We start from the raw sequence: 230,686 nt of genomic DNA, 5'->3' as shown, positions 1-230,686 counted from the left end.
ATTCCGGGGCGAAGTATCCGCTTCCAAAGCGCTGAGCGGCCCGATCGGGATCGCACGTTTGTTTGGTGGCGTTTGGGACTGGGGCCGTTTCTGGTCGCTTACCGGCTTGCTTTCGATGGTACTCGCATTCATGAATGCCCTTCCTATTCCGGCACTGGATGGCGGTCATGCGGTGATCCTTTCCTACGAAATCATCTCAGGTCGCAAGCCTTCGGATAAATTCCTTGAAAATGCCCAGAAAGTAGGTATGGTACTCCTATTGGGCCTGATGGCATTCGCCATTTTCAACGACGTATGGAAAGTGGTATTTTAATGAAAGGGAGGAAGGAGGAAAGGGAAGAAAGGGAGGAAGGAAAAAGCATTCTTTTCTTTCCTTTCTCCCTTTCTTCCATCCTCCTCCTCCTCCTTTCCCCCCTAATACTCCTAACGTCATTCATACCGAAACACGACTACCACGTTTCGGTTACACAAATGCAATACAATCCGACCGCCCGGTCGTATGAGGTTAGTATCCGGATATTTACCGACGACCTCGAAAAAGCATTGTCTCTAAGCCACTCCAAACAACGTTTTGTAATCAAGGACAATGATCAAAATGATCGCTTCGTTGAAGAATACATTCGTAAATCATTTGTTTTGACAGATAGTCAGAAAAAAAATCCCCCTATCAAATATGTGGGAAAAGAACAGGAGACGGATGCGACGTGGGTTTATCTCGAAATCCCTTTTCAGGGCTCTTTGAACGGCTGCAGGCTTTTGAACGTTACGCTCATGGAAGTTTTTGACGATCAGGTCAATATGACAAACGTCAAATTCCAATCCGAAAAAAAGACGCTTTTATTTAAAAAAGGACAGACTTCTCACCTGCTGTAATTAGTTTGTGACCGCTCATAAAAATGCATGACACAATGTGTAGTGGCACGGCTATTTTGTTTTATAATGCCTTTCTTTTGAAAGTCATTATTTATATATTGGGAAAAGATTATCTGTCAATTTGACAGAATGCCTATGAAATTTGAACCTTCTGATCTATATAGCCGGCTGCTGATGTCCGACTCGGACATGGATAGCCTTGAAATCGTTCCTCTTGGTGGCCCCGACGGCTCTGACGAGCCTTTTGAACTTCCCAATGAATTAGCAATACTCCCGATCAGGCAAACAGTGCTCTTTCCCGGAATGGTAATTCCAGTAACGGTCGTGCGCCAGAAAGCCATCCGGCTTGTTAAAAAGATATACCGTAATTCCGATATCAATCAGCGTATTCTCGGTGCCGTCACACAGGCTATTCCCAACAAGGAAGACCCCACGGCCGAAGATCTTTACAACATCGGTACCGTCGCACAAATCCTGAAAATGATCACTTTGCCCGATGGCAATGTTACGATTATCGTTCAGGGACGCCAGCGTTTTGAGATCAAAGCCATTGTAAATGAAGAACCTTATCTGACCGCCGAAGTCCGGCCGATCGAGGATTCATTTGTAGGACCTACCAAAAAGGAGGCAAAAGCTTTGCTGCAATCACTTCGCGACGGTGCGCACAAGATCATGCGCCTGAACCCGGAAATTCCCCAGGAAGCACGCATTGCGCTGGATAATATCGAAAGCCCGATCTTTCTGATCCATTTCCTGTCATCGAATATCAATGTAGAGATTGCCGACAAACAGAAGTTGCTGGAAGAGCGTAATGGGCACAAACAAGCCACGCTTTTGCTGCAATACATGATGCGCGAGATCGAAATGCTGGAATTGAAACGGGAAATCCAGACGAAAGCCAGCTCGGATATCGACCAACAGCAACGTGACTATTTCCTTCGCCAGCAAATTAAAGTTTTGCATGACGAGCTTGGAATGGACAGCCCCGAACGTGATCTCGACGAAATCCGCCTGAAAGCCAGCCAGAAAAAATGGACGGAGCAGGTGAAAGGCCACTTTGAAAAAGAGCTGACCAAACTGCAGCGTATTAACCCAATGGCCCCCGAATATCCGGTAACGATGAATTACCTGGAAACGCTGGTGGACTTGCCGTGGGGCCAATATACCAAAGACAATTTCGATTTGGTAAGGGCACAAAAAATCCTTGATACCGACCATTTCGGCCTCGAAAAAGTAAAAGAGCGCATTATCGAATACCTGGCGGTGCTGAAATTGAAAGGTAACCTGAAAGCACCGATCCTGTGCCTCTATGGCCCTCCGGGTGTGGGTAAAACCTCGCTGGGCAAATCCATTGCAAAGGCATTGAACCGCGAATACATCCGTATGGCGCTCGGCGGCGTCCACGACGAAGCCGAAATCCGCGGGCACCGGAAGACTTACATCGGCGCGATGCCGGGCAAGATCATTCAGAATATCAAAAAAGCAGGTTCTGCCAACCCGGTATTCATCCTCGACGAAATCGATAAGGTAAGCTCCGATTACCGCGGCGACCCTTCCTCGGCATTGCTGGAAGTACTCGATCCGGAGCAGAACTCGTCATTCACCGATAACTACCTCGAAGTAGAATACGACCTTTCGAAAGTCCTTTTCGTAGCCACTGCCAACTCGCTCGATACCATTCACCCCGCATTGCGCGACCGGATGGAAATCATTGAAATGACCGGCTATACGATCGAAGAGAAATTGCAGATCGCCAAACGTTACCTCGTTCCGAAACAACGCAAAGACCACGGGCTGAAAGCAACCGACGTGAAAATCGACGACGCGGCATTGCTGAAGGTAATCGAAGGCTACACCCGCGAATCAGGCGTGCGTAACCTTGAACAGAAAGTGGGCACTGTGATCCGCAAAATCGCGAAATCGGTAGCGATGGAACAGGATTATCCTAAGACCGTCAAAGCAGAGCAGGTAGAGAAATACCTGGGTGCGGAGATTTTTGATAAGGACCTGTATCAGGACAACGACTTTGCCGGAGTGGTAACCGGCCTTGCGTGGACATCGGTAGGGGGCGAAATCCTCTTCATCGAAACAAGCCTCAGCCGTGGCAAGGGTGGTTTGACGCTATCGGGCCAGCTGGGCGATGTAATGAAAGAATCGGCCGTCGCGGCATTATCGTACCTTAAAGCCAATGCGGATAGATTGGGTATCGATTACCGTATTTTTAACCATTACGACCTCCATGTACACGTGCCCGCGGGCGCGGTGCCTAAGGACGGCCCAAGTGCGGGTGTGACGATGGTCACTTCCATGGCGTCGATATTTACCCAACGCCGGGTAAGACCATTTCTCGCAATGACCGGTGAAATCACATTGCGCGGAAAAGTACTTCCCGTAGGTGGTGTGAAAGAAAAGATCCTTGCCGCCCGCCGCGCGGGTGTGAGGGAGATCATCCTTTGCGTGAAAAACCGTAAGGATGTGGAAGAAGTACCGGCCAACTACATCAAAGACCTGACCTTCCATTATGTGGATCAGATCGACGAAGTGCTGGGTATCGCACTCCTTCCCGAAAAAGTGAATAATCCGACAAGTTTCGTTTTCCCCGAAGAAAAGAAAGAAAGAGAGGAAAGCGGATTTGCTACGATGACTGTTTAGGTCAGACTAATAAAATATACGAAAGAGGTGCCAGAAAGGCGCCTCTTTTTGTTTAGGGGTTATACTTTCCAAACGCCGTCATACTGTCAAACCTTTTTATCTACCGAAAAATGTCGTTACCGCAGCTTTCCTCCCAACTGCTCGACCAGCAGCCCGGACTTCTTCCCGATCACCGCAAACTTCTTGCATTGCCTGAAAAAATCATTCAGTTCGGCACGGGTGTGCTGTTGCGCGGCTTGCCCGATTATTTCGTAAACAAAGCTAATGCACAGGGCATTTTCAACGGCCGGATCGTCGTCGTGAAATCGACCAGCACGGGAGGAACAGATGCGTTTTCGGAACAGCAGAATATTTTCTCCCATAGCATTCGTGGCATCGAAAACGGCCGGCAGATAGACGAAACCGTCATCAACACCAGTATCAGCCGCACATTGGCAGCATCCAGCGATTGGGCCGATATCCTCGAATGCGCCCATAATTCGCAGCTTAATATTGTTATTTCAAATACTACGGAAGTCGGCATCCAGCTTGTCGACGACGATATTTTTGCCAATCCGCCTATATCCTTTCCCGGCAAACTGACGGCCTATCTGTTCGAACGCTTTCAAGCATTCAACGGCGCACCGGAATCAGGGATGGTGATCGTTCCTACGGAGCTGATCGTCGGCAATGGTCCCAAACTGAAAGCCATTGTACTCGAACAGGCACGCCGGCACGACCTGGGCGAGCCTTTTATCGACTGGCTCGAAAAGCATAACCATTTTTGCAGCTCGCTGGTAGACCGCATTGTTCCCGGCAAGCCGGATGCGGAAACCGTGGAGGCGCTTTCCGAAAAGCAAGGCTTTCGCGACGATCTGCTGATCGTTTCCGAGGTTTACCGCCTGTGGGCTATCGAAGGTGGCCGGCACGTGCGCGACGTACTGAACTTTGCGCAAGCCGACAAAGGCGTCGTGATTGAACCCAATATCGACCTCTTCCGCGAATTGAAACTGAGACTGCTGAACGGCACCCACACGCTGGCCTCAGGGCTTTCTTTCCTGCATGGGCTTGATACCGTCCGCGAAGCCATGGAGAATGCCGACACGGCCCAATTTATCGCTGATGTCATGTTGAAGGAACTGGCACCTGCGATACCTTACGACGTAGATCCTGCCCAGGCACAGGAATTCGGAGGCCAGGTACTCGACCGTTTCCGGAATCCGTTTATCCGCCACCAACTGATCGACATTACCGTACAATACACGGCCAAGATGAAAATGCGTAACATCCCGACGCTTCTGAACCATTATCAGCAATCCGAAGAAGTACCCGCGTTATTTGCCAAAGGATTTGCGGCATTTCTGAGATTCATGAAGCCTGTGATGCATAAAGACAATGCCTATTACGGAGAACGCGATGGCCAGCCTTATTCGATCCGCTGCGATTCTGCGGCTTACTTTGACGACAAATGGAAGAATGCTGCTTCGCCGGTCGATCTGGCTCAGCAGGTTTTGAGTGATGTGTCGGTTTGGGATACTGACCTTACATTACTGCCGGGTTTTGCGGACGCTGTGAAAGGCTACATGACCGAACCAGTCGCTACGGGGACTTCCACGCTTTAAGCTGATTATAGAGCTCGGTAGCCGAGATCTCGTCGGAACTGAAATAGATCACATCCTTTCCTGTTTTGATCAGCAGGTAAGGATGTGATTTTTTATTGATATACAATTTGACGTTCCTGCCGTCATCGGTCCTGAATGTGCCCTTGGAGAATTCCCCCCCTGCAAAACCATTGGCCCTGCTGGCAATGTCGGGCAAGCTGTCGGTGACGCTGAAACTGACCACCTCATCACGGGTGACCCTCATTCCATAAACACCCGTGATTTCAAGCTCGCGGGCGGTAAGGAAAATCTGGCTGTTTTTCATACTTACAAAAAACATGGAGCCGACGCCCACGCCCACCACAACCAAAATGGCCATTACAATGTAAGTAGCGGAGCGTTGACCGCTGGTGCCGCGGTAGAACTTGCTTCCCTTCGCGACCATATACACATAGGCGAGCAATGGATACAATACCATGAAAACGGTTGCCCAGTTGCCATTAAAGCGGTTGAGTATCCAGAAACCTATGAAGAGGCTGACGCCGAGGAAAATGTGAAAGCGGTTGAAAAAACGCAGGTAGGAGACGATATCGATCTTCGCGCGGTCGGATTCCGACATCATATTATACCCCGAAAGCAGGTATTTCGCATTGCCGGGCGTCACACAAAAACCCAGCAAGACAAAGGTCACAGAAAGAATGATAGCGGCGGTAAGCATAATTTTGTCAGGGCTAATTGCCTTATAAGTTACAAAATTATACCGAAGAAGTGCCAAATCGTTTCAGGCGGATGAACGCTAAATCCATCCGCCTGCGGGATTTTCCTGAGTTGATCAGCTATTCGCTCTGAACTCCTTCACAAGCGCAATGCTTTCCGCAACTTTCTGCTCGATCCAGGGATAGTTCCCTTCTGCTACCACATCCTTAGGAAAGAGATTTGAGCCTAAACCCACTGCATATGCACCCGCACCGAACCATTCGTTAATGCTTTCTTTGGTAGGTTGCACACCGCCGGTTACCATGATCTTCACCTTTGGCATAGGCCCGCGTATCGCGCGCACGAATGCGGAGCCTACTACCTCGCCCGGAAACAGTTTTACTACTTCGGCGCCTGCTTGCTGCGCATTGTAGATTTCAGTCAGAGTAGAAACGCCCGGGATCCAGGGGATACCAGCTTTCACACAGGCCTGGCCCACTGCCGGATTTAAGCATGGCGTCACAATGAAATCTGTGCCCGCATCGATAAACTTTTGCGCGGTTTCCGCATCATAAATGGTGCCGATGCCCAGCGACAGGCCTGGCAGGCTTTCCTTTACATAAGCCAAAAGCTCTGTAAATACATTATAAGCATTATCGCCGCGGTTCGTAAACTCAAATGCGCGCGCGCCTCCGCGGTATGCCGCATTGATCACCTCTTTGGCAATTTCGATATCGGCATGGTAGAACAGTGGCACAATGCCGACCTCGTTCAATAATACTAGTGTTGTTTCTTTATCCATGATTGTTGGCCAGATTACTAGCGTTTGATTCTTCCCGAAGTCTCCCCCTGACGAATGGCTTCCACCTCGGCGACCGTCGAGATCAATGCGTCACCTTCGATGGTATGTTTTAATGCGGATGCCGCTACCCCGAATTCCAGCGCCTTCTGCTGGTCGTCGAATGTAATTAAGCCGTGAATAAGCCCTGCGATGAAAGCATCGCCGCCGCCTACGCGGTCGATGATCGGGTTGATTTCGATATCTTCCGTTTCCAGCAGCTCTTTGCCGTTCCACAGAAACGCCCTCAGCAGGTTATGCGACGCGCTGATCGATGTCCGTTTGGTATCCACCACGGTTTTCACCTGCGGGAAAGCCTTCTGTAAATTGACGCAGGATTCGACAAAATCGTTTCCGTCAATGTCAAAAATCTCCTTGATATTAATGCTGTTGGCAATGACAACGTCGGTTCCGGCCGTCAGTTCGGGAAGGATATCGGATGGTTTCTTGCCGTATTTCCACAGATTGGCACGGTAGAAGATGTCGCCGGAAACGGTAATGTTGCGCTTGCGGGCGGCTTTAATGCCGTCGAGCAATGCGTCTGCCGCTTCCTGCGATAATGCAGGGGTAATGCCCGCCCAGTGAAACCATTTGGCATCTTTCAGGATATTATCCCAATCCAGTTCCTTCGGATCGATTGTCGCCAGGGATGAATTGGCACGGTCGTACACGATCTGGCTGCCGCGCATCGCAGCGCCGGTTTCGAGGAAATAGACGGCCATTCTCGGACCACCAAAAATGATGTGGGACGTATCAACGCCATGAAAATGCAGGTACTGAGCCGCAGCGCGTCCGATAGGCGAGTCAGGGAAGCGGGTAACATGCGCCGTGCTGTGTCCCCAATAGGCCAGGGCTGTCGAAACATTTGCTTCGCCACCGGCATAAGTTACATTCAATTGACGGGCTTGTTCAAAACGGGAAAAACCAGGAGTGGAAAGCCGCATAAGGACTTCCCCAAAGGATACTATCTGAGCCATATTTTAAACTATTGCCCGTTTGCCAAAGAATGAACTCCCTGACGGGCCATTGAAAAATGATTACGAGCCAAAATTAAGTATTAACATTAAAATAGCCCACAACAAAATGTCTGGGCTATTCAATTATGAGTGTATTTAAATTCGGGTTTTACTCAAAAACCAAAATATTTGTTGGCGTTGTTGTAGCTGATTCCTTCCACCATCTTTCCCAGCCACTGAATGTCGTTAGGCAACTCGCCGTTTTCAACGTCCTGACCAATGAGGTTACACAGAATGCGGCGGAAATATTCATGGCGCGGGTACGAAAGGAAGCTTCGTGAATCGGTGAGCATACCTACGAACCGGCTCAAAAGGCCCATATTCGAAAGCGCATTCATTTGCCGCTCCATACCATCCTTCTGATCGAGGAACCACCAGCCCGAACCGAATTGCATTTTACCTGCAACAGTGCCGTCATTATAATTCCCGGTCATCGTAGCCAACACCTCATTATCAGCCGGATTGAGGTTATACAAAATCGTTTTTGCCAGCTGGTCGGTCGAATCGAGTTTGTTCAAAAACTTCGAAAGCGCCTGTGCCTGGCTGTAATCGCCAATCGAATCCCATCCGGTGTCGGGGCCAAGCTCGCGGAGCATACGTTCGTTGTTATTACGCAGCGCGCCCAGGTGGAACTGCTGCGTCCAGCCTTTGGCATGGTCCATCTTAGCCATATCATACAAGAGCACCGATTTGAACGCCAGTGCCTGACTTGCGGAAGCTCTCTCGCCTCTCAATGCAGCCGCAAATGCCTCTCGGGCCGCATTTTCATCAAATTCTGCATAAATATGCTCCAAACCATGATCCGACAGCCGCCCTCCCATCGACGCGAAGAAATCGTGACGGTTCTGCAATGCAGCCAGCAACGCTTCGTAAGAGGTAATTTCGCCAACGCCGGATGCCTGCGAAAGTTTAGCCAGATATTGTTTAAAATCGTCGGGCGAATCGATTAGCAGCATTGCCTTATCCGGCCGGAATGTCGGCAGGACACGGATATCGAAACCGCTGTCACTGATCGCGCTGTGGTAATTGAGAGAGTCCGTCGGATCATCCGTCGTGCAGATCACCTTTACATTCATACGGTTAAGCAGGCTCTTCACCGAGTAATCGGGTTGGCGCAGCTTGGCCGAACATTCTTCGTAAATCTCGCGGGCCGTATGTTTATTTAACAGTATATCAATGTTGAAGTAACGGAGCAGTTCGAGGTGCGTCCAGTGGTAAAGCGGGTTCCGCATGGTATAAGGTACCGTAGCCGCCCATTGTTCGAACTTCTCCCAATCGCTCGCGTCACCGGTGCAATACCTTTCATTAATGCCATTCGCGCGCATGGCCCGCCACTTGTAATGATCGCCGTAAAGCCAGATCTGCGTCAGGTTTTCAAACTGCTTGTCTTCCGCGATCTGATCGGGAGGAAGATGGCAGTGGTAGTCGATGATCGGCATTTCCTTCGCATAATCATGGTAAAGGATACGCGCGGTTTCCGAACGGAGGAGGAAATCTTCGGAAATGAAGGTCTTTTGTACTGCGGTGCTAATCGTTTCCATTCTTTTTCGTGTTACAATCACAAACTTCTTTCAATCCCGTATTCCAGCCCGCGCAGCTCCGCAAGCCCACGAAGACGCCCAATGGCCGTGTATCCCGGGTTCGTCCGCTTCGTTGCCGACAAATCATCGAGCATGCGATGGCCATGATCAGGACGGAAAGGCATTCTCAAATCAGTTCTACCTTCATTTTCCCGCCTTTTCTGCTCCAACACCAACGAGCGCATGACCCCGTACATATCCACGTCGCCATCCAGGTGGTCGGCTTCGTAAAAGCTGCCGTCGTGCTCGCGCTTGGTAGCGCGCAGGTGGATAAAATGGATCCTGCTGCCCAGCCTGTCGACCATTCCTGCCAGATCGTTATCCGGCCGCACGCCATATGATCCGGTACAAAAACAAATGCCGTTGGCCTGCCTGTCATATGCTTTCAGCAGCATTTCCGCATCATTTTCAGTACTTACCACACGTGGTAAGCCCAGGATCGGGTAAGGAGGATCGTCGGGATGGATCGCCAGTCTGATCCCCGCCTCTTCCGCAACCGGCCCGATGGCCTGGATGAACTGGTACAAATGCGTGCGCAGCTCGAAATCACCGATATGCTCGTAGGTTTTTAAAACCTTTCTGAATTCTTCAACGGTAAAACTCTCTTCCGAACCTGGCAGTCCGGCGATGATATTACGGACGAGTTTCTGCTTCTCCTGCTCCGACGCCGTTTCGAGCCATATTTTGGCAGCCCTTTTCTGTTCATCGGTATACAAATCCTCCGCTTCCGGCCTTTCTAAAAGATAAAGATCAAATGCCGCGAACTGCGTCGCATCGAACCGCAACCCTGTGGAGCCATCTTTCATCGGCGCGTCCAGATCGGTGCGCGTCCAGTCGAGAATGGGCATAAAATTGTAGCAGACGGTATCAATACCGCATTGCCCAAGGTTACGAAGCGACTGCTGGTAATGAAGGATATGTTTTTCAAAATCACCGGAACGGGTCTTGATCGACTCGTGCACAGGCACACTTTCCACGACCGACCACGTGAGGCCGGCGTCTTCGATCAATTGCTTACGCGCCTGAATTTCTGCTACTTCCCAAACTTCTCCATTAGGAATATGATGTAATGCGGTTACGATTCCGGTTGCCCCGGCCTGACGAATGTCCTGCAACGAAACAGGATCGTTAGGCCCAAACCAACGCCAGGTTTGTTCTAATGCCATTGTTTGTTTTAGACCGTAGGCTTTAAGCTATAAGCCTATTGCTAATCGCATAAAGCTTATAGCTTACAGCCTACGGCCCGGATTAGGTTTAACTTTTCATTAATTCATTCAAACAGACTTTAAAAGCTCATAGCCTTATTGCTTATAGCTTATAGCCTACTGCTTAAAGCTTACAGCCCTTACGCTACCAACCTATGCTCCGGCACCCTCTCTCGAAGCACTTTCAACGCCCTGCTCATTTGTGTTTCCACGGTTTTGACGGAAATCTCGAGACGCTCTGCGATGTCGCGATAGCGGAGGCCTTCTTCCCGGCTGAGGCGGAAAATGAGCTGGCACTGGCGCGGCAATGCCTGAATGCAATCTTCTATATGCGAATAAAATTCGTTGTACGACAGCTCTTCGGCGGGCGAAAAATGGTCGGCGTGGCTCATGTTCCACTGCACCGATTCCAGCGAATCCCGCTCATTCTGACGATGGATACGCAGTTTCAGGTAATCCAGCGCCTGGTTACGCACAGCCCTGTAAATGTAAGCCTGAAATGAAGTATGCACTTCAATCTGCTCACGATTTTTCCAAAGTTTCACAAATACATCGGATACCACTTCCTCGGCTATTTCCCGCGTTACCACCACACGCATGGCATAGTTGCACAGCGAACGGTAATGACGTGTAAATAACTCGCGGAACGCATTATAATCACCGTTAGTCACCACTCTGCCAAACAGGGTTTCCAGTATACTTTTCTGAGAACAGGCTGATGGTAATGTACTGGCAAATGAGTTTGTCTCCATGTAAACTGAGCTAGGTTAATTATAGAAAATTTCCTGGAATTGTAGTGGTATTTAGCCCCTTGTCTTCGTCGATGATTTACCTAGTTTAAACACTCGTTCGCTGATACACAAAAATAAATCTTGAAAAAAAGCAATAAATTTACGCAACCGTTCCCGGAACCGTTCCCATTCCCGCAATTTTTCCCGGAACTTTGTGCGGACATCAGCAAGTTTGTGCAACAATGGCCACTGGTGTATTTCCGGGATTTTTTAGCACGATTGTACTATTCTTATACAGCCCAATGAAAAAGGTTTCTATTACCATCAAAGAGATTGCAAGGCAACTCGGCATTTCCAAATCGACTGTGTCGCGGGCATTACGCGACAGCAGCGAAATCAGTGAAGAAACCAAGCAAAAGGTGATAGACCTCGCCGAACAGCTCAACTACTATCCCAACCCGATTGCAATCAGCCTGCTTAAAAACCGGACGCAAACGATCGGCGTCATTGTACCCGACATTGCCAACCGCTTTTACTCATCGGCCATCGGCGGGGTGGAGGACATTGCGTACAGCCGCGGGTACCATACGATGATCTATCAAAGTCACGAACTGCTGGAACGGGAGCGCTCGGCTACCCGGCACATTGCCTCGCGGCGGGTCGACGGCCTGGTGGTCGCGATTTCAAGTCAGTCCGAAAACATCGATCATTTTGCATCTTTGCAGGAACAGGGCATTCCGGTTGTCTTTTTTGACCGTGTAAGCGACGCTATGAACTCTCATAAAGTGAGGGTTGATGATTACAGGGGCGCCTTCGACGCTACGGAGCATCTGATCAAAAGAGGGTGCAAGCGCATTGCGCACATTGCCGGTCCGAAACCGGTGTCCATTACCCGCTTTCGTTTGGAAGGATACAAAGATGCATTGCGGAAGCACGGCATCGAGTTTCAGGAAGAATGGGTATTGCACAGCGAAATCACGCAGGCGGGCGGGACCGAGCGTACCTACCAGCTCATGGCCCTGCGCGAGCGCCCGGATGCCATTTTCGGGGCGAGCGACCGCATTACAATGGGTATTCATTCGGCGCTGCGGCAGCTCGGGTACAGAATGCCCGACGACGTGGCGGTGGTAGGTTTCTGCGATCTGGCGATGTCGTCGCTCCTTGATCCGCCGGTGAGTTCGGTAACGCAGCCCTCATTCGAAATGGGCCAGCAGGCCGCATCCTTGTTACTGGACCTTATTGAAAGCAAAAATACCCCGGTCGAATTCGAGACCAGGGTATTGCAATCTAATTTGGTGATTAATAAGTCGTCTATGAGGCAATAGGTAAGCGTTACCCGGTAAGCGTTACCCGGTAAGCGTTACCCGGTAATAGCCTTCAATTTTCTTTCAAATTCAACGAGGATACGCTCTTTCATCTGGACCTTACGTTTCTGGATATTGATCCGGCCGACGGCCTGCTTGTCCACTTCGGGATCGCCCGTGGCGGTGCGGTCAAACTCCAGCTGCGCGAATTCCAGATCGCTTTTCTCGCGTTTGGTAAGCCATTCGAGCTCGCGGTATTTGGTGCGAAGCTGTTCCTCAGGGCTTTTCAGATCGAAAGCAGGATATTTACGACTGATAACACGTGCCAGGTAGCTCAACTCGAATATCTTGTCGCAAACCATCCGGAACCTTTCGGCCAGCTCCTTGTCGGCAAGCTTGAACGGGATCTTGATCTCCTTCCATTTGCTAAGCAGGGCCTTTGCCTCTTGTGATGCCTCGATGATATCGGGCGATTTCAAAAGTGTTTCGGCCTGTGCCAACAGCTTCTGTTGCTCCACGATACGCGGGTCGACACGTACTTTCGGCTCGATGCCTTTGGCAGCATTATATTTGTCGTAGAATAATTTAAGGAAGTGACGATACGCTTTGTTGACTTTGAAAAAGCGTTTCGGAGGAACCTCGCCTACATTATTCCATGCATTGCGCACATCCCTTGCCTTCTGATAAGCATCGTCGAGATCTCTCGAATAGCTAAGCGTTTTGGTGATTTTGATCAAACGCTCGTATTCTTCGATACGCGCCTGGTTGAGCTTGTTTTGCTCATCGAAATAATCACGGCGGCGCTGGAAGAAATCATCCAGGATTTGCTGGAATGTGGTTTCTATTTCTTCCTGATATTCCTTGTCGACCGGCCCGGTACGGATCCATTTGGCTTTAATTTCCTGAATCTGGTCCGTGGCGGCAGCGTAATCGGCGACAGCTGCTGCAACTTTCACATCCTCGATCAGCGCACGTTTGATTTCCAGGTTTTTGAGCTGGTTGACTTCGATAAGGCCTTTCAGGTATTCTTCTTTCTCTTCCAGCCTTCTCAGCAAAGGCACAAAATCGCCCAATGCATCGAAACCTTTCAACTTGCGCTGCAACTGGATCAGTTTGGTAAGATAAGAACCCTTATTAAGTGCTTCATCAATTTCACGTTCCAGCTGTTCTACTTTGTTCAGGACAATGTTAAAACGATTTTTAAAATAATCGATCGCTTCCTGCTCAGTCCTTTTTACTTCTCCAATTTGCCGGTCGGGGAAATCCAGATACCCCTTTAAAAATACTTTGCTGTCCTTAACGTAGCCGTATTCATCATTCAATGTGGCATTTTCCATTCTTTCAATTTTTTTTATCTGCTAAGTGTAGGGATATATAACGATATTTGTTACGCACAAATTAAACAAAAAATGAGTAACGAAACCATTATTTTCTCAATGTCGGGGGTTAACAAAATCATTCCTCCCAACAGACATATTATTAAAAACATTTATTTATCCTTTTTCTACGGCGCCAAAATAGGCGTCCTCGGTCTGAACGGCTCCGGGAAATCGACACTTCTCCGGGTCATCGCCGGTATCGATAAAGACATTCAGGGTGAGGTAGTTTTCTCCCCCGGATACTCCGTCGGAATGCTCGAACAGGAACCGAAACTGGACCCGAACAAGACCGTTCGCGAAGTTGTAGAAGAAGGTGTACAAGAAATTGTAAATTTATTGAAAGAATTCGACGAGATCAACGAAGCCTTCGGTGCGGAAGACGCTGATTTCGATAAATTGCTGGCAAGACAAGGCGAAGTTCAGGAAAAACTGGACGCTTCGGACGCCTGGAATCTCGACAACCGGCTGGAAATCGCGATGGACGCTTTACGCTGCCCGCCGTCGGATACATTGATATCCACACTTTCGGGTGGTGAGAAACGCAGGGTCGCGTTGTGCCGCCTCCTGCTGCGCCAGCCCGACGTTCTTTTGCTCGATGAGCCGACCAACCACCTCGATGCAGAGTCGGTATTGTGGCTCGAAGAACATTTAAGACAATATAAAGGAACGGTAATCGCCGTGACCCACGACCGGTACTTCCTCGACAACGTAGCCGGCTGGATCCTCGAACTCGACCGCGGCGAGGGTATTCCCTGGAAAGGAAACTACACTTCCTGGCTCGAACAGAAGCAGGAGCGCCTGAAAAAAGAAGAAAAGACCGAGTCGAAACGTCAGAAAACACTGCAACGCGAGCTGGAATGGGTACGTCTGGCGCCAAAAGCACGCCAGGCCAAATCCAAGGCGAGGTTGGGTGCTTATGAGAAACTGCTCAGCGAGGAAGGCCGGGAGAAAGAGGAAAAACTGGAAATCTTCATCCCGTCGGGCCCGAGGCTGGGTAACAAGGTTATCGAAGCGCATAATGTATCAATGGGTTTCGGCGACAGGTTGCTTTACGAAAACCTCAGCTTCTCATTACCTCCAAACGGCATTGTAGGCATTATCGGGCCAAACGGTGCGGGTAAAACGACTTTGTTCAAACTCATTACCGGCCAGTTGAAACCACTGACAGGCCATTTCGACGTAGGTGAAACAGTGCAGCTCGCCTACGTAGATCAGGAACATGATAACCTCGACCCGAACAAAACCGTATACCAGAGCGTTTCCGACGGCAACGACTGGATCATGCTCGCAGGCAAGCAGGCGAACGCGCGTGCATATGTGAGCCGGTTCAACTTCGGCGGAGGCGATCAGGAAAAGAAGGTAGGAACGCTTTCAGGGGGTGAACGTAACCGCGTACACCTTGCCATGACATTGAAGGAAGGCGGTAACCTGTTGCTGCTCGATGAGCCTACCAACGACCTGGACATCAACACGCTTCGGGCATTGGAGGAAGGTCTTGAGAACTTTGCGGGCTGCGCGGTGATCATCTCCCACGACCGCTGGTTCCTCGACCGCGTCGCAACGCACATTCTGGCCTTCGAAGGAGATTCACAGGTTTACTGGTTTGAAGGAAACTTCTCCGAGTACGAGGAAAACCGCCGCAAAAGACTGGGCAACGACGCAACTCCCACGCGGATTAAATATAAGAAGCTGGCATAATTGTCCTCAAAATTCGACCGTCATGAGCGCTCATCTACACAGGTGAGCGTTTTTTTGTGACTGCTTGTAGAATTTATTTTCAATTTTTCTTGAAATAAAGTTTTAATATTCTACCTTTCAACCCTATTCAAACCATCCTTTATCAAGTTCATTAAAATAAATACGCTGAACCAATGGCCCTCCTGGCTTAAAAATCCTCTATTTCAACCTGAATCTCAATTGGATTTGCAGAAAGCTGTATCCTCCCGGCGGCTACCTGACACTCCATAAATTTCTATATCCATTGTAGGAATAATTAGTACCATTTTAAAAGCCTGAAAACCTGTAACCGCCCACGAGCAAAAATTTTATGCGCTTCAAAGGTCTGTCGCTTTCATCTATTTACGCACGTTTATTAACCACCGCATTTTTTCTTGCCCTGCTTCTCTGCGGCCCCAATCTGGCTCTGGCCCAGCGCGAGCTGATCCTAAACACAACAGGTTACGGGTTCGACCGGACGGCCCCCAACGGGATCAACACCGAGCAATGGCAATACATCCTGAAATTTGCGAACCTTAAATACAATGGAAAGGATGCCAGTCCGACGGCGATCAGGCTCCATGTGCAATGGGAGCATTACGAGCCCACCCCAGGCAACTACCAGCGTACAAAAATCGCCCAGGCGGTGAAGGCTATTCTGGATATTAACCCGAACATGAAAGTAGCGCTTCATTTCTCCTACCTCCGCCCGGGCTACTGGAACGACAGCTTTCTTTCGGTGACCGACGTTGCCCAACTTTCCACAGGCTCGCTTTTGCGTGAAGCGGTCGCGCATACTTACCCATCGGTGTACTCGGAGTATGCCACCGGCCGCTTTCTTGCTTTTGTGGACGACGCACTTGCGCAGGTCCAGGCCTATTCTTCGAGGATCTTGTATGTGGCAATGGGCAATAACGGATCGGAAGAATTTTACATGCCTAACAAAACGGTCAATTCGGTAAACTATGCCGGCATGTTTGAAGCCAAAGCACTGGAGGCCTGGCGTACGAAGTTTCTTCCGGCGAGGTTCCCGGGACAAACCAGTGTCACCTGGGGCCGTAATTCCTACCCCATCGCATCGGCTCCGCAACCCACCGATGGCAATTACAATTCGGAAATAGGCCGCGACCTGCATCGCTTCGCGGGATGGGGATTGCTGAAACTCTTTAAAGGTTTTTATCAAACCGTTAAAAACCGCAATTCCTCCATCAAAGTACTGCATTTCATATCCGATTTTGGTTCCGTGCAAGGCAACAACTGGCATTTGCACAGCAGTACGCTCCTGCTCGCCTTGGAATTATCGGACGGCATTTACCATACTGATGGCACCAACCAATGGGACATTTGGAAAAAAATAATGGGAATTGACGTCATTAAGGGCACTTACCCGAACAAAATAGCCGGCGTCGAGTTCGACCCGATAGACCTCGCCCAGCCTGATGGCGGTTCGGGGATCAATGGCGGTATCCCCTACGAATGGTTTCCAAGGGCGTACAAGCATGGCGCCGACTACGTGCACATTGCCATGCATTATAACGATATTGAAATGCAGCAGCTAGCGCCCACACTCGCATTATGCCGCGAGCAATATGTGACGCCGACGTACCAGCCGCCCGCACGCGCAGAAGCGGTTACCACCAATATTTTCCCGAATGTTTTCACAGGAACTTTCCTTTTTGAGAAGTGGAACCAGATCGGTGGCCAGAACTTCGGGCAAACCGATCTTCGGCCCGTGTCCATCGGAATGACAGATACAGGTTACTGGGAAAATCTCTGGGACGGTGACAATTACCTGCCTTGCTCATTTTCCATAAATGTCAGCAACTCCCCCGGCAAACCCGTCATCGGAGCATCTGTTACCCTCAGCGCCAACTGTCAGGGAGCAGAATGCAACACGGCCAACTTTGTATGGAGCGGCGAAGGGGCCAATAACCTGACCGGCAGTTCGATCACATTCAATGCCCCTGGCACACCGGGCGACTACAACTATTCCGTCAGATCCATACGGAGCGGGTGCGGCGCCAAAACGTCATCCAAAGTCGTCCCTGTGACGCGTGCATTGCCCGTGAAGCTGATCAATTTTACTGCCGTAAAAGAAGATCAACAAGCCCAACTTGCCTGGTCTACGTCCGAAGAAGTAAATAGCGAACGGTTCGACATCGAGCGGGGCACCGATGGCAAAAAATGGGTACGGATAGGTTCCGTGGCCGCAGCGGGGGACGTATTGAACGCGGTAACCCGATACAATTTCACCGACAGAAACCCATTGCCCGGCGAAAATCTGTACCGGCTAAAAATGATCGACCGCGACCGGACATTCTCTTACAGCAGGATCGTAAGCCTTCATTTTCCAGCGACCGCAACGGTAAGCATTTACCCAAACCCGGCCAGCGAAAAAATCATAATCTCCGCGGATAACTGGAAAAACATCAGAACCGTCAAAATAGTGAATACCACCGGCCAGACGGTTTACAGTTCGGAGAAGCCGCAACAGGAGATCGATATCCAGCGCCTGGCTTCCGGCTCGTATATAATCGGGCTTGTAAGGGACAATGGCGTGCATGAAAATGTCAAGTTCGTTAAGGAAGCCGGGAAATAGGATACGGGCGGGATTTGCCCGAAGGCCAATTCTTGCTAACTTTCGAACGGAATCAGTTTTCTTGAATTGTCAATGAGTCAATCTTCATCTTTGCATAAAATACATTTCATTTCGATTGGTGGTAGTGTCATGCACAATCTGGCCATCGAACTACATTTAAAAGGGTTCGTGGTGACGGGATCCGACGATGAGATCTATGAACCATCGTCGAGCCGGCTCGCACAATACGACCTGCTTCCACCCATGACGGGATGGTTTCCGGAAAAAATCACTTCCGACCTGGAAGCGGTAATCCTGGGCATGCACGCAAGGCAGGACAATCCTGAACTGGCCAAAGCGAAAGAACTGGGTATCAAGGTGTATTCGTACCCCGAATACATTTTTGAACAGAGCCAGAACAAACAACGGGTGGTCATTGCCGGAAGTCATGGAAAAACGACCATTACTTCGATGATCCTCCATGTTTTGAAATACAATAAAAGAAATTTCAATTACCTGGTCGGCGCGCAGATCGAGGGCTTCGACAATATGGTGAAGCTTTCCGAAAATGCGCCGCTGATCGTGATAGAAGGGGACGAATACTTCACTTCACCTATCGACCCTACGCCGAAATTCATTCATTATCAGCCGCATATTGCATTGATCAGCGGCATTGCCTGGGACCATTTTAACGTTTTCCCAACGTGGGAATCGTACGTAAAGCAATTTGAGCTGCTCGCCGATTCGCTGCCAAAAGCCGGGGCGATCATCTTCGATGAGACGGACGACATGCTCGATGTAATCGGCCAAAAAGGACGACCCGACGTTGCCAGTATACCCTACAACGTACATCCGCACCGGATTGAAGATAACAGGACGATATTAATTACCGCCGAACAGGGCGAGGTCCCTATCCTTGTTTTCGGAAACCACAACATGAAAAATATCAGCGGCGCGCGTGAAGTATGCGAGCGCCTGGGTGTAACGGACGAGGAATTCTACGAGGCGATCCGCACATTCAAAGGGGCGTCGAAAAGGCTGGAACTGCTGGGTACCAATGAAACAGTGAATGTGTACCGCGATTTCGCCCATGCCCCTTCCAAAGTGGAGGCTACTACCAGCGCTTTGAAAGAACAGTTTCCGGAAAGAACGCTGGTGGCCTGCGCCGAGCTTCACACATTCAGCAGTCTGAACAAAGGGTTCTTGTCGCAGTACCGCCGCAAACTGAAAGCTGCGGATGTAGCGATTGTCTACTTTAATCCGGCGACAGTGGAACACAAGCGACTCGAAAGCCTTTCGGAAGAAGATATCAGAACGGCATTCAAGCGCGATGATCTGAAAGTATTTACCAGCTCGTCGGAATTGGAAGCATTCTTAAAATCGTTGACCTGGCAAGACGCGAATTTATTGCTGATGAGTTCCGGCACATTCGGCGATCTTGACCTGAAAAAACTGGCTGCGGATATTTTGGCATAACCTGCCGATCCCTGCCCTCAATCATAAAATCCATTCATCCGATGCAATCCATAGTTGTCTACTGCGGTTCAAACCCCGGAAAGAAAGCGCTCTATGCCGAAGCCGCCTACCAATTGGGCGCGGCGTTGGCAAAGCGGAATATCAAACTTATTTACGGTGGCGGCAATATGGGCCTCATGGGCCGTGTGGCCGATGGTGCCATGGACAATGCCGGATTCGTTACAGGCATTATCCCGAACTTCCTGGCCAAGCTGGAGGTGGCACATAAAACATTGTCGGAGCTGCATTTTGTGGAAACAATGCACGAACGCAAAGCCAAAATGGTATCGATGACCGACGGCGTTATTGCATTGCCCGGAGGTTATGGTACTTTCGACGAGCTTTTCGAAATACTGACCTGGGCGCAGCTTCGTATATTCCATGGACCAGTCGGGCTTTTGAACGTCAACGGATTTTACGACCTTTTGCTTCTGCAACTCGATAAAATGGTGGAGGAAGGCTTTTTAAGGCCCGATAACCGCGCGCTTTTGGTAGTAGCAGAAGATCCTGCAACGCTCCTTGAAAAAATGGATGCCTTCCGTTTGCAAAACGCGGAAAATAAGCCGTTGGACGGGTCGTTGTATGTAGATAAAAACTAGCCATTCTGCCAGAACAATGCGTGCATTCTGCCTGTTAGCCATTACGGTCGCCACATCCATTTGTGCCTACGCACAGCTGGAAAACCTCGGGAAATCGGTCAATACCGAGTACAACGAAATCAGTCCGATCATTTCACCCGACGGCAAGACGATCTATTTTTCGCGGGTAAGCCATCCGCAGAACACGCACGGCCCGAAAGGCAGCCAGGATATCTGGTTTTCGGAACTGAAAAGCGACAAATGGACGCCCGCACGAAGGCTACCCTCACCGCTCAATAAAGAGGATTACAACAGCCTTTACAGCATTACACCCGATGGCAATACCCTTCTAATCAAGGGCGCATACAAAAACGGAACTTATGAGACACGGGGTTTTTCAACGAGTAAAAAAACAGCAAAAGGCTGGTCCGCCCCGACCAAACTGGATATTCCCGGTTATACCAAGCTCAGCAAAGGCCAGTTCGACTGCGGCTATCTTTCCAATGACGGCAAGGTGCTGGTCATGTCTTTCAGCGAGAAGAAAAACAGCAAAGTCGACGATTTGTACGTAAGTTTTAAGCAAAAGGACGGTAGCTGGACGAAACCGCTCAACCTCGGCGCCGAAATCAACACCGAAGATTTTACTGAAACAACTCCTTTCCTTGCACCTGATGGCGTGACGCTCTATTTTTCCAGCGACCGGAAGGGCGGGCAAGGCAGCAACGACATTTATTACAGCAAACGGATTGACAAATCGTGGAAAAGATGGAGCAGGCCAGTGAACCTCGGCCCGGCCATCAATACCGACGGCTACGATGCTTACTACACCATTTCGGCCTTGGGGGATTTCGCTTACATGGTTTCTTTCAAGGATACCGAAGGCAAAGGCGACATTGTTCGCTACAACCTGCAACCCAAACCTTCGCCGGCAGATTCGGCGCAAACGCCGGTTGCAGTAGTGCCGCCGTCGGACCCGGTTGTGATGATCAGCGGGAAGGTGATCGATTCCAAAACGGGCAAGCCCGTTGAAGCCACGATCATTTACGAAGACCTTGCCACCGGTGAGGAAGTAGGGACCGCTACCACCAATCCTACCACGGGGGAATACAAGCTGGTGCTTCCTTACGGCCAGAAATATAGCTGGCGGGCCGTTGCCCCTAATTTCATCGCAGAAGGGGAAAACATTGATCTTACCGACACCACCAACAACGGTAACAAAAGTTTCAAAGAAATTACCAACAGATCGTTGAAACTCATCCCGATCGAGGAAGGCCAGATCGTGCGCCTTAACAATATCTTCTTTGCCACCGGAAAGGCTACCCTCCGCGACGAATCGTTTCCTGAACTCAACCGAATTGCCATCTCAATGCAGGAGAATAAAACGCTCGCCATTGAGCTGGGTGGCCATACCGACAATACGGGTAGCGCGGAATTCAACATAAACCTGTCGCAGGAGCGGGCCGACACCGTCCGCGAATACCTGATCGGAAAGGGTATCGAGCCCGATCGCATTGCCAGTAAGGGTTACGGTGAAACCAAGCCTGTCGCCAAGAACGATACGCCCGAGGGCCAGCAGCAAAACCGTCGCGTAGAATTTAAGATATTGAAGAAATAGGCGCTACCGGCTCACTACTTCTCTGTCTCTTCACAGCTTTCATTCCAAACAGTACGCGCAGGAGGTTACTCCGCCGGATCAGGAAATGATAGGCCCCCAGGCAAATCAGGAAGGTTGCCACGCACAGGTACATAAACTTGACGAACCAATGCACAGGAGCCTGGATCAGCGGATAGGCCAGGCAGATAATCACCGTTTGATGCAGGATGTAGAACGGATATACTGCTTCGTTGGCATATTTCAGGAATGGATTAGTGAATTGAAGGTAAGTATACCCATATCCGAAGATCGACAACAGAATGCACCACGCGTTGGTCGTTTTGATTATATCGTAGACAAGCCACTGCATGGCATCCATATCCCTGTCGACCGTCCAGTAAAATGCATATAGGGCAATCGTCAGTGTTACCCAGATGCCCAGCATTAACCTTCTGTGTTTTTGAAGTGTTTCCCAGAAGCGGGTTTGGGTGCAAAGCACGAAACCGGTTACGAAAAGCGTAAAATCGTGGAAATGCTCATTCCAATCCCGCACCAGATTATGTGTTGTCGGGAAATGCTCCGCCAGCAGAATGCTCCCGGTAACGTGCCAAAGAACGGGTATAATTATCAAAATTGCCGGATTGGAGAAAAATGCAGCCACACGCTGCGTGATACTGGTGTAACGACGCAGCAAAAGCAGCAATGGCAGCCCCACGAGCGAATAACAGAAGATATAGACCAGGTACCACAAATGGTGCCAGCTGAAACTTCCCTGCGGATAGGGCACAAACTGGAAAACGGTTTTATAAAAATCCCCGTAACCATAGGTTTGCCCTTGCGTAAGCCGTTCGAAAAAGATCTGCGGCGGTACGATCACAAACATCCCGAAAACGAGCGGTACGAAAATCCGGACAAACCGCTCTTTCAGAAAAGCACCCGGCCCGCGGCTTCCCAAAGCGAAATAGACTCCCGCGCCCGAGATCATAAATAACAACGACATCCGCCATTGACTGCTGAACCGCATCGGCCATTCGACGGCGTGCGTTATGACATTGTTCTTGATGTGCCAATCCCAATGGTTAAAAAACATTCCGACGTGGAAAAAGATAAGTATCCCGAATGCGATCACACGCAGCCAATCGAGATCGTATCGGCGGATGCTCGGAGAAGTGGGTTGAAATTGGTCGTGCTTTGTTTCCATGACAAATAGTTTTGAGTGATGCCCAAAACTAGCGCCCTGAACAGGACCGCAACGACCGTTCTGATCCGTTCGAAGTACTTCCCGATAAGTCAGAACTTCTGATTGACGTGCTTTTTTCGGTATTCCGACGGTGTGGAGCCGGTTATTTTCCGAAAGGCGGTATTGAAAGCCGACTTCGAGTTATACCCTACCATCTGACCGATTTCCTCGATCTTGATATACGCATTACCCTCATCCGCAAGCAGCCGCTGCGCCTCCTGAATGCGGTATGCGCCGAGGAAGTCAAAAAAGCTTTGCCTCAATTCCTCGTTGAGTATTTGCGACAAATGATGGGTCGACACGCCGAGCCTTTTGGAAAGTGTCGGTAAGGAAAAGCCGGGATCGAGAAACGGCTTTTCTGCCAGCATTACCGCTTCCAGTTTGCCCAGCGTTGCAGATTGTATTTCCCGGGTCAGGGAAGACTTTTCGTATTTCCGGGCGGCCCGCTCGTTCTGTTCGTGAAAAAAGAGTGATTTTCTGAGTACCGTGAAGCTGATAATATAGATGATCAGGGAAATGAATGCGGCGATAATATGGTCGCCGAGGTCGTGCCTGAATGAAATCCGGACAACGAAGAAGACTAATATCAGGAATGTGAGCTGCAAAGACATATCCCTGAACCACGAAAGCGAACTTTTTTCACCCGTAAAAAACGAGACCCCACGTTCGCGGAACACCTTGGCCAAAAACCAGAAGCCGGCGACACTGTAAATGACCATACTCACGAACGTCAGGTCATTGATATGCCATTTCGGATAAAACATCCATTCGCTTCCATAGGCTGTGGCCGCAATTCTTTCTAGTTCAGGATGGAAAGAGCCAATGTTGGCATTATACTTGAATGCCAGGCTTTGCGGGTAAATGAGCATGCTCATATATGCGAGGTAGACCATCGAAGGGATGAAATGCATCCATGCCCGCCGGGATACCCGCTGATTTACGCCTGTTTTGGTATAAAGAAATGCCGCCGGGGCCATCAGCAGGTTCAGCGGTTCACTGAAATCGACCAGCCACAGCACCCGAAACATATAATTGGTATATCCTAACCACACATCGCTGATAATTACCGACATAGCCAGGATAAGAATGCCGAGAAAAAGATTCGAGCGATTACTCCCTTTTGCGTGCGAGAGGAAAAAGTACGCGAGTATCAAACCCTGTACACAACCCAGCAGCATGAACAATGAAAAAAGGTCGGTACGGATTGGCGGCGAAGCGGGGATCATGTTATTGCATCTCGGATTCCAAATATACGAATTCGAATAAGCAATTCAGGAATAGTAATCAACTGGAAAAGTACTTAGTAAAGCACGATCAGAAAAATAAAGACAACCAGCCAAAGCGCGCCCGTAAAATGCCAGTAGCGGGTGAAGAGCCTGATGCGAAGGCGGTTCGGGGGATTGACGCTGTATACGAACGAGTCCACATAACTTCTGTTCTTGATGGCTTTTCTGAACAGGTAACTCAAATACAATACGCCGCCTATCATATGGAGAAGGTGAAGGCCGGTTAACAGGTAAATAAATCCTTCGGACGTATTGACGCCGCTGAACACCCCGGAATTGACCATTTCCATCCATCCTCCTGTCTGCAACATGATAAAAATGAACCCAAGTATCAGCGTAGCGCCCAGAAATACCCGGTAATGCAGAAAGCGTTCATTTGTGAAAGCAAGGTTGGCCTCGTGAAGGGTGATACTGCTGAACAGGATCACCAGCGTACTCAGCCAGAACATATCCGGCAGCGCAACCAAATGGGCCGTTTCCTTGTGGGCGCGTAAAAGAAAAATAACAAAGATGGACGTAAACAGCACCGAGCTACCTGCAACTCCCAGCCAAAGCATAAAGCCAAGCGGCTCACGTCGTTTGGTGAAAGGATTTTCAGTTTGCCTGGTTGTGTGCTTCGGACTCATCTCCCAATCATTGATATCTTCGAAAAGCGCAATTCAAGGTGAATATAACGACTTATTTACACCTTAATACATAACCCGAAGGTTAATTTTATTTAAGAAAACCCTGCCACAGACGAAAGTCGGGGAAATGTTGTTTCACATTTTGTTCCGCTCCGAAAATACCGAACAGTGTCGATCCCGAACCGCTCATGGCAGCATACTCCGCTCCGAGGTCGTATAATTTTTCCTTTACTTCTTCTAAGAGAGCATGTTTTTTGAAAAGCGTTGCTTCAAAATCGTTTCTGACCCTGTCTTTCCATTCCGCAATAGGCTCCCGAAGTATAGTACGTAAATTTTCAGTGCTTCGTTTCGCGACTACACCGGAATATGCTTCAACAGTCGATATATGTATTCCGGGATTCACCATCGCAATCCATTTTCCGGCAATATGGATATCGATATCGTCGAACCGGTCACCTTTTTCGAAGCAATACATGGGTTTGTTTCTAATAAAGAAGGCACAGTCGCTGCCGATTAATCTCGCATATCGCTCCTGCTCTTCAACCGAAATCTCAAGATCGAACAGCTGATTCAATGCTTTTATCGTAAACGCCGCGTCTGCGGACCCACCACCAAGCCCGGCACCGATGGGCACGGTTTTCAATAAATGAATTTTGACGGGAGGCAGATTAAAATCCCTTCTGAGCATTTCGTATGTCTTTGTACAAAGATTATCCGCTGCATTGCCCGGGATGGCGATCCCGTCAGCATGAAACGAAAAGGTCTCCGCCAAAGTAATTTCCAGCGCATCCGACCAACCTACGGGGTAGAAACAGGACTCGATATTATGAAACCCGTCCGGGCGCTTTTCAACGATATTTAAACCGATATTGATCTTGGCATTCGGAAATACTAGCATTATACTGTCAATTGCGGCACATAATTTACTGTTCCCAGCGCCATTCCTGGCCGATAATGAGTTCTTCTTTCAATCCTTGCGATATCAAATAATCACGGGTTTTTTGATCCGACAATTTCTTCACGGCAATGTTCTCAGCATTAGACAATGCGTACAAATACATGGAAGCGATGCGGACCGTATTTTCCAATTGATCTTTATTTACCAGGCTGAAATCATCACAATCCGCATGATAGCATTGCAACACATTAGGATCCAGATGCCCCGACAGGCCCGCTATGGGTACACCTTCGAGCATAAAAGGCTGATGGTCGCTGTGCAAGCCTGCCCGGTTTGTCGTTTCATTTTTATAGTCGCCATCCACGGAGCGGATAGCCTGGCCTACCGTTGCAAAGAATTCCGTCATTTCATCCCGCCCGAATGTATTGGCCCCGTTCGGATCGTTGGTCATATCGAGGTTCATCATATAGGACACCTTATCGATCATTCCCGACTTTTTGAGCTCATTCACAAAATGTTTCGACCCCAGTAGCCCCTGCTCTTCTCCCATGAACAACACAAACTGGATGGTCCGCTCGGGTTTCACTTTCAGTGCCTTGAATGCCCTGGCTATATCTATTACGGCAAATGAACCGATCCCGTTGTCGATCGCGCCCGTAGCAAGGTCCCACGAATCCAGGTGGCCACCGATAATAACCTTTTCGTCGGATTTTCCTTTTAGCGTTGCAATTACATTGCGGGCTCTGATTGGCTTCGATATATTGTGCATATCGATATGCGCTTCCAGAGGGCCCTCATCTTTAATCCATTTCCTGATTTCGAGGCCGCTTTCATTCGATATGCAAACTGCCGGGATGGAGATAATGGCACCGGTAACCGATGCGGTTCCGGTGAGCAGAATTTTGCCGGGCGCACCATTGACCATGATCATTCCCCGCGCGCCATACTTAATAGCCAACGCGGTCTTTTCCGACCGGTGCAAGTTCTTCTTGCCGGTTACGCCGACCAGGTTAATATTAGCCATCGCAACTTTGCCTTTCACCTTATCTTTCAAGGCCAGAAAGTCTTCTTCCAATCCGTTGCCGACATCTACTATCTCTCCGTGTAAATTGGACTCCACGGGCGAGTGGGCAAGTGAGACGACAGGAACGTCGCGAAAGTTGTCGCTGCTGCCGGGCGCGATGGACAATGTCACCGTGTCCCGCATCCACGCCTCTACTTCAAAAGGTTGATATACAACATCGGTGAAGCCATAACTTTTCAAAAGCTTGAACGCATATTCCTCCGCTTTTTCGCCATTTACGCTTCCGGTAAGCCGGTGCCCGATGGTTTTGGTTGCATCTCCGAGTGTTGCATAAGCTTTGCTATTCTCCCTGATTTCCCTATTAAGGCGTGAGAACGGCTTCTCCCATTTTTTATCGACTGGGCGAAATTCCGAAAACAACAAAAACAACCCACCAATGAGTAAGACTTGTACAACTTTCTTCATAATTCCCGATAAAGGATGTCTGCCAACTTGAAATTTTTCCTCAAATATCGCATAGATATTTGACCTCTTGCAAGATAAACACAAAGGAGACCCTAAAATCAACCCTTTAGTTTCATCCTGTCATTAATATACCCAATTTCTGGCTGTTCCTGCATCGCTTTCCCACATCTATTTCGCACATTTAAATTTAAGTGTAAAAATTACACTTATTATGTTTCTTTTCTTAAACTTATTTGAACATTTTTGTACTTTTTAGCACTTATATTTAAACATTGAAGCACTTTAAATCAAAATAATCATATTTCGCAATGTATTTCCTTGGATTCGATTTAGGCAGTTCGTCCGTCAAAGCTTGTTTGATTCACGCAGATACCGGGGCAGTTGCCGCCTCCGCATTCTATCCTGAAAGGGAAATGACTATTGCAGCCCCCAAGCCGGGTTTCGCCGAGCAGCAGCCCCAGATGTGGTGGGAAAATGCTTGTCTGGCTTCTCAGGCTGTGATCAAAAAGGCAAACGTGTCTCCCGAAGAAGTGGGCGCAATCGGCATATCGTACCAGATGCACGGGCTCGTCGTGGTGGATGAAAATCTGAACGTTCTCCGCCCCTCGATCATCTGGTGTGACAGCCGTGCTGTCGAAGTAGGGAACCAGGCAATGGACGCATTGGGCGAAGAATATGTCCTGCCTCATTTGCTGAACTCCCCGGGCAATTTCACGGCTTCCAAACTAGGCTGGGTGAAACAGAACGAGCCCGAGGTTTATGCGAAGGTCCACAAGTTTATGCTCCCCGGCGATTACCTTGCCGCCCGCATGACCGGAGAGGTTGTAACAACACCGTCCGGCCTCTCGGAAGGGATATTCTGGGATTTTGTTAACCAGCGCCCTGCCGATTTCCTGTTTGATCATTTCGGGTTCAGCCAAAATATCCTTCCCGAAGTGCTTCCAACCTTTGCCGAGCAAGGAAAGGTAACAGCCGCTGCCGCTGCCGAACTTGGCTTGCGGGCGGGGATTCCCGTCACCTACCGCGCCGGCGATCAACCTAACAACGCTTTTTCGCTTAATGTACTGGAACCCGGCGAAGTTGCCGCAACTGCCGGGACATCCGGAGTAGTATATGGCGTGAGCGATCAGATCAAATTTGATCCGAAATCACGGGTCAATACCTTCCTTCACGTGAACCCGATTTCTTCGGCGTCACGTTACGGCGTTTTGCTGTGCGTAAACGGGACGGGAAGCCTGAATGGTTGGCTACGTAATGCGCTGTTCCAGGGAAATGTTTCCTACCCTGAAATGAACAACCTGGCTGCGCAAGCGCCTGTGGGGTCCGATGGACTATTCTGCCTGCCCTTCGGCAACGGCGCCGAGCGCATGCTCGAAAACCAGGATCCCGGAAGCACGTTCAAGGGCATTCAATTCAGCCGTCACGGGCTCGGTCACTTCACGCGTGCGTCGCAGGAAGGAATTGTCTTCGCATTGTATTACGGCATGGAAATCATGGAAACAGTAGGCGTCTCGCTGAAAAATATCCGGGCGGGCGAAGCCAATATGTTCCTGAGCCCCGTTTTCAGGGAAACTTTTGCCAATGTCTCCGGTGCTACTGTTGAACTGTACAATACCGATGGTGCACAGGGTGCAGCCCGCGCTGCCGGCTTCGGACTCGGCTATTACAAAAACCGTGAGGAGGCATTCGTTGGCCTTACGGCATTGCGCACTATCGAACCGGACACCAATCTCGTACAGGCGACCCGCGAGGCTTACGGCAATTGGAAAGCCACCCTCGAAAAGAGTCTCTGATCAGCATTCCAGTCCTCATGCCCATCCAGGCATGAGGACTATTGCTATTAATGCCGTCATACTGCCGCTTCCTGCTTCTTCTGTACTTCCTCCACCTTATGGGCAGTCACTTCCGCGCGCCTCACTGTGCGATTGTCTTTGTCGACATACTGCCGGTAAGTTAGCCGGCCCTCAATCGAAACCATTTTTCCCGTACTGAGGAATGTCTCGCAACGCTGCGCCAATTCCCGCCATACGACTACCGTGTGCCAGGCTGTACTCTTGACCTCTTCTTTATGCTTATTAAGATAGCCTTCGTCTGTTGCCAGTGAAAAGCTGAGCATTTTACCGCCTTCAAACTCCTTTACATTGATGTCGCGGCCTACATTTCCGATTAATTTTACCGTGTTCATTTTGAGAATGTTTAGATGATGAATACCAATGCCGGACCGGGTAATACGAACCGGCAATGCAAAGATGTGTGGGTCGGAAGAATGCAGTCGGTTTTTAACTGCTTATAGTCATATGAAAACATTTGCAACCGTTTGCAAACGGAAAAACATGGGCTGGCGAACGTGGCAAGTGAATTTTACTATATTGCAACTCAGGAAAATATATACACACTGCCGGACTTCAAGCGGTACGGCGAAACGAAAAGGCCATGAAGAATTGCCAGGAATGTGGTAAACCCCTTATGGGTAGGATCGACAAAAAGTTTTGTTCCGATATGTGCCGGAACAGCTTTAATAACCGTCTCAATTCGGATTCCCACAACTTGATAAGGAATATTAATAACCAGCTCCGGAAGAACCGCCGGATTCTGGAAGAGCTTTGTCCGGACGATAAATCCAAGACAACCAAGCACATTCTATTAGCCAAAGGCTTTGATTTTAACCTTATAACCAACATCCGACCGACCCTCAAAGGGAGCATCTACCACTTCGTTTATGACTACGGCTACCTCGAACTGGACAATGATTTTTATCTTATCGTAAAGGATAAACGATTGGAGAAATAGATATTTTTGCAGGAATTCAAACTACCACCGATGAAAAAAGTAAGCCTCAGCGATTCCGGACCGAAGGTCTCGGAAGCCATTTATGGGTTCTGGAGATGGACCGACGAAGGTGCCATTACCACCACTCAAATTGAAAAAACGGTCAACCTCTGCCTCGATCTGGGTATTAACACATTCGACCATGCTGATGTTTACGGCGACCATACGATTGAAGAGCACTTCGGCAAGATTATCGCCCACAAGTCGTTCAAGCGGGAGGACATTGTCCTGTTCAGCAAATGCGGCATCAGAAGGTCGGACGATAAATACCTGACGTATTACGATAATTCGCGTGAGCACATTATCAATAGCATCAACGGTTCGTTGAAAAGGCTCAAGACGGATTACCTGGACATCTTTCTGCTACACCAAAGCGACTTGCTCGCCGACCCCGAAGAGACAGCCATGGCATTGGCAGAAGTCGTGACCTCGGGAAAGGCAAAACACATCGGCGTGGCGAATTTTACCGTATTTCAACACCAGCTGCTCGCGTCCTACCTTCGCATTCCGATCGTTACGAACCATATCGAGCTGAACCTGATGAATACAACCGCGATCGAAGATGGACGCATCGATTTTATTAAGCAGAGTTTTAGCAAACCCCTCGCCTGGGCACCCCTGGCCGGAGGTAAAATCCTGAACGGTACCGACGAAAAAGCCGTTCGGTTAAGAGCAAAATTAGAAGAGATTGGTAAAAAATACGACGCCAACATCGAACAAACCGCCGTCGCCTGGCTCATGAAACTGGGTACACTGCCTATTATAGGCTCGCTTTCGGAAGCCCGTATCCGCAACGGCGCGAGTGCTTCGGACGTCAAACTAAGCCGGGAAGATTGGTATGAGATTTACCAGGTTGTCGGGAAATAAAAAACGAGGGAGTATTGTCAGAAAACGGCGATACTCCTTTACCTATCAGTCTTTTAACTGCTTCGCATCCAGCTTTCTGATGATTTCCTTTTTGTTGAAAAGCAACCGCCAGACGGCGAACGTTGTGTCCTGACCAACCATACATTTTTTACAAATAATGCTCCCGGCGGCCACAGGTGCGTTGTAGACAAGCAAGGTGTCGTTCAGCTGTTGCAGATTGTCTCCGGCCTGCGTATTGCTTTTTGCGCTGTACGCATAGGCATCCAGAATTTCCCGTTCCTTTGGATACAGCGAAGCACTTTTAAGGTCCTTCGTACCAAGCAATTGAACCTTTACGCCGTATTCTTTTTGCAAGGCTGCCACAACCGGGATGCCACTGAGATCCTGGCAATGTTTCAGGCCTTTATCAGCATTTTTTTCAAGTTCGCTCCTTAAAGATTTCTCCGCGATCTGCGCAATTTTCTTTCCCCACTCGTCCGCCGACGACACCAGTTGCACATTAGTGACCCGTTTGATCTGCGAGGCTTTGATTTCCCGGTTCAACTCCTTTGTGTTTTCAATGCGGCCGCTCTTAAAATCGCAACCTGTCAGAATACCCGCCAGCATTGCGATAAATATTATTCTTTTCATTGTCCCAAATGTTAGTTTAATCCATCAAACGGTTTTATGCCCGATACGCAGCCAGCCCCTTGAAACCATTCATTTAGCTAAAATGCGTATCTTTGTGCCCCGAATGCGAGGTGCCAAAGATATTCAATAAAGATGATCGATAAATTAGAAGCTATAAAAGAACGGTTTGAAGAGGTTTCTCAGCAAATCATACAACCGGAAGTTGTCTCCGACTCCACACGTTATTCCAAGATCAGTAAGGAATATAAAGACCTCGGCAAGATCGTGGAGCAATATGCGCTTTACCAGAAGTTGCAGAAGGACATCGCCGGCACCAAGGAACTTATAGCGACTGAAAAAGACGAAGATCTCCGCGAAATGGCAAAAGAAGAGCTCGATGAGCTTGTTCCGAAGCTAGCAGATCTGGAACAGGCCATCAAGGAACTGCTTATTCCGAAAGATCCCAACGACAGCCGCAATATCATCCTTGAAGTTCGCGGCGGTACTGGTGGCGACGAAGCTGCTATTTTTGCCGGCGACCTTTTCAGAATGTACCAGCGCTTTTTTGAAAAAATGGGCTGGCGCTCGTCGGTGATGGACTATACCGAAGGCACCAATGGCGGCTATAAAGAGATTATCTGTAAAGTCGAGGGAGAGGATGTGTACGGTAAAATGAAGTTCGAATCGGGCGTGCACCGTGTACAGCGTGTGCCCCAAACAGAATCTCAGGGTCGCATTCACACATCGGCTGCTTCGGTGGCGGTACTCCCGGAAGCGGAGGAAGTCGATGTGCAGATCAATATGAACGACGTTCGCATAGACACTTTCCAATCGTCAGGTGCGGGAGGACAATCGGTTAACACAACTTATTCGGCGGTACGCCTGACCCACATTCCATCCGGCCTCGTGGTAAGTTGCCAGGACGAACGTTCACAGCTCAAAAACAAAGACCGCGCATTGAGCGTACTGCGCTCACGCCTGTACGAGATCGAATTAAAGAAACACAATGACGCGATCAGTTCGCAGCGTAAATCCATGGTGGGAAGCGGCGACCGCTCCGACAAAATCCGGACATACAACTACCCGCAAAGCCGTATTACCGATCACAGGATTGGATATACCGTGTACAATCTTCCGGCTGTCATGGAAGGCGACATTGCCGAGCTAATCGAGAAACTGCGTATTGCTGAAAATGCGGAAAGAATGCAGGAAGGAGAAACAGTTTAAGAATTATCGTACAGCTTAATGCAATGAGTTTTGGGCAGCATTGGCAGAGACACCCCGGAGCTCGATCTCGTCAATAGTATATCTGAAATCATCCTCGGAGAAAGCCAAATTCACCGCTTCGAGGATGTTTTCTTTTAATTCTTCCAAAGTATCGCCCTGCGTGCCTATTAGCCTTCCGGCGATGTCAGCCACTGCACTATAACCCTCGTCTTCCTTGACAATATCCATCACTATTTGAGGTTTGCTCATCTCTTGTTAGTTTTAATATCTGCCATTTTCAACAACGCTGCCAACAATCCTTTCTTCACTTCTTTCGAACCGTGATCAGGGACAACCAACCGCCCTGGCTTAGTCGAATGTCGCATCATCACGTGACTACCCTCTTGCCTCACCACAAACCAACCATCACTTTTTAATATTCTCAACAATTCACTGCACTTCACATAAATGATTAATACACTAACAGAGGGGCGGCGATCGAGCACACCTGTCTGCTATTGATTAAAAACTATTTATACAGGAAGTTGAGTAAACAGCTACCAGCTTATTTAGCAGGATACAACTGCGCGTAAGTCTTTGCCTTGTAGCTTTCGAAGTCTTGCTTTTTGTGATAATCTTCTCCGAAAAAGGTAATGATCTGGTGAAATTCCCTGGCTTTCAAATAGCCGGGCAGTGGCTGGATCATGTTGAAATGATCGTCCAGGAAGACTGTGGTCGGATAGCTTGGCTGGTTGTTGGTTAAAGCCAATGCGATTTCATTGATACCGCGACCGCCCTGTTCGAGGTACTTGAACTGCTTGTCACCAAGTTTGATCGTTCCCTTTTGCTCTGCGTCAAGCTTTACGGCATAATATTTCTTATTGATATATTCGGTTACGGCCTTGTCTTTGAACGTTTCACGATCCATGACCTTGCACCATCCGCACCAGTCGGTGTAGACGTCGATCAGAATTTTACGGGGCTCTTTCTGAATTTTGGCATATGCTTCTTCAATGGTCAGCCACTGAATTCCCTCAGCAGGTACCCCTGGGGTTGGCTTGTTGCCGGTATCAGCCTTGAAACCGGCGAGAAATACAAGCATTACCGGAAATATTATCAGCGATGACAGGAGTCGTTTCATGGTAATTTTTTAGATTTCTTATCTTAAACAAGCCTCGGCCTTAAATGATTGCGAGATGCAGGCCTCTAAACAGAATTGACATGGAAGCCCATAAAATCATTCCAATTTTACGCATTTTTGATGAAACCAAAGCAAGGGAGTTTTACATCGGCTGGCTCGGTTTCCAGATCGACTGGGAGCACCGGTATTCGGATGACGCACCACTTTATATGCAAATTTCGCGCGGCGGCCTTACACTTCACTTGTCGGAACACCATGGCGACAGTACTCCCGGCGCTAAAATATTCATCGAATGCACCGGCGTGCGGGATTTCCACAGAGAGCTAAACGAAAAACAATACAAATACAACCGCCCCGGCCTTGAACAGGAACCCTGGGATGCCATTTCGGTCACGGTAATCGACCCGTTTATGAACCGGCTGGCGTTTAACGAGCGGCTTTAAGCTCTTTTGATTTTAGCCAGGGACACCATAATGCCGCCCGCGATGATCAGTAACATGCCCGTCAGCATCGACAGGGAAGGAATAGCTTCTCCCATTAAAAACCCGATTAGCACCGAAAAAAGGATATTGGAATAACCCACCGCAGCGACGCGCCCGGCCTTATCGAACGTGAACGACTGTGTCAGCATTCTTTGTCCCAGGAGCGCAGTAAGCCCCAATGCGAGGAAACCAAGCCATTGATAGGCATTCTGCGGCCATTTGAATGTCCCTATCAGAAAATCGAGGTGTTCCATGGGGTAGTAAGTCCCGACCAGCATCGACAAAATAGGCATAACAATGCCGCTGAGCATAAATGAAAGGATAATCGCCCGGGTATCGTACACGACGCCGAGCTGACGGATCGAGAGGTAGGAGACGGCTGTCAGCAACGCATTCCCCAATCCCAACGCATTGTCCCGCAGGGAAGACGACAGATCAGGCCGGAAGACGAACAAAATACCCGTAAAACCGACGAATATTGCCATCCATTCCTTTCCGTTGAGCGTTTCGCCGATAAGCAGCCAGGAGAAAAGTGCGAGAAATATAGGATAGGTATATTGGTATGTCGATGCGCGCCCGAGCCCGAGGGTCTGGATCGCGTAAAAAAGCATATAAAGTGACAAAGTACCCACTACGCCCCTGAAAATGAGTAGTCCCAGCTTCCCACCCTCCTGCCTCAGCGGCCGTCGCCAGATACTGCTGATGATAAATACTACCCCGACAATATTCCTGAAAAAAACCAGCTGAACAATGTGAAAGTCCCTGCCGAGCCATTTCGAAATCGCCGATGTGAGCGAGAAGAAAAATGCAGCTCCCAGCATAAGGTAGATGCCTTTCAGAGAAGATGAGTTCGAAAAATTTTCGGTAGAAGCGGCCAACGGCAATCGGAATTTGCCACAAAGATAGCGGTTATCCCACACAACCGAAAGTCGGCGGAAATGCCTAACTTTGCTCCTGCTTGGTGCCATAAGCTGCTTCTATCCAGCGATTAGGCTTAATAGGGAATTCCGCGAAAGCCGGAAGCTGTCCCCGCAACTGTAAGTCTGCCAATACGCGTCCGATTCTTCATGCCACTGTCCTGCGACGGGAAGGCTCCGGACGCGAAAGACGAGCCAGGAGACCTGCCAGAGCATTTGATCGGATCGTTTTCGGAGGAAAGACGGAAGATCGCCGCCATCATTGCGATTTAGAGTGATTACCGACCGGAGATTTGTGTGTTACTGGATATTATGGGCAAGTTTTGCACTGGCGTTGCCCGGTTATGCACAAAGAGACTCCATTGAACTTGATCCCGTTACGGTAAGAGCATTTGTACCGGAAAAATTCATGAGCGGCCTCAAAATCCAGCGCATCGATTCCGCCTCGCTTGCTCAGGTACGGTTTCAAAATATCGGCGACGTTTTATCCGCTTACACGCCAGTTGCATTTAAAAACTACGGGCCCGGCCAGCTGAGTACGGCATCCTTCCGCGGCACCTCCGCAAACCATACGGCAGTTCTTTGGAACGGACTCAATATCAATGCCCCTACCCTCGGGCAGACAGATTTTTCGACGATCCCCGTGGCTGGTTTTGATCAGCTTTCGGTACAGTACGGCTCAGCGGCAAGTATTGTCGGTTCCGATGCCGTGGGTGGTAGTATTTTGCTGGGCAGCCGCGCATCTGAAAAGCCATTTCATGTGTCTGTTGGCAGGCAACAGGATACGTTTAACAATCCCCAGACTCAAACCGACGTCCGGTATGCCTGGCCGGTGAACAGCCAATGGGCATTTTCGGGCAAAACGGCGCTTTACGATGGCAGAATGAACAACGAATACCCAAAACCGGTCCGGAATACCTATACGCTTCTGCCTACCGAAACTTTTCAAAAAGGCATTGTGCAGGACCTGTTTTTACATTCACGGAGCGACGAGGAAATCTCTGCACATGTCTGGCTTACCGACAACAAACTAACGCTCACCCCTGACGATGAGCAAGGCCGCGAAATGACCCGAACCACGGCATACCGCACCATGGTCCGCTATCAGGTTCGGACGCTCACGCTCCGCACAGCCTGGGTACGCGACATCATCGATTATGCCAAAGGCGACCTCGCCCGTCCCGACCATTCGGTAACTGATAAGTTTTCTTCAAGAATCGAAAAGGACTTTACATTAAATCTTGGAAGCAATGTTAATCCTGTTTCGGTCAAAACCGGGGGAGAATGGACGCATTACCGCTCGCGTGTGCCCGGGTACGCACAGTCGCCCGCGACCGAGAATCGCACTGATTTTTTCTTGCTGACCCGCTGGCAACCGGCGGATCGGGTGACGGCATCCGTTAATCTCAGGCAAGGGCTCGTTACCGGCTTCAATCCGCCATTCACGCCATCCATTGGTTTGGAATACCGTTTAATTCAAAAAACACTTTACAACCTTTTGCTGAAAGGCTCTTATGGCCGGAGTTACCGTGTTCCTACTTTGAACGAACGTTACTGGAAGGACCTTGGGAATCCTGAGATCCGTCCCGAAACAGGCTGGAACAAAGAGCTTGCCCTCGAACAGACATTCAAAGCGGCATTTGGCGGCACACTGCGTACCTCAGCGACTTTTTATCACAACCGCATCAAAGACTGGACTTACTGGAACCCTTCCAGAAACTACCGCGTGGAAAACCTGCAACAGGTGCTGGCGAGGGGAATCGAATTGCAGTTAAATTATCACCGCCAAAGTGGCTCCTGGCAAACCGGACTGGATGCCGGTTACGCATTCAATAGAAGCGGCCAGGAAAAAGCCTATGATAATTATTCGCAGGATATCGTGGGTAAGCAGCTGGTATTTGTACCGGAGCATTCAGCCAATGCCAATGCATTCGTCCAATTCAAAGCCATGAGGGTTACAGGCCAGTTGCAGGCGGCTGGCAAGCGCTATACAACTTTCGACAATTCACAGTTCCTCGATGGATATGGCCTGGTGAACCTGCTTGCTGCGACGACCTTTACGCTCGACAAATTCAGGTTGGTTTTACAGGGGCAGGTACGTAATGTCACCGACACGTTTTATTTAAATGTCAGAAATAATGCGATGCCGGGAAGAAGTTTTGCATTAAGTTTAACCTTTAGTTACGATTCTCAATAAATCAATGAAAATGAAAAAACAGTTAGCCAGTTCATTAGCAATAGCCTTTTCAACCCTTGCGGTATGGTCCTGTAACCAAAGCGACCCAGCTCCGAAGGGCGATTATGTGAGTGGTGTTTTTGTAATGAATGAGGGTAATTTCTCCCAGAACAACGGTGCGATTTCCTATTTCGCACGGGAAAACACCACTGCTACCGCCGACATTTTTGCCATAGCAAATGGAACGGCGTTGAAGGGCGGCGTGCAGGATTACGCGGCCTCCGAAGAACAAGGCATTATCCTCGTCGATAACTCAGCGGCGGGCCAGGATAAGGTGCAGTTCGTAGAGCGCTACACTTTCAAAGATGAAGGTTCGATCGGCGCACCGGATATCGAGAATCCCCGCGAAGTAGTGATCGTCGGCAGAAAGGCATATGTTTCGTGCTGGGGAACCGACGTTGCCAAGTATTCGACCGGCTACATTGCGGTTATCGACCTTACTACCAAAAAGGTTACTAAAAAGATTAATGTGGCCGACGGACCAGAAAACCTGGTCTACGCTAATGGCAAACTTTACGTTGGAACTACCCAATGGGGTGCCGGAAGCAAGCTGGCGATTATCAATACGACTTCCGATGAATCTACATCTCCGATTGCCACATCAGGCAGTGCCAACCCCGTGGGCATCGATGCTAACGGGAAATTATGGGTAAATACCGGCGATAAGATGCTGCGCATTAATACCGAAACCAATGCAACCGAAGCAACGCTGGCTATCGCTACCGGCGGTAGTAAAACACCAGGTAATTTTACATTCAGCAATGACCTGAAGTCAATTTTCTTCGTGCTTTCGTGGTACGATGATGCTTTTAAAGAGCATGGCGCCACCTATAAGTTCTCCATTTCCGATACGCAGATCGCCATGGTAACGCCTCTTATCCCGCGTCCATTCGTCGGTCTTGCGGTCGATCCGTCGCAGGGATTGCTTTACGCAGGCGTGAGCCCATCGTACACGCAGGCAGGCTACGCAGTGCGCTACCGCGCAGATGGGAGCGTGGTGGATTCGATCAAGGTAGGCATCGCGCCGACAGGCTTCTTCTTCCAATGACATAAAAAAAGTCTCCCGCTTGGGAGACTTTCATTTTTTTAACCGCCAGCCCTATTTAAAAAATCCTTGCGGATCGGGCAACTTGGCTTTTAGAAGTTCTACGAAGTCGAGATTCAGCTGGTTGAAATCCAGCGTTCGCCCCTTGTGCAAATGATCCCACGACTTGTCGAGCTCGTTGAGATTATAATGCAGTAATGCCAGATTGTATTGGCCGAGCGCGTAGGTAGAATCAATGGAAACCGCACGTTTCAGCAATTCAGCCGCCTCATCCAACTCCTCTTTGCGGCTGGTAATCGCGTACAGTTTGAGTTCAACCGTCGATAAATCCACCAGCAGCGGTACATTGTCTCCTTGCAGGCTTACGCCCTTGCTCAGCATTCTTTTGGCGTCCACCCAGTTTTCGCGCTGGTACGATACAACTCCAAGCCCCCAGTAAGCCTCCACATTCTTGTCGTTCAACAATTGGGCGAGATTGAAGCGGTAGCAGGCTGTGTCCAGAGAACCTTCCTGCAAATATTCCCAGGCGCGGGTCGCGAAAAAGCTGCTGGCCTCTGCACGGCTGGAAAACGATTTGTCGCATTCACTCAGGAATTTGATCTCTTCATCAATCTGCTCCGATGTCTTACTCACTTCCCCGAAGAGCGGGATAATGCGCCTCTCTTTTAAATCAAGGGGCTTTTTGGGGGCAACGTTGGTATCTGTGCTTGGACCCGCGCTTGCCAGATGCGTGTTTTGAGCAAAGCTCATTACAGGTATCAAAAAGGCAAGCCAAATTACAACAGACTCTTTCATAATTGACTTTAATAGAAGAACAGGTTTCTATTGTCCAAGTTAAACGGTTTTATTGGAATAGTATTGCATTACCTTCGTTTACTTCTTCCGGCTGCTCCTCTGCGCCCCTTACTGGTATTCCCCGAAGTTTTCCTTGCCACCGGATAGTTGTGTTTTTTCTCATGAAATGCCCCTTTGAACGTCGGATCGTCCTTCCGCCGCTGGTTATCGATCTCGCGGAGCATATCCTGCCGCTCCTGGAAGGGTGTTTCGGCAATGTAAACTTCCTCCGGGAACTCCGCTCTCGGAATTTCCGTGCGGATCATCGCTTCAATTTTACGGATATGGTATTCGTCGGCAATGGTCATGAAAGTGATCGCATTGCCTACCATATTGGCACGGCCGGTCCGTCCGATCCGGTGTACGTAGTCTTCATAGATCAGTGGCACATCGAAATTGATCACATGGCTCACTTCCGTAATATCGATGCCCCGCGCTACCACATCTGTCGCGACCATTACCCTGATACTCCCTTCCCTGAACGCCTCCATTGCATTGATGCGGGTATTCTGGCCCTTATTGGCATGTATTACGCGGAGTTCCGCCTCTGGGACTACGCTGTTCAGGAGATTTTGATGCACGAGCCCGGCCACCTCGCGGCTGCGTGTAAATACGAGCACGCGTGTAAAGGTTTCCTTGTCCTCCAATAGGTAGGAAAGCAAATTGACCTTCGTGCGGAAGTTGGGAACCTCATAAAGCACCTGCGTAACCATCTCGGCGGCAGTAGCTTGCGGAGTTACCTCTATTCGGGTAGGAAATTCAAGGAATTCGTGAGAAAGGTTTTCTACTTTACCTGAAAATGTGGCCGAGAACAGCATATTCTGCCTTTTGCTGGGGATCACCTCCAACAGCTTGCGGATTTGCGGCATAAAGCCCATATCCATCATTTTATCGGCCTCGTCGAGCACCATTACATTCAGGTGCTTCACCACGATCTCTTCCTGGAAATACAAATCCATAAAGCGCCCGGGTGTGGCTACAATAATATCGACCCCTTTTCGAAGCTCTTCAATCTGGGTTTTCGGCCCCACACCGCCGTAGAGAACAACCGTGCGGATATCAGTATACTTCGAAAGTTGCGTGATAGCCTCGGAGATCTGCATCGCCAGCTCCCGGGTCGGGGCCATAATCAGTGCCCGGGGATGCTGTCCCTGAGCGTATTTGATACGCATTAATAAGGGTAATGTATAAGCGGCGGTCTTGCCGGTACCTGTCTGGGCGATGCCAAGAACGTCCTGCCCTGCCAGGGCAATGGGTATCGCCTGCTCCTGAATGGGTGTCGGTTCGGTGTAACCCGCTTCTTCAATCGCGTTGAGCAATTGACGGTTGAGCTTGAATTGTTCGAATGAGTTTTGCGTAGTCTGCATTCGGCAAAGTTACGAAAACTAAAACGGTAGCCGGTTATCAGCCCTTCACAACGTCGTCGACCAGGTTAGGCGAGCCAATGTAAATGGGCGATCGCTGATGGAAAGATTCCGGTGCAATGTCGAGAATGCTGCCAAAGCCGTCGCTCGCTTTCCCGCCCGATTTTTCGGCAATGAATGCCAGCGGATAGCATTCATAAAGCAGCCGCAGCTTGCCTTTCGGGTCTTTTTTGGTGGATGGATAAAGGTAAATGCCCCCTTTGAGCATGTTCCTGTGAAAATCGCCGACGAGCGAGCCGATGTACCGCGCGCTGAAATTTCTCGTTTTGCATTGCGCAATATATTGCTGCACAAACTTCGGATAGCTGTGGTAATGCCCTTCATTCACAGAGTAAATCTTTCCTTCCGCAGGTGTACCTATGTTTTTATGGGACAAAATAAATTCACCGAGCGAATGATCGAAAGTAAAGCCATTAACGCCGTCGCCGGTGGAGTATACCAGCATCGTCGATGAGCCATATAATATGTACCCCGCCGCGACCTGCTTGCGCCCACCTTGCAGGAAGTCCTCGATCGAAGCCGGGCCGTTGATAGGTGTTACCCTTCTGTAAATCGAAAATATCGATCCGATCGAAACATTCACATCGATATTGGAAGAACCATCCAACGGATCCATCGCTACCACGTATTTGCCGTGGTTGTTGCCGGTATGGATAATGTCTTCCTCTTCTTCGGAAAGGATTGCGCATACCTCCCCTCCGTTTTTCAATGCGCGGATAAAGCGGACATTAGCGACGATATCGAGTTTTTGCTGGTCTTCACCCTGCACATTCTCCGTCCCGTTCCCTCCCGCAATGTCGATCAGACCGGCGCGGTTGATTTCCCGGTTGATGATCTTTCCCGCGAGCGCAATGTCGCGCAGCAATTGCGACAACTCGCCCGTCGCATACGGGAACGCGCTTTGGCTGTGCATGATAAACCGGTCGAGGGTTACACCCACCGGCACCACCAGGTCCTGTACTGTTTTCGTCGCCATAGTCAATTGAATTACAATGAGATTGGAGGGAAATTTACACCCGTATTTTTCCTATTTCAAACAGTTTTAACTAATAAATTTTTTTAAAAATGAATATAATTTTATCTCCATTAATTCATTGATTAATCCTAAGGGTGAGCCATTTACGTGGTCGTCGCGTTGCACTTTTTAAATGTCCGCGAGACATTAATCGGTATTCTTGCATAATAAAAAAGCACAAGGCGCTAATGCCCTGTGCTTCATAAAAGAGTTGTATTCTATGGCGCTTATTTGAGCCTTGCCAGCGCCTCGGTCAACGTAGCGATCTTCGCTTCGGCATCGGCTTGCTTGGCCCGTTCTTTTTCGACGATATCGCCTTTCGCATTCGCAACGAAACGTTCATTGGAGAGCTTTTTCATCACCGAGTCGAGGAAGCCTTTGGTATATTCCAATTCACGCAAAAGATTCTCGCGTTCCGCTTCCACATCCAGTTCATCGGCCAGGTTCACAAAGAACTCATCCGACTTCACGCGGAAAGAAGTTCCTTCCGCTTCTCCCGCCACGTAGCTGATGCCCTCTACATTCGCCAGCTTTTCGATTAGCGGGGTTAATGCATTGTAACGTTCAGTCGATTCGGTGCGGATCGCCAGCGGCAATGCGGTTTTGGGGCTGATACCTTTTGCATTGCGCAGGTTACGGATCGAGGAAACGAGTTCGAACAACACGTCGAAATCATTCAGCAAAGCCTGGTCAAACTCGGCCGCCTGCGGGAAATGCGCAATACAGACCGAATCGTTTTCACGACGCTCGATGATGTTCTGCCAGATTTCCTCAGAAATGAAAGGCATGAACGGATGCAGCAGGCGCATTAACCGGTCGAAGAAGTCCAGCGTCGAATCGTAAGTCGAAAGATCGATCGGCTGCTCGAAGCCCGGCTTGATCATTTCCAGGTACTGAGCACAGAAATCGTCCCAGATCAGTTTGTAAACCGAATTCAATGCATCCGAAATACGGAATTTGGAGAAATGATCCTGCACTTCGGCCAGCGTCTGATTCAACTTGCTTTCAAACCATTGTACCGCCAGTTTCGAGCCTTCCGGAACAGGAATCTCACTATCCACCGTCCAGCCTTTTACCAAACGGAATGCATTCCAGATTTTATTACCAAAGTTCCGCCCCTGCTCGATCAGCTTCTCGTCATAAGGCAAATCGTTGCCCGCCTGCGAGCTGAAAAGCATTCCGGTACGAATGCTATCCGCACCATATTTATCGATCAGATCGATCGGATCGGGCGAGTTACCCAGCGATTTCGACATTTTGCGGCCCTGTTTGTCTCGAACAATACCCGTCAGGTACACATTCTTGAACGGATACTGGCCGCGGTACTCGTAACCCGCGATGATCATCCTCGCTACCCAGAAAAAAAGGATCTCGGGCGCTGTGACGAGGTCATTCGTCGGGTAGTAATAGTTTACATCCGCATTATCAGGCTCTTTGATACCATTGAAAACCGAAATCGGCCATAACCACGACGAGAACCAGGTATCTACCACATCCGGGTCCTGGGTAAGGTCTTCTTCGGTTAATGCAAAAAGCTGGTATTCGTGCTGGGCCTTGCGCAATGCCTCGCGCTTCGACTTTGCAACAATAATGGTACCGTCGTTCAGGTAGTATGCGGGAATGCGGTGGCCCCACCAGAGCTGGCGGCTGATATTCCAGTCGCGCACATTCTCCATCCAGTGGCGGTAAGTATTCTTGAATTTCGAAGGGATCAACTGAACGGTATCGTTCATGACATTCTCGAATGCCGGCTTGCTGATCTTCTCCATTTTCAAAAACCATTGCTCCGAAAGACGCGGCTCGATCACCGAATCCGTCCGTTCCGAATGGCCCACATTCGAGCGGTATTCCTCGACTTTCTCCAGGTTACCCGACTCTTCGAGCATTTTGATGATTTTTTTACGAGCGACAAATCGCTCTTCGCCAACGAGTATCTGCGCCTTTTCATTTAATGTACCGTCCTCGTTCAAAAGATCGATGATCGGCAGGTTATGGCGTTTTCCAAGCTCGTAGTCATTGGTATCGTGGGCAGGCGTCACTTTCAGGCAGCCCGTTCCAAACTCCATTTCCACATAGTCATCCGCGATAATTGGAATAGCCCGGTTAATCAAAGGAATCAACACCTTTTTACCAATCAAATGCTGGTAACGCTCATCCGCCGGATTTACACAAATCGCCACATCCGCCATAATCGTCTCCGGCCGTGTAGTAGCAATCACAACCCCTTCCTCCATACTCCCTCCTCCATTCTCCCCTTCCAAAGGATACCGGAGATAAACCAGCTTCTGATTCACCTCCTTCATGATCACCTCCTCGTCGGACACGGTCGTACGTGCCTGCGGGTCCCAGTTCACCATCCGGTGACCGCGGTAGATATCACCCTTATTATAGAGGTCAATAAAAACGTCGATCACCGAATCGTACAAATCCGGCTCCATCGTGAAGCGCGTACGGTCCCAGTCGCAGGAAGCGCCGAGTTTGCGGAGCTGTTTCAGGATAATGCCGCCGTATTTGTGCGTCCATTCCCAGCAATATTCGATGAATTCGTCGCGGGTAATGTCGCGCTTGCTAATGCCGCGCTCTTTGAGCATCGCCACCACTTTGGCCTCGGTAGCAATGGATGCATGGTCGGTGCCGGGTACCCAGCAGGCTTCCTTACCTTCCATACGCGCCTTGCGCACAAGAATATCCTGAATGGTATTATTGAGCATATGCCCCATGTGCAGCACGCCGGTGACGTTCGGCGGAGGGATCACAATGGTGTAAGGTTCTTTGTCCGGATTGGGTTTCGACTGAAAGAACTTGTTCTCGATCCAGTAGGAGTACCATTTATCCTCTATCTCCTGAGGGGCATAAGTTTTGGAAATCATTGCGTGTTCAGAAATTTACCGTAACTGTCGGTTGGTCATCTTAAAAAGACGGCAAGTTAGCGGTTACGGGCGATATTTCTAAACTAATTGCTCCTCTTTGCGGACCGGCAGCCAGATCGTAAATGTGCTTCCTTCACCCGGTTTGCTATGCAGGCGAACGGTACCTTCGTGCGCCTCCACCATCTTTTTAACATAACTCAGCCCAAGCCCGAAGCCCTTCACATCATGCACATTGCCGGTTGGTACGCGGTAGAAAGTGTCGAAAACGCGCTGCTGCTGGTCGCGGCTCATGCCGATGCCCTTGTCGGTAATGGACACCGCTATGCCGGCGTTCTCGTTTCTGGTATTAATGACTAAATGGAGCTTTTCCGGCGAATATTTGATGGCATTGTCGATCAGGTTATTTAAAATATTGGAGATATGCACCTCATCCACCGCCACCACATCTTCTTCCGCATCAAAGTTGAGATCGACCTCGCCTTCCTTCTGCTCGATCTGCACGCTTTGGCCGTTTAAAGCCGCACCAATCAGGTCGTGAATATTGGCGTTGGTTATTTTAAGCTTCACATGCCCCTTATCGAGCAGCGCCATTTGCAGAACCTTCTCGACATGCGTCCCGAGCCGCTTGTTTTCCTCCCGGATAATGCCCAGGTAGCGGTCCAGCCGCGCGCCTTTCGGGTGGTCCATTAATGAGGCCGAATTCTCATGGGCCATTTCCGCCGCCAAGGCGATGGTGGAAATAGGCGTTTTGAACTCGTGGGTCATGTTATTGATAAAATCATTCTTGATATCGGAAAGCTTTTTCTGACGGAGAATCGTCGTAACGGCCATATAGAAACAGGCCATGATCACGATGATCAGAATGCCGGAGCCACCAAACATCACGCCCATATTGCTTAGAATGTAACGTTGCTGATCTGGGAAGAACACATACAATGCACTCTGTGCACCCAGCGTCTCACTCGGGAACAGCGCCGCTTTATACGACCGTTCTTCCCATTCGCCCGGACGCATGCTCACGGTCGAGAATATCAGGCTGTCGGTTGACCGACCACGCATAGCGCCCTGTACAGCAAATTCATAAGGCAATGTCACCCCGTTCTGCACCAGTTGTTTTTTTAACAAAGTATCCAGCAAAAAGCGGTTCACACGCTGCTCGATGGGTCGTTTGGTATAAATAAAATCCTTCATTACCTCTTTCAGCAATTCGGCGCGGTCGGGTTCCGAAGAGCTGAGGATTGCCCGCGCTTTCTGCTTGCTGCTTTTGCCATTCTCCGGCAATGCGACTTTCCTGTTCGCAATGCTTTGGGCAACCGAATCCTTTTTCGTCCAGTCGCTGCCTTTCCGCCGAATATCGGGATTGGCCATGCCACGCATTGCATTCCCAAGACGGCGCTCGTCATCCATCCTGCGGCGTATAAATTCATCGATACCGGCCATGCCATATTGCTGGGCCTGGAAAAACTCTTCCATAATACGCTGCTGATGGTCCACCATCACCCTGAAATTCGGGCTGAGTACATCGGTAGGCACGGCTTCGGTAATGATCTGATAGTGGATTTCCTCGCCGTTCGGGCCGATGGCGATCTCCATCCGCGGCTGCATTCGGGGCGCTGCTTCCTGGACAGGTGTTTTCGCTCTCTGCGGAACCGTCTGTTTGATAGGCATTTCGCGCAGTTGCGCTATGCGGTCGAGCTTGCTTTTCCGTTGTTCGGTTTCGATGCGCCGTTGCAGCAAATACATCATTTCCTGCTTTTCCAGCCGGTGTACCACTTGCTGCACCGATTCTGAAACCTTTTGATTGAACTGGTCATTCTTGATCGCAATCGCCTCCCTGATCCAGTACCATTGAAAACCGATCAGGCCGATCAGGGCCAGGCACATCAGCCCTACTATGATTTGTATTTTCCTTTTGGTCATAATTTCCGCTTCCCATGTGCAACGCGGGCAGTGCATTTCCCGACATTTTGACAAGAACAAATTTAACGCTTCGCGCCCGGCCAAAGGTGTTTTTAACATTATTTAACAACGCCCCAAGCAACATAGCCATGGTTTTGCAATTCATTCAGACTCAAAACAAAAACACTTATGAAAACTGTATCTATTCAAAAACTGACATGGTCGCTGCTGCTCATAGTGGCACCGGCACTGCTATCCGTTGCGCAGGCGCAATCCGACAAAAAACCTAAAAAGGACGATGACGACAAAAAGACGAGCATCCGGATCAGGGTAACCGAGGACGACAACGGCAAAGTCCGCGACATCGAGAAGAGCTACAAGGTGGGCGCACTGAGCGATGACGAAAGGCAAAAGTTTATCGACGAGGTGCTCGACTCCCTGAATGTGGACAAGAAACGCAAGCAGACCATTTCGATCACTGTCGACGACGGAGCCGACGGTGTGATCGCAGCCAAAAAGCGTAAAAAAGTGATCGTCGATCACCGTGATCCGCGCGAGCCGATGGTATTTCACTGGGATGGCGATTTCAAACACGACCTTGATTGGGATTCGGATAAATTCAACGAAAACATGAAATCGATCCAGAAGAATTTCGATAAGAACTTCCATCCCAAAGCGAAGATGATGATGCGCGATATGGAGGATTTCGGGAAGAATTTTGGCAAAAGTTTCGATTATGCATGGGATAACCACGAAAATGGAAAGTCGGCCAGCATTCGTTCTTTAAATGCCTATACCAATAATCCCGCAGACGATGTCCTTAACCTCCGTTTCAGCGTACCGCAAAAAGGAAACGTGACAGTAACGGTAACCGATACCAAAGGCAAAGAAGTAGGTAAAAAAGAGATCCACGAGTTCGAAGGTGACTATGTAGGCCAGATCGAACTTAAGAAAAATACAAAAGGAACGCTGTTCGTAACGGTGGTTCAAAATGAGGATGGAGCGGTGAAAAGGGTGGTCATACCCTGATAGGGGCCACTTTTACGATAGCGAATCCCCTTTGTCAGCAATGACGGAGGGGATTTTTCTTGTAAAAATTATGCAACAATTTCGCTAACATATAGTAAGAGTTGTAATTTTGCCGCAAATTCACCATTCTACCTCGACATCAATTTTTGAAGCAACTATGCTGAATCTTATACTGTTTGGCCCTCCGGGAGCGGGAAAAGGTACCCAAAGTGAAAAAATAATTGCAAAGTACAATTTGATCCACCTTTCGACAGGAGATCTGCTGCGCTCGGAAATTCAGGCCGGAACAGAGCTGGGACTAAAAGCTAAGACTTTAATGGACCAGGGGATTCTGGTACCTGATGAAGTGGTGATCGGGATGATCGACAACAAGCTGAAAGAGCACCGTAGCGCGGCTGGCTTTATTTTTGATGGTTTCCCAAGAACTGTGAAGCAAGCCGAGGCGCTCGACAATTTGCTTGCCAGCTATAATGAGGGCATCTCGGTAATGGTGGCATTGTCGGTCGACGACGACGAACTGCTGGCACGCCTTTTGAACCGCGGCAAAACGTCAGGCCGTCCCGACGACCAAAACGAAGAACTGATCGCAAAGCGCATTCAGGAATACAACAGCAAAACAAAACCCGTTGCCGACTACTACCAGGAACAAGGTAAGTTTGTTGCGATCAACGGAATAGGCGAAATCGATCATATTTTCGGAGAAATCTCCGAAGCGATCGAAGCAGCCTGATCTCTCTTATTTTCACTATACTCACATGGCCTCCTCTAATTTCATTGACTACGTAAAAATTAATGCGCGCTCCGGTAACGGCGGTGCCGGTTCCCTGCATTTCAGGCGTGAAAAACACGTCGAAAAAGGCGGTCCGGACGGCGGTGACGGCGGGCGCGGAGGCCACGTGATCCTGAAAGGCAATTCCCAGCTCTGGACATTGCTGCATTTGAAATATACCAAGCACGTAAAGGCATTCGACGGCAAAGGCGGCGAAGGCGGCAGGCGCACAGGGGCGATCGGAAAGGACATTATCCTTGAAGTTCCGCTGGGCACGATCGCCAAAAATTCCGAAACCGGCGAACAACTCTTCGAAATTACCGAGGACGGGCAGGAAATGATCCTCCTCCGCGGCGGCCGCGGTGGAATGGGTAACGACCATTTCAAATCCGCCACCAACCAGACCCCACAATACGCGCAGCCAGGAGAGCCCGGTAAGGAAGACTGGTTTATTCTTGAACTGAAGGTATTGGCAGATGTAGGTCTGGTAGGCTTTCCGAATGCCGGAAAATCCACATTACTCTCGGTAGTCTCCGCAGCCAAGCCGGAGATCGCCGATTATCCCTTCACCACCCTGGTGCCCAACCTGGGCGTAGTTCCCTACCGCGATTATAAATCATTCGTAATGGCCGACATTCCGGGTATTATCGAGGGTGCTTCCCAGGGCAAAGGACTTGGCTTACGATTCTTAAGGCACATCGAACGCAACTCCATCCTTCTTTTCATTGTACCTGCCACCAGTGAGGACATTCAGGCCGAATACGAGACGCTGGTGCAAGAGCTACGACTATATAATCCCCAGCTGCTTGATAAAAATCGCGTCCTTGCTATCTCTAAAATGGACGTTCTCTCTGATGAAGAGCGGGTTACATTACAACAAAATCTACCTAACGGCATCCCAACGCTTTTAATTTCTGCAATAACCCAAGAAGGGATTGAACAATTAAAAGATAAAATATGGGAACTGATCAATTCGCCGTTTCCCGTACAATAATAATTTCTTGAAAGAGGCAACCTTTCGGTGCAATTTGTGTGTCCAAGTAGTTATTTCAAAGAATTTTAGTCACCATGAGACACTATCTACCGTATTTGTATTGGGTAGTATTTAGCATTATTTCTTTCACTGCACACGGACAAATCAATATCGATTTTCCTTCCGATCGGGCCGTTTTTCAACGTGACAAGGGTAACAACGCAAACATCAACATTTCAGGCAGTTACACAAAACCCATTGATCGTGTAGAAGCCAAGATCTCGGCTCTCGCGCCCGGCCAGGGCTTCGACAGGGACTGGAAGGACCTCAGCGATGCCAGCATCCAGGGTGGTTTTTTCTCCGGGTACATTCCCGCCCAAGGTGGTTGGTACCGGCTGGAAGTCAGAGGCTGGAAGGGCGATCAACTGGTGGATTCCAAAACAATCGACCATGTCGGGGTAGGCGAAGTATTCCTCATTGCCGGACAATCCAACGCACAGGGGTTTGCGGATACCCAGGACAATGGCTTCAAGTTTAACAACCAGGGAGCTCAGGACGACCGTGTTAATTCTATTGACAATAACGAATACGGCGAATATCCTTTTGAATTACCGGAACGGCCCAGATTTCATCACATCGACGCCCAGAGCAAAATTTCCCCCCGTGGCCCGGCCGCCTGGTGCTGGGGACGCCTGGGCGACCGTCTCGCGTCCCGGCTTAACGTCCCGATCTTGTTTTTTAATGTAGGCTGGGAGGGCATGTCGTCCGGCAACTGGAGTGAAAGCATTAGTGGCAACACTCAATCTGTCTACGCCCCTATTTGGATCAAACCAGACGGGATGCCTTATGGGAACCTGCGCAATGTTATTCAACGATATACTCCTATTACCGGCCTTCGCGGTGTCCTCTGGCTTCAGGGTGAGGCCGATAATTTCAAAGATATCAGCACGCAAGATTATTTTAATAACGTCAAAACCGTCATCGAAACCAGCCGAAATCAATCGGGAAGGAATATTTCCTGGATGGTTTCCATTACTTCCTACGACAACGGCCGCCTTAACGACGTGAACGTCACAAACGGGCAAAGGCAAGTAATCAGTTCTGTGCCTAATGTTTTCGAAGGCCCTAACACGGATCTTATCCAGATTCCACGCGAGAACAACGCCCCTTTTGGCGTCCACTTTATGGGAGATGGCCTCATTCAGCTGGGCGACGCCTGGGCCAACTCGCTTACGGACGATTTTTTCAACCGATCGGAGCCGTACCAAGCACAAAGACCTCTCAGGATCACCGCAAGCTGTGCGGGTAACGGTAATGTGACCCTTACCGCCGACCCTGTTGGATTGAACTCTTTTAATTGGAGCAATGGACAATCTTCCAACAGCATCGTAGTAGGAAACGGTACCTATTATGTGAAGGCCCGCGATGACAAAGGCAATTTCATTTTTTCGCCCGAAATACGTGTAAACGAACAAATCCAGCCTAATCAGCCTACTGTGACGGTCGAAGGGAGTAACCCGGTATGCATCGGCAACACTGCGACGCTGGTATCGAGCACTTCCGAGAATGCGGTATGGAACACCGGCGCAACGGGCGACAGACTCCCGGTAACAACCGGCGGCGATTACTTCGTTACGGTGAAGAATATTTACGGCTGCGAAGCGGCTTCTCAAAAAGTGAGTATGCAGGTACTCAATTCGCCGCTTCCCGATAAACCGAAGATCACTGCCTCAGGGGCAATCACCTTCTGCCAGGGCGGCGAAGTGAACCTGACGTCGGACTCGAAAGTAAAAAGTGTGTGGTCCAATGGCGCCAACAATGCCACCATCACGGTGGTCAGCTCGGGCGATTACCGGGTAAGGGCCCTCGACGCCGTAGGGTGTTTCTCACCAGAATCAGACCCTGTGACTGTGAAAGTGAACCCGCTGCCTGCCAAGCCTATCATTGCCCTGAGCGGAGAAACGACCTTTTGCGACGGCGGTAATGTCACCATGACTTCAAACTACGAAACCGGAAATATCTGGAATACCAATGCTACCACCAAATCCATTGCAGTAGTAACAACCGGGAAATTCACATTGAAGCAACGGGATGCCAATGGCTGCGAATCTACCTCGGATGAGGTAAATGTCAAAGTGAACCCGCTCCCAGCAACTCCCGTCGTGACCTCGCTTCGGCCGACTACCTTCTGTGAGCGTGACTACACCACATTGCGCAGCAGTGAGGCCTATTCTTACCTTTGGAGCAATGGCTCGACCAGCCAGGAGATCGAAATCCGTGCGTCAGGCAATTTTACTATTTCGGCCAAAGATGAAAATGGTTGCGTATCCCCTGTATCCCCGGTGGTTGCCGTAGTGATGAATCCGCTGCCGCCTACCCCGGTCATCACGGCCGATGGCCCGACTACTTTTTGCGCCGACCTGAGCGTTAACCTGACTTCAACCAGCGCAGCAGGCTATTTGTGGAGCAACGGAACGTCCTCACAGACCTTGAAAGTAACGGTTGCCGGTACGTATTCGGTGCAGACTATCAATCAATTCCAATGCTACTCCGATCCCAGTAACCAGATTTCCACGCAAACGCTCACGCTTCCTCCGGCACCTGTGGTAACGGCACGGCAGGCTACGACCTTCTGCGATGGCGATACCATTGTACTGAAAGCCACTAATGGCAGTGCATTCTACTGGAACAACGGTCTTGAGGGTGATAGTATCGAGGTTTTCGCAACGGGCAACTACGCGGCGCGTATTCAGGATCAACAGGGGTGCTATTCCCCCTACTCTACATCACTGCCGGTGGATGTGAAACCATCTCCGAGCGTGCCGGTAATCCGCAAGACGGGAGTTTATACGCTGTTCGCGGAGAATAATCTCAATGCGGGAGATCACGTGTGGAAGTACAATAATTCAGAATTAACAGAAACCAGCGCGACATTGAAAGCCGTGAAGGCAGGGAGCTACGTCGTAAATAATACTATAGTTTACAGCCCAACGCTTACGTGTTATTCCGATTTCTCGGAGCCGTTCCTGTTCTATCTCGACACGAATAACCCCGGTTTCGTGGCTTATCCTAACCCCAACGCCACCGAAAGGGTGACTGTCGAGACATTCGCCGATCTGGTGAATGCAGATGTCCAGATTATTGATAGCCGCGGGGTGATCCACCGCAGTTTCCGCGTTCCGAAGTTCGATAGCCCGAAGTATTTCAACCTGACAGGCCTCGCCAGCGGAATGTATTTCATCCGTATTAACTCGTCCGCATTGACTGCGACGCAGAAGCTGGTGATAGTAAGATAATAAACGGACTTGCCGAAAGGCAGGAAAAGACGAAGCGCTATGGATTAAACGCTTCGTCTTTTTTATATTTTGAAAATGTGCACCCAGTCGAACGGCGAGGCAGCGCCGATATCCCGATTGATCAAAAAAACGGAATAGTGATATTTTAGCGAAAATATTCCGTTACATTTGTGACCATTTTGTAATTGAGCATTTTAACAAAATTATACTTCGTTAGAGCCCAGAAAACTTTACCTGTATCAGAATTCCCAATGCATAGTAGATTTATTCTTCCGGTAGTGGCCAAAGCGTTGCTGTTGATTTGTATTTTTTCGTCGGTAGCATTTTCCCAAGAGAGATCCCCTATTAGAATTACTTCACCCGTTTTTCAGTCTGTCTATCAGAGAGACCAAGCGGGTCAGAGGGAAATTCAGGTTACCGGTATATTCACCCAGCCCGTAGAGAAAATCGAAGTAAGGGCGGTACCGGTTCTTCAGGGGCAAGGTGTGGATACACCCTGGCAAACCTTGCAAACTGCACCCGAAGGAGGTGTTTTTTCAGGAACGATCACTTTGATCGGCGGCTGGTACTCCCTGGAAGTCCGTGGTATTTCTGACGGAAAAGTGATTGGCCGCGATGTGTTGGCCCGTTTTGGTGTAGGTGAAGTCTTCATAATCGCCGGACAATCAAATGCGCAGGGCCTCAGATTATATCCTGGACCATCAGCCACCGACGACCGGGTTCTGTACGTTTCCAATTACAGCAACGACACCATCGACAGACTTACCGATCCAACCCCGCCGGAATTCAAGAAAATAAGCAGGGATCTTAACGTTGTAGCGCCGCGCGGTCTGTCGGCCTGGTGCTGGGGCCTCCTCGGCGACCAGCTCGTTTCCAAACTAAACGTCCCTGTTCTGTTCATCAATGCTGCCTGGGAGGGTACCTCCATTGACAACTGGGCAAGCAGTGCAAAAGGCCTTACTACTAAAAACATGTACGGCGGCTTTGTGTATTCTCCAGAAATGCCCTACGCAAACCTTCGCATAGCTGCACGCAATTATGCCAACCAGTATGGTTTGAGAGCTATTCTCTGGATGCAGGGCGAAACTGACGCATTATTTAATACGCCACCGGCGAATTACACCCGCGATCTTCAATTCATTATGAACCGCCTTGGCTCTGATACCGGAAAACGCATTACCTGGGTAATCGCCCGGACATCACGGACATCGGCAGGCTTCAATATCGAATCGAGTGTGAACCCGAAGATCGTTGATGCACAAAACGCGGTCCTTAATACGCCTTTTAACCCTACCTACCCCGGCCCTGAAACCGATCCCCTGCTGCCGGACCGCGGCGATGGCACGCACTTCGTCGGGAAAGGTGTAAACGATACCGAGGGAACTGTAAAGGCACTGACCATCCTGGCCAACGCCTGGGCCGGAACACTGGATGCCAACTTCTTTTCGACCGTAACACCAGTGAGCCCCGCTATCGTACCTTCGGTTACCGCTGCTTGCGTTACCGACAACAACGGTGTTACATTGACGCTTCCGTCTGGCTATTCGTCCTATAGATGGAATACCAATGAAGTTTCCAGTTCTATCAAGGTCACAAACGCCGGTACTTACAGAGCTACTGTCAAAGACGGCTCCGGCAACTCGATCCTAACGCCAATCGTTACCCTGGACAACGGAGCCAGGCCGGTACAACCCAGCATTATCCAGCAAGGCCAGCAACAAGCCTGTGCGGACTCAACTTTTCAGTTTTCTGTTCAGAACGGGGGAGAGATTTACAGCTGGTACAAAGAAGGGTCAAATACAGCCGTTGCGACCGGCGCAACTGCCAGGCTCGGAGAAAGTGGCAGCTATTTTGTGAAAAGCCAGAACATTTTCGGATGCACTTCCGAAAATTCAACCGCGTCCTCGCTGATTATCCGGGCCAAAATTTCAAAACCGACCATCGAACCGTCAGGGCCTTTCAGCATTTCGGCCAGCATTCCAGAAGGAGGTGAAGTGAATGAAAGCTTTATCTGGAGACGTCCCGGCTATGAAAGCGATACGACTGCTACCCTGCTTAAGATCCTGAAATCCGGTGTTTACACTACGAAGGCAAAGGTTACCTACACAATCGGCAGCAATAACCTGGTTTGCTACTCCGATACTGCTTCCCGGGAGTTCAAAACCAATGAGCAAAACGAAGTGGTAATATACCCCAACCCAAGCCAGGGCGCTTACATTTACATCGAATCGAGGGATAATATCAAGGACGCGGCAATTGAGCTTTTCGACATCCGTGGCAACCTTATAAAATCCACCGCGCCTAAGCTGCTCGACAGTCGGATGCAGATCGAAGTGGGCCTTCTGCCAACGGGGAAATATATTCTCCGCGTAACCGGCCAGGGGCAGAGTCTTACGAAGCAAATTGTAATCAGATAAATATTTCTTCTTGATTAAGTACTAAATAAGCCCCGCCACAACGGGGCTTATTTAGTATGATACTAATTAGACAAAACAAAAAGGAAAGAATTTGATTGATAAATTTGCAAAGGCTAATTTTGAGAGACGGGGAGGAATGTAACCCTATGGCAACAGTTTTTACGGCTTTCCTGCCCCTTTGTAACCGGATCATTGTAATGAAAAACGAATATCTTCCTTCCGACTACTTACCCATCATTGTGCAATTTTTGCTTGCCGCCGGCTTCATTGGTGGCACGATGATTGTCACCCACCTCATCGGTCCGAGCCGCAAAAGCAAAAAGAAAGACGACCCGTTCGAATGTGGTATCGAATCGGTTGGCGACGCCAGGACCCCTATTTCGGTGAAGTACTTTCTGGTGGCTATTCTCTTCGTCCTGTTCGATGTGGAGGTCATTTTTATGTATCCCTGGGCCGTAAATTTCAAGGGTCTGGGAATGTTCGGATTTGTAGAAATGTTATTGTTCATGGCCCTGTTGCTGTCCGGCTTCTATTACGTAATCCGCAAGGGCGTGCTGAACTGGGAAGAATAGGCTTCGAACATTGAAATACAAAGAATTATGAAAGAAGTAAAGATAGTGGAGGCTCCGCAAGGACATAGCGGATCCGGTTTTTTTGCAACTTCATTCGACGAAGCGATCGGTCTTGCACGTAGCTACTCGCTTTGGCCATTGCCATTTGCTACTTCGTGCTGCGGGATCGAGTTCATGGCTACGATGGGCGCGCATTACGATATATCGCGTTTCGGTTCCGAACGCCCGAGCTTCTCGCCCCGTCAGGCCGATTTGCTGATGGTCATGGGGACCATCGCCAAAAAGATGGCGCCGGTTGTGAAGCAGGTTTACCTTCAAATGGCCGAGCCCCGCTGGGTTATGGCCGTTGGCGCTTGTGCATCGAGCGGTGGTATCTTTGATACTTACAGCGTATTGCAGGGTATCGACCGCATTATCCCCGTGGACGTGTACGTGCCAGGCTGCCCACCGCGCCCCGAGCAGATCATCGATGGTCTGATGCAGATCCAGTATCTGGCCCAAAACGAAAAGCTGCGTCGCCGCAATACCGACGAATACCAGGAACTATTGGCATCATATAATATTCAGTAACCCCCATGCTTACTAATCAGGAGGTAGCCGAAGGGCTTTTGGAAAAATTCGGGGACCAGGTTTTCAACTTTGAAGAACCTTACGGGCTTTTGACGCTCTCAACAACCCGCGAAGAGATTATTCCCGTAATGGAGTTCCTGAAAGACCATAAAAACTATCAGGTAATATTCCTGACCGATATTACAGGTGTTCAGTATCCCGATAATGCAGGCCAGGAATACGTGGTGGTTTACCATATGCACAGTTTCGTGCACAACTTCCGCATCCGCATTAAAGTTGCCCTTTCTGCGGCCGATATTCATATTCCGACAGCCACCGGCCTCTTCGCGAGCGCCAACTGGATGGAACGCGAAACCTACGATTTTTTTGGTATCTTGTTTGATGGACATCCGAACCTCAAACGCATTCTGAACATCGAGGAAATGGATTACTTCCCGATGCGCAAGGAATATCCGTTGGAAGACGCGACCCGTGAAGATAAAATTGACGCCCTTTTCGGCCGATGACCTATATTGAGTAAGATATGGCAGATATTGAATTATTACCGCATAATGTCCCTTCTCAAAGCGAGTTGCCCGAACTCGTAGAAGAACTGACCACCCTCAACCTCGGCCCGACACACCCTGCCACCCACGGTATTTTCCAGAACATCCTCAAAATGGATGGTGAAAAGATCGTTTCCGGTGAGCAGACGATCGGTTATATCCACCGCGCGTTCGAGAAGATTGCTGAAAGAAGGCCATTTTACCAGATCACCACGCTGACCGACCGCATGAACTATTGCTCCTCCCCGATCAACAACCTGGGATGGCATATGACGGTGGAGAAGCTGTTGGGCGTGGAAGTTCCCAAGCGTGCGCAGTACATCCGCGTGCTCATGATGGAGCTTGCGCGCATTACCGACCATATTATCTGTAACAGTATCCTCGGTGTTGACACCGGTGCATTCACCGGCTTCCTGTATGTAATGCAGAAGCGCGAGGAAGTGTATGAAATCTACGAGGAAGTTTGCGGGGCCCGCCTCACGACCAATATGGGCCGTCTTGGTGGTATGGAACGTGATCTTTCGAGCACGGCTATCCGCAAGATCAAGGAGTTCATTAAATCGTTTCCGCCGGTTTTGCGAGAGCTGGAAAAGCTGCTCAACCGTAACCGGATTTTCATGGATCGTACCATCAATGTAGGTCCGATTTCTGCCGAGAGAGCATTATCGTACGGCTTTACAGGCCCTAACCTGCGTGCTGCGGGTGTGGATTACGATGTGCGTGTGATGAACCCGTATTCATCTTACGAAGATTTTGAATTCGACGTCCCCATCGGACAGAATGGCGATACTTACGACCGCTACATGGTCCGTAATGAAGAAATGTGGCAAAGTCTCAAAATCGTTGAGCAAGCCATCAATAACCTTCCCGAAGGACCCTATTACGCCGATGCTCCCGAATATTACCTGCCTCCGAAAGACGAGGTTTACCGTAATATGGAAGCGCTTATTTACCATTTCAAAATTGTAATGGGCGAAATCGACGCACCGGCCGGCGAAGTTTACCATGCTGTGGAAGGAGGAAACGGCGAGCTGGGCTTCTACCTGATCAGCGATGGCGGCAGGGCACCATACCGTCTGCATTTCCGCAGACCAAGCTTTATTTATTATCAGGCATATCCTGAAATGTGCAAAGGCTCATCACTGTCGGATGCGATCCTGACGATGAGTAGCTTGAACGTGATTGCAGGTGAACTGGACGCTTAAAGTTTGTTAAAGACCTATTTAGAAATGACCGAATCACCTAATCTGGTTGCGTTCACACCCGAACGACTTGAAACAGTAAAAGAAATTATCGCACGTTATCCGGAGGGCCGCCAGAAATCGGCTCTCCTGCCTGTTTTGCACATAGCCCAGGAACAATGGGGCTGGCTGAGCAGCGAAGTGATGGATTATGTGGCAGGTATTTTAAGTATAGAACCTGTGGAGGTTTACGAGGTAGCTACCTTTTATACCATGTACCACCTCGACCCGGTGGGCAAGCACGTAATCGAGTATTGCCGTACAGGCCCCTGCTGCCTCATGGGCGGAGAAGATGTGTACGGTCATTTGAAGAAAAAACTGGGTATCGAAGCCGGTGAAACCACCGCCGATGGCCTGTTTACATTGAAAGAAGTAGAATGCCTAGCCGCATGTGGCTGGGGACCGGTTTTCCAGATCCGCGAGCAGTTCTACATGAACCTGACCAATGAGAAGGTCGACCAAATCATAGAAGAGTTAAGTAAATAAGCTTTCAGAAGCTGAAAATATTATCCTCAAATGGCTAGAAAAATTTTAACGGAGCATATTAATGTCCCCGGTATCGAAACCTTCGATGTTTATCGCAAACAGGGAGGCTATACTGCCGTTGAAAAAGCTATCAAAACCATGACCCCGGAAGAGGTTGTGGAAGAAGCGAAAAAATCAGGCGTGCGCGGCAGAGGCGGAGCAGGCTTCCCGATGGGAATGAAATGGGGCTTCCTGGCCAAGCCCGAGGGCGTTCCCCGTTACCTCGTGTGTAATGCCGATGAATCGGAGCCGGGTACTTTCAAAGATCACCATTTAATGAAATGCATCCCTCATCTGCTGATCGAGGGTATGATCATTTCCAGCTTTGCATTGGGCGCCAACAAGTCGTTCATCTATGTACGCGGGGAGCTCATGTATGTGATCCGCATTCTGGAAAAAGCGATTGCGGAAGCGAAAGCACAAGGATTTTTAGGTAAAAACATTCTTGGTTCCGGTTACGACCTTGAACTGGTCGTGCAGCCTGGCGGAGGCGCTTACATTTGTGGTGAAGAAACCGCATTGCTCGAATCTCTTGAAGGAAAAAGAGGTAATCCAAGAAATAAACCGCCGTTCCCTGCTGTAAAAGGACTTTACCAAAGCCCTACGGTAGTGAACAACGTGGAGTCCATCTCCAATATGCCGTGGATTATCAACAATGGTGGTGACGCCTACGCACAAATTGGAATCGGAAGAAGTACCGGTACAAAATTGATTTCAGCATCCGGTCATATTCAAAAACCCGGCGTGTATGAAATCGAGTTGGGTGTAAGTGTAGATGAGTTTTTGAATTCGGATGAATATTGCGGCGGTATCCGTAAAGGGCACTATCTGAAAGCGTTGGTTGCCGGCGGATCGTCCGTACCCATTCTTCCTGCAAACCTGATTACGAAAACAGCGGCCGGCGAAGACCGCCTGATGACTTACGAATCGCTTTCCGACGGCGGTTTTGCAACAGGTACCATGCTGGGTTCAGGCGGATTTATCGTCTTTGACGAAACAGCCTGTATCGTTCGCAATACCTGGAACTTCTCGCGTTTTTATCACCACGAATCCTGCGGACAATGCAGCCCGTGCCGCGAAGGAACAGGCTGGATGGAGAAAGTCCTCCACCGCATCGAGCATGGTCATGGCAGCATGCACGACATCGATCTGCTAGTAGATATTTCAAAGAAAATAGAAGGTAACACCATTTGTCCGCTCGGCGATGCAGCGGCCTGGCCCGTAGCCAGCGCAATCCGCCATTTCAGGGATGAATTTGTGTGGCATATCACCCACCCGCAGGAAGCAACACAGCCTGGCGCGGTTTATATGGGTGAAATGGTATTAGGTTGATGAACGTTAGAAGCGGACTTGTTTGGATTAAAGACAAATCGCTGTTGCTGTCGGTGTTGTTCGGGCTGCTCAGTGGTATTGCATTGCTGGTCGTAAAAATGCAAGCCGTTTTCAGCTACTCGCCCGACATTTCAGGAAGCGAGGCAAGCGGGATCGCCGCTATTCAGCTCCTGTTGGACGGTCAGGATATTTACACCGACCCGGAAAAAGCGCCGTTCAGACTAACCCAGTACACACCACTATACTTTACGATCGTTACGTTCTTCGTGAAAATCGCAGGATGGACAGCGACGGATGTCCACAAGATATATCTGGCCAGTCGCCTGGTATCGAACTTTTTTACATTAACTACCGTGAGCATAGCGGGTTATTTCATTTACCGGGTCACAAAACAAAAGATCACCGCCCTGTTAACGGGGCTGGCACTCTTTCATGTTTTGTCGTTCTGGTTTCTGACAACCTCCCGCCCCGATAGTCTCCTGGTATTGTTGACGACGCTTTTCATCGTCTCGGTATATTACGCATTCGAAAACAATGATCAGAAACTCTGGTTTTTGGCTATTTTCATCGGTGTTTCAGCATTTTTTGTAAAACAAAGCGGCTCCATTCTTCCCATTTCAGCCGGCGTATTCTGGCTGATCCGGCGGGACTGCAGGATGGTTCTGAAACTTACAGGATTTGGACTGCTGATATTCGGCTTGTACCTGGCTATCCTCCCCATCAATACCGTTGACCTATTCTTTCTCAACATTGTGGGCGGTGTCGCCAATTCGACAAGCTGGGGTTGGTTTTACGACTGGACATTACAGCATTGGCTGTTCCAATTCGCGCCTCTGATGGTGGTGAATATTTTGGTAAGCGCATATACGATCTATTATCGTCCCACAAGCTTTTACCTTTTTCTGGTGATCGCATCCGCGCTTTTCTTCCTGTTCGCAACCTCAACGGCTTTCAAAATCGGTGCGGGAGTAGGTTACTACCAGGATTACCTGATTGTGGCGGTCATCCAGCTGGTTCTGTTCTTTTCCATGAAGAGTGATTTGACCGGGCTTAAAACCAGTTTCGTCAAAACGGGCACAGCATTGTTGATGATTTTTGTGTTTCTGCATTGCTCCCTATATGTGTTTATGAAATACAAATCGGGTACGTTCCGTAATTTTGAAGCGCTTTATATAGAAGATCGTAAAGTGGCGGCGTATTTACATGAACAAAAGAACCTGAAAGCAACGGAACATGTGTACATATGCCCGGCAGAGAATTTTCAGGGATTCTTTTTGAGTTTGTTTCTATTTAAAAATAATTTGATTCCTTTCCCCGATCTGGTTTACCTTGCGGACCAGAACGGTACATTCAACTACGACGAGTTCAGGCGAATGGTTGATGAGAAAGGAATTCGTTACGTGATTTCACCAAAAGGCAAAGCTCCTGCAAACATTCTGGGTTATAATTTTGCGAATACGCTGAAATATAGCTCAACAATGGGTTCGTATGATATTTACGAGGCCGAAAAGAGATAGCATAATGTATTACTGGCATGGAAGAAGTTAAACCCCAATTGTTGAAAATTACATTCGATGGTATCGAGGTCGAAGTAGAACCTGGTACTACCATCATGCAGGCGGCGCGCAAAATCGCCGAGGCAGATGACAGCCAGGGGCACCTTGTACCGCCGGCGATGTGTTACTATAAACCGCTTTCGGCTTCCGGAGGTAAATGCCGTGCATGCCTGGTAAGGGTAGCCGCCGGTTCTGCCAAAGATCCCCGCCCGATGCCGAAGCTCGTTCCTTCCTGTATCACGCAGGTGCAGGATGGTATGGTAGTGGAAAACACGACCAACCAGGCTGTACTCGATACCCGCAAGAGCATTGTGGAGTTCCTGCTGATCAATCACCCGCTCGACTGCCCTATTTGCGACCAGGCCGGTGAATGTCATTTGCAGGATTTCGCATTTGAGCATGGTTCGGTAAAAACCCGTTACGAGGAGGATCGACGGACATTTGATAAAATCGATATCGGTCCTCACGTGCAGCTGCACATGACGCGCTGCATTCTTTGCTACCGCTGCGTGTACACCGCCGACCAGATCACCGACAAACGTGTTCACGGCGTGATGAACCGCGGGGATGCTTCGGAAATCAGCACTTACATTGAAAAAGCGATCGACAACGACTTCTCCGGAAACGTGATCGACGTTTGCCCGGTAGGCGCATTGACCGACAAGACTTTCCGTTTCAAAAACCGTGTGTGGTTCTCGAAACCCGAAGACGCACACCGCGACTGCGACAAATGCTGCGGCAAAGTGACATTGTGGTACCGCGGCGACGAGGTGATCCGCGTTACAGCCCGCAAGAACACCTGGGGCGAGGTGAATGATTTTATTTGCAATACCTGCCGTTTTGAGACCAAGCAAACCAGCTCATGGGTGTTGGAAGGCCCTACGAAAGTAAAACGCAGCTCCGTGATTTCTGCCAATAAATACCGTAAAGATCTGGTCGCCAAGCCTGATTTCGCATTGAAACTGGCAGCAACGCAGTTCAAACAGATCGACGATTCGCGTCCGTACGTTACCGACGAGGAAACGATCCGTCACCAGAGCATCGAGAATAACGATAAGGCCAACCACCGTTCACTGGCGGCCAACAATAATTAGGAGAATCAGTAAAAGCAGCCGGATAAAATTGCTTTCAAATGGATTTAGTAGAATTTCTTGTTAAAACCTCAACGATTGTTGTCGTTTTCGGCCTCACCCTCGTCATCGCCATGTACTCTACATGGGCTGAGCGTAAGGTAGCGGGTTTCATTCAGGACCGCAGCGGGCCTAACCGCGCCGGTTGGGGCGGACTTTTGCAACCGCTTGCCGATGCAGGTAAAATGTTTTTCAAAGAAGACTTTATTCCCGCATTAGCGAACAAATGGCTCTTTATCGCAGGCCCGAGCCTTGCGATGCTTACTGCATTGCTCGCCAGCGCCGTAATTCCTTTCGGCAGCACATTCCGCATTGCAGGCCATGAAGTGGCATTGCAGGGGGTGGAGTCAAACATCGGTATCCTTTACGTTTTCGGCGTCGTAGCGCTGGGCGTTTACGGCATCATGGTCGGTGGCTGGGCTTCCAACAACAAATTCTCGCTGCTGGGAGCGATCCGTGCGGCTTCGCAGAATATTAGCTACGAGGTAGCAATGGGGCTCTCCCTCATTGCCATCCTGATGATGAGCAGCTCTCTTTCGCTGGGCGAGATCGTGGCGCAGCAGCATGGCATGAACTGGAATATCTTCTACCAGCCGCTGGGTTTCATCATTTTCATCACCTGCTCTTTCGCGGAATGTAACCGTGTACCATTTGACCTTCCCGAATGCGAAACGGAGCTTGTAGGGGGTTACCATACCGAATATGGCAGTATGAAATTGGGTTTTTACCTGTTCGCGGAGTATATCAACATGTTCATTTCCTCGGCGATCATTTCGGTGCTCTATTTTGGCGGTTACAACTACCCTGGAATGGATTTCGTGTATGAGCAGCTGGTGAAGTCATTGGGTACTGAAACAGGCCATAACATTGCCACATTGATCGGAACGGCTGTTTTCTTCGGAAAAGCATTGTTCTTCGTGTTCTTCTACATGTGGGTACGCTGGACGATCCCGCGTTTCCGCTACGACCAGTTGATGAACCTGGGCTGGAAAAAGCTGATCCCTCTTGCTATTTTTAACATTATTATCACCGGTGCAGCCGTGCTTTTCTTGAAGCCTGCGATCACCGCGTGGTTGAATTAATTCCAAAATCGTATTGCCATGCAATTGACAAATCGCTCAAAGCAAGTAAGCAATAAACAAATGACGCTGGCGGAGCGCGCCTACCTGCCTGCTATTGCAACAGGTCTGGCGATTACGATCAAGCACTTTTTTGCGAAGAAAGTAACGATCCAATATCCTGAGGTAAAACGGTACCTGGGACCGGTTTTCCGCGGAAGACATATCCTGAAAAGGGATGCCGACGGCCGTGAGCGATGCACAGCCTGTGGATTGTGTGCAGTAGCATGCCCTGCCGAAGCAATTTCAATGGTGGCAGCCGAACGCGTGAAAGGAGAAGAAAATCTGTACCGTGAAGAAAAATACGCGGCGGTTTACGAAGTGAATATGCTCCGCTGCATTTTCTGCGGCCTTTGCGAGGAAGCTTGCCCTAAACAGGCCGTTTACCTGCGCCACGACGAGTTCGTTCCCGTATTTACGGAACGCGATCAGGTGATCTGGGGTAAAGACCTTCTCGTGGAAGATATGAACAACCGCTATACCCGCGAAGCGTGGACAAAGGAAGAAGCACGTGCGCTGGATGCCAAAAGAGCCAGCGGTGAGGTCACCAACGTCGTTCCCAGAGCTATTCCCTGATTGGTAAACCAAGACTGTCAGCAGTTACAAACATTATGAATTCAGCAGTATCGTTTTTCTACTTTCTATCGTTCCTCACCATCCTGAGTGCCGTGATGGTCGTGGTGTCGCGTAACCCCATTCACAGCGTCCTATATCTGATCCTGACGTTCTTTACGCTCTCAGGTCATTACATTCTGCTAAATGCGCAATTCCTGGCTGCGGTGAACATTATCGTGTATGCCGGGGCGATTATGGTACTTTTCCTCTTTGTGATCATGTTTTTGAATATGAAGCAGGACCAGGAGGAAGCGAAGACAAATCTGACCAAAATAGCCGCCACAATCGTCGGCGGGACGGTATTTGTGATCCTTTTCGGTGCTTACCGCAAAACTGCTATTGCTCCGTTCGATCCGCAGACTTACGATTCGCAGATCGGTATGATCGAAAGCCTCGGGCACATGCTTTTCCGCGAATACCTGTTGCCGTTTGAGCTGGCTTCTATCCTTTTGCTTGTAGCGATGGTGGGAGCAGTATTGCTGGGCAAACGGGAAATCGGCGAACGCCACTTTTAAGAGTTAATGAGTTCAAAGTCGATGAGTTTAGAGTTGATGAGTCCAGAACTTAAAGTTCAGCGTATCACAGCCATATCTTTAACCCTCTAAACTCATAAACCTTAAACTCATAGACTTTAAACTCATAGACTCTAAACAAAAAATGGAGATGCTCGAAAGAACATCTCCATTTTTGTTTTATCACTAAACCGGCTTACGCTTCTTCTACTTCTGAATAGGCTTCAACCGGGATACAAGAGCAAATCAGGTTGCGGTCGCCGTAAGCGCTGTCCACGCGGCTTACGCTTGGCCAGAACTTGTTGAAACGCAGGTAAGGCAACGGGAATGCTGCTTTTTCACGGCTGTAAGAGCGGGTCCAGTTTTCGCTCAGCAACACGCGGGAGGTATGCGGTGCATTCTTCAAAACGTTGTCGTTACGGTCTGCTACACCTTCTTCCACTTCACGGATTTCGTTACGGATGGCAATCATCGCATCACAGAAGCGGTCCAGCTCAGCTTTCGACTCCGATTCGGTTGGTTCGATCATCAACGTCCCGGCAACAGGGAATGAAAGGGTTGGTGCGTGGAAACCGTAGTCCATTAAACGTTTTGCCAAATCCTCCGCTTCTACACCAGCAGCCTTGAAGCCACGGCAGTCGACGATCATTTCGTGCGCACAACGGCCGTTTGTGCCGGTATAAAGCACTTCATAATGTCCGTTCAGGCGTTCCTTAATATAGTTCGCATTCAGGATGGCGAATTTGGTAGCATTTGTCAGCCCCTCGCCGCCCATCATCGCAATGTAAGCGTAAGAGATTGTCAGAATGCTCGCGCTGCCGTAAGGTGCCGCAGAAACCGCTCCGGCTTGTCCGGCTGGCAGATGTTCAGGTTGTGTACTGAAATTCACGTGTCCGGGCAGGAATGGCATCAGGTGTTCGGCAACGCCAATCGGACCTACGCCCGGGCCGCCGCCGCCGTGAGGGATACAGAATGTTTTATGCAAATTGAGGTGACAGACATCCGCACCAATGCTGGCAGGGCTTGTAAGGCCAACCTGTGCATTCATGTTCGCGCCGTCCATATAAACCTGCCCGCCGAATGAATGGATCATCGAGCAGATCTCAATGATACTTTCTTCGTACACCCCGTGCGTCGAAGGATAGGTCACCATCAAACACGACAGATCGTCGGCATGTTGCTCAGCTTTTGCCCGCAAGTCCTCCACATCTATATTACCTCGCTCATCGCATTTGGTTACCACCACTTTCATGCCGGCCATTACAGCGGATGCCGGGTTGGTACCATGTGCGGAAGAAGGGATCAATGCCACATTACGATGTGCCTCACCGCGACTTTCGTGGTATGCGCGAATGGCCATCAAACCAGCATATTCGCCCTGCGCACCAGAATTTGGCTGAAACGACATCGCCGCAAAACCGGTGATTTCACAAAGCCAGGTATTAAGCTCGCTTACCAATTGTGCATAGCCGCCCACCTGATTGGTAGGAGCCAATGGGTGCAGGCCGCCGAATTCCGGCCAGGTAAGCGGGATCATTTCGGCCGTTGCATTCAACTTCATCGTACAGCTGCCGAGTGAAATCATGGAATGTACCAGTGAAAGGTCTTTGTTTTCCAACGATTTCAAATAGCGGAGCATTTCGTGCTCTGTGTGGTGGGTATTGAAAACCGGGTGCGACAGGTACTCCGAGGTCCTTACCAGGTTTTCTGGAAATGCAAATTCAAGTTCCTCGTCGATCACCATTTCACCCTGGAAGCCCGAAACTTCGGCAAACACATTCAGCAATGCGATCACGTCATCGAAGGTCTTGGCTTCGTCGAACGAAATTGAAACAGTTTCGTCGCCCTTATAACGCAGGTTAATGCCGTATTTCACTGTTTGCTCACGCAGTTTCCGCGAAAGCGGCGTCCTGACTGTTACCGTATCGAAATAGGTTTCGGTAACAACTTCGTAGTTGAATTTCTTGATCGTATCTACAAACAATCGCGTCAGGCCATGCACGCGTGCCGCAATGCCTTTGATGCCCTCTGGACCGTGGTATACCGAATATGCGCCGGCGATAACTGCCAGCAATACTTGTGCAGTACAAATGTTGGAAGTCGCTTTTTCGCGGCGGATGTGCTGCTCGCGGGTCTGCAATGCCATGCGCAATGCGCGGTTGCCTTCACCGTCCACCGATACACCGATGATACGGCCAGGAATCTGGCGCTTGAAAGCATCTTTGGTTGCAAAGTATGCCGCGTGCGGGCCGCCATAGCCCATAGGTACACCGAAACGCTGGGAAGAACCGATTACTACATCAGCGCCCATCTCGCCTGGCGATTTCAGGAGTGTCAATGCGAGCAGATCGGCTGCAACTGCCACCGAAATGCCGAGTTCGTGGGCCGAAGCAATAAAATCGGTGTAATCGATCACCTCGCCGTCGGTAGCCGGATATTGAACGAGCGCAGCGTAAATGTTTTCGTCGGTAAGATCAACCGTTGCGTGGTTACCTACTACCACGTCGATTCCAATAGGCTTCGCGCGGGTATAAACCAGGTCGATCGTCTGCGGATGACAAAGCTCCGATACAAAAAATGTATTGGCTTTCTTTCTTGAAGCGCCTTTCAGAGCATGCAGCATGGTCATCGCCTCCGCGGCAGCCGTCGCTTCGTCGAGCAACGACGCATTGGCGATCTCCATACCTGTCAGATCGGTCACAACCGTCTGGAAGTTCAGGAGCATTTCAAGCCTTCCCTGCGCGATCTCTGCCTGATAAGGAGTATAGGCAGTATACCAGGCCGGGTTTTCGAGGATATTCCTCAGAATAACGTTCGGTGTGATGGTGTCGTAATAGCCCGTGCCGATGTATGATTTCAGCACCGCGTTTTTGGAAGCAATTTTTTTAATGTATTGTAAAAACTCCTGCTCCGATTTGGGCCTCGGCAAATTCAGTGGTTTTTGTAGGCGGATCGCGGAAGGAAGAGTCTGGTCGATCAGTTCATCCACTGACCCGGCTCCGATGGTCTTCAACATTTCCTGCAATTCCTGCTCATCTTTACCGTGGTGACGGTTTTCAAACTTGTCCTGGTTTCGAAGATTAACTTTCATTCAAGTTAGGCTGAGAATGCCGCTATTAGGTGATTTTAAAATACAAAAGTAAGCAAATCCAAGCAAATCTCTCAGAGATCGATGGCTATGCTTACTCTTGAATATGTACAAATTGTAACGGCTAGAAGTTCCTAGTGGTTAGGGCAGCCGCAATCGGTTTTCCGTTTGAATATTCCAAGGAACTTCTTGGACCTCGGTTTCTTGTAACCTTTGTATTTCTTCTTTTTACCAAACAGCTCCACTTTGGTCGCTCCAGGTGCTGCCGTAACGGTCGCTGCCGAAACCGGTTCTACGCCTGAAATACTGCAAATCAGCGCCAGAACTAAAAGCCAGGGAGTAATTTTCTTCATGCTCTTCATGCGTTGGATCGTCAAAGGTCATTAATGCAACGCATTGCACACTGGTTTCGGTATGCAATGCGCCAGTCCTTTCACAATTTTCCGAAAATTTTACGCCTTTACCAATTCGAGAATCGTGATTTCGGGGAGAATACCTACACGCCCCGGATAACCCAGATAGCCAAATCCGCGATTTACGTACAAATACTGGTCATTTTCCTCATAAAGCCCTGCCCATTGCTTGTAACGATACTGCACCGGACTCCATTTCACCTTGCCTATCTCCACGCCAAACTGCATTCCGTGCGTATGTCCGGCGAGTGCGAGGTCGATGTCCTTGTATTGCGGCAATACCTGTGCTTCCCAGTGACTGGGATCGTGCGAGAGCAATATTTTAACGGGATAATCATCCGTATGTTCATAGGCCTTTTCCAGGTTGCCGTATTTGGCGAAATTTCCCGCTCCCCAATTCTGGATACCAATTAACCCGATCGATTCACCGTCGACTGTAATGGCCCGGTTCTCATCCAGCATTAATTTCCAACCCAGCAATTCATGCGCCTTTTTCAGCTCTGCGAGGTTGTTGCTCTTTGCCTGAGCATCCTGCCATTGGAAATAATCGCCATAATCGTGGTTCCCGAGCACCGAGTGTACGCCGAGTGGGGCTTTCACCTTATCGAAAATATTGATATAATCCCTTACCTCCATCGCCCGGTCGTTCACAAGGTCGCCCGTGAAAAAAGCAATATCCGGTTTTTCCTTCATCAGCAATTCCACCCCACCTTTCACTGCGGTTTTGTTGAAGAAACTGCCCGAATGGATATCGGAAAGCTGGGCTATCTTCATGCCATGAAATTGCCGGGGAAGATTTTTCAAAGATACTTTTACCCGGCGAATCCGGTAATCGTGCGCGCCGGACAGAATTCCATAGGCGAACGTCCCCATTAGTCCCGCACCGGCAACCACGGCCGTAGTCGCGAGAAATTGGGAACGGGGAATGGTAGGCTCACCTGTCTCCGGGGAAGGCGTAGCCACGGAAGGGGCAAAAAAGCTGATAATCCATTGGAAAAAGCGGCGAACATCATCAATAAGCAAAATTGCAACCGCCAATAGTTTCGAGAGATAGGGAATGGCGATGAACGCAACCACGAAAGTCCGGGTGGTGCTTTTGAAGTAATCGGGCGGGAGCAGCTGCATGCCGATATAAGCGCCGAGCGTAACCAGGGTAAGTGCCCAATATGCCCCTCCGATCCAGCGTTGAGTTAAAGGTGCGAGGCCGCGAATGGCCAGTTTCAGACCTTGCCAGACATACCAGTCAATGGCAAAAAGGATGAATGTAAGTATGATAAAAAAGAAGGTTCTGTTCATTTTAAAATGATCGTTGTCATATCAACGACAAACACAGGCAAAACCTTTCACGTTCAGTACCGTGTAGGGATTCTTGCCGATTGTACAGAAATGGATAAAAGTCCGGGCCGAAGGTTAATTTTAGTTGCTAAACGGTTTTCGGTATTTTTGTGCCTTATTCCATATCAGTATGCCCAATTATGACTTCAAACGGTTCCACATTCGCTCGATGAATGCGGGATCCGACCAGGAACGAGCGGAGATCAATCAGGAGTTGAAAGACCTCTATGCTTCCCTGCCTGACGACGAGAAAAAGATCTTCAACGAAGAGTTACAGCATTTCCTCACCCACGAGGTTGCGCGGATCAAATCGGACTATGAATCGGTGAAGGGATTGAATCAGCCTAACTAGCCGATTTTTCAGTTAAGGCGTGGATCGATAGGATAATGCGCGATGGAACGGTATTCACCGCCCATATTCCGAAGGATTTCGCGCCAGAAGTTGCCCGGGGGCGTTGAAAACAGGAAATCGGATGTGGTACTGGAAATGATCCAGGAATCCTGCCTGATCTCATCGTCGAGCTGCCCCCCGCTCCATCCGGAGTAGCCGATGAAAAACCGCACGTCCTCCTGTTTCAGCGTATTCAGGTTCAGGAGCGTCTTTACGACATTGAAATCGCCTCCCCAGTAAACATCTTTCATGATTTCCGTTCCGCCTGTAACGAGGTCGGGACGGCGATGGATAAAATGCAGTGTATTCTTTTCCACGGGGCCGCCCAGGTGGAGCGTGATATCCTGGTAAATAGTCTCTTCCAGCACATCCCCGAGAAATAAGTCCGTTGTCTGGTTGAGTACAAAACCGAAACTCCCCTGCTCATTATGCTCGCACATCAGGATTACCCCTCTTTCAAAATTGGGATCGCCCAGAAAAGGCTTTGCGATAAGCAGGCTTCCTTTTGAAACTTTGGCGGCGGACGGCATAACCTTGGCAGATTGTTAATTCAACAACGAAATATATTTATTTTTCGCACTGAAAAGCGGATATTGCCCAAAATATAATAAAAATAAGATCATGGCATTGATAAAATCAGTCCGAGGACACCACCCGACCTATGACGAGAGTTGCTGGTTTGCAGAAAACGCCACGATTGTAGGTGATGTGGTAATGGGAGAAAATTGTACTGTATGGTTCAATGCGGTGATCCGTGGGGATGTCAACAGCATCCGTATCGGCCACCATTCCAATGTCCAGGATGGAGCCGTGATCCATTGCACCTACCAGCGTTTTGCAACGACCGTCGGCAATTACGTTTCCATCGCGCACAATGCCATCGTGCACGGCTGCACGATCGAAGATCACGTGCTGATCGGAATGGGGTCGATAGTGATGGATGGGGCGGTTGTGGGTGAAGGTGCGATTATAGCCGCAGGTGCGATCGTCACCCAGGGTACCAAAGTGCCCCCGGGAACGATCTACGCCGGAAATCCGGCCAAATACCTGAAAGATGTTTCGCCTGAACTGAATGCGGCCATTGACCGGACGGCGAATAATTATCTGATTTATTCGGGCTGGTTTAAGGAAGAGGAAGGTCAATAGGCCTTACTCGGCCATCCCTTTTCGTGCATTCAGATATCCTTTGATAACCGTGAATGTCGTAATGGCCAGGAAGAATAGTATAATATACTGCACGTAATCCACGATCCACGGGAATTTCTCACCGAAAAGATAGCCCCCGCCGGTTAATGCGAAGATCCAGATCGCTCCGCCAACCACATTGTTGATCAGGAACGAGGGAAACGACATTTTCACCAATCCCGCGAGAATAGGCGCGAACGTGCGCACGATCGGCAGAAACCGGCTGATGATCAGTGTCCGGCTCCCGTACTTTTCAAAGTATTTCCGGGTGGTATCAATGTGTTTTTTCTTGAAAAAGAAGGAATCCGGACGGTTTTCGAACATATCACCGAAATATTTTCCGAAAATATACCCGACCAGCGAACCTAATATCGCGGCTGTCAGCATGCTGATCAGCAAAATGAGGATCGGCACGTCGAGAATGCCTGTGCCGCAGAACACGCCGGCTAAAAATACGAGATAATCGCCCGGCAGGAAGAATGCGAAAAACAGGCCGTTTTCCGCAAATACTATGAAAGTAATCACCAGGAGCCCGCCAGTACGGATAATTTCCTCTGAATTAAGAATGTACTGAAAAAACTCGACAATTGAATCCATAATTTATAATCTGAGAGTCGGTTTACGGCTCGCGGCTACCATTTGTTGACTTTTAAAATTAAGCATTTTCCGACAGTTCCAGCCAGCGCATTTCTTTCTCCGCCTGACTGTCCGTAATCTCTTCGATCTGCTTCGACCATTTCGCTAGCTCTTCGTGCGAGCCGCCATTATTCAGGCTCTCCACAAGTTTCTCCTTCGTTTGCTCTAATTTGGCAATATCCGCTTCGAGCTGCTCCATTTCCTTTTGCTCCTTGTAGCTCAGCTTCCGTTTTGCAGGAGCCGCTGGCGTGGCGACAACCTCCTTCGGCGGAGCGGCTACCGGCGCGGCGGCTTTCGCTGGTGCATTGCTTGCGGCCGCTTTCTTTTCAGCCTCCTGTTCGTCCTGGTAATCCCGCAGTTCGGTATAATTACCCGGGAAGTCGCTGATCTTACCATTTCCGTCGAACACAAAAATATGCTGCACGAGGCGGTCGAGGAAGTAACGGTCGTGGGAAACGATCATCAAACAGCCCGGAAAATTAAGCAGGAACTCTTCGATTACATTCAAACTGTCGATGTCCAGGTCGTTCGTCGGCTCATCGAGGATCAGGAAGTTCGGCTGCTTGATCAGAATCAGCAGAAGCTGCAAACGACGCCGTTCCCCTCCGCTGAGTTTAGAAATGAAATCATATTGCTTCGAAGGCGAGAACAAGAATGCCTGCAACAGGTGCCCTACCGTAACGGTTTCGCCCGTGCCCAGTTGAACCACTTCCGCGACGTCCTTCACAATGTCGATCACCCGCTGATTTTCATTGAATACCAGATCAGTTTGTTTGTAATAACCAAACTGAACCGTTTCGCCGGTACTGATCTTTCCTTTGTCAGGCTGCAATTCTCCCGTGATCATATTCAACAAGGTCGATTTGCCCATTCCATTTTTCCCGACTACTCCAATACGGTCGCCGCGACGGAAAGTATATTCGAAATTTTTGATCAGTTCGCGATCACCGAAGCCTTTGCTGATGTTTTCCAGCTCGATGATCTTGCTGCCCAACCGCGAAGTCCGCACGTTGAGCTCCATTTGCACATCAAATTTTTTCTGGCTGGCTTTTTCTTTCAGGTCCTCGAACGCATCGACACGATATTTTGCTTTCGTACCGCGTGCTTTGGGTTGTTTTCTGATCCATTCCAACTCCTTGCGCATGAGGTTGCGCGCCTTATCGATGGTAGCAGCTTCGAGTTCTTCGCGCTCTGCCTTCTTTTCGAGGAAGTACGAGTAATTTCCTTTATAAGAGTATGCCGAACCATGATCCAGTTCAAGCATCTGATTACAGACCGTGTCGAGGAAGTAACGGTCGTGCGTTACTACCAATAATGTCGTATTGGAAGTATTGAGGTATTCTTCCAGCCATTCGACGGTATCGAGGTCGAGGTGGTTGGTAGGTTCATCGAGAATAAGCAGGTCCGGATCTTCGAGCAGGACTTTGGCCAGTGCTACGCGTTTGCGCTGGCCGCCGGAGAGTGTTCCGTAAAGATTGTCGGTATGATGAATGCCCAACCGGCCGAGAACTTCCTTCGTTTTATATTCGAAATCCCAGGCATTGAACTTGTCCATATCCTCCATCACTTCCGCCAACTCGTCGTGGTTGTCGCTTTCGATGGCATGCTCGTAGCGCTTCACGACCTGCGCGACCGGATTATTGGAAGAAAATATCACTTCCAGCACGGGTAACGATTCATCGAATGCAGGACTTTGGTCGAGATACCCCACGCGGATATCCTTACGGACACTTACTTCGCCCTCATCTGCAGGAATTTTACCTGTGAGGATATTCAGAAATGTGGTTTTCCCCGTCCCGTTCGTTCCGATCAACGCTACCTTATCGCCCTTACTGATCCCAAAACTAATATTCCTAAAAAGCCACCGGTCACCGAATGACTTTGCGATATTTTCCGCCGAAAGATAATTCATGATTAAATCTAAAATTCTGTATATGCAAAGGTAGGACAGATATCAAACAACAAAGAAAAAATTCGCTTTCATAGGGTAAATAGGCTAATATTGCCGCTTATATTCTGTTAGATGGTTCCATTGAACACATTCATTATCATGTCCAAAACATCCCTTTACCTAATCTTAACCGTTTTTCTTTGTTTTAAAGTAGCAGCGCAGGACAGTAATTTTAAAAGTTATACCCAAAAAATCGGAGGCAGCCCTCAGGTGTACGACATGGTAGCAATACCGGGCGGCGAATTCACGATGGGTAGCCCGGCCAGCGAAAAAGGCCGCAGAGCCGACGAAGGTCCCCAGCACAAAGTCAAAATTGAGCCCTTCTGGATGGGCAAATACGAAGTGATCTGGGACATTTACGATTTGTATGCTTTCAAGAACATGGAAAAGGAAATGGGCGCACGCCACCCGGATCCTGACAAGAGCGTTCAGAAAACCGATGCAAGTACCCGCCCTTCTCCCCCTTATGTAGATATGTCTTTCGGAATGGGCCGCTCGGGTTATCCGGCGATCAATATGACGCAATATGCGGCGATCTATTTCTGCAAGTGGCTTTACGAAAAAACCGGTGTTTTCTACCGTCTTCCAACCGAAGCCGAATGGGAATATGCCTGCCGTGCGGGTTCTAAAACTCCTTATTCGTTCGGTGAAGAGTCGAAAATAGACGAATATGCCTGGTACCGCAAAAACAGCGACGCTGCTTATAAAAAAGTAGGAACCAAGAAGCCTAATGCGTGGGGCCTCTACGACATGCACGGAAATGTAATGGAGTGGACACTCGACCAATATATTCCTGACTACTATGCCAAAAAACCCGCTGGCGAAGCTTTCGCTCCGGTAACCGAACTTTACCCGACATCTGTCCGGGGTGGTTCATGGGACGACGAAGCGGCCGATCTGCGCAGCGCTGCCCGTGTCGCTTCGAAACCTGAATGGAAAATTCTCGACCCGCAATTGCCCAAATCGGAATGGTGGATGACCAGCGCATCGTTCGTGGGTTTCCGTGTTGTAAGACCGCTCAAAACGCCTTCGCCAGAAGAAATCAAAGCCTATTACAGTCCTAAGCTGATTGAAGACTACTGATCATTTTTAAACTCTTATATTCGAAATGGAACAAAACAGACGTAATTTTTTGAAAGCATCGGGCCTCATTGCGGGTGGTGCCATTCTGAACCCGTTTACCGGCTATGGTTATAACAGTGCCGTGGGTGAGACGATCAAAGTTGCGCTTATCGGCTGCGGCGGTCGTGGTACCGGTGCTGCTGCGCAGGCACTGAGCACTGCGCAAAACGTGCAGATCGTGGCTATGGCAGATGCTTTCAAGGACCGTCTTGAAGATTCCTACAAAAACCTGACAGCTAAGAAATATAAAAATGCTGCGGGACAGCCAGTCGACATCAAAACCAAAGTAGATGTTCCCGAAGACCGGAAGTTTGTAGGATTCGACGCATTCAAAAAGGCCATCGCATTGAAAGATGTCGATGTTGTGATCCTTGCAACGCCTCCGGGCTTCCGTCCTTCGCATTTCGAAGAGGCTGTGAAGAACAACAAGCATATTTTCATGGAAAAACCGGTTGCTACCGACGCGCCGGGTATCCGCAAAGTGCTTGAAGTAGCAGAAGAAGCTAAAAAGAAAAAATTGAACGTCGTGGTAGGTCTGCAGCGCCATTACCAGGCAAACTACCGCGAGGCGATCAAGCGCATTCACGATGGCGCGCTCGGCGATATTGTGGGCGGTCAGGTCTACTGGGTAGGAAGCAGCCCCTGGATGAAGGAACGCCAGACTAACCAAACTGAAATGGAGTACCAAATGAGAAACTGGTATTACTTCAACTGGCTTTGCGGCGACCATATTTCAGAACAACACGTTCACAATATCGACGTGGCCAACTGGGTGAAAAAAGGATATCCCGTATCGATCCAGGGCTCAGGCGGTCGCCAGGTGCGCACCGGAAAGGCTTACGGTGAAATTTACGACCACCATACGCTCGACCTGGTTTACGCAGATGGAACGGTTATTTCCAGCCAATGCCGCCAGTTCGAGGGAACCTGGAACCGCGTTGACGAAGCTTTCGTAGGTACCAAAGGCCGTATCGACAGCTTTGATGGTAAAAAGACCGTCCTGAAAGACTACAAAGGAGGGGTGATTTACCAGCACGACGACAAAGGCGATAAAAACCCATATCAGGTAGAGCACGACGAGCTGTTTGCGGCCATCGCGAAAGGTGAATACAAATTCGCCGATGCCGAAAACGGTGCGAAGAGTACCATGACCGCTATTATGGGACGTATGGCTACCTATTCAGGCAAGCAGATCAAGTGGGAGGAAGCGTTGAACTCGGATATCAACCTGTTCCCCGACAAACTTGCGTGGGATGCATCCCCGAAAATCCTGCCAGGTCCGGACGGGCTCTATCCAGTTGCAATCCCTGGTAAAACTCAGGTGATATAATCAAGACCAAAACGAAAAATGGCCCTCGCAGGGCCATTTTTCGTTTTTATAGTATTTCTCGAAGTGAATAGCTATATTCGGTAAGAGAATTCTTGACGATACTTATTGTAGAACGAAATATGTAGTCGGTGAAGCTTAGCCTGAGAAACGCTGTACTTATTCTTCTTGCCGGCATGATCGTGCTGGCAACCGGTTCGTTTTTAAACTCTGCCAAGACCCAGTTCAGCGACCCCATCATTCTGAGCGGGCTTGCGATCGAGTTCATAGGTACAATCTGGCTGGTGCTATACCTTAACCAGCGGCGCCGGCGCCATAAAGCCTGATCACAACTTCGCCGATCGGTTTCTCAAATAAAAATCCGCCAGAACCAATGCAGCCATCGCTTCTACGATAGGAACTGCGCGCGGTACAACACAAGGGTCATGACGCCCCTTCCCCTGCACGATCGCCACATTACCGAATTGGTCGACGCTCTCCTGATCCTGCATAATTGTAGCCACCGGTTTGAAAGCCGTGCGGAAGTAAATGTCCTCGCCATTTGAAATCCCGCCCTGAATACCTCCGGAATGGTTCGTACGCGTGTGTACATGACCGCTTTCGTCTGTATAGAACGCGTCATTATGCTGCGAGCCGGGTAGTAACACTCCATCAAAGCCGCTTCCATATTCAAAACCTTTGACCGCGTTGATGCTCAGCATTGCCTTGCCGAGTTCTGCATGAAGTTTGTCGAAAACAGGTTCTCCCCAACCAGCCGGCGTGCCTTTAACCACGCAATTAACCACCCCGCCGATTGAATCGCCCTGCTTGCGGACGCCGTCGATGTAATCGAACATCTGCTGGGCCATTTCCGGGTCGGGGCAGCGCACTGCATTGTTTTCCGTTTCCGCAAGATCGAGTTCCTGGTAGCTTTTTTCAAGCTTCATCGTACCCACCTGCGATACGTAGGCCTGAACGGTGACGCCCAGTTCAGCCAGCAGCAGCTTCGCGAGTGCGCCGGCGGCTACGCGTGCGGCCGTCTCGCGTGCAGAACTACGCCCGCCTCCACGATAGTCACGAATACCGTATTTGACCTGATAAGTGTAATCAGCATGGGAAGGCCTGAATTGTGCCGCTATATGCGAGTAATCCTTGCTGCGTTGGTCTTCGTTCCGGATCACCATTGCAATGGGTGTACCGGTCGTTTTTCCTTCGAATACGCCGGAAAGGACTTCAAACTCGTCCGCTTCTTTTCGTTGCGTCGTGATTCTCGACTGCCCCGGCTTTCTGCGGGTCAGTTCGCTTTGTATAAAATCAGAATCAAATGGCACTCCCGCAGGACAGCCTTCAATCACTACACCGATCCCTACTCCGTGCGATTCGCCGAAAGTGGCTATTTTAAAAATCTTGCCGTATGTACTACCCATTAAACTTACTTTCTAAATACCCAAATCATTGTTACCAACAACACTGCAATCACGATGTTGGTTAAATCTTTCAAAATCTTTTTATAGTCGATCGTATCACGGCTACTATCGAGGCTTTCGAGGTTATCGTACAAACCGGACGGACCGGATAAGGACAAATTAGCCAGTTTATAGTCGTCTCCCCTCACCTCAAGCGACGCTGCAGACGTCAACGTATCATATTTCTGTTTTTCAACATCGAAATAGATCCAGTGAAAATACCTGCTTAGCGGGAATTCTCCATCTTTTCTTGGAACGACAAAATAATTGAACGTCTTTTCTCCCACAACGCTCTGATAGCTCCGCTTTATAACCTGACTAACCTCCGGCGGATAAATGTCGAATGAAGAGCTTGCCTGGATCAGCGGGTCAGGAATCGCCGTAATATTACCAACTCCCTCCACTTTAAACATATATCTGACGCTTTCGCCCGGGTATACGAGATCGCTCGACAATCTTTCTCTCAGGCTATACTGCCCCACAGCCACCTGATCGCGCAACGGGTGGTCGGGAAGTTGCCTCACCACCACTGTTACAGGCCTCGAATAAAAGCCTCTTACCAATTTTTTATCGACGTTCACCGCCCCACCGCTTTCTGTCACCAGCATATCGAGCTTTACCGACGGCAATACAATATCTTCGGTCGTAATGGGAAAGAGCCTGGCCTGGTACATGTTGTATTCGGCATATTTCCGTCCGCGGATCGTGACCTTTCGTTTGATGATCTCTTCGACGCCAATGTTCTCCTCCCAGCAATTCACTGGTCTTACGGCTTTCAGAATGCTTTGCAACTGCTCGTTAAACCGGTAAAATTCCATTTCCACCGGCGCGTTCTCGGCAATATAAAGCGATATCCTGACGGCAAAGCCCTGGCGGATGTAGACTTGCTTTTTGTCCGTCTGCACCGACAAAAACACGGATTGACTATTGTCTTCGACTTCGGTCACCGCTACATTGTCGTCAAGCACATTCCCGCTTTCGTCGCCGGCCTTAGCAAAAACAACCATCGTTTCATCCGAGTGCAGTTTGACATTGTTAACGGTCAACGTAAACTCCGGAATTAGGTAGTTTCCTGCCTTCTTTGCATAGTATTCCTGCGTGATAGTTTGTATGACCACCTTCCGCCCGTCGACCGTATTTACTGAACTCGTAGCCGACTTACTTCTCTTTTCCAAGTCCTTGATTTCAGGGAAGATAACCGACGGCCTGGTCTCCACATCCCGCAAAACTACGGAGATTAGGAACGGCTGGTCTAATGTCAGGTTTTTCGAGCCGTATTCAATCGTCGCAAGGTTTTCGGGGGACTGCGCCAAGACTATACTCGAAAAACACAAGAAAATATTTAATAACGCATATAATTTCATTTCAGTTTTTCGTTATCTTTATTGGAATTGCTGAAAACGAAGCGTTTGTAAGGGTTTCTTTTGTTTTAATCGTTGTCCCTAAACCACAAAACTACATAATACTATGGCCTCGATGCTTGAATACATTAAAATTATTCTCCAAAAAGTCAGCTTCGACCGCAAATTATTTGAAAAAGAACTCCGCAAAGCGATACGCATGTTAATGCCTGCTGAGATCAAAAGACTTAGACAATGGTGTTATGACCATTATGCGACGGTTCACCTACCAGTGTTGAACACATGTTTTGAACGACTTTCCGCGTTGAACTAGCAACCTACTAAAATTACAATTTGATAATCGAGAGCTTAGAAAAATAAGAAAGCCGCCCGGATTCGGGCGGCTTTTCTACTTTTATCCTTATTCGGAATTACTTCTTCTTAGGTGCTGGCTTCGTTGCCGTACCAGCTGCTGGCTGTGCTGCCGGCTGAGCCACTGCCAATCCTAATGCTTCTTTTGCAGCAGCATTATCCGGATCTACTTTAAGCAGTTTCTCCCAATATTCCTTCGCTTTCGCCTGGTCTTTCAAAGTCGACTGAGCGTGGAATGCGAGGTATCCGTAAGCCAGTTTCAGATAAGACTTGTACTTGCTTGGATCAGGATCTTTCTCTGCCAGTTCCGTCAATTTCAGGTAGTATGGTTGTGAAATACCCTTGTCGACGTTCTCCTGTCTGTCGTACGCGTTGTAAAGCGTACTTGCACGCCAGTAGTATCCGTATGGCCAATCCGGCAATTTACGGGTTACAGTAGCGAAGATCGAATCAGCTCTAAGGTACATATTACGCTTCTCAGTTGCGATCTTCACGCTGTCTGCGAAGTTAGGATCGCCACTTTTTGGAACGATGTAAGTCTGTGCAGTCTGGAAGTTAGCAAGACCCTCGTAGTAGTAGTCATTAGCAGTTGCTTTCGCTGTATCCAGGCTATTACCTTTTGAATAAGCAGCAGCAGCCTTAGGATAATCTTTCGCAGCATAATACAAACCAGCTACCTCCTTGTAAGCAGCAGCAGCTTCCGCTTTGCTGGTATCCATTTCGGCACCTTTTTTGATATACTCCATACCCAATGAGTCATAACCTTTGCCGTCAGTTGATTTGGCATTAAGAGCGCGGCCAAGGTACTTGTAGTCATCACCGATCACCTTATCAGGAGATCCTTTGATAAATTCGTCAAGGCTTTTGATTGCTTCGTCAGGCTTGTTAGTCTTGAAATAAGCCCATCCGTACATACGCTTGATGATCGGGTTGTTGATCTTTCCTTTCGCTTCTTCGAGGAATTGAAGAGATTTTGTATAGTCATCAGCAGTAAATGCGAATTGTGCACCGCGAAGTTTCATTTCAGGATCAGTACTGCCGCTTTTTTGCAGATACAGGTCGAAGTTTTCGGCAGCCTGCTTGTATTTCTGAGCAAAGAAGTAGAGCTCAGCCAGATCTTTATAGGCAGGTGCGAAGTTAGGATCAGATTCAATTGCCTTCTTGTAGTTCTCCAACGCAAGGTTATAGTTCTTACCACGCAGGTAAACAGAACCAATTGCATTATGAGCAGCCGCATAATTTGGTTTTGCGGTCAGAGCATATTCGTAAGCGGTTACAGCGTTACCACCTTCATTCCGCAACATCAAAGCGTCTCCTTTGGCAAGGTAAGCGTCAGCAAGATTTTTGTCCCGAGCGATCGCTAGATCCAGCAAACGGATCGCTTCTGCCGGGTCGCTGTTTTTTTCGAAAAGTGTATAGGCCTCACCTATTCTGAAAAGGACTTCGGCATCTTTCTTCTTCTTCTTTTCTGCTTCATCGAAAAGCGCTTTCGCCTTTGCGCGATCACCTTTCGCAAGGGCAACCGTTCCAAGACCTACCTGGTTCAGGTAAGATTTCTCGTCAATCGAAACCCCCTTTTCAAATGCTTTTTGCGCCTCGTCCAATTGGTTGGTTTTGATATAGTAATAACCAAGGTAATATTGGTTATCAGCAGAAGGGCTTCCTTCGGCAAGTTTTTTGAACACGTCGCCCGCCTCATTATAACGTTCTCCGTGAATTAATGCCAAGCCGTCCTGTACCGTCTGTGCGTGTAAGTTAACAAACGCTAATAAACCAAATACCAATGCTACTAATTTCATTCTCATGTTTCTGTTCATTTTTTACCCGGTTAAAATAATGATAAAAAACTTGGTTTTTCAATAACAAGCCCCAAATCTACTAATTGTTTATTGTACTATAACTCTGTCTTTATTTCCAGTTCTCTCGGATAAACTACGGTTGGCAGCAAACCCATTTTCTGAATGATCAGCCCACCAACGTCCCGGGCAATGTAGGTCATCAACCCACCGCCAAGACCCGAATATCCTTCCCGGCTGATAATATACAAGTCTCTGTAGAGCGGATAGCGCTTAAACTCCAATCCCGCCTGAAATGGCTGAATGTAGTCTGATAGTGAATCGGGTTGGGCGTCTTTGGCCACTCCCATAACCCTGATACCCCTCGAAAGCTCTTCCGAAGCCAGCGAATGGCCGTCACTGATCCAGTTCACCCCGATAAAACCGAGATGGGTCGGGTTTTCCCTGACGTCCTTGATTACATTCTCATTTGATCCTGCCGAAATAATCCTCAGCTTCTGGATATCCTTAATGCCGAATTTGTTAAGCACGAAGTTCAGGTTGCTTGCATTGGCATTATCGAAAACCAGCGTGATCAACCCCTCTTGCCCACCTTTGATCTGCGACCAGTCGGTAATTTTACCTTCCATGATCGCTTTCAGTTCCGGAATCGTGATGAGACTATCCGAATTGCTCTTCCCAATCACAAGAGCGAGCCCGTCCGTTGCAATGTGCTGGAATTTCTGGCTCCCCTTTTGCTTTCTGATAATTTCCAGTTCCTTTTCATTCAACTGGCGTGTTGCGAAAATGATCCTCGCACTGTCGTTTAACAGTTGCCTGATCGCTTCCTGCTCCGGTTTGTAGTCCACCTTAAAATGCGCGTCAGGATAAATTCCCTCATAGGCACCTGTCAGCGAATTGACCAGCGGCTTGAAAGATTCGTCGGCCGCGATCGTGATCGTTCCTTTCCGAGGATTGTCCAGATCACTGTTGGACGAAGTACATCTGAGTAACCCTGCTATACCGAGCGTTAGCAACAGCAGCAGTCCTGCCAATCTCTTTTTCATGACTCTTCGTCCTGGTTTCTTCTCAACACTCTGTAACCCCGGTAAGCTCCATATAAAATAAGTATGCCAGCAAAAGCATACCTCCAGACGCTGCCGATCGGCAGCAATCTAAATGAGAAGGAGGAGAGGATCAAAAAGACCCCTCCTCCTACGTATGCCAGAGCCATTACCGAAGAGGTCAGATCACCGAGCTTTTCATGCAATGGTTTCTCCCTCATGCCTTACTCCAATTGGAAGTTGATCGGCAGGTTGTATTTTACACGAACTGCACGTCCTGATTGCTTTCCAGGCTTCCATTTCGGCATAGCTTTCACTACGCGGATCGCCTCTTCATCGCAACCAAAACCCAACCCTTTCAAAACCGAAACATCCTGGATACTTCCGTCAGTGTTAACAACGAAGGACATGAAAACCCTTCCGGAAACGTTAGCACGGGATGCTGCACTTGGATACTTCATGTTCTTTTGAAGGAACTTGTACATTTCTGTGGTACCTCCGGGGAATTCAGGTTGTTGCTCAACCACTGTAAATACCTTTTCAGGCTCAGGGGCTGCCTCTACTACTGTTCCTTTGCTAGGCGCTGCAACAGCTTCGGGTGCAACAATGATTTCATTCGCATTAGGATCCCCCTCGATGGTTTTGTCAGCAACAACAGCTTCTTTGATTTCTTCAACTGTTGGTGGTGGTACCTCTTCGGGAACCTCTTCATCTTTTTTAACCTCAGGAGGCAAGAATTTCACCGTATTAACCTTTGGTGCCTCCACGGGTGGTGGTGGCGGTGGTGGTGGTTCTGCCGGGTCTATTGGTGGCGGCGGGATTTTCATCAAATCCACTTCAACCATTGGTGCTTCTTCTTCCTTACCTGCCGTCAAGCTGTTGATGATCGACGGTGTAAACATAGCAAGGACAAAAAGAGCAGCTCCAAGTAAAGTGGCCTTCGTCACATCTCTGCGATAACCCTGACGAAGTGAAAATGCACCGTACGCCTTATTGCGATCCGCAAACACTATATCGTCCAGTGTTGCATTCGGGCTGATTTCTGCCATGGCGCTGTGATTAATTTTGTTTGAAACTAATTTTTAGGTTTTACTTTGTCACCCAGGACTTTCTTTTCCGCGTCGGTCAGAGCGTCCACAAGTGCATAGCGTTTCGTTTTTGTAATCGCCATTTCATCCAGCACGTCTACCATATTCTTATAAGTAGATACTTCCGTTGGCTTGATTACTACCACAAACGCTTCATTACCGTCTTTATCCTTTGGATTAGCCGCATTAATGCGTTTCTGCGATGCGAAAATCACACTTCTGAGATCAAACCCGTAGCGGGTTGTTTTCAACTCGGTTGGTGCTTTATCATCATCCGCAGCAATACCATCCAGGTAATACACGTCGTCGTTCGCTCCCATAAACAGGGTTAAAACTTTTGACGCTTTCAAAGGTTCCGTCGGCTTTTCCTGATCTTCGGTTTTGTCAGGCACAGCGAGCGACATGGATGTCGGTTTCGACATGGTTGTCGCCAGCATGAAAAAGGTGATAAGCAAAAATCCCAGGTCTACCATTGGGGTCATGTCCACGCGGGTGGACATTTTCTTGGCCCTTACCTTACCATCACCTTTACCGTGCCCACCACCACCGGATTCTTCAATTGCTGCCATTTCTTCTAATTATTAAATGATAACATTATTCGTTTGTGTAACCGGCCGGTGCTTGTTCGCTACCTGTAATCAGGTTGAACTTGTTGATGTTCTGCGACTGCAGGTTTGCAAGTACGTCTTTGAACGCAGGGAATTTCGACAGGTTGTCGCCCTTCAATGCGATACGCAATTGACTATCCGCCTTACGTGCAGCATAAACCCAGTCTGCCAATTCGCTTGCGCCTGTCGAGTCTACCGGGATCCCTGGTTGCTTCACCTGGCTCATTTGCTCTTTTGGCATGTTCAACCAGGGCTTCAACTGATTCAGAGGAAAACCAAAGCTCGACTGCAGTGCAAACTTTGCCTTCTCCGTGTCAGTAAAAGTGATGCCTTTGGCTTGTCCGATGTTGTCCAGCATCGCAATGCGAGTAGGCTGGGCATCCACACCAAAGAACACTTTCCCTGCTTTGTCAATGCTAATGACCATGATCTTATCATCTGGCACTTTGATCTGCGAAATCGATGTAGGTGTTGTAATCTCTGCATCGTTCGACTTGAAAGTCGCCGTCATAATGAAGAACGTCAAGAGCAAGAAGGCAACATCCGTCATGGCCGTCATATCAGTATGCGGCGCATGTTTCTTAGGCCTTACCTTTCCCATACAAATATATAAGTTTTTTTTATATTAACGAAACTTCACTATAAAATAGTTCAGCGAACTATCAATAATGCGCAGCAAAGTTCGACTGAAGGCTCATGCCAATTTCGTCGATGCTGTAAGTAAGATCGTCAACACGGCTGTTCAGGTAAGCGTAAGAGATTGTAGCGATAGCCGAAGTACCGATACCAAGAGCGGTATTGATAAGGGCCTCAGAGATACCGGTTGCAAGAGCAGCAGAGTCAGGAGAACCTGATGTACCAAGAGCCGCGAACGCCTTGATCATACCGATTACCGTTCCAAGAAGCGCCAAGAGGGTAGATGCACCCGCCAATGTAGCGATAATGGTAAGGTTTTTCTGAAGCATTGGAAGTTCAAGTGTAGTAGCTTCTTCGATCTCTTTCTGAAGAGCCGCCAGTTTTTGCTCTTTGTCGAGCGCAGTTTCAGTAGTCAACTGCTTGTATTTCAACAGACCTGCTTTAATTACGTTACCAACAGATCCTTTTTGTTTGTCGCATTCTTTGATAGCCTCTTCGATTTGGTTTTTGTCAAGCAGGCTTCTCACTTTACGCACGAATGAATCGATGCTTCCTGTTCCGCTTGCTTTGCTCAAAGTGATCAGACGCTCGATTGTAAAGGTCAATACAACAAGGAAACACGTCATCAAGATCGGTACGATAGGACCTCCCTTGTAAACGATTCCGTAGTAATCACCATCGATAGGTCCTTTTTCGTGATCGCCGTCTTTAAAGTGTTCGGGAGCTCCCAACACGAAAATGTAAACGCAAAGTGCAATCGCAAAAAGTAGAGGGATTACCAATGCCGGGTTCAAACCGCCTTTGCCTTTTGTTGCTGCCGCAGCAGGCTTTGGAGCTGGTGCCGGACTTGTAGCTTTCTTTTCCATCAGACTTACTTTTAAAGGTTAAATTGAGATTTTGGTTGTGAATTAAATAAAACTTTTGGTTTAAACTGGTTTTCGTAAAATAAAATTTTGAATGCTTTTCGGATAAACGACATCTACAAAAGTATGAGTTTTCCTTTTAAAAAAAAGCAAGCGTTTCGGCAGATTTTTTCTCAGATTTTTCGCAGAAACGGTTCCGAATTGCATAATTTAAAGAATCCCCTCCCTTCTATTTTTAGTACAAATTCTAGTTTTAATACTGATCCATAGGAGTATACCAGCCATGCCGGAACCTCTATATAATTGCACTCTTTGCGTTCATATGTAGCAACATGTTTTTTAGTGAGGAGATTTGTGTTTCAAAATATTTCAAGATTACCTTAGAAAAGCAAATATTATTTTTCTCCTACTATGTGTCTTAACAACAATTTTAAAATTCGGTGCCCGGGATTTTCCGCCGCTTCCTAAAGTTTGACTAAATCAATCCACCATGCTTCCCGGTTTTTTCGCCGTTGCAACCGCTCGTCACTCAATTTCCCGGAGCGTACCACTGGGGGAATGACAAAAATCCGGTAATTTTGGCTTTCCACAGTCAGTGTGTCCGTTAACTTAACAAATTCTTAAAATACATGAAGATCGATCAGGAGTCGCTCAAAAAGATCGCGCACCTCGCACGATTGGAGATCAGGCCCGGGGAAGAAGCAGCGCTCTTACAAAGTATGGACTCGGTTCTTACCTGGATGGACCAGCTCAATGAAATAGATACGCAGGGAGTGGAGCCTTTGACGCACGTGCTGGACGAAGAAAATAACTGGCGGGATGATAAAGGCGCAAATACGCTTACGCGTGAGGAAGCGCTCTCCAATGCGCCGTCGAAAAACAGTACCTATATAATGGTACCCAAAGTGATTGAGTAAGTATAGGACACAATGTCCTATACCTCAACAACGGATTTCGAAGTCATCGGCGTCAGACAAGGCAGGAAAGCTCTGCCGGTATGCGTTCAGATCTGCTTTTGAAATGTGGACGATCTTTTCCGTCTCCTGGTTCGTGAGCATTGCCAAAGGCTCGCCCAGGTAATCGAGCGCGACGGAGTCCCCCCGGTATTCCAAACCGTTCCCGTCGGTCCCGACGCGGTTTACCCCGATCACATAGCATTGGTTTTCGATCGCCCGTGCCTGCAAGAGCGTGCTCCACGCATGCGCGCGGCGCGCGGGCCAGTTCGCTACATATAATAGGATGTCGTAAGGATCGCTTTGCAGGTTGCGGCTCCAAACCGGAAACCGGAGGTCGTAACAAACCAGCGGGCAAATTTTCCACCCCTTCCATTCAATCGTCAGTCGCACATTGCCGGCCGTATAATGGTTGTTCTCCTCCCCCATCCTGAAAAGATGTCGCTTATCGCTTTGCGCGCAGGTCCCGTCCGGGCGTACGCAAAGCAGCCGGTTAAAGAAACTGCCACCCTCACTTACCGCGAAACTTCCCACTACTATTGCATGATACTGTTTGGCGATTTGCCTCATCCAGCGGGTCGTGGTCAGGTTCATCGGTTCGGCAAGCGCTGTATCCATCGTGAAACCGGTGTTAAACATTTCCGGAAGCACGATCATATCGACCGGCTCCGGCAATGTTGCCAGCTTTTCTTCGAATGCGGCAAGGTTGGCCGTTACATTTTCCCAATGCAGGTCGGCCTGTACCAACGCAATGGAAAGGAGTTCCTTATTTTCCTGCATGACCGGATACTGGTGGTTAAAACCTATTTGCGGCTTGGAAAACGCATGCGGTAATCGGCATCCACGTTCCCTTTGGAAATATCGGTCAGTTTCTTCTTGATAAATTGCTTTTTGAGCGTCGGCAAGTAATCCACGAACAATTTGCCCAGCAAATGGTCGTACTCGTGCTGGATAATGCGCGCCGCCATGCCGGAATAGGTCTCTTCATGCTCGTTCCAGTCCAGGTCGCGGTAGCGGATGCGGAGCGTTTCGGGGCGGTACACATCGCCGCGAATGCCGGGAATGCTCAGACAGCCTTCCTCGAATGCCCATTCTTCACCGGTTTCTTCCAGGATCTCAGGATTGATGAATGCTTTTTTGAAATCGACCAATGACAAATCCGGCTCGTCCTCTTCGTCTTCTTCATCTCTTTCGGCAAACGGTGTACCGTCGACGACGAAAATGCGGATGTTCAGACCGATCTGCGGGGCGGCCAGGCCCACGCCATTCGCGCCGTGCATAGTTTCGAACATATCCTCCGAAAGTTTCTTCAAATCCACTTCATCTTTTTCGATAAAGCGGGTTGGTTTTCTCAGGATCGGGTCACCGTATGCAACTATTGGATAAATCATGTTTATTAAAACTTTTGCTTCCTATATAATATGTACTACTTACAAATTCTACCTGCGGCTTTCCATGAAAGACTGAAGAATAATCGTGGCGCTGATTTTATCGATATTACCCTTCTCCCGTCTGTCGCTTTTTTTCGACCCGGAAGCAATCATGGATTGTAACGCCATCGACGACGTAAAACGCTCATCGTGTAAATGCACCGGGATTTCAGGAAATACTTTCTGTAATGTTTTTACAAATGCAGTAACCCTCGCGGCATTCTCGCTGTCCGTATTATCGAGCTTTTTAGGCATTCCAACGACAAATGCTTCCACCTCCTCGGTCAGCATATACTTCTTGAGAAAATCGGGCAGCTGATGCGTGGGGACGGTATCGAGCGCGGTAGCGATGATTTTCAACGGGTCCGTAACGGCTATTCCGGTGCGTTTGGCACCGTAATCGATCGCCAGAAGACGTGGCATGGGCTTAAAATATGTTAATAGTTTGCAAAGATAAGACCTTTCGGTTAGCTTTTCCCGATTGCCCGGCCGATTGCACATTTTGGCAGCAAGCATTCCGGAAACCGATTATCTTTGCCCTATGATTGAAAAGCGCTGGATACATTACCCTCCCTTTACCCCTGAACAGGAACAAGTTGCACAGAGGCTGGCCGAATCACTGAAAGTAAGCCCCTCGCTGGCAACACTTTTGGTTCAGCGCGGCATCCTCGATTTCGACCAGTCCCGCGATTTTTTCCGGCCCGACATCAAGCATTTGCATGATCCGTTCCTGATGGCGGATATGGAACGAGCTGTGGAACGCCTGATCAAAGCGATCGATTCCAATGAGAAAATACTGGTTTACGGCGATTACGATGTTGACGGTACTACTTCCGTGGCTTTGTTCTATGGTTTTCTCAAAAGGATTTACCCGAATCTTGATTACTACATTCCCGATCGTTACGAGGAAGGCTACGGTGTTTCGTGGCAAGGTGTGGAATGGGCCGGCGCCAATGGTTATACATTAATAGTAACCCTCGACTGCGGTGTAAAGTCGGTGGACAAAGTAGCCGTGGCAGCTCAAAAAGGTATCGACTTCATTATATGCGACCACCACCGTCCGGGCGACGAGCTTCCGCCTGCGGCCGCGGTACTGGATCCAAAGCGGGAAGACTGTTTATATCCTTACAAAGAGCTGACGGGTTGCGGCGTGGGTTTCAAACTTTTGCAGGCATTTTGTATCAAACAGGGCCTCGATCCCGAAACACTGTACGATTACCTCGACCTGCTGGTTGTCAGCATTGCTTCTGACATCGTTCCTATTACGGGAGAGAACCGCATATTAGCATTTTACGGATTGCAAAGGCTCAATGCGCAACCGCGAACGGGCATTAAAGCCTTGATACAAATTTCAGGCATCAGCGGTGCGCTGGATATTACCAATGTCGTTTTTGGACTTGGACCTAGGATCAATGCGGCAGGGCGGATCAAGCATGCAAAAGAAGCCGTTCGATTACTACTTTCCGAGATCGAGGAAGAGGCGATGGAATTTGCGGAAGAAATCAATAAGCATAACAGCGAACGCCGCAATTTCGACTCGAGCATTACCGAGCAGGCACTTTTTATGATCGAAAACGACGAATGGTTTTCGAATGCGAAAAGTACCGTATTATATAAGGAAGACTGGCACAAAGGGGTGATCGGAATTGTGGCAAGCCGTTGTATCGAAAAATACCACCGCCCTACCATCATTCTCACCCAATCGCATGGAAAAGCAGCCGGTTCTGCCCGTTCGGTACCGGGGTTCGATGTGTATGAGGCGATCGAAGAATGTGCAGACCTTTTGGAACAATATGGCGGGCACACATTTGCTGCGGGACTCACTTTATCGCTGGATAATGTGGATGCATTCAGAACGCGGTTCAACGAAATCGTTAGCAGCCGCATCCAGCCCGACCAGCTCGTGCCGATGATTAATGTCGATATGCTGCTTGAACTGGAAGCGATTACCCCAAAATTCTATAATATCCTTCGCCAGATGGGCCCATTCGGGCCGGGGAATATGACGCCGGTTTTCGAGTCACGGAATATGACGCTGGTTGGCCGCCCGTTTTTGATGAAAGAAAAGCATATCAAATTTGATGTAAAACAAAACAACTCGGCTGTCTTCACGGCCGTCGGCTTCGGAATGGGCCATTTTTATCCTGATATTGTCAACGGAAGGCCCTTCTCGATCTGCTATTGCCTCGAAGAGAACAATTTCCGCGACAAGAAAACCTTACAGCTTTCGTTGAAAGACATTAAGCTTCATTGAAGGAAGAACTTAAACGAACAATGATACTAAGAACTGAAAACCTCGTCAAAAAATACGGGGTTCGTCTTGTTAATAATAATGTAAGCTATCAGGTCGAGCAGGGCGAGATCGTAGGGCTGCTTGGGCCGAACGGTGCCGGCAAAACCACTTCCTTTTATATGGCGGTAGGCCTGGTGAAACCCAATAGCGGCAAAGTTTACCTCGACGACAAGGATATCACGAACCTGCCCATGTACAAGCGCGCGCGCCTAGGGCTAGGCTATCTCGCGCAGGAAGCATCCGTATTCCGGACGTTAACGGTGGAAGAAAATATCAAAGCCGTCCTTGAAATGACTGATCTTTCCAAAGCGGATCAGAAACATAAGGTAGAGGAGCTGATTGAGGAATTTCACCTCGGGCACGTCCGCAAAAGCAAGGGGATGGTACTTTCGGGTGGCGAGCGCCGCCGGACGGAAATCGCGAGATCGCTTGCTGTGGACCCGAAATTTATCCTGCTCGATGAACCGTTCGCGGGCGTCGATCCTATTGCCGTGGAAGATATTCAAAGCATCGTGGCGAAGTTGAAACACAAGAATATCGGCATCCTCATCACTGATCACAACGTAAACGAAACCCTCTCGATTACCGACAGGGCATATTTGCTGTTTGAAGGAAAGATATTGAAACAGGGATCTGCCGAAGAACTGGCCGAAGACGAGCAGGTGCGGCGAGTATACCTGGGGCAGAATTTCGAATTGAAAAGGAAGATCTGAAATGTCTCCAGCATAGAAAAGGGAACGCTCAGGCGGCACTCCCTCTCTTACAATTATTCACCATGAACTGTATTACTAGTCAAAAAGAGTAACAACGATGCTACTTCCTAGGGCACTTTTTACAATGCTTGCCCTTCTTCTTATATTTCTCGCAACACTTCTTAAACACGCATTCGGTGCTGTCTTCGAAGCTTTTCATCCAGAAACACCCCTGCTCCGACCCCGCATTGTAATCATTAATTGTAAAAGCGCTCATCCACATTGCCGTTAAAACTGAGGCAAATATATTACCTATTTAGAATCATTCAAATGTTTAGTGAAAATTATTTTGAATAAATCTAAATAACTAAACGGGCACTTTGGTCACTTAAGATGTCCTTTGCTTTTCAAAACCGCCAGAATGTGCTCCGGCGAAACCTTCTCCTTATAATAGGAAAGGGTTACCGATTCTGGTTCAAGGGCTATACTTCCTTTCCGGATGCCTTCGATTTCCCGCAAGTCTGCCAGTAGTTCCTGCGCATTATCCGGGTGAGTCAGCTCAATGCGGAGCTGTCTATGGGATTTGAAACGCTCAAAATGCTGCTGGGCCAGTACCTGTTCCTCGCTCTTGAATGGCTCCCAACGGCTGATAATTAATCCCGACAATGCGATAAACCAGCCGAGGAAATACGACAATGTCTCCGTCCGGCTATGAAAGTTTTTATTCCAAAAGTAAAAAGCAGCTAACCGGGCGTTCAGCGCGATAAATACTACCCATTGCAGAACCGTAAGCATTGTCTGATGCCTGGCCAGAAATCCGGCGTCAAAAATCGGCAAGGACGCCAGGGATAATACGGGAAGTATGCAACAACCCACATGTAAAACGGTAATTATTAAACTGAAAGACAGGGAATAAAAGCCTCGCATAGCGAAAGAAATGGACGCGATTCTTGCGTGTTAAAAGTATTTAAATCATTTTTGCAACATCGTTGCATTTAATGAAGTTCCATCCGAAATGAATCTTATCCGCCCTATTTTTCTGCTGGCCATTTCCCTGACGGCCGCTGCCTGCACCGGGAAAGAGAAAAAAAGCCCTCAGCTAATTGAAGCTAACCGCTTGCATCTTGAAGCCATCAAAATTTCAAAAGAACTCGAATCAAAGCTCGAAAGCCTGTCGTCGCACGCGGGAAGCGATGCGAGGAAATCACAAATCGATAGTTTAAAGAACCTGATTGAAATGTGGGAAGAGAATATGATCGAAGTGCCGGGATTTGCGCATGCACACGATCACGGGCATGATGCGCATGAACACAAGTCCGCCCCGCCTATGACCGAGGAGTCGATGCTGGATTATCAGCGGCAATCCAAGGCAGCCATTGATGAATTGAAAGAAGCGATTGCAAAACTTGATAGCCTGTAATATGAACCGATTCGCTATCCTGCTTATTCCGTTGCTCGCTTTTACATTTCGGGCAGAACCGCTGCAAATCAGTTGGAAACGGCTTGCCGACGTTCGGTTTACCCGGAAACTTAACAAAGAGCTGAGCATGTATTTCCTGTATCCCACTTTCGGACCGTCGGTGAATGCGTTGCAGGGCAAGGAAATCACCATCCGGGGCTACATGATCCCGGTGGACGAAAACGATAACATTTACGTGATTTCCGCCAAACCGATGGCAGCTTGCTTTTTTTGTGGCGGAGCAGGCCCCGAATCCATTATAGAACTGCAATTCAGAAAGAAAAAGCAACGTTTCCGGACCGATGAAGTTGTGACGGTCAGCGGCAAACTGTTACTAAATGCAAATGACGTCGACCACCTCAACTACATTTTGAGAGACGCCGCGGTGACCGATTGAATATCAGGGAATTTTCTCCCAGATCTCGTGCACAGGCTTTCCGTCGCTGCTCTTGCCGCTATGCTCCCAGCGGCCATTGTCAAGTTTGTAGTCGAATTTGAGAGAGGAGCCCACCCGATTATTATCCTTGGAAAAAAACTGGATATTTTCGGTGTACTTCCCGTCTTTGGCCGTGTAAGTACCGCCCCCTGTGGCATAAAACCCCTTCACCGCCGGATCGATAGCAAACCACTGAAAACGGGTTTTTGACAGCAACTTCAAGGTTTTCCGCGTACCATTCTGGTGTATTTTGACTAGTTCCCCATTCCCGTTATCACGCTCCGTAATATGCCAGGCACCTGCCATCGGCACATTGTTGGCGTCATCGACCCGCATCCACACCATCGCTTCCTCATAACGCAGTGTCAGAATATCATCCTTGACGGTCACGGTAAATTCAATAGGAACCCCGACTTTCGCCGTGTCCGCGGAATTGAACTCCGGCGTGTAGGTCATTTTGTCTCCACTCATCGTAAACGGGCCGCCTTCGGTTCTTTCAAAATACTTGTTACCAATGCTGTAAGAAGCGATAACGAGGTAATTATCGGCCACAATGAGGGTCGAAGCGCTACCCGTCGGTTCCTGCGACTTCCATGCACCCTTGGGCGCTTGAGCTAACGAAAGGAAAGCGATCAACAAAAAGGCGGTCGTCAGTATAGATTTCATTGTTATGGGTTTGATGAGAGTTACCATATACGTTATCAAAATTATGCCAATTCGGGTGCGAAGCAATTTTCAGCGCAGAACTTCCCGCAAAACATCCAGCGATCTGACCTCTCCCAGCGCGTCCATATGGATTTTGTAAAAGAAAATGAGCTTTTCCAGAATGCTGATCCGTCGCACTCTGTCCAATGGAATGGACAAACCGTAGCCATTTTCCAGCATTTGTACGGTGGCTGCGTGCTCTGTTGCATCGGGCTGGCCCGGAAAATGATTGTCTTTCAACTCACTTTCGAGATCATCGGCTGTTTCTACGCCAAAGCCCAGATAATGTGCCAGTTGCATCAGGAACTGAATATGGAAATTCTCAAAATCCGTTTCGGCCTCATCGAGATACAGCACCGATTGCTCAATAAAATGAAACAATGGCTCGTTGTTTTCCTCCTCGCGCAAAGTTTTCCCAAGCATTTCGGTCATGAAAAGCGCCAGGCCTGATTTTATTACGTCAAAGGGTATCGAAAAGAATGGCGAGTAGCATTTGATCTCGGAAATCCGGTGGATAGTGTCTTCTTTGTTTTTATGATAAACCACCAGATCGAGCAACGTGAGCGGCTGGAAAAACGCGATCCGGTTGGTTTTGGACTTACTGCTCCGGACGCCGTTCACAATATAAGTCTGTATACCAAAGGCTTCCGTGTAGATCTTCGCGATAATGGAAGATTCCTTGTACCGGATGTAGCTCAATGCGATACCGCGTGTTTTATGAAGCATATAAAAATTTTAATATCCTATTGATCAAAAATAGTTATCTTTCTAGTAATTGACAGCTTATAATGAGCTTGAATCAGGCGGTTGAAACATCATGGAGGAGATGGGATAGGCCTATAATTTCTACCATTATAGCACCAATGCCTTCCAGGCGCTTTTAACCGGCGAGCTGATTTGAAAAATTGAACAAATTTTGGAGTTTTTTAAGCCAAAGGATTTGTACCTTTGTGAGAAATAACGAACTAAACAAGAATTGAAATTCGTTAGGCTAATATTCAGGGAATACGCTTTGCATACCAGCAAACACCAATATCTCTAACAGCACAACTCTTCTTATGAGCGACGCCATTAAGCATGAGTGCGGCATAGCACTTATCCGTCTTAGAAAGCCTTATCAATACTACATCGACAAGTACGAAACGCCGCTGTATGCTGTCCATAAGCTTTCTGTAATGATGGAAAAGCAGGTCAACCGGGGCCAGGATGGAGCCGGGGTAGCCAATATCAAGATCGACGTCCCGCCGGGGAAACGTTATATCAGCCGATACAGATCCGTAGAACCTCAGCCACTTACGGATATCTTCTCTAAAATCCACAAGAAATTCCGAAAAGGCCTTAAAAATAACCGGGACCATGCTGCCGACGCAAAATGGTTGCAGGAAAATCTGGCTTTTACGGGGGAAGTTTGGCTGGGACATCTTCGTTACGGCACACACGGCACTAATGAAGTAGAAAACTGCCACCCGATGCTGCGCCAAAGTAACTGGCGAAGCCGTAACCTGGTGATGGCGGGGAACTTCAACATGACCAATGTGGATGAGCTTTTTGGCAAACTGGTCTCATTGGGCCAGCATCCAAAAGAGAAAGTCGATACCGTAACGGTAATGGAAAAAATTGGACATTTCCTGGATGAAGAAAACCAGCGGGTGTTCGAACGCTTTAAGGGGATTTACGAAAACCCGACATTGTCCGACGTGATCGAAGACAATATCGACCTGCCGCGCTTGCTCTACCGCTCATGCCGCGACTTCGACGGCGGCTATGCCATGTGCGGCCTTACCGGCTATGGCGCGTCATTCGTGATCCGTGACCCGGCAGGTATCCGCCCAGCATTCTACTATGCTGATGATGAAGTAGTTGTAGTAGCATCTGAAAAGCAGGCTATCAAAGCTGCATTCAATGTAGATTATAATCAGATCACGGAAATCACGCCGGGCTCTGCATTGATCATCGACAAGAACGGCGAATACAACGAGTTTCCGATTTTGCCCCGCCTCGAAAAACGCTCATGCAGTTTTGAGCGCATCTATTTCTCCCGCGGTACCGATCCCGATATTTATAACGAACGCAAGCAACTAGGTAAACTGCTAATCCCGCAGATCCTTAAAGAAGTTAACTACGACCTCGAAAACACCATTTTCTCCTACATTCCGAACACGGCTGAAACGGCTTTCCTTGGAATGATCGAAGGTCTGGAAGAATATCTGGCCAAGAAACGCAAGCAGGCTATCATGGAAGGCATTCTTTTCGAAGCCGATCTTGAGAAAGTGCTTTCGTTCCGCCCGAGGATCGAGAAACTGGTGACCAAGGATGTAAAATCCCGCACCTTCATCACCGCCGACGCCCTGCGCGACGACATGGTTTCGAGTGTGTACGATACAACTTTCGAGGTGGTACGTAAAAATGTCGATACGGTGGTAATCATCGACGACTCTATTGTTCGCGGTACCACGCTGGAAAAGAGCATTCTGACCATGCTCGACCGTTTGAAACCGAAAAAGATCGTCGTAGCCTCTTCGGCACCGCAAATCCGGTTCCCCGACTGCTACGGTATCGATATGTCGAGAATGAAAGATTTTGTCGCTTACCGTGCGGTATTGAAATTGCTCGAAGAGCGTGATATGGAATATATGCTGGAAGATGCTTACACGCAAAGTGTAACAGCGTTGGCAACGAAGAATCCATACCATACCAACTATGTGAAAGCACTTTATGAGCCTTTCAGCGATGAAGAGATTTCACAAAAAATCGCGGAAATCATCCGCCCGAAAGGCTTGAATGCCGAGCTCTCAGTAGTGTTCCAAACTGTTGAGAACCTTCATAAAGCGTGTCCAGGCCATTTGGGTGACTGGTACTTCACCGGAAACTATCCAACACAGGGTGGAAATAAAGTAGTAAACAAGGCCTTTACCAACTCTTACGAAGGCAAATTGGAGAGAGCTTATTGATCATAGCAATGTGAGTGTATAGCCGGCTTGGAAACGAGCCGGCTATTTTTTTACGCTACATTTCTATTAATTTGCCGCCTCAATTCACAACCTAAATCTCATGACCCAATCCAACACAATCCGGTTAGTAAAAAAAACCTGTCTGGCATTTGCCCTGGTATTAACGGCAACTTTTGCTCAGGCGCAAGGTACCCTGAACGACATCGCATTCCTTGACGGCCGCTGGCTGGGAACCTATAATGGGGGACCTATCGAAGCTTCCTGGACTGCTCCCAAGGGAAACAACATTGTCGGCTTCATCCGGATGATTAAAGATGACAAACCCGCGCTCTACGAGATCTTTGCGTTCGAGCAGACCGAGAATGGCCCTGTGGCGATGGTGAAGCATTTCAAACCCGGCATGATCTCCTTGGAAGAAAAAGAGGTAGCCGACCGCTACAAATTTATCGAGGCTAAAAAGAACCAGGCTTTGTTTGAAAAGGACGACGCGTCGGTGCGGATCATTTATGAAAGACGGTCCCCTACTCAACTGGTCATTCAGCGCGGAAAGAAAGAAAATGATAAATGGAGTTTTGTGGATCTATTCATTTTCAACAAAATCCCCTGAGCATTTCGAATGTTTTCAAAGCAGCAATCCAAAAGGTTGCTGCTTTTTTATGTCCTAATTTTTTAGGATAAGATATACACCACCCACCAGCAGTACCGTGCCCAGAATACGTGGCAAATTCATATGATGCACGGCAAAGCCCTGTAAACCAAAATGATCGATGGTCATTACAGTCACCATCTGGCCGGCAATAACGAGACACATCATATTGGCCGGACCAATGTTGCGCACGATGAAAATAACGGTGATGACGTAGAATGCACCCAGCACGCCGCCCATAAATCGTGTCCAGGAAACCTGTTTGAGGTCTGCCAAAGAAGGGATCGGATTTTGATTGAAGCATGCGAATGCAATGGTAAGGACCATTAACCCCACAAAAAATGAGGTCATTGCGGCGAGAATCGGGTTATTGATCGACTCGCGGAGCTGCGTATTCACGCCCGATTGCACGGCGTTGCTGATACCAATGAGAAAAGCGAAGATCAGGAAAATCCAGTTCATGCAATGGATGGGATTTTTTAAGCTATTGCTTCAATTCATTTACCTTGTCGGGGTCGACGGTTTTGAAACGGCCGTAAACGCGCAGAATAATCGCCAGCGCCACGGTTACTTCGGCGGCCGCAACGACAATCACAAACAGCGCAAAAAGCTGCCCGCTTAATCGCTCCGTATCGTGCCGGCCGAACGCTACCAAATTTATATTGACTGCATTAAGCATCAGTTCGATCCCGAGCAGCATGCCGATAAAATGTCGCTTGGTAATAGCAATAGCCAGTCCAATGCAAAACAATGCAGCTGCGACGACCAGATAATATTGTACCGGTATGGTTGTCATGCGGTCGGATTTCGGTTTAATGCGAGATAGGCTGCACCAATAAGCGCCACCAACAACAGGATTGCGGCTATTTCAAAAGGTAATAAATGACTGGTCATCAGCTCCACGCCAATAGTCCTGATAGTCGATTTGGTGCTCATTTCCGCGCCAGCCATCTTAAATTCCGAGGACATAATCACCTTCAACAACAATCCGAATAAGCCTGCACTGACGAAAAAGCCCCAAACTTTCCTCGTTATAGGTACTTCAATGCGGTTATGCCGTGACGAATCATCGCTTTTCTCTTTCTTCTGCGTCAGCATGATCCCGAATATGAGCAGCACCAGAATACCTCCCACGTAGATCATGATCTGCGAAACCGCAAGGAAATCCGCGCCTGCGAGCACATACAATGCAGCTACCCCCAGGAGTGCCAGGAACAGAGCGAAGGCCCCGTAAATCAGGTTTTTAGAAAAAAGAATAAGTAGTCCGGCTGCGAGGGTCAATGCAGAAAATACATAAAATATAACTGTTTCCATGATCGCCTATTCCTTGGGTTTCGGTTTCATTGTCGGGCGGAACGGTGCTTTCGCTACCGGTTTCTCAACAGGCTCCGAAGGCGTTTCTGCTGTCGGTTGTTCCACATTTTCATCCGAAACAACCTTTGGCTTCATTGTCGGGCGGAAAGGTGCTTTCGCTACCGGCTTCTCAACGGGCTCAGCGGGCGTTTCTGCAACCGGATTTTCCACATTTTCATCCGAAACAACCTTAGGTTTCATCGTCGGACGGAACGGTGCTTTCGCTACCGGCTTCTCAACGGGCTCAGCGGGCGTTTCTGCAGCCGGTTTTTCCACATTTTCATCCGAAACAGCCTTTGGCTTCATTGTCGGGCGGAAAGGTGCTTTCGCTACCGGCTTCTCAACAGGTTCAGCAGGTGTTTCAGAAACCGGTTGTTCCACATTTTCATCCGAAACAGCCTTTGGCTTCATTGTCGGGCGGAACGGTGCTTTCGCTGGCTTCTCAACAGGCTCAGCAGGCGTTTCAACCACAGGTTTTTCGATTTGCGAGGATTCCTGTGCCGGTAGCTTATCCATCTTTTTCGGTTTTATAACCGGCCTGAATGCAGGTTTTGGTGCAGGACTTACCGGCTCGGCAGATTCGGCATTGTTATCTTTCGCGACGGGCTCTTCCGCCGGCTTGGGTTTTATGGTAGGTTTGAAAACCGGGCGCGCGGGGGCTGCTGTGGTAGCCTGTGCAGGAGCGGGTACGGCCGCAGGGGTAGCCTTGGCTGCTTTCATTGCCTCTTTTTCCTTCTGGAACTGTTCTAAAAGCATGCGCTTTTCCTCAGCTTGTGCCTCGGTGAGATTGGAGTAATTGTAAACCATGTCCCGCACATCCAACTCGCTATAATCGAATGTCTTCGTCATTGTAAGGCATTCTGTCGGACAAACCGTCGTACAAAGGCCGCAGTAGCAGCACTTGGCCATATCGATGTCAAACTTCGCTGCATACAGGCGGATTGGTGAGCCGTCTGACGCACGCCCGACGTCCTCCACCGCCTTGATCGGCTCAATATCGATACAGTCGACCGGGCATACCTTCGCACATTTGTCACACACAATACAGTCGTCCATCTCATTATGCAGACGGTACCTGCCATTGTCCGGGATCGGAATGGTTTCCAGCGGGTACTGGATCGTTACGATGCCATCCTGCTGATCGTAGAAATTGGATGAGCGGATATCTCCGGGTTTACGGCTCTTACGGGCATTCCAGAGGTGCCGTAACGTCAGTCGCATGCCCGTGAGGGTCGTACTGATGCCTTCGGATATATTTTTAAAGTATTCTGACAAAATCCCTGTTCGTTGGTATTGCGGTTACCCTATGACAAATATAGAGTAAACGGTTCAAAAACTCACTTATCCACAACGACTGCTTCCAAAAGCTCCTGCAATTCATTTTGCAGCGATTCCGTTTTGTCGGCAATGTACCAGCGTTGGATATCCTCCGAAAATTCGCTGTAAGATTTCACCGGATTGGCTTTGTATTCCCGCAAGAGCGCCTGCGCGCCTGCCGGACGTGGACCCCAAGTAAAAAGCTCGTTGAAATCTTCATCGACAGCGATCAATTTCGGTATCGAACGTCCGCCGTTCGTCAGGTAAGCATCCATCAATTCAGGGTTTTCATCCCGAAGCAGAAATCTGACGGTAATCAAAGGGTTCGATAACGAAGCGGCAACGATCGTGGGAAGGTTCTGGGCGGCATCTCCACACCAGGCTTCCGTGAGGATGTACCAGGTTTGCGGAATGTCGACCTGGCTAATGGCCTCCCGCAACGACTCATGGATAGCTGCTGTTTTATAGAGCCGCTGCATGCGTGCCAGGTTCAACTTTGTGTAATGGCTCAGTGCTTCGGATTGTTTGGGCCCGGTTGTCCTGTTTTCCTGAACTACCGTTTCCATTAAATGCATATATGCTGAATAGGTATATTCCCTGTTTCTGACGGATACAGGGAACAAATGTGCTACGTTTCTCATAGGATTCTCATTTATTAGAAAACCCTCTGACGGTGCTTTCAGTTCACTTTTTAGTCATCAAAAATTGCACTTTCCCTTGTCACTTCAAGTTGATTTTCAATGTATTCCAAAAAGTATTTTGCCAATTTTTCACGATCGAAATGCTGGTGGACAAACCGGTAACCATTTTCACCGTGTTTGGCGAGAAGCGCCCGGTCTTTCATGTAAATTTCAATCTTATCCGCCAGGTCCGCAGGGTTTTCCGGCTCTGCAAACATCCCAGCTTCCGCCTGTTCGACCAAATCCCGGGAAATACCGTCGATTGCCATTAATACGGGCTTTTTGCAGGAGAAGTAGTCAAAAGTCTTGTTACTGTAAACCGTTTTGAAAATAGCTGCTTTTTTCAAAACCGCTACGCCGACATCCGCCATCAAAATATATTCGAATATTTGCTCTTTTGATACGGGTGCAAGGAATGAAATATTGGTCAACCGCCTGGAATGGACCTCTTCGATCAACATTCTTTTCTGCATTCCATCTCCTATCAACAGAAAGTGAGCATTGGTACCGCGAAGCAAGGTACCGGCCTCCACGAGCTGCATTAAATCGTTCGCCACACCATGGGCCCCGACGTAAATAATGACGAATTTTCCTTCCAAGCCCAGTTTCCCACGTAATCCGTTCGTGCATACGCTGTGCAGCGCCTGCTCGCTCCAGCGGAAATCGGCCGCATTGGGAATCATAATTATTTTACCTGGCACAACGCCTTTGTCACGAACCAGCCGCTCCCGGAACGCCGGAGTGAGCACATTGATCAACTTCGCGCGGCGATAGAGATATTTTTCAAATTTATAAGACAGGTTGATCAACCACTTATTCCTCAAAAGCCCCATCTCGATTGCTGATTCCGGCCAGAGATCCCGTATTTCCAGTACCAGTGGTACGCCTTTCCACTTCGAGAGCAACACCCCTGGAATGCCCACCAGGAGCGGCGGCGACGTCACGATAATGCGGTCATAGTTAGCATTCGCGAAACTTATTCCAGCATAGGCCGCCATCCACGCAAACGAAATGTAGCCCCAAAGCCTTCCCCAAAAGCCGCGATGATACCGTCCGGATGTTTTGCAACGGATTACCCGAATGCCGTCGCTGCTCTCATTCATCCAAAAACGTCTACCGTCGTTATTCCCCGGTTTCTCCGACATATAATGTACATCCCCCGCGATTACCGTCACCAAATGCCCCTCCTTCACCCAAAATCGCGCCATTTCGTTCCACCGCGACCCTCCGCCGGCATCGTCTTCGAGAAAATATTGGTGAATGAGTAGAATTTGCATGCGCGAATATGGTTGCCCACTGCTATATGACGTAAAGCGAATTTGTTAACTCAACACTTTCAATAACTGTCCGTATAAGATTCTCGTTAGTTTCAAATACTATAATATCACATCCCTGCCTGTTGCCGTAAACCTCAGAATACCATCCTCTTTCAAAAACCATCGGAAGCTCACGGCCTTTTTCGTCTGTTGCTTCAATCCGGAAGTCTTCCCCAAATTTTTCGTCAGGATGCCACAACTGCCGGATTTGCATTCCTTTTGGCACATTTAACACATAATCCTCAATCAGCCAATGCAGCTGATTTGCTTTTTTGACGACACGGCGCCGATGCACAATGCCCTTGCCAACATGTCGAAATCCTTCAAATTCAGCTTCAATCCAATACGCTCCATTGGAAGAACCCGCTTCGCCTTTTGCATTCACGACCCAATGTGTCCAGATGAAACGGTGCCGTTTTTGCATTTGGTCGAAATTTCCGATCATGACGGTGTTATGCGAACGCGTGCCAGAGAAATAGCGGGTCGATTCATCGTCGGTATTGTACAGCCAAGTACCGGCATCGCGCAGGATATTGCGACCTCCTACCCAAATGTCGAGATGATTGTTGTCGGCCTGGAATGGGCGGCTGCGATAGCTTCCGCAGCGCAGGAATGTAACTGTGGAAGCGTCACGAACGACGTAGTAACCTTCTTCCTGGAAATTAAAAGCTCCATCCTTTATCGCTTCGATTTGTTCTTCCGTATCTATTGCCTGTCCGGCTGCAAGCCATTCCTTTTCTTCATTCAAAACTGGATCGGAATCTTTCAGATGATACAGGACGGACTCCAATGCTATTAATTGAGGCCTGAAATCCCGAAAATCGCATTCGGAGAGCGGGAAGAACAACGCTCCGTCGTTGTGTCCATAATGAGGTAATCGGCCGTTTGTTTCGTCCATGCAAATTCGTAAGAACCTCAAAGACGCATCGGCTAGCTTATAAACCATTTCAGAAAAACGCTCATCATTAAGTTCTGCCCCAGGCCATCAATTGAATAACTACCCTGTGATAATTCATCGAGAATTGAAGGTAGGTACCCTCCGGGGTAATCTGAGAGCAGATTTCCTGCTCGAACAAGCGCTTTCCATGAGTACGCCATTGCTCACTTTCCGGAAAACATGGAAACTGCAATCCGGTCGTAAAGAGCCCTAACGCCTCTGTGAGTACATGATTATTCCGAACCGCGATTTCTGAAAACCTGATGTTGGATTCGACATGACGCATTTGATCGTAAATGCTGCAAAGGATCCTGTCCAGTAACGACTGATTCAATGTTGGTGAGAGCCGATAGTAATGTAGTGCAAACGTCCAGTTCAATACCCGCAAGGCTATTTCCTGGCTGCATTTCCAGTTCGGACCGCAGTTTACGGGGTTATGGTCGATCCAATCGGCTATCAGTCCGAGGACGGTTGCAGATTGATCTTCCGAGAAGTGAAAGTCATAGCGAATGAGGTCATACAAAAATGTGAACCGCGATTTCTCCCACAGATATTTGATATCACCCGCTTTCGGCGAAAGGTCATTAACCTTTGACCAGTGCTGTGATTTCGGATAAGCAAAGCCTGTTATTGGGTTAGTATGCCAATCGGGTACTTCGAACCATTCCCCGCTGAAATAGCGAAACATCCCCGTCCTTATTTGTTCCACCCGCCATTTCAAATCAGTAATACCTGCATTTCTTTGCACACTCAGTTTATCGGGATCGAAGAGAAATGCTGGTGTCTGGTTACGCCACTCCTGAATACTTATAAATGACTTTGGGGTGGCGCCTTTCGGAAAACGGAGGGTGAGCAGGCCGGTTTTCGCCTGCAACCAATACCCCGCACGGAATAGCACATAACGCCAGCCCATTTGGCGGCCGATATGCCAGAGTAATATCAGATACCGCACTGCTTTCATAGCACTTTCACCCAACCGCCAGTCCACATACTATCCCGCGCCGCTAATGTCGCGTGGCTTGAATTCCAAATGTCTTCCAGAGGCATTATCGATCCTGTACCGTTTGAAATACATTCGAACAGCCTGTCGAACTGCTCCCGATGGCCCTTACCAGCGTTCGTTTTCATTTCAGAAAATCCTTCGAAACCATATCCCCGCAGCACTTTGTAATTATCCAGAACGATTGTCCGCCCGAGCGAATGTACTTCGACTCTTTCCTTTGGATAACTGTTATGGCCATTGGAAAAATAATGAACTGCTCCAGTAGAGCCGTTCGCAAGTCTTAGCAGCACGCTTGCATTCGCGGAGCTCATGTGGCCCTGGACAGCCAATGCATTAGTGCAAACTTCTGTAATGTGGCTCTGCGCAATCCAGGCGACCAGGTCAATAAAATGGCATGCTTCACCAACGAGCCTCCCTCCACCCCGTGCACTGTCGTCTATCCAGGCATTTCCCAAAATAAACCCGGCATTGACGGTAATCACTACATTCATAGGGGCACCTTCCAGCAACTCCCGCATTCTGGTAATATGCGGTGCATATCTCCGGTTAAAACCTACTGTGAGCGTGACCGGAAAAGGGGCCTTTTCAAGTGCCGATCTGACTTTTTCAATGCCGACCAGATCAATGCTAAGCGGCTTTTCTACAAATACGTGCTTACCCGCACGGATGGCATCCGCCGCAATGGCAACATGCTGGTCGTGCCGGGTGGCAATAATGATCAGGTTGACTTCATCGTCGGCCAAAACCTCCCGGTAATCGGTGGCAATGAATGGGATATCGTACTTCGCTGCCAGTTCTGCCGCCCTTAGCCCGCCGGAACTGGCAATGTATTTGATGCATTTGCCACGAAGGCAGGGTAACAATGTCATGCAGGCAAAATTTCCGGCACCAACAATGGCCGCCACCGCCTTTTGCGCCACAAATGCATTGCGCGGATTCCGAATGATCGTTTTGTCGGGTTTACATTCACCGCTGTAATCGATCAGTACTCCAAGTGAGCGGCTATTTTTTTGATAGATGTCTGAATAGTTTTCCAACGGGACAATACTGGAAATCAATGGATTTACATCCAGTGAACCGTTGCCTAGCAGCCGCAGAATTTCATAAAAATTGCGGTTCTCCGTCCAGCGGACATACGGTAGCGGGTAGTCGATACCCCGTTCCTCGTACGCGTGATCGTAACGCCCGGGTCCGTAAGCGCACGAGACCTGGAATGTCAATTCTTTATGGTAAAAGTCAGATCGGTTCAAATGCAGGGGAACATCGCCTATGAGCACGATTTTGCCCCTTTTTCTGCAAATCGCAGAGGCCATTGAAACGATGTTACCGGATTTGGAGGAAGCGGCTAGAATCACCCCATCCATTTCGCCGAACTGCGCTGCGATCGATTTGTCGGCGGATTTTGCCGGATTAAAGGTTGTAATACCTTTTCCTTCCGCGATGCGCCGTCGGTCTTCATCGGGTTCAACTCCTATTACCTCACAACCCTGCGTACGAAGGATGTCAACAACCATCAAACCAATTAATCCCAACCCTACCACAGCTACGCGCTCGCCCAACGCCGGCGCGAGCAATCGAACTCCATGCAGGCCTATCGCACCCACGACTGTGAACACCGCCTCTTCGTCGGGCACATTGTGAGGGACTTTGGCTACGAGGTTGACCGGCACACATACCATTTCGGCATGAGCGCCATTGCTCACCACCCGCTCGCCGATGGTGTAGCCTTCTACATCCTCCCCTACCGCCACAATTTCCCCGACATTGCAATACCCCAACGGCAGGAGCTGATCCAGCCTGCGGAGCACCGAGCGGGTGGTTTTCCAGAAACCGTCTGTCCTGATTTTGTCGATCACGAGACGAAGCTTGTCGGGATGTTTCCTGGCTTTGAGAAGAAAATTGGCCTTGCTGAATTCGATCAGCATTCGTTCGGTGCCGGCGGAGACGAGGCTTTTGCGGCTTTTAATGAGCACGCAACCCTTTCGGGCGAGCGGAACGGGGATATCTAACAACAATGTCTCTCCCGTCCGGAGATTCTGGGCAAGTTGCTTCATGAAATATAGTGTGTAGTTTGAGTAAATGTCGGGAGATGGAATTTACGAATTAAATCCAATCACCAAGATTTGATAATTTTGACAAACCTGTATAGCATACAATCCTTAATCATACCAATTCCCGAATGAAAAAGCAGATCAATATCGGCATAGTAGGTTACAAGTTTATGGGCCGGGCGCATAGCAATGCCTGGAAAAAAGCACCGCTGTTTTTCGATACACCGTCGACGCCCGTCCTGAAAGCTGCATGCGGAAGGCACCAGGAATCGCTATCTGAATTTGCGGAAAACTGGGGCTGGGAAGAGACCGAAACCGACTGGCAGAGACTCGTCGAAAGGCCGGATATCGACATTATCGACATCGCATTACCCCAAAACCTGCATTATGAAGTAGCATTAGCCTCGGCGAGAGCTGGCAAGCATATTTTCTGTGAAAAACCGCTTTCGATGGACAGCGACCAGGCAGCCGAAATGCTGAAAGTATGTCAGGAAAACGGCGTTAAGCATTACCTCAATCACAATTACCGCAGAACTCCGGCCGTGGCACTCGCCAAAAAGATGATCGAAGAAGGCAAGATCGGCCGGATTTTCCACTGGCGTTGCGCCTACCAGCAAGACTGGATCGTCGATCCTTCTTTCCCGCTTACGTGGCAGCTTAAAAAAGAAACTGCCAAGGCCGGCCCGCAGTGGGACCTCAACTCTCACGCCGTCGATCTCGCGCATTTCCTCGTGGGCGACATTGTTTCCGTTTCTTCCCTGACCGCGAACTTCATCAAAGAACGCCCTATCGCCGACGAAACCGCTACCGGAAGCCTCTCGGGAGCATCGAAGGGAGACGAAATGGGCGAAGTCACCGTCGAAGACGCCGCATTGATGATGGTAAGGTTCCAAAACGGCGCCATAGGCTCATTTGAAGCTACCCGCTTTGCAACTGGTCGTAAAAACCGTCTTACATTCGAAATTTACGGCAGCAAAGGCAGCCTCGTTTTCGACCTCGAACGCATGAACGAGTTGCAGTACTATTCCAACGAAGACACGAAAGGTGAACACGGCTTCCGTACCATCCTCGCCACCGAATCGATCCATCCTTACGCTGGCCATTGGTGGCCTGCTGGGCACATTATCGGCTACGAGCACGCTTTCGTCCACGCCGTAGTAGATTTTCTCGATGCGATTGAAAATGATACGGAGATCAAACCGGACTTCGCGGATGGTTTGAAAATCATTCAGGTACTGGAAGCCGGATTACGTTCGGCGGAAAGCGGTACTGAGGTACGTATTTGATAGGGAGGAAGGAGGAAAGGGAAGATGGAGCAAAGCTTCCTCCCCTTCTTCCCTTTTTTTCCTACTTCCTTTTCCAACCAGTAAACCGCACTATGTAACTCCTTTTGACATTACATAATCCGGTCCTGGCCATGAAAAAAGTCTCTCTACTTGAATGGGCGGCAGTCGTATTGACGATAACTGCATTCGTTTTCTTTCTTGACCGGTCCGTTCTCAGCAAAGAAACCGTTAATCTGAGACCGCAGGAGCCCAAGCCGCCTTTTCCATACTATCAGGAAAACGTCAGTTTTGAAAACCCCGGCGCCAGGATAAAACTCGCCGGTACACTCACCTTGCCTGCACGCGAGGGAAAATTTCCTGCGGTGGTTCTGATTAGTGGCAGCGGCCAGCAAAACCGCGATGAAGAAATCCTCGGGCATAAACCTTTTCTCGTGATAGCCGACTACCTGACCAGGCACGGCATTGCCGTCCTGAGATTCGATGACAGAGGCACCCATCAATCACAAGGTAACTTCGCCACTGCCACATCCGAAGATTTTTCTACCGACGCCGAAAGTGCAGTTGCCTACCTGAAAACCCGGAAAGAGATTAATGCCCTGCAAATCGGACTCGCCGGTCACAGCGAAGGAGGTATTGTAGCCCCAATGGTCACGGCCCGGTCTGGGGATGTCGCATTCATGATCCTGCTTGCGGCTCCGGCAGTGCAGCTCGATACCCTTTTGCTGTTACAACAGGTTACACTGTACAGGATACTCAAATTTCCCGAAGCGGAAATTCAGCGATCCCGCAAGATCCTGGCTGGTGCATTGGCTATTGTTAAGAGCTCCACACATCCCGCAACTTTACGCAGTAAGCTGACAAGCTATATTAGAGCAAACCCGGACAGCTTGTCTGTTTTTGCGGCTCCGCACATGACTATGGAACAAGCACAGAACTTAACAATCAACTTATTGGCGACTCCCTGGTCACGGTATCTTCTCACATACAACCCGCTGCCTGCCCTAGAAAAATCGACATGTCCCATTCTTGCTTTGAATGGCGAAAAGGACTATCAGGTACCTCCAAGGGAAAACCTGGCCGGGATCGCAACCGCAACGCAAAAAAGCGGCAATAAAAACGTGAAACTTGTTCAGTTAGCCGGTCTGAACCACCTCTTTCAGGAATGCAAAACAGGTTCAAGTGACGAATACCAGCGGATAACGCAGACGTTTTCACCGGCGGCTTTAAAAGAAATGTCCGACTGGATAATTCAAATTGCGCGTTAGAAAACCTTTATTTTAAAAGTGCAGCCACTTTCAAATCCACAGCATTATCTCCGGTGTCGTAGCCGACATGCTGATCGATTACCTTGCCGTGGCCATCCAGGAGTACCCAAATGGGAATGGTTTGCAGATTGTATTTCTTGTCCAGCATCGCGTAAGTTTCGCCCACGGGCAACAGGAACTGTTTCCAGGGCATCTGCTCTTTCTGCATTGCTTTTTTCCACATTTTCTGATCCTTATCCACAGAAATGCTGACGACATTCAACTTTTCACGTTTATCATGGTAAAGCTTCTTGATCTGCGGTATTTCCATTCGGCAGGGGCCGCACCAGCTTGCCCAGAAAACGATCAGATTATGCTTGGATGAGTCAACGAGTACCTCCCGGACTGATTTGTCGTCAGTCGTTTTCAATGCGACTTCTATTGGGAAATCGCTACCGTTTTTGTTTTCATAATTCAGATAAGTCTTCAAAGCGATATAACCCGGATTTGAATGTAGTTCAGGGTCAAAAAATGAAAGTAGATGTTTGGCTTCGTGGTTACTGAGTGATGATTTACTATAATTCAATATACGCAGCAATTCCAGTGAATTGGAATTCTTTTGGATGAGGGATCGATTATAAGCTTGGTTATCCCCGACATTCTTTGAACCGCTTTTGAAATTGTAATGGTGGAATAGTGCGCTGGTTTGCCGGTTAACCTTCGCTATCCTAAATAACACCTCTTTGTTTTTCGGTGTAAATATCCGGATAGTATCGAGTTTTAGTTCCATTACCCCATTTTCGGCGTAGAAATTAACTTCGCTCGTTTTTTTGAAATAAGGATTTTTATAACCAACCACCTGATGCGGCCACTCGGGGTTTCCGGTTTCAAAAACAATGGCCGCTCTGAAGGGAACGAAGTCGCTGCCTGTTTTAAGCTTGAATTCAAATTTCCCTTCCCGAATAACCGCGGTATCCAGGAAGTTGCGGCTTTCGGCATCGCCGAGGTAGACTGTCTTGCCTTCCAGGAATGTGTCTGTACCTCTCAAATCACCCCGCACCACGATTTCCTGGCTTGTTCCGCAAGCAATCGCCATAACTATCATCAAAAGCGGCCCTACCATTCCGAAAAGGGCACGAAAAATCCGACTGTTTTCCATAGCACATTACAATTTTGTTGGTTCGCAATTGTAACTACTTTATTATAGAAAACAAAATATAAAATTAAATTATATATGTTTCGCGCTACTTGAAATACTGGACCACGTTGGCAATCGCCTTTTTTACACCATTTAACGTCATCTCGTTTTACCAATTCCAGTATTTCCTCTTGTTGCGATATTTTTCATCAGCTAACGGCCGATCCTCCGCATTACAGGATGTAAATATGCCATGCCCATCAATGCCGGCAGCAATAATGTTTTCATAAAACCAATTGATTGAAATCATGGCAACAAGGTACGGGGAGTTTTCAGTTATTGCTTTGCGGAATTTATGCGAATGCTAGGAAGATTTATTACTTCGCGTGAGATAAATGGGGCTCGAAACTCAACGGCAAGTGCCGAAGGCAAACAAAAAAAGCATCGATTTCTCGATGCTTTCTGTGGGAGTTGAGGGATTCGAACCCCCGACCCTCTGCTTGTAAGGCAGATGCTCTGAACCAACTGAGCTAAACTCCCTTTTTGTTTTCTTTTGTTTTCCCGTCGTTTGGGAGTGCAAATATGTGCGACTGAATTGAACTCTGCAAATATTCTTGAAAAAAAATTTAAAATATTTTTTAACCTCCTGAAAACCAATACCGGTTATTCGAAATTCAAATAGAGCGTCACGGTGTGTGTACGCATGCGGCTGATGCCGTTGGCCACAGAATTTGCTCCCGGCACGAGCATATTCGTTAATCCGTGTGAAAAACGCAGTTCAGGAGCGAATTTGAAGAACTCGAAGAACTGCTCATAGCCGATGCCATAGTCGATCGAGAAGTCGCTCGACTTCGTGTTAAGGGCGGTAGCTCCGCCGCCGCGGTTGCGTTTTACGTTCGTCTCGATCCCCAAGGTTACACCTGCGACCATGTACATGCGCGAGTTGACCCGGCGTAACGATTTGTATTTTAGCAAGAGCGGGACTTCGATCCACGTCGACTCGCGCTTTTCCGTGCGATCGGTGCCATTAGGATAGCTGAATTTGACATGTCGTTCATAGAGCGAAACCGCCGGCGTCGTGCGCAGGTCGAAATGCTCGTTCAGATATGCATTGACGGTAAATCCCATGCGAAATGCAGCATTGGTAGGCGACTGGATCACAAACGCCGTGTCCCTGGACACAAAGTCGTTGCTATGCTTGATATTGAACCGTGTAAACGGGACCGCGAAAAGAATGCCGTAATGGATCGGCTTGTCGTCGTAATATTCGAGGTGCTTGCGGCGATACCCGATGCCCTGAGACCGGGCTTCCTGCGCAGCCATGAGCAGCGCCAGGATGCCGATAATTACTTGTGTCCGACGTAAATTGAACAGATCCCGAAGGTAAGTGATATGCATTTGGTATTTATGAAACCTGCTTTTTTATAGATATCAAGAAAAGCTTCCCCGTCCGGAAAGGCCTGTACTGACTCGGGCAGATACGTGTATGCCGCGCTGTCCTTGGAGACCGTTTTCCCTATGATTGGTAATATATATTTGAAATAAAAGTTGTAAATCTGCTTGAACGGAAAGCTTTTAGGCTTCGAAAACTCGACCACCACACAAGTTCCGCCCGGCTTCATCACGCGGTTCATCTCTGTCAGTCCGGCCAGCAAATTCTGAAAATTGCGTACTCCAAACGAAACGATAATCGCGTCAAAATAATTGTCTGCAAAAGCCAAACTTTCCGAGTCGCCGCTTTGGAGGCTAATCACGTCCTGCTTACCCAGTTTCGCGATTTTCTCGCGACCGACAGCCAGCATACCCTCTGAAATATCGACGCCGATGATTTTCTCCGGCTTCAACGCCAGTGCTTCAATGGCAAAGTCACCGGTACCCGTTGCAATGTCGAGAATCACTTTCGGTTGTTGCTTTTTAAGCAGCTTAATAGCCCTTTTGCGCCAATATATATCCACACCGCCACTCAGGACGTGATTCAGCAGATCGTATTTTGGTGAAATGTTATCGAACATCTCTGCGACCTGCTCCCGTTTGGTCCCTTCCTTATCTTTATAGGGTACTACACTCATCTTTATATTGTATTTTTCAACTACAAGCAAAACTAACAGATATTTACGGTTATCGCATGGCAGGCGGGCATCTTATTGGTTCTACAAAAGGTGACCAAAATGAAAAGCGTACGTATCAATGGCTGAACAAACATTTCGTCCCAATCGATTCCAGCCATGCGTTACATTTTGCTCCTTGTCGCCTGTGCCATAACCGGCATAACATTCGCACAGTCGGCACATTCCCGCTCGTCAAACGGCATCAGCGACAAGAAAAGTTACGATCGCGGCGCAGCACAACCCTATTTTCTGAACCTGCGGTGCGGCCTTTCGCAGTTTTACGGAGAACTGAATGCCCAGGCAATGCACGGAATTGTCGGAATCGGTATTGGAAGGTCATTCAGCAAGCAATTCGCCGTTCAGCTCGATTACAACGCCGGAAGCATTGGTGGAGAGAAAATGGATTTTTTCAACTCCTATTTCGTCAATGAATATAACAGCGCGGAATGTCTGGTGAAATGGGACCTCTCGGAGCAATTCAGTGAAAGAGAGCCCGGGCCGGTACATGTTGCCGTCTATGCGGGATTAGGACAAATCTGGTTCAGCGCCAATGCTTTCGACCTGGACAACAACAAGCTGCTGCGCTTCACCAACAGCGGGCAAAGTGCCCGTAACCCCCTTTTTCTCCGGTGGGGACTACCCAAAGGACCAAAAGGCATCAAAAAAACACGGGAAGGAATACTCCCGCTCGGCACTTCTGTGGATTATGCTTTGTTAGAAAAATTGAAAATTACCTTGGAATACCGTTTTTATTTCGTCCGGACCGACAAGCTGGATGCTACTTCCGGCAGACGATTAATTAACCCGGAAGAAAGTGAATCTTACAGCGAAACACCAAACGATGCATTCAGTTTCATCGCTGTATCGCTGCAATATCATTTGGGGCAAAGGAAAAGATGAATGCCAGTTAACATTGTTAATTAATGATTTCTACCACTGTTAAGTACAAACTTTATCCTTCGCTGTTAAGCTGTTTCGACCGGTTTGAGCGTGGCTATATCAGCGAGCAGGAGTTACTCGACCGCATTAACCGCGTACCGGTGCCGCAAACCGAGGCCCAGTTTCGTGGCGTATCGTTCGAAGATGCCGTGATCAAAGGCATTGGCGAAGAAACATTCGACCCGGAAATACTGTCGAAAGTACGATCGTTCCTGCCTCGTCCGATGCTGAAAACGCAGGTATACTGCGAATATCAGCTGAACGACAGCCTGATTTACGGGTACGTGGATGTGATTGGAAAGATGCTGGCTGTGGACATTAAAACCACCGGAAATTACCGCGAAGGCTGTTTTGCTAAAAGCCACCAGAACTTTTACCTCCCGGCGTTGCGCACGAAAGGGATCAGAAGCCTGCGCTATGTCATCACTGATTTCAGGGATGTTTATCTCGAAGAATATGATCAAATGGCTGATCTCACCTATCAGGAGGAACAGGCCGCCCGCTTTTGCGAATTCCTCGAAACCTACCGCGACCGCATTACCGATTTACGGGTATTTGCCCGCGTTTAACACTGGTAACCAGTCTAGAAATCCAGTAAATGATATTTAACGGCAAATATCGCCAGGCTTACTGAGTTACTAGCACCGGTTTTTTCCAGCAAATTTTTACGATGACCTTCCACCGTCCGGTAACTGATAAACAGCTCATCTGCGATTTTGGCAGTATTGTAACCTTTGCAAATGAGCGCCAATACCTCCATTTCACGGTCGGTGAGGCCGATATTCAACGAAGGAATAGCGACTTTGCTACGGGAGGGCCGGATGTCGCCCGCTTGCAATCCCTGCCGCATTACCTGCGCAATGTCGTCATTAATGTAATACCCCTTGGTCATAACCTGTTCGATAGCCTCATTTAGAATTCCCTGATCGATGTCCTTGGGCAGGTAACCGTGCACGCCTACGCGCATGAGTTGCAATATGTGCTCGGGAGAATAGTTCATAGACAGAATGATAATTTTCACATCAGAATGCTGTTTCAGCAGCAGTCCGGCCACTTCTTTTCCATCCATTCCCTTCATATAAAGGTCCAGCAGCACCACATCGGGTCCGGCGCTTCCTATCTCTTCCAACAGTTCTTCGCCGGAAGCGGCTTCCAGCACTACCTGATAATCTTCATTTCTGGACAAAATCTGGCCTAGTCCCTGACGGAACAGCTTGTGATCGTCCGCTATCGCTATTTTTACCGGTTTCAATTTGTTTTGGGAAAATGTTAAACGGGCATTTCAATTTCGAAACGGGTGCCTTCGCCAGGAGCTGAATGCAGTTCGAGTTTTGCACCCAACAAGTCGGTCCGGGTCCGGATCGTGCTCATTCCCATCCCCGCGGCCTTTTGGCCCGAACGCATATCGAAACCCTTACCATTATCGCTCATGATCAAGCTTAGTTGCGACCCATTATGATGAAGGTCGAAAACGATTTCACTGGCTTCGGCATGTTTGACCACATTACCGATCACCTCCTGAATAATGCGGTACAGCACCAATTGCTGGTGGGACGAAAGCACTTCTGCCGGATCATCGATCGCGCAACGGATGTGCATCCCTGCGTCCTCCATTCTGCGCAGCAAAATTTTGACGGCGCCGGCAAAACCGAAGTTCTCGATAATTACCGGCGACAGGTTATGCGCGATTTGCCGCACATCCTTCACCACATCCCCGATAATCTGCCCCGAACGAGCAGCGAGGCCCTTCATTTCCTCCGGGGACTTTTCATACTGTATCTGGCTCACAAACAAACGGACCGCCGACAACGACGCGCCCACCTCGTCGTGCAGGTCGCGCGCGATACGCTCACGCTCATTCTCCTGCGAAGCCACAATCGATTCGAGTATTTTTTTCTGATGCACCATCTCCATTTGATGCATACGGCTTTGCTGGAAATGCAGTTTCCGCTGGTAAAGCAGCACGAAAATGACGATCGTGAGCGCCATCATCACCATAATGCCGATCCCGCCGAAAAGCAGTTGCGCAAATTCTATTTCCCCCGGCCTACCCATAATGCGATCGCATAAGTAATGTACAGCATATAATTCATCAGCGCGTGGATTACCCAAATCTGATCATTCAGGTTTTTAGAATACAGCAGAATGAAATTCATAAATATGAAAATCAGGAAGTTACCTGAAAAGAAAAGCAGTAAGCCCGCCGACACCCAGAAGAAAGGCTCGAGAAGCAGGTTTTGCACTTTCAATTCCTGAAAAACTTTATAGAAATACGCCAAGGCCATAAAAATCACAACCACACTCTCAATCGACCGCCCCGCATTATCGATCCATACCGACTGCCCCGGCTGCCCCAGCTCGCGCACAAGAACGATGCCCGTAAACGCCGCCAGCATCCAGCCGCGCAGGGTAATCAGCCACTTCCGATCGAGCACCAAACTATATATCCACGTCAACAGACCGAACTCTACCGTGATATAGATCGGCCAGAGAAATAGGTTGGATACTTTAAAAAACCAGAAAATGCGCGAAATACTCTCGATGAGCAATGCAAAGAAGATCAGCCAGCATAACAGTTTCACCGGGTGGTCGGCCCCGCGATACCTCCTTAACGCCATCCACGCCGCCACAAGCACGGGCAGGTACGTGAAAAGCACGATGAGTTGCTCCCTGGAATAATGCATGGTATTAGTCTGATGAAATTCAGGAATGCTGAATGCCTCGCCGGATTAGGTTCGACCGAGCATGAAAATATGGAAATAATTGATGACTTAGTGCAAGTTAGTTACATTTGAAATTTAGTACTCACCAAACTCTCTCTATGCTCTTTTCTACACGGTTTCTCCGGCCATGCAGGTCGGTATTTACTTTCCTTAATGCCATTGCGCTGCTTCTGTTTTTTGTTTCATCAGGTACATTTGTTTCTGCACAGCCGCCTGCTAAACTTTGGGATAAAACCATTGGCGGGAATGGCTATGAATACCAAGTGAAAGTAATACCAACCAGCGATGGAGGGTATATGGTGGCCGGCTCGTCTTCCTCCGATGCATCCGGTGATAAATCCGAAAATTCTAAGGGCAACCTCGACTACTGGTTAATCAAACTCAATGATTCCGGCGTTAAGCAATGGGATAAAACGATCGGTGGTAACGGCGCCGATTTTCTCGCGGATATCCGGCAAACGTCGGATGGAGGGTATATTCTTGCCGGCTCCTCACAGTCTGGTTTGAGCGGCGATAAAAGTAAAGGTTCGTTGAGCCAGGATGTGTGGATTGTTAAATTATCAGCAAGTGGCAGCATTGAGTGGGACAATACATTGGGTGGTTGGGATGGCGAAAGCGTACAAGAAATACGTCAGACCGCCGATGGCGGATACATTTTCATTAGCGATTCTTTTTCCGGAGCCGGCGGTGATAAGACCGAACCTTCGCGGGGAAGCTTTGATCTTTGGGTCGTTAAATTGAACGCCAACGGCAGCAAAGCATGGGACCGTACCTATGGCGGAAGCGACTATGAAATGAACGGAGCCATGTCGCTCACAGCAGATGGGGGTTGTATTATTGGTGGCATGTCTGGCTCAGGCATCAGTGGAGATAAAACGCAGGCAAACTTCGGTCCACCCGACTATTGGATATTGAAACTTTCATCATCAGGAGCGAAAGAATGGGACAGAACATTCGGTGGTGATAATTCCGACTTCTTTAAGCGTATCGTCCAGATACCATCGGGTGATTATCTGGTTGCCGGCGATTCTTATTCAGGTATAAGCGGAAATAAGTCGGCCGACAGGACAGCCCCTTCCAGCAGGGATTTCTGGGTAGTGAAAGTCGATGGTAACGGCAACAAGATTTGGGATAAAACTTATGGCAGAGGCGGCCAGTATGATGAACTTACTTCCCTGGCTATAACTTTCGACGGCGGTTTCGTGCTGGGAGGCTGGTCTTTAGCACTCGATCCCAAAGAGGACTTTGACTATGACTATAGGCTCACCAAATTATCGCCGGATGGCGCCTACCAGTGGGATAAGTCACTTGCCGGTCCGAAACAAGACGTGCTTTACAGCGTGCATCCGACCGCCGACCGCGGTTATATATTAGGAGGACATTCCTATTCAGACGCAGGCCCCGACAAATCTGAAAATAATAATGGCGACGGGGATTTCTGGATCATCAGACTCGCTACCGACCCATTGCCGGTAACGCTTGTCAACTTCGCCGCAACGAAAGAAGGCACCACCGCATTGCTCCAATGGAAAACCACCTCGGAAACCTCTTCCAGCGAATTTGAAGTCCAGCACAGCATCGATGGTAAGCAATGGAGCGCAGTGGGCTCAGTGGCTGCCGCAGGCGAGAGTAATGCCGAAAAAATGTATCAATTTGTACATGCACGACCGGTAAGCGGGCAGAACAACCTGTACCGCTTAAAAATGATCGACACCGACGGAAGTTTTGCACTGAGCAGTATCAAATCGATCTTTTTCGGCGAAACAGCTGCCGCACGCATCTATCCCAACCCCATCTCTGCCGCACAACTTACATTGGACGTCAACAATTGGGAAACCGTCCAAAAAGTGCAGATCAGCAATACCAATGCTCAGACTGTCTACGATTCCGGTGCACGCCCTGCACAGACTATAGATGTTAAAAGCCTTCCTGCCGGCTTATATATTTTGAAGGTTTTCAAGAAAGACGGAACGTCGGAGCAACACCGTTTTGTTCGTTGATAAGACTTCCATTAAAACAGCAAAAGCAGGTGTTGAGCCCGCTTTTGCTGTTTTATTCGATCAAGGCCAGTTACGAATAAACATGTACTTAATTTTCACCCAGCCTGATCCCCTGCTCTTCCAAACTCTGTCTCAAAAAACCCTTTGCCGACGCCTCTGAATAGTCATTCACAAAAAACTGTGCTGACCAGGTATCAGCGAATCTCACCACTGTCTCTAGCATGGGCTCTGTCCCGGTTAAACTGATCACAAGTGCCGTAATACGTACAATTTCTTCTCCCTCTTCATTGCGGTCACGATGGAGACATACTTCGGTTTGCGTTTCGGGGATGGTAATGATTTTGAAATTCATAGCGTGGTTGGTTATAATGTTGTGGTGATATTGTGTAGGTACTCCCTCGTTAGATTCATAAAGATAAGTAATATTAGCAAAATACAACGGATTCGTTGTGCTATTAGTCTGAATTTCCCATGTCCTTTATTGTCGACATGGAAAAGGATGATTTACTAATACGTCTTGGTCTTAGAATACGAGAATTGCGGAAAGTGAAAAACATCACGCAAGAGCAACTTGCGCATGCGATAGGGAAGGATCAGCAATCGATACAGCGTCTTGAGGCAGGGAAAATCAACCCGTCCTTTTTTTATCTACAAGAAATCGCCAAAGGCTTAGGCGTATCGATACATCAAATAATGGAGAATTTCTAATAGAAATCGAGAGTTCAGTAATTTCAGCTAGCTACCAAAACGGGTACACGTTCTCCAACACGTGGGTCAAAAATCGAAAAAATGACCCACGTTCAGTAAGACGTGGGTCAAAAATCGAAAAAATGACCCACGTTAGTTGGGAAATAGCCCTAAATTTGAAAAAATGACCCATGAAGTATGAGCGGCGAGATACGACTACCACAACTGCCTCTTTCCAGTGAAATAGAAACCAGGGCAGTACTTAAAAAGCTAAGTACCGCACGTGCAGCTTTGGCCGGTTTGAATGGTATTGCAGAAAGCATTCCCAATGAACGCATTATCATCAACACGCTTGCACTGCAGGAAGCTAAGGATAGCTCGGCAATAGAAAACATCGTAACAACGCACGATGAGTTGTATAGTAGTGACAGTCAGGCACATCAATTTGTAAGCCTTGCCGCCAAAGAAGTATACAACTATGCACACGCACTACTGGAAGGATATCAGCAGGTAAAGCAAACAGGCCTGCTCACCAGCAACAATATTATCACACTGCAGGCATTGCTAGAAGAAAATGACGCCGGATTCAGAAAAGTACCAGGTACGGTACTGAAAAATGAACAAACAGGCGAAGTCGTCTACATGCCCCCTCAAAATCACGTAGACATCGTCTCGCTCATGGGAAATTTAGAGCATTTTATCAACGACGACAGTCTTTCAGACATCGATCCGGTAATAAAGATGGCAATCATCCATCATCAATTTGAAAGCATTCACCCTTTTTATGACGGTAATGGACGGACAGGCCGGATTGTGAATATCCTATACCTCGTTAAAGAGGGCCTCCTCAAATTGCCTATCCTGTACCTAAGCCGGTTTATTAATCAAAACAAAGCTGCCTATTATAACTTGTTGCAACAAACCCGTCAGACGGAACAATGGGAACCCTGGATTTTATATATTCTGGATGCCGTCGAGCAAACAGCCTTGCAAACATCGGATATGATAAGAGACATTAAGGTTCTGATGACCAGTCACAAACAGAAGATCAGGACAGAGTTGCCAAAGGTGTATAGTCAGGATTTGATTAATAGTTTGTTTCGGCACCCTTATACCAAAATCGAGTTCGTGAAAAAGGATTTGAATGTAGCAAGAAAAACAGCCGCCCGATATTTGGATTCACTTTGTGAAATCGATCTCCTTCACAAGAAAAAGTTAGGCAAGGAAAACTATTATTTCAATGACGATCTGATTTCTCTGCTAATAAATGTGGGAAGTTTGAAACGTGACCAGGAGAGCGCTGCCATCATTAAAACGACTCACCGCTAGGTTAGGGAAGTGGCCAAAAAGCCAAATCATCAGATCCGTTAGTTCAGTTTTTTGCCCTAAAGCTGAACTAACGGATTTTTTAGTTTAGTTTTTTACGCATTTTCTAAACTAAGCGATTTGTTAGTTAACTTTTAATGCGAGGAGAAGAATTGGCATTACTCGAAGACAGTGCCTACATACAAATTCGCATTCATTCCAACAAAAAGCCGCTACAATTACTTGTAGCGGCTTTGGTTGTGGTGATGGACGGAATCGAACCGCCGACACATAGATTTTCAGTCTATTGCTCTACCGACTGAGCTACATCACCGTTTCAGTTGGTACCTTTTGGGACTGCAAAAATAGATATCTGCTTTGGCTTTGCAAATATTTTAATCAAATATTTCTCAAATAGTTTTATCAAAACTGATATTGTCTTGATTATCTTTTACTTAAAATGACAGATTATCATTTTATCCCTAAACCATTTGCGTCGGAATACATTTTTATCATACTTTGTTAGTATGCAAGCATACTAAACCAGCCCGTTTCGCTATGGCGATCATACAGCAAATCATCTTTATAGCTGCCTTGGGAGCAGCAGCCTGGCTGATCTACCAGCGGGTCGGCATTATCGGCAAGACGATCCGCCTCGGGAAGGATGAAGACCGTACCGACCAGCCCGGCAGGCGTTTGTCGATCATGATGCGTGTCGCATTCGGGCAGAAAAAAATGTTCGACAGGCCGCTCATCGGTTTTCTGCATTTCGCCGTGTATGCCGGGTTTATATTGATCAACATTGAAATACTGGAAATTATACTGGATGGCATTCTGGGGACGCACCGGCTTTTTGCCCGCGCCTTAGGTTCTTTTTATGGTGTATTGATTGGCTTTTTCGAGCTGCTTGCGCTGGGTGTGCTGATTTCTTGTTCCATCTTCCTCATCCGTCGCAGCATCCTGAAAGTAAAACGCTTCCAACCGGCTCGCCATCGCGAAATGAACGGATGGCCGCAGCTCGACGGCAAGCTGATCCTGGTTTTTGAGATCGTGTTAATGATAGCTATCCTCAGCATGAATGCCGCCGACAGCGCATTGCAGGATCTTGGCAGCACGCATTATCCGATCGCTGGCGATTTCTTAATTAGTCAGTGGTTCAAACCGCTTTTTGCAGGATGGAGCGAAAGCGCATTGATCGCCTACGAGCGCGTAGCGTGGTGGGTTCACATTCTGGGCATATTCGTTTTTGCCGTCTATCTTACCTATTCAAAGCATTTACATATCGCATTAGCATTTCCAAATACCTATTTCTCCCGCCTTGAACCCAAGGGCGAAATGAAGAATATGCCAGAGATCACCCAGGAAGTGAAAATCATGCTAGGGCTCGAAACACAGGCAGGCGACGCGGCGGTACCGGAACGGTTTGGCGCGAAGGATGTGGCGGATTTGAGCTGGAAAAACCTGATGGATGCCTATTCCTGTACCGAATGCGGGCGCTGTACAGCCGCTTGCCCGGCGAACATGACAGGCAAAAAACTCTCGCCCCGTAAAATCATGATGGACACGCGCGACCGTCTGGAAGAAGTGGGCCGTAATATGCTGGCTAACAAGGGCGAGTTTATGAATGACAACAAAAGTCTGCTCGGCGACTATATCCTGGAAGAGGAAATCCTCGCATGTACGACCTGCAATGCATGCGTGCAGGAATGTCCGGTGCTGATCAACCCGCTCGACATTATTCTGCAATTGCGCAGGCATAAAGTTATGGACGAGGCGCATGCGCCGGGTTCGTGGAATATGATGTTCCAGAACCTTGACACCAACCAGGCGCCATGGAAGTTTTCGCCCAGCGACCGTTTCAATTGGGCATCGGTAGTAGCGGACAGTGGATCGGAAAGCAGTTCAACAGCGTCATAAAAAAGCATTAAATATGAGTGAGATTGCATACCGAGTGCCTACAATGGCCGAAATGGCGGCGAATAACGAGACGCCCGAAGTTCTGTTCTGGGTAGGCTGCGCCGGCTCGTTCGACGACCGCTACAAAAAGGTGACGGTCGCTTTTGTGAAAATACTCAACAGCGCCGGTGTCAAATTCGCCGTACTCGGAACGGAGGAAAGCTGCACGGGCGATCCGGCGCGTAGGGCGGGAAACGAGTTTACGTTCCAGATGCTGGCGATGTCGAATATCCAGGTTTTGGATATGTATAATGTAAAGAAGATCGTCACAGCCTGCCCGCATTGTTTTAATACACTTAAAAATGAATACCCTGCATTGGGTGGTAATTACGAGGTTCTCCACCATTCGGAATATCTTCAACAGTTGATCGATGCGGGCCGTGTCCGCTTGCAGGGCGGCGAGACATTTAAAGGTAAAAAAATTACTTTTCATGATTCCTGTTACCTCGGTCGCGCGAACGATGTGTACGAAGCGCCCAGACACGTGCTGGAAGCTCTCGATGCCGATTTGGTCGAAATGAAGCGTTCCCGCGCAAAAGGGCTGTGCTGCGGAGCGGGCGGTGGACAAATGTTCAAGGAGCCTGAACCCGGCAAAAAAGATGTGAATATCGAGCGGATCGAGGAAGCATTGCAGACAGGTGCCGATACGATTGCCGTAGCGTGCCCGTTTTGTATGGTAATGATGACCGACGGCGTCAAGAATAAGGAAAAAGAGCAGTCCGTGAAAGTATACGATCTTGCCGAACTTATTGCACAGGCAAAAGGTTTGTAGCCAAAAGTTACGAGAACTATGCCGTTAGCACGGTTGTTTTAGATTACCAATACGGTAAACCGTTTGACCGCATTTAACCCTTTTTAATCATGTATATTCCTTTTAGTGATATCGATTTTCAAGCCCGGGTATGGGTTTATCAGGCCAACCGGGAGCTGACGCCCCAGGAAACAGGGATTATCACCGAAACTTTGAAAGCTTCACTCGATACCTGGGAAGCACATGGAAAACCGCTTACAGCGTCCGGGAAAATATTTGAACACCGTTTCATCGTCATCGCCGTAGACGAGCGTGACGAGCTGCCAAGTGGTTGTTCGATCGACAAATCGGTGCATTGGTTGCAGGAAATCGGGCAACGGATGAACATCGATTTCTTCGACCGCTCGCTGGCTTTTCTCGACGACAATGGCCACGTGCAGACAATCCCCGTACCGAAGATCAAGCAAGCCGTCATTAACGAGACGATCCTGCCTAACACGACGATTTTCGATAACCAGGTGGCCACAAAGGCCCAATGGATGAACAGGTGGAAAATTCCGGCTTCCAATTCGTGGCTGAACCGTTATTTTACGGAACAAACCAGTTTATAAAGAATGATAAACAGGTACTTTTGCAATTCAACATATCAGAGTCTTTCATGAAGTTCTTCCGGCTGGCCGTCGTCGTCTTTTTTGTATCCCTTTTATCAGGTTGTGATAAAAACGTCGTCTATAAGGCCCACGAGGACATTGATGACGGGCTCTGGTATATTAAAGACAGGCCCTCCTTCAAAGTTGAGATCACCGATACAACTCAGGCTTACAACCTGTATTATGTGTTGAGGAATGCGCTTCAGTACCCTTACCATAACCTTTACATTACCCGGAACTTCACCGGTCCCGACGGAAAGGTCATTTCGACCACGCTGGAAGAAGTTTTTATTTCAAATGAAGTCAGCGGCAAGCCTTACGGCCACGGTCTGGGCGATTTGTTTGACCACAAAATCCCTTTCCTGAAAAACTACCGCTTCCCGCGTTCGGGAACTTACACTTTTACCATTTCACAATCCATGCGCCAGAACCCCCTGCCATTTATTATCAGCGTGGGCGTCAGCGTGGAGAAGGTTCCTGTAAAAGAATAACAGAACGGCTTACACAGCCGGGGTGGGAGGAACTTCGCCTTCAGGCTTCTTTTTCGGCCTGTTGCGGTTCCGGCGATAAGGCTTTTTCTTGAATTCTTTCACAACACCTTGCTCTCTCGCCATATCGGCCTTTTCTTCCGCTACCTCATGCACAGGCTCTCCCAAAAGAAATCCGTAAGGTTCGAGGCTCGGGACCGTGTCCATAATCACTTTCAGTATTGCGGTAACCGGCAGCGCTAAGATCAACCCGGAAAGTCCCCAGAGCTGGCCACCGAGAAACAATGCAACAATAGCTGCCAAAGGGTTGACGCTCACTTTCGACCCCACAATGTGCGGGGTAATAAAATTGCCTTCCAGGAACTGCACGAAGCTCATAATGCCGATTACTCCTACCGCATACCAGGGCGAATCCATAGTAACAATGCTCAACAGGGCCGGCAATATCGAGCCAATCAAAATTCCGATGTAGGGGATTAATATCAGAAAACCTGCCAGGAAGCCGAAAAATATTGCATGCGGAACACCCAGGATCAGCAAACCAACGCTATTCAGCACGCCCACAATGAGGATCACGAGGAACAAGCCCGAAAGATAACTCTGAATTACTTCATAGATTTTTTTCAGCAGCAAGTTCAGTTCTTCATTCGGTACGCTGCGGACTGCCTTGTGAACAAACATCCTGAAAAAATCGCGATAGAGCAGAAAAAAGAATATGTACAGCGGGATCAGCACAAATGTGGAAATCGCGCCGGTAGTTGTTACAAGCGTGTTAAGCAGCACGGCACGGCCTTCGCTTAACGCGTTGATCAGGTACTTTTTGGCTTCGCTTACCTGCTGGGTCCGGCTGATATTCAAATAGCGCTCGCCCATTGTCAACGTCTGGTCGAGGATTGCCTCCGCTTTTTCGGTAATGCGCGGAAGTTCTTCCGCGAAGCTGCCTATCTGCACCGAAACAACGTACACGAGAATCACAATCACCGTAAAAAGCGCGAGAATACTCAAAAGGATGGCGCCCACACGCGGTACTTTCCGCACTTCCAGCCATGCGCAGACAGGGTGCAGCAGGATCGCGAGCAAAATCGAAAATGCGAGCGGGATGATCGTCTCGCGGAGAACGTAGAGGATGTATACCGTCGCAATGAGCGCAACCAGGGAACTGGCGAGCTTTAAGTACACGGGGGTTTCCCTATCTTTGTTTGGAAGAGGACGCAACGTTGAATTCATGAACAAGTTGATATATCTGTGGTTAGCGGTCAAAACGGTGTTCTGTACCTGTCAGCCGGATCACAGAACAAATGATTTCAAGAAAGTTAAAGCGCATTACAAAAATAGCAAAATAGGAAAGCTTCCTGCGGTAGTGTCGGAAAGTTCGGGATTGGCGAAAGGAACACAGCCCGGGACATTCTGGACCCACAACGACAGTGGCGGCAAACCGGAACTTTACCTTTTCGACCTTAGCGGTAAATTGCTCGATACAAAAGCCGTTCCCAACGCAAAAAACACCGATTGGGAAGATCTGACGCGCGACAATGAGGGCAACCTTTACATTGGCGACTTTGGCAATAACACGGCCCAGCGCAGCACTTTCGATGTTTATCGCTTCAATCCGGAAAGCAACAGCTCCGGACATATTACTTTCCGTTACCGGACGGCACCTCCCGATTGCGAGTCTTTTTTTTATCACCGGGGAAGTTTGTATCTTTTTTCGAAAAACTGGGGCAAGAACAAATGGGTGAAACTGTATCGTCTGCCTGCTGAAATAGGCGACCATACTATTTCAGCCTCGGATAGCATCCGCATCGACGCTCAGGTTACGTCGGCGGCCATCAGCCCGGACGGTAAAACATTCGCACTGCTGACTTATGGGAAAGTATTGCTATTCGAAACAGCCGGTGACAACATCGATTTCAGTAAGCCAATGGCTTGTTTTCGCTTTTCAAGGAAGCAAACCGAGGCGATCGAATTTTTGAACAATACCGATATGCTGATAACCAATGAACAGGGCGGCATCTATCGAACTACTTTTCGATGATGTTATATTTGTGTTAACATTAGATTTCCTCATGTAATGTGAACATCACATCCGCTAATTTCGAATCGCGTTTTAATCATCAAAACAATGAGCACCGCCAAATCTGCAAACTCGGCTCCGAAAGTACTGGTAGTTGACGACGATTCCGATATAGTTGAACTTTTAGAATATAACTTAACCAAGGAAGGCTATTCGGTATTGACGGCTTCCAACGGTAGGAAGGCTATCGACATTGCCAAGGCATTCATACCCGACCTCATCCTCCTTGACATTATGATGCCGCAACTCGACGGCATCGAAACCGGCAGGATCCTCCGTCAAAACCCTGACATCAAAAACACCTATATCCTCTTTCTCACCGCCCGTTCGGAAGAATATTCGGAAGTTGCGGCGTTTGAAGTGGGTGCCGACGACTATATTACGAAGCCTATCAAGCCGCGTGCATTGATGAGCCGCATTAATGCATTGTTCCGCCGTGAAGCGCAAAAAGCGGAGTCGGGCGATACGATCGAAATCCTTGATTTGTCGATCAACCGGAAGAACTATACGGTGACCCAGGGTGGCGAGAAATCGACTGTTCTACCTAAAAAGGAATTTGAATTGTTGTTTTTCCTTGCGCAAACGCCCAATAAGGTTTTCAGCCGCGATGAGCTTTTGCAAAAAATCTGGGGAGCAGATATTTACGTGCTCGAAAGGACCGTCGACGTGCACATCCGCAAATTGCGCGAAAAGCTTGGCGACAGCTATATCAAAACTTTGAAGGGAGTGGGCTACATGTTCAGCAACGAGCGGGACTGACCGTCATCGCTCAATATCTTCCAGCTTTTTGACCTCAGACTCGTCGCTTTTGAACTTGTCCTTCTTCTTTCTGCGGAAGGCGAGTTTGATATTGACCTCTCCATTTTCATCGATCGCCCTGAGGAATATTTTCGAGCCATCCTTCTTTTCGGGATTATTAGGGTCTAATACGTAGGTCGAATCACGCTTTTTAAGATTACTGAGCGGAATTTGGATGTTGATATCGGTTTTATTGCCGAAACTGTAAATGCCGTCGATGTAGAGGGTGAGCACGTTGGATTCAATTTCCATCGGCGCAATTTCTATCTCCTGCCCGGTGAGTTTGAAATCGTTTCGAATCGGGGCGAACTTAACCCTTTCAAAATTCCGTCTTTTAAAAATGAGCTTTTTCATTTTCATAAACGGCTCGAAATTAATAATATAGGCATTTGTCAAATCGACTCTCAACAAGCCTTTCATACTCGAAGGCACCAGCTTCACATTGTTGTTAAGGGTCGACTCAAAGCTGAAATCGGTATTCAGGATGCCTTTCAGGTTCTCGTGTGTAAGTGTTTTTTGCCCGAAATCGTCGAATGAGTAAAAAACGGAATGTACATCCGCATTTACGATCTTTCCCCTGACAGCCATATGCGGCATTTTACCAGCATTATCCATTTCCCCGGAAATCCGTACATGTCCTCCGCCAAAGGCTTTCAACTGAAAATATTCGATACTTACCGTATTGTGGCTGATCGTAAATTGACCTTTCACATCCCGCCCGGTAAAATGCCGGTACTTTACCTTTTTGGCGTCGAGTTTTGCGACGATCTCCATTTTGTCAATCGCATCGTCGAGCAATTCTGAAAGTTTCAGCGGTTTTTTGGATTTCGATCTCGTGGTACCCCTGGCCGCGAGCAATGTTTCGAGCCAGTTGAGCTGCCATTCGGGAATGTTAATGTCGACATTGGCACGCAGCGGTTTGGGTGAGCCAAAAAGGTAAGGTATCAGATCGAGTAGCGTTCCGCGGACGTAAAGCATATTCTGGCCATCATGAAAACGAAGATTTGGCAGCACCATCACTTTTTCGTTGAAAGTAAGGTCTCCGTTAACCCTGCTGACCCTGACGTTTTGCGGCAGGTAGTCCATGGCGATGTTTTTAAGCATGACCTTACCCGTCACCTTACCATCGAAATTGTCGTTTTTGGCATTGTAGAACTTCCTCAGATTGCCGCTGAAATGGAAGTCGATACGGGCTGAGCCGTGCTTGAAACGGTAACGCGCTGGGTCCAGCAACGCGCCCATATTGGTGGAATCGGCTTCGATGCGGCCATCGATATCGGCCCTTGGGTTCCGGAAGTTATTCACAACCAGTTTGAATGCGAATGGGATGGTCTCGAAAAAGCCCGTGATCTTGGGAGCTATCAGCCTGGAATTGAACACATCCGCCAGCTTTGTCGTGTCGGCGCGATTGGTGAACGTACCGGAAGCCCTCATTTTCCGCAACACGCCCACCGGGAGATTATACCGGAAAGTATCGGTTTCAAAATGCACATCGACCTGCGGTTTGAGCCCCGGCCGGCCCAATATCCCGGCCACTTTGACCTGCGTATCCACATTCGTCTGAATCCCGATCGAATCGATCTGCTTTTGCAGCCGCTGATTCAGCAATGGTAATGCATTCTTAACAGCTATGCCTTTCGCATCGAAATTAAGGTGGAATATTTTAATCGTATCCGAAAAGTCGAAAACACCATTGATACCGATCCTGTCATGTGTAATACTTTCCAGAGTGGAAGGATAGATTTTCAGCCGTTTTTCATCATCGTCATAACCCAGCGTCAATGCCAGTGTCGTTTCCTGATTCTTCAGAAAAGCTCCCTTATCAACCCTGAAAGTCAATCCATTGAATAGTACGGCGCCCGTAAAACTGGCATTCGTGCTGGAATCGGTCCGCTCAATGATGTTGGTGACGTCATGGAAAAGCGCGCCGTAATATTTCTCTTTCACCGAGTCGGAATAAGCGAGGGCAAAGTTCACAAAGCGTATATTGCCCAGTTTTTTGATAATGTCGTCGGCGTCCTTTTTTGTAGACTTGTCTTTCTTTTGGTCGGCGGATTTAAAAATTGAGGAATTGGAATAACCGTCCCGCTGGACGAACATTTTAATGCCGCCATCTTCCAATACCAGATTTTTAATCTGAACATTCCCTGAAAAAATACGTTTCAGATCCAGCGCGACATGAATTTTCCCTGCCTGAAGAAACGGTTTATGGTGAACGTTATAAAGCGTGTCGGTCAGTTTTACATCATATAATGTAAAGTTCAGCCCAAAACCTCCGTAGAAAGGCCTGAATTTGAAATCCCCTATTTCAAGGTTTCCGTTAAGGTTTTCGTTGATCGTCTCCTGGGCACTTCTGAATAGCTTTTCCCTGTTCTTATAAACCCAGAACTCCACAGCTCCGAACAGCAGCGCACCAACCAGAGCGACGATACCGATGATTTTCAAGACTCTTTGAAACATGAAACGAACAGGTTTAGCGCTGCTGATGAAAGAGGAACAGTTCGCTCCGATTTACAATATAAGGAAGACATTAATAGCGTGCCAGAAATAATGTTCTACCGGCCATTACCGCATCTTACCGGTTTCCTCACTCGTTATTCAGGACAAAATGTAGTAGTTTTGCGCACTCTTTTGGAATACCTGATTCCATTTACCAATCCATTGCTGTAAGATGCTACTGAGCGAACAGGAAATACTGCGCCGTCAAAAACGCGAGGAACTCATGCGAATGGGCATTGAGCCTTATCCTGCGGAAGAATTTGTCGTAAATGCCTACGCGGCCGACATTCTTAAAAACTACGAAAACAACAAGATCGACTATAAACACGTGACGATGGCCGGCCGGCTGATGGGCTTCCGCATTATGGGAAGCGCTGCATTTGCCGAGTTCCAGGATGCCACGGGGCGTATCCAGCTCTACTTCCGCCGCGACGACCTTTGCCCCGGTGAGGACAAGACCTTGTATAATACCGTTTTCAAGAAGCTGCTCGATATCGGCGATATTATTGCCGTGACCGGGTTTGTTTTCACGACACAAACGGGTGAAATCTCCGTGCACGTGCAGGAGTTTAAGATATTGAACAAATCGCTGCGGCCGCTGCCGGTTGTGAAGCGCGATGAAGACGGAAATGTGCACGATGGCTTTACCGATCCCGAGCTCCGTTACCGTCAGCGTTACGTAGACCTGATCGTGAACCCAGAGGTTCGCGACATATTCATCAAACGTGCGCGCATTATCACTACCATGCGCTCCTATTTCGATGCAAATAGCTGGCTGGAAGTTGAAACACCGGTGTTGCAATCTATTCACGGGGGCGCGGCGGCACGCCCGTTCACGACACACCATAACGCGCTCGACCTGGGCTTGTACCTGCGCATCGCGACGGAACTGCATTTGAAACGCCTCATTGTAGGCGGATTTGAAGGGGTTTATGAATTCGGCAAGCTGTTCCGGAACGAAGGGATGGACCGCACCCACAACCCGGAGTTTACAACCGTAGAGCTTTATGTGGCTTATAAGGATTACCTCTGGATGATGAATATGACCGAGGAAGTGCTCGAAAAAGTGGCGCTGGCCGTCAATGGCACTACCAAGGCGAAATTCGGCGAGGTCGAACTGGATTTTGCCGGCCCCTACCCGAGACTGAGCATTACCGACGCCATCAAGCAATATACTGGCCTCGACGTAGAGACGCTTGACGAGGTAGCGATCCGCGAACAGTGCCGTGCGTGGGGAATGGAAGTGAATGAAAGTATGGGTAAAGGCAAGCTGATCGACGAAATTTTCGGAGAGAAAGTAGAGTCGAACATTATCCAGCCAACTTTCATCATCGACCACCCGGTTGAAATGTCGCCGCTGACGAAAAAGCACCGCACTAAAAAAGGCATGGTGGAGCGTTTCGAGCTGTTCGTGAATGGAAGAGAGATCGCCAACGCCTATTCCGAGCTCAACGATCCGATTGAACAGAAAGAGCGTTTTGAAGATCAGCTGCGCCTGAAAGAAAAGGGCGACGACGAAGCGATGGAGATGGACGATGACTTTATCCGCTCATTGGAATATGGTATGCCTCCAACCGCGGGTATCGGTATCGGTATCGACCGCCTTACTATGCTGCTGACCAACAATGTGAGTATCCAGGAAGTGATTTTCTTCCCGCAAATGCGTCCGGAAAAGAAAGCGGAGATCGCGAAAGAGTCGGATTACGTCACTGCGGGCGTTCCTGCGGTGTGGATACCGGCATTGCAAAAGATGAACATCCTGACAATCGAGCAGCTGAAAAGTGCAAATGCGAACAAGATCTTCAACGATTTGGGCGGGATGCGCAAGAAACTCAAAATAGATGAGAAAATGCCGCTCCTGGACGATGTGAAGTCCTGGGTGGAATAGCTTATAAATTAAAAATGCCGCTAGTGAGCGGCATTTTTAATTTCTCTTGCAAAAAAAATACAATTATATCTTTTTTACCTGCACAGCGTTAAGTCCTTTTTTACCTTCAACGACTTCGTATTCTACTTGGTCATTTTCACGGATAGTAAGTCCTCCCAATCCTGTCACATGGACAAAAATGTCCTTTTTTGTGTCGTCTTCCACGATGAAGCCGTATCCCTTAGCTTCATTGAAAAATTTTACAGTACCTGTTGGCATAATAGTTGAAATAAAAAAATTGAAATAAGGTGAAAATACAGAAGATATGTAGGCGTTTCAGTTAAAAGTCGAAATGGCTCCACCAAATAATTGAGGGAGGCTCAACGCATTAGCAAAAGAAATTTTGGAAATTCTCTCGAAGACATCTTGATTATAATGAACTACTTACAAAATCTTCAATCACAAAGAAACAAAAATTGTTTGTAAAACAATTTATTTGATTAAAGAATTTGAAAATTTAACGAGCAAGCGGTATTTTGCCTTTTTGGCTCATTTAAAGCAAATTTCACACAGCAGAATTGCATATTCCGGCGAAAATCGCTAATTATGAGGCAATTATCAAAAACCAGGTATGAGCAAGTTTAGGTACTTCGTTGAAAACCAAATATTTGGAGTTTGTGCGGAACTGGGGGAAAAGCTCAATTTCCCGGCTAGCAGCATCCGGAGATACTTTATTTATGCCACTTTCATGACTTTCGGCTCGCCGATTATCCTGTACCTGGTGCTGGCTTTCTGGATGGAACTACACCAGCACTGGCGCCGGCACAACAGCCCTACGATCTGGGAGCTTTAATAGGATCAATACCGGTAAGCTTCCCGAATTTGTGTTTTCCAAGCACAAAATATTCCCAAACGACACTTCTGTAATAAAGCGGTGCCCTGTACCGGGTTCGTTGCGTCTTCCGCGTTAGCTCCGGTATCATCGCGTAGAAGGCAAAATGTGCCCTTACGATGGCCAATACGTCGGGCCATGCGCCTGTTGCCATAAACCGCACGCTGGAAATACCGTCGAGTACTAACCTGATGAGGACCGTTTTCCATCTCCGGCCTTTGGGTAGGTTTTTGTAAAGCATGATCAGGTTATTGCGGTAGTTCAGAAACGTCTTCTTAGGGTTCGATTTGTGCAGAGTGCCCCCGCCAACGTGATAAACCGTCGATTTTCCGCAATAGGTAATCCGGTAACGCATATTGAGCAGCCGCCAGCAAAGATCGATCTCCTCCATATGCGCGAAAAATCGCTCGTCGAAGCCCGATGCCGCATGGAATGCCGAAGACTTTATGAACAGACAGGCGCCTGTGGCCCAAAACACATCCTTTTCATCGTCATACTGACCAAAATCTTCCTCCCGGGTATCGAAAATGCGGCCGCGGCAGAATGGGTAACCGAGGTAATCCATATAACCTCCCGCCGCGCCCGCGTACTCGAAGTGCGTAGGCAGGTCGTATGCGCGTATTTTTGGTTGGCACGCCGCAATGAGCGGGTCCGACTCCATGAATGCAATCACCGGGGCGATCCAGTTTTCGGTAACCTCGATATCCGAGTTTAGCAGAATGTAGTAGTCGGCCTGAATGCGGCGCAGCGCGTCGTTATAGCCTCCCGCATAACCTTTATTATGATTGATCCTGAGCGTATTAAGCTCAGGGTAATGCGTATTCAGCCAGTCGAGAGACTGATCTGTTGAAGCGTTATCGGCAATCCAGATGGCATGATTTCCAGAGTACTCGATGACTTTTGGAAGGAATTTTTCGAGATAATGCTGACCGTTATAATTCAGGATTACAATCGCAACAGAGGGAGTCATTGGTATTCGGTTATTTCATAAAACCGCCCAAATCCAGCCCTGGAATATTGGGAAGCACCCCATCCGTTACCTTTTGCAGATGTTGTTGAATTTTGGATTCGATATTCTCATTGGCTTTGTTGACAGCCGCAACAATGAGGTCTTGCATCATTTCCTTATCATCGGCATTGATAATGTCCTTATCAATATCCAGGCTGAGCAGCTTTCTTTTCCCATCGACAGTGGCCTTCACCATTCCTCCACCCGATTCGGCAGTTTCGGTAATGTAAACTAACTGCTCCTGTGCTTCTTTCATACGCGACTGAAGGTCCTTCATTTTGCCCATGAGGCCCATCATGTCCGCCATATTTCCAAACATAGCTGTACTTATTAAGTTTAAAACTTCAAAAACCTTACTTTACGGAAATAGTTCCTCACCGTAAAAGCATAAAAGTACCGCTTTTTTCAACAGTTTGATTGATGTCGTCGACGAAAGTCATCTTGTAATAGTAATAGCCGACAGGTGCATTAGTCCCCTCGACCGTCCCGTCCCAGCCTTTTGCAATGTCGTCGGAATGAAAAACAACCACGCCCCAGCGGTTCATCACCGACATGTCAAATGACTGTAACTGTTCAGATTTCGCTTCCAGAATATCGTTGAAGCCGTCGCCATTCGGGGTAAATGCATCAGGGACGAACACCCCTGCACTCCGTCGATAGTTAATGACGTTCGACAAACTCTCGAAATCGCCATCCGGGGAGACGGCCTTTATCAGGAAATTATATTCCAGGTCGCTCTGACTGTTAAGCTTCACCGTGTAACTCGTATTTTTCTGCACCGGAATATCCTCAGAAGACCCGGCAGATCCTGTTTGAACGACATTATATTCATCAAAACCACCCAGGATCGGGCTATCGGCAGTCCAGTTGAGCGTTGTCAGGTTCTTTTTCAAAAGTATCGTACAAATCGGCTCCGACACGGGCACCTTCTGGCCACAGGAGTTTTCGTAGCTCATGCGGTAGCAGTAGGATAGCTCGTCTGTTTTGGCGTTGTTGTCAACATAGGAATTCTCATTATACAAAGTAATGATCTTCTTGAAAAGCGTACTACCCGCTTCCGCACGTTCGATGGATAGCTCGTAAGACGTGTTGGGCCCTGCACCCGGCACATCGGCCTTGATGACAACACTGCTTTTGTCCAGAACCGAAACCGAACCGCCGGTAAGCGGCTTGGCGCTGCCTGTCTCGACTTTGATTCCAAAAGCCGCCGATGTGGAAGTTGCCGTTTTCAATCTCGCAACGACTTGATATTCAACGAAGGTTCCGCATTCTACATCCTGATCCGTAAACGTTGTTTCGCCAATAGCTGTGAAGCTTTTGATGATTGTCCCATCACGAAGCAGATCATAACCCTCAAACTGCGAGGCATCGGCATATTGGCTCCATTTCAGAGTATTCGCACCATCTATACTGGCACCGGAAAGTGTCATTGTTGCGAGTGGTTGTGTTTCGGTGGAACCTTGGCAAAGGTCTTCTGATGAAAGCCTCACTTTGTACGTCTGGTCCTTGTTAAGTCCTTTGATGTCGTATGGTTGGGTACCGCCGGTCAAGCGTTTTCCGGATGTAGTATAAGTCGAACCATCCGTACTGTACTGGATGTTGGTCGGAATACCCGCCACGCCTTTGTATGTAAGGCGGATTGTCCCATCATTACGCATTTCCACGGCCGTCATCTGAATTTCATTCAGTTGTGGGCGTTCAAATTTGATAGGCAGATTGTAGGTGACACCTTTGGAACAGGCTTTGCCGCCCGAATACAAACCGGTTATCGAAACCGTTGGAGGCGTTGCTACATTTGTGTAGCTATGTTCGAAAATAAGAGGATTCCCTTTTTGCCACTTAATCGTTTCCCCGTCGCCCCATTTTATCTCGATTTCATCGTACGCTTTCAATATTGCATCGTCAGTAAAGGACATAACAATTTTACCGCCGCCGCACGAAGAATATTGCGTGGTAACAGCTCTCGATTCGTATATCTTTATCGAAACACACTTGGAAAATTCTTCTCCGCTCTTCGTAACACCATATTGCAATAATGTAGCTGATCCCGCCTGCGGGTAAGTATAGCTAGTTCTGGATGTTAAAGTTGGCTCTCCACCACCATAAATCAAGTCGTAACTAACAAATGTGTAATTTGGGACATTGTTCTTCCATTCAACATATAGAGGCGCACATCCTTCGGTTGTGTTAATAGTAAAGTCTCCCCCGCCAATTCTACACCTGTTCTGGCCGTACGTGTTCAGCGTTGAAAATAAAAGAATGAAGAAGGAGAACGATAGTAGTGTTATTCTCATAAGTGTGGCATATTTAACCCCGACCTTTTTTCAAAGACGATAGATAGAACAATAAGTTTCCGGAATCGTAACGAATTCAAAAACGCAATAGCAAAAATAAGCTATTTAGGGGTGGTAATTTTGCGTAACTATTAAACGGGCATATTAAAAAAGTATTATCCGGGAGGACATTGTATTAAAAAAATCCTATCTTATTAGGAGAAAGCTCCCATTTTTGACCACGGTCTCGCCAGTGGCGGTAGTCACTTCAATCTTATAGAGATAATAACCACCCGGCGCCTTGCCGGTTTTAACGTTTCCGTCCCAGCCTTCCGCGATATCGTCGGAGTGGTAAATCACTTCTCCCCAGCGGCTGAAAACCGACATTTTGAAGTCCTTGACAAAATAAGCCTTCACCTCGAAACGCTCATTGTACGCGTCGCCGTTTGGCGTGAATGCGTCGGGAACGAGGAGGATTGCTTCACTCCTGAAATTCAGAAGATTTGACAAACTCGTAAAATTACCGTCCGACGATCTCGCTTCAATCCGGTAACCGAACTCCGATTGGGACGCAAGGTCGAGTGTATGGTTGGTAGAAAGCCCTTTGGATGTTTCATTGACCACATTTCCGTCCTGATCGACCTGCTGCAAATTATAAGTTTCAATCGTGCTGATGAACGGTGGATCGGGGTTCCAGACGATATCCGGCGTGTTGGTACTTAGCAAAATCGAACAAACCGGTGCGCTAAAAGATGGTGACTTCATTTTGCACGCGTTCTCATATTGGAAACGGTAGCAATAGGAGTTCTGCGATGTGTTTACATTCGTATCGTCCCACTGTAAACTCTGGTTATTGGCAGGCGAAACGATCTCGAAATTCGAGCTTCCCAGCAATGCCCGCTCCACGATCAGATTATAAGAACCGGTGAGTCCTTCCCCCGAAAGCTCTACTTTGGTCCCGATGGTACTGTTGTCCTTAACCGTGACCAATGCATTGGTAATATCGCCCGGTGCCGAAGTTTTAGGTTCCAGACTGATGGGCGCCGAATAGGAGCGAACGTCGTTTTCGACGATGGCGACGATTTCATATTGATAAGTATTGCCGCATTTAACGTCCGTATCCTCATACGAAAGGTTGTCCGAAGTAGTGAAAACCACGGCGCCGTTCCGTTTCAGCTGGTACTCTATCAGGCCGTTGGTATTGGGCTGGTTTTCCCATTCAAGCGAAATGATTTCGTCGAGTGATAAGCTCCCTTGCCTGATCGCAAGGCTGCTTACGATCGGACTTTTAACGACATTACCGCAAATGTCCGTCGACCAGAGCTGAAACCGGTAGACTACTTTCGGATCCAGCAGGCGCACCGTCGCAGACTGAGTGCCTGCTGTCTGCCCGCTTTGGTTGGTATAAATGAAGTCTTCGTTTCCCCTGGCGATGTAGACTTTCGTTTCAATGCCTTCCATGCCATCGTACATAATCTTCGCATCTCCGCTTGTGGGCATTTCAACACTTCTGATGCGGATAGCAGCAAGCGACTGCGGGGCACCGGCAGTCAGCGTGGTTGTATTGGATTCCGCACTGCACACGCCGTTGGTGTAGGAGCCTTTCAATGTAATGGCCGGCAGGTTGTTGCCCGATGCATAGGTATGCTCAAAAAAAGCCGTGGTATTTGTCTTCAGATTAACATTCTGTGTCTTCCCGTCACCCCAGTTGATCGTCACCATATCATAGGCTTTAGTCACCGGATCGTCTCCAAGCGTAACCCTTACCTTGCCACTTGGACAAGTTATCAGTTCTCCTTTTGGATTCCGGGTTTCCTTTACCGTCACATCTTTGCACATGGTAAACCCACCGACATCCTTAACACTGCCGTATTGGAGGATCGTATACACACCAGGCTCCTCGTATTTAAAGGTGGAATCCTGTGTTGTTTCGCTGATATTGGGTGCGGAATTCTGATTACGGTCGAAACGGAAAGCATAAGTAAGGCTCTCAGGTTTCGGCACGAGGTTTTTTACATTGACCGTCATCGGCGCACAACCGACCTCCGGCGTTACAGTAAATGCTCCCGTACTGCCGCAAAAACTTTGCGTAGCTTCCGTCCTCGCATTAGCGCCCTGACCCGAAACTTCCTGATTAACAAGCGAAAAAATGCCCAGAAGAAATACGATCAGTAGCTTATGTTTCATAGTGAGTAAAGTAGGTTCCCGCAAGGTACGCTTGTGCGGATTGCTTCGTTGAAACGGATCATGCAAATCCTTTGTTCAACTTGTAACGGGCGTTCAAAAATAGAACTTTCGACATTATCAACGTACCTTTGCAGAGTAAAAACGAGTTTTAGTTTAAAACTATTTTTTCATTAACCCGATTAATGAGTAACAATACGAACCCGATTGCGCTGGACTCTATTGAAGATGCCATCGAAGCAATCAAAAGAGGGGAGCTTATCATCGTTGTAGATGACGAGGACCGTGAAAATGAAGGTGATTTTATCTGCGCTGCCGAACTGGTAACGCCGGAAATAGTCAATTTTATGGCGAGGGAAGGCCGCGGGCTCATCTGCGTGCCCATTACCGAAGAGCGTTGCGCCGAACTTGAACTCGAAATGATGGTGGGCAACAATACCGCCCTGCACGAAACTGCATTCACCGTTTCCGTCGACTTGCTTGGCCATGGCTGTACTACCGGTATCTCGGCCAGCGACCGCTCGAAAACGATCCAGGCACTTGTCAGCAAAGACACCAAGCCCACAGACCTCGGCCGCCCGGGACATATTTTCCCATTGAAAGCTAAAAGAGGTGGCGTGCTTCGCCGCACCGGCCACACCGAAGCGGCAATCGACTTCCCGCGTCTGGCAGGTTTATCCCCGGCAGGCGTTTTGGTTGAAATTCTGAATGAAGACGGTTCAATGGCGCGCCTGCCTCAGTTGCGCGAGATCGCAAACCGCTTCAATCTGAAACTGGTCAGCATCAAAGACCTGATCGAATATCGCCTTCGCGAAGAATCGTTGATCAAACGTGAGATCGGGGTAGATATGCCTACCAAATGGGGCCATTTCGACCTGATCGCCTATCGCCAGATCAATACTGGCGACCTGCACCTTGCATTGGTAAAAGGTACCTGGGAAAAAGACGAGCCCGTGCTCGTGCGCGTACACTCGTCATGCGTTACAGGAGACATTTTCGGTTCCTGCCGCTGCGACTGCGGTCCTCAACTGCACGCGGCCATGGAAATGGTAGACCAGGCAGGTAAAGGAGTGATAGTATACATGAACCAGGAAGGCCGGGGAATTGGTCTTTTGAATAAATTAAGAGCTTATAAATTGCAGGAAATGGGCCGCGATACCGTGGAAGCCAACCTTGAACTGGGTTTTCCGATGGACGACCGGGACTATGGCGTGGGCGCACAGATTCTTCGCGACCTGGAACTGACCAAAATCAAGCTCATTACCAACAACCCGAAAAAGCGCGCCGGACTGATCGGTTATGGCCTCGAAATCGTGGATTCGGTAGGGATCGAAATCCCGGCCAACCCGTATAACGAGAAATACCTGCTCACGAAGCGTGACAAAATGGGGCACAACCTGAATAATCTGACTATCGTAGGACATAACAAAGGATTATGACGATCGAAACCGTCCGAAACGACGCCGATATCCTCAAATGCCGTGGCGCCATCCAGGCGCTGCGGCCATTGCTGACCGACGACATTTATACCGAAGCCGTCAGACAAACCCTCGCAGATAACCGGCAAATCATTTTCATCGAAGATGGCAGTCCGGATGCCGCCGCAGTTGCCGTTTTTGAAACCGGTTACAATCTTTTTCGTGGAAAATACATCTACATCGACGATCTTTCGACTTTGCCGACGCAACGTGGCAAGGGTTATGCAGGAATGCTGCTCGACTGGATCGCAGAATATGCCCGGAAGGAAGGCTTTAACGAAATCCATCTCGACTCAGGTGTAAATGCCGCCCGAACAGACGCGCACAGGCTTTATCTCAATAAAAGATTTCAGGTTGCCAGCCTGCATTTCGTTGCCAAGGTCTGATTTTTTATAGCAGATTTGCCGGCAATTTTTAGCACATAACTACATGACAATCGATCAGGTTTTTGAAGCATTTAATACCCTTCGTGTACTGGTAATCGGCGATGTGATGCTCGATTCCTATGTTTGGGGAAAAGTTGAAAGAATATCTCCGGAAGCGCCTGTTCCGGTGGTCAACGTTCAAAAAAGGGAGTACCGGCTGGGCGGCGCAGGCAATGTACTGCTGAACGTGCAATCACTTGGAGCAGAAGCCATCATATGCTCAGTAATTGGCACCGATAGCCCTGGCGACCTTTTGGAGAATAGCCTGAAAGAAAAAGGATTGAACTGCGAAGGCCTGATCCGCAGTGAACATCGCATTACCACGATCAAGGAACGGATTATCGCCGGCTCACAGCAGGTTGTACGCATTGATACTGAGACCGACAAGCCGGTTTCAAAAGCTGAAACCGATAAACTGGTCGCGAAAGCCAAGGAATTGATCCCTTCGTGCCAGGTCATTGTCTTTGAAGATTACGACAAAGGCGTGCTGACGCCGGAATGCATTGCCGAGATCACCGCATTTGCCAATGCGAACAATGTACCGACTGTTGTAGACCCGAAAAAGCGCAATTTCCTTGCCTATAACCACGTCACACTTTTTAAACCCAACCTGAAAGAGCTTCGAGAAGGTTTAAAGGTGGATTTTAATGTGGATAACCTGGAAGAACTCAAAGCCACTGTCCAGCATTTAAAAGATACGCTTCAAGCCAAAGGCGCATTGATCACCTTGTCGGAAAGAGGTGTTTTCATTGATTTAAATGAAGAAACGCACAAGCTTCCAGCACACATCCGTCAGATCGCTGACGTTTCCGGCGCGGGCGACACTGTTATCAGTATTGCTGCCTGCTGCGTAGCGTTGGGCCTTCCACCGAAAAGTGTCGCTGCTATTTCTAATCTTGGAGGCGGGCTGGTGTGTGAAATGGTAGGCGTGGTCCCCATCGACAAAAATCTGTTGAAGTCGGAAGCAAAGAGGCTCATTTAGCGCTTACTTCCGGGTGAAACGCATAACGCCAATGTCCCCGGAAATGAAGTTCAACGTATTTCCCTCACTCACCGAATAACTCGTCACTTTTTTGAGTGTTTCCACAAACTTGTTTTCCCCTTCTCCGGGGCAAAACATTTTGGTCATCATGAAAGGCTCAGTAAAGTCGATCTTAGACCCATCCGTTTTGAGTTTTCCCGCAAAGGAATTGCAGCTTGTATTGCCGCTGAACTTTTGCTCAATGAGGTCAAATTTGATGAATGGCTTCTTTTCCTTGTAAATTTCTTCGAAGGAACTTCCCGGAAGCATTATGTAATTCAGCTCCCATTCCCCTTCCAGTCTCGCTTTTTCAGACGTGCCCGTTTGCATGGCTTTCGTTGTCTTACTTCCTTTACAAGCGACAAATCCGATCAGAAATGCAAGTAAAATAATCCCGAAAGTCCTCATAACGCTGTTCGTTAAGTGAATGAAGTACTGTTGTCGGGCCAATTTACAAATATTTCGTCCGGAAACTTACCAATTAATACCACCCTCCCCCAGGCTCATCCGCCGCATGAATTTCGACGAAAGCCTGGACCGGCTCGTGATGTAGCGCACGCTCGCCCCTATGTAAGGCGTGGTCGCGGGCGTGTAAGAAGTAAGGTTTTCACGGGCGCTGTTAAATGTGCGTAATTGCCGGAATGTCGTTACACCCGCTTCCACCGACACATTCAGCACCGAAAACAGGTGCACATTGGCCGCAACACCGGATTTGATCTGACGGTAATTTTCACGCCGCAATGCTTTTTCCTCCGGCGTTTGCACCTGGAAACCGCCGCTATAACCACTCAACCCGGCCAGAAAATCGACATTAAACCATTTAGTAGCCTTATAATTCGCATTCACCATGAACGGCAGCAATGCGGAAACGCGCCAGTGTTTGCCCAATCCTTTATTTACACCAAACACCGGAATGAACCGCAACTTCTGGTTATAAGCGAGTACCGAACCGTACATAAATTGGGTACGGAGCCCGAGAATGTGCATTCGCGCCGCACCACCCCAGAAAAATGGCTGCGGGCTGAAAAACGTCTCATTACTCTCCGTCATCCCCAATCCCCCACCATAAACCCAAAGCCGGTCCTTGATACTTGCCTGCAACCGGATCACACCGAGCGATAATGTTTTATAACCGTTGGATGGATCATTCTTACCATCGAAAGTCGGCTGGATCTGGGTATACTGCGCAATGGCAACCGTGTGAACGGCCCTCAGATCAAACTTTTTGCGAAGACTGTAACCAAGCTGCACCTCGCTCTGCAAGGGTATGATCCCAAAAAAGCCAGTCCTCGAAAAGCCGTAATCCCGTGTCCCGTCGAGGCTCGAAGGCACAGTATAATCCGCTTTGAGCGTCAGATTCGGGTAAAAGAGGCGGCTGAGGGAAAAGTGCTGGGCATGTGCAGGAATGATCAGGCACAGTAGCAGACAGGTTAACAGGTTGCGCGAGTTAGCCATGCAGGGAGTTAGGGGATGCGTTAAAATGTTGGCAAATAACGCGAAAAGGATTGGGCTATTGTGCTTCTGTTATTTGGGAAAACATTTGCTTCACACTTTTTTAGTCAAAACTGAATACATTAACAGGGTAGTACTAATTTGCATTCTGCAAGTACTAATAACCAGCTATTCAAGCCCTTAAAATCAACAGCCATTTATGAAAAATTTGTTCCTTCCGATCCTGGCAGCCATTTCTACGATCGCTTCCGCCCAAACCACCGAGCCCACCTACGCCGAAAAACTCGGCTATCCCAAAGGCAAAAAGGTGCTCATTATCCACGTCGACGATGTGGGCATGTCCTACGAATCCAATCAGGGCGCTATCAAAGCGATCCGTGAGGGCGTTGCCAACTCGTTGAGCGTGATGATGCCGTGCGGCTGGGTGCCGGGTTTTGTGCATTATTGGAAAGAAAATAAGGATATGGACGCGGGCCTGCATTTGACGATGACCTCGGAATGGAAGGATTACCGCTGGGGCCCGCTCGCAGGTAAAAACCAGGTAAAAGGTCTCACCGACACCGAGGGGGCACTGTGGCGAAGTGTGGCAGATGTGGTAAAAAACGCGTCTCCGGATGAAGTGGAAACGGAAATACGCGCGCAGCTCGAACGCGCACGCACTATGGGGTTCGAGCCTACGCACCTCGATTCGCATATGGGTACGCTCTTCGCGAAACCCGAGTTTTTGGAAAGATATTTGAAAGTAGGAATGCAGGAAAAGATCCCCGTAATGTTCCCCGGCGGGCACAATACCGCCATTCGTGGGGAAGAAAAGATGATTGACAAGCAGTTTGAAATGACCCAGCAGGTAGGCAAACAACTCTGGGCAGCTGGATTACCCGTACTGGATGACCTGGAAAACAGTAGCTATGGCTGGAAAGGCACCGAAAACGGCGATAAATCGGAAAAAGCGTTACAGAAATACAAAACGGCCAAATACATCGAGGCGCTCGGAAAACTGAAACCCGGCCTGACGATGGTGATCATGCATTGCACGATCCACACCGAAGTGTTTCCGCAAATCTCCGACTCCTGGCCCACCCGCGAAGGTGATTTCCTGGCCATGATCGACCCGGAATTGAAGAAGTATATCGAGAAGGAAGGGATTGTTCTGACAACCTGGCGGGAGGCGATGCAACGTCGGCAGAAGGTAAAGTAGGGCTTTGGCGGTCGGCCGTCGGCTTTTGGCGGTCGGCGTTTCGGGCTGAGATCGCGGTTAATTTTGTTCTTCCCAAATACGCTGTAACTCTTCCACATCGGCCAAATCTTTCTTTCTGGCAGTTGCTTTTTTCTCAGTAATGAGATCACGCAGGTGAATTACCCGAAATGGTACTCCATCGTAGTCGGCAACCAGGCCTCTCTCGTAGCAAGCGTCAAAATCACTTTCGGTAAATGCTTTTAACGAATGTCCTAAATCGAGCTCAAACCCTGATTTTCCGAAACGGACTGAGGTCCAGCCGAAAATCAGGGGCATTGTTCTTAAAAGTTCGGCCCCTATGACATCATTTTCGAGCAACGCCTTTACAAAGGCCTCTGTATTCTGGTGATTATTACCTATCCAGAGGTCCATATCCAGGGTTGTGCGGATATGCCCGTGAACTACACCTGCCATTCCCCCTACCAGAAGATACTTGACCTGATGCAGATTCAGGCTTTTCAATAGCTGTAAAACATCCTCGCTGCTAATGTCCATCGAATGCTTGTCTTTGTGTGCTGGATTCGAACGGTAAAGCTTGCCTGCAACGCCATTCAGGCGAATAAACGCGTCGAGATTATCGGAATGTTGCTTGATGATCGCGCTGGCAGACATAGGAATGTTGAGCAGTATTTTATTAAAATTAATCCCAAAAAAACAAACTCCCAAAAAACAGCAATGCCCGGAAAATCTCCCGGGCATTGCTACTATGATATTTCGAAAGCCGAAAGCCGAAGTCCATTTTACAAATCGATCGCCTCGCCGTAAGCCGCCTCAGTAGCACCTTTCAATGCTTCCGACATGGTTGGGTGCGGGTGGATGGCGCGCATGATCTCGTGGGAAGTCGTTTCCAGCTTGCGGGCTACTACTACCTCGGCGATCATTTCAGTTACGTTCGCTCCGATCATGTGGGCTCCTAGGAACTCGCCGTATTTCGCGTCGAAAATTACTTTTACAAAACCGTCGGTAACGCCCGCTCCTACCGCTTTACCGGATGCTTTGAATGGGAATTTACCCACTTTGATATCGTAACCTGCCTCTTTCGCCTTTTTCTCGGTATAACCTACCGATGCAATTTCAGGCTGGCAATAAGTACAGCCCGGGATGTTTCCGTAATCCAATGCTTCGGTTTTGTGTCCGGCGATTTTCTCTGCGCAGATAATACCTTCCGCTGTTGCTACGTGCGCTAATGCCTGGCCAGGAACGCAGTCGCCGATCGCGTAGAAGCCAGGTACGCTGGTTTCGTACCATTCGTTCACGACGATTTTGCCTTTTTCGGTTTTGATGCCCGTTTCTTCCAGACCGATATTTTCGATATTTGAAATAATACCTGCTGCTGAAAGCACTACATCAACTTCGAAAGTTTTCTCACCATCCGGCGTTTTAACATACACTTTGCAGCCTTTGCCGCTGGTATCCACTTTCTCAACCGAAGAGTTCACCAAAGTTTCGATACCGATCTTTTTGTATTGCTTCGCGATCTCCTTTGAAATCTCTTCGTCTTCAACCGGAACCAGATTAGGGAGGAATTCCACGACGATAACCTTGGTTCCCATTGAGTTATAGACATAAGCAAACTCCATTCCGATCGCGCCCGAGCCGATTACCAGCATGGAAGCCGGCTGTTTTTCGAGGCTCATCGCCTTGCGGTATTCGATGATTTTCTCACCGTCGAGCTTGATGTTCGGCAACTCGCGTGCACGTGCGCCGGTTGCGATGATTACACCTTTGGAAGCGCTGTAATCGGTCTTTTTGCCATCCTTATCAGTTACTTCAACCGTTTTCTGACCTTTCACCTTACCGGTACCCATGAGAACGTCGATCTTGTTCTTTTTCATCAGGAACGACACCCCTTTGCTCATCGTATCGGCCACACCGCGGCTGCGTTTGATCACCGCACCAAAATCGGCCGAAGATTCGCTTACATTAATACCGTAATCTTTTGAATGCTTGATGTACTCGAAAACCTGAGCACTTTTCAGCAACGCTTTCGTTGGGATACAGCCCCAGTTAAGGCAAATTCCTCCTAAGCTTTCTTTTTCAACAATAGCAACTTTAAGTCCTAATTGGGAAGCACGAATGGCTGCGGGATAACCCCCGGGGCCGCTACCAATTACAATCACATCATATGTTTGAGCCATTTTCCGGTATTTTTATTGTACGAAATGGGTTGACAAAATTTTGACGCAAAGTTAAGACGATTTGCCAGAATGCCTACATCTGCAATGCGCCCTATTTAAGTGAAACAGACCATTGTTGCGAATTGTTCTACCTTTGCGGAAGATAGCTCCTGTTGTAATCGGAAGGGTTTAACCCTTGTGTCACCCTGAGCGGAGTCGAAGGGCATGTGCGATGTCGCATTCACCCTTCGACTTCGCTCACGGTGACATTACAGTAATTAACTGGACAACAAGAGAATATCAGCCAATTACAGCAAAGCATTTTTTTAAACTTAAATTCAAAAATTCAATGACTGCAGAGCAATTGAAAGACTTGAAGGCCCGTGTAGAGGCTTTGGGGAGGTATCTTTGACTACGCTAACCGGAAACAACAGCTAGGACAACTTGAACAGCAGACTGTTCAACCAGAATTCTGGAACGATTCGACGCGTGCGGAAAAAGTGATGAAGGAAATCCGTGGTCTGAAATTCTGGACCAATGGGTACGAAGAACTCGCCCGCCTGCGCGATGATCTGGACACAATCTGGGAATTTTATGAGGCCGACGAGGCCACCGAAGAAGAGGTGGACGAAGAAGGCAAAAAGCTCTCCGACAAACTGGACGAAATCGAGTTCAGAAAAATGATGGGAGAAGAAGGCGACGAACTGCCCGCCGTGATTGAAATCAATGCAGGAGCGGGTGGAACCGAGTCGCAGGACTGGGCTTCGATGCTCATGCGGATGTACATCATGTGGGCGGAAAAGAATGGTTATAAGGTCCGTCAGGTGGATTTGCAGGAGGGAGATGTGGCCGGAGTAAAGTCCGTAACCCTCGAAATCGATGGCGAATATGCTTATGGTAACCTCAAATCGGAGAATGGCGTGCACCGTCTGGTCCGCATTTCACCATTCGACTCGAATGCCCGCCGCCATACGTCGTTTACCTCCGTGTATGTGTACCCGCTCGCGGACGACAACATCGAAATCGACGTGAACCTGGCCGACATTACCTGGGATACCTACCGATCTGGCGGTGCCGGTGGACAGAACGTAAACAAGGTGGAAACCGCGGTACGTTTGCACCATAAGCCTTCGGGTATCATCATCGCCTGCCAGCAGGAACGTTCGCAGCTGATGAACAAAGAGGTAGCGATCCGATTGCTGAAATCGCGTTTGTACCAGATCGAGCTCGAAAAACGGAACTCGGCCCGCGCCGAAGTGGAAGCGTCCAAACGCAAAATCGAATGGGGCTCGCAAATCCGCAGCTACGTCCTCGACGACCGCCGCGTAAAAGACCACCGCACCGATTACCAGACTTCGAATACCGAGGCTGTGCTGAATGGTGATATCAATGGGTTTATCAAGGCCTATTTGATGGAAGCATAGAATTAGAATCAAAAAGACCTTCCAACCGGACTGTTTCAAAGAGCAGGAGGTTTGGAGGTCTTTTTGATTTTTCGTAACTTACTCATAAAAAGCATTTGACGATGAATGATGTTGAACTGTTAAAAAAAGTCTCCGAACTGCCTGATAATCTGAAAGAGGAGATCGGTAACTATATCGACTTCCTTCTCCAAAAAAGCGCAGAAGCGGACTCGTCTAAGAAGCCTTTGAAATTTGGAATGATGAAAGACACATTCATCATGGTGTCTGACGATTTCGACGAGCCATTAGACGACTTTAAAGAATATATGTAATGAAATACATTCTTGACACACACACTTTGATCTGGTTTTTACAAGGCAATGGGGCTCTATCACAGGTAGCCAAGCGCATTATTGAGGAAACGGAAAGTCAAAAGTATGTGAGTATCGGCTCGATCTGGGAAATTGCGATTAAAGTAAGTTTAGAGAAGCTGGTACTTGCTAAAACGCTTGAAGACTTCCTTTTTGATTTATCTCAGACTAAAATTGCAATTTTACCCATCAAACTCTCTCATACGATCCGGCTGAGCAAGCTCGAATTTGTTCACAGAGATCCCTTTGACCGGATGATCATCGCCCAAAGTATCGAAGAGAATATGGAAGTTCTTACGCAGGACACCAAGTTTCCGGCTTACAATATAGTCACCCACTGGTAGAATTTGGCGCCCCAAATCCCATACACCAAGCTCGGCTCCGGCCCGAACATTCTCCTCGCATTCCACGGAATAGGACAAGATGGCATTGCATGCTTTTCACCGATCGAAAAATCGCTGGGTGAGCGCTATACTATTTACGCATTCGACCTTCCCTTTCATGGCCAGAACAGCGATGCGCCATTTGAAGTCATGTCAAAAACAGCCTGGAAAGAAAGCATTCAATCTTTCCTCAACCAAAACCATATCCCCCGTTTCGACATTACCGGTTTCAGCATCGGCGGGCGCTTTGCATTGGCCACACTGGAAGCATTTCCTGAAATCATCGACCATGCATTCCTGATCGCGCCCGATGGCGTGTCCGAGCATCCTATGTACGCGCTCGCGACACGAGTCCCGCCTGCGAGGTGGATTTATGGCTGGCTCATGCGGCATCCGGACGTATTTTTCCCGGGCGTACGTGTCGCACAGACGTTGAAACTGGCGAGCAAAAGTCTGGTGAGGTTCACGCAAAAGGTTTTAAATACACCTGAAAAAAGGCAGACAATTTACCGCTCCTGGGTCGCATTCAGGGATTTGCGGTTCGACATTCCCTCATTGGTCAAAAGTGCAAATGCCCACCAGGTTAAAATATACCTCTTCGCGGGAGTTTATGACAGTTTGCTTAAACCCAAAGCCGTCAGCAAATTGGCGGCGTTATTGCCCGAAAATCAATACATTGAATTAAAAAGCGGCCATACACGGCTGGTGGAGCATGCTGCCGCATGGATTTGCACTTTATTTAAGTAAATTGGGAAAACCTAATCCCGGTTTATGGAGCAAACTTTACACAAAGACGATACCAGCTGGCGCCTCAAAGCGATTATCGGCGGATCGGCCGGCAACCTCGTCGAGTGGTACGACTGGTACGCTTATTCGGCCTTTTCCCTCTATTTTGCCGGCACTTTCTTCCCTGATTCGAATCCTACCGTGCAGCTCATTAACACGGCCGGCATTTTCGCAGTAGGCTTCCTGATGCGGCCGATCGGCGGTTTTGTATTCGGCAAACTAGCGGATAACCGCGGACGGAAAGTGGCGATGACGATCTCCGTGCTCCTTATGTCGCTTGGCTCGCTGCTGATCGCGTTCCTACCGGGTTATAACAGCATCGGCATTGCAGCGCCAATTCTGCTACTCATTGCCCGTTTGCTGCAGGGCCTCAGCGTAGGCGGCGAATATGGCACTTCGGCCACCTACCTCAGCGAAGTGGCAACGGAAGAAAAACGCGGGTTCTTTTCCAGTTTCCAATATGTGACACTCATCGGCGGGCAGCTCATTGCATTAGGCTTACAGCTGATTTTACAAAATATCTTCCTCACCGACCAGCAAATGCACGACTGGGGCTGGCGCATTCCCTTCGTGATCGGGGCATTGCTGTCGCTCGTTGCACTATATCTCCGCGCGCATCTGAACGAGACTGAAGCCTTTCAGTCCAAAGACCTCAAAGTAAAAAAAGAAGGTTCCCTGAAAGAGCTTATGAAGCATCCGAAAGCCGTTTTGGTGGTAATAGGCCTCACTTCGGGGGGTACGCTGGCATTTTACACCTATACTACCTACATGCAGAAGTTCCTGGTCAACACGGTGGGGCTCACCAAATACCAGTCGACTATACTGACCTTTTGCTCACTATTCATATTTGCAGCATTGCAGCCAGTTTTCGGGGCACTGAGCGACCGCATCGGGCGCCGACCTTTGCTGATCGCTTTCGGGGTTTTAGGGACACTGTTCACTTATCCGTTGCTCAGCACATTGAGCCACACTACCGGAATGTGGCCTGCATTCGGCTTGCTTATGGCCGCACTGATCATCGTAAGCGGGTATACTTCTATCAATGCGGTGGTGAAGGCAGAGTTGTTTCCGGTGGAAGTGCGTGCGCTCGGCGTGGGATTGCCCTACTCGATTGCCGTAGCGGTTTTTGGCGGCACGGCCGAGTATCTGGCATTGTGGGCCAAAAACCTGGGGCATGAAACCTGGTATTACTGGTACGTGACAATCTGCATTTTCATTTCCCTGATCGTCTATATCAAAATGAGGGACACCAAGGATACTTCACTGATCGAAAAACATTGATTTTGCGCCCGTAAAGCCTTGGAAAAAAGCCGTTTTCCCTTGACATAGTCCATTCAATACTGTAACTTTCTTGAAACCAAAATTTGAGAAGTTATGAACATGATGGATCGAATCGAGCATTGGGGTGATACGCACCATCCGGCGTGGATGGACATAGTTCGTATCGCTTTGGGAGTATTTTTGTTTGCTAAGGGTATCAGCTTCATCAGCGATACTACCAAGTTGTCTCATCTGGTTACCGGCCTCGACTTTCATTTGTACACCGTCACAGCCGTTCACTACGTAGCTTTTGCACACATTTTTGGCGGGTTCCTCATTGCCATGGGATGCCTGACCAGAATCGCATCCATCATTCAGATACCGATCCTGCTTACAGCCGTGTTCTTTGTCAATATCCGGATGGGTTTTTCCTACCTCAATTCCGAACTATGGCTCTCGATGATCACGCTGATGTTGGTGATAGCGTTCTCCATTATAGGTTCCGGCAGGTTCTCGATGGATGAGTGGATGAAAAATCACGACAAATGATCAGGCCATTTCGGGTGCGGCTTTATAAAGGTATTTCCGTTTGTATTCCAAAGGCGTCATATCAGTAACTTTCTTGAAATGCCGGTAAAAATTGGATACATTATTAAAACCGCACTCGAAACAAATTACTTCCGTTGCCATTTTATCCTCGATCAGAAACCGGCAGGCCTGACTGATCCGGATCTCCACCAGAAAGTCGTTATAGGTCTTTTTGGTCATCAATTTGAAATACCTGCAAAAAGACGTAATGCCCAGATTGGCGATCGAAGCCACATCCTGCAATGATATGTCGTTGCGATAGTTGGAGAGCGTGTAGGCGTAAATCTTGTTCAGACGCAGCGTTTCGGCATCGTTGGATTTATAGAATGCATGTGCCGAAGCGATCGTCTCATATTCACTTGCCTCCGCCAGAATTTTAAGGATCGAAAGCAATGCGATCAGCCGGTCGAGATTTTCCGCGTCCACGGCTGAATGCATCAGGCGGATCACTTTTTCCCTCGCTTCGCCGCGAATCAATAAGCCTCTCTTTGCGCGTTCGTATAATTTCGGGATCTGGTAGGCTTCCGGCAGCAAAAGCAGTTCACTTCCGAGGCAGTTAGGCAAAAAGTGGATAATAATCACTTCCACGGCCATGTTACTGGCCCCTTCCTCCACCCGCCAGGTATGCGGCAGGTTCTCCCCGAGCAGGATCAGTTCACCGTCGGAAAAGTTACCGATATTGTCCCCAATGAACCTCACTCCTTTCCCCTTGACCAGATAATGCAGTTCGAGCTCGGGATGGTAATGCCAAACCGTGCCAAAGCCAGAGTCTTTGTCATGACGGATACTGAACGAAGTCCTTGACGGAATAGGGACCTTATGAAAATGCGGTTTCATTTTAAATCAATGCCGACAGAGTTTAGGTTGGCTGCCATTGCTCAATTTAAAAGAATTTTTTTTAATAATCCATCCTGTTCAGTCGACAATATGCTAAAAAAATACTATTAAATAGCGTAATACTAATATTACTCACCGCTGGTTGCGTTGATTAGCTGGCGCGAAACGACTGAATACGTTCAAGGTATTGCTTGCGTGCTGCGGGTTCGTTGTACTTTTTCATTTCTCCAAAAATCTGCTCTTTCAGGCTGCTGAACAGGTAAGACTGAAAATTGGGCTCGGTTCGCAAGTCCAACCGCTCGTTCCAAATCTTGTTGAAAACAGAATTAATGACATTCTCCGCTTCTGTCTCGTCTTTCAGGAGAACGGAACAAAATTTAAATGCAGGGACATGAAAATACGAACGGAGTTGTGTAAATGCTGCCTCGTCACCCTCGGTTACCCGGTCCAAAATTTGCTGGTTAGGAAAAATCATAGTTCAAAGATTAGGGTTTGATCCGGTTGGGTTATTTCAATGGTACTTCAAGGGTCTTCCTAAATACACTGGCGATCCCAAGCTCCGTCTGTATCCGATCCACATCTTCCAGCAGCTGGTCCGCACGCTCCTGCAAGTTGCCCGTAAGCTCGCCCACCTCGCGACGCGTGTAGGTGGAAATAGGAAAACCTCTTTTTTGCAAACAATACTTTGCGATAATCGGATAGGCCGAATGCACTATGTCCATCGAGTCCACGAAGAATTTTTGCAGCAGCTTTACTTCCTCCTGCCGTTCCACATTGTTGTAATTTTCACAAATCCAGACGATCAGTTCAGGGTAAATGTTTCCCTGAATACATGACAACCCGGCGGCACCCGCGTTAAGCGAAGCAACGGCATTCACCATGTAGGCGTCGTACAGCCCGAAACGGTAGCCTTCGGCCACTTGGATTCTACGGACAACTTCCTCAATGTCGAGGCAGGTATCTTTGTGATAAATAATGCGGTTCGAAGGCAGCAATTCGGCCAGTACTTCACTGCTGATCAACCTTTTATAAGGAACAGGGCATTCATAGAAACCCAATGGAATGTCCTCTGTGAGACTGATCAGTTCTTTGGTACGCCGGATAAATATTTCATCCGAATCGTCCTCTTCTGCCAGCAATCCGGTAATTACAATCACCGCCTGCACACCGGTATCATATATACGTTTCACGAATTGCGCCTGCTCCACGACTGGCCCTCCGAAGGTCCCTGTCGCCACCACAGGTACCCGTCCCGCCGTATGCGCGACCACCGTTTTTGTTACTTTCAGCCGCTCTTCTGCCGACAACTCGTACATTTCGCTTGAAAGACAGTTGGCAAAGAGCCCTGCGGCACCAGCTTCGAGGTACAAGTCGGTCAAAGCTTTTAATCCATCGTAATCCACTTCCCCGCTTTCAAGGAAAGGTGTGAGCATGACGGGAATGAAGCCTTGCGGCAACGACACGGAAGAAGACGTTACAGATGACATCGTGTTTGCTTTAATATGTGTATGAGAAAAGTCTGCTAAAACCGGCTCGCGGCCGGGCCTATGGTTACTTAACCGTGCAAAAGCACATCTTTTTCAACCGGTTCCTTGCGCCTCAGCCTGGTAAGCAGCACGCCGGCTAAAAAGATCGTCAGTGTTCCTACCACCATGATCATATTTTGGTGGAGCGGGTTTCGCAAATGTGAATAGGCGTCGGGCAGTTGCGTCGAGAATGTCATCCAAATGATCACTACGATCCCGATAATGGTTGCCGTAAGCGCCTCGGTGTTTCTTGTACTTTTCGAGATAATACCCAGCAGGAACAACCCGAGCATTCCGCCGGCAAAAATCCCTGAGAGCATCCACCACACATCCAGCACGCTTTTTACGCCGATCATTGCGATGCCGGTAATCATACCCAGCAATCCGAAAACGGTGGTTGCAATGTAAAGCAGGCGAAGCGATTGCTGCGATGTCAAATCGGATTTGATATATTTTTGATAAATATCCACAGAAAATACCGTCGCCGAAGCGTTCATTCCCGAGCTGATTGTGCTCATCGCAGCCGACATGATCGCGGCAATGATTAATCCGAGCAAGCCAACCGGCACTTTGTTGACCATAAAATGCGGCATTACCTTGTCGCCATAATCGGCGGGTGTGAGCGTTGCAGCGAGGTTAGCGACGGCGTCGGCAGTCCCGCCCGGCAGCTTTTCGGCCGCTACCTGCATTTTAATGGTTTGCAAAAGGTCCGGATTACCCTGATAGTAGGCAAAAAGGCAGGTGCCTAATAAGAAGAATATCAGCGACACCGGCACGTACAGGTACACGCAAAGCCATACCGAACCCGCCGCTTCTTTCGCCGAGGAGGTGGTGTGGTACCGCTGCACGTAGTTCTGATCCATGCCAAAATTGTTCAGGTTCATAAAAAACCCGTAAAGCAAAATCACCCAGAATGAGGCCGTCGTAAAATCCGGCGCCAGCGTACCCAGGCTGAACTTATCGTTCGCTTTGCCAATCTCGATAATGCTCGGCATCCCGCCCGATACCCCCACCACAACCAGGTAAAGTATCACGAGTGCGCCAATGGTTTTGATCACTCCCTGCACGACTTCCGTCCAGATCACCGCTTCCATACCTCCCATTACCGTGTACAAAACGATGCAAATCCCCACCACGATCATGATCGTCGACATCGGGTAGCCCGTCAGCGCTTGCAGGCTCAATGCGATTCCAAAGAAAATAGATCCCATGCGCGCCAGCTGGGTCAGAAGGAAGCAAATCACGGCATATGTGCGCGCCCAAGCCCCGAAACGGTGTTCCAAGTGCGTATAAGCCGAAACTTCGCCCGTGCCACGGTAAAAAGGTATGAAAAACTTGGTCGCCACCCAGGCCGCAAACGGCATCGACAAGCTGAATACAAAAGAACTCCAGTTGCTTCCGAATGCCTTGCCCGGCACGCCAAGGAAAGTATTGCTGCTCAAAAACGTCGCATAAATTGAAATACCGATCGCCCAGCCCGGAATGCGTCCCGAAGCCTTGGTGAATTGCTCGGCATTGGTATTTTTTCTTGAAAAGTATACCCCTACGGCAACCATGCCTATCAGGTAGGCAATCACAATGATGAGATCAATGACGGGTAAGGATTTCATTCTACTTTTCGGGTATTTATAACTTTACCACAAAGAAACAGGATGAAGCCGATGAGTTTGTAGCGTTTTGTAGCGTATTATTGTACGATATTATCAAAGGAGCATTAGTCCGTGAAAAAATCGCCCTATGATTCTACTATGCTTCTGTCTTTGAAGAAATATCCTATCCCCGCGGTAGATATCACAATGAGCGCTATCAGCACAATTTTCGTAGCTAATCCTTCATTCGGATGTTCGAGCAAATAGCGGATATCCTGCGCTTCCTTGCCTGCCCACACAGCCAGTAATGTCCTCGGGATCATACCCAGTGTCCCTCCCGTGAGTACCTGTTTGAAACGTGCACCGGCCATAGCGAAAAACAGGTTGGTGATTGCGAAGGGCAAGACGGGAGATAGTTTTGCAAAAAATATCAGCCTTAACTCGTTCTTATAAAACCGCCGCAGCAACGAGCCGACCTGTGGATAGACCTGGATCAGGTAGTTTCGCACGGACGCCGCGTGCAGAAAATGCGCGGAGACGTATATGATGGATATAGCACCGATATTCAACGCGAAAAGCATCGGAAGCGACGACCAGCCGAGGAAGTAACCGTAGACCAATGCCAGAAATGTAGGAGGTGTCAACGCAGCGGAGGAAGCCAGCGTGAGGATGAATGTTACACCGAGCCACCATTCCACAGGCAACTCGCGAAGTATTTTTTCATGATTGATAGCCCAGGCTGTTAGGATAGAGGTCGTCACCAATGGTACGATCGTCATCAATATGCTTACGACGACCGGAAGTGAAAATCTTTTTGGTGTTGACGTTTCCAAGGCTAATCGGCTTTACTTTTTCTAAATGGATAACCAGTTGTTTTGGCAAAAGGTTTTTGTGAACTTGCTTTTCTACATTAATATTTGCCACCAAGACACAACCGCCGCGGACAATGAATAAACGCTAAGTTACATTCGTGATAATTCGTGTCTTCGTGGCAATTTCAACAGCTGAAAATGAAATTCGGAACCAAAGCCATACACGCCGGCGTCGAGCCGGACCCCACTACCGGCGCTATCATGACGCCGATTTACCAGACATCCACCTACGTCCAGGAAAGCCCTGGCAAGCACAAAGGCTACGAATATGCCCGAAGCAGCAACCCCACAAGAACCGCGTTACAAACGGCCCTCGCCGCATTGGAAAACGGTAAACACGGTATTTGCTACGCCTCCGGCCTCGCCGCAACCGATGCCGTTTTGAAGCTTTTTAAACCTGGCGACGAGATCATCGCGCCCAGCGACATTTATGGCGGCACCTACCGGCTTATGAAACGCATTTTCGAGCCTTTGGGATTAGTTTTCAAGTTTGTAGATATCGGAGAAATCGAGCGAATCGACCAGTTGCTTTCGGAAAAAACGCGGATGGTGTGGCTGGAAACACCTACAAACCCATTACTGAAAATCATAGATATTGAAAGCGTTGCCCGCGTTTGCAAAGGACGCAATATCGTAACCTGCGTCGACAACACGTTTGCTTCGCCATATCTTCAAAATCCGCTGGACCTCGGCGCGGACATCGTCATGCATTCCGTAACCAAATACCTCGGTGGCCATTCCGACACGGTGATGGGCGCGTTAATAACCAGTAATGACGAGCTGACCAGTCAGTTAAAGTTTATTCAGAATGCCTCCGGAGCAGTACCCGGCCCGCAAGATTGCTTTTTGGTCCTGAGAGGCATTAAAACGCTGCATATAAGGATGCAGCGCCATTGCGAGAACGCCGGGCAGGTGGCCGTGTGGCTGGCCGCTCACCCCAAAGTCGGGAAAGTATATTACCCCGGCCTGCCCGACCATCCCGGCCACGCATTAGCGGGAAAACAAATGCGCGGCTTTGGCGGGGTTGTGTCTTTTGAATTGAAAGACGATAGTTATGAAAAAGCCGTTCGTACAATGGAAAATCTGCGGGTATTCGCATTGGGCGAATCGCTGGGCGGTGTCGAATCGCTTTGTACGCATCCGGCAAGCATGTCCCATGGCGGAATGCCGCGTGAAGAACGCCTTAAAATTGGCCTGAAGGACACCTTGATACGGCTCAGCGTAGGCATCGAGGATGTAGAAGATATTATCGCCGACCTCAACCAGGCGATCGGTACCGATTAGCATTCAGCATTGCAATCGACAACCAAAACCCTTACTTTTGGAACCATTTTTGAAAGAGACACTAAAACATATCTAATCAATGGAAGTATCAGGAACTGTCATTGCTTTGCTGCCGGAAGTTACAGGCCAGGGAAAAAACGGGATGTGGCGCAAACAGGAATTTATTCTTGAAATACCCTCACAATATCCTAAAAAAGTATGCATTTCATTGTGGGGCGACAAGATCGACCAGTCGAACCTGCAAGTAAACGACTCGGTCACCGCTTCCATAGACGTGGAAAGCCGCGAGTACAACTCTCGCTGGTACACAGAGGTACGTGCGTGGAAAGTGGAAAAAGCGGGAGCAACCAGTGGCGGCGCATCCTATAATGCAGGTGGCAACCCGGTTCCACCGGTGACAACCTTCACCGAAGACGAGTCGGACGACCTGCCGTTCTGATATCCGTTAAATATACGAGCGAGCCGCTATGAACAACCTGATCATCGTTTTTATAGGAGGCGGATTAGGCAGTCTGTCACGGTATGCGATTGGAAGGGCATTCACATTATGGCCGTCAGTTTTCCCATTCGGAACGCTGACGGCCAATATTTTGGCCTGCCTTATCCTGGGTACTTTCGGCGGATGGGCTGCATTCAAATCCGCCGATATGGTGGCAGCCTTACGGCTATTTATCGTAGTTGGCTTCTGCGGTGGTTTCAGCACTTTTTCGAGTTTCAGCAATGAAACCATCCAACTCTTCCTCAACGACCGCTGGCCCGAAGCCGCTCTCAACATTACAATCAGTATAACAGCCTGCTTCGCAGCTACATTTCTGGGAATGTGGCTGGGAAAAACCTTTCTGGCAATATAACTCCGGTTAATTCGACTGATAAGCCATCGACATCGTGAACTTGTCGATCATTTCTTGCGGATGGACGTCCAGTATCCTCGCCAGCACCATCACAACCAGCGTGTTAGAAGCAATTTTACGGGGTATTCCCGCAAATGTCGCAAAAAGGTCCACGGTGACCGATTCCTTCTCGTCGAGCAGCTTCATCAGTTTTTCCTCTTTGTCTCCATACTTAAAACTGATATCCCGCTCGTCGCGGCCCCGGCGCATGATTTCCTTCATTTCGCGGCTTGCCTGGATCGATTTGTCGTCCACACGAATGTACGCCTGGCGCGCACCCGTGTCGTCCACCACATAATGCGGCTTATCGACGCTCCGCGGGATCGTCAGCACGAGCACATCGCGGTCGGGCGTGATGGCCACGCGTTCCTTTTTGTAACTGATTTTGGGATAAATGTACTTGTCGATGGCGCGCGAGAGGGTGTATTCATCCTCATCGGCATCTTTAAGACCCTTGATAGTCTTATCGTCACCCACTCCGACCATCAGCTTACCGCCCCCTGAATTTGCGAAGGCAACCACTTCGCGGACGATCTTCTCGGGGTGATTGGATTTCAGTTTGAATTCCAGATGTTCCCCCTCACCTTTCTTAACCAGCTCTTTCAACAATCGAAGCTCCATCGGGTTGGAATGGATAAATGTATGAGTTATGACTAAATCACTTTCGGTAACTTACCTCGTCCTCCTCATTTGTTAACGCTAACAATATACATTCCTTTTGTCAGATTTAAAAAATTATGGCGAGCGAGTGACGTAAAAAAGCGGACCATATATCATAAAAAAACGGCACCGATAGAGTGCCGTTTTCGCTAGTATTCGTCTTCGTTGAAAAAGAAATCGTCTTTGGTGGGATAGTCGGGCCAAATCTCTTCAATGCTTTCATAGGGCTGACCATCATCTTCAAGCTCCTGAAGGTTTTCAACTACTTCTAACGGAGCGCCTGTTCTGATTGCAAAGTCAATTAGCTCGTCTTTGGTAGCTGGCCAGGGAGCATCTTCAAGGTACGATGCGAGTTCGAGAGTCCAGTACATAATATTTTCGCCTATTAATGGTTACTTTACTTTTTTGCAAAAGTAAAAAATTTGATATCTTTTAAAAGCTTAAAGTGAAAAAAAAGAAAAATAATTACCGGGTTACAAATTTTATTTTCGGCCACCAATTAATGATTTGAATATCAATAAATTAAATATTTCATTGCCTTAAAAGAACTTGTGCGTCGATGAAACAGGCAATACCGCTAATGGCGTGTTTGGCTGACTCTGATTTACACAATATCTATGCCCGCACTTTTTCCATTCGGCTCTTCTTTCCCGAAAAACCCTTAATTTCCCTCACCATTACAAATACCATATGATGACTATTGAAATTTGCGCTTATTCGCTGGAATCCTGTATCAATGCACAGGCCGGCGGGGCGGGCAGGATTGAACTATGCGGCGGCCTCGGCGAAGGCGGTACTACTCCCAGCGCCGGGCTGGTTGAAATCGTACGAAAAAACGTCGATATACCTTTATATGTGATGATCAGGCCGCGGGGAGGTGATTTTGTGTATGACTTTTTTGAAGAAGAAATCATGCGAAAAGATATCGATCTCGCCAAAAAGCTGGGGGCAAATGGCGTCGTGTTCGGCATTCTTACCGCAGACGGCAACGTAGATGTGGCACGCACGAAGGCCCTTGTCGATTACGCTGCTCCGTTAAAAGTCACTTTCCACCGTGCATTCGACCTGACACCCGACCCGATGAAGGCGCTCAAAGATGTGATCGCAACAGGCGCCGAACGGATTCTTACATCCGGCCAGAAACCATCGGCCATTCAGGCGACGGAACTGCTGGGCAAGCTTGCCAAAGAAGCAAACGGGAGGATCGAAATCATGGCAGGCGGCGGGGTAAACCATCAAAACGCAGCTGAATTAAAGAGTGCCGGCGTGCATTCGCTGCATTTGACCGCTAAAAAATTCCGGCCTGCAAGGCAAAAGTTTTTCCCCGACGGCATTTCGATGGCCGGAGAAATTCCCGATGAAAAATCGGTCATGTATTCAGACCTGGAACTGATCGAGGCGATGGTGCAAGCAATTTCCGAATAATGCCTTTTTCCTGTACAAGCACGTCAATATCCTCTCTATGAAGTTCGTAAAGGCAATTTTGTTTATCGCTATCACAGCCGGGCTGGTTTATGTGCTCGATAAGCCGTGGGCACCTGCACCTGCACTCGGGCCATTCCTGAGCCCTTTTTGCGGGTTATGGCAGAACAGTGAAAAGGTTATCGACCCCAAAACACGGGTAACCCTGCAACTGGACAGCCTGCATGACGAGGTAACGATCCGCTTCGACGACTCCGGCGTGCCGCATATTTTTGCCAAAAACGACTTCGACCTCTTTTACGCGCAAGGCTACATTACCGCCAAAGATCGGTTGTGGCAAATGGACCTGCAAACTCGTGCCGCAGCGGGGAGGCTTTCCGAAATACTGGGCCCGGCTACGCTGGCACTGGATCAGCAGAGCCGCCGGCTGGGAATGGGTTATGGCGCAGAAGCCAACCTGAAAATGGCTATGACCGATCCGCGCTCACGGGAAGCATTGCTGGGCTACACGGCCGGTGTAAATGCCTTTATCCGCCAACTGGCCCCGAAGGATTATCCCATCGAATTCAAACTCCTAGGATACCAGCCCGAGCCCTGGAAGCCGATCAATACCATGTATATGCTGGAACAGATGACGCTCACGCTTGCGGGGCGGTCCAATGAGCTGGCCATGACGAATGCATTGAAAAAATATGGACAGGAAACCATCGCCCAGCTCTTCCCCGATTATCCGATGTTGCAGGAAAGCCCTATTATCCCTTCCGGGACAACCTGGGATTTCGCTAAGCTTCCGATTCCGAAGGCCGTTCCGCCGATGATACCGGGCGATAGCATTGCATTGTTGTCCAAACCAATGACCGCATTGCCCGAAAGAGGCCCTAAGGAAGAAGGCATTGGTAGTAACAACTGGGCGGTGAGCGCAGAGAAATCCATTACGGGCTACCCTATTCTCGCCAACGACCCTCACCTGGAACTGTCGCTGCCGTCGATCTGGTACCAGGTGCAGTTGCATGCGCCGGATGTGAATGTGTACGGCGTGTCGCTGCCGGGTATCCCGAGTGTTATTATCGGTTTCAATGAGCGTGTCGCATGGGGTGTTACCAATGTGGACGCAGATGTTTTTGATTTGTATAAAATCAAATTTAAAAACGAATACAGGAATTTCTACTGGCATGATAATCAATGGAAACCTACCCATAAGCGGGAGGAAATTATCCATGTCAAGGGTCAGTTGAAGCCCTATCGCGAGCAGATCATTTACACCCACCACGGGCCAGTGACCGATTCGGACGGGACATTTGGCGATTTGCCCAACCTGGCGATCAAATGGATCGGCCATGAGCCGGGAAACAGCTTTATTACCTTTTACGAGCTTAACAAGGCCAAAACTTACGATGATTACCGGAAGGCTTTAACGCATTACGTCGGACCGGCGCAAAACTTCGTATTTGCGGATAATGAGAAGAACATCGCCATTACCGTTAATGGCAAGATTCCTTTGAAATACGAGGAACAAGGCAAGTTCGTGCTGGATGGCTCATCCCGCGCCGACGACTGGAACGGCTGGATTCCCTCAGAGCAGAACCCTTTTGTAAAAAATCCGCCGAGAGGATTTGTGAGCAGCGCTAACCAATCGTCCGCCGATACGACCTATCCATATTATATCAACTGGAGTTTCGCACCCTCCGAGCGCGCGATCCGCATCAACGAGCGCCTGCAGGCGATGACGAACGCCAATGCGGACAGTCTCAGAATGTTGCAGAACGACAATTTCAGTGTCCTTGCGCGCACGTTGCTGCCTAAGCTCCTGAACATTCTCGAAACACGGTCGTTGACGCCCAAACAGAAGGCTGCCCATATTTTGCTCTCGAATTGGAATTACCAGAATGCCCCCGAATCTGTCGCGGCATCGATATTCGAAACCTGGTATCCGCTGTTAGGCCAGGCCATCTGGAACGACGACTTCTCGTCTCCCGATAGCCCGATGGAATATCCATCCCGCGACCGGACGCTTTACCTGATTTTGAAGCAGCCGAATGAAAAATGGTTCGATAATGTCAACACCCCCGAAAAAGAGACGTTGCCCGACCTCGTTTACCAAAGTTTCAACGCCTCGCTCGACACACTTGCTGCCCACAAAGGCGCTATGAGCCCCGAGTGGCAATGGTCGAAGGTGAAAGCGGCGGAGATCAGGCATTTGAGCCGGAGTATCAAGCCATTTAATGCGCCGCCGCTGGTAACAGGCGGGGGTAGCAGCATTGTCAATGCGATGACCAAACGTAAAGGGCCCTCGTGGCGAATGGTCGTCGAACTCGGCCCTACGCCCCGGGCTTATGGCATTTATCCCGGAGGACAGTCGGGCAACCCCGGGAGTCCCTATTATCTCAACCTGTTGAAAAAATGGGAGAAAGGCGAGCTCAACGAGCTGATCTACCTTAACTCTCCGGATCAGAAAGTGCCGCATCTGGCGTCCAGTCTTGTATTGCAAAAACGTTAACCCCGAACGCATGAACTTCTTCCTCATAGCCATTTTATCGGCGATCCTGCAAATCTTTACTCCGTGGTGGGTGATTGGTATCGTACCGTTCGTGATCCTTTTCTGGCGGCCCGCTACGTCGTCAGGGGCTTTCTGGACAGGCTTCGGCGGCATTGCCGTACCCTGGCTGCTTTATGGGTACTACCAGCATTTCATCTCCGATGGCGCCATGTCCGACCGCGTAGCAAAGATATTTATGTTGCCCAACGGCATTCTGCTATTGCTCGTAACGACCGTCATTGGGGGCCTTTTAGGTGGTTTTTCGGGCGCCGCGGGGCACTGGGTACGGCAGATATTCCGTAAACATCCGGTGCCGCTTTCAACACACAGCTCGTAAAAGCTGCGACCTGGCTCGCCGGAGGTAGTTATTCATTGTACTTAAACACAAATCATTATCTTTGCGGCTCGTTCAAAACAACCAAACCTTAAAAACGTGAACAACAATACTTCATTGATCTGGAACGTCGTCCTTTCGCTTGCTGTGGCGGTGTTATTCTTCCTTCATTTTTCGAGCAAATCGTCAGACACAGGTGCAGCCGCAGATGGTGCAGTAGTGGCAGGCCGCCGTACTGTTTACGTTCAGGTGGATTCACTTCTGAAAAACTACGACTTCTTCAAGGATACCAGAAAAGAGCTTGAAAACAAGAATTTCCAGCTTGAAAACGAGCTGACAACCAAAGGACGCTCTTTGCAAAATGAAGTTGCCTTTTTTCAGCAGAAAGCACAAACCATGACTCCCGAGCAAGCTCGCTCCACAGAAGCCCAGCTTATGAAAAAGCAGCAGGACCTGATGGCTTACCGCGACCAGTCGGCGCAGGCATTAGGCCAGGAAGAGGCTAAAAAGAACGAAGAGCTGTACAAAAATATCCGTGCCTATATCGAGAAATACAACAAGGAAAACGGCTACGAATATGTACTGGGCTACTCCCTGGGCGGCGGTATCCTGTTCGCCAATCCATCTCTGGACGTAACCCAGAAGATCATCGACGGTTTGAACAAAGAATATAAAAACGCTGGCAAACCTGCTGCGGCTGATACTACCAAGAAGAAGTAATTTTCTGAGAATATCCTGATAAAAAAGCGAAGCAGACGGTCGGATGATCGTCTGCTTCGCTTTTTTAAGGTAAAATCAATATGAAATTTTCAGTTTACTTAAATCGAACTGAAATCCCGGCAGCACATTTTCTCCTGATAGTTGCTGGTCAAAACTATTGAAAATCTCAACATCTGCGTCAGCACGATAAATGAACACCATTTCCTCAAACGGATCAATGAGCCAAGCCAACTTGCAACCATTTCCAATCCATTCCGTTTGCATTTTCTTCTGAATAGTTTTCAAATCATCATTCGCCGAGAGCAATTCTACAACGAAATCAGGACATACTGGTGGGAATTTTATTTTTTCCGCCTTTGTCAAACGCCCCCAGCGTTCTGCTGATACCCAAGCAACGTCAGGGGGCCTGACGGAAGTATTCGGAAGTCTAAACGCGGTAGAAGAATCAAACACAAACCCTAACGTCGTGGAAAGATCCCAATGCATTAATCAATAGTTAATGATTGAATTTAACATCCCCGTAGCTCCACCAGTATTCGACATAATATAGATCGTTCCTTCGCTATCCCTCTCTATTTTGAGTTGATCGTTCTCCCTGCAAAACTCGTAGAATTCATCGTCGTCCAGACGCAGGGGCTTATATCTCAATTCTATTGTATCCATGTTGTTGTTTCCTCGCCTAATGCAATATAAACATTTTGAAACATTAACAGATTCAAGTCCTACCCCTCAAAACAAAAACAGGGCAACCGGAAAACCGGCTGCCCTGCATTACTGCATCAATATATCCTAAACCGCCGAAGACGTGAACTTCGCGCCGATGTACTCGCGGTTCATGCGGGCGATGTTTTCGAGGCTGATTTCTTTCGGGCATTCTGCCGAGCAGGCGCCGGTGTTGGTGCAGGCTCCGAAACCTTCTGCGTCCATTTGTGCAACCATTTTCTCGGCACGGATGCTGCGTTCTGCCTGTCCCTGCGGCAACAACGCCAGCTGGGAGATTTTTGCAGATACGAAAAGCATTGCAGAGGCATTTTTACAAGCCGCTACACAAGCACCGCAACCGATACATGCTGCCGCCGCAAATGCGTCGTCTGCAGCTTCTTTGGGGATGGGCAGGGCGTTCGCATCTTGCGCATTACCCGTATTGACAGAAACGAAACCACCGGCAGAAATCACGCGGTCGAATGCGTCGCGGTCTACCACGAGGTCTTTAATTACCGGAAACGCCTGCGCTCTCCATGGTTCTACTACAATGGTATCCCCGTCGTTGAACGAGCGCATGTGCAGCTGGCAGGTTGTTACACCCCGCAGCGGCCCGTGCGGACGGCCATTAATGTACATCGAACAGGCTCCGCAGATACCTTCACGACAGTCGTGGTCGAACGATACAGGCTCCTTTCCCTCCTCGATGAGTTGCTCATTCAAGACATCGAACATTTCAAGAAATGACATATCAGGAGAGACGTGATCCAACTTATAGTTTTCAAAGCCTCCTGCTGCATCTTTATTGCTTTGTCTCCATACTTTCAGAGACAAACTCATATTTCCTTCCATACCTATATTCTTTATATCTGATTCAACTTTTAAGCGTGGCACAAATCCGTGCCACCGGGGATTTTATTTATAGCTTCTCTGAGCGATCTTGATGTTTTCGTAAACAAGCTCTTCCTTGTGAAGCTCCCAATTCTCGGGCCCTTTGTGCTCCCAGGCCGAGACATACATGTAATTTTCATCGTCACGCAATGCTTCCCCTTCCTCGGTCTGATATTCTTCCCGGAAGTGGCCTCCGCATGATTCGTTACGGTCCAAAGCATCGATACACATCAGCTCGCCAAGTTCAATAAAGTCCGCCACGCGGTTGGCCTTATCAAGTTCAGGGTTGAAATAGCTGGCATTACCCATTACTTTCACATCCGACCAGAAATCTCTTCTCAGTTGACGAATTTCCTCGATCGCCTGTTTCAAACCTTCTGCATTACGCGCCATACCGCATTTGTCCCACATGATCTTGCCCAAACGGCGGTGGAACAGCTCAGGAGAAGTTTTTCCCTGAATTTTCAGCAATGTTTCAATGCGGTCCCTTACTTCTGCTTCCGCTTTTACAAATGCTTCATGATCTGTGGAGATCTTTCCCGTGCGGATTTCGCTCGCCAGGTAGGCACCGATCGTGTATGGGATCACGAAATAACCGTCGGCAAGTCCCTGCATCAGTGCCGAAGCGCCGAGGCGGTTCGCGCCGTGGTCGGAGAAGTTAGCCTCTCCCAGCGAATACAAGCCGGGAACGGTGGTCATCAGGTTATAGTCAACCCAAAGGCCGCCCATGGTGTAGTGCACCGCAGGATAGATACGCATAGGCACCTCGTAGGGGTCTTCCCCGGTGATTTGCTTATACATATCGAACAGGTTACCATATTTTTCTTTCACAACAGCCTTACCCCATGTGATAATGTCGGCATCGGATGCATTGTGAATGTTGTTCTTGTTAGCTTCCGCACGTCCGTAACGCTCTACCGCCGCAGCGAAATCGAGGTAAACAGCCAGTTTGGAAGTTCCTACGCCATAACCGGCATCGCAACGCTCTTTTGCGGCGCGCGACGCGATATCACGCGGTACGAGGTTACCGAACGCAGGGTAACGGCGCTCGAGGTAGTAATCACGCTCCTCTTCCGGGATCTCGTTGCCCGGACGGTTGTCGTTTTGTTTTTTAGGAACCCAGATACGTCCGTCGTTACGAAGCGACTCAGACATCAGGGTCAGTTTCGACTGGTGCTCGCCGGAAACCGGGATACAGGTCGGGTGAATTTGGGTAAAACAAGGGTTGCCGAAGAATGCACCTCGTTTATGCGCTTTCCATGCCGCTGTAACATTGCTACCCATGGCATTGGTAGAAAGGTAGAATACGTTTCCGTAACCGCCTGTACAAAGCAATACTGCGTGGCCCGCGTGCCTCTCTAGCTCTCCCGTGATGAGGTTACGGGCGATGATACCGCGACACTTGCCATCGATATTCACGATGTCGAGCATTTCGTGGCGGTTGTACATTTTCACTGTACCCATCCCTACCTGGCGCTGCAAGCCGGAATAGGCTCCGAGCAACAACTGCTGGCCGGTCTGACCCGCTGCGTAGAAAGTACGCTGTACCTGCGTTCCACCGAATGAGCGGTTGGAAAGCAAACCACCGTATTCACGCGCGAAAGGCACACCTGCCGCTACGCACTGGTCGATAATGTTCCCCGAAACTTCGGCGAGGCGGTGTACATTCGCTTCACGCGCACGGTAGTCGCCACCTTTAATGGTATCATAAAAAAGACGGTAAACCGAGTCACCGTCATTCTGATAGTTTTTTGCTGCATTGATCCCTCCTTGTGCAGCAATCGAGTGCGCACGGCGTGGGGAATCCTGGAAACAGAATGCTTTTACTTTATAACCGAGCTCCGCGAGGGTTGCAGCGGCAGAAGCACCGGCAAGTCCGGTCCCTACGACAATGATCTCGAGATTACGTTTGTTCGCAGGGTTAACCAGCGGCACGGAAGAGCGGTATTTGCTCCATTTACTTTCGAGTGGTCCTTGTGGTATTTTGGCATCCAGACGAGATGAAGTTGCCATATATCAAATATTATTTAATCGAAAATTTAGAAATGAGACGCTTTCGGATTACTTGACCCAGCCGAGGTAAATGGAGATCGGCATTAATGCAAAGAGGATCGGCACAATGATCGAAAATGCGGTTCCTACGAACGAGATCAGGCCGTTGTACTTAACGTGGTTGAGGCCCAGCGATTGGAATGCACTTTTGAAACCGTGCAACAAATGCCAGAAAAGGGAAATGCAGCCCAGTACATAGATCAACACGACAACCGGATTCTGGAAAGTGTCGAGCATCATTTGGTAAAGGTTCAGCTCTTCGCCGGTCGCAAACTGGTTGGAGCGGTTAGGAATCCAGAAATGCGAAGTGTGGATCACGAGGAAGATCAAAAGCAATGTCCCGAGCAAGCCCATGCTGCGCGAGTACCAGGTGCTGTTCGCCGACGCATTGTTGACGGCATATCTAATCGGGCGGGCATCGCGGTTGTTTTTCCAGAGGATCAGGCCATCGGCGATATGGATGATAAAGCCCGCAACGAGGCCGATTTCAAGCGTACGTATAATCGGGTTGGTACCCATGAAGTGCCCCCAGTGGGAAAAAGTCTCTCCGCCATCATTATAGAAAATCATGGCATTGATAGTGGCATGAATGACCAGAAAGCTAATCAAAAAAAGTCCGGTAAGAGCCATCAGAAGTTTTTTACCGATAGAGCTCGTTAACGTTTGTGAAAACCACGACATAATCAAAAACGAATGGTTTTAGTACAAAAAAATGAGGTATATTTAGAACCTTTCAAAGGTATATCACAAACGTATGCGAGGCAAAAAATCCCTTTCATTTTTGCCACCCCCCTGTTTATTTATAATCATTATTAAGAATTATTTAGACTGATTAGGCTTTGTAAAAGCAAGCTGCTCAGTGCGAAGGGATCAGGGCTGCATCTCCTACTATTTTGTAACCGCACAGCACACATTTTTAAACAGGTGTTTCGTTCAGTTGTTACATACCCGGACGACTAACGAACCGACCCATGCTCAGACCTCTATCTTGCCTGACCCTGCTTGTTCTTCTATTGCTAACCTTACCGTTCAGCGAGGTTTTCGCAACACACTTCCGGGCCGGGGAAATCACGGCGAGAAGGCTCTCGCTCAGCACCGATACGTATGAAATCAAACTGACGGGGTATTTCGACGAACTCGATGGAAAACAGGCGGCCGACGGCCAGAATTCTGTCATTTTTAAAATTGGCAATGCACTGGGCACCGGGAATCCGTTTCTCCTTGAAGCCCCCAGGCGCTCAAGAAATAACATCGGCAACAACACTTCGCAAAACGTTTATACTGCCATACACACTTTCCCGGGCGCCGGGGCCTACCGGATTTCCATGGAAGTAGATGCGCGAAACAACGGTATCCTGAATATTGGGCCCAAACCTACCGACGATCTTAATTTCTACCTGAGCACGATCCTTGAAATCAATTCCACCTACGGGATGAACCGGACGCCAGTCCTCCGGAATGCACCCATTGACCTGGCAGCGGTGGGACAGCGGTATATTCATAACCCTGCCGCTTTCGACGCCGATGGCGACAGCATTGCTTACCGCATGTTCACACCCCAGAAAGGTGGCCCCAACGGCGTGGGTGTCAACCTCGAATATGAGGACCCGAATCTCACCACCCCCCCAGGCCAGACTGAAACCGGCGCTTCGCCAGCCACATTCAGCCTGAACCGCGTAACCGGCGACCTAATCTGGGATGCCCCTGTAACCAAAGGGTATTATAATGTTGCGTTTGTCGTAGAGGAATGGCGCGACGGCGCGTTAATCGGGCAGATCGTCCGGGATATGCAGATCATCGTCGAGGATGTGCGCAATGATCGCCCTGTGGTGCCTCGAATACAGGACATTTGCGTGGAGGCCGGCACGCTCATTAACCAGAAAGTAACAGCGACCGATAAAAACGGCGACAAGGTCACTCTCACATCGGCAAGCGGTGTCTACGATGCGTCGCTGATCAAACCGGCAATCGCTAATTTCACCGTCGCCAACCAGGGCGCACAGGGAAGCGTTACCGGTACATTCGTTTGGCAGACCTCCTGCGACCATATCCGGTTCGAACCATACAACGTACTTTTCAAAGTGGAAGACGGCCCACCGCCGACATACCCGAATCCCTCGCTGTTCCGAAAACTGGCAGATATGACCACCTGGAATATCCGCATTTACGGGCCAAAGCCGACGGGTTTGCGGGGCGCTGCCGTCACCGACCCTACCGGCACCGCATACAGGCTTACCTGGGATGCTTACAAATGCCAGGTTGCAGGTGCAAAAATTGCCATTTACCGCGCCGAGCACTGCACCGATATTCCTGAAGACGTTTGTATAACAGGCATTCCGGCCGGCTCGGGTTATGAAGAAATCGGACGAGTGGATATAAATCAGACCACATTTCTCGACAATAATGGCGGCGAAGGCCTCCGCCCCGGGGTTTCGTATTCCTACCGGATTGTGGCGTTGTTCCCGAGACCCGGCGCAAGCCCAAGCGAAACTGGATATCTCATCGGTGGCGGTAAGAGCGTGGCCTCCGCAGAGTACTGCCTGAATTTGCCAGTCATGATGCCGGTGATCACGAATGTGACGGTCGATTCTACCAGCACGACCAAAGGCGTTATCACCGTTAAATGGATAAGACCGGCCGCAGCGGCAGGACTACCGGCTCAGTACCGGCTGTTCAGGGCGACCGGGCAGCAAGGTACCGCATTCTCACAAATCGCGACCATTAATACTAACCTCACACCCGGCGCAGCGGACACTGTTTTTGTAGATAGAAACCTGAATACCGAGGCCAATGCCTACAACTACAAACTCGAATATTACACGACCCAAAATGGCCAGCTGACCAAATTCGATGAGACCGAAACTGCAAGTTCTGTCAGGCTGGAACAGGACGCAGCCCTGCCCGACCAGATCGGGTTGAAATGGACAGCGCTCGTGCCATGGGATAACCGCAACCGGGTTCACAGAGTATACCGCGAGGATAAAACAAAGCCGGGGACATTCAACCGCATTGCCGAAGTAGCTGTTGGGCCAACGCAGGCATTCACCTACCTGGACGATGGTAAAGATAAATATGCGGCAGATGGCACGGTCAATGTGACCATTGTGAAAGACGCTGTTTATTGCTATAAAGTGGAAACGGTGGGTTCGTACAACAACAGCCAGATCAAGCCTTCTGTACTCTATAATTTTTCTCAAATTCTTTGTACATCGTCATCGGATACCATCAGGCCATGCCCGCCGGTCCTTAGCCTCGACCCGCTGAATTGTGATTCGCTCAGAAAACATCCGGAAGCTTTTTGTACTACCGTAGGTTTCACCAATCACCTGAGCTGGGAATATCCCCAGCAGGCCGATGGACGCGAGTGCGACCCGTTGGTGACCGCGTACAGGGTATATTATGCGAGATATGAAGGCGATACCCCGGCTTTAATCGCCACTGTAACCACGCCGCCTTCGCCGCTGCAAACCGCTTACGACCATAACGGGCTGACATCCTTTGCCGGCTGCTATTATATTACGGCCGTCAACCGCTTCGGAAGCGAAAGCGCGCCCAGCAATACAGTCTGCCGCGACAACTGCCCGATGTACGTTTTACCTAACGTATTCACACCTAACGGAGATTCCAAAAACGATGTGTTTCAGCCCTATGAATGCCCCGCATTCGTACAATCGCTGGAATTCAAGGTTTTCAACCGCTGGGGTGCCGAAGTGTTTTCTTCCAAAGACGTCAATATCAACTGGGACGGTAAAACCAATGGCGGTAAAGAGCTGTCGGCAGGGCAATATTATTATGAAGTAACTATCAATTTCGAGTCATTTAAAAAAGAAGGTGCGGAGACTACTATGAAAGGTTGGGTGCAATTGCTGAGATAGCAATGTAAAATCACATCAGAGCGCTATTTGTGCTGCTTGGGGACTTTGTGGCAATTCATATATGATTTATAAAGTTGTTTTGTAAGTTTACAAACCGACATATTATATTCATTCCCAAAGCACACATTTTTACTTGAATTTTCGTTGATTTAACGTACCTGACAGGAGATATGGCGCCTGCCGTTACCTCCCTATCATTATTAGCTCGACACAGATCTATGCGCTCTGCTTTACGAATCCCATTATATTTTTTCTTCCTGGCCTTACTGTGTAACGGATTTCAGGCGATGGCCACACACATACGTGCGGGTGAAATCACTGCCCGGAGGCTTACTCCCGCCAACTCAGATGTCCATACCTACGAGATAAAACTCACCGCATATTTCGATATGCAGAATGGCGAGGGTGCTGCCAATGCCCAAAACAGCGTGTTTTTCACAATCGGCCCTGTTAATCCTGGCCCGAATGCCAACTTTGATGTTAGGGAAGCTCCACGTATTCAGCCCATTCCCAACATTGGCAACAACACAACACAGAACACCTACATCATCAATTACACCTTCCGCTCCTCAGGCTTGTACCGCATTTCCTTCGAAGAGGACAACCGGAACAATAACGTACTCAACATTGGCCCTCCGCCCACACAGAACCTGAACTTCTATGTAAGTACCATACTCGAAATCAATTCCAATTTCGGGAAGAACCAGACGCCCGTCCTGCTCAACGCGCCGATCGACGTGGCGGCGGTAGGGCAACGATACATTCACAACCCCGGTGCATTTGATGCGGACGGTGATAGTCTTGCTTACCGTTTATTCGTACCACAGAGAAGCGGTGTGAATGGCTCGGGGATTAATTTGCAGTACAAAGATCCTAATATGGTGACGCCTCCCGGAAGTACGGAAGCAGGTGGTTCACCCGCTACTTTTAGTATGAACAGGATCACCGGTGACCTGATCTGGGACGCGCCCGTCACGAAAGGATATTATAACGTCGCATTTGTCGTCGAGGAGTGGCGCGACGGTGTGATCATAGGGCAGATAGTCCGGGATATGCAGATTATTGTCGAGGACGCCCGCAACGACAGGCCGGTGATAAAGCCGATACCCGATATTTGCGTTGAAGCAGGGACGTTGATCAACCAACCCGTTACAGCTACCGACAAGAATGGCGACAAGCTCACGCTCACATCGTCTGGCGGTGTCTATGACGCATCGCTCATCCCTCCGCCCATTGCCAAGTTTACCGTGGCGCAACAGGGTTCTCAAAGTACTGTTAATGGTTTGTTCACATGGCAGACTTCCTGTGCGCACATCCGTCTGGAGCCTTACGATGTTCTTTTCAAAGTCGAAGATGCTCCCGGTCCCAATGTGCCAAACCCCTCGCTTTTCAGGAAACTGGTCGATATGACTACGGTCAATATTAAAGTTTACGGACCAAAACCGACGGGTTTGAAGACGACAGCCGTGAGTGATCCTACCGGGACTGCCTACCGCCTCAACTGGGACGCGTATAAATGCCAGGTCGCAGGCGCCCGGATGGCTATTTACCGTGCGGAGAAATGTACGGATATTTCGGAAGATGTCTGCCGGCCGGGCATCCCCGCCGGAAGCGGTTATCAGGAAATCGGAAGGGTGGATATAAACCAGACTACATTTCTCGATAATAATGGCGGCGAAGGCCTTCGTCCGGGTGTTTCGTACTCCTACCGCATCGTAGCACTGTTCCCAAGACCCGGCGCAAGCCCTGGTGACCCTGGTTATCTGATTGGCGGTGGCGAAAGCCTTGCCTCGGCTGAGTCTTGTCTTAATCTTCCATTGGTTATGCCGGTGATCACCAATGTTACCGTCGATTCCACCAGCACTACCAAAGGCGTTATCACTGTTAAATGGATCAGACCAGCGGCAGCGGCTGGGTTACCGGCTCAATACCGCCTTTTCAGAGCTACCGGGCAGAATGGTACCGCATTTACACAGATCGCAGCCATTAATACCAATCTCACAGCAGGAGCTCCTGACACCCTGTTCGTGGACAGAAACCTGAATACCGAGGTCAACGCCTATAACTACAAACTCGAATATTACACTACCCAAAACGGGCAGCTGACCAAGTTCGACGAAACGGAAACAGCCAGCTCGGTAAGGCTTGAACAGGCAGCCGCACAGTCGAATCAGGTGGGTTTGAAATGGACGGCTCTCGTTCCCTGGGACAATGGCAACCGTGTGCACCGCGTGTACCGAGAGGACAAAACAAAACCGGGGACTTTCAACCGCATTGCGGAAGTATCAGTGCAGGGGCCGCAAACATTCACCTACGTTGATGACGGTACTGATAAATATGCCGCGGACGGAACAGTCAATGTGACTATCGTGAAGGATTCAACCTATTGTTATAAAGTGGAAACAGTCGGTTCGTACAACAACAGCCAGATCAAACCATCTGTTTTGTACAACTTCTCGCAGATACTTTGTATTTCATCTTCCGACACCACCAAACCTTGCCCGCCGGTACTGAGCCTCGATCCACTCAATTGCGACTCGCTCAGAGCACATCCGGAAGCGTTTTGCACAACTGCCGGTTTTACCAACCACCTGTCATGGGAATATCCCGCCCAGGTAGACGGCCGCGAATGCGACCCGCTGGTGACTGCCTACAAGGTATATTATGCAAGATATGAAGGTGATGCGCCGACCCTGATCGCCACGGTAACGACGCCGCCTTCGCCGCTGCAAACCAGCTTTAACCACGAGGGGCTCGCGTCGTTTGCGGGTTGCTATTTTGTAACGGCCGTCAACCGTTTTGGCAGTGAAAGCGCGCCAAGCAACACGGTGTGCCGCGACAACTGCCCGATGTACGTATTGCCCAACGTGTTCACGCCAAACGGCGATTCCAAGAACGATGTATTCCAACCTTATGAATGCCCCGCATTTGTACAATCGCTGGAATTCAAGGTTTTCAACCGCTGGGGTGCGCAGGTATTCTCGACCAAAGACGTGAACATCAACTGGGACGGTAAAACCAATGGCGGAAAAGAGCTGGCAGCGGGACAGTATTATTACGAAGTGACCATCTATTTTGAATCTTCCAAAAAACAGAGCACGCCTGTTTCGATGAAAGGCTGGGTACAGCTTCTCAGATAGTTTGCCTTTTTTCTTTCACATTCAAGTATTTCCTTTGTAGCCCGGTTTTGTACCGGGCTTTTTGTTTCATCATGAATAACCTTAAATCATCCATATGAAAACGGCATATGTTTTCCCTGGTCAGGGCTCGCAGTTCAAAGGAATGGGTCTGGACCTTTACCAGAGCTCCGATTCCGCCAAGGCATTGTTTGAAAAAGCCAACGAGATCCTCGGTTTCGAGATCACGAAGATCATGTTTGAAGGCACGGACGAGGAGCTGAAACAGACCAACGTGACCCAACCCGCAATATTTATCCATTCTGTGATCCTCGCGAAGATCTCTCCGGATTTCTCACCGAACATGGTAGCGGGCCATTCGCTCGGTGAATTCTCGGCTTTGGTGGCGGCCGGCGCGCTTTCCTTCGAAGATGGCCTTTCACTCGTGGCAAAAAGGGCCGCGGCTATGCAGAAAGCCTGCGAGATCCGCCCTTCTACGATGGCTGCCATCCTTGGCCTCGCCGACAATGTGATCGAAGAGATCTGCGCTGGCATTACCGACGAAATCGTAGTACCTGCGAACTACAACTGCCCGGGACAAGTGGTTATTTCCGGAACAATCGAAGGCGTAGAGCGCGCCAACGAACTTCTGAAAGCCGCGGGAGCGAAACGCGCACTGGTGTTACCCGTGGGAGGTGCATTCCACTCGCCATTGATGGAGCCCGCGCGTGAAGAGCTCGCAGCGGCTATCCATGCGGCACAGTTCGAACAGCCGATCTGCCCCGTTTATCAGAATGTGAATGCAAAACCGGCCACGGAAGTAGCCGTTATCAAAGAAAATCTTATTTCCCAGCTCACAGCTCCGGTAAGGTGGACGCAGTCTGTTGAGCAAATGGTAGCCGACGGTGCAGAAATCTTTATCGAATCGGGACCGGGCAAAGTTTTGCAAGGCCTTGTAAAAAAGATCGCTAGCAATGTTGAGCTAAAAAGTATTTAATTTTTTTCTTGAAATACTTGACACGTTACCCGACTACCATTACTTTTGCACCACTATTTACGGTTTTGGCCGATGGTGTAATGGTAACACAGGACATTTTGGTTGTCTTATTCAGGGTTCGAGTCCTTGTCGGCCAACAGTAATCTAAGAGCTCATTTTTCAATGAGCTCTTTTTTATTTCCATTCATTTCCGCTCCCAAACTTAGAATACTTCCAAATTTCGGAGGTTAGAAGACCTTTTGATAGCATTTCCATCCTTTTGCGACTTTACGGTGACATTAAGGAAACGATTTTAAAAATTTGGTTACTTAATGTAACTTTTCTGCTATAAAATTTGGATATGAAATGTTACATTTACTATGTTTTAACCTAAACAGCACCCATATGAAAGTAGAAAAAGTTAAAAAGCGTGATCGCGAGCGCACCAAGAGTAAAATACTCAAGGCGGTCGGCGAAGTAATTGAACAACATGGCACCGAAAAGGTGGGCGTCAACCTGATCGCCCGCACCGCAGGAGTCAACAAGGTACTGATTTACAGATACTTTGAAAGCGTAGACGGCCTGATGGAACAATACGTCAGGTCGGGAGAATACACGTCAACCCTCAGCACCGATTACATTGACAGCATCCCCGAGCTGACACCAGAAGAACGGAACAAAGCTCTCACGTCCCTCATGCACACTTTCACGAACGATCTGCGCCAGCGTAAGGCTACGCGCGACCTGCTCCGCTGGGAAATCGGAACCGGAAAGTCGATGCTTTCAGATGCCCGCAATCAGATTGCGACGCGCATCCTGAGCAAAATAGGCGACCTGCCCTATTATAATGACACCAGCGCTTTAATCGCATTCATTTCAGCAGGCATTTATTTTTTGACCATCTCCTCCGACTATCGTGAAAGAATGCTTGACGTAGATCTCCAGACTGATGAAGGATGGAAGCGGATCGAGCGCGTGATTGACAGTATCATCTCGGATGTCCGGGGTTGACGATAAAAAACCGAAAGCCCTTCCCACGAAACGGGAAGGGCTTTTCCTTTTATTGGCAGTTACTCACCTATATTTGCGGTGGAAAATCCCGCATTGAATGAGCGTACTGAAAAAACTGGCCAGTGAAACCGCCACTTACGGCATCAGCACCATGCTGGGCCGCTTTTTGAACTACCTGCTGGTGGCACTGCATACCAAGCTTTTTGAACCTCAACAAATTGCCGCACAAGGGCAGCTCTTCGCCTACGCCGGCCTGGCCCTCGTACTTTACACGTTCGGGATGGAGACGGCATTTTTCCGCTTTGCACGGGAGGAAAAGGACCGGAAGCAATATTACGACCTTATATTGAGCGCAGTGATCATGGTCAGTCTTATCTGTTCCACGCTCATGTTCGTATTCGCGGGCCCCATCGCGGAGTTGATCAAATATCCCGAATCGGTATCCATCGTGAGGATGTTCGCGATCATCATGGTCACCGACGGCATTGTTTCGATCCCCTTCGCGAGGTTGCGGCTGGAAGGCAAGGGGAAAAAGTTCGTGATCATCCGGGTCACCAACATCCTTATCAACATTTTCCTGAACCTGTTCTTCCTGCTTATCTGCCGCGACATTCACGCAGGGGAATACCTGGCATTCCTGCAACCGGCCGTCGACCTCTTCTACGATCCGCTGCACGCGCCGGATTACATCGTACTTGCGAACCTGATCGCCAACCTTACATTTTTCTGGATGCTCAGGAAAGAGTTTGCCGACTTCCGGTTTGTATTCAGCGCCGATCTATTCAAACCCGTGTGGGTCTACGCATTTCCGGTAATGGTGATGAACGTCGGTGGCGTCCTGAACATGCTTTTCGACCGCGCATTTATCCAGTTCCTCCTGCCCGCAGGCTTCTATCCTGGCCGCAGCAACGAAACTGCCATCGGTATTTATGTACAATGTTATAAATTATCGATTTTTATGAACCTGGCAATCCAGGCATTTAAATATGCGGCAGAGCCGTTTTTCTTTTCAAAAGGAGAAGACAAGAATGCGCCGCCGGTTTTCGCGAAGGTGACCAAATATTTTATCATCATATGCGTGCTCATGTGGGTAGGCATATGCCTGAACCTCGATTTATTCGCAGAGCTATTCCTTAAAAAGAAGATTTACCACGAAGGCCTCGCAGTAGTGCCCTGGCTGCTGGCGGGGTATTTGTTCCTGGGCGTATACTACAATCTGGCCACATGGTTCAAGCTGACGGACAAGACGGAATATGGCACCTGGCTTACGCTTACGGGCGCGGGGATTACCATTGCTACCAGCTTTGTGCTCGTGCCGCAGATCGGCTATATGGGCTTTGCAATCGCATTCGCACTGTCGGGGTTTATTATGCTGACACTTTGCTACTATTTCGGGCAAAAGTTTTACCCGGTGCCCTACGACATCGCTTCTGCATTAGGCTACATCGGCGGCGGGGCGTTGCTGATTTACACTTCATCGCTCTTTAAAATACCCGATTTATGGATTTCCGTGCCCGTGCATATGGGTGTGCTTGCGATCTTCGTGGTGGTGGTTTTTCTGGTAGAAAGGAAAAATATCCCGGTATTTCGGCGCCCGGCACCCCGGAAACAGTAATGCAGCTTATTCCTGCATTTCGCGCAGCAGCTTGTTGGAAAAAAGGAATTCTTTCAACTCCGGTACCGTCGTCTTTGTGATCTCTGAATTGACTCCCTCCCAAAGTTTATCTCCCTGATAAAGGAACATAATATTCTGCCCGATCTCCATTACAGAGTTCATATCATGGGTAATGATGATAGTCGTGATCTGATATTCTTCGGTAATCTCTTTGATCAGCTCGTCTATCTTCACCGAAGTCAGAGGGTCAAGGCCCGAGTTAGGTTCGTCGCAAAAGAGGTACGCAGGGTTCATTACAATAGCCCGGGCGATGCCGACGCGCTTTTTCATCCCGCCGCTGATCTCCGACGGCATTCGTTTTGCAGCCGCTTCCAGCCCTACCCTTTGCAGGCAGAATGCAACGCGCTCCTGTTTTTCTTCCGGCGATTGCGTGGTAAGCATATCGAGCGGGAAGCGCACATTTTCCTCCACGGTTTTGGAATCAAACAATGCTCCCCCCTGGAACAGCACGCCCATTTCCCGGCGGATCGATTGTTGGGTTTCTTTATCGCAATTGTAAAAATCGCGGCCATTGTACAGAACATTGCCCTGGTCGGGTTTCACGAGGCCGATCATGCATTTCAGCAATACACTTTTACCGGTACCGCTGCCTCCGATGATCAGGTTTGTTTCTCCTTTTTGAAACTGGGCCGAAATTCCCTTTAAAACTTCCTTACCGTTAAATGCCTTGGCGATATTGTTGATTTCAATCATTTTGTGTCCGGTTGAGAACGCTTACAAAAGCAGCTGTGCGAGCAGGTAATCTGCGATGAGGATCGAAATACAGCTGTTGGTTACGGCTTGTGTGCTTGCTTTACCTACTTCCAACGCTCCGCCCGACGTAAAAAATCCCTTGAAAGAAGAAATAGAAGCGATCAGAAAGCCGAAAACGAATGGTTTTACACACATAAAGAATATGTTGTAGGGCACGAACGAGTCGCGGATACCGTATAAATAATCGCGTTCGGTGATCACACCGGTCAACGTTCCCGCCAGATACCCCCCCATAATGCCCAGGAATGCGGAGAAAATAACCAGCATCGGAAATGTCAGCATCGCTGCTATTACTTTGGGAAGTACCAAATAGGATGAGGAATTGATTCCCATCACCTCTAGTGCGTCAATTTGCTCCGTAATGCGCATGGTCCCCAGTTCGCTGGCGATATTGGAACCTACTTTTCCAGCGAGAACGATACAGGTAATGGTAGGCGCAAGTTCGAGGATTTCCATATCACGGACGATGAGCGCCACGGTGGAAATGGGGATAATCGGGCTGACGAGGTTATAAGCCGTCTGAATACAGGACACCGCACCGATGAACGTGGAGACGATCGCAACGATGAATATCGAACTCACGCCGATGCCCACGCACTCCTCCATCAACCTCTGCCAATAAACCGATAATTTCTCGCCCTTCCCGAACAGCGTCCCTAAAAAAATGAAGTATTTACCGATTACAGACATGATATCTTAATTGTATTCAATATTTTCGGGGAAATTAGGCAAAAAAAGAAGTAATCAGAAAAATGAATCCATTAGCGGTTGTAACCGGTGGAACAAAGGGGATCGGAAGGGCAGCGATAGAAAAATTTTTGGCACAAGGCTTTGATGTAATTACCTGCGCAAGAAACGAGAGCGATCTGCTCGAACTGCAACAAACATTCAGCGAAAGTTTTCCCGAATCGAAATTGACTTATTTAACGGCCGACCTTTCGGTGAGGGCCGATGTAGATGCATTCATCGCATTTATCCACAAACGTAATACGCCACCGGAGGTACTTATCAACAATACCGGCGTATTTATTCCCGGACAGGTTCATAACGAGACGGAAGGCACACTGGAAAAGACGATGGAAACCAATCTTTACAGCGCCTATCATCTCACAAGAGGGGTATTGCCGAGCATGATGGAGCGCCAAAAGGGCCATATTTTCACCATTTGTTCCACAGCCAGTATTATCGCCTACCCGAACGGCGGTTCATACTGCATTTCTAAGTTCGCATTGTATGGGATGACGAAGGTTTTGCGGGAAGAAATGAAACCGTATAATGTACGTGTAACGGCCATTCTCCCTGGCGCCACCTATACCGACAGTTGGAAAGGCACCGATCTCCCCGAAGAGCGTTTTATCGATTCCAGGGACGTCGCCGAATCGATCTGGTCTGTCTATGCATTGTCTTCCAGGGCAGTTGTCGAAGAAATTTTGATCCGCCCGCAACTGGGAGATTTGGATTAATGAGTGAACAATAGCGCAATTTTACTAAATTGCCGCATTTTTAAAATTATTTATTAAACCCATATTTTCATTTCATGGAACAATACCTCGGTATAGACGTGGGCGGTACTAACGTAAAAATGGGGATCGTTGACGCTACAGATGGAAGAATCTCTAATTTTTACAGTCACGATACCGCCAGCTGGCGCAGCTCCGGGCATTTTATAGACAGATTAGGTGATGCAATAGCGCTCCAGCTTGTTGAATACCCCGAAGTAAAAAAAGTAGGGATCGGTGTTCCGGGGCTCATTTCCCGCGACCGGACTACACTGATTGAGATCACGGCAATCCCTGAAATCGATGGGATCGCCATTGTTCCGGATTTGAAAGCAAGGTTCCCGCAGCATGATTTTTACCTGGAAAACGACGCGAATGCAGCGGCTTTGGGTGAATACTATTTTGGCGAAGACAAACTTCCGGAAGACTATATTTTCGTAACCCTCGGCACCGGCATCGGCGGTGCGGCGATTATCGACAAGAAAGTGTTCAAAGGCGGTGGCGGTAACGCCATGGAACCAGGCCACGTTCCTTCCAAAAACGGAAAGGTCCTCGAACGCAACATCGGTAAAAAAGAATTGCTGGATATGGCCAATGCCATGCGCGCAGCCTACACCGGCACGACGCAACTGCCTTCCGACGGGACGATTTCTACGACCGGCCTTGTAGCAGCGGCTTCGGCAGGCGACGAACTCGCGAAAGCCGTTTTCCACGAAATGGGTTACCTGCTGGGTGAAGGCCTGGTATCAATGATCCGTATCCTGGATATCACAACAATTTTGATCGGTGGTGGTATTTCTGCCTCATTTGAGTTTATTTTGCCGGCTATTAACGATCGTTTCAAGTATTGGCTGACGCCCTATTACCTGAAAACCGTCACCATCAAACGCGCGACGCTCGCTAACGACGCCGGACTACTTGGAGCGGCTTCTCTTTGCTTTGAATAACGAATAACCCCGAAACAATAAAGATTCACTCTTAAACAGTCTCACTCTTATTTTTCCCTGATGAAATTATCGGTTATCGTTCCTGCCTACAATGAAGAAAAGACAATCCGAAATGTGCTGGATAAACTCAAATCCGTTGAACTGATAGGCAATTTTCAGAAGGAGATCGTAATCGTGAATGACTGTTCTGCCGACAATACGGAGGCGGTTGCTAAAAAATTTATAGAAGAGAATCCCGAGCTGGAAGTGGCTTACTTCCGGCATGAATATAACCAGGGAAAAGGAGCCGCATTGCACACCGGCATACGCCGCGCAACGGGCGACTACATTATCGTTCAGGACGCTGATCTTGAATACGATCCCCAGGAATTCAATATATTGCTAAAACCGGTTATCGAAGGATATGCGGATGTGGTGTATGGCTCCCGCTTCATGGGCGGAAGACCACACCGCATCCTTTTTTTCTGGCATACGATAGGAAACAAGTTCCTGACGTTCCTGAGCAACATGTTTACCAACCTCAACCTGACGGACATGGAAACATGCTACAAGCTCTTCCGCGCCGATCTGCTCAAAGGCCTCAAACTGGTCGAAAACCGCTTCGGCTTCGAGCCGGAGGTAACGGCGAAAATCTCCAAAATTCCCAAAATCCGCATTTACGAAGTCGGCGTCTCGTATTATGGCCGCACGTACGATGAAGGAAAGAAAATCAACTGGAAAGACGGCTTCCGCGCATTGTATTGCATTGTGCGCTACGGGCTGGGAAGCTAAATATCCAGCAGTACCACATGGATACCGCTTCCGCATACGGTGCCGGTATAGCTTTTGGCCGGGTTGGTCGGATGCTTGATCTCAATGGTATGCCCGAGGTTATCCGCATACATATTAAAGTAATACAAAATCATCTTGTTGCCTGAAATACGGCATCTTGCAACACCTCTTTTCGCAAAGTATGCACTTACGATGTCGCAGCCTGTTGCTTTCCGGTCGATCCATGCATTGCCGTCGAGGCGATAGGAGCAGTAATATGGCGTACCGCCCGTAACCACGCCGCCCGTTTGCATCCACAACAGATTCCCGAAGTAGGTGTAGTCGCTGCTGACTGCCAGCGGTGAATAAAAATCCTGCGGCGGTAAACCCACGCCGAGCTGGTAGTAATAGGGAAATGTCGCCGGACCGCCCGCATTGGGCCGCCAGTGATCCATGCTCTGATGTACCGGCTGGAAGTATCCGATGGGCTTTTTGCTAGCCGGTTGTTTCAAAAAAGTACCCCAGTCGACAAAGATATTACCGTACTCGTGCGCCAGAAAGCCCATCAGGATCTGAAACGCTGGATCGTGGACCGGCTTGTCGGCCCGGAAAAATGTGCCTTCCGGAAATGTAACCTTGTCGGTGAACGACTCCGGGGCCCATTCATGGTGGTTATAGAAGAACATCCCCGTGTATTTGCCGAGCTTTTGCCAAAGCTCCATGCAGAAGAGTGTGTTCATCGCCGACCCCGGATTAAGGTCGAACGCCCCGAAGTAAATGCCTTCCATCACGGTGTTTGTGCGCGATAAACTCCCGCCCGGGTGAAACCACGTTTTCAATTGCCATTGCGAAGGGTCCTGCGTATACATCACTTCCCAGTCGGCCTGGGTCTTAGCGGTGTTTCCGAGGTAGTAAGGACCTGTCGCAAAGTAGTTATGGCAGAGGAAAAACGGCTTCTGGTCCTGTACCTTCTTGGCTTCGTAAAGTCCGGCGAGTTCGTCATAAAACGAATGCCACATCGGTTTGTCGGCCGGCATAAACGGAAAGTTCTCCATGGTCTCTCCGATCCAGAGATTGGACGCATTGCCGCTGTTCCAAACCTCATGCGCCTTCGCACGGGCCTCAGCATCCGTAAACGGACCATTGGGCCAGCATTTTTTGTTGTATCCATCTACCCACTCTTCGGGACCGGAGCATGGCAAGCCAAAAATCGTCGGAATGGTAGGAACACCGTTGTATTCCTTGTCTGGATAGGTGCTCCTGAATGTAGCCAGTGACCCTTCGTTGCCGAGCTCGTTCCGGTTATAATGGGTACCACCCTTTGCGAACGTCTGCGCCCACGTGTACGATTGCTTGGTAGGCGGCTTTACGAGCACATGGCCCGCAGGCATGGCGATATTCGGACTTACTTCCATGAAACCAGGCGTTTGCGACGTCGGATCGTAGCCGGTTGGGATGGTGCTCTTGAAAGCGACCGGTATAGTCTGGGCATGAAGGGTCAGGGCGCTCAGAAGCACCCAAAGCAGGATCAGCTTTTTCATAGTCAGTTAAAGATAAAAGTGGTGAGACCTCCCCGCGCGCCGGGCGCGAGCTGTGCGACAGCGTCGTTCAGGTAATAATAGTTGCAGCCCTCCGGCGGACAAGGCCAGCGGTTGAGCGTGTCAAGCCCGATCTTCGTCGCCATTTTCACAACCCTGCCAGGACTGCTCGACTGCCAGGGCTCATTGGTAAGATTACCTGCCGTTTTGAGCCATTTGCTGCCGACAAAATAGGACCACTCATAACCCGCAGGTAAGCTCACCGTTCCGATATCGCTCAACAACCAGCCCCCGGGATTAGCAGGATCGGGAACAATCGACAAAGTGAGAATTTCCGGAAAACCGCTGGAAGAAATTTTCGGTACCAATGCGGTGGGGGTACAATTGGCCGCCTGTGCGACCACAAACGTCTTTGCCTGCGCACTCGTACACGTGCCATTGCTACTGAAAGCGGTGTATGTACCCGCATTGGCAGTCGTTATGGAAGTTCCGCTCCCGGCAGACGCTCCATTCAGCAGCCAGCTCACATTGCCCGTGTGTCCCGAGGCCGACAATGTGACCTGTTGATTGGTTGCCGGACATACATTTGTTCCGGCCGTTTGCACAACGGTAGGCATGATACAGGTCGTCGCACAGCCGTTAATGGACAGGCCCACGAAGTTGCTCGGCCCCGCGTGCGCGCCAACGCCCACGTACTGCCCGTGCCAGGATGCATTTACGACCCCGTCGATCGCGTATTGCCAACCCATTGCAGCTACATTCGGGTCAGAACCGAAGGTTGTGCCTGAAAACTTGGTTGCACCGTTATAAAATTCAATCTCGCGCAATTCACCGTACCCCGTCGGGCTTGACGCGTAACGCACATGCTGATAGGGTGTCGCATTGGGGAATGTAAATTCCTGCCAGCTCCCCGTAGCATTCACACCGATCGTGTAGATATCGGTCCAGGTCGCGCCGTCGTTCGAGCCCTGAATTTTAGCTCCGTTGAGCCGGTTAAAGTCGGACGTCCGCCAATGCAGCCTTACCTTATTCACAACTGTACAGGTTTGCGCTTCGCCCGTGACGCAAATTTTGTCCTGCCGGCAACTCCCGCCACCGGTACCTGCAATTTTCAATGTGGAAGCGCCTGCATTCAGGTTGACAGGAAACGTATAGTCTATATACGCAATATTCCAGGAGCCCGAATTCGGCAGGGAAATAGTTTGTGCATTGCCGCCGTTGACGGTAACATTTACTACGGGAGCCACCGAGGAATAGTAGCGTAATGTGACCTGATAGGGTCCGGCGGAAGGCACATTCACGGTGTAGTCCACGTAATGATTGTACTGGTTTTCGGCCCCGCGCGTCTGCCCGTTCGAGGCATTCGGGTCACTGGTTACCGGGCCGTTAGCGCCGGACATTGACTCTGATTCAAGGCATTGGCTGAAAGCATTGACCATCGTTTGTCGCGAGGCCTTTTCTGTCGTTTCCAGGTCATCAACGGCTATGGCCAGCTCTTCCCTGTACAGAAAGCGATCGATTTCAGCAGAATGCTTTGTTCCGCGCAGCAGGATAAATTTCCCCGACGGCGGCTTGGACACAAACTTGCCAGTGAGCCGATACTGTACCTTGTCACCCGGTCGCAGCAATTTAGCAGAAACCGCATGATAATAATTACCTGCCGTTTGGACAAAACCGTCTGGAAATACCACCTTCAAAACAAACTCGCCGTCCAGCGAGACCGGAAACAACCGAAGGCCCGAAAAATCGCGCAGCGTACACTGAATGTCGATCGAAAACTCCTCGCCGACCTTCACCACGGACTTATCCGCGGACATTGAAAACAAAACCGGATCGAGATCCGCTTCATTTCCATTTTTAAAGTCATTTGCAAATAAATGATTTGCACTTAACAAAAGGAAGCAGGTCAGAACGTATCTGACGAATTTAATGTGAGTGTGCATAACGAAATAAGTAAAGTAGTTTTCGTAAAACTATATCTACCATTTTATTTCACCTATTTCATTTGCCCATCAAAAATTTACACTGAACCCCTCAATTATTGATGGGTTGTTATTTTTATTAAAACAAATAACTTTGCTGTTATGCCGGATTAATTCTCGCAGTTCCAGCTATCAAAACCCTTTTTCGGCTTACCACTATCATCACATTATCTATGACCCCCGTATCAGCAAATGCCTCCATACTATTGGCCGACGACTGCCAGTCTATTAACCAGAAATTACTTCAACTCACGGACCGCGAATGGGACGTGCTATCCTTCATTTCCGACGGTCTGACCACGGCCGAAATAGCCTCCTGCCTCGTCATTGAGCCGAAAAGCATTGAGAACTACAAACGAAGGATCAGCAAAAAGCTGGAAATCAGCGGCCGCAGCAACCTTATAAAGTTTTGCATTGTAAACCGGGATTACCTGCGGAAACTTTATTCCCTGGTCCATAAATAGCATTCCATATCTGTATTTAACAAACAGAAATAAAAAGGAATTTGCCGATTGATAATTCAAATAAACTATACACACATTTCTTAATTAAATGCAAAGCAAAATACTTTATAGAATATCAATTATATATTTATTGATTCCAAACCTAATCTATTATTTATATTGGACGAAATCCGTAGTTGCATTAACCGGCATTGCGCTACTAATTTATCTGCTTTATAAAAATATATGGGGAGAAAGCGGTTATTATAAAACTTTCGTTCATCTAAAAGATATCTGTATCGCGCTCATTACGGCGGTTGGCCTGACACTCGCTTCGGGTATTACGGGTTTTGCGTTTCAAACCATGGATCATTGGTGTCACAACGCGAAATTCCAGGACCTCCTGCAAAATGACTGGCCCCTTCGCTTTCCAACAAACCGCCCGGTGATGGCCTATTATTTCGGGTACTATCTGGTTCCGGCCGCGCTTTCCAAATTGACTGGCGATATGTCAACGGCGGGGATCCTGATCTGGACCAGCCTGGGTATTGCGCTTGGGCTGCTGTGGGTCTGTATATCGCTGCACCAGAAATGGTGGGCAACCCTACTGGTATTATGTGTGGGTGATTTTCCAAGGGTTTTTAAAGGTATAGCGGCACATTGGTCCATTCCGTTGTACCGGTATGAAGAGCTTGGAATAGAACATTGGTCGAACCTGGAAAATCTGTTCTGGACGCCGAATCAATTTATTCCCTCGTTGATGCTGGGTGGAATGCTGTTTCACGCGATCCGCCACCGGCTCGATTATGCATTGCTTTGCTTTCCAACGGCACTGGCGCTCTGGTGGGCGGCTTTTCCAGCATTGGTAACAGGCTTGATGATCGCGCTGCTGCTGGTTGGCCAATGGATACGGTGGGGCGTTTCCTTCAAAGGGCTGTTGGAGCGGGTTCTGTTGCCGTTCGTTGCGGTGGTTCCGGTGTTGCTCCTGTTTCAGTCGCATCCCCACCCGCCGGAGAACGGATTAATCTGGGAATTTCGGGACGGCGCCGACAACCTGCTGCGGGAATATCTGGTGAATACGGTGACGGATGCATTGCTTTTCGTGCTTGTATTTCTGGTATCCCGGCGGATTGGATTGCCCGCCATTCCGGTGGCGCCGTTTTGGGTGCTGATTTGCATTACACTGCTGTTTCCGGCGGTAAGGGTTGGGAAGGTAAATGATATGCTGCTGCGCGGTATGATGCCGGTCCTGATCCTGATAGGTTGCTACCTGCTATACCCGCTCGCGAGTCAGCCGCTGCGCAAAGTGCTTACGGCGCTCCGTAGCAATGCGGCCTGGCTGGTTATCGCACTTGCGCTACTGCTTCCGGCGGTCGTGGGTATTGCGCGGCTATGTCGTGCGGCGAGCTTCAATCGCGTTACTGCGTTGTGGAATACCACTCCTTCTAATTTTGTCCCTATGCCTTATAATGCATATCCGAGCCTGTTTGAAACGTTACGGCACCGCTGGTCGCAGCAGGAGGCGGAGCAGTATCTCGGAAAACCTGATTCGTTTTACGAAAAATACATTGCCCCGCCTCCCACGAAAAGTCCTTAATATGCTTAGCGTTTGATAAACTGCTGTGCCGTCCGCACGCCATCCTGGTTTTCAAAATTCAACAGGTATGTCCCCGTTGGCCAATCGGCTACATTGACTTCCTCACTTTTAGACGCTTTTAGCGCTTTGCGGTGCAGGATCTGCCCCTTTGCATTTAAAACAGCTATGGTACCTGTCGCCGCATTCTTGAACTCGACGCGCAACACACGGTCGGTTGGATTGGGAAACATTTGCCAGAGCGTGTTTTTAGTACCGATCTCGTTACCAAGGATCGGACTCAGATCAACAGTTGTGGTTGAGTAATTCGATTGTGAAACGTCATTGAATGCCTGAATCCGGTAGGTGTACCTGGCATTCAGCTCAATGTCGCGATCTTCGAACGATAATGATTGGCCGTTGAGCTGTTTCAAGACCTCATAGGGCGCCGAATCAGATTTTTTGCGTTGCAGCACATAGCTGGTGGCAGTTTCTACCGCGGGCCACGTCAGGATCACCGAATTATAGGTACGGTTAGCCGAGAGCATCACATTAGGTAACAGCACGCCGATACCTACCTTATCAAAAGAAAATGCCCCGAGGCCGCGCTTGTTCAGCAGATACGGTCCTGTGTAAATACCAATGTTACTTTCATAGGGGAATTGCACCGGCAGGTTATCGGGATAGAATGTGGGCAGGTAACTCAACTTCGTCGCATTGGACGGCTCTTTGAGCGTCAATGTTACCTGGTTCCCTGATGCCTTTCCCGCCGAGAATGCAGCTTTCTTTTCGTCTCCGTCGAGGAAAAAGAAGTTTTTCAGGCTCAACACCAGCGGCTTGCCATCCTGCCCTTTTATGGTCGAATCGGCGGGCCATTTCAGCTCCTGGCCCTCTTCAAAGATCAGTGTAATCTCCTTTTTCTCTGCATTGGTATAAAATGCTTTTTTGATGTCCGGGCTACGGACATTGTCCGAATCCTTCGATCCGTAAACGCGTGGTGCCAGGAAGCGATACATCCGGCGGCCAAACTCTTCATATCCCGACCTGTGATAATGCACGCCGTCATAGTCGGGCGTTCCAATAGCTGCAAAATGGTCTGTTTTAGGATAAATATATTTGGTTCTTCTCAGGAAGTCGCGTACGGAGCCCCCTACCGGATTGGGCGTGTTGTTTCTTAAAACAATAAGGTTCGACTGAACCACCACAAATTGCTCCACCGCCGGATAGTCACGCACCCAATACTTATACAGCTGGTCGTATTGTTCGGCATAGTTACCGATATTTTCGAAGGCCTCCTGCTCTCCATGCATCCAAATGAATGCCCTGATCCGTGCAGGACTGGCCACATTCACCCTCTTACGCAGTCCACCATAAAGCGATTGAATACTGGAAGAGTCACTGGAACTCCTGCTACCCAGAAAATCGCTCAACTTTGCTCCGGGCAATGAACCGTTGATCACACAGGTAGGAATGCTGTCGCGCTCCAAAATCTCCTTTTGCATTTCCAGGCCCCACGCCCCCACGTACGTCCACGACCATGCGGCGGCGGTCCAAAGCGTGTCGCCAGGTAAAATAGCCGGGTTCTGATCAGGCGTCCGGGCGACGGTACGCGCATACTTGCTCGACCAGGCCCCGAAAACGGTAGCAGCCGCATTCGACTGCCCGCTGATCACGTAAAAATCACCGGCTACCACTTCGTTGCGTCGCACTATCAGCGCCGAGTCCGCTTCGTGGCAGGCATATACTTCAAATGAGTAGTCCGCCATTTCGGCCTTGATTCTTGGCGTCATACTGAACGTACCCGTCGTTTTGCCGCCGTAATTGATCGCCGATTTCTGGTAACCGACCCGCACGTTGTTCCTGAATGTAACAACCGACATGTGGTCCCAGCCTGCCAGCTCAATGACACCGGAGATGGGCACATCGGCCATACTATCGTCAGCCCGCGCATATAATTGCATGTCGCGCGGCAGCTTATTGAACACGACGGAAAAGAAACGCTGCGCACTGGCAATGCCTGTCGAACAGCAGAAAAGGAAGAAAAGCAGGAAAACTTTTGAGTGTGTAAAGTTCATTTCATTAAGACGCGATTCTGGTGAATATTCCGTTTCCGGGTTTGGCGCTAGTAAGCAAATGGTTATAAATATATCTTTAATATTTCACATTCAATGCCTCCGGTTTGTTTTCGGTACGCGTTTCTGAAGGCAGCCAATGCTCGTCATACATAGCCAGGAACCACAAAATCATGATCATCGGCAGTGAATATTTATCCCACGATAGTTGCGCCTTGCCAAGCAGCAGGATGTTCAGCAGGAAAACCCAGGTTGCGAGGGTGAAACGGGGAGATACAAATCGCGTGAGCGTCACAAGCATCAACCCACCGAAAACCAGCTGTTTCAGCAATCCGCTAATGCCTGTTTTCATCAGGAATTCATCTACATAACCCAGGTACGGCCAGGTGAAATAGGGATTATGCGCCTGTTTGGCGGGGAAAAACACGACAATCGCGGCAATTACGACCAGAAAACCGGCGAACATAACCGGATATTTCCGGGGATATTCTAAAAAGTGTGAAAAACGGCGCGTTACCAGTGTTTCGGGAATGATATAGTACACCGCCACAACCGCCGAGGCGTACATTACATATCCGAAATTGTATTGCACCAGCTTATCCGAATCGTAATGCTGGTCGGCCATGACCGAAGCAGGTGCGGGCCCGTGCCAGATAACCACCCAGGGAACGATCGCCAGCACCGCCAACGCATACCAGATCCAGGCAGGATCAGAGAATACGCTTTTGACCAAAGCCACAGGATTAGTACTCCATTTTACATTTTTGAACACTTCATAAGCCAGGATCGCCGCCGGGAATGCAAGCATATATTGCCGACAGCAAACCGCCGCCGCCAACGACAGAAACCCTACCCAGTGCCGTTTCCGCAGATAGGCGATCACACCGCCGAGCGTGAACACCATCGCGAAAATGTCGGTGTAGTAGTAAACACTGACCAGGTAATAGTTCGGGAAAATCAATAATCCGCCCAGGCAAAGCCAGAAACGCTTCGTGCGGTCGGGACTATACCAGACAAAAAGCATCAGCAATACAAAACTCGTAAAAGCTGTAAGCAGGCGAAGGTTCTGGATATCCTCCCCGAAAACACGCAGCACCCAACCGCCCAGGATGAAAGGTATCGGCGTGTTGAGCTCGTTGTAGGTTTGGAGCAGGTTCAGCGAAGGGAGCGGCTCGGTACTGAACAGCACTGCCGTGGGCAGGTAATGGTGTTCGTCCTGATACGGGTCCACGGTAAACCGCTCTTTCAGGAAAAAAACAACGATAAATAATGCAAGCAGGGCAAATGAGGTATATAACTTTTTGCGGTGCATAAGATCCTATATAAAATTGACTTCTGCGTTGAGCCGGATCCCGAATTTCCCGGCTACGGATTCCTGAATTTTTTCTGATAATGCCTTGATCTGCGCGCCCGTTCCGCCGCCATAGTTGACGAGCACCAGCGCCTGCCGCGCATGGACGCCGATCTCACCCTCCCGGTAACCTTTCCAGCCCGCCTTTTCGATCAGCCAGCCGGCCGGTACTTTTACCGTTTCGGCATCCACAGGATAACCAGGTACTTCGGGAAAGGTTTCCCGTAATTGCGTGAACTGAGCAACGGGTATCTCGGGGTTTTTGAAAAAACTCCCCGCATTACCAATCTCCGCAGGATCGGGCAACTTGCTGCGGCGGATTGCCATGATCGCCTCGCTGATGTCACGGATCGTCGGGTTTTCAGCACCCATTTCCAGCAAGGTTTTTTGCACATCGCCGTAAGCGGCATTCAATACCGGTTTTTTACTGAGTTTAAAAGTTGCCCCGGTAATCACATATTTGTTCTTTAATGCTTTCTTGAACACACTTTCGCGGTAACCAAATTCACATTCCGCATTGCTGAAAACACGTTTTTCGCCATTTTGAATATCAACCGCCTCGACGGCCTCCACCACACTTTTGATCTCTACACCGTAAGCGCCGATATTCTGCATAGGCGCCGCACCCACCGTGCCGGGAATGAGTGACAGGTTTTCCACTCCGCCATAGCCATTGCTCACACAATGCATGACGAAATCGTGCCAAACCTCGCCCGCACCCACTTCGAGCACGACCGTTTCCTCATTCTCTTCCTTTATTATAATACCCTTGATGTCGGGATGGATCACGAGCGCCTCGATGTCCTTTGTCAGCAAAATGTTACTGCCTCCGCCGAGGATAAATTTTGGCGTCTCCTTCCATTCGGGGTCGCGCAAAATGGCTGTTAATTCATCGACAGACCGTGCATTTACGAAATACCTGGCATCGGCATCGAGCCCGAATGTATTGAGATGACGAAGTGAAACGTTGGATTGTACTAGCATTGAAATCGGGGATAAACCGGGTAAAGTTAGGTATTACATTCAAAAATAAGTGGTATGGTGATTCATCCAATTTTGATTAAGTTTGTGGGCTCAGCTACAATGGTTCAGGATATGACGCTAAAAAAGAAATTTTTATGGGCTCTGCATCTTGGTATCATTCTGATTTCGGGTTGTGCCAAAAAGTCGGTAGTGAGTTCCGGTTCGGAATACCGGGAAGACCTTTCCGCGGTCCGGCCACGCTACGAATATGTGGAACCCGCCGTCGTAACACGCCCGGAACCGGCGGCACCCGCTAAGAACAACAATGTCCCGAAAGCCGATGTAGACAAGCCCCTGTATGTCAACAAGAAACTGGAATCGGTGCTGGATACGCTGGCGAAGCAGAACAAATCTATCCGGTATATCAACGGTTTCAGGATCCAGATTTATGTAGGAAATGTGAGGCAGGAAGCGGACGGTGCGAAGTCTTACATTTACCAGTCCTTTCCAGATTTGAACCCTTACGTTTCGTATACCCAGCCGACCTACCGGGTGAAGGTGGGCGATTTTATGTACCGGAGCGACGCAGAACAATACCTCGACCTGATTCGTGAGCAATATGCCTCCGCAGTGATCCTTCCCGACAGAGTGGATATCAAGCGAAGCCTGATGGTGAACCCTGCGTCCGATCATAACTAGCGGTTGAACCAGAAATCATATTCAATCTATTTTTTAACCGGATAACATTATCCAGATATACATACTACCAACAGAATGAAGAAAGCGCTAATTACAGGGATCACCGGCCAGGATGGCTCCTATTTGGCCGAGCTCCTTTTGAGCAAGGGATACGAAGTGCATGGTATCAAACGCCGCAGTTCATTGTTCAATACCCAGCGGATCGACCATATTTACGAAGACCCGCATGAGAAGAATGTGCGCTTTCACCTTCATTATGGTGACCTGAGCGACTCTACGAATATTATCCGCATCATCCAGGAAGTACAGCCGGACGAAATATACAATCTCGGGGCCATGTCGCATGTTCAGGTGAGTTTCGAAGAACCTGAATACACCGCCAACGTCGACGGCATCGGTACGCTCCGCATCCTGGAAGCGGTACGTTTGCTGGGACTGACCCAAAAGACCAAGATTTACCAGGCATCGACTTCCGAACTGTACGGTTTGGTACAGGAAGTGCCGCAATCGGAGCGCACGCCGTTCTATCCGCGCTCGCCTTACGCGGTTGCGAAGCTTTACGGCTACTGGATCACTGTTAACTATCGCGAGGCATATAATATGTTCGCGGTGAATGGTATCCTTTTTAACCACGAATCGCCATTACGCGGTGAAACTTTTGTAACGCGCAAGATCACCCGCGCAGTTGCTCGTATTGCATTGGGCTTGCAGGACAAAGTGTACCTCGGTAACCTCGACGCGCAACGCGACTGGGGCCATGCCAAAGACTTCGTGGAAGCGATGTGGCTTATCCTTCAACAGGATACTGCCGAGGACTTCGTGATCGCAACCGGTGTTACTACCCGTATCCGTGAATTTGTCAGAATGGCATTTGCCGAAGTAGGCATCGAAGTGGAATTCAGCGGCGAAGGTGTTGACGAGATCGCAAAAGTCGTTAAATGCAACAATCCTGATTTCAAAATTGAAATCGGCAAAGAAGTCGTGGCGGTCGATCCGCGCTATTTCCGTCCTACCGAGGTGGAATTGCTGATCGGCGACCCGACCAAATCAATGGAGAAGCTGGGCTGGAAACCGAAATACGACCTGAAAGCGTTGGTGAACGACATGGTTACAGCCGACGTGCAGTTGTTCCGCAAAGACCGGTTGCTGGAAAGCAGCGGCCACCGCGTTCCCAACTACTACGAATAAGATTTATCCGGAATACAAAAAAGAGACCCCGCGGAGCGATTCCACGGGGTCTCTTTTTATTACACTAATAATTTAGATAGCAGGGCCTTTTTGTACCGATTTCGCTGCTTTGATCAGGTCTTGAGGTTGCTGATAGCCTAAAAGCTGTTTCACCACCTTGCCTTTTCCATTGATAAAGAACAGTGTCGGATAGCCTTCGATCGGGTATCTCCTGGCCAGCGAAGGGCCCTCGCCGCTTTCCATATCGATCTTCACATTGATAAAATTCCCATTGAAAGTCGCCGCAACGTCGTCACGGGTAAAGACGTTCTTTTGAAGCTGCTTGCATGGCCCGCACCAGGTGGTGTAAGCATCGAGAAAGATTAGTTTATTCTCTTTTTTAGCCTTTTTAAGCAAAGAAGACCACGAGCCTTCGGTAAACTGGATGCCTTTCTCGGCAGCCTTTTTATCTCCTTCCCCGGCTATTGCCACGGACATGGCCAGCATGAGCGCCACGATCGCGAACCCGAGATTTTTCAAATTTTTCATTTTTTAAATAAGATTTTTGATTTCAGTATTCCATAACGAAAATACGCCTTTGTTTTATTTTACACAATGATGGACTGCGGGCCTATCCTGCACCTTTTGCGGATAAGAATCTCAAAAAGGGTAACTTCGCAACTTTATTAACGCCAGAAAACCATGAAAGTTCAGGAAGCCAAGTATGTGATGAGTAACTCCGACTACCAGAAATGCCCGGAGCCCATCCTTCCCGAATATGCATTTATCGGACGTTCCAATGTGGGTAAATCATCACTTATCAACATGCTGACGGGTAAAAAGGCATTGGCTAAAACGTCGCAGCAGCCGGGAAAAACGCAGATGATTAACCATTTTATCATCAACGACACCTGGTATCTCGTCGATTTGCCGGGTTATGGTTATGCCAAAGTAAGTAAAGTCGAACGCGACAAGTGGGAGAAAATGATCCACGATTACCTGCATTACCGCGAAAACCTGATTTGTACATTCGTTCTCATAGATGTCCGGCATAGCGCAATGGCCGTTGATCTGGAATTTATGGCCGCATTGGGCGAGGCGGGTATTCCGTTCGAGATCATTTTTACCAAAGCGGATAAACTTAAACCCGGCCAGGTAGCCGCCCAGGTGGAGGCATACAAGCGCAAAATGGGCGAAACGTGGGAAGAAGTGCCCGAAATGTATGTAACATCGGCTGAGAAAAATGAAGGCCGGGAGCCCATTCTGTCGGCAATAGAAACTTATAATCAGTCGTTTGTGAAGACAAAATAGGATATCGGTTGTTTCCCGGACAATCTTTCCGTTATTTTGCGCAAAAATTCAATTGCCGCTCCAACATTAACATCAAGATATAACCATAGTAAGAAAGGATGAGTGAAAAAGTAGAGTCAACAGGAATGGATTTGCTAAAAGAAGTAGCCAATGTATCCGGCAAGCCAGGGTTGTTCCGCATTCTGAAACCCAGCCGTGCGGGCGTGATCGTGGAAAGCCTGGACGAGAAACGTGAAAAAACACTGATCGGCCCGACTGCGCGCGTATCGGTATTGAAAGATGTTTCGATCTTCACAGATGGTGCAGAAGAATCTGTTGCCCTGTCGGATGTATTCCTGAAAATCCGTGAGATCCACGGCGAAGAGGTTACATTGTCTGTTAAAACTTCGTCAGACAAAGAGCTGATCGAGTTTCTTGCGGAGGTACTTCCGGAATTCGACCGTTCGAAAGTGTACGTGTCGGATATCAAGAAAGTCATTACCTGGTACAACCTGCTTTCCAAATACACTCCCGAAGCATTCGAAGTGACGGAAGGCGAAGCTGAAACTGCTGCGGAGCCATTAGCAGATGCGGCGGCGGAAGAAGAAGCGCCAGCCAAAAAGGCTTCCAAAAAAGAAAAAAGCAAAGCTTAACAGCATTCGGCATAATAAGGAACCCTGCCAACCCGGCGGGGTTTTCCGTTTTTGAACCAATCCCTCCTCACACTGGTATGGACAATCTTTCCTCCTACATCGACCACACGCTGCTCACCGCGACGGCCAGCGAAACCGACATCCGCAAAATCTGCGAAGAAGCCTGGATACATCAGTTCAAGGCCATATGCGTTGCGCCGGTGTATGTGCCGTATGTCGTTGAAATGATGGAATTTTGTCCTGTTAAAATTGAGATCGCGACGGTAATAGGCTTTCCGATGGGCTATTCTACAACTGCTACCAAGATCGCCGAGGCGACGGAAGCATTGCAAAATGGTGCCACGGAGCTTGATGTGGTGATGAACCTTTCACAATTCAAATCCATGGCTTACCTGAGCGTGCGCGAAGAACTCAAACAGCTCGCAGACCTCGCGCATGGGCAGAATGCATTGCTGAAAGTGATTATCGAAACCGCTTCCCTCGATTCGTTCGACCTTTATACAGCCTGTGAAATCTGTGCGGAAGCAAAAACGGATTTTGTCAAAACATCCACCGGCTTTGGACCCGGCGGTGCGGACGTCGAAACGGTTCGTAAAATGCGCTCCATTTTGCCGGCCGGGGTGAAAATCAAAGCGTCGGGCGGCATCAAGACTTACGAGCAGGCCGTTGCGATGATCGAAGCGGGGGCGGAGCGGATCGGCACTTCGTCGGGCGTTGCCATCGTGTCCCGCACATGAAGCGCGTGCTGCTGATCAGCACGGTACATCCGTCGACCGACTCGCGCATTATGTACAAAATCGCTCCCTCGCTGCGAGCCGGTTATGAGGTGTTTTGTGCATTGCCCGGGCTTCGCGCAGGAATCCGCGACGGGCTGCATTTGGTCTGTCTGCCAAAATTCGGGCGGCTATTGCCGAGAATTTTGTTGGCACACCCGGTCGCATTGTTCAAATGCCTGCGGTTGAGGCCGGACATCGTCCACATTTTTGTGCCGGAAATGATTCCGCTGGCGCTACTTTTCCAATGGGCGGGGGCGAAAGTGGTTTACGAGATACAGGAAAACCTGTTTAAAAAATTCGCCATCAAGCGGTATAACAATGGCCTGATTTTCAAAAAGCTGTTCCGCTTTTTCGACAGTCTGGCGCGACAGAAGTTTCATTGCGTTTTCACGGACGATGCCTATTTAAACGAATATCAGCATCTGGCAAAGCCATTCGCTGTGATCCATAACTATGTGTCGCTGCCCGTAATGGATGCACTCGTGCACACAGGCGCACCCGGGCAACGGCCGGAGCTATTCTACCTGGGCGTGGTGTCAATGGAGCGCTGCGTGGATACGATGATCAACGCAGTGGCGATGCTGAAAAAGCAATATCCGGATTGCCATTTGCACCTTTTCTGTCCTGTGAGGGTGGACAAAAAAGAGTTGGAAGCGATAGCAGGTTACCAGCAGGCGAAGGCCAATATCACATTCCACGGTTACACCGATCAGAAAATGGCACTGAAATATGCCCGGCGGGCGGTTGCTGGTATCGCATTGCTTAAACCTGTGGCCGATTACCCGGAGTCATTCCCAACGAAGTTATTCGAATATATGGCACTGAAATTGCCTGTCATTACATCGGACTTTCCCCTCTACAAGCGAATCGTGGAGGAATCGCAAAGTGGTTTTTGTATCTCACCGTACGATCCGGAGGCATTGTACCATGCGGTGCAATGCTGCATTTCCGATCATGCGTTGCGCTTGAAATTGGGTAACAACGGCAGGAAAGCTGCGGAAGCATCCCACAACTGGACCTCGGAGGAAGTAAAACTCTTGTCGTTTTATAACAACATTTTGCTTGTCCAATCATCTGATTTACAGATGTCGACATTATAATTTTATAAATTTATTATTGAATTGTTCAAATATGGAGTGCTACGATTTCTACGAAATATTTAACTTTCGGAATCGAAAAGAATTGTAGCTTGCGAAGTCAACTTCTCAATCATGTATATTAATACGGTTAGTCATTATCTGCCAAGCGAAGTTATTGGTAATGAATATTTTACAAATCTCAACAACCTATCTAACGAGTGGATCACGGAAAGAACGGGAATCTCAGAAAGACGTAAAGCATCAGCAGACGAAAATACCTCTACCATGGCGATTAAAGCCGTAGAGTCCTTACTTGACAGAATTCCTTACAGTAAAAACGAGATAGATCTGATCGTAGGAGCTACCTATACGCCTTACGATACCATCGTTACGCTGGCGCACGCCGTACAGCATCAGCTTCAGATTCCCGACATTCCGGTCGTCAGTATTTCGTCAGCCTGCTCGTCGCTACTCAATGCCGTCGAGATCGTCGAAGGCTACTTCGCCATGGGCAAGGCTTCGAAAGCATTGGTCGTCGTTTCCGACCATAATACGGCTTATTACAATGAAATGGATACGGTTTCGGGACATTTGTGGGGCGATGGCGCTTCCGCGTTGCTCATTTCAAAGGAGCGGCAAACGGAAGGTGATATGCAAATCAAAAAGCTGATCACTGGCGGTGCAGCCACTAGTGGAAAAGCCATCGAAGCTGTCGTGCTCCGGCCCAACGACCGTGGTGTGGTGATGCCTTTCGGGCGTGATGTATTCCAGAATGCCTGTGTGTATATGCCCAAAGTGAGTCAGCAGGTTTTGCAGGAATGCGGCCTGACGATCAACGATCTCGACTACCTGATCCCCCACCAGGCCAACCACAGGATCAGCCTGAATGTGATCAACACATTGGGTATTCCTGCCGAAAAACTGATTTCGAACATTCAATACCTCGGTAACACGGGCTGTGCCGGTTGTGCGATCGCGCTTTCGGAGAATAAGGAAAAATTCAAAAAGGGCGAAAACATCGTGATTACAGTATTTGGCGGCGGCTATTCTTACGGCGCAATGCTTCTGACGATCTGAAATTCGACCTTGACACCATAAAAAAGCCTTCCAAACGTAGCGGTTGGAAGGCTTTTCTGTGTTAATGCTTGCTTAGTTCACGTCCGGTTCGGCGTTGTACGAGGCCGGTTTCCAGACATTGTTTTCAGGATTGATATCCGGAAGGTTATGCTCAGGATCGATCGATACCGAGCGGATAGGTCCCTGAGTAGCCGCTTTGAACGTCCACGCGCCACCACGCTGCCAGATTTCAACCGGCAATTCAACCCGCGTTTTCTTGCCGCTCACTTCTTCAATATCCACTTTCACAGGCATGGCCAGTTGATCGAGGTTCTCGATAGTAATGTAAGACCCTTTCTGTGGGTTTTGCTCTACATAAGCAACTTCTTTCACCGACTGATCCAATTTGTAATTCTCAAAAAACCAGCCTTTCCAGAACCAGCCCAGGTCCTCGCCTGCTGCATCTTCAATCGTGCGGAAGAAGTCGTAAGGCGTAGGGTGCTTGAAGGCCCAGCGCTGCACATAAATCTTGAATGCATAGTCGAAACGCTCTTTGCCCAGGATTTGCTCGCGAAGCATTTTCAGGCCTAATGCAGGTTTGTAATACGCCTCCCAGCCCAGATTCACAGCCTGAACAACGTCAGGGATCGTCATAATCGGATCGGCTTTCGGACGGAAGATCATCGGCGCCAGACGGTGCATATCATTCATCTGCGTCGTTTTGTATTCGCCATTATTGAAGTTCTCTCCTGACAGGAAGTTGATGAATGTATTGAACCCTTCATCCATCCACGCATACTTACGCTCGTTGTTGCCCACGATCATCGGAAACCAGTTATGGCCAAACTCGTGGTCGGTTACGCCCCACAGGTCTTCCTTCCGGCTTTTGCTGCTGCAAAAAACGATTCCGGGATATTCCATACCACCTACAATACCGGCCACATTCGTCGCTACCGGGTAGGTATATTCATGCACATAATTGGAATAGAACTCGATACAGCCCTTTACATATTCGGTTGAGCGGCCCCAGCCGTCCAGCCCGCCGTCCTCAGCCGGGTATACCGACTGCGCCAATGCGGTTTTGCCTTTGGGCAGGTTCATACGCGCCGCGTCCCACACAAATGCTTTGGAAGTAGCCCACGCAATGTCGCGCGCCTGTACGCAACGGAAGCGCCAGGTTAATGTGCCCGATTGTTTCGGTCTTGTGTTCGGATTGGCAACCTCTTCGGCGCTGCGGATGACGACCGTCTGGTCGCTTTTGGCAGCGTCGGCCAGTCTTTTGCGCTGCTCGGCGGTAAGCACTTCGTTCGGGTTGAGCAATTCGCCCGATCCAACTACAATATGATCCCAGGGGACAGTCACATTATATTCGAAATCGCCATATTCGAGGTAAAACTCGCCTGCACCCAGGTAGGGAAGCAGGTTCCAGCCTTCGATATCGTCGAAAACCGCCACACGAGGGTACCATTGCGCCATTTCGTACACGATACCATTCTTCGTTTCCAGCGTTCCCATGCGGTCGGAGCCATACTCAGGAACTTTGAATGAATAAGCCAGCTTGATTTTAATCACGTCGCCATTCGCTCTCACGGGCGTTTTGAGGCGGATCTGCATGCGGGTGTCGGTAATTTTATACTCCGCGTCCACAAATGCGCCCTTGCCTTGCTGTACGGTTACGGCTTTGATGGAATCACCCCCATCGAAACCCATGTTGCCGAAACGTCCGCCGGTAACCGGTGTCGTTTGTGCGCCCCTTGAATGGCTCCCGAATGCATTCTGATCGAGTTGCAGCCAGATAAATTCCAGGCTTTCAGGACTGTTGTTTTTATAGGTAAGCTCCACTTCCCCGCTCACGGTCCCTTTCTCCTCATCGAGCGCTACGTTAATCTTGTAATCGGCACGGTTCTGCCAGTATTTTGGCCCCGGAGCGCCGCTTCCCGACCGGTATTCGTTGCCGGGCTGGAAATTGAAAAGTGGGTGAAAAAGGACATGCGCATCATATTTCACCTTCTCCGCCTCCTGTGCGATCGTGTTGTTGAAGAAGCCCAGACTGCTCATTGCAATGATGCCCAGACGAAATACTGAAATTTTCATTATAATGGTTAAAATATTGGAAATATTGGGTTGTAAACGAGCAATATACACCTTTTCACCTGTTTTAGGAGAAAAAGTTTCATTTTAGCGACAGACAACGCCGTTTGTCTGCCAACGCCAAAATCTCATTCCCATGCGCCAGCGACTGTCTGTTGAAACATATGCCAAAGGGGTCCTCGCGGGCGACCGCACCACACTCAGCCGCGCGATCACGATCATCGAGAGCAACCTGCCCGAAGACCGCACGCTGGCCTCGGAAATCCTTAAACAAATCCTGCCGCATACTAGCAACGCCCTGCGGGTAGGTATTACCGGAGTACCCGGCGTAGGCAAAAGCACTTTCATCGAAGCATTTGGAACGTACCTTACTTCGCTCGGTAAACGCGTGGCCGTGCTGGCAGTGGACCCGAGCAGCAAACAGTCGGGCGGGAGCATATTAGGGGACAAAACACGAATGGAAACACTCGCGCGCAACCCGAATGCGTACATCCGTCCCACACCCACGAACCTCTCGCTCGGGGGCGTCGCGCGGCACACGCGCGAGGCGATCCTGCTGTGTGAGGCAGCAGGTTATGATATGATATTGGTTGAAACTGTGGGCGTGGGCCAATCGGAAACGCTTGTGAAGGGCATGACCGACTTCTTCCTCCTGCTCATGCTCGCAGGCGCGGGCGACGAATTGCAGGGGATTAAAAAGGGCATTATGGAGATGGTGGATGCAATCGCCGTCAATAAGGCCGACCACGGCAATGAGCAGGCGGTAGCCAAAGCCGTAGCGGAATACCGCCAAGCCTTGCACCTCCTTCCTGAAAATCCTTCGAAAATTGCCGTGCAGGTGGTACCGTGTTCGGCAATGGATGGGACGGGAATGGAAACGATCTGGAATATTATCAGCAACTATTATGCACAGACTTCCGCTAATGGTTACCTGCAAGAAAACAGGCGGTTGCAACGGGTAGATTGGCTCCGCGAACAAATCCGGCACTCGCTGGAAGACCAGTTTTATGCCAATGAATTAGTAAGAAAGCACATTGCCTCAGCAGACGAAGCGGTACGGTACGGCGAAAAGCTACCCGGGGAAGCAGCCGCAGAATTAATCAATCTTTTTTTAAGTAATTCCGCTAAGTCATAAAACTTCCCGCTAAAACGCATTTTTCATTAAGTTTGAACGTTGAAACTAACGCGAGTCATTCTATTGCTTTTAACTTTTACGCTCTCAACTATGAAAAAAACCTACGCCCTCAGCAAGAGCTCCTTGCTAGCCATGTTCATGATCCTTTCCGTTGTTTTCGCTTGTAAGGATGATGACAAAGATGATCCGACACCACCGGATACCAGCGACATCGCAGCAACCTGGGAATTACAGGCCATCACTCCTGCAACTGCCGGAACTACCATTCCGAACCTTGCCTTGATCGAAGCAGCCGTTCCATGTTTGTATGACTTGAAATTGACTTTCAAATCAGATAACACCATCGGAACTGCCGATTGCCCGACTGCCGTTACAACCATTGACGCTTTCGTACCTATTAGCGGTTCAAAATGGAAAACCAAGGACGGTAACCTGACATTGACCAACGAGGCTAAAAATATTACTCAGACTTACAAGTACACCATTAGCGGTTCTGATCTCAAAGTGAATGTAAGCGTTGTTACTTCCCCTGGTTCGCCAGCAATCGATGCAATTCTAAGCCTTAAAAAGGTATAATATCTTAAACATGTCAGGCAAAAAAGCCGGGCTTCTCAGTCCGGCTTTTTTTGTCATCCGCTCGTATGATCGCAAACGATCAGCCATTTGCCCTTGATCTTCCTGAACAATAGCGTGTAATGACCTTCCAGATCACCTTTCTCGGGCCGTGTCAAATGGAATTTTCCTACTACGAACGCCACATCGCGCCCGGGAAATGAGAAATTGAGGAAAGTGAATTTCAATGTACCCATCGTCGCACGGTCGGGGTAGCGTTTGAGATAACCTTCGTAAGTAGGCTTGTAGCCGTAAGTAATGCCTGCCTTTCCGACGAACATCAGCGAATCGGATTCCCAATAGCCATTCATGAATGATTTGATATCCCCTTTGTTCCAATCCGCCTCCTGACGTTTCAGGATGCCGAGGATCTCGTCCTTGTCTCCCGTCGACTGCGCGTTTGCCATAAAAGCGGCGCTGATCAGAATGAGGGTAAAAAGCCAGTTTCTCATATTTTTTATGGATTTTTGTAATGCAATTGACGATTCTAAATATAACGGAAAGATCGGTGCCCCGGAAAGGCGCATTGCCGAAATATCATTGATCCAGCAGGTATGAGCAAGTTCAACAGCATTTTTAAGAAAATTGACCGGCAGAGATATCCTTTTGTGGATGGCCTCTATTACCTGTTCATCATTGTTTTTCTCCTCATTCTTTTCCTATTTTTTGCCTGACCAGTGACCCATCCCTATTTATTTATACTGAATCCCAATTCGGGCACATCGATCGGTAAAAACAGCGCGGCTGTACGGGAGCGAATCCACTCCGTCGCGAAACAGAATGCCGGTTCGGCCCAGATCCTCTTCACCGAGGAGCGTGCGCATGCGACCGAGCTTGTACGCGAGCATATGCATGCGGAAAAATGGAAAGCAATCGTTGCTGTTGGCGGTGATGGTACTGTGAATGAAATCGCCAAGCCACTTGTCGGCACCAATATCCCGGTCGGTATCCTGCCGCTCGGCTCAGGCAACGGCCTCGCGAGGCACCTGGGCATTCCCCTCACGCTCGACGCGGCCCTGAAACGGCTGTTTGAAGGTACCCCCTCGACGATCGACAGTGCCGAGCTGAATGGCATCCCTTTCTTCTGCACCGCCGGAATGGGGTTTGATGCCTACGTCGGGCATTTGTTCAGCCAGCAGAAGGCCCGGGGGCTTGCTACTTATGTAAATGTCTCGTTTAAGGCGTACTGGTCCTACAAGCCGCAATCATTCCGGCTCAATGGCCTCGAAAAGCAGGCATTTTCCCTTTCATTTGCCAATGCAGGACAATTTGGGAATAATGCATGGGTAGCGCCGCAAGCCAGTTTGCAGGATGGGTTGCTGGATGTGTGCACGATCAGCCCGTTTCCACAATGGTATGGCACGGCCCTGGCTTACGGATTGTTCACCAAGCAATTGAAGCAGTCGACCTACATCGATTATCAGCGCGCCACAGAGGCTTTGGTGGAAACCGATACGCCACCGATGATCCACTACGACGGCGAACCGCTGCAACTGGATACAACGCGAATAGAGGTGAAAATAAAGCCGGGAAGCCTGAATGTGATGATTTGAGCTCCCTTAATATCTGAAACTATGTCAAAGAAGAACCGCTCGGGCATTGTGTATTCCACCAACCCGGAGTTTGAATACAACGACCAGGACGACGACATCGAAACACTCGCTCCGCAGCAGCAGGACCTGCGCATCTGGCTCGACCGCAAAGGCGGTGGGAAGGTGATTACGGTCGTGAAAGGATTTATCGGGACAAATACCGACCTGGAAGCGCTCGGCAAACAGTTGAAGGGGCTTTGCGGCAGTGGAGGTACCGTAAAAGACGGTGAAGTCCAGATTCAGGGTGATCACCGCGACAAAGTCATTACATGGCTCACCGGCAAAAGCTACAAAGCCAAAAAAGCCGGAGGGTAGCTCCGGCTTTGGCTATAATGCCTTGGTAGTATCTATCTCTGTCGGTGCAGGCACCGTGGATGGCGGAGGAGTCACCGGCTTCGTCGGTCCGAGCACTTCCACGTCGGTGACAAAAAACTTGGTATCACCATTCCAGGGCAGTTTGAAAAATTTCTCTTCGTAGGTCAATGAAACCCGGTGGCCGTTTTTGATCGCCTCTTCGAGTTTTGAGATAGCATCCTTGTTCTTGCCGCTTACCGAAAAGACCCATTGGGATGAATTCATCGTCCCATCACCTTCGAAAAGACCGCCCATCCTCAGCTCGCCTTCATAGGTTTTGAACAAATAGCCCCTGTTGCTGAGCCTCGTCACATATCCTCCCCGCTTTCCTTCACTGTAATATCCAAATGTGATGTAATATAGAATCCCGAATACGATAGCCAGAAATACGGCGAAAATGACCCATTTACGCATAACAGTCGATCAGTGTGATGGTGATAGAAGCGAACTTCGCAAAACGGTTTGATTTTTCCTAGTTATTATTTGGCGCGGATCGCGATCACCGGGTCCATACGCGCCGCGAGCATGGCGGGAACAATGCCCGAAAGCACACCGATAATGCTCGACACGCCCAGCCCGAGAAGCACATTGCGCGGCAATAGCAGGATTTCCAGCGAGCCCAGTTTCAGGAATGAAAGCAGGTATACAAGAAATATTCCCACAAGTCCACCTACCAGGCTCAGCATCACTGCTTCAAAAAGAAACTGGAACAGGATCGAATAGTTCTTGGCCCCCAGCGATTTCTGGATTCCGATCAGGTTCGTCCTTTCTTTTACCGACACAAACATGATATTAGCAATCCCAAAACCACCCACAAGGATCGAAAAACTGCCGATTACCCAACCTGCTACCGTCAACACCGCGAATAATCCTGAAATTGCCACCGCAGCCGCTTCGGGCCGGTTCAAAGAAAAGTTGTTGCCATCGCGCGGTTTAATACCCCGCTTGGTACGCATCAGCCCGACGATTTCGGCTTCCACTTCCTTCATTCCTTCGTCTTCCGGGAAGCCTTTTACGACAATATCGGCACTTCGCCGACCGGATTGGAACAGTTTGGAAAATGAGGAGAAGGGAATAAGACAGATTTTGTCGGGACTACCGCCGAAGTCGACCAGGCTCTCTCCTTTTTTCTCCCGCACGCCTATGATCGTAAACTTATGGCCCGAGAGCTTGAACGGCTTCCCGACCGGGTCCTGGCCGGGAAAAAGCGACTCCGCTATGTCCGCGCCGACGATCGCCACATTCCGGGCATTGTTGGTTTCGAGCGGGATGAAATAGCGTCCGTTCTGGACGGGAATGTCGGAAATGAGGTTGTATTCAAACGATACGCCCTGGATTAGTGCGCTGATACTGTTCGAACCGTTTTTAAGCGTTGTACTGCCCCTGAAATCCATCACCGCCACGGCGCTGGCGCTTTCCAGGTTTTCGTAGAGGTACTTATATTCGGAGTAAGTAGGTTCCGGCCACTGAAAGTATTTCCACCATTGATATTCGCCACCAAAGCCCCAGGGCCATTTTTGTACGTAAATCACTTTATCACCGATGAAGCTCAGGCTGTCGCGGATACTCTTTTCCAGCGAATCCACGATGGTAAAAACGGCAACGATGGCGAAGATGCCGACTGTGACGCCGAGTAGTGATAGAATAGTACGGGTAACATTGGTTTTAAGCGCGCCCCAGGCGAAGCGAAAACTCTCCCAGACCTGTCGTAAAAACTTCATCATGACGTTACGGACAATTTGAATTCAAAAGTTAGCGCATCGTCCCAATGCATCGAAATAAATTGGTATAAAAGGTAATAAAAAGGGCTCGATTTAATAAATTACGACATTAACCTGACACTCCTATATGAAATTACGCTATTCTCTAATGCTGTTGGCCGGCTCGCTGTCCGGCATTTCCTACGCCCAGAAACCCGTCCGGGAATCTACCGGGTTCTACCAATTCCTTTCCGACGATCCCAATCAGAAGCCGTTTTTCAGCGATCGCAAAGGCGTCATCGCGCAGAACGGAATGGTCGCGTCCGCCCACCCGGTAGCATCACAAGTGGGGGTGGATATTCTGAAAGCAGGAGGCAATGCGGTAGATGCTGCGGTGGCCGTGCAATTTGCGTTGGCGGTGGTGCATCCGTCTGCGGGTAACATCGGTGGTGGCGGATTTCTGGTGCTACGGCATAAGGATGGTAAAAGTTACAGCATCGACTTCCGTGAAAAAGCCCCCGGCAAAGGCCACGCCGACATGTATCTGGATAAAGACGGTAATATCATCCCCAAAGCCAGTACGCTGGGCCGCCTGGCATCGGGCGTGCCGGGTTCTGTGGACGGCATGGCCCAGGCACATGCAAAATATGGCAAACTGGGCTGGAAACAGTTGTTGCAACCCGCCATTGACATCGCCAAAAACGGTGTGATACTCACCGAACGGGAGGCGCGCAGTCTCAATTACATTAAAAGCGACCTGTTGGCCGTAAATCCAGGCTCCTCCTATTTCCTGAACCCGACGGGTAAAGACTGGGCAGCCGGCGACCTCCTTGTCCAGAAAGACCTTTCGAAAGTATTAAAGCGCATACAGAAAAAAGGCCGTGATGGCTTCTATACCGGGAAAGTAGCGAGACAGCTCGTGAAGGATATTAACCGGAACGGAGAAGGCATTATCAGTAAAAAGGACCTCGCCGATTACCATGCACAATGGCGCGAAACGATTACCGAAGGGTACAAAGGCTACAAGGTGATCACCATGGCACCGCCTTCGAGCGGAGGAGTGGCGCTGCTGCAACTCATGCGCCTCACCGAGCAGCACCCGTTGCGCAAATGGGGCTGGCATAGTGATTCTACCATTCAGGTGATGATCGAAGCTGAACGCCGCGTGTACGCCGACCGCGCCAAGTTCCTCGGCGACCCCGATTTCGTGAAAGTGCCTGTGAATGACCTTATCAGCAAAGAATACCTGCAAAAACGCTGGAGTGATTTCTCGTGGGACAAAGCGACTGACAGCAAAAACGTTCAGGGTGGCACATTACCCGGCTATGAGAGTCTGGAAACCACGCATTTTTCGGTGGTAGACAAGGAAGGTAACGCTGTATCCCTAACAACTACATTGAATGGTGGCTATGGTAGTCGCGTCGTAGTGAAAGGCGGGGGATTTTTCATGAATAATGAAATGGACGATTTCAGCATCAAAGCCGGTGCACCAAATATGTACGGCCTGATCGGCAACAAAGCCAATGCGATTGCGCCGGGCAAGCGGATGCTCTCTTCCATGACGCCGACTATCCTCGAAAAAGATGGGAAACTACTCATGGTAGTGGGCACGCCAGGCGGCTCCACCATCATTACCTCGGTTTACCAAACCATTCTGAATGTGCTGGAACATGGCATGACCATGCAGCAGGCCGTGAATGCATTGAAATTTCATCACCAATGGCTTCCCGACAAAACTACTTTCGAGGCCAGTGCTTTCTCAGCCGAAGCCATTAAAAAGTTGCAGGACAAAGGCTACATTCTCGAACAGCAGCGAAATTTGATCGGCCGGATGGATTGCATTCTCGTTCTGCCCGATGGCTCCCTCGAAGGCGGCTCCGATCCGCGCGGGGACGATACAAGCGTGGGTTACTAGTTTTTGTACCAGAAGTCGTGCCGATGTAGTGCGCGGCACGGCTCGGTTAGCAATAGGTAAGTTCCCCGATAAGTCCTGCATGTTGCGGGTAGCGCTGTGATAATGGCTCGCGTTGGGCCATTTCGAAATCGGCGAAATCAAAACCCGGCGCCACCGTACAACCTACGAGCGCATACTTACTCCCGCTCGCAGGGCGCGAGCCAAACCATGCGCCAGCCGGCACTACGGCCTGGAATGTTTCGCCATTATCCGGATCGCTGCCCAGCCTGATAATGCTCAGCGCTCCCGATTTTTCGTCTATTACAAAAACTTCCAATGCTTCCCCTGCATAGAAATGCCACATTTCGTCGGCCTGAATGCGGTGGAATGCAGAGAAGTTATGCGATTCCAACAAAAAGTAAATGCCCGTGGAGAATGCCCTGTCGCCCCCGAAACGTGTAGGTAATGCACTTTGCGCGATGGTTTCTGACGCCCGGTAGGTTTCTGCATAATATCCCCCCTCAGGGTGTGGCAACAGATTGTACTTTTCAATCCAGTAAGATGCAGGTTTCATGGAAAGTTGGTTGAGATACGGCCGCAAAGTAACCCGGATGGTTAAATATTCACCATTGGCTTATTCTTTTTTGTCAACCGAAAAGTTTTGATTAATTTTGATCATTATTAATCATAAATAATCATTTTTAATCAATGGCTAATTCGCGTGTCAACATTGCATCCGAGGAAGTGCTTTCCAACAACTGGTACACGCTTCGTAAATACACATTCGATTATCAACGCGCCGACGGTTCATGGGAGCGCCAGGCTCGCGAAGCGTATGACCGCGGGAATGGCGCGGTGATTTTGCTTTATAACAGGGAGAAGCAAACTGTCGTGCTCACGAGGCAGTTCCGCCTCCCTACTTATACCAACGGCAACGAAAGCGGCATGATGATCGAAGCCTGTGCGGGCCTGCTCGACAAGGACAATCCCGAAGAATGCATTAAGCGCGAAACCGAAGAAGAAACGGGCTACAAGGTGAGTTCGGTGAAGAAAATTTTCGAAGCCTACATGTCGCCGGGATCCGTTACCGAAATCCTGTATTTTTTCGTGGCTGAATATTCCGACGATATGAAGGTAAGTGACGGTGGTGGCTGTGCGACGGAGCAGGAAAATATCGAGGTGATGGAAATTCCTTTTAACGAAGCCGTTCAAATGGTCGCCAAAGGGGAAATTAACGACGCTAAAACGATCATGCTCATCCAGTATGCTCAGATCAACGGTTTGGTAAGCCCATAAAAATGCCGAAGAACCTTCATTAAAAATAGAAGTATTCTCCGGCATCGATCGTTTGCTGTTATCAGGAAATAGGGTCCGGTGTGGGCGTAATATCCGTTTCCGTGGAAGCCGTGCCTTTGGTACCCTTGAACTTTTCGAACAGGTCCTTGAAAAAGGCCTCCGCGTCCGGGAAATTGCCTTTCAGGGTCTCAGCACCCTTGGTTTTAAGTTCTTCGAAATACTCAGGAGCTTTATCGATGGCCCCTTCCGCTTCGGCTTTCAGGTTGTTAGCCTTTGTTTTGAGGTCTTCCAGAAGCTTCTCTCCCTCCTCGGTCTGAAGGTATTTGTGTGCAGCCACTCCCGCGGCGGCTCCCAAAATAAATGTGGCCAGGTGTTTTGCGTTAATGCTCATGATTTCCAGTTACTTAGTTTGAGATTGAACATTCAATTTAAAGAAACTAATACTCGCAACAAAAGAACGGACTGACAAATCCGAATGCATTACACGGAAAAAATTGTGCCCGGCAAATCATTTACCGGGCACCTGAAAGAGAAGTTGGTACGTAAAACGGCCTATTTTATTTCAAATGCAGCCTGCATACGGTAACTGATCTTGATCTTCTGATACTGCACATCGCTGTCCTGAACCGTGTCGGCGGCTTCCGCTGCTGCAAATGCGCGTACATTCGCTTTTGCAAATACCGGCTGCGGGAAATAGAGGTTTTCATCCAGTTCTTTAATTTCAATCACCTTGCCCAGCTTTTGGTCCAAAGCAGCGACCAGGTATTCAGCTTTCACCTTGGCGGCTTTTAATGCGTCGATCTTAACCTGCTTTTTAAATTCTTCGCGCTTCGAATGGTCTACCCGCGCCACATTCGCGTATTGCACGCCCCGGCTTTCGACCTTCGACAAAATGCCGTCGAGTTTTTCCGCGCTCGAAACTTTCAACTCATATTGTTTTGCTTCGAGAAACGTGGCGGGTTTCTTCTTCTTGTCCACATAATTCTGGTAACCTCCTACCCCGCTGATAGATAATGCTTCTTTGGGCAAACCGGCGTCTGCCACAGCTTTAATCAGCTCCTTTTCCAGGGTAGAGATATTGACCTTGTCCTTCTGGTTTTTTTCGTCCTGGAAAAACTCGCGGAGCGAGATATTGAAATAAATTTCATCGGGTATAACCTCCATTTCCGCAAAACCCGCCACTTCTATGTTCGGTACCTGATACAACTGTTCTGTTTTGACTTGTGCAAATGAAGGGGTAATAAGTGATGAAGTGATGAGAGCGCCGAGCAAAAAATACTTTTTCATGGCCTTTAACAGGGATAAAATGAAATGATATTAACGAGAACAGCCCTTTCAAACCTGTTGGTTGCAAAACCGTTCTATGGTTTAGATACAAAAGGGGGGCGAAAGGTTTAATCGGAAGCTCATCCAAATGCTCCGCTCAGGTCATCCTTCTGCACAAAAAAAGTGGAAGAGCGACGTAAAAAGCTGTCATTCTTCCACTTAATGGCCTGGTAAAAATTTTGTCAAATCAGGTAAAATTTTGGTAAATGGAATCCATAATCCGCACAAAATGCTGGTAATCGGAATCGCTGAGACTTCCCCAGCCCTTTCTCCGGATGTCGGCCACGATCGGAAACGCCTGGTTGTAAATCGCCTCTCCGTTTTTTGTCAAAAACAGGTTGAATTTCCTCCGGTCACCGGCAGCAGGCCCACGCTCTACCATGCCTTTCTTTTCCAGCAAATCGACAATCCTCGTCACGGTGGGAGGATCTTTGAAAGTCATTTCCGCCAGTTCGTTCTGGCTGATGCCCTGCTTTCTGAAAATATGGTCGATAAGCACCCATTGATCGACCGTAAGGTCAAAACCAGCCTCAGTCAGCTGCTTTTGCAGGGCATTACGAATCTTCTTGATAGTCGTATCTATCTTAAAAAAATAGGCACGATGATCCGACTGATGTGTCATGATGTGGAAGTGGGGTAGAGGTTCGCAAGAATTGAGTATTATCAAATATAAGCCTATGCAACAATTCGTCTACTAATAATTGTAGGAAAAAAGTTTAGGAAAAACTGGTGTCGATAATTGATGCTAGCCGCTTATCAGGAATGGCTGCCCGAAGGATGGTTCGCAGCCAAAACGCTTTTCGAGCAACAGAAATAATACAAAATTTCAGCCGAAATATTACATCTACATGCAGTATCTAAACTAATTCTGCTATGCGAAAATTACTTTACGCTTTCATCCAAACAGTATTGCTGGTAATAGTCCCCGGCATCGACATCCACCTCCAGGCGCAGGACGCACCATTCATTCAACCCGTAACTGCTGACCAAGTACCGGATTCTCCGGAAATGGCTGCGTATCGCGAACGCCTTCGCAAGAATCCGAACATCACAGGTTATCATTTCATCACACTCAATCCATTGGCCACTTCACAAAAAGACGGCATTCTACTGCTCCACATTCCTGACGGCCCAACGATCACCGCCACCGCCAGCCATGTGGAATACGAATCAGCCAGCGAATATGAATGGATTGGCAAAACCGACGATGACCGGGGTCTCGAAGTGGAAAAAGCCTAAAATCAGGCAGCGAATCGGTTATTGAACTTTTCAAATCCCAGTATCCAGGTACGAGGGAAAGCCACAGGCACGAACGACGAAAATAATGCCCAAAGAGTCACTGAATCACACCCAATCGTAGGGGGCATTCAGGCCAGACCCAGCTAATCCATTGAATGCTTTTGTGGATGGCCCCACATGGGTAAGTAGCCCCGGCGGAAAGAACTATGCGACTCCCCGCAAAGGCCAGAATTCGATTAAAATCGACAGTAAGCACCTCTCAAATGGCACGTACATTATTCGCCTAACTACTGCCCGAGGAGCCCAGAATTGTCGGGTCATCATCGTAAAATAATCACTATCAAAATGAAACACCTACTACCCATTTGTCTGACAATTGGGATTCCCATGCTATCAATCGGTTGTAAAATTATTGATGCAATTATCGATACCGCAGGGCCGCTCCCTCGCCTACCCAACTGGGGCTATTTAACAGCCGATGTCAATGGGGCAGATTGGAGTAAAACATAAAAACGCCTACCAGGTTACTCACGGAATTGTCAGCTATCTCGACGAACCGCAGGCCGCTTTGTTTGAACTGCTCAGCGACGGCGACGTTGCTGGAGACTCTTACTATACCGTCGATTCCGAGGATAATTACATCCAAATCGACAACTATAACGAAAAGACTAAGGAAATAAAAGGAATTTTTCAGCTTACATTAATTGCCCAAAAACCCCGATCGTCCAACCTATTGCCCGATACTTTACGCCTCCAAAACGGCCGGTTTCACACCAGGATTATTGAATATAAAGGCAGAGGCGGATGATCAATTGATTATGATACCTTAAGATTCACAAATGGGCGCTTTTACACAAAGATTGTCATTCCGGAGCGACGAAAATTATAACGCTTTATACGACATGAGCCGGGCACAGACCCCGGCTCATGAAATATAAAACCTTCTAAAAACCCTACGCAGAATTCCGCGCCGCATTGATAATCCCGAACATCGCCCTGATAATCAATTGGTTGTAGGTCTCTACGTCTACTGGCAGGTCCTTCGGATCACCGGCGAGCATTTGTAATGCGTATTGCTGGATAGTGATCAATGGCAATACGATCCGTTCGCGGGTTTTAATGGAAACTTTGGTGACGTTATTGCTGTCAAGCAGTTCTTTCTGGCCCGATACATCGAGCAAAAGCTCGCGTGTGAGCAAGAATTCGTCGTACATTTTGTCCCAGAACTCCCGGTAATCCTCCTCGTCACGAAGATATTTGGTAGCAGGGAAAAATGCTTTGGAAAGCGACTGCATCGAGTTTTCAATCAGCGTCCGGAAGAAAAGTGATTTCTGATAAAGCTTTTTGATCTCCTCGATTTTGTTCTGTTTTGCCAGTTCGCGAATGGCGGTACCAAAACCATAAAAACCGGGCACATTCTGCTTCATCTGTGCCCACGAGCCCACGAATGGGATAGCACGCAGATCTTCGAATTTCAAGCCTCCGTCGTCATTGCCGCGTTTCGTCGGACGGCTTCCGATATTGGTTTGTCCGTAAAAACGCAGCGGTGTCTTTTTATCGAGGTACTTGACAAACATCGGGTGGTTTTTCAGGTCCAGATAGGAATTGTAGGCAATTTCAGCCATTTCCTCGATCAGATCTTTGTCCGCATCGGTCAGTTCGTCCTCGCGGTGGCCTTTGAAAAGATGGTTTTCCAAACCGGCGGTAAACAACCTTTCCAGGTTATACATGGCGGTTGTAACGGTACCATAATTGGAACTGATCGTCTGGCCCTGTACTGTCAGCTGGATTTCCTTATCCTCGATATCCTTGCCGAGCGATGAATAAAAGTTATGGTTATTGCCACCACCGCGTGCAGGAGGCCCTCCACGGCCATCAAAGAATGTGACTTTGATGCCAAACTCGCGTGATACCTTCGTTAACTCTTCCTTAGCCCGGTAGATAGACCAGTTGGCACGCAGGTACCCCCCGTCCTTAGTGCCGTCCGAGAAGCCCACCATAATCGTCTGGTGATTCTCACGGTTGCTCAGGTGATTACGGTAATAGGCATTTTCATACAGCGAACGCATAATCTCCGGCGCATTGGCAAGGTCATCTACCGTTTCAAAAAGTGGTACGACATCGAGCGCCAATTTGCCATCTTCATCGGCAATCAGGTTTTTGGCCAGCGCCACCACCTGCATTACATTCAATGCGGACGTGTTATTGCTGATTACATACCGGTGCGCACCTTTTTCGCCGTTCTTCTGCTGAATCGTGCGGATCGCCCGGATCGAACCCAGAATATCTTTGGTGAGCTCGTCTTCGTAATCCTCGTCACGAAGCGGTATGTTGAGAGAAAGCAGCATATCGATCTTTTTCGCCTCATCCCAGCTCTCATAATCGCTGTATTTCAGCAGCGGAATCTTCTTTTCAAGTCTTTTCAGAATATCCTCCCAGGCTTTGCCGTGCTTGCGGCTATCCTGCCGGACGTCGAGACTCGCGAAGAAGAATCCAAAGAGATTCAGCTTCAATATAAAATTATCGAGCAGCTCCACGAACAATCCCTGATGCTTGTTCACCAGCACTTCACGCGCTGCGAGCAATTCATTAATCAGTTCCTGCGCATTTTCGTATCCTTCTTCAAAAGGTCCGAAAATGGTACTGTTCATCTTTTTCTCCGCCAGCGAAATCGCATCGTCGACGCCTTTAAAGGTAAGGCGGCGTTTTAGCTGACGAATGTCCCGGTAGTAACCACGCAACAGCGTCTCGCGCAGGCGATCGGCCACTTTCAGCGTGATTTCGGGGTTCACAAACGGGTTACCGTCGCGGTCGCCGCCCGGCCAGAAGCCCAGACGGAACACATTCGGGTAAGGCCAGTCGTGGACACTCATTCCCAGGCCATTAATAAGTTTTTCGAGAATAGACGGGATGGCGTCGTAATATACGTTTTCGAGGAACCAGCATAAGCTCACAGCCTCATCGAACGGCGTGGGTTTTTCATGGTTAATGAAAGCCGTTTTTCCGAGCTGCAACAGCAGTTGGTTTACCTCTGTAAAGTCATTTGCCTTGATCGCATCTTCCAGGTCGTTGATGATACCCAACACTTTACCAGAATAAAACTGGGTCGGGTGGGCAGTCAGTACGATGCGCACACTGAAATCTTCCAGCTTTGCGAGCAATTTCTTTTTCAGTTCGTCATTTTCGAGGCGCTCGGTCAGGTAGGTCACCGAGCCTTTGCCGGTCAGGTCGTGGGTTTCGTCAAAAGCGGCGTCTTCCACCGAGTCGAAAAGCACTACCTGGCGTTCGATATATTGGATAAATGCAAAAAGCAAGTCCGCACGTTCCTTGGGAGTAGCCGTTTCCAGGAGCTCTGAAAAAAAATGCTCGATGATTTCTTTGGGAGATTTGCCTTCCTGAAAGCCTACCTCGCTTTGCTGCGTCAGTATCGGAAGCAGAGAGCCCGTTTGGAATATACCGCGGTAGGGTAAACTCAGAAACAGGCTATTAAAAATATTATACTTCGTTACAACTGCGTCCTGGAAACTATTATTCATAATGGAGTGACGAAATTATATTTTGAAATTTGCACTGTAGGCAAATATAACCTTAAAAAATGGGTTTCAGGCTTTGGGGTGCGCTTGTTGATGCGTTTTTTTAAGCTTTTCGATGGAGTTGTGGGTGTAGATCTGTGTAGCAGCCAGGTTAGCATGGCCTAGCAATTCCTTGATCGCATTCAGATCTGCACCGCGGTTGAGCAAATGTGTAGCATACGTGTGCCTGAGCACGTGCGGGCTCTTTTGCGACAGCGTCGTAACGGCGGAAAGGTACTGTTTCACCTTCCGCTGCACAAAAACCGGGTAAACAGCCTTATTTGAATCGGTTAACAGCAGGATGTCGGTATTTTCCTCCGGCGCACGCTGCTCCGTATATTTTTGAAGTAATTGTGCCAAAGATGTAGAAACAGGCACGATCCGCTCCTTTGACCTTTTTCCGAAAACACGGATGGTGCGGGCTGGCAAGTTAAGGTCCTTCAATTCCAGCCCCACGAGTTCCGAAAGCCGGATGCCACTGCCGTAGAGCAGCTCCATGATCACCCTGTCGCGCAGCCCTTCGAAGTCATCGGAAAACATTCCTTCTTCAAAAAGCATTTCCATCGATTTCTCCTCCACAAATGCGGGCAGTTTCTTGCGCGTTTTCAGGGCGGTGAGAATTTTTGTCGGATCGCTGTCGATGTGTTTTTTCTTCCTTAAATAACCATAGAATGTGCGGAGCGCGGCAATTTTCCGGTTAATGGATGACGGATTGAGCCCTTCCTCCATTAAACTCACAACCCACGATCGTAGCATCGGCGCTTTGGCCGTTTCGGGCTCGGCGCAGTCATATTGGAAAAGGAGGTATTTCTGAAACTGTTCGAGATCAGTCTGATACGATTTGATCGTATGCGCACTGGAGCGCTTTTCGAATTGGAGGAATTCCAGAAATGGCGTTATCATAGTCCGAACATACGAAAAGGAGCCATCTTATTCAAGACAGCTCCTTCACGTATGATATGGATACAATAATCCTATAGAAGTCTTTCAGAGAACCATTCCACCAGGAACTAGTCTTCTAAATGACCGTAAGTTTTCTCTTTGTAAACGGCACGCAAAACTTCGAAACGACGCTTTACAGATGGCTTTTCGAAAGCTGTACGCGCACGAAGCTGGCGCATTGTACCAGTTCTCTCAAATTTCTTCTTGTAACGCTTAAGAGCGCGGTCAATCGATTCGTTGTCTTTGATGTTAATAATAAGCATGCTTATAATTTCTAATGTTCTTTGAATTGGTTTCTGAAATCGGACTGCAAAGAAAAACTATATCCGACAGAAAATCAAGAAATAAGTCGTTAAAATTCGTTTATTTTTGTATCCATTGCATTGAAATGAAAGTCATTAACAGATTAAACAGCCCGATATGAGTTCGAGACTGGGAATAATTGATTTAGGCACCAACACTTTTCACCTGCTGATAGCGGAGCCTAACGGCGCTCATTTCAAGACCGTTTTCCACGAAAGCAGGCCTGCCAGGATCGGCCTGGGAGGCATTAACAAGCGTATTATTACCCCCGAAGCACAGGATCGGGCGCTGGCCGTCCTCTCCTATTTCCGCGAAAAGCTCGACTCTTTTGAAGTAATGCCGGAAAAAACCTTTGCTTTCGGCACCAGCGCCGTGCGTAATGCCGAGAACCGGCAGGCTTTCTGTTCGGAAATCTTTGAAAAAACAAATATCGCGGTCACGGTTATCGACGGCAACCGCGAGGCGGAGTACATTTATCAGGGCGTCCGCCATGGTGCCGACATTGGTGATGGCCCTTCGCTGATCATGGATATCGGCGGCGGCAGTGTCGAATTCATCATCGGAAACCGCTCGCAGATTTTCTGGAAACAGAGCTTCGAGATCGGCGGACAGCGGCTCATGGAAAAATTCATGCGGAACGACCCGCTTTCACAAGCCGACCGCCGGGGCTTGTATAATCATTTTGATGAAAACCTTATTCCGCTCGCAAATGCGGTCCACCAATATGCCCCGGAAAAGCTGGTAGGCTCCTCGGGCACTTTCGATACGCTCGTCGATATCGACTATCACCACCGCACGAATAATTGGCCGCCTGCATCGGAAACCGATTTCAATATCCCGCTGGAAGAATTTTACCGCGCCTACACCCTCATCCTGTCCGGCAACCACGACGAACGCATGGCCATCCCCGGTATGATCGAGTTGCGCGTCGATATGATCGTCGTGGCCGTCTGTCTGGTCGACTATGTGCTCAAAACGCACGGTATCCGGCAGATCCAGGTCTCGAAGTATGCCCTTAAAGAAGGCGTCCTGGCCGAACTGATGGCCCGCTGACCACCCAACCTCTCATTTAATTACACCTTTATACTTTTTCAAAAACCAACTCTATGAGATTAATGCGTTACCTTCTCCTCGCGGCGCTGGCATTCGTGTATATGCACGACGCGCACGCACAACGAAAGAAAAAGAAAGACAAACAGGAGGATGTCAAGATCGACAAGGCCGTCGACGCAGTGGCATCGGCAGTTAAAGACAAGCTGAAAGACGACAAAATGAAAGGTCCGAAAGCATTCAAAGAGCTGATCGACAGCACCAATGCGATTAGCCAAAAAGGCATGATCTCCGTTCACAAGGTAGAGGACAAATGGTATTTCGAAATCGCCGACTCACTCCTGAACCGCGATATCATGGCTGTTACCCGCTATTCCAAAACTGCTGCCGGTGGCGGGATTTTCGGCGGTGAGGAAGTGAACCGCCAGATGATCCGCTGGGAAAGGGGAATGGACAACAACCTTTTACTACGGTCGGTAACGATGGTAGTGACAAGCCCCGACAGCACCAAACCTATTTTTCAGGCCGTCAAAAACTCCAATTCCGATCCCATCATCGGTGTTTTCGATATCAAAGCCGTGAAGAAAGAGCCTGCGAAATCTTCGGTAATCGACGTTACCGAGTTTTTCAACTCCGATAACCAGGTGTTTTCGCTAAGTTCTGTCAGCAAGCAACTACTGAAACTGGCCGCATTCAAGAAGGAAGCCTCTTTTATTTCCAAAATCTGTACTTATCCGATAAACACCGAAATCCGGACGATCAAGACGTTCAATGTCACACCTCAGATGCTGACGCCTACGCCGGTGCCCTCGATCGGACAATATCTGCCATCTGGTCTGGACGCAGGGGTCGTGACTTTCGAAATGAACTCGTCACTTATCCTGCTTCCGAAAACGCCTATGAAAAAACGCATTTTCGATAGCCGGGTGGGCTATTTTGCCAACCAGTATGCCACATTCGGCGAAGAATCCCAGCGTTCCGACACCGAGGTTTTTGCCGTAAGGTGGCGCCTCGAACCGAAAAATGCCGAAGATGCGCGCAAGCAGAAAAACGGCGAGCTGATCGAACCGAAAAAACCAATCGTTTACTATATCGACCCCGCGACGCCGGAGAAATGGCGCAAATACCTGAAAGCAGGTGTCGACGACTGGCAGGTTGCGTTCGAAAAAGCGGGATGGAAAAATGCGATCCGGGGCGAATATTGGCCGGAAGGCGACACGACCATGAGCCTCGAAGATGCACGCTACTCGGTGATCCGTTATTTCGCTGCGGACATCCAGAATGCATACGGCCCCAACGTGCACGACCCGCGCAGCGGAGAAATCCTGGAAAGCCACATTGGCTGGTACCACAACGTCATGCGCCTGCTCCGAAATTGGTACATTATCCAAGCTGCCGCGGTTGACCCAAAAGCGCGCACGAAGAAATTTGATGATGAATTAATGGGCCAGCTCGTTCGTTTCGTATCATCGCACGAAATAGGCCATACGCTTGGTCTGCGCCATAACATGGGCGCGAGTTCGGCCACGCCGGTTGAAAAACTGCGTGACAAGGCCTGGGTGGAGGAACATGGGCACACTTCCTCCATTATGGATTATGCGCGTTTCAATTACGTAGCCCAGCCCGAGGATGGCATTACCAACCTTTTCCCACGCATCGGCGATTACGACAAATGGGCCATTCAATGGGGTTACAGCAATTTCCCTGATGCCAAAGACGCTCAGGCAGAAAAGTTGGCGCTGAATACTTTGACCAAAGAAGCTTATAAGGACAGCCGCCTGCATTTTGGAACGGAAATCAGTCCCTATGACCCGCGTTACCAGACCGAAGATTTGAGCGACAATGCCATGAAAGCCTCGGAATATGGTATCAAAAACCTCAAACGCATTTTGCCGAACCTCATCGAATGGAGCAAAGAAGATGGCGAGAGTTACAAGGAACTGGATGAAATTTATGGCAATGTGGTAACGCAATACCGCCGCTACCTGGGCCACGTAATCAAAAATGTGGGCGGCATTTACGATACACCCACTACCTACGACATGGAAGGCCCGACCTTCACCACCGTTCCAAAGGCGACCCAGAAAGAAGCTATCGACTTTTTGAATGCCCAACTTTTCAAAACACCGACCTGGCTTTTGGACCAGAATATCCTGAACAAAGTAAAACCGGAAACCGGTATGGAAGCCATTAAGGCATTACAGGAATACGCATTGACCTCCCTTTTCGCTGGAGACCGAGCAGTGCGACTGATGGAAACCGGTATTTCCGCCAAAAACTACACGCTTGATGATCTGTTTACCGATCTAGAAGCCGGAATATGGTCGGAAGCCAAAACCGGGAAACCGACTGACCTTTACCGCAGGAACCTTCAAAAGGTATACGCGGAAAAACTGATCTCGTTACTGAAACCGGGTAAGGCAAACGTCCAGTCTATTCCCGTGGGTATTACCTACGGCTTCTCTACCCGGTCGGTCGAACTCGAAAAAACCGACTTGCCGTCTATCGCGCGCGCACATTTGGAGAGTCTGAAAACTACGTTGAATGTTGCTATTGCCAAAAGCGCCGATAAAAACACTCGCTACCATTTACAGGATGTGTCGCAAAGAATCAAACAGGCGCTTGATCCGAAATAATATTTTTACGAAACTGGCAAGCTATCATCGCTTGCCAGTTTTGTTTTAAACCCAATTTAAATGTCAGAACTCACCGAACTGCTTCGCCGACATCCTGCATTCAGTGACATTGTGCAGAATGGCAAACCTTACCGGAAGCTGGATTTTACAGCTGAAAACACTGATTTGCTGACGCGCGACTTGTCCGAAACCCGTGATTTCTCTGATTACGTTTTCAGAGAGTTGCTTTCAGAAAACACTTACAATGGAATTGGAGGCTACGGCGAGGACCGGGTCATTTACAGGCACCGGAAACATTTCACAACCGACAGCGCAAAGCCCCGCAGCATTCACCTCGGCGTAGATATATGGGCGGAAGCAGGGACTCCGATTTACGCACCGCTCGATGCGATTGTGCACAGTTCCGCATTCAATGATCATTATGGCGATTACGGCCCTACAATTATTCTTGCACACGAATTAGGCGGAATAGCCTTCTTTTCGCTCTACGGGCATTTGTCTCTAAGTTCCTTGGAAGGTTTGCATGAAGGCAAAACTATCAAAACAGGCGAACGCTTCGCTTCCATCGGCCCCTATCCCGAAAACGGCGACTGGCCACCGCATGTACATTTTCAGCTTATTCGCGATATGGGAGGGTATAACGGCGATTTCCCTGGCGTTTGCAACACCTCAGATCAGGATTACTATTTAAATTTATGTCCTGATCCCCAGCTGATTTTAAGGGTAAAAGTTTAAAAAACGTGCGCATATGTCAGAACTTATGCGCATATTCGTAATATGAAAACTCGGCTGAACATCACCATTGAAGATACTGTGCTGGCATACATCAAGGGTTATGCGGCAGCAAGGCAGATTAGTGTTTCTCAAATTATTGAGGAACATTTAAAATCTATCGCTGAATCGTCAAAACAAAAACGCAGTATTCTCGAAGTGGTCGATGACCTGGTGCCAGGCGACATAAATGGTGATCAAGACCTGATAAAAGCCTATCACGAAGCCCGCTCGGAAAAATATGGCCACTAATGTTTTCCTCGATGCCAATATCGTTCTTGACTTTCTTTTGAAGAGAAAAGATTATGATGATGCCAGGAAAGTAATGGTGCTCGTGTTGCAAAAGAAAATCAAAGCCTTCATTTCTCCTTCCATTTTACATATTGTAAGCTACTGGCTCACTAAGGCCTACGGAAGTGCCAAATCCAAAGATCTACTGCTATTGTTTCTTTCGGATGTCCGGATTATCGAAGCAAACCAGGAGGTTGTCAATCTTGCCCTCACCTCTCAAATAGATGACATCGAAGACGCGCTGCAATACTACACAGCGCTTCATCACAAAATTGACTTGTTCGTCAGCAGAGACAGGAAATTTCAGGGACAAGCATTAACCCTCCTGCCCGTTTACGATCTGCCGGAATTCTTAAAGCTTTTTGCCGATTAATCCCGCCTCTCCAAATTCGGCAGAAACCCGGTGAGCAACCCGATCAACGGCAGGAACGAGCAAATCCAGAAAACGTACTCGATACTAGTCTTGTCGGCAATTGTGCCAAGAATAGCTGAGCCGATTCCGGCGATACCGAACGCGAAACCGAAAAACAAGCCGGCAATCATTCCTACTTTGCCGGGGATCAATTCCTGGGCGTACACGAGGATCGCCGAGAATGCGGAAGATAAGATCAGACCGATAATGCAGCTTAGGACGCCCGTCCAGAACAGGTCGACGTACGGCAGCAGCAATGCAAATGGCGCCGCGCCAAGGATAGATATCCAGATCACATATTTACGGCCGATGCGGTCCCCAACAGGTCCGCCAATGAATGTCCCCGCCGCTACTGCAAACAGAAATGCAAACAGGTAAATCTGCGAACTCTGAATGGAAACACCGAATTTATCGATCAGGTAAAAGGTGAAATAGCTCGAAATGCTGGCCATATAAATGTACTTCGAGAAAATCAGAAGAAGCAGAATGCCTATCGAAACCACCACTTTGGATTTTGACAAAGGAGACTCCCGTCCCACAGCACTCGCCGCTTTTTGCTCAACCGTGGCCAGTTTTTGTTTGTACCAGCCACCTACCCACGAAAGGATAACAATAGCCAGCAACGCTACCAGCGAAAACCAAATCACCTGGGAGCGACCATAAGGCAACAGTATCAGCGCCGCCAGCAATGGCCCGAGCGAACTGCCCGCATTACCGCCCACCTGAAAGAGCGATTGCGCCATCCCGTGCTTGCCGCCTGAAGCCATGCGCGCCACGCGTGAAGCTTCCGGGTGAAATACCGCCGAACCGATGCCGATAAGGCCTACCGAAAGTAATACGATATGAAAGCTGTTCGCCATCGAAAGCGACACGAGGCCAAGCAATGTAAAACACATCCCCACCGCCAGTGCATAAGGTTGCGGCCTTTTGTCCGTATATGAGCCGACAAGCGGCTGGAATACCGACGCACTGACCTGAAAAGTAAATGTAATGAGGCCGATTTGTGAAAAACTCAAATGGAAAGAATCCTTCACCATCGGGTAAATCGAGGGGATGAGGGACTGCATTGTGTCGTTCAGCAAGTGGGAGAAACTCAGCGCAAGAAGAATTGGAAATACAGTTTGGGAGGCGGAAACTGATGCCGTGGATACGGCGGGCCCGGGCTGGGAAGAGGAATTTTGATCGAAATTTTTCATAGGCATTCAAAACGCGCCCGACTTCCATAAACAGGAAGTCGGGGAGTAAAAAAGAATGGCAAAGGTATCGATTCTCACCCGCATTACGGTCAAAAACCAAATTAAATTCTATTTGCGATGGATCGTGATGGCGGCCGACTGGGCTCCTGCCAGGATGGTTATATCCGCAATCGTAACGCGGTCAGGTGCATTGACGGCGTAGAGGATCGCGTCGGCAATGTCACTTGCCTGTAAAGGATCGAAGCCCTGGTACACTTTTTCCGCTCTTTCTTCATCACCTTTAAATCGGACGAGCGAAAATTCCGTCTCCACGGCGCCCGGCGCGATATTGGTGGTCTTGATACCGTGCTGCGTCAGTTCGAGGCGCATTCCCTCGCTGATGACCTCTACTGCGGCTTTGGAAGCGCAGTAAACGGCGCCATTGGCGTAGGTCTGTTTACCGGCGATCGAGCTGATATTGACGATATGGCCTTTGCCGCGTTCGAGAAGCAACGGGATAATGGCTTTCGAAACATAAAGAAGCCCTTTCACATTCCCGTCGATCATCGCGTCCCAATCGTCGGTATCCCCTTCGTCGAGCGTACCGAGACCATGGGCATTGCCTGCATTATTAACCAGAATGTCGACGTTTTTCCAACCATCGGGCAATGAGCCAACGGCTGCGAGGACCGCACCTTTATCGCGGACGTCGAAAACGAGTGTGGTTACTTTTACTTTTGAAGATAATTCCGCGGCTACCTCATCGAGACGCTCCTGCCTGCGGCCGCATAATACAAGATCTATACCGGCCCCGGCAAACGCTTCTGCCGTGGCCTTACCGATACCGGACGTAGCTCCGGTAATAAATGCAATACGGGACATTGAGTGAATGGTGTGGGAGTGAATTTACTTTTTGTTTTTAGGAATATTCATACTGCTGAACTCGCCTTTTTCCAGCTGTGCCGCCTGGGTGAAAAGCTGTACTGCTTGCTGATAAACATTATCGCTCGGGTTCAGAACCTGAAATACCTCGTTGTTCAAGCCGCTTTTTTGCCTTCTTCCCCATACATAGCGACCGATGATCGCCTTGGTCTGCGAGGTGATGAGTGGTTTGGAAAGGTTCAGTTCCTTTTCATTCGGCTTGATACCCGCCCTCGAAGCGTCTTTCACCAATTCGGCCAGCATGGCATCCGATACCTGGAATGATTTCAGATATTCCTTAAACGGCTGTTTTTCCAGTTTTTTCTGGTTTTCATTGGCATAGCGCAGTGCATATTCACGGATAATGTTTTTAGAATACAACTCGAACAGGTATTTGCTGTTCATCAAAGTATCCTTGGCCACGAAAATATCCGGAGTAATACCGCCACCGCCATATACGACGCGGCCACCGTCTGTTTTATAGACCTTACTTTTATCGAACTTGATGCTGTCGACATTGAAAAGCTCGCCGCTTTCAAAACGGTGCGTCAGGTCCTGGCTGTAATCTTCGCTCTTGCCCATTTCATAGGGTTTCTGGATGCTGCGGCCACTTGGCGTATAGTAGCGAGAAATGGTCAGGCGCAGCTCGGAACCGTCAGAAAGTTTGATCGGCATTTGTACCAGCCCTTTTCCATAGGACCTTCTTCCCACCACCAAGGCACGGTCGTGGTCTTGTAACGCTCCGGCAAGGATTTCGGAGGCCGATGCACTGCCTTCGTCGACGAGCACGATCAGCGGGCCTTGTTCGAAAAGACCATCCACATGTGAACGGGTTTTACGATCGAAGCGACTGTCTTTCCCTTCCGTGTAAACCAGCAGCTTATCCCCTGCGATAAATTCGTCGGCCATACTCGTGGCGCGTTCCATATAGCCGCCGGGGTTGCCACGAAGGTCAAGAATGAGGTTTTTTAAACCATTGGCCTTCAATGTTTTCAATGCAGATTTAAATTCGTCGAATGTCGTTTCCGAGAAACGGCTTACTTTGATATAGCCTATTTCCTCATCCACCATGTAAGACGCATCCACCGAATAGGTAGGAATGCGGTCGCGTACTACGGCGAAATTCATTTTGTCCTTCAACCCCACTCTTTCTATCGCCAACTCGACCTTGGTGCCACGTTTACCGCGCAACAGTTTGTAAACCTGTGCATTGGTAACACCGGGACCCGACAGGTTTTCTTTATTAACAGAAATAATGCGGTCACCGCTCTGAATGCCGGCCGCCTCCGAAGGCCCGCCGCTCAACGGCGTTACCACGTAAACCGTATCATTATAAATGTTGAACTCGACACCAATGCCATCGAAACCGGATTCCAGTTGTGACCTTGCCGCAGTAGCTTCCTCCGCATTGAAATAGGCCGTGTGCGGGTCGAGCTTTTCGAGCATTTTAGAGATTGAGAAATCGACCAGCTCATCGGTATTCACCGAATCCACATAATTGTTTTCCACCAGCATCAGTACTTCCCTGAACTTGCCGTAGCCTTTTGCGACGTCGGACAATTTCTTACCTCCGCTGAAAAACGTACTTCCCAGCAGCACACCAGCCGCCAGCGTGATCGCGATGATGATAGGCAAACGAACTACGGATTTGGAGTTCTGGATCGGGGGTTGGGGACTGTGTGAATTCATACCTGTAAAAATTAGGAGTATGGGCTGGCATCGTGGGAATTGGATATTTCCCCAACGTGAATTAAACAATTTTGGTTGCCTAATGCAAATGAATGCAGGGTGTTAATATACGGGCAGCATGTATTGCTAGATAAATGCCTTGAGTGATTCCGGATTTCGCATCGTATCGATATTAATGCACTTCGCCGGGTCCTGCCCCATCAGTATCCGCTTCATAGGCGCTTCCATCTTTTTGCCATTGATCGTGTATGGAATGTCGCCTACCTGTTCAATGGTATCCGGGACGTGGCGCGGGCTATATTGAGTCCGCAATGTCTCCCTGATTTGCTTTTTCAATTCGTCGGTCAATTCCTTGTCTTGTGCCAGGACGACAAAAAGCGAGATAGTACCCTCACCGTTCGATTTTTCGAGGTAAACGGCCAGACTATCCTTTACATCCGGAATGCTCTCTACGGCCCGGTAAATTTCCGCTGTACCGATGCGGACGCCGCCGCGGTTCAATGTAGCATCGGAACGGCCGTAGATAATCACCGATTTCCGGTCAGTAATTTTGATCCAGTCGCCATGCCGCCACACGTGTGGGTACATTTCGAAATAGCTGGAAAAGTATTTCTCGTCGTGCTCATCGTTCCAGAAATAAATAGGCATCGAGGGCATAGGTTGTGTGATCACCATTTCACCCAATTCATTCAATACCGGCTTTCCATTTTCATCGAATGCTTCGATCCTGGCGCCCAGCATCCTGCACTGGATCTCTCCCGCGTATACAGGCAGGAGCGGACATCCGCCCACGAACGCGCTGCACACGTCCGTACCCCCGCTCAGCGAGATCAGCCAGACGTCCTTTTTGACTTGTTTGTAAATCCACTCAAACGCTTCCGGAGGCAATGGCGAACCCGTAGAACCAATTGTTTCGAGGTGGCTCAGCCGCTCGGAGGTAATGCTGACGCCACTTTTCATAGAGGCAATGAAGAATGCCGCCCCACTACCGAAATGCGTGATTTTCGCCTTTTCGGCCAAAGTCCAGAGTACCTGCGAGGACGGGTATGCCGGAGCACCATCGTACATTACCAGCGTACCCCCGCAAAGCAAGGAGCTCAATGCATAATTCCACATCATCCAGCCGGTGGTCGAGTACCAGAAATAACGGTCGCCGGGTTTTACATTCTGATGCAGCACCAATGCTTTCATATGCTCGATCAGACAGCCGCCAACGCTGTGGGTAATGGCCTTAGGTTTGGCCGTCGTTCCGGAGGAGTAGAGAATCCAGATCGGATGATCGAACGGCACCGGCTCGAAATCTATTCCGAAGTTTTCGAAATGCAGGATATCCTCCCAGGCTGTGAAGCGATCGGCGCGGGATTCGGAATTAATATTGTTGATTAACACCGTATCGCCTACGCTCGGCAACGACGCCGAGAGTTCACCTGCGAACGCCGTGATATCGTAAGTCTTGCCATTATAAACATAGCCGTCGACGGTAAACAATACTTTTGGCTCGATCTGCGAAAAGCGTTCGGTAATGGCTGGTTTTCCAAAATCAGGTGAGCACGACGACCATACCGCGCCTACTGCATTTGTCGCCAGAAACGCGACTACCGCCTGCGGAATATTCGGTAATACCGCCGCGACGCGATCACCTGGCCTCACCCCGCGCTGTTTCAGCCAGGTGGAGACAGCAGCAACCTGCGTTTCAAGGGTTTCCCATGATATTTCAGTCAGCTCCGATTTTTCCGACTGAAAGAGGATCGCCGGACGGTCTTTTGTTTTATTTCTGAAAATATGCTCGGCGTAGTTCAGCTTGGAGCGTGTAAACCAGCGCGTACCGATCAGTCCGTTCAGCGGTTTTTGCAGCACTTCCAGGTACAGATCGTGCGATTTGATATTGAAGTAATTCCAAAGGCTTTCCCAGAAATCTTCCAGGTCGGTCACCGACCACTCCCAGAGATCGTGATAGGAACGGAAATACAGGCCTTTTTTGACAAAAAGCCAGTCCATATACTTTTTCAGATTGGACTGTTCCAACAGGGTCCTTCCCGGTTTCCACAAAGGTTGTACCTGTGAGTCAGCTGACATAATACACTTGTTAATGAAGGTTTAGTTAGGTAAAAATCGCCATTTGGGCACTATTTCTCCGATAGTACTTATAAACGTTTCCATATCATTTTTGACATAAACACATTCAAATATTTTTACCCGGAAAATTCCCGTATCTTTGCAGGCTAATTTTTTTAAACACTAGTACTCTGACCATCAGATACGTTGGCTAACCAGTTTTAGTGGCAATTCATACCATTTTGTGCGAACTAAAGCACTAATCGGTTACAAGGTAAATTTGTAAAGAGGAAATAAATCCAGTAGTGATACTGCATTCCTAATGAGAAACAGAAGCAATTCAAAAGGCGGCAACAGCTCCCGCCCGTCAGCCGGAGGCTCCAAAGGTGGAGGCGGCTACTTCAAACGCACTAAACCCGAGGCAGAAAGCCGGTTTAGCAAGCCCAGCGTAAAAAAATCCAGTCTGAAATTTTCAGCTTCCCCAGAAAACAAAGGACAGAAATCACGTCCTAATTTCGATCACGAAAAACCAGCAGGCGAAAGATTCGGTAAGCCTGGCTTCGATAAGCCGGGCTTCGGCAAGCCAAGATTCGGAAAGCCGGGCTTCGATAAGCCGGGCTTCGACAAGCCGCGCTTCGATAAACCCGAGTTTAAAAAATACGGATCCGACCGTGGCGACAGCCAACGTCCGTTCCGTCGCGAAGGCGACGATAGAAAAGATTCCCGTCCCGGCGACAGAAAGCCATTCGGTGATCGGCCTGAAAGAACAGGATTCGGCGGCGCAGACCGTAATCGCGAGTTTAAACCACGGTTCGACAGGGATAACGACGAACGCGAGTTCAGGCCACGTCCAGGAAGAGATGATCGGGAGTTCAAACCAGGATCAGAGAGAAGTAATAGTGATCGGGAGTTCAAGCCAAGATCCGACAGAAGTAACGGTGATCGCGAGTTCAAGCCAAGGTCCGACAGGAGTAACGGCGATCGCGAATTCAGACCGAGACCAGACAGAGATAACGGCGATCGTGAGTTCAAGCCCAGATCAGAAAGAGATAATACCGAACGCGAGTTCAAGCCTCGGTCCGAAGGCGGCGAGTTCAAACCGCGCGCCGAGCGTCCGGGCTCATCCAGGCCAGGCCGTTCGTTTGATGGCGACAGGCCCGCATTTAAAAAAAAAGATGATAGCGAAGAGCGTGGTGGTGAAAAGCCCTATCGCTCCCGGTTTCAGGATGACGAGCAGCAACAGGACCGCAGCGGGTTGGAGAGACGAGTAGGCCGGTACGAAACCGCACCACGCTATAATCTTGACAACTACGACCAAAAGAAAAAATCGTCGCCGAGACATAAGGACAAGGAAGAAAGCGATGAAATCCGCCTCAACCGGTACATTGCCAATGCCGGCATTTGCTCCCGCCGCGAAGCGGACGACCTGATTTCTTCGGGCCAGATTTCGGTTAACGGAAAGATTGTCAGTGAAATGGGTTACAAAGTACGCCCAACCGACGTGGTGAAATATGGTAAAAAGGCATTGAATCCGGAGAAAATGGTATATATCCTGATCAACAAGCCAAAGGACTACATTACTACCACCGACGATCCGGAAGAGCGCAAAACCGTACTCGACCTCATTAAGGGCGCGTGCTCGGAGCGCGTATACCCCGTAGGCCGCCTCGACCGTAACACTACCGGTTTGTTGCTGCTTACTAACGACGGTGAGCTGGCTGAGAAGCTGACACACCCGTCTAGCGGCATCAAGAAGATTTACCAGGCAGAGCTTGATAAACCGATCGCTACCGAGGATTTCGAAGCATTACAAGCCGGCGTTGAGCTCGAAGATGGGTTCATCCGTCCCGACGAAGTGGGTCTGGTTACTCCCGATGCTCAGGTTGTGGGCCTCGAAATCCACAGCGGCCGCAACCGCATTGTACGCCGGATGTTCGAACATTTGGGATACGAAGTTCAGAAACTCGACCGTACGGTGTTTGCAGGGTTGAACAAAAAGGACCTGCCACGCGGCAAATGGCGCTTCCTGACTGAAAAAGAAGTGATCAAATTGAAATTCCTGCTTTAATAGCAGGGCGGTTAAACAAGAAGGGCTGCGATGACGATCATCGCAGCCCTTTCTTTATACATTCTTTGAATTACAATCTGAATCCGAATGAGTAGACGTCGTAAGGTGCGTCGGGGTAAAGTCCTTCGAATTGAACCATCGATTCTTCCTTACCGGCAATCGCCGCTTCGAATTCTTTTACGGTTTTAACAGCCTTGCCATTGACTTTGGTAATGATGAAGCCTTCTTCCACTTGCGAGCGGGCAAACTTACCGCCTTCGATAGATAGTACTTTTACACCGCCATCAATTTTATAGCGCGACAGTCTCTGCTTTTCCTGATCGCTCAGGTTACCGAACTGGGCACCCAGCGAGCTCATTACGGCAGCCGATTCATCTCTCTTAATGATTTCGGAACCACCTGTGCGGTTACGCAATGTAATGCTCAGATCTTTCTCCTTACCATCCCTGTTCACAGTCACGTTCACTTTATCGCCAGGCTTGTGCAAACCGATCGACTGTTGCAGTTCAGGGATCGAGTGGATATTTACACCGTCAACCTTCACGATTACGTCGCCTTTATTGACGCCGCCTGCTTTCGCAGCACTGTTTTCAGTGAAATCGCGGACGTAAACACCGTCGTTTACTTTCACACCGTATTCTTCGGCTTTTCTGCTATCGAGGTCATCGAGGGAAATACCCAGGTAACCGCGTTGCACATTACCGAATTTAATCAGATCGCTCGATACTTTTTTTACAATGCTCGAAGGCACCGCAAATGCGTAACCAGCGAAGCTACCGGTTGGGCTTGCAATCGCGGTATTAATACCGATCAGCTCGCCTTTCAGGTTCACCAACGCTCCACCACTGTTTCCAGGGTTCACCACGGCATCGGTCTGAATGAACGATTCCAGCGGCGAGTCACCGGCAGCGGCGGCAGTAGGCTGCATTTGGTTACGACGTGATTGGCCAATAATACCCAATCCACGGCCTTTTGCACTCACGATACCGGCTGTTACGGTAGATTCGAGGTTGAAAGGGTTACCAACCGCTACTACCCACTCCCCTACCTTCACGGCGTCGGAGTTGCCCAGCGTTACCGCCGGCAGGTCCTTACCTTCGATTTTGATCACCGCAATGTCGGTAGAAGGGTCGGCACCGATCACTTTCGCCCGGAATTTACTCTTGTTATGCAGCGTCACTTCCAATTCCTGCGCGCCTTCCACCACGTGGTTGTTGGTAACAATGTATCCGTCATTGGTAATAATTACGCCAGACCCGGTCGCTTCCGACTGCTGCGGGCCGCGTTGGCCTCCTCCGAATTCATCACCGAAGAAGTCTCTGAAAATATCAGGAATCTGCTGCCCGCGGTAGGCTTGCCGGGTAGCGGTCGATTTAATGTGTACGACCGTCGGTGTGGTTGCCTCGGCTGCGTAAACGAAATCACCCGGAGCACCGGCCGGAGCGCCAGCCGATGTAAAACGGGCGATATTTTCAGAAGCCGCTTCTTTAAAAATTACATTTCTATCACTATCAGGACCAAGTAGTTTGAGGCCAGCTATGGTTGACGCACTTGAAATCAACCCAACCAACACCAAACCTTTCCAATTTGTTTTCATAGACATATGTTGGGGTTATATTTTTATGGACAAATAACGTAAATCGATCAACAAATTATTCCCGTCGTAGATTCGTTTAACATCTTTTAACAAAGATATTCCATTTGGGAATTTACTAAAATATCCTGCCAGGCGATTATCTTCCGGCATCACAAAAAAGGCGCTATCCTTACGAATAACGCCCGTTTATGTTTGCCCGGCAGATTAAGCGATCTCAATCAGGCGGGCTGGTTTTTCTTTTGCTTCTTCACGTTTCGGCAATGCGATGCTCAGGATGCCATCCGCATAGGTCGCTTCGACTTTGTCGCCGTCAACCGTGTTAGGCAAAGTGAAGGTCCTTTGGAAAGAAGTGTACTTGAATTCTTTCCTGGTGTACTTCTCGTTGTTGTTTTCTTCCTTCTGCTCTTTTTCAGCTGAAATGGTCAGTTGATTTTTTTCGAGGTTCAGTTTGAAATCAGATTTTTGAAGCCCCGGGGCTGCTACTTCGATGCGGAAGCCTTCTTTGCTCTCAACCACATTCACAGCTGGCACAGTACCCGCGAATGCAGGAGTGTTAAACTCGTGGAATAGATCCTTACCAAAAAATCCGTTCAAATAAGATGGACCTGCGAAATGTGTTTTGACTAATGTGCTCATTGCTATAAGGTTTTTGTTGTTCTAAGTTTTCAGTTTCTTCTAACCTCGCGGTTATGCCCCTTATCTAACAACTTCTGTTCCGAACCTGAAAATTCGAAAAACAACAGACAAAATGGCCGATTGTGGTGAAATTGACGCTCAAATAGCGACAAGATGTCCGATATCGCCATTATAAAACAGCAAAAACGACATTAGCCCAATGGAAAACCGATGGGCATACATGGAATGAAGGACGGATTATTTCAATTCGAGAAGCGCACAAGCCTGCTCCGATGCGGATTGCTCGGCTTTTTTCTTGGTAAAGCCATTGCCTGTGGCGAAAGGCTCGTCATTCACGAGGATTTGAGAAATGAATTCGCGGTGGTGGCGGGTACCTCGTTCTTCGAGGATTTCGAAACGGATTTCCTTACCCTCGCGCTGCGCCCATTCGATGATGAGGCTTTTGAAGTTCACATTGTTCTGGATAATGCTATCCAGATCGTAATGCGTAATGAGTTTGCTGATAATGAAGGTCCGCGTAAAACGGAAACCCTTGTCGAGGTAAATAGCCCCTACAAATGCTTCGAGCG

Annotated in this window: 216 protein-coding genes, 3 tRNA genes and 1 riboswitch (2 of these 220 only partly in view); of the genes, 110 read left to right on the top strand and 109 right to left on the bottom strand. The window is 48.9% G+C overall.

The features are described from left to right. From rseP to AAHB90_RS09540, 4 genes are all read left to right on the top strand, one after another. A protein-coding gene (rseP, locus tag AAHB90_RS09555) for an RIP metalloprotease RseP (protein ID WP_342084708.1) crosses the window boundary here: on the top strand, positions 1 to 313 show its 3' end. It extends 1,022 nt beyond the left edge of the window; 313 of the gene's 1,335 nt are visible here — the last part of the coding sequence; its start codon lies beyond the left edge, outside the window; it ends in the stop codon at positions 311 to 313. Continuing rightward, the gene (locus AAHB90_RS09550) at positions 313 to 873 is read left to right on the top strand and encodes a DUF6702 family protein (RefSeq protein ID WP_342084707.1); all 561 of its coding nucleotides are present in this window, start codon (positions 313 to 315) and stop codon (positions 871 to 873) included. The genes rseP and AAHB90_RS09550 overlap by 1 nt, the downstream gene beginning before the upstream one ends. Before the next feature lie 135 nt (positions 874 to 1,008). Continuing rightward, positions 1,009 to 3,525, top strand: coding sequence for an endopeptidase La (gene lon, locus AAHB90_RS09545; protein WP_342084706.1), 2,517 nt, complete (start codon positions 1,009 to 1,011; stop codon positions 3,523 to 3,525). A gap of 110 nt (positions 3,526 to 3,635) precedes the next feature. Then, positions 3,636 to 5,126 (top strand): tagaturonate reductase, encoded by a 1,491-nt coding sequence (locus AAHB90_RS09540; protein ID WP_342084705.1) that lies wholly within the window; start codon positions 3,636 to 3,638, stop codon positions 5,124 to 5,126. On the opposite strand, the gene AAHB90_RS09535 is transcribed toward AAHB90_RS09540, so the two are convergent. The 6 genes from AAHB90_RS09535 to AAHB90_RS09510 form a co-directional block, all read right to left on the bottom strand. After that, positions 5,104 to 5,823: a DUF3784 domain-containing protein gene (locus AAHB90_RS09535; protein WP_342084703.1), complete on the bottom strand. Its 720-nt coding sequence runs from the start codon at positions 5,821 to 5,823 to the stop codon at positions 5,104 to 5,106. The two genes, AAHB90_RS09540 and AAHB90_RS09535, sit on opposite strands and share 23 nt — an antisense overlap. 114 nt (positions 5,824 to 5,937) lie before the next feature. Then, positions 5,938 to 6,603, bottom strand: a complete 666-nt coding sequence (locus AAHB90_RS09530; RefSeq protein ID WP_342084702.1) for a bifunctional 4-hydroxy-2-oxoglutarate aldolase/2-dehydro-3-deoxy-phosphogluconate aldolase — start codon at positions 6,601 to 6,603, stop codon at positions 5,938 to 5,940. A gap of 17 nt (positions 6,604 to 6,620) precedes the next feature. Beyond that, positions 6,621 to 7,616 (bottom strand): sugar kinase, encoded by a 996-nt coding sequence (locus tag AAHB90_RS09525; RefSeq protein WP_342084701.1) that lies wholly within the window; start codon positions 7,614 to 7,616, stop codon positions 6,621 to 6,623. Between the two features lie 152 nt (positions 7,617 to 7,768). Next, the gene (gene uxaC, locus AAHB90_RS09520) at positions 7,769 to 9,196 is read right to left on the bottom strand and encodes a glucuronate isomerase (protein WP_342084699.1); all 1,428 of its coding nucleotides are present in this window, start codon (positions 9,194 to 9,196) and stop codon (positions 7,769 to 7,771) included. A gap of 17 nt (positions 9,197 to 9,213) precedes the next feature. After that, positions 9,214 to 10,401 carry a mannonate dehydratase gene (uxuA, locus tag AAHB90_RS09515; RefSeq protein WP_342084698.1) on the bottom strand — a complete coding sequence of 396 codons (1,188 nt, stop codon included), beginning with the start codon at positions 10,399 to 10,401 and terminating at the stop codon, positions 9,214 to 9,216. 179 nt (positions 10,402 to 10,580) lie between these two features. Beyond that, a complete protein-coding gene (locus AAHB90_RS09510; RefSeq protein ID WP_090375449.1) occupies positions 10,581 to 11,192 on the bottom strand; it encodes an RNA polymerase sigma-70 factor in 612 nt (203 codons plus the stop codon). Positions 11,193 to 11,473: 281 nt separating this feature from the next. Between AAHB90_RS09510 and AAHB90_RS09505 the strand changes: the two genes are divergently transcribed. Next, on the top strand, positions 11,474 to 12,496 hold the full coding sequence (locus AAHB90_RS09505) for a LacI family DNA-binding transcriptional regulator (protein WP_342084697.1): 1,023 nt from the start codon (positions 11,474 to 11,476) through the stop codon (positions 12,494 to 12,496). A gap of 35 nt (positions 12,497 to 12,531) precedes the next feature. Here the strand turns inward: AAHB90_RS09505 and AAHB90_RS09500 are convergent, their stop codons facing one another. Next, complete coding sequence (locus tag AAHB90_RS09500; protein ID WP_342084696.1) at positions 12,532 to 13,812, bottom strand: DUF349 domain-containing protein; 1,281 nt, start codon at positions 13,810 to 13,812, stop codon at positions 12,532 to 12,534. Positions 13,813 to 13,884: 72 nt separating this feature from the next. Between AAHB90_RS09500 and ettA the strand changes: the two genes are divergently transcribed. From ettA to AAHB90_RS09475, 5 genes are all read left to right on the top strand, one after another. Next, entirely contained in the window at positions 13,885 to 15,552 is a 1,668-nt protein-coding gene (ettA, locus tag AAHB90_RS09495; RefSeq protein ID WP_342084695.1) for an energy-dependent translational throttle protein EttA, read from the top strand. Between the two features lie 349 nt (positions 15,553 to 15,901). Then, positions 15,902 to 18,169: a T9SS type A sorting domain-containing protein gene (locus tag AAHB90_RS09490; protein WP_342084694.1), complete on the top strand. Its 2,268-nt coding sequence runs from the start codon at positions 15,902 to 15,904 to the stop codon at positions 18,167 to 18,169. A gap of 72 nt (positions 18,170 to 18,241) precedes the next feature. Next, positions 18,242 to 19,624, top strand: coding sequence for a UDP-N-acetylmuramate--L-alanine ligase (locus tag AAHB90_RS09485; RefSeq protein WP_342084693.1), 1,383 nt, complete (start codon positions 18,242 to 18,244; stop codon positions 19,622 to 19,624). A gap of 41 nt (positions 19,625 to 19,665) precedes the next feature. Continuing rightward, on the top strand, positions 19,666 to 20,262 hold the full coding sequence (locus AAHB90_RS09480) for an LOG family protein (protein WP_342084692.1): 597 nt from the start codon (positions 19,666 to 19,668) through the stop codon (positions 20,260 to 20,262). A gap of 16 nt (positions 20,263 to 20,278) precedes the next feature. Beyond that, positions 20,279 to 21,856: an OmpA family protein gene (locus tag AAHB90_RS09475; protein ID WP_342084691.1), complete on the top strand. Its 1,578-nt coding sequence runs from the start codon at positions 20,279 to 20,281 to the stop codon at positions 21,854 to 21,856. On the opposite strand, the gene AAHB90_RS09470 is transcribed toward AAHB90_RS09475, so the two are convergent. The 5 genes from AAHB90_RS09470 to AAHB90_RS09450 all read right to left on the bottom strand — a co-directional run bounded on the left by AAHB90_RS09470 (position 21,837) and on the right by AAHB90_RS09450 (position 27,374). Then, a complete protein-coding gene (locus tag AAHB90_RS09470; RefSeq protein WP_342084690.1) occupies positions 21,837 to 23,036 on the bottom strand; it encodes an acyltransferase family protein in 1,200 nt (399 codons plus the stop codon). The two genes, AAHB90_RS09475 and AAHB90_RS09470, sit on opposite strands and share 20 nt — an antisense overlap. An 89-nt stretch (positions 23,037 to 23,125) precedes the next feature. Continuing rightward, entirely contained in the window at positions 23,126 to 24,301 is a 1,176-nt protein-coding gene (locus tag AAHB90_RS09465; protein ID WP_342084689.1) for a helix-turn-helix domain-containing protein, read from the bottom strand. 74 nt (positions 24,302 to 24,375) lie between these two features. Next, positions 24,376 to 24,987 (bottom strand): cytochrome c oxidase subunit 3, encoded by a 612-nt coding sequence (locus AAHB90_RS09460; protein WP_342084688.1) that lies wholly within the window; start codon positions 24,985 to 24,987, stop codon positions 24,376 to 24,378. An 88-nt stretch (positions 24,988 to 25,075) separates the two neighbouring features. Further along, a complete protein-coding gene (gene ispE / locus AAHB90_RS09455; protein WP_342084687.1) occupies positions 25,076 to 25,885 on the bottom strand; it encodes a 4-(cytidine 5'-diphospho)-2-C-methyl-D-erythritol kinase in 810 nt (269 codons plus the stop codon). 25 nt (positions 25,886 to 25,910) lie between these two features. After that, on the bottom strand, positions 25,911 to 27,374 hold the full coding sequence (locus AAHB90_RS09450; RefSeq protein WP_342084686.1) for a M20/M25/M40 family metallo-hydrolase: 1,464 nt from the start codon (positions 27,372 to 27,374) through the stop codon (positions 25,911 to 25,913). A gap of 308 nt (positions 27,375 to 27,682) precedes the next feature. Here AAHB90_RS09450 and AAHB90_RS09445 point away from each other — a divergent pair, with 308 nt between their 5' ends. Continuing rightward, entirely contained in the window at positions 27,683 to 29,167 is a 1,485-nt protein-coding gene (locus AAHB90_RS09445) for a xylulokinase (protein WP_342084685.1), read from the top strand. 56 nt (positions 29,168 to 29,223) lie between these two features. On the opposite strand, the gene AAHB90_RS09440 is transcribed toward AAHB90_RS09445, so the two are convergent. After that, positions 29,224 to 29,559: a single-stranded DNA-binding protein gene (locus AAHB90_RS09440; RefSeq protein WP_342084684.1), complete on the bottom strand. Its 336-nt coding sequence runs from the start codon at positions 29,557 to 29,559 to the stop codon at positions 29,224 to 29,226. 281 nt (positions 29,560 to 29,840) lie between these two features. Between AAHB90_RS09440 and AAHB90_RS09435 the strand changes: the two genes are divergently transcribed. Together AAHB90_RS09435 and AAHB90_RS09430 are read left to right on the top strand one after the other, a co-directional pair. Then, positions 29,841 to 30,164, top strand: a complete 324-nt coding sequence (locus AAHB90_RS09435) for a hypothetical protein (protein ID WP_342084683.1) — start codon at positions 29,841 to 29,843, stop codon at positions 30,162 to 30,164. Between the two features lie 30 nt (positions 30,165 to 30,194). Next, positions 30,195 to 31,070 carry an aldo/keto reductase gene (locus AAHB90_RS09430; protein ID WP_342084682.1) on the top strand — a complete coding sequence of 292 codons (876 nt, stop codon included), beginning with the start codon at positions 30,195 to 30,197 and terminating at the stop codon, positions 31,068 to 31,070. 45 nt (positions 31,071 to 31,115) lie between these two features. On the opposite strand, the gene AAHB90_RS09425 is transcribed toward AAHB90_RS09430, so the two are convergent. Beyond that, on the bottom strand, positions 31,116 to 31,700 hold the full coding sequence (locus tag AAHB90_RS09425) for a hypothetical protein (RefSeq protein WP_342084681.1): 585 nt from the start codon (positions 31,698 to 31,700) through the stop codon (positions 31,116 to 31,118). 132 nt (positions 31,701 to 31,832) lie between these two features. Between AAHB90_RS09425 and prfA the strand changes: the two genes are divergently transcribed. Next, positions 31,833 to 32,906, top strand: coding sequence for a peptide chain release factor 1 (prfA, locus tag AAHB90_RS09420; RefSeq protein ID WP_342084680.1), 1,074 nt, complete (start codon positions 31,833 to 31,835; stop codon positions 32,904 to 32,906). A gap of 15 nt (positions 32,907 to 32,921) precedes the next feature. Here prfA and AAHB90_RS09415 read toward each other — a convergent pair whose 3' ends face one another. The 3 genes from AAHB90_RS09415 to AAHB90_RS09405 form a co-directional block, all read right to left on the bottom strand. Then, positions 32,922 to 33,155: a type II toxin-antitoxin system HicB family antitoxin gene (locus tag AAHB90_RS09415; protein WP_342084679.1), complete on the bottom strand. Its 234-nt coding sequence runs from the start codon at positions 33,153 to 33,155 to the stop codon at positions 32,922 to 32,924. Beyond that, a complete protein-coding gene (locus tag AAHB90_RS09410; RefSeq protein WP_342084866.1) occupies positions 33,152 to 33,349 on the bottom strand; it encodes a type II toxin-antitoxin system HicA family toxin in 198 nt (65 codons plus the stop codon). Before AAHB90_RS09410 ends, AAHB90_RS09415 begins: the two co-directional genes overlap by 4 nt. A gap of 101 nt (positions 33,350 to 33,450) precedes the next feature. After that, positions 33,451 to 34,026: a thioredoxin family protein gene (locus AAHB90_RS09405; RefSeq protein ID WP_342084678.1), complete on the bottom strand. Its 576-nt coding sequence runs from the start codon at positions 34,024 to 34,026 to the stop codon at positions 33,451 to 33,453. 80 nt (positions 34,027 to 34,106) lie between these two features. Here AAHB90_RS09405 and AAHB90_RS09400 point away from each other — a divergent pair, with 80 nt between their 5' ends. Then, positions 34,107 to 34,469: a glyoxalase superfamily protein gene (locus tag AAHB90_RS09400; RefSeq protein WP_342084677.1), complete on the top strand. Its 363-nt coding sequence runs from the start codon at positions 34,107 to 34,109 to the stop codon at positions 34,467 to 34,469. Here AAHB90_RS09400 and AAHB90_RS09395 read toward each other — a convergent pair. After that, positions 34,466 to 35,386, bottom strand: a complete 921-nt coding sequence (locus AAHB90_RS09395) for a DMT family transporter (protein WP_342084676.1) — start codon at positions 35,384 to 35,386, stop codon at positions 34,466 to 34,468. The two genes, AAHB90_RS09400 and AAHB90_RS09395, sit on opposite strands and share 4 nt — an antisense overlap. A gap of 64 nt (positions 35,387 to 35,450) precedes the next feature. Continuing rightward, a riboswitch (cobalamin riboswitch) is annotated at positions 35,451 to 35,652 on the top strand. Between the two features lie 35 nt (positions 35,653 to 35,687). Between AAHB90_RS09395 and AAHB90_RS09390 the strand changes: the two genes are divergently transcribed. Then, the gene (locus AAHB90_RS09390; protein ID WP_342084675.1) at positions 35,688 to 37,622 is read left to right on the top strand and encodes a TonB-dependent receptor plug domain-containing protein; all 1,935 of its coding nucleotides are present in this window, start codon (positions 35,688 to 35,690) and stop codon (positions 37,620 to 37,622) included. 10 nt (positions 37,623 to 37,632) lie between these two features. Next, the gene (locus tag AAHB90_RS09385) at positions 37,633 to 38,709 is read left to right on the top strand and encodes a DUF5074 domain-containing protein (protein ID WP_342084674.1); all 1,077 of its coding nucleotides are present in this window, start codon (positions 37,633 to 37,635) and stop codon (positions 38,707 to 38,709) included. A 51-nt stretch (positions 38,710 to 38,760) separates the two neighbouring features. Here the strand turns inward: AAHB90_RS09385 and AAHB90_RS09380 are convergent, their stop codons facing one another. The 5 genes from AAHB90_RS09380 to AAHB90_RS09360 all read right to left on the bottom strand — a co-directional run bounded on the left by AAHB90_RS09380 (position 38,761) and on the right by AAHB90_RS09360 (position 46,769). Then, positions 38,761 to 39,501 (bottom strand): tetratricopeptide repeat protein, encoded by a 741-nt coding sequence (locus tag AAHB90_RS09380; protein WP_342084673.1) that lies wholly within the window; start codon positions 39,499 to 39,501, stop codon positions 38,761 to 38,763. Between the two features lie 68 nt (positions 39,502 to 39,569). Continuing rightward, the gene (locus tag AAHB90_RS09375) at positions 39,570 to 40,907 is read right to left on the bottom strand and encodes a DEAD/DEAH box helicase (protein ID WP_342084672.1); all 1,338 of its coding nucleotides are present in this window, start codon (positions 40,905 to 40,907) and stop codon (positions 39,570 to 39,572) included. Positions 40,908 to 40,944: 37 nt separating this feature from the next. Then, a complete protein-coding gene (fbp, locus tag AAHB90_RS09370) occupies positions 40,945 to 41,940 on the bottom strand; it encodes a class 1 fructose-bisphosphatase (protein WP_342084671.1) in 996 nt (331 codons plus the stop codon). Between the two features lie 266 nt (positions 41,941 to 42,206). Next, positions 42,207 to 44,849, bottom strand: a complete 2,643-nt coding sequence (locus AAHB90_RS09365; protein WP_342084670.1) for a valine--tRNA ligase — start codon at positions 44,847 to 44,849, stop codon at positions 42,207 to 42,209. 78 nt (positions 44,850 to 44,927) lie between these two features. After that, on the bottom strand, positions 44,928 to 46,769 hold the full coding sequence (locus AAHB90_RS09360; RefSeq protein ID WP_342084669.1) for a sensor histidine kinase: 1,842 nt from the start codon (positions 46,767 to 46,769) through the stop codon (positions 44,928 to 44,930). A 168-nt stretch (positions 46,770 to 46,937) separates the two neighbouring features. Between AAHB90_RS09360 and AAHB90_RS09355 the strand changes: the two genes are divergently transcribed. The 16 genes from AAHB90_RS09355 to AAHB90_RS09280 all read left to right on the top strand — a co-directional run bounded on the left by AAHB90_RS09355 (position 46,938) and on the right by AAHB90_RS09280 (position 64,951). Beyond that, positions 46,938 to 47,777: a T9SS type A sorting domain-containing protein gene (locus AAHB90_RS09355; RefSeq protein WP_342084668.1), complete on the top strand. Its 840-nt coding sequence runs from the start codon at positions 46,938 to 46,940 to the stop codon at positions 47,775 to 47,777. Positions 47,778 to 47,934: 157 nt separating this feature from the next. Continuing rightward, positions 47,935 to 48,507 carry an adenylate kinase gene (locus AAHB90_RS09350; RefSeq protein ID WP_342084667.1) on the top strand — a complete coding sequence of 191 codons (573 nt, stop codon included), beginning with the start codon at positions 47,935 to 47,937 and terminating at the stop codon, positions 48,505 to 48,507. Positions 48,508 to 48,532: 25 nt separating this feature from the next. Next, the gene (obgE, locus tag AAHB90_RS09345) at positions 48,533 to 49,540 is read left to right on the top strand and encodes a GTPase ObgE (protein WP_342084666.1); all 1,008 of its coding nucleotides are present in this window, start codon (positions 48,533 to 48,535) and stop codon (positions 49,538 to 49,540) included. 74 nt (positions 49,541 to 49,614) lie between these two features. Then, positions 49,615 to 52,815, top strand: a complete 3,201-nt coding sequence (locus AAHB90_RS09340) for a sialate O-acetylesterase (protein WP_342084665.1) — start codon at positions 49,615 to 49,617, stop codon at positions 52,813 to 52,815. Positions 52,816 to 53,066: 251 nt separating this feature from the next. Then, a complete protein-coding gene (locus tag AAHB90_RS09335) occupies positions 53,067 to 55,232 on the top strand; it encodes a T9SS type A sorting domain-containing protein (protein WP_342084664.1) in 2,166 nt (721 codons plus the stop codon). A gap of 197 nt (positions 55,233 to 55,429) precedes the next feature. Continuing rightward, a complete protein-coding gene (locus AAHB90_RS09330) occupies positions 55,430 to 55,804 on the top strand; it encodes an NADH-quinone oxidoreductase subunit A (RefSeq protein ID WP_090375516.1) in 375 nt (124 codons plus the stop codon). Between the two features lie 27 nt (positions 55,805 to 55,831). After that, on the top strand, positions 55,832 to 56,374 hold the full coding sequence (locus AAHB90_RS09325; protein ID WP_015813533.1) for an NADH-quinone oxidoreductase subunit B: 543 nt from the start codon (positions 55,832 to 55,834) through the stop codon (positions 56,372 to 56,374). A 5-nt stretch (positions 56,375 to 56,379) separates the two neighbouring features. Beyond that, a complete protein-coding gene (locus AAHB90_RS09320; RefSeq protein WP_342084663.1) occupies positions 56,380 to 56,880 on the top strand; it encodes an NADH-quinone oxidoreductase subunit C in 501 nt (166 codons plus the stop codon). Positions 56,881 to 56,897: 17 nt separating this feature from the next. Continuing rightward, entirely contained in the window at positions 56,898 to 58,124 is a 1,227-nt protein-coding gene (nuoD, locus tag AAHB90_RS09315) for an NADH dehydrogenase (quinone) subunit D (RefSeq protein WP_342084662.1), read from the top strand. 24 nt (positions 58,125 to 58,148) lie between these two features. Beyond that, a complete protein-coding gene (nuoE, locus tag AAHB90_RS09310; protein WP_342084661.1) occupies positions 58,149 to 58,646 on the top strand; it encodes an NADH-quinone oxidoreductase subunit NuoE in 498 nt (165 codons plus the stop codon). Between the two features lie 30 nt (positions 58,647 to 58,676). Next, complete coding sequence (gene nuoF / locus AAHB90_RS09305) at positions 58,677 to 60,017, top strand: NADH-quinone oxidoreductase subunit NuoF (RefSeq protein WP_342084660.1); 1,341 nt, start codon at positions 58,677 to 58,679, stop codon at positions 60,015 to 60,017. Next, positions 60,017 to 61,534, top strand: coding sequence for an ArnT family glycosyltransferase (locus tag AAHB90_RS09300; protein ID WP_342084659.1), 1,518 nt, complete (start codon positions 60,017 to 60,019; stop codon positions 61,532 to 61,534). Before nuoF ends, AAHB90_RS09300 begins: the two co-directional genes overlap by 1 nt. 17 nt (positions 61,535 to 61,551) lie before the next feature. Continuing rightward, entirely contained in the window at positions 61,552 to 62,667 is a 1,116-nt protein-coding gene (locus AAHB90_RS09295; RefSeq protein WP_342084658.1) for a 2Fe-2S iron-sulfur cluster-binding protein, read from the top strand. 38 nt (positions 62,668 to 62,705) lie between these two features. Further along, a complete protein-coding gene (nuoH, locus tag AAHB90_RS09290) occupies positions 62,706 to 63,785 on the top strand; it encodes an NADH-quinone oxidoreductase subunit NuoH (protein ID WP_342084657.1) in 1,080 nt (359 codons plus the stop codon). A gap of 18 nt (positions 63,786 to 63,803) precedes the next feature. Continuing rightward, positions 63,804 to 64,397, top strand: coding sequence for a NuoI/complex I 23 kDa subunit family protein (locus AAHB90_RS09285; RefSeq protein ID WP_090156069.1), 594 nt, complete (start codon positions 63,804 to 63,806; stop codon positions 64,395 to 64,397). Between the two features lie 35 nt (positions 64,398 to 64,432). After that, positions 64,433 to 64,951 carry an NADH-quinone oxidoreductase subunit J family protein gene (locus AAHB90_RS09280; RefSeq protein WP_188938979.1) on the top strand — a complete coding sequence of 173 codons (519 nt, stop codon included), beginning with the start codon at positions 64,433 to 64,435 and terminating at the stop codon, positions 64,949 to 64,951. 193 nt (positions 64,952 to 65,144) lie between these two features. Here the strand turns inward: AAHB90_RS09280 and gcvP are convergent, their stop codons facing one another. The 3 genes from gcvP to AAHB90_RS09265 form a co-directional block, all read right to left on the bottom strand. Continuing rightward, positions 65,145 to 68,039, bottom strand: coding sequence for an aminomethyl-transferring glycine dehydrogenase (gcvP, locus tag AAHB90_RS09275; RefSeq protein ID WP_342084656.1), 2,895 nt, complete (start codon positions 68,037 to 68,039; stop codon positions 65,145 to 65,147). Between the two features lie 131 nt (positions 68,040 to 68,170). Next, positions 68,171 to 68,389 carry a hypothetical protein gene (locus AAHB90_RS09270; protein WP_342084655.1) on the bottom strand — a complete coding sequence of 73 codons (219 nt, stop codon included), beginning with the start codon at positions 68,387 to 68,389 and terminating at the stop codon, positions 68,171 to 68,173. 99 nt (positions 68,390 to 68,488) lie between these two features. Then, on the bottom strand, positions 68,489 to 69,745 hold the full coding sequence (locus AAHB90_RS09265; protein WP_342084654.1) for a metallophosphoesterase: 1,257 nt from the start codon (positions 69,743 to 69,745) through the stop codon (positions 68,489 to 68,491). Between the two features lie 169 nt (positions 69,746 to 69,914). Between AAHB90_RS09265 and AAHB90_RS09260 the strand changes: the two genes are divergently transcribed. Further along, positions 69,915 to 70,136: a hypothetical protein gene (locus AAHB90_RS09260; protein WP_342084653.1), complete on the top strand. Its 222-nt coding sequence runs from the start codon at positions 69,915 to 69,917 to the stop codon at positions 70,134 to 70,136. An 8-nt stretch (positions 70,137 to 70,144) separates the two neighbouring features. Here the strand turns inward: AAHB90_RS09260 and AAHB90_RS09255 are convergent, their stop codons facing one another. Further along, on the bottom strand, positions 70,145 to 70,705 hold the full coding sequence (locus tag AAHB90_RS09255) for a YqgE/AlgH family protein (protein WP_342084652.1): 561 nt from the start codon (positions 70,703 to 70,705) through the stop codon (positions 70,145 to 70,147). 91 nt (positions 70,706 to 70,796) lie between these two features. Between AAHB90_RS09255 and AAHB90_RS09250 the strand changes: the two genes are divergently transcribed. Then, the gene (locus tag AAHB90_RS09250) at positions 70,797 to 71,321 is read left to right on the top strand and encodes a gamma carbonic anhydrase family protein (protein ID WP_342084651.1); all 525 of its coding nucleotides are present in this window, start codon (positions 70,797 to 70,799) and stop codon (positions 71,319 to 71,321) included. A gap of 3 nt (positions 71,322 to 71,324) precedes the next feature. Here AAHB90_RS09250 and AAHB90_RS09245 read toward each other — a convergent pair whose 3' ends face one another. Continuing rightward, entirely contained in the window at positions 71,325 to 71,957 is a 633-nt protein-coding gene (locus tag AAHB90_RS09245; RefSeq protein WP_342084650.1) for a DedA family protein, read from the bottom strand. Positions 71,958 to 72,015: 58 nt separating this feature from the next. Next, a complete protein-coding gene (locus AAHB90_RS09240; protein WP_342084649.1) occupies positions 72,016 to 73,908 on the bottom strand; it encodes an ABC-F family ATP-binding cassette domain-containing protein in 1,893 nt (630 codons plus the stop codon). 138 nt (positions 73,909 to 74,046) lie between these two features. On the opposite strand from AAHB90_RS09240, the gene AAHB90_RS09235 reads away from it, so the two are divergent. From AAHB90_RS09235 to AAHB90_RS09225, 3 genes are all read left to right on the top strand, one after another. Continuing rightward, positions 74,047 to 75,030, top strand: a complete 984-nt coding sequence (locus AAHB90_RS09235) for a formylglycine-generating enzyme family protein (protein ID WP_342084648.1) — start codon at positions 74,047 to 74,049, stop codon at positions 75,028 to 75,030. 25 nt (positions 75,031 to 75,055) lie between these two features. Beyond that, positions 75,056 to 76,399: a Gfo/Idh/MocA family protein gene (locus AAHB90_RS09230; protein WP_342084647.1), complete on the top strand. Its 1,344-nt coding sequence runs from the start codon at positions 75,056 to 75,058 to the stop codon at positions 76,397 to 76,399. A 128-nt stretch (positions 76,400 to 76,527) separates the two neighbouring features. Continuing rightward, a complete protein-coding gene (locus tag AAHB90_RS09225) occupies positions 76,528 to 76,722 on the top strand; it encodes a hypothetical protein (RefSeq protein WP_342084646.1) in 195 nt (64 codons plus the stop codon). On the opposite strand, the gene aroC is transcribed toward AAHB90_RS09225, so the two are convergent. Together aroC and AAHB90_RS09215 are read right to left on the bottom strand one after the other, a co-directional pair. Continuing rightward, entirely contained in the window at positions 76,723 to 77,802 is a 1,080-nt protein-coding gene (gene aroC / locus AAHB90_RS09220) for a chorismate synthase (protein WP_342084645.1), read from the bottom strand. It lies immediately after the preceding gene. 5 nt (positions 77,803 to 77,807) lie between these two features. Beyond that, a complete protein-coding gene (locus AAHB90_RS09215) occupies positions 77,808 to 79,154 on the bottom strand; it encodes a BatD family protein (protein WP_342084644.1) in 1,347 nt (448 codons plus the stop codon). A gap of 154 nt (positions 79,155 to 79,308) precedes the next feature. Here AAHB90_RS09215 and AAHB90_RS09210 point away from each other — a divergent pair, with 154 nt between their 5' ends. Next, the gene (locus AAHB90_RS09210; RefSeq protein ID WP_342084643.1) at positions 79,309 to 79,515 is read left to right on the top strand and encodes a hypothetical protein; all 207 of its coding nucleotides are present in this window, start codon (positions 79,309 to 79,311) and stop codon (positions 79,513 to 79,515) included. Positions 79,516 to 79,612: 97 nt separating this feature from the next. Here AAHB90_RS09210 and AAHB90_RS09205 read toward each other — a convergent pair whose 3' ends face one another. From AAHB90_RS09205 to AAHB90_RS09180, 6 genes are all read right to left on the bottom strand, one after another. After that, positions 79,613 to 81,370: a tetratricopeptide repeat protein gene (locus tag AAHB90_RS09205; protein ID WP_342084642.1), complete on the bottom strand. Its 1,758-nt coding sequence runs from the start codon at positions 81,368 to 81,370 to the stop codon at positions 79,613 to 79,615. A 77-nt stretch (positions 81,371 to 81,447) separates the two neighbouring features. Next, positions 81,448 to 82,395: a substrate-binding domain-containing protein gene (locus AAHB90_RS09200; RefSeq protein ID WP_342084641.1), complete on the bottom strand. Its 948-nt coding sequence runs from the start codon at positions 82,393 to 82,395 to the stop codon at positions 81,448 to 81,450. A 221-nt stretch (positions 82,396 to 82,616) separates the two neighbouring features. Then, positions 82,617 to 83,441 (bottom strand): energy transducer TonB, encoded by an 825-nt coding sequence (locus AAHB90_RS09195; protein WP_342084640.1) that lies wholly within the window; start codon positions 83,439 to 83,441, stop codon positions 82,617 to 82,619. A gap of 26 nt (positions 83,442 to 83,467) precedes the next feature. Next, positions 83,468 to 84,049: an ExbD/TolR family protein gene (locus AAHB90_RS09190; RefSeq protein ID WP_342084639.1), complete on the bottom strand. Its 582-nt coding sequence runs from the start codon at positions 84,047 to 84,049 to the stop codon at positions 83,468 to 83,470. 25 nt (positions 84,050 to 84,074) lie between these two features. Then, positions 84,075 to 84,689 (bottom strand): ExbD/TolR family protein, encoded by a 615-nt coding sequence (locus AAHB90_RS09185; protein WP_342084638.1) that lies wholly within the window; start codon positions 84,687 to 84,689, stop codon positions 84,075 to 84,077. A gap of 61 nt (positions 84,690 to 84,750) precedes the next feature. Continuing rightward, a complete protein-coding gene (locus AAHB90_RS09180) occupies positions 84,751 to 85,590 on the bottom strand; it encodes a MotA/TolQ/ExbB proton channel family protein (protein ID WP_106594043.1) in 840 nt (279 codons plus the stop codon). A 626-nt stretch (positions 85,591 to 86,216) separates the two neighbouring features. Here AAHB90_RS09180 and gatC point away from each other — a divergent pair. Next, positions 86,217 to 86,504 (top strand): Asp-tRNA(Asn)/Glu-tRNA(Gln) amidotransferase subunit GatC, encoded by a 288-nt coding sequence (gatC, locus tag AAHB90_RS09175; protein WP_342084637.1) that lies wholly within the window; start codon positions 86,217 to 86,219, stop codon positions 86,502 to 86,504. 24 nt (positions 86,505 to 86,528) lie between these two features. Here gatC and AAHB90_RS09170 read toward each other — a convergent pair whose 3' ends face one another. The 3 genes from AAHB90_RS09170 to ruvX are packed head-to-tail and all read right to left on the bottom strand — an operon-like array spanning position 86,529 to position 88,393. Further along, on the bottom strand, positions 86,529 to 87,320 hold the full coding sequence (locus tag AAHB90_RS09170) for an amidohydrolase (RefSeq protein WP_342084636.1): 792 nt from the start codon (positions 87,318 to 87,320) through the stop codon (positions 86,529 to 86,531). Positions 87,321 to 87,343: 23 nt separating this feature from the next. Further along, positions 87,344 to 87,931: a peptide deformylase gene (gene def / locus AAHB90_RS09165; RefSeq protein WP_342084635.1), complete on the bottom strand. Its 588-nt coding sequence runs from the start codon at positions 87,929 to 87,931 to the stop codon at positions 87,344 to 87,346. Positions 87,932 to 87,979: 48 nt separating this feature from the next. Beyond that, positions 87,980 to 88,393: a Holliday junction resolvase RuvX gene (ruvX, locus tag AAHB90_RS09160; RefSeq protein WP_342084634.1), complete on the bottom strand. Its 414-nt coding sequence runs from the start codon at positions 88,391 to 88,393 to the stop codon at positions 87,980 to 87,982. A gap of 118 nt (positions 88,394 to 88,511) precedes the next feature. Here ruvX and recJ point away from each other — a divergent pair, with 118 nt between their 5' ends. Both recJ and lptB read left to right on the top strand, forming a co-directional pair. Next, entirely contained in the window at positions 88,512 to 90,224 is a 1,713-nt protein-coding gene (gene recJ / locus AAHB90_RS09155; protein ID WP_342084633.1) for a single-stranded-DNA-specific exonuclease RecJ, read from the top strand. Positions 90,225 to 90,244: 20 nt separating this feature from the next. Continuing rightward, positions 90,245 to 90,976: an LPS export ABC transporter ATP-binding protein gene (lptB, locus tag AAHB90_RS09150; protein ID WP_188939002.1), complete on the top strand. Its 732-nt coding sequence runs from the start codon at positions 90,245 to 90,247 to the stop codon at positions 90,974 to 90,976. 363 nt (positions 90,977 to 91,339) lie between these two features. On the opposite strand, the gene AAHB90_RS09145 is transcribed toward lptB, so the two are convergent. After that, a complete protein-coding gene (locus AAHB90_RS09145; RefSeq protein WP_342084632.1) occupies positions 91,340 to 91,792 on the bottom strand; it encodes a copper chaperone in 453 nt (150 codons plus the stop codon). A gap of 178 nt (positions 91,793 to 91,970) precedes the next feature. On the opposite strand from AAHB90_RS09145, the gene AAHB90_RS09140 reads away from it, so the two are divergent. Together AAHB90_RS09140 and AAHB90_RS09135 are read left to right on the top strand one after the other, a co-directional pair. After that, positions 91,971 to 92,375, top strand: coding sequence for a hypothetical protein (locus tag AAHB90_RS09140; RefSeq protein ID WP_342084631.1), 405 nt, complete (start codon positions 91,971 to 91,973; stop codon positions 92,373 to 92,375). 1 nt (position 92,376) lies between these two features. Then, positions 92,377 to 92,811: a DUF3299 domain-containing protein gene (locus AAHB90_RS09135; protein ID WP_342084630.1), complete on the top strand. Its 435-nt coding sequence runs from the start codon at positions 92,377 to 92,379 to the stop codon at positions 92,809 to 92,811. Between the two features lie 3 nt (positions 92,812 to 92,814). Here the strand turns inward: AAHB90_RS09135 and AAHB90_RS09130 are convergent, their stop codons facing one another. After that, the gene (locus tag AAHB90_RS09130; protein ID WP_342084629.1) at positions 92,815 to 93,516 is read right to left on the bottom strand and encodes a hypothetical protein; all 702 of its coding nucleotides are present in this window, start codon (positions 93,514 to 93,516) and stop codon (positions 92,815 to 92,817) included. 69 nt (positions 93,517 to 93,585) lie between these two features. Beyond that, positions 93,586 to 94,281: a DNA repair protein RecO gene (gene recO / locus AAHB90_RS09125; RefSeq protein WP_342084628.1), complete on the bottom strand. Its 696-nt coding sequence runs from the start codon at positions 94,279 to 94,281 to the stop codon at positions 93,586 to 93,588. A gap of 332 nt (positions 94,282 to 94,613) precedes the next feature. On the opposite strand from recO, the gene AAHB90_RS09120 reads away from it, so the two are divergent. Then, on the top strand, positions 94,614 to 96,506 hold the full coding sequence (locus AAHB90_RS09120) for an amidophosphoribosyltransferase (protein WP_342084627.1): 1,893 nt from the start codon (positions 94,614 to 94,616) through the stop codon (positions 96,504 to 96,506). Positions 96,507 to 96,606: 100 nt separating this feature from the next. Then, a complete protein-coding gene (locus AAHB90_RS09115; protein WP_342084626.1) occupies positions 96,607 to 97,113 on the top strand; it encodes a DUF6265 family protein in 507 nt (168 codons plus the stop codon). Between the two features lie 54 nt (positions 97,114 to 97,167). Here the strand turns inward: AAHB90_RS09115 and AAHB90_RS09110 are convergent, their stop codons facing one another. From AAHB90_RS09110 to AAHB90_RS09070, 9 genes are all read right to left on the bottom strand, one after another. Then, entirely contained in the window at positions 97,168 to 97,614 is a 447-nt protein-coding gene (locus AAHB90_RS09110; protein WP_342084625.1) for a DMT family transporter, read from the bottom strand. Positions 97,615 to 97,636: 22 nt separating this feature from the next. Next, positions 97,637 to 97,948, bottom strand: coding sequence for an NADH-quinone oxidoreductase subunit NuoK (gene nuoK, locus AAHB90_RS09105; RefSeq protein WP_342084624.1), 312 nt, complete (start codon positions 97,946 to 97,948; stop codon positions 97,637 to 97,639). After that, positions 97,945 to 98,466, bottom strand: a complete 522-nt coding sequence (locus AAHB90_RS09100; RefSeq protein ID WP_342084623.1) for an NADH-quinone oxidoreductase subunit J family protein — start codon at positions 98,464 to 98,466, stop codon at positions 97,945 to 97,947. The genes nuoK and AAHB90_RS09100 overlap by 4 nt, the downstream gene beginning before the upstream one ends. Before the next feature lie 6 nt (positions 98,467 to 98,472). Further along, complete coding sequence (locus AAHB90_RS09095; protein ID WP_342084622.1) at positions 98,473 to 99,780, bottom strand: 4Fe-4S binding protein; 1,308 nt, start codon at positions 99,778 to 99,780, stop codon at positions 98,473 to 98,475. A gap of 62 nt (positions 99,781 to 99,842) precedes the next feature. Further along, complete coding sequence (locus tag AAHB90_RS09090; RefSeq protein ID WP_342084621.1) at positions 99,843 to 100,463, bottom strand: thioredoxin family protein; 621 nt, start codon at positions 100,461 to 100,463, stop codon at positions 99,843 to 99,845. 50 nt (positions 100,464 to 100,513) lie between these two features. Further along, entirely contained in the window at positions 100,514 to 101,779 is a 1,266-nt protein-coding gene (locus tag AAHB90_RS09085) for a glycosyltransferase family 4 protein (protein WP_342084620.1), read from the bottom strand. A gap of 22 nt (positions 101,780 to 101,801) precedes the next feature. Next, complete coding sequence (locus tag AAHB90_RS09080; protein WP_342084619.1) at positions 101,802 to 102,764, bottom strand: heparinase II/III family protein; 963 nt, start codon at positions 102,762 to 102,764, stop codon at positions 101,802 to 101,804. A gap of 19 nt (positions 102,765 to 102,783) precedes the next feature. Then, positions 102,784 to 103,716, bottom strand: a complete 933-nt coding sequence (locus tag AAHB90_RS09075; protein ID WP_342084618.1) for a heparinase II/III family protein — start codon at positions 103,714 to 103,716, stop codon at positions 102,784 to 102,786. Next, positions 103,713 to 105,812 (bottom strand): bi-domain-containing oxidoreductase, encoded by a 2,100-nt coding sequence (locus AAHB90_RS09070; protein ID WP_342084617.1) that lies wholly within the window; start codon positions 105,810 to 105,812, stop codon positions 103,713 to 103,715. Before AAHB90_RS09070 ends, AAHB90_RS09075 begins: the two co-directional genes overlap by 4 nt. A 125-nt stretch (positions 105,813 to 105,937) precedes the next feature. Here AAHB90_RS09070 and AAHB90_RS09065 point away from each other — a divergent pair, with 125 nt between their 5' ends. Together AAHB90_RS09065 and AAHB90_RS09060 are read left to right on the top strand one after the other, a co-directional pair. Beyond that, positions 105,938 to 107,095 (top strand): Gfo/Idh/MocA family protein, encoded by a 1,158-nt coding sequence (locus AAHB90_RS09065; protein WP_342084616.1) that lies wholly within the window; start codon positions 105,938 to 105,940, stop codon positions 107,093 to 107,095. Positions 107,096 to 107,226: 131 nt separating this feature from the next. Next, positions 107,227 to 108,360 (top strand): alpha/beta hydrolase, encoded by a 1,134-nt coding sequence (locus AAHB90_RS09060; protein WP_342084615.1) that lies wholly within the window; start codon positions 107,227 to 107,229, stop codon positions 108,358 to 108,360. A 7-nt stretch (positions 108,361 to 108,367) separates the two neighbouring features. Here AAHB90_RS09060 and AAHB90_RS09055 read toward each other — a convergent pair whose 3' ends face one another. The 4 genes from AAHB90_RS09055 to ubiE all read right to left on the bottom strand — a co-directional run bounded on the left by AAHB90_RS09055 (position 108,368) and on the right by ubiE (position 111,546). Further along, a complete protein-coding gene (locus AAHB90_RS09055; RefSeq protein WP_342084614.1) occupies positions 108,368 to 109,498 on the bottom strand; it encodes a TlpA disulfide reductase family protein in 1,131 nt (376 codons plus the stop codon). 444 nt (positions 109,499 to 109,942) lie between these two features. Continuing rightward, a tRNA-Val gene (locus tag AAHB90_RS09050) sits at positions 109,943 to 110,017 on the bottom strand. A 123-nt stretch (positions 110,018 to 110,140) separates the two neighbouring features. Beyond that, the gene (porT, locus tag AAHB90_RS09045; protein WP_342084613.1) at positions 110,141 to 110,875 is read right to left on the bottom strand and encodes a type IX secretion/gliding motility protein PorT/SprT; all 735 of its coding nucleotides are present in this window, start codon (positions 110,873 to 110,875) and stop codon (positions 110,141 to 110,143) included. After that, positions 110,824 to 111,546, bottom strand: coding sequence for a bifunctional demethylmenaquinone methyltransferase/2-methoxy-6-polyprenyl-1,4-benzoquinol methylase UbiE (gene ubiE / locus AAHB90_RS09040; protein ID WP_342084612.1), 723 nt, complete (start codon positions 111,544 to 111,546; stop codon positions 110,824 to 110,826). Before ubiE ends, porT begins: the two co-directional genes overlap by 52 nt. 156 nt (positions 111,547 to 111,702) lie before the next feature. On the opposite strand from ubiE, the gene AAHB90_RS09035 reads away from it, so the two are divergent. Together AAHB90_RS09035 and AAHB90_RS09030 are read left to right on the top strand one after the other, a co-directional pair. After that, positions 111,703 to 112,485 carry a hypothetical protein gene (locus AAHB90_RS09035; RefSeq protein WP_342084611.1) on the top strand — a complete coding sequence of 261 codons (783 nt, stop codon included), beginning with the start codon at positions 111,703 to 111,705 and terminating at the stop codon, positions 112,483 to 112,485. A 23-nt stretch (positions 112,486 to 112,508) separates the two neighbouring features. Continuing rightward, entirely contained in the window at positions 112,509 to 113,093 is a 585-nt protein-coding gene (locus AAHB90_RS09030; protein WP_342084610.1) for a hypothetical protein, read from the top strand. Between the two features lie 14 nt (positions 113,094 to 113,107). On the opposite strand, the gene AAHB90_RS09025 is transcribed toward AAHB90_RS09030, so the two are convergent. The 3 genes from AAHB90_RS09025 to AAHB90_RS09015 are packed head-to-tail and all read right to left on the bottom strand — an operon-like array spanning position 113,108 to position 115,208. Next, positions 113,108 to 113,776, bottom strand: a complete 669-nt coding sequence (locus AAHB90_RS09025) for a response regulator transcription factor (protein ID WP_342084609.1) — start codon at positions 113,774 to 113,776, stop codon at positions 113,108 to 113,110. 17 nt (positions 113,777 to 113,793) lie between these two features. Further along, positions 113,794 to 114,579, bottom strand: coding sequence for a sensor histidine kinase (locus AAHB90_RS09020; protein WP_342084608.1), 786 nt, complete (start codon positions 114,577 to 114,579; stop codon positions 113,794 to 113,796). Next, complete coding sequence (locus AAHB90_RS09015) at positions 114,558 to 115,208, bottom strand: hypothetical protein (RefSeq protein ID WP_342084607.1); 651 nt, start codon at positions 115,206 to 115,208, stop codon at positions 114,558 to 114,560. Before AAHB90_RS09015 ends, AAHB90_RS09020 begins: the two co-directional genes overlap by 22 nt. 137 nt (positions 115,209 to 115,345) lie before the next feature. Between AAHB90_RS09015 and AAHB90_RS09010 the strand changes: the two genes are divergently transcribed. After that, entirely contained in the window at positions 115,346 to 117,247 is a 1,902-nt protein-coding gene (locus AAHB90_RS09010; RefSeq protein ID WP_342084606.1) for a T9SS type A sorting domain-containing protein, read from the top strand. Positions 117,248 to 117,335: 88 nt separating this feature from the next. Here AAHB90_RS09010 and AAHB90_RS09005 read toward each other — a convergent pair whose 3' ends face one another. Then, positions 117,336 to 117,599: a hypothetical protein gene (locus AAHB90_RS09005; RefSeq protein ID WP_342084605.1), complete on the bottom strand. Its 264-nt coding sequence runs from the start codon at positions 117,597 to 117,599 to the stop codon at positions 117,336 to 117,338. Between the two features lie 119 nt (positions 117,600 to 117,718). On the opposite strand from AAHB90_RS09005, the gene AAHB90_RS09000 reads away from it, so the two are divergent. Together AAHB90_RS09000 and AAHB90_RS08995 are read left to right on the top strand one after the other, a co-directional pair. Next, positions 117,719 to 117,955: a helix-turn-helix domain-containing protein gene (locus tag AAHB90_RS09000; RefSeq protein WP_342084604.1), complete on the top strand. Its 237-nt coding sequence runs from the start codon at positions 117,719 to 117,721 to the stop codon at positions 117,953 to 117,955. A 177-nt stretch (positions 117,956 to 118,132) separates the two neighbouring features. Continuing rightward, complete coding sequence (locus tag AAHB90_RS08995; protein ID WP_342084603.1) at positions 118,133 to 119,263, top strand: Fic family protein; 1,131 nt, start codon at positions 118,133 to 118,135, stop codon at positions 119,261 to 119,263. Positions 119,264 to 119,500: 237 nt separating this feature from the next. Here the strand turns inward: AAHB90_RS08995 and AAHB90_RS08990 are convergent. Next, a tRNA-Phe gene (locus AAHB90_RS08990) sits at positions 119,501 to 119,573 on the bottom strand. A gap of 224 nt (positions 119,574 to 119,797) precedes the next feature. Here AAHB90_RS08990 and AAHB90_RS08985 point away from each other — a divergent pair. The 4 genes from AAHB90_RS08985 to AAHB90_RS08970 all read left to right on the top strand — a co-directional run bounded on the left by AAHB90_RS08985 (position 119,798) and on the right by AAHB90_RS08970 (position 123,087). Further along, entirely contained in the window at positions 119,798 to 121,156 is a 1,359-nt protein-coding gene (locus AAHB90_RS08985; RefSeq protein ID WP_342084602.1) for a (Fe-S)-binding protein, read from the top strand. Positions 121,157 to 121,169: 13 nt separating this feature from the next. Beyond that, the gene (locus AAHB90_RS08980) at positions 121,170 to 121,967 is read left to right on the top strand and encodes a (Fe-S)-binding protein (RefSeq protein WP_342084601.1); all 798 of its coding nucleotides are present in this window, start codon (positions 121,170 to 121,172) and stop codon (positions 121,965 to 121,967) included. 89 nt (positions 121,968 to 122,056) lie between these two features. Continuing rightward, entirely contained in the window at positions 122,057 to 122,557 is a 501-nt protein-coding gene (locus AAHB90_RS08975) for a hypothetical protein (protein ID WP_342084600.1), read from the top strand. A gap of 47 nt (positions 122,558 to 122,604) precedes the next feature. Beyond that, positions 122,605 to 123,087: a gliding motility lipoprotein GldH gene (locus tag AAHB90_RS08970; RefSeq protein WP_342084599.1), complete on the top strand. Its 483-nt coding sequence runs from the start codon at positions 122,605 to 122,607 to the stop codon at positions 123,085 to 123,087. 9 nt (positions 123,088 to 123,096) lie between these two features. On the opposite strand, the gene AAHB90_RS08965 is transcribed toward AAHB90_RS08970, so the two are convergent. Then, positions 123,097 to 124,311: an AI-2E family transporter gene (locus AAHB90_RS08965; protein WP_342084598.1), complete on the bottom strand. Its 1,215-nt coding sequence runs from the start codon at positions 124,309 to 124,311 to the stop codon at positions 123,097 to 123,099. Here AAHB90_RS08965 and AAHB90_RS08960 point away from each other — a divergent pair. Together AAHB90_RS08960 and AAHB90_RS08955 are read left to right on the top strand one after the other, a co-directional pair. Then, positions 124,310 to 125,119, top strand: a complete 810-nt coding sequence (locus AAHB90_RS08960) for a hypothetical protein (RefSeq protein WP_342084597.1) — start codon at positions 124,310 to 124,312, stop codon at positions 125,117 to 125,119. The two genes, AAHB90_RS08965 and AAHB90_RS08960, sit on opposite strands and share 2 nt — an antisense overlap. Positions 125,120 to 125,206: 87 nt before the next feature. After that, positions 125,207 to 125,917, top strand: coding sequence for a response regulator transcription factor (locus tag AAHB90_RS08955; RefSeq protein WP_342084596.1), 711 nt, complete (start codon positions 125,207 to 125,209; stop codon positions 125,915 to 125,917). 3 nt (positions 125,918 to 125,920) lie between these two features. Here the strand turns inward: AAHB90_RS08955 and AAHB90_RS08950 are convergent, their stop codons facing one another. Beyond that, entirely contained in the window at positions 125,921 to 128,416 is a 2,496-nt protein-coding gene (locus AAHB90_RS08950; protein ID WP_342084595.1) for an AsmA-like C-terminal region-containing protein, read from the bottom strand. 211 nt (positions 128,417 to 128,627) lie between these two features. Between AAHB90_RS08950 and lysS the strand changes: the two genes are divergently transcribed. Beyond that, a complete protein-coding gene (lysS, locus tag AAHB90_RS08945) occupies positions 128,628 to 130,343 on the top strand; it encodes a lysine--tRNA ligase (RefSeq protein WP_342084594.1) in 1,716 nt (571 codons plus the stop codon). Between the two features lie 63 nt (positions 130,344 to 130,406). Here lysS and AAHB90_RS08940 read toward each other — a convergent pair whose 3' ends face one another. Next, complete coding sequence (locus AAHB90_RS08940; RefSeq protein WP_015813455.1) at positions 130,407 to 130,601, bottom strand: cold-shock protein; 195 nt, start codon at positions 130,599 to 130,601, stop codon at positions 130,407 to 130,409. A gap of 352 nt (positions 130,602 to 130,953) precedes the next feature. Here AAHB90_RS08940 and AAHB90_RS08935 point away from each other — a divergent pair, with 352 nt between their 5' ends. Then, positions 130,954 to 131,175, top strand: a complete 222-nt coding sequence (locus tag AAHB90_RS08935) for a PspC domain-containing protein (RefSeq protein WP_342084593.1) — start codon at positions 130,954 to 130,956, stop codon at positions 131,173 to 131,175. Here the strand turns inward: AAHB90_RS08935 and AAHB90_RS08930 are convergent. The 4 genes from AAHB90_RS08930 to AAHB90_RS08915 form a co-directional block, all read right to left on the bottom strand. Beyond that, on the bottom strand, positions 131,156 to 132,184 hold the full coding sequence (locus AAHB90_RS08930; RefSeq protein WP_342084592.1) for a glycosyltransferase family 2 protein: 1,029 nt from the start codon (positions 132,182 to 132,184) through the stop codon (positions 131,156 to 131,158). The genes AAHB90_RS08935 and AAHB90_RS08930 overlap by 20 nt on opposite strands. 10 nt (positions 132,185 to 132,194) lie before the next feature. Further along, a complete protein-coding gene (locus AAHB90_RS08925; RefSeq protein ID WP_342084591.1) occupies positions 132,195 to 132,542 on the bottom strand; it encodes a YbaB/EbfC family nucleoid-associated protein in 348 nt (115 codons plus the stop codon). Positions 132,543 to 132,597: 55 nt separating this feature from the next. Then, positions 132,598 to 134,517 (bottom strand): gliding motility-associated C-terminal domain-containing protein, encoded by a 1,920-nt coding sequence (locus AAHB90_RS08920; protein WP_342084590.1) that lies wholly within the window; start codon positions 134,515 to 134,517, stop codon positions 132,598 to 132,600. A gap of 186 nt (positions 134,518 to 134,703) precedes the next feature. Continuing rightward, positions 134,704 to 136,683 (bottom strand): T9SS type B sorting domain-containing protein, encoded by a 1,980-nt coding sequence (locus AAHB90_RS08915; RefSeq protein ID WP_342084589.1) that lies wholly within the window; start codon positions 136,681 to 136,683, stop codon positions 134,704 to 134,706. A gap of 182 nt (positions 136,684 to 136,865) precedes the next feature. On the opposite strand from AAHB90_RS08915, the gene AAHB90_RS08910 reads away from it, so the two are divergent. Genes AAHB90_RS08910 through AAHB90_RS08900 form a run of 3 tightly spaced genes read left to right on the top strand, consistent with a single transcriptional unit; the run spans position 136,866 to position 139,565 of the window. Next, complete coding sequence (locus tag AAHB90_RS08910; protein ID WP_342084588.1) at positions 136,866 to 138,119, top strand: bifunctional 3,4-dihydroxy-2-butanone-4-phosphate synthase/GTP cyclohydrolase II; 1,254 nt, start codon at positions 136,866 to 136,868, stop codon at positions 138,117 to 138,119. Beyond that, positions 138,116 to 138,544, top strand: a complete 429-nt coding sequence (locus AAHB90_RS08905; RefSeq protein WP_342084587.1) for a GNAT family N-acetyltransferase — start codon at positions 138,116 to 138,118, stop codon at positions 138,542 to 138,544. The genes AAHB90_RS08910 and AAHB90_RS08905 overlap by 4 nt, the downstream gene beginning before the upstream one ends. A gap of 43 nt (positions 138,545 to 138,587) precedes the next feature. Next, on the top strand, positions 138,588 to 139,565 hold the full coding sequence (locus tag AAHB90_RS08900; protein WP_342084586.1) for a bifunctional heptose 7-phosphate kinase/heptose 1-phosphate adenyltransferase: 978 nt from the start codon (positions 138,588 to 138,590) through the stop codon (positions 139,563 to 139,565). Positions 139,566 to 139,568: 3 nt separating this feature from the next. Here AAHB90_RS08900 and AAHB90_RS08895 read toward each other — a convergent pair whose 3' ends face one another. Beyond that, entirely contained in the window at positions 139,569 to 140,012 is a 444-nt protein-coding gene (locus tag AAHB90_RS08895; RefSeq protein WP_342084585.1) for an META domain-containing protein, read from the bottom strand. A 66-nt stretch (positions 140,013 to 140,078) separates the two neighbouring features. Next, positions 140,079 to 141,059, bottom strand: coding sequence for a hypothetical protein (locus tag AAHB90_RS08890; RefSeq protein WP_342084584.1), 981 nt, complete (start codon positions 141,057 to 141,059; stop codon positions 140,079 to 140,081). Positions 141,060 to 141,255: 196 nt separating this feature from the next. Here AAHB90_RS08890 and AAHB90_RS08885 point away from each other — a divergent pair, with 196 nt between their 5' ends. After that, positions 141,256 to 142,254, top strand: coding sequence for a polysaccharide deacetylase family protein (locus AAHB90_RS08885; RefSeq protein ID WP_342084583.1), 999 nt, complete (start codon positions 141,256 to 141,258; stop codon positions 142,252 to 142,254). 57 nt (positions 142,255 to 142,311) lie between these two features. Here the strand turns inward: AAHB90_RS08885 and AAHB90_RS08880 are convergent, their stop codons facing one another. Both AAHB90_RS08880 and lpdA read right to left on the bottom strand, forming a co-directional pair. Then, complete coding sequence (locus tag AAHB90_RS08880) at positions 142,312 to 142,905, bottom strand: nucleotidyltransferase (RefSeq protein WP_342084582.1); 594 nt, start codon at positions 142,903 to 142,905, stop codon at positions 142,312 to 142,314. A gap of 128 nt (positions 142,906 to 143,033) precedes the next feature. Continuing rightward, positions 143,034 to 144,431: a dihydrolipoyl dehydrogenase gene (lpdA, locus tag AAHB90_RS08875; protein ID WP_342084581.1), complete on the bottom strand. Its 1,398-nt coding sequence runs from the start codon at positions 144,429 to 144,431 to the stop codon at positions 143,034 to 143,036. A gap of 328 nt (positions 144,432 to 144,759) precedes the next feature. Between lpdA and prfB the strand changes: the two genes are divergently transcribed. The 6 genes from prfB (at position 144,760) to AAHB90_RS08845 (ending at position 149,162) form a co-directional block, all read left to right on the top strand. Further along, positions 144,760 to 145,834, top strand: a protein-coding gene (gene prfB, locus AAHB90_RS08870) for a peptide chain release factor 2 (protein WP_342084580.1) whose coding sequence is annotated in 2 segments (ribosomal slippage) — positions 144,760 to 144,819 and positions 144,821 to 145,834 — 1,074 coding nt in all. Because the reading frame shifts where the segments join, the coding sequence is not laid out codon by codon here. Positions 145,835 to 145,935: 101 nt separating this feature from the next. After that, a complete protein-coding gene (vapB, locus tag AAHB90_RS08865; RefSeq protein WP_342084579.1) occupies positions 145,936 to 146,145 on the top strand; it encodes a type II toxin-antitoxin system VapB family antitoxin in 210 nt (69 codons plus the stop codon). Next, entirely contained in the window at positions 146,145 to 146,528 is a 384-nt protein-coding gene (locus tag AAHB90_RS08860) for a type II toxin-antitoxin system VapC family toxin (RefSeq protein ID WP_342084578.1), read from the top strand. Before vapB ends, AAHB90_RS08860 begins: the two co-directional genes overlap by 1 nt. 3 nt (positions 146,529 to 146,531) lie before the next feature. Beyond that, complete coding sequence (locus AAHB90_RS08855; protein ID WP_342084577.1) at positions 146,532 to 147,314, top strand: alpha/beta fold hydrolase; 783 nt, start codon at positions 146,532 to 146,534, stop codon at positions 147,312 to 147,314. Between the two features lie 24 nt (positions 147,315 to 147,338). Beyond that, positions 147,339 to 148,634, top strand: a complete 1,296-nt coding sequence (locus AAHB90_RS08850; RefSeq protein WP_342084576.1) for an MFS transporter — start codon at positions 147,339 to 147,341, stop codon at positions 148,632 to 148,634. 93 nt (positions 148,635 to 148,727) lie between these two features. Next, a complete protein-coding gene (locus tag AAHB90_RS08845; RefSeq protein WP_342084575.1) occupies positions 148,728 to 149,162 on the top strand; it encodes a DoxX family protein in 435 nt (144 codons plus the stop codon). Here AAHB90_RS08845 and AAHB90_RS08840 read toward each other — a convergent pair whose 3' ends face one another. From AAHB90_RS08840 to AAHB90_RS08820, 5 genes are all read right to left on the bottom strand, one after another. Next, complete coding sequence (locus tag AAHB90_RS08840; RefSeq protein ID WP_342084574.1) at positions 149,163 to 150,038, bottom strand: AraC family transcriptional regulator; 876 nt, start codon at positions 150,036 to 150,038, stop codon at positions 149,163 to 149,165. A gap of 151 nt (positions 150,039 to 150,189) precedes the next feature. Then, the gene (locus AAHB90_RS08835; RefSeq protein WP_342084573.1) at positions 150,190 to 150,513 is read right to left on the bottom strand and encodes an RNA polymerase sigma factor; all 324 of its coding nucleotides are present in this window, start codon (positions 150,511 to 150,513) and stop codon (positions 150,190 to 150,192) included. 31 nt (positions 150,514 to 150,544) lie between these two features. Beyond that, the gene (locus AAHB90_RS08830) at positions 150,545 to 151,525 is read right to left on the bottom strand and encodes a dihydrodipicolinate synthase family protein (RefSeq protein WP_342084572.1); all 981 of its coding nucleotides are present in this window, start codon (positions 151,523 to 151,525) and stop codon (positions 150,545 to 150,547) included. A 68-nt stretch (positions 151,526 to 151,593) separates the two neighbouring features. After that, positions 151,594 to 153,174 carry a sodium:solute symporter gene (locus AAHB90_RS08825; protein ID WP_342084571.1) on the bottom strand — a complete coding sequence of 527 codons (1,581 nt, stop codon included), beginning with the start codon at positions 153,172 to 153,174 and terminating at the stop codon, positions 151,594 to 151,596. A 125-nt stretch (positions 153,175 to 153,299) separates the two neighbouring features. Then, positions 153,300 to 153,986, bottom strand: a complete 687-nt coding sequence (locus tag AAHB90_RS08820) for a TVP38/TMEM64 family protein (RefSeq protein WP_342084570.1) — start codon at positions 153,984 to 153,986, stop codon at positions 153,300 to 153,302. A gap of 177 nt (positions 153,987 to 154,163) precedes the next feature. Here AAHB90_RS08820 and AAHB90_RS08815 point away from each other — a divergent pair, with 177 nt between their 5' ends. From AAHB90_RS08815 to crcB, 3 genes are all read left to right on the top strand, one after another. Beyond that, the gene (locus AAHB90_RS08815; RefSeq protein ID WP_342084569.1) at positions 154,164 to 155,309 is read left to right on the top strand and encodes a cystathionine gamma-synthase; all 1,146 of its coding nucleotides are present in this window, start codon (positions 154,164 to 154,166) and stop codon (positions 155,307 to 155,309) included. A 79-nt stretch (positions 155,310 to 155,388) separates the two neighbouring features. Continuing rightward, the gene (locus tag AAHB90_RS08810; protein WP_342084568.1) at positions 155,389 to 155,748 is read left to right on the top strand and encodes a DUF3127 domain-containing protein; all 360 of its coding nucleotides are present in this window, start codon (positions 155,389 to 155,391) and stop codon (positions 155,746 to 155,748) included. 28 nt (positions 155,749 to 155,776) lie between these two features. After that, a complete protein-coding gene (crcB, locus tag AAHB90_RS08805; RefSeq protein ID WP_342084567.1) occupies positions 155,777 to 156,160 on the top strand; it encodes a fluoride efflux transporter CrcB in 384 nt (127 codons plus the stop codon). Positions 156,161 to 156,166: 6 nt separating this feature from the next. Here the strand turns inward: crcB and AAHB90_RS08800 are convergent, their stop codons facing one another. Beyond that, positions 156,167 to 156,820 carry an AlbA family DNA-binding domain-containing protein gene (locus tag AAHB90_RS08800; RefSeq protein WP_342084566.1) on the bottom strand — a complete coding sequence of 218 codons (654 nt, stop codon included), beginning with the start codon at positions 156,818 to 156,820 and terminating at the stop codon, positions 156,167 to 156,169. Between the two features lie 188 nt (positions 156,821 to 157,008). Next, positions 157,009 to 157,230, bottom strand: coding sequence for a DUF2795 domain-containing protein (locus tag AAHB90_RS08795; protein WP_013927448.1), 222 nt, complete (start codon positions 157,228 to 157,230; stop codon positions 157,009 to 157,011). Positions 157,231 to 157,552: 322 nt separating this feature from the next. On the opposite strand from AAHB90_RS08795, the gene AAHB90_RS08790 reads away from it, so the two are divergent. The 4 genes from AAHB90_RS08790 (at position 157,553) to AAHB90_RS08775 (ending at position 161,871) form a co-directional block, all read left to right on the top strand. Continuing rightward, a complete protein-coding gene (locus tag AAHB90_RS08790) occupies positions 157,553 to 158,284 on the top strand; it encodes a copper homeostasis protein CutC (RefSeq protein WP_446717892.1) in 732 nt (243 codons plus the stop codon). Positions 158,285 to 158,321: 37 nt separating this feature from the next. Beyond that, positions 158,322 to 160,778 carry a penicillin acylase family protein gene (locus AAHB90_RS08785; RefSeq protein ID WP_342084564.1) on the top strand — a complete coding sequence of 819 codons (2,457 nt, stop codon included), beginning with the start codon at positions 158,322 to 158,324 and terminating at the stop codon, positions 160,776 to 160,778. 10 nt (positions 160,779 to 160,788) lie between these two features. After that, positions 160,789 to 161,154, top strand: a complete 366-nt coding sequence (locus AAHB90_RS08780; RefSeq protein WP_342084563.1) for a hypothetical protein — start codon at positions 160,789 to 160,791, stop codon at positions 161,152 to 161,154. Positions 161,155 to 161,250: 96 nt separating this feature from the next. Further along, on the top strand, positions 161,251 to 161,871 hold the full coding sequence (locus AAHB90_RS08775; protein WP_342084562.1) for an OmpH family outer membrane protein: 621 nt from the start codon (positions 161,251 to 161,253) through the stop codon (positions 161,869 to 161,871). 75 nt (positions 161,872 to 161,946) lie between these two features. On the opposite strand, the gene AAHB90_RS08770 is transcribed toward AAHB90_RS08775, so the two are convergent. The 4 genes from AAHB90_RS08770 to AAHB90_RS08755 form a co-directional block, all read right to left on the bottom strand. Continuing rightward, a complete protein-coding gene (locus tag AAHB90_RS08770) occupies positions 161,947 to 162,357 on the bottom strand; it encodes a Uma2 family endonuclease (protein ID WP_342084561.1) in 411 nt (136 codons plus the stop codon). A gap of 303 nt (positions 162,358 to 162,660) precedes the next feature. Continuing rightward, positions 162,661 to 163,413 (bottom strand): succinate dehydrogenase/fumarate reductase iron-sulfur subunit, encoded by a 753-nt coding sequence (locus tag AAHB90_RS08765; protein ID WP_342084865.1) that lies wholly within the window; start codon positions 163,411 to 163,413, stop codon positions 162,661 to 162,663. A gap of 75 nt (positions 163,414 to 163,488) precedes the next feature. Next, positions 163,489 to 165,477 (bottom strand): fumarate reductase/succinate dehydrogenase flavoprotein subunit, encoded by a 1,989-nt coding sequence (locus tag AAHB90_RS08760; protein WP_342084560.1) that lies wholly within the window; start codon positions 165,475 to 165,477, stop codon positions 163,489 to 163,491. 48 nt (positions 165,478 to 165,525) lie between these two features. Continuing rightward, a complete protein-coding gene (locus tag AAHB90_RS08755) occupies positions 165,526 to 166,197 on the bottom strand; it encodes a succinate dehydrogenase cytochrome b subunit (protein WP_342084559.1) in 672 nt (223 codons plus the stop codon). Positions 166,198 to 166,487: 290 nt separating this feature from the next. Between AAHB90_RS08755 and AAHB90_RS08750 the strand changes: the two genes are divergently transcribed. From AAHB90_RS08750 to AAHB90_RS08725, 6 genes are all read left to right on the top strand, one after another. Then, positions 166,488 to 169,391, top strand: a complete 2,904-nt coding sequence (locus AAHB90_RS08750) for a gliding motility-associated C-terminal domain-containing protein (protein WP_342084558.1) — start codon at positions 166,488 to 166,490, stop codon at positions 169,389 to 169,391. 287 nt (positions 169,392 to 169,678) lie between these two features. Beyond that, positions 169,679 to 172,531 (top strand): gliding motility-associated C-terminal domain-containing protein, encoded by a 2,853-nt coding sequence (locus AAHB90_RS08745; RefSeq protein ID WP_342084557.1) that lies wholly within the window; start codon positions 169,679 to 169,681, stop codon positions 172,529 to 172,531. A gap of 94 nt (positions 172,532 to 172,625) precedes the next feature. Continuing rightward, positions 172,626 to 173,504, top strand: coding sequence for an ACP S-malonyltransferase (gene fabD, locus AAHB90_RS08740; RefSeq protein ID WP_342084556.1), 879 nt, complete (start codon positions 172,626 to 172,628; stop codon positions 173,502 to 173,504). A gap of 66 nt (positions 173,505 to 173,570) precedes the next feature. Further along, a tRNA-Gln gene (locus AAHB90_RS08735) sits at positions 173,571 to 173,641 on the top strand. Between the two features lie 247 nt (positions 173,642 to 173,888). Continuing rightward, complete coding sequence (locus AAHB90_RS08730) at positions 173,889 to 174,494, top strand: TetR/AcrR family transcriptional regulator (protein ID WP_342084555.1); 606 nt, start codon at positions 173,889 to 173,891, stop codon at positions 174,492 to 174,494. Between the two features lie 97 nt (positions 174,495 to 174,591). After that, positions 174,592 to 176,109 (top strand): lipopolysaccharide biosynthesis protein, encoded by a 1,518-nt coding sequence (locus tag AAHB90_RS08725; protein WP_342084554.1) that lies wholly within the window; start codon positions 174,592 to 174,594, stop codon positions 176,107 to 176,109. A 6-nt stretch (positions 176,110 to 176,115) separates the two neighbouring features. Here the strand turns inward: AAHB90_RS08725 and AAHB90_RS08720 are convergent, their stop codons facing one another. Beyond that, positions 176,116 to 176,862 carry an ABC transporter ATP-binding protein gene (locus AAHB90_RS08720; RefSeq protein ID WP_342084553.1) on the bottom strand — a complete coding sequence of 249 codons (747 nt, stop codon included), beginning with the start codon at positions 176,860 to 176,862 and terminating at the stop codon, positions 176,116 to 176,118. Between the two features lie 21 nt (positions 176,863 to 176,883). Then, entirely contained in the window at positions 176,884 to 177,612 is a 729-nt protein-coding gene (locus AAHB90_RS08715) for an MlaE family ABC transporter permease (RefSeq protein ID WP_342084552.1), read from the bottom strand. 62 nt (positions 177,613 to 177,674) lie between these two features. Here AAHB90_RS08715 and AAHB90_RS08710 point away from each other — a divergent pair, with 62 nt between their 5' ends. The 3 genes from AAHB90_RS08710 (at position 177,675) to AAHB90_RS08700 (ending at position 180,139) form a co-directional block, all read left to right on the top strand. Beyond that, a complete protein-coding gene (locus AAHB90_RS08710) occupies positions 177,675 to 178,385 on the top strand; it encodes an SDR family oxidoreductase (protein ID WP_342084551.1) in 711 nt (236 codons plus the stop codon). Positions 178,386 to 178,459: 74 nt separating this feature from the next. Continuing rightward, positions 178,460 to 179,368 (top strand): ROK family protein, encoded by a 909-nt coding sequence (locus AAHB90_RS08705; protein ID WP_342084550.1) that lies wholly within the window; start codon positions 178,460 to 178,462, stop codon positions 179,366 to 179,368. 60 nt (positions 179,369 to 179,428) lie between these two features. Further along, complete coding sequence (locus tag AAHB90_RS08700) at positions 179,429 to 180,139, top strand: glycosyltransferase family 2 protein (RefSeq protein ID WP_342084549.1); 711 nt, start codon at positions 179,429 to 179,431, stop codon at positions 180,137 to 180,139. Here AAHB90_RS08700 and AAHB90_RS08695 read toward each other — a convergent pair. Both AAHB90_RS08695 and AAHB90_RS08690 read right to left on the bottom strand, forming a co-directional pair. Continuing rightward, a complete protein-coding gene (locus AAHB90_RS08695) occupies positions 180,136 to 181,659 on the bottom strand; it encodes a hypothetical protein (protein WP_342084548.1) in 1,524 nt (507 codons plus the stop codon). The two genes, AAHB90_RS08700 and AAHB90_RS08695, sit on opposite strands and share 4 nt — an antisense overlap. A gap of 2 nt (positions 181,660 to 181,661) precedes the next feature. Further along, positions 181,662 to 183,473 (bottom strand): galactose-binding domain-containing protein, encoded by a 1,812-nt coding sequence (locus AAHB90_RS08690; protein ID WP_342084547.1) that lies wholly within the window; start codon positions 183,471 to 183,473, stop codon positions 181,662 to 181,664. A gap of 338 nt (positions 183,474 to 183,811) precedes the next feature. Here AAHB90_RS08690 and AAHB90_RS08685 point away from each other — a divergent pair, with 338 nt between their 5' ends. Both AAHB90_RS08685 and AAHB90_RS08680 read left to right on the top strand, forming a co-directional pair. Further along, a complete protein-coding gene (locus AAHB90_RS08685) occupies positions 183,812 to 184,102 on the top strand; it encodes a helix-turn-helix transcriptional regulator (RefSeq protein ID WP_342084546.1) in 291 nt (96 codons plus the stop codon). A gap of 343 nt (positions 184,103 to 184,445) precedes the next feature. Continuing rightward, on the top strand, positions 184,446 to 185,678 hold the full coding sequence (locus AAHB90_RS08680; protein ID WP_342084545.1) for a hypothetical protein: 1,233 nt from the start codon (positions 184,446 to 184,448) through the stop codon (positions 185,676 to 185,678). Positions 185,679 to 185,683: 5 nt separating this feature from the next. Here AAHB90_RS08680 and AAHB90_RS08675 read toward each other — a convergent pair whose 3' ends face one another. From AAHB90_RS08675 to murB, 3 genes are all read right to left on the bottom strand, one after another. After that, positions 185,684 to 187,639 (bottom strand): T9SS type A sorting domain-containing protein, encoded by a 1,956-nt coding sequence (locus AAHB90_RS08675; protein ID WP_446717890.1) that lies wholly within the window; start codon positions 187,637 to 187,639, stop codon positions 185,684 to 185,686. A 166-nt stretch (positions 187,640 to 187,805) separates the two neighbouring features. Further along, positions 187,806 to 189,038 carry a hypothetical protein gene (locus AAHB90_RS08670; RefSeq protein WP_342084543.1) on the bottom strand — a complete coding sequence of 411 codons (1,233 nt, stop codon included), beginning with the start codon at positions 189,036 to 189,038 and terminating at the stop codon, positions 187,806 to 187,808. A gap of 6 nt (positions 189,039 to 189,044) precedes the next feature. After that, positions 189,045 to 190,061, bottom strand: coding sequence for a UDP-N-acetylmuramate dehydrogenase (gene murB / locus AAHB90_RS08665; protein ID WP_342084542.1), 1,017 nt, complete (start codon positions 190,059 to 190,061; stop codon positions 189,045 to 189,047). A 54-nt stretch (positions 190,062 to 190,115) separates the two neighbouring features. On the opposite strand from murB, the gene AAHB90_RS08660 reads away from it, so the two are divergent. Together AAHB90_RS08660 and gmd are read left to right on the top strand one after the other, a co-directional pair. Beyond that, positions 190,116 to 190,739 carry an SPOR domain-containing protein gene (locus tag AAHB90_RS08660; protein ID WP_342084541.1) on the top strand — a complete coding sequence of 208 codons (624 nt, stop codon included), beginning with the start codon at positions 190,116 to 190,118 and terminating at the stop codon, positions 190,737 to 190,739. 75 nt (positions 190,740 to 190,814) lie between these two features. Then, on the top strand, positions 190,815 to 191,927 hold the full coding sequence (gene gmd / locus AAHB90_RS08655) for a GDP-mannose 4,6-dehydratase (RefSeq protein ID WP_342084540.1): 1,113 nt from the start codon (positions 190,815 to 190,817) through the stop codon (positions 191,925 to 191,927). A gap of 72 nt (positions 191,928 to 191,999) precedes the next feature. On the opposite strand, the gene AAHB90_RS08650 is transcribed toward gmd, so the two are convergent. Then, the gene (locus AAHB90_RS08650; RefSeq protein ID WP_342084539.1) at positions 192,000 to 192,455 is read right to left on the bottom strand and encodes a thioredoxin family protein; all 456 of its coding nucleotides are present in this window, start codon (positions 192,453 to 192,455) and stop codon (positions 192,000 to 192,002) included. Between the two features lie 153 nt (positions 192,456 to 192,608). On the opposite strand from AAHB90_RS08650, the gene yihA reads away from it, so the two are divergent. From yihA to AAHB90_RS08625, 5 genes are all read left to right on the top strand, one after another. Next, entirely contained in the window at positions 192,609 to 193,217 is a 609-nt protein-coding gene (gene yihA / locus AAHB90_RS08645) for a ribosome biogenesis GTP-binding protein YihA/YsxC (RefSeq protein ID WP_342084538.1), read from the top strand. Positions 193,218 to 193,315: 98 nt separating this feature from the next. Continuing rightward, complete coding sequence (locus AAHB90_RS08640) at positions 193,316 to 193,849, top strand: DUF5606 family protein (protein ID WP_342084537.1); 534 nt, start codon at positions 193,316 to 193,318, stop codon at positions 193,847 to 193,849. Between the two features lie 77 nt (positions 193,850 to 193,926). Next, positions 193,927 to 194,586, top strand: coding sequence for a deoxyribose-phosphate aldolase (deoC, locus tag AAHB90_RS08635; RefSeq protein WP_342084536.1), 660 nt, complete (start codon positions 193,927 to 193,929; stop codon positions 194,584 to 194,586). Then, complete coding sequence (locus AAHB90_RS08630; RefSeq protein ID WP_342084535.1) at positions 194,583 to 195,725, top strand: glycosyltransferase; 1,143 nt, start codon at positions 194,583 to 194,585, stop codon at positions 195,723 to 195,725. Before deoC ends, AAHB90_RS08630 begins: the two co-directional genes overlap by 4 nt. Before the next feature lie 111 nt (positions 195,726 to 195,836). Then, the gene (locus tag AAHB90_RS08625; RefSeq protein ID WP_342084534.1) at positions 195,837 to 196,781 is read left to right on the top strand and encodes a 3-oxoacyl-ACP synthase III family protein; all 945 of its coding nucleotides are present in this window, start codon (positions 195,837 to 195,839) and stop codon (positions 196,779 to 196,781) included. 72 nt (positions 196,782 to 196,853) lie between these two features. Here the strand turns inward: AAHB90_RS08625 and AAHB90_RS08620 are convergent, their stop codons facing one another. Then, positions 196,854 to 198,854: a M1 family metallopeptidase gene (locus AAHB90_RS08620; RefSeq protein WP_342084533.1), complete on the bottom strand. Its 2,001-nt coding sequence runs from the start codon at positions 198,852 to 198,854 to the stop codon at positions 196,854 to 196,856. 133 nt (positions 198,855 to 198,987) lie between these two features. On the opposite strand from AAHB90_RS08620, the gene meaB reads away from it, so the two are divergent. Both meaB and AAHB90_RS08610 read left to right on the top strand, forming a co-directional pair. Then, positions 198,988 to 199,986, top strand: a complete 999-nt coding sequence (gene meaB, locus AAHB90_RS08615; RefSeq protein ID WP_342084532.1) for a methylmalonyl Co-A mutase-associated GTPase MeaB — start codon at positions 198,988 to 198,990, stop codon at positions 199,984 to 199,986. Positions 199,987 to 200,076: 90 nt separating this feature from the next. Next, entirely contained in the window at positions 200,077 to 200,562 is a 486-nt protein-coding gene (locus AAHB90_RS08610) for a lipocalin family protein (protein ID WP_342084531.1), read from the top strand. Between the two features lie 53 nt (positions 200,563 to 200,615). On the opposite strand, the gene AAHB90_RS08605 is transcribed toward AAHB90_RS08610, so the two are convergent. After that, complete coding sequence (locus tag AAHB90_RS08605) at positions 200,616 to 201,050, bottom strand: YybH family protein (RefSeq protein WP_342084530.1); 435 nt, start codon at positions 201,048 to 201,050, stop codon at positions 200,616 to 200,618. 225 nt (positions 201,051 to 201,275) lie between these two features. Between AAHB90_RS08605 and AAHB90_RS08600 the strand changes: the two genes are divergently transcribed. After that, on the top strand, positions 201,276 to 202,151 hold the full coding sequence (locus AAHB90_RS08600) for a diacylglycerol/lipid kinase family protein (RefSeq protein WP_342084529.1): 876 nt from the start codon (positions 201,276 to 201,278) through the stop codon (positions 202,149 to 202,151). A 21-nt stretch (positions 202,152 to 202,172) separates the two neighbouring features. Beyond that, a complete protein-coding gene (locus tag AAHB90_RS08595) occupies positions 202,173 to 202,505 on the top strand; it encodes a translation initiation factor (protein ID WP_342084528.1) in 333 nt (110 codons plus the stop codon). A 12-nt stretch (positions 202,506 to 202,517) separates the two neighbouring features. Here AAHB90_RS08595 and AAHB90_RS08590 read toward each other — a convergent pair whose 3' ends face one another. Both AAHB90_RS08590 and AAHB90_RS08585 read right to left on the bottom strand, forming a co-directional pair. Then, positions 202,518 to 202,958, bottom strand: coding sequence for a hypothetical protein (locus tag AAHB90_RS08590; protein WP_342084527.1), 441 nt, complete (start codon positions 202,956 to 202,958; stop codon positions 202,518 to 202,520). A 65-nt stretch (positions 202,959 to 203,023) separates the two neighbouring features. Next, a complete protein-coding gene (locus tag AAHB90_RS08585) occupies positions 203,024 to 204,268 on the bottom strand; it encodes an ABC transporter permease (RefSeq protein ID WP_342084526.1) in 1,245 nt (414 codons plus the stop codon). 124 nt (positions 204,269 to 204,392) lie between these two features. Between AAHB90_RS08585 and ggt the strand changes: the two genes are divergently transcribed. Continuing rightward, positions 204,393 to 206,159 carry a gamma-glutamyltransferase gene (ggt, locus tag AAHB90_RS08580; RefSeq protein ID WP_342084525.1) on the top strand — a complete coding sequence of 589 codons (1,767 nt, stop codon included), beginning with the start codon at positions 204,393 to 204,395 and terminating at the stop codon, positions 206,157 to 206,159. A 46-nt stretch (positions 206,160 to 206,205) separates the two neighbouring features. Here the strand turns inward: ggt and AAHB90_RS08575 are convergent, their stop codons facing one another. Beyond that, on the bottom strand, positions 206,206 to 206,712 hold the full coding sequence (locus AAHB90_RS08575) for a cupin domain-containing protein (RefSeq protein ID WP_342084524.1): 507 nt from the start codon (positions 206,710 to 206,712) through the stop codon (positions 206,206 to 206,208). A 134-nt stretch (positions 206,713 to 206,846) separates the two neighbouring features. On the opposite strand from AAHB90_RS08575, the gene nudK reads away from it, so the two are divergent. Beyond that, a complete protein-coding gene (gene nudK / locus AAHB90_RS08570; RefSeq protein ID WP_342084523.1) occupies positions 206,847 to 207,434 on the top strand; it encodes a GDP-mannose pyrophosphatase NudK in 588 nt (195 codons plus the stop codon). A gap of 61 nt (positions 207,435 to 207,495) precedes the next feature. On the opposite strand, the gene AAHB90_RS08565 is transcribed toward nudK, so the two are convergent. The 3 genes from AAHB90_RS08565 to AAHB90_RS08555 all read right to left on the bottom strand — a co-directional run bounded on the left by AAHB90_RS08565 (position 207,496) and on the right by AAHB90_RS08555 (position 209,382). Then, positions 207,496 to 207,825, bottom strand: a complete 330-nt coding sequence (locus AAHB90_RS08565; protein ID WP_342084522.1) for a YtxH domain-containing protein — start codon at positions 207,823 to 207,825, stop codon at positions 207,496 to 207,498. 161 nt (positions 207,826 to 207,986) lie between these two features. After that, positions 207,987 to 208,721, bottom strand: coding sequence for an SIMPL domain-containing protein (locus AAHB90_RS08560; protein ID WP_342084521.1), 735 nt, complete (start codon positions 208,719 to 208,721; stop codon positions 207,987 to 207,989). 226 nt (positions 208,722 to 208,947) lie between these two features. Then, a complete protein-coding gene (locus AAHB90_RS08555) occupies positions 208,948 to 209,382 on the bottom strand; it encodes a MarR family winged helix-turn-helix transcriptional regulator (RefSeq protein ID WP_342084520.1) in 435 nt (144 codons plus the stop codon). A 251-nt stretch (positions 209,383 to 209,633) separates the two neighbouring features. On the opposite strand from AAHB90_RS08555, the gene AAHB90_RS08550 reads away from it, so the two are divergent. Next, positions 209,634 to 209,999 carry a hypothetical protein gene (locus AAHB90_RS08550; RefSeq protein ID WP_342084519.1) on the top strand — a complete coding sequence of 122 codons (366 nt, stop codon included), beginning with the start codon at positions 209,634 to 209,636 and terminating at the stop codon, positions 209,997 to 209,999. 484 nt (positions 210,000 to 210,483) lie between these two features. Then, on the top strand, positions 210,484 to 210,807 hold the full coding sequence (locus tag AAHB90_RS08545; RefSeq protein ID WP_342084518.1) for a hypothetical protein: 324 nt from the start codon (positions 210,484 to 210,486) through the stop codon (positions 210,805 to 210,807). A gap of 145 nt (positions 210,808 to 210,952) precedes the next feature. Here the strand turns inward: AAHB90_RS08545 and AAHB90_RS08540 are convergent, their stop codons facing one another. The 3 genes from AAHB90_RS08540 to rpsU all read right to left on the bottom strand — a co-directional run bounded on the left by AAHB90_RS08540 (position 210,953) and on the right by rpsU (position 214,776). Further along, positions 210,953 to 213,535 carry a phosphoenolpyruvate carboxylase gene (locus AAHB90_RS08540; RefSeq protein WP_342084517.1) on the bottom strand — a complete coding sequence of 861 codons (2,583 nt, stop codon included), beginning with the start codon at positions 213,533 to 213,535 and terminating at the stop codon, positions 210,953 to 210,955. Between the two features lie 66 nt (positions 213,536 to 213,601). Then, positions 213,602 to 214,474 (bottom strand): tyrosine-type recombinase/integrase, encoded by an 873-nt coding sequence (locus tag AAHB90_RS08535; protein ID WP_342084516.1) that lies wholly within the window; start codon positions 214,472 to 214,474, stop codon positions 213,602 to 213,604. Positions 214,475 to 214,581: 107 nt separating this feature from the next. After that, entirely contained in the window at positions 214,582 to 214,776 is a 195-nt protein-coding gene (gene rpsU, locus AAHB90_RS08530; RefSeq protein ID WP_090154901.1) for a 30S ribosomal protein S21, read from the bottom strand. 157 nt (positions 214,777 to 214,933) lie between these two features. On the opposite strand from rpsU, the gene AAHB90_RS08525 reads away from it, so the two are divergent. The 5 genes from AAHB90_RS08525 (at position 214,934) to AAHB90_RS08505 (ending at position 219,937) form a co-directional block, all read left to right on the top strand. Continuing rightward, positions 214,934 to 215,869, top strand: coding sequence for a Ppx/GppA phosphatase family protein (locus AAHB90_RS08525; protein ID WP_342084515.1), 936 nt, complete (start codon positions 214,934 to 214,936; stop codon positions 215,867 to 215,869). 62 nt (positions 215,870 to 215,931) lie between these two features. Beyond that, the gene (locus tag AAHB90_RS08520) at positions 215,932 to 218,502 is read left to right on the top strand and encodes a zinc-dependent metalloprotease (protein ID WP_342084514.1); all 2,571 of its coding nucleotides are present in this window, start codon (positions 215,932 to 215,934) and stop codon (positions 218,500 to 218,502) included. Positions 218,503 to 218,562: 60 nt separating this feature from the next. Continuing rightward, positions 218,563 to 219,237, top strand: coding sequence for a peptidoglycan DD-metalloendopeptidase family protein (locus AAHB90_RS08515; protein ID WP_342084513.1), 675 nt, complete (start codon positions 218,563 to 218,565; stop codon positions 219,235 to 219,237). A gap of 42 nt (positions 219,238 to 219,279) precedes the next feature. Next, entirely contained in the window at positions 219,280 to 219,525 is a 246-nt protein-coding gene (locus AAHB90_RS08510; RefSeq protein ID WP_342084512.1) for a DUF6364 family protein, read from the top strand. Continuing rightward, positions 219,515 to 219,937 carry a type II toxin-antitoxin system VapC family toxin gene (locus tag AAHB90_RS08505; RefSeq protein WP_342084511.1) on the top strand — a complete coding sequence of 141 codons (423 nt, stop codon included), beginning with the start codon at positions 219,515 to 219,517 and terminating at the stop codon, positions 219,935 to 219,937. Before AAHB90_RS08510 ends, AAHB90_RS08505 begins: the two co-directional genes overlap by 11 nt. Here AAHB90_RS08505 and AAHB90_RS08500 read toward each other — a convergent pair. The 4 genes from AAHB90_RS08500 to AAHB90_RS08485 all read right to left on the bottom strand — a co-directional run bounded on the left by AAHB90_RS08500 (position 219,934) and on the right by AAHB90_RS08485 (position 225,837). Beyond that, a complete protein-coding gene (locus AAHB90_RS08500; protein ID WP_342084510.1) occupies positions 219,934 to 221,172 on the bottom strand; it encodes an MFS transporter in 1,239 nt (412 codons plus the stop codon). The genes AAHB90_RS08505 and AAHB90_RS08500 overlap by 4 nt on opposite strands. Before the next feature lie 108 nt (positions 221,173 to 221,280). Continuing rightward, positions 221,281 to 222,033, bottom strand: coding sequence for an SDR family NAD(P)-dependent oxidoreductase (locus AAHB90_RS08495; RefSeq protein ID WP_342084509.1), 753 nt, complete (start codon positions 222,031 to 222,033; stop codon positions 221,281 to 221,283). 24 nt (positions 222,034 to 222,057) lie between these two features. Further along, positions 222,058 to 223,761 carry a S41 family peptidase gene (locus tag AAHB90_RS08490; RefSeq protein WP_342084508.1) on the bottom strand — a complete coding sequence of 568 codons (1,704 nt, stop codon included), beginning with the start codon at positions 223,759 to 223,761 and terminating at the stop codon, positions 222,058 to 222,060. Positions 223,762 to 223,887: 126 nt separating this feature from the next. After that, complete coding sequence (locus tag AAHB90_RS08485; protein ID WP_342084507.1) at positions 223,888 to 225,837, bottom strand: acetoacetate--CoA ligase; 1,950 nt, start codon at positions 225,835 to 225,837, stop codon at positions 223,888 to 223,890. 301 nt (positions 225,838 to 226,138) lie between these two features. On the opposite strand from AAHB90_RS08485, the gene AAHB90_RS08480 reads away from it, so the two are divergent. Further along, positions 226,139 to 227,884, top strand: a complete 1,746-nt coding sequence (locus AAHB90_RS08480; protein ID WP_342084506.1) for a pseudouridine synthase — start codon at positions 226,139 to 226,141, stop codon at positions 227,882 to 227,884. Positions 227,885 to 227,954: 70 nt separating this feature from the next. Here the strand turns inward: AAHB90_RS08480 and AAHB90_RS08475 are convergent, their stop codons facing one another. The 3 genes from AAHB90_RS08475 to rnc all read right to left on the bottom strand — a co-directional run. After that, on the bottom strand, positions 227,955 to 229,481 hold the full coding sequence (locus tag AAHB90_RS08475; RefSeq protein WP_342084505.1) for a Do family serine endopeptidase: 1,527 nt from the start codon (positions 229,479 to 229,481) through the stop codon (positions 227,955 to 227,957). 204 nt (positions 229,482 to 229,685) lie between these two features. After that, a complete protein-coding gene (locus AAHB90_RS08470; RefSeq protein WP_342084504.1) occupies positions 229,686 to 230,117 on the bottom strand; it encodes an Hsp20/alpha crystallin family protein in 432 nt (143 codons plus the stop codon). 237 nt (positions 230,118 to 230,354) lie between these two features. Next, on the bottom strand, positions 230,355 to 230,686 hold the 3' end of the coding sequence (gene rnc, locus AAHB90_RS08465; RefSeq protein ID WP_342084503.1) for a ribonuclease III. Its footprint extends 415 nt past the window's final position; the window shows 332 of its 747 coding nt (coding positions 416-747); its start codon lies off the right edge, out of view; it ends in the stop codon at positions 230,355 to 230,357.

This window comes from Dyadobacter sp. OTU695, assembly GCF_038440355.1.
Lineage (GTDB): Bacteria > Bacteroidota > Bacteroidia > Cytophagales > Spirosomataceae > Dyadobacter.
This window is presented reverse-complemented; position numbering and strand designations above follow the sequence as displayed.

Excerpts from the sequence above, each read along its gene's own strand:
- AAHB90_RS09550 (WP_342084707.1), top strand. The coding sequence starts at position 313 with ATGAAAGGGAGGAAGGAGGAAAGGGAAGAAAGGGAGGAAGGAAAAAGC.
- lon (WP_342084706.1), top strand. The coding sequence starts at position 1,009 with ATGAAATTTGAACCTTCTGATCTATATAGCCGGCTGCTGATGTCCGAC.
- AAHB90_RS09540 (WP_342084705.1), top strand. The coding sequence starts at position 3,636 with ATGTCGTTACCGCAGCTTTCCTCCCAACTGCTCGACCAGCAGCCCGGA.
- AAHB90_RS09535 (WP_342084703.1), bottom strand. The coding sequence starts at position 5,823 with ATGCTTACCGCCGCTATCATTCTTTCTGTGACCTTTGTCTTGCTGGGT.
- AAHB90_RS09530 (WP_342084702.1), bottom strand. The coding sequence starts at position 6,603 with ATGGATAAAGAAACAACACTAGTATTATTGAACGAGGTCGGCATTGTG.
- AAHB90_RS09525 (WP_342084701.1), bottom strand. The coding sequence starts at position 7,616 with ATGGCTCAGATAGTATCCTTTGGGGAAGTCCTTATGCGGCTTTCCACT.
- uxaC (WP_342084699.1), bottom strand. The coding sequence starts at position 9,196 with ATGGAAACGATTAGCACCGCAGTACAAAAGACCTTCATTTCCGAAGAT.
- uxuA (WP_342084698.1), bottom strand. The coding sequence starts at position 10,401 with ATGGCATTAGAACAAACCTGGCGTTGGTTTGGGCCTAACGATCCTGTT.
- AAHB90_RS09510 (WP_090375449.1), bottom strand. The coding sequence starts at position 11,192 with ATGGAGACAAACTCATTTGCCAGTACATTACCATCAGCCTGTTCTCAG.
- AAHB90_RS09505 (WP_342084697.1), top strand. The coding sequence starts at position 11,474 with ATGAAAAAGGTTTCTATTACCATCAAAGAGATTGCAAGGCAACTCGGC.
- AAHB90_RS09500 (WP_342084696.1), bottom strand. The coding sequence starts at position 13,812 with ATGGAAAATGCCACATTGAATGATGAATACGGCTACGTTAAGGACAGC.
- ettA (WP_342084695.1), top strand. The coding sequence starts at position 13,885 with ATGAGTAACGAAACCATTATTTTCTCAATGTCGGGGGTTAACAAAATC.
- AAHB90_RS09490 (WP_342084694.1), top strand. The coding sequence starts at position 15,902 with ATGCGCTTCAAAGGTCTGTCGCTTTCATCTATTTACGCACGTTTATTA.
- AAHB90_RS09485 (WP_342084693.1), top strand. The coding sequence starts at position 18,242 with ATGAGTCAATCTTCATCTTTGCATAAAATACATTTCATTTCGATTGGT.
- AAHB90_RS09480 (WP_342084692.1), top strand. The coding sequence starts at position 19,666 with ATGCAATCCATAGTTGTCTACTGCGGTTCAAACCCCGGAAAGAAAGCG.
- AAHB90_RS09475 (WP_342084691.1), top strand. The coding sequence starts at position 20,279 with ATGCGTGCATTCTGCCTGTTAGCCATTACGGTCGCCACATCCATTTGT.
- AAHB90_RS09470 (WP_342084690.1), bottom strand. The coding sequence starts at position 23,036 with ATGGAAACAAAGCACGACCAATTTCAACCCACTTCTCCGAGCATCCGC.
- AAHB90_RS09465 (WP_342084689.1), bottom strand. The coding sequence starts at position 24,301 with ATGATCCCCGCTTCGCCGCCAATCCGTACCGACCTTTTTTCATTGTTC.
- AAHB90_RS09460 (WP_342084688.1), bottom strand. The coding sequence starts at position 24,987 with ATGAGTCCGAAGCACACAACCAGGCAAACTGAAAATCCTTTCACCAAA.
- ispE (WP_342084687.1), bottom strand. The coding sequence starts at position 25,885 with ATGCTAGTATTTCCGAATGCCAAGATCAATATCGGTTTAAATATCGTT.
- AAHB90_RS09450 (WP_342084686.1), bottom strand. The coding sequence starts at position 27,374 with ATGAAGAAAGTTGTACAAGTCTTACTCATTGGTGGGTTGTTTTTGTTG.
- AAHB90_RS09445 (WP_342084685.1), top strand. The coding sequence starts at position 27,683 with ATGTATTTCCTTGGATTCGATTTAGGCAGTTCGTCCGTCAAAGCTTGT.
- AAHB90_RS09440 (WP_342084684.1), bottom strand. The coding sequence starts at position 29,559 with ATGAACACGGTAAAATTAATCGGAAATGTAGGCCGCGACATCAATGTA.
- AAHB90_RS09435 (WP_342084683.1), top strand. The coding sequence starts at position 29,841 with ATGGGTAGGATCGACAAAAAGTTTTGTTCCGATATGTGCCGGAACAGC.
- AAHB90_RS09430 (WP_342084682.1), top strand. The coding sequence starts at position 30,195 with ATGAAAAAAGTAAGCCTCAGCGATTCCGGACCGAAGGTCTCGGAAGCC.
- AAHB90_RS09425 (WP_342084681.1), bottom strand. The coding sequence starts at position 31,700 with ATGAAAAGAATAATATTTATCGCAATGCTGGCGGGTATTCTGACAGGT.
- prfA (WP_342084680.1), top strand. The coding sequence starts at position 31,833 with ATGATCGATAAATTAGAAGCTATAAAAGAACGGTTTGAAGAGGTTTCT.
- AAHB90_RS09415 (WP_342084679.1), bottom strand. The coding sequence starts at position 33,155 with ATGAGCAAACCTCAAATAGTGATGGATATTGTCAAGGAAGACGAGGGT.
- AAHB90_RS09405 (WP_342084678.1), bottom strand. The coding sequence starts at position 34,026 with ATGAAACGACTCCTGTCATCGCTGATAATATTTCCGGTAATGCTTGTA.
- AAHB90_RS09400 (WP_342084677.1), top strand. The coding sequence starts at position 34,107 with ATGGAAGCCCATAAAATCATTCCAATTTTACGCATTTTTGATGAAACC.
- AAHB90_RS09385 (WP_342084674.1), top strand. The coding sequence starts at position 37,633 with ATGAAAAAACAGTTAGCCAGTTCATTAGCAATAGCCTTTTCAACCCTT.
- AAHB90_RS09380 (WP_342084673.1), bottom strand. The coding sequence starts at position 39,501 with ATGAAAGAGTCTGTTGTAATTTGGCTTGCCTTTTTGATACCTGTAATG.
- AAHB90_RS09375 (WP_342084672.1), bottom strand. The coding sequence starts at position 40,907 with ATGCAGACTACGCAAAACTCATTCGAACAATTCAAGCTCAACCGTCAA.
- fbp (WP_342084671.1), bottom strand. The coding sequence starts at position 41,940 with ATGGCGACGAAAACAGTACAGGACCTGGTGGTGCCGGTGGGTGTAACC.
- AAHB90_RS09365 (WP_342084670.1), bottom strand. The coding sequence starts at position 44,849 with ATGATTTCCAAAACTTATGCCCCTCAGGAGATAGAGGATAAATGGTAC.
- AAHB90_RS09360 (WP_342084669.1), bottom strand. The coding sequence starts at position 46,769 with ATGACCAAAAGGAAAATACAAATCATAGTAGGGCTGATGTGCCTGGCC.
- AAHB90_RS09355 (WP_342084668.1), top strand. The coding sequence starts at position 46,938 with ATGAAAACTGTATCTATTCAAAAACTGACATGGTCGCTGCTGCTCATA.
- AAHB90_RS09350 (WP_342084667.1), top strand. The coding sequence starts at position 47,935 with ATGCTGAATCTTATACTGTTTGGCCCTCCGGGAGCGGGAAAAGGTACC.
- obgE (WP_342084666.1), top strand. The coding sequence starts at position 48,533 with ATGGCCTCCTCTAATTTCATTGACTACGTAAAAATTAATGCGCGCTCC.
- AAHB90_RS09340 (WP_342084665.1), top strand. The coding sequence starts at position 49,615 with ATGAGACACTATCTACCGTATTTGTATTGGGTAGTATTTAGCATTATT.
- AAHB90_RS09335 (WP_342084664.1), top strand. The coding sequence starts at position 53,067 with ATGCATAGTAGATTTATTCTTCCGGTAGTGGCCAAAGCGTTGCTGTTG.
- AAHB90_RS09330 (WP_090375516.1), top strand. The coding sequence starts at position 55,430 with ATGAAAAACGAATATCTTCCTTCCGACTACTTACCCATCATTGTGCAA.
- AAHB90_RS09325 (WP_015813533.1), top strand. The coding sequence starts at position 55,832 with ATGAAAGAAGTAAAGATAGTGGAGGCTCCGCAAGGACATAGCGGATCC.
- AAHB90_RS09320 (WP_342084663.1), top strand. The coding sequence starts at position 56,380 with ATGCTTACTAATCAGGAGGTAGCCGAAGGGCTTTTGGAAAAATTCGGG.
- nuoD (WP_342084662.1), top strand. The coding sequence starts at position 56,898 with ATGGCAGATATTGAATTATTACCGCATAATGTCCCTTCTCAAAGCGAG.
- nuoE (WP_342084661.1), top strand. The coding sequence starts at position 58,149 with ATGACCGAATCACCTAATCTGGTTGCGTTCACACCCGAACGACTTGAA.
- nuoF (WP_342084660.1), top strand. The coding sequence starts at position 58,677 with ATGGCTAGAAAAATTTTAACGGAGCATATTAATGTCCCCGGTATCGAA.
- AAHB90_RS09300 (WP_342084659.1), top strand. The coding sequence starts at position 60,017 with ATGAACGTTAGAAGCGGACTTGTTTGGATTAAAGACAAATCGCTGTTG.
- AAHB90_RS09295 (WP_342084658.1), top strand. The coding sequence starts at position 61,552 with ATGGAAGAAGTTAAACCCCAATTGTTGAAAATTACATTCGATGGTATC.
- nuoH (WP_342084657.1), top strand. The coding sequence starts at position 62,706 with ATGGATTTAGTAGAATTTCTTGTTAAAACCTCAACGATTGTTGTCGTT.
- AAHB90_RS09285 (WP_090156069.1), top strand. The coding sequence starts at position 63,804 with ATGCAATTGACAAATCGCTCAAAGCAAGTAAGCAATAAACAAATGACG.
- AAHB90_RS09280 (WP_188938979.1), top strand. The coding sequence starts at position 64,433 with ATGAATTCAGCAGTATCGTTTTTCTACTTTCTATCGTTCCTCACCATC.
- gcvP (WP_342084656.1), bottom strand. The coding sequence starts at position 68,039 with ATGAAAGTTAATCTTCGAAACCAGGACAAGTTTGAAAACCGTCACCAC.
- AAHB90_RS09270 (WP_342084655.1), bottom strand. The coding sequence starts at position 68,389 with ATGAAGAAAATTACTCCCTGGCTTTTAGTTCTGGCGCTGATTTGCAGT.
- AAHB90_RS09265 (WP_342084654.1), bottom strand. The coding sequence starts at position 69,745 with ATGAACAGAACCTTCTTTTTTATCATACTTACATTCATCCTTTTTGCC.
- AAHB90_RS09260 (WP_342084653.1), top strand. The coding sequence starts at position 69,915 with ATGCCCAATTATGACTTCAAACGGTTCCACATTCGCTCGATGAATGCG.
- AAHB90_RS09255 (WP_342084652.1), bottom strand. The coding sequence starts at position 70,705 with ATGCCGTCCGCCGCCAAAGTTTCAAAAGGAAGCCTGCTTATCGCAAAG.
- AAHB90_RS09250 (WP_342084651.1), top strand. The coding sequence starts at position 70,797 with ATGGCATTGATAAAATCAGTCCGAGGACACCACCCGACCTATGACGAG.
- AAHB90_RS09245 (WP_342084650.1), bottom strand. The coding sequence starts at position 71,957 with ATGGATTCAATTGTCGAGTTTTTTCAGTACATTCTTAATTCAGAGGAA.
- AAHB90_RS09240 (WP_342084649.1), bottom strand. The coding sequence starts at position 73,908 with ATGAATTATCTTTCGGCGGAAAATATCGCAAAGTCATTCGGTGACCGG.
- AAHB90_RS09235 (WP_342084648.1), top strand. The coding sequence starts at position 74,047 with ATGTCCAAAACATCCCTTTACCTAATCTTAACCGTTTTTCTTTGTTTT.
- AAHB90_RS09230 (WP_342084647.1), top strand. The coding sequence starts at position 75,056 with ATGGAACAAAACAGACGTAATTTTTTGAAAGCATCGGGCCTCATTGCG.
- aroC (WP_342084645.1), bottom strand. The coding sequence starts at position 77,802 with ATGGGTAGTACATACGGCAAGATTTTTAAAATAGCCACTTTCGGCGAA.
- AAHB90_RS09210 (WP_342084643.1), top strand. The coding sequence starts at position 79,309 with ATGGCCTCGATGCTTGAATACATTAAAATTATTCTCCAAAAAGTCAGC.
- AAHB90_RS09205 (WP_342084642.1), bottom strand. The coding sequence starts at position 81,370 with ATGAACAGAAACATGAGAATGAAATTAGTAGCATTGGTATTTGGTTTA.
- AAHB90_RS09200 (WP_342084641.1), bottom strand. The coding sequence starts at position 82,395 with ATGAAAAAGAGATTGGCAGGACTGCTGCTGTTGCTAACGCTCGGTATA.
- AAHB90_RS09195 (WP_342084640.1), bottom strand. The coding sequence starts at position 83,441 with ATGGCAGAAATCAGCCCGAATGCAACACTGGACGATATAGTGTTTGCG.
- AAHB90_RS09190 (WP_342084639.1), bottom strand. The coding sequence starts at position 84,049 with ATGGCAGCAATTGAAGAATCCGGTGGTGGTGGGCACGGTAAAGGTGAT.
- AAHB90_RS09185 (WP_342084638.1), bottom strand. The coding sequence starts at position 84,689 with ATGGGAAAGGTAAGGCCTAAGAAACATGCGCCGCATACTGATATGACG.
- AAHB90_RS09180 (WP_106594043.1), bottom strand. The coding sequence starts at position 85,590 with ATGGAAAAGAAAGCTACAAGTCCGGCACCAGCTCCAAAGCCTGCTGCG.
- gatC (WP_342084637.1), top strand. The coding sequence starts at position 86,217 with ATGAAGATCGATCAGGAGTCGCTCAAAAAGATCGCGCACCTCGCACGA.
- AAHB90_RS09170 (WP_342084636.1), bottom strand. The coding sequence starts at position 87,320 with ATGCAGGAAAATAAGGAACTCCTTTCCATTGCGTTGGTACAGGCCGAC.
- def (WP_342084635.1), bottom strand. The coding sequence starts at position 87,931 with ATGATTTATCCAATAGTTGCATACGGTGACCCGATCCTGAGAAAACCA.
- ruvX (WP_342084634.1), bottom strand. The coding sequence starts at position 88,393 with ATGCCACGTCTTCTGGCGATCGATTACGGTGCCAAACGCACCGGAATA.
- recJ (WP_342084633.1), top strand. The coding sequence starts at position 88,512 with ATGATTGAAAAGCGCTGGATACATTACCCTCCCTTTACCCCTGAACAG.
- lptB (WP_188939002.1), top strand. The coding sequence starts at position 90,245 with ATGATACTAAGAACTGAAAACCTCGTCAAAAAATACGGGGTTCGTCTT.
- AAHB90_RS09140 (WP_342084631.1), top strand. The coding sequence starts at position 91,971 with ATGAATCTTATCCGCCCTATTTTTCTGCTGGCCATTTCCCTGACGGCC.
- AAHB90_RS09135 (WP_342084630.1), top strand. The coding sequence starts at position 92,377 with ATGAACCGATTCGCTATCCTGCTTATTCCGTTGCTCGCTTTTACATTT.
- AAHB90_RS09130 (WP_342084629.1), bottom strand. The coding sequence starts at position 93,516 with ATGAAATCTATACTGACGACCGCCTTTTTGTTGATCGCTTTCCTTTCG.
- recO (WP_342084628.1), bottom strand. The coding sequence starts at position 94,281 with ATGCTTCATAAAACACGCGGTATCGCATTGAGCTACATCCGGTACAAG.
- AAHB90_RS09120 (WP_342084627.1), top strand. The coding sequence starts at position 94,614 with ATGAGCGACGCCATTAAGCATGAGTGCGGCATAGCACTTATCCGTCTT.
- AAHB90_RS09115 (WP_342084626.1), top strand. The coding sequence starts at position 96,607 with ATGACCCAATCCAACACAATCCGGTTAGTAAAAAAAACCTGTCTGGCA.
- AAHB90_RS09110 (WP_342084625.1), bottom strand. The coding sequence starts at position 97,614 with ATGAACTGGATTTTCCTGATCTTCGCTTTTCTCATTGGTATCAGCAAC.
- nuoK (WP_342084624.1), bottom strand. The coding sequence starts at position 97,948 with ATGACAACCATACCGGTACAATATTATCTGGTCGTCGCAGCTGCATTG.
- AAHB90_RS09100 (WP_342084623.1), bottom strand. The coding sequence starts at position 98,466 with ATGGAAACAGTTATATTTTATGTATTTTCTGCATTGACCCTCGCAGCC.
- AAHB90_RS09090 (WP_342084621.1), bottom strand. The coding sequence starts at position 100,463 with ATGAGAAACGTAGCACATTTGTTCCCTGTATCCGTCAGAAACAGGGAA.
- AAHB90_RS09085 (WP_342084620.1), bottom strand. The coding sequence starts at position 101,779 with ATGCAAATTCTACTCATTCACCAATATTTTCTCGAAGACGATGCCGGC.
- AAHB90_RS09080 (WP_342084619.1), bottom strand. The coding sequence starts at position 102,764 with ATGGTTTATAAGCTAGCCGATGCGTCTTTGAGGTTCTTACGAATTTGC.
- AAHB90_RS09075 (WP_342084618.1), bottom strand. The coding sequence starts at position 103,716 with ATGAAAGCAGTGCGGTATCTGATATTACTCTGGCATATCGGCCGCCAA.
- AAHB90_RS09070 (WP_342084617.1), bottom strand. The coding sequence starts at position 105,812 with ATGAAGCAACTTGCCCAGAATCTCCGGACGGGAGAGACATTGTTGTTA.
- AAHB90_RS09065 (WP_342084616.1), top strand. The coding sequence starts at position 105,938 with ATGAAAAAGCAGATCAATATCGGCATAGTAGGTTACAAGTTTATGGGC.
- AAHB90_RS09060 (WP_342084615.1), top strand. The coding sequence starts at position 107,227 with ATGAAAAAAGTCTCTCTACTTGAATGGGCGGCAGTCGTATTGACGATA.
- AAHB90_RS09055 (WP_342084614.1), bottom strand. The coding sequence starts at position 109,498 with ATGGAAAACAGTCGGATTTTTCGTGCCCTTTTCGGAATGGTAGGGCCG.
- porT (WP_342084613.1), bottom strand. The coding sequence starts at position 110,875 with ATGCATATCACTTACCTTCGGGATCTGTTCAATTTACGTCGGACACAA.
- ubiE (WP_342084612.1), bottom strand. The coding sequence starts at position 111,546 with ATGAGTGTAGTACCCTATAAAGATAAGGAAGGGACCAAACGGGAGCAG.
- AAHB90_RS09035 (WP_342084611.1), top strand. The coding sequence starts at position 111,703 with ATGCGTTACATTTTGCTCCTTGTCGCCTGTGCCATAACCGGCATAACA.
- AAHB90_RS09030 (WP_342084610.1), top strand. The coding sequence starts at position 112,509 with ATGATTTCTACCACTGTTAAGTACAAACTTTATCCTTCGCTGTTAAGC.
- AAHB90_RS09020 (WP_342084608.1), bottom strand. The coding sequence starts at position 114,579 with ATGGGTAGGCCGGGGGAAATAGAATTTGCGCAACTGCTTTTCGGCGGG.
- AAHB90_RS09015 (WP_342084607.1), bottom strand. The coding sequence starts at position 115,208 with ATGCATTATTCCAGGGAGCAACTCATCGTGCTTTTCACGTACCTGCCC.
- AAHB90_RS09010 (WP_342084606.1), top strand. The coding sequence starts at position 115,346 with ATGCTCTTTTCTACACGGTTTCTCCGGCCATGCAGGTCGGTATTTACT.
- AAHB90_RS09005 (WP_342084605.1), bottom strand. The coding sequence starts at position 117,599 with ATGAATTTCAAAATCATTACCATCCCCGAAACGCAAACCGAAGTATGT.
- AAHB90_RS09000 (WP_342084604.1), top strand. The coding sequence starts at position 117,719 with ATGTCCTTTATTGTCGACATGGAAAAGGATGATTTACTAATACGTCTT.
- AAHB90_RS08995 (WP_342084603.1), top strand. The coding sequence starts at position 118,133 with ATGAGCGGCGAGATACGACTACCACAACTGCCTCTTTCCAGTGAAATA.
- AAHB90_RS08985 (WP_342084602.1), top strand. The coding sequence starts at position 119,798 with ATGGCGATCATACAGCAAATCATCTTTATAGCTGCCTTGGGAGCAGCA.
- AAHB90_RS08980 (WP_342084601.1), top strand. The coding sequence starts at position 121,170 with ATGAGTGAGATTGCATACCGAGTGCCTACAATGGCCGAAATGGCGGCG.
- AAHB90_RS08975 (WP_342084600.1), top strand. The coding sequence starts at position 122,057 with ATGTATATTCCTTTTAGTGATATCGATTTTCAAGCCCGGGTATGGGTT.
- AAHB90_RS08970 (WP_342084599.1), top strand. The coding sequence starts at position 122,605 with ATGAAGTTCTTCCGGCTGGCCGTCGTCGTCTTTTTTGTATCCCTTTTA.
- AAHB90_RS08960 (WP_342084597.1), top strand. The coding sequence starts at position 124,310 with ATGAACAAGTTGATATATCTGTGGTTAGCGGTCAAAACGGTGTTCTGT.
- AAHB90_RS08965 (WP_342084598.1), bottom strand. The coding sequence starts at position 124,311 with ATGAATTCAACGTTGCGTCCTCTTCCAAACAAAGATAGGGAAACCCCC.
- AAHB90_RS08955 (WP_342084596.1), top strand. The coding sequence starts at position 125,207 with ATGAGCACCGCCAAATCTGCAAACTCGGCTCCGAAAGTACTGGTAGTT.
- AAHB90_RS08950 (WP_342084595.1), bottom strand. The coding sequence starts at position 128,416 with ATGTTTCAAAGAGTCTTGAAAATCATCGGTATCGTCGCTCTGGTTGGT.
- lysS (WP_342084594.1), top strand. The coding sequence starts at position 128,628 with ATGCTACTGAGCGAACAGGAAATACTGCGCCGTCAAAAACGCGAGGAA.
- AAHB90_RS08940 (WP_015813455.1), bottom strand. The coding sequence starts at position 130,601 with ATGCCAACAGGTACTGTAAAATTTTTCAATGAAGCTAAGGGATACGGC.
- AAHB90_RS08935 (WP_342084593.1), top strand. The coding sequence starts at position 130,954 with ATGAGCAAGTTTAGGTACTTCGTTGAAAACCAAATATTTGGAGTTTGT.
- AAHB90_RS08930 (WP_342084592.1), bottom strand. The coding sequence starts at position 132,184 with ATGACTCCCTCTGTTGCGATTGTAATCCTGAATTATAACGGTCAGCAT.
- AAHB90_RS08925 (WP_342084591.1), bottom strand. The coding sequence starts at position 132,542 with ATGTTTGGAAATATGGCGGACATGATGGGCCTCATGGGCAAAATGAAG.
- AAHB90_RS08920 (WP_342084590.1), bottom strand. The coding sequence starts at position 134,517 with ATGAGAATAACACTACTATCGTTCTCCTTCTTCATTCTTTTATTTTCA.
- AAHB90_RS08915 (WP_342084589.1), bottom strand. The coding sequence starts at position 136,683 with ATGAAACATAAGCTACTGATCGTATTTCTTCTGGGCATTTTTTCGCTT.
- AAHB90_RS08910 (WP_342084588.1), top strand. The coding sequence starts at position 136,866 with ATGAGTAACAATACGAACCCGATTGCGCTGGACTCTATTGAAGATGCC.
- AAHB90_RS08905 (WP_342084587.1), top strand. The coding sequence starts at position 138,116 with ATGACGATCGAAACCGTCCGAAACGACGCCGATATCCTCAAATGCCGT.
- AAHB90_RS08900 (WP_342084586.1), top strand. The coding sequence starts at position 138,588 with ATGACAATCGATCAGGTTTTTGAAGCATTTAATACCCTTCGTGTACTG.
- AAHB90_RS08895 (WP_342084585.1), bottom strand. The coding sequence starts at position 140,012 with ATGAGGACTTTCGGGATTATTTTACTTGCATTTCTGATCGGATTTGTC.
- AAHB90_RS08890 (WP_342084584.1), bottom strand. The coding sequence starts at position 141,059 with ATGGCTAACTCGCGCAACCTGTTAACCTGTCTGCTACTGTGCCTGATC.
- AAHB90_RS08885 (WP_342084583.1), top strand. The coding sequence starts at position 141,256 with ATGAAAAATTTGTTCCTTCCGATCCTGGCAGCCATTTCTACGATCGCT.
- AAHB90_RS08880 (WP_342084582.1), bottom strand. The coding sequence starts at position 142,905 with ATGTCTGCCAGCGCGATCATCAAGCAACATTCCGATAATCTCGACGCG.
- lpdA (WP_342084581.1), bottom strand. The coding sequence starts at position 144,431 with ATGGCTCAAACATATGATGTGATTGTAATTGGTAGCGGCCCCGGGGGT.
- vapB (WP_342084579.1), top strand. The coding sequence starts at position 145,936 with ATGAATGATGTTGAACTGTTAAAAAAAGTCTCCGAACTGCCTGATAAT.
- AAHB90_RS08860 (WP_342084578.1), top strand. The coding sequence starts at position 146,145 with ATGAAATACATTCTTGACACACACACTTTGATCTGGTTTTTACAAGGC.
- AAHB90_RS08850 (WP_342084576.1), top strand. The coding sequence starts at position 147,339 with ATGGAGCAAACTTTACACAAAGACGATACCAGCTGGCGCCTCAAAGCG.
- AAHB90_RS08845 (WP_342084575.1), top strand. The coding sequence starts at position 148,728 with ATGAACATGATGGATCGAATCGAGCATTGGGGTGATACGCACCATCCG.
- AAHB90_RS08840 (WP_342084574.1), bottom strand. The coding sequence starts at position 150,038 with ATGAAACCGCATTTTCATAAGGTCCCTATTCCGTCAAGGACTTCGTTC.
- AAHB90_RS08835 (WP_342084573.1), bottom strand. The coding sequence starts at position 150,513 with ATGATTTTTCCTAACCAGCAAATTTTGGACCGGGTAACCGAGGGTGAC.
- AAHB90_RS08830 (WP_342084572.1), bottom strand. The coding sequence starts at position 151,525 with ATGTCATCTGTAACGTCTTCTTCCGTGTCGTTGCCGCAAGGCTTCATT.
- AAHB90_RS08825 (WP_342084571.1), bottom strand. The coding sequence starts at position 153,174 with ATGAAATCCTTACCCGTCATTGATCTCATCATTGTGATTGCCTACCTG.
- AAHB90_RS08815 (WP_342084569.1), top strand. The coding sequence starts at position 154,164 with ATGAAATTCGGAACCAAAGCCATACACGCCGGCGTCGAGCCGGACCCC.
- AAHB90_RS08810 (WP_342084568.1), top strand. The coding sequence starts at position 155,389 with ATGGAAGTATCAGGAACTGTCATTGCTTTGCTGCCGGAAGTTACAGGC.
- crcB (WP_342084567.1), top strand. The coding sequence starts at position 155,777 with ATGAACAACCTGATCATCGTTTTTATAGGAGGCGGATTAGGCAGTCTG.
- AAHB90_RS08800 (WP_342084566.1), bottom strand. The coding sequence starts at position 156,820 with ATGGAGCTTCGATTGTTGAAAGAGCTGGTTAAGAAAGGTGAGGGGGAA.
- AAHB90_RS08795 (WP_013927448.1), bottom strand. The coding sequence starts at position 157,230 with ATGTACTGGACTCTCGAACTCGCATCGTACCTTGAAGATGCTCCCTGG.
- AAHB90_RS08790 (WP_446717892.1), top strand. The coding sequence starts at position 157,553 with ATGACTATTGAAATTTGCGCTTATTCGCTGGAATCCTGTATCAATGCA.
- AAHB90_RS08785 (WP_342084564.1), top strand. The coding sequence starts at position 158,322 with ATGAAGTTCGTAAAGGCAATTTTGTTTATCGCTATCACAGCCGGGCTG.
- AAHB90_RS08780 (WP_342084563.1), top strand. The coding sequence starts at position 160,789 with ATGAACTTCTTCCTCATAGCCATTTTATCGGCGATCCTGCAAATCTTT.
- AAHB90_RS08770 (WP_342084561.1), bottom strand. The coding sequence starts at position 162,357 with ATGCATTGGGATCTTTCCACGACGTTAGGGTTTGTGTTTGATTCTTCT.
- AAHB90_RS08765 (WP_342084865.1), bottom strand. The coding sequence starts at position 163,413 with ATGAGTTTGTCTCTGAAAGTATGGAGACAAAGCAATAAAGATGCAGCA.
- AAHB90_RS08760 (WP_342084560.1), bottom strand. The coding sequence starts at position 165,477 with ATGGCAACTTCATCTCGTCTGGATGCCAAAATACCACAAGGACCACTC.
- AAHB90_RS08755 (WP_342084559.1), bottom strand. The coding sequence starts at position 166,197 with ATGTCGTGGTTTTCACAAACGTTAACGAGCTCTATCGGTAAAAAACTT.
- AAHB90_RS08750 (WP_342084558.1), top strand. The coding sequence starts at position 166,488 with ATGCTCAGACCTCTATCTTGCCTGACCCTGCTTGTTCTTCTATTGCTA.
- AAHB90_RS08745 (WP_342084557.1), top strand. The coding sequence starts at position 169,679 with ATGGCCACACACATACGTGCGGGTGAAATCACTGCCCGGAGGCTTACT.
- fabD (WP_342084556.1), top strand. The coding sequence starts at position 172,626 with ATGAAAACGGCATATGTTTTCCCTGGTCAGGGCTCGCAGTTCAAAGGA.
- AAHB90_RS08730 (WP_342084555.1), top strand. The coding sequence starts at position 173,889 with ATGAAAGTAGAAAAAGTTAAAAAGCGTGATCGCGAGCGCACCAAGAGT.
- AAHB90_RS08725 (WP_342084554.1), top strand. The coding sequence starts at position 174,592 with ATGAGCGTACTGAAAAAACTGGCCAGTGAAACCGCCACTTACGGCATC.
- AAHB90_RS08720 (WP_342084553.1), bottom strand. The coding sequence starts at position 176,862 with ATGATTGAAATCAACAATATCGCCAAGGCATTTAACGGTAAGGAAGTT.
- AAHB90_RS08715 (WP_342084552.1), bottom strand. The coding sequence starts at position 177,612 with ATGTCTGTAATCGGTAAATACTTCATTTTTTTAGGGACGCTGTTCGGG.
- AAHB90_RS08710 (WP_342084551.1), top strand. The coding sequence starts at position 177,675 with ATGAATCCATTAGCGGTTGTAACCGGTGGAACAAAGGGGATCGGAAGG.
- AAHB90_RS08705 (WP_342084550.1), top strand. The coding sequence starts at position 178,460 with ATGGAACAATACCTCGGTATAGACGTGGGCGGTACTAACGTAAAAATG.
- AAHB90_RS08700 (WP_342084549.1), top strand. The coding sequence starts at position 179,429 with ATGAAATTATCGGTTATCGTTCCTGCCTACAATGAAGAAAAGACAATC.
- AAHB90_RS08695 (WP_342084548.1), bottom strand. The coding sequence starts at position 181,659 with ATGAAAAAGCTGATCCTGCTTTGGGTGCTTCTGAGCGCCCTGACCCTT.
- AAHB90_RS08690 (WP_342084547.1), bottom strand. The coding sequence starts at position 183,473 with ATGTCCGCGGATAAGTCCGTGGTGAAGGTCGGCGAGGAGTTTTCGATC.
- AAHB90_RS08685 (WP_342084546.1), top strand. The coding sequence starts at position 183,812 with ATGACCCCCGTATCAGCAAATGCCTCCATACTATTGGCCGACGACTGC.
- AAHB90_RS08680 (WP_342084545.1), top strand. The coding sequence starts at position 184,446 with ATGGATCATTGGTGTCACAACGCGAAATTCCAGGACCTCCTGCAAAAT.
- AAHB90_RS08670 (WP_342084543.1), bottom strand. The coding sequence starts at position 189,038 with ATGCACCGCAAAAAGTTATATACCTCATTTGCCCTGCTTGCATTATTT.
- murB (WP_342084542.1), bottom strand. The coding sequence starts at position 190,061 with ATGCTAGTACAATCCAACGTTTCACTTCGTCATCTCAATACATTCGGG.
- AAHB90_RS08660 (WP_342084541.1), top strand. The coding sequence starts at position 190,116 with ATGGTGATTCATCCAATTTTGATTAAGTTTGTGGGCTCAGCTACAATG.
- gmd (WP_342084540.1), top strand. The coding sequence starts at position 190,815 with ATGAAGAAAGCGCTAATTACAGGGATCACCGGCCAGGATGGCTCCTAT.
- AAHB90_RS08650 (WP_342084539.1), bottom strand. The coding sequence starts at position 192,455 with ATGAAAAATTTGAAAAATCTCGGGTTCGCGATCGTGGCGCTCATGCTG.
- yihA (WP_342084538.1), top strand. The coding sequence starts at position 192,609 with ATGAAAGTTCAGGAAGCCAAGTATGTGATGAGTAACTCCGACTACCAG.
- AAHB90_RS08640 (WP_342084537.1), top strand. The coding sequence starts at position 193,316 with ATGAGTGAAAAAGTAGAGTCAACAGGAATGGATTTGCTAAAAGAAGTA.
- deoC (WP_342084536.1), top strand. The coding sequence starts at position 193,927 with ATGGACAATCTTTCCTCCTACATCGACCACACGCTGCTCACCGCGACG.
- AAHB90_RS08630 (WP_342084535.1), top strand. The coding sequence starts at position 194,583 with ATGAAGCGCGTGCTGCTGATCAGCACGGTACATCCGTCGACCGACTCG.
- AAHB90_RS08625 (WP_342084534.1), top strand. The coding sequence starts at position 195,837 with ATGTATATTAATACGGTTAGTCATTATCTGCCAAGCGAAGTTATTGGT.
- AAHB90_RS08620 (WP_342084533.1), bottom strand. The coding sequence starts at position 198,854 with ATGAAAATTTCAGTATTTCGTCTGGGCATCATTGCAATGAGCAGTCTG.
- meaB (WP_342084532.1), top strand. The coding sequence starts at position 198,988 with ATGCGCCAGCGACTGTCTGTTGAAACATATGCCAAAGGGGTCCTCGCG.
- AAHB90_RS08610 (WP_342084531.1), top strand. The coding sequence starts at position 200,077 with ATGAAAAAAACCTACGCCCTCAGCAAGAGCTCCTTGCTAGCCATGTTC.
- AAHB90_RS08605 (WP_342084530.1), bottom strand. The coding sequence starts at position 201,050 with ATGAGAAACTGGCTTTTTACCCTCATTCTGATCAGCGCCGCTTTTATG.
- AAHB90_RS08595 (WP_342084528.1), top strand. The coding sequence starts at position 202,173 with ATGTCAAAGAAGAACCGCTCGGGCATTGTGTATTCCACCAACCCGGAG.
- AAHB90_RS08590 (WP_342084527.1), bottom strand. The coding sequence starts at position 202,958 with ATGCGTAAATGGGTCATTTTCGCCGTATTTCTGGCTATCGTATTCGGG.
- AAHB90_RS08585 (WP_342084526.1), bottom strand. The coding sequence starts at position 204,268 with ATGATGAAGTTTTTACGACAGGTCTGGGAGAGTTTTCGCTTCGCCTGG.
- ggt (WP_342084525.1), top strand. The coding sequence starts at position 204,393 with ATGAAATTACGCTATTCTCTAATGCTGTTGGCCGGCTCGCTGTCCGGC.
- AAHB90_RS08575 (WP_342084524.1), bottom strand. The coding sequence starts at position 206,712 with ATGAAACCTGCATCTTACTGGATTGAAAAGTACAATCTGTTGCCACAC.
- nudK (WP_342084523.1), top strand. The coding sequence starts at position 206,847 with ATGGCTAATTCGCGTGTCAACATTGCATCCGAGGAAGTGCTTTCCAAC.
- AAHB90_RS08565 (WP_342084522.1), bottom strand. The coding sequence starts at position 207,825 with ATGAGCATTAACGCAAAACACCTGGCCACATTTATTTTGGGAGCCGCC.
- AAHB90_RS08560 (WP_342084521.1), bottom strand. The coding sequence starts at position 208,721 with ATGAAAAAGTATTTTTTGCTCGGCGCTCTCATCACTTCATCACTTATT.
- AAHB90_RS08555 (WP_342084520.1), bottom strand. The coding sequence starts at position 209,382 with ATGACACATCAGTCGGATCATCGTGCCTATTTTTTTAAGATAGATACG.
- AAHB90_RS08550 (WP_342084519.1), top strand. The coding sequence starts at position 209,634 with ATGCGAAAATTACTTTACGCTTTCATCCAAACAGTATTGCTGGTAATA.
- AAHB90_RS08545 (WP_342084518.1), top strand. The coding sequence starts at position 210,484 with ATGGGGCAGATTGGAGTAAAACATAAAAACGCCTACCAGGTTACTCAC.
- AAHB90_RS08540 (WP_342084517.1), bottom strand. The coding sequence starts at position 213,535 with ATGAATAATAGTTTCCAGGACGCAGTTGTAACGAAGTATAATATTTTT.
- AAHB90_RS08535 (WP_342084516.1), bottom strand. The coding sequence starts at position 214,474 with ATGATAACGCCATTTCTGGAATTCCTCCAATTCGAAAAGCGCTCCAGT.
- rpsU (WP_090154901.1), bottom strand. The coding sequence starts at position 214,776 with ATGCTTATTATTAACATCAAAGACAACGAATCGATTGACCGCGCTCTT.
- AAHB90_RS08525 (WP_342084515.1), top strand. The coding sequence starts at position 214,934 with ATGAGTTCGAGACTGGGAATAATTGATTTAGGCACCAACACTTTTCAC.
- AAHB90_RS08520 (WP_342084514.1), top strand. The coding sequence starts at position 215,932 with ATGCGTTACCTTCTCCTCGCGGCGCTGGCATTCGTGTATATGCACGAC.
- AAHB90_RS08515 (WP_342084513.1), top strand. The coding sequence starts at position 218,563 with ATGTCAGAACTCACCGAACTGCTTCGCCGACATCCTGCATTCAGTGAC.
- AAHB90_RS08510 (WP_342084512.1), top strand. The coding sequence starts at position 219,280 with ATGAAAACTCGGCTGAACATCACCATTGAAGATACTGTGCTGGCATAC.
- AAHB90_RS08505 (WP_342084511.1), top strand. The coding sequence starts at position 219,515 with ATGGCCACTAATGTTTTCCTCGATGCCAATATCGTTCTTGACTTTCTT.
- AAHB90_RS08500 (WP_342084510.1), bottom strand. The coding sequence starts at position 221,172 with ATGAAAAATTTCGATCAAAATTCCTCTTCCCAGCCCGGGCCCGCCGTA.
- AAHB90_RS08495 (WP_342084509.1), bottom strand. The coding sequence starts at position 222,033 with ATGTCCCGTATTGCATTTATTACCGGAGCTACGTCCGGTATCGGTAAG.
- AAHB90_RS08490 (WP_342084508.1), bottom strand. The coding sequence starts at position 223,761 with ATGAATTCACACAGTCCCCAACCCCCGATCCAGAACTCCAAATCCGTA.
- AAHB90_RS08485 (WP_342084507.1), bottom strand. The coding sequence starts at position 225,837 with ATGTCAGCTGACTCACAGGTACAACCTTTGTGGAAACCGGGAAGGACC.
- AAHB90_RS08480 (WP_342084506.1), top strand. The coding sequence starts at position 226,139 with ATGAGAAACAGAAGCAATTCAAAAGGCGGCAACAGCTCCCGCCCGTCA.
- AAHB90_RS08475 (WP_342084505.1), bottom strand. The coding sequence starts at position 229,481 with ATGAAAACAAATTGGAAAGGTTTGGTGTTGGTTGGGTTGATTTCAAGT.
- AAHB90_RS08470 (WP_342084504.1), bottom strand. The coding sequence starts at position 230,117 with ATGAGCACATTAGTCAAAACACATTTCGCAGGTCCATCTTATTTGAAC.